General features: G+C 60.9%; 221 protein-coding genes and 2 pseudogenes (2 of these 223 running past the window's edge). 103 read left to right on the forward strand and 120 right to left on the reverse strand.

Translation table 11 applies throughout. The annotated features are described in order from the left end of the window. The 6 genes from PMM47T1_RS06255 to PMM47T1_RS06280 form a co-directional block, all read right to left on the reverse strand. Positions 1-542, reverse strand: partial view of an efflux transporter outer membrane subunit gene (locus PMM47T1_RS06255; protein WP_008366870.1) — the beginning only. 886 nt of this gene lie to the left of the window's left edge; only the first 542 of its 1,428 coding nucleotides appear in the window; the start codon lies at positions 540-542; its stop codon lies off the left edge, out of view. Then, positions 539-1,432, reverse strand: coding sequence for an efflux RND transporter periplasmic adaptor subunit (locus PMM47T1_RS06260; protein ID WP_008366871.1), 894 nt, complete (start codon positions 1,430-1,432; stop codon positions 539-541). The genes PMM47T1_RS06255 and PMM47T1_RS06260 overlap by 4 nt, the downstream gene beginning before the upstream one ends. Beyond that, positions 1,429-1,638, reverse strand: a complete 210-nt coding sequence (locus PMM47T1_RS06265) for a DUF1656 domain-containing protein (protein WP_008366872.1) — start codon at positions 1,636-1,638, stop codon at positions 1,429-1,431. Before PMM47T1_RS06265 ends, PMM47T1_RS06260 begins: the two co-directional genes overlap by 4 nt. After that, on the reverse strand, positions 1,635-3,722 hold the full coding sequence (locus PMM47T1_RS06270; protein ID WP_008366873.1) for an FUSC family protein: 2,088 nt from the start codon (positions 3,720-3,722) through the stop codon (positions 1,635-1,637). Before PMM47T1_RS06270 ends, PMM47T1_RS06265 begins: the two co-directional genes overlap by 4 nt. Further along, entirely contained in the window at positions 3,719-4,171 is a 453-nt protein-coding gene (locus tag PMM47T1_RS06275; RefSeq protein ID WP_008366874.1) for a MarR family winged helix-turn-helix transcriptional regulator, read from the reverse strand. Before PMM47T1_RS06275 ends, PMM47T1_RS06270 begins: the two co-directional genes overlap by 4 nt. Before the next feature lie 328 nt (positions 4,172-4,499). Next, the gene (locus PMM47T1_RS06280; RefSeq protein ID WP_008366875.1) at positions 4,500-5,513 is read right to left on the reverse strand and encodes a Gfo/Idh/MocA family protein; all 1,014 of its coding nucleotides are present in this window, start codon (positions 5,511-5,513) and stop codon (positions 4,500-4,502) included. 260 nt (positions 5,514-5,773) lie between these two features. On the opposite strand from PMM47T1_RS06280, the gene PMM47T1_RS06285 reads away from it, so the two are divergent. After that, positions 5,774-6,109, forward strand: coding sequence for a hypothetical protein (locus tag PMM47T1_RS06285; RefSeq protein ID WP_008366877.1), 336 nt, complete (start codon positions 5,774-5,776; stop codon positions 6,107-6,109). A gap of 149 nt (positions 6,110-6,258) precedes the next feature. Here PMM47T1_RS06285 and PMM47T1_RS06290 read toward each other — a convergent pair whose 3' ends face one another. The 3 genes from PMM47T1_RS06290 to PMM47T1_RS06300 all read right to left on the reverse strand — a co-directional run bounded on the left by PMM47T1_RS06290 (position 6,259) and on the right by PMM47T1_RS06300 (position 8,067). Further along, the gene (locus tag PMM47T1_RS06290; protein WP_008366879.1) at positions 6,259-6,534 is read right to left on the reverse strand and encodes an HU family DNA-binding protein; all 276 of its coding nucleotides are present in this window, start codon (positions 6,532-6,534) and stop codon (positions 6,259-6,261) included. Between the two features lie 188 nt (positions 6,535-6,722). Further along, positions 6,723-7,871 carry an NAD(P)/FAD-dependent oxidoreductase gene (locus tag PMM47T1_RS06295; RefSeq protein ID WP_008366882.1) on the reverse strand — a complete coding sequence of 383 codons (1,149 nt, stop codon included), beginning with the start codon at positions 7,869-7,871 and terminating at the stop codon, positions 6,723-6,725. Between the two features lie 28 nt (positions 7,872-7,899). Beyond that, entirely contained in the window at positions 7,900-8,067 is a 168-nt protein-coding gene (locus PMM47T1_RS06300) for a rubredoxin (protein WP_008366884.1), read from the reverse strand. Between the two features lie 198 nt (positions 8,068-8,265). Between PMM47T1_RS06300 and PMM47T1_RS06305 the strand changes: the two genes are divergently transcribed. Continuing rightward, positions 8,266-8,784, forward strand: coding sequence for a chorismate--pyruvate lyase family protein (locus PMM47T1_RS06305; protein WP_050990390.1), 519 nt, complete (start codon positions 8,266-8,268; stop codon positions 8,782-8,784). Next, on the forward strand, positions 8,784-9,674 hold the full coding sequence (gene ubiA, locus PMM47T1_RS06310; protein WP_008366888.1) for a 4-hydroxybenzoate octaprenyltransferase: 891 nt from the start codon (positions 8,784-8,786) through the stop codon (positions 9,672-9,674). Before PMM47T1_RS06305 ends, ubiA begins: the two co-directional genes overlap by 1 nt. Positions 9,675-9,822: 148 nt before the next feature. Here ubiA and PMM47T1_RS06315 read toward each other — a convergent pair whose 3' ends face one another. Beyond that, positions 9,823-10,215: a COG4315 family predicted lipoprotein gene (locus PMM47T1_RS06315; RefSeq protein WP_043300802.1), complete on the reverse strand. Its 393-nt coding sequence runs from the start codon at positions 10,213-10,215 to the stop codon at positions 9,823-9,825. Positions 10,216-10,362: 147 nt separating this feature from the next. Here PMM47T1_RS06315 and phoB point away from each other — a divergent pair, with 147 nt between their 5' ends. The 3 genes from phoB to PMM47T1_RS06330 all read left to right on the forward strand — a co-directional run bounded on the left by phoB (position 10,363) and on the right by PMM47T1_RS06330 (position 13,857). Next, positions 10,363-11,052 carry a phosphate regulon transcriptional regulator PhoB gene (gene phoB / locus PMM47T1_RS06320; RefSeq protein ID WP_008366891.1) on the forward strand — a complete coding sequence of 230 codons (690 nt, stop codon included), beginning with the start codon at positions 10,363-10,365 and terminating at the stop codon, positions 11,050-11,052. A gap of 78 nt (positions 11,053-11,130) precedes the next feature. Continuing rightward, the gene (gene phoR / locus PMM47T1_RS06325; RefSeq protein ID WP_238536603.1) at positions 11,131-12,417 is read left to right on the forward strand and encodes a phosphate regulon sensor histidine kinase PhoR; all 1,287 of its coding nucleotides are present in this window, start codon (positions 11,131-11,133) and stop codon (positions 12,415-12,417) included. A 99-nt stretch (positions 12,418-12,516) separates the two neighbouring features. After that, positions 12,517-13,857 (forward strand): hemolysin family protein, encoded by a 1,341-nt coding sequence (locus PMM47T1_RS06330; RefSeq protein ID WP_008366895.1) that lies wholly within the window; start codon positions 12,517-12,519, stop codon positions 13,855-13,857. Between the two features lie 39 nt (positions 13,858-13,896). Here the strand turns inward: PMM47T1_RS06330 and PMM47T1_RS06335 are convergent, their stop codons facing one another. From PMM47T1_RS06335 to PMM47T1_RS06370, 8 genes are all read right to left on the reverse strand, one after another. Next, entirely contained in the window at positions 13,897-14,793 is an 897-nt protein-coding gene (locus PMM47T1_RS06335; protein WP_008366897.1) for a peptidoglycan DD-metalloendopeptidase family protein, read from the reverse strand. Between the two features lie 247 nt (positions 14,794-15,040). After that, complete coding sequence (locus PMM47T1_RS06340) at positions 15,041-15,955, reverse strand: response regulator (RefSeq protein WP_008366898.1); 915 nt, start codon at positions 15,953-15,955, stop codon at positions 15,041-15,043. 162 nt (positions 15,956-16,117) lie between these two features. Continuing rightward, complete coding sequence (phoU, locus tag PMM47T1_RS06345; RefSeq protein WP_008366900.1) at positions 16,118-16,876, reverse strand: phosphate signaling complex protein PhoU; 759 nt, start codon at positions 16,874-16,876, stop codon at positions 16,118-16,120. A 115-nt stretch (positions 16,877-16,991) separates the two neighbouring features. Next, positions 16,992-17,828 carry a phosphate ABC transporter ATP-binding protein PstB gene (gene pstB, locus PMM47T1_RS06350; RefSeq protein ID WP_043300803.1) on the reverse strand — a complete coding sequence of 279 codons (837 nt, stop codon included), beginning with the start codon at positions 17,826-17,828 and terminating at the stop codon, positions 16,992-16,994. 87 nt (positions 17,829-17,915) lie between these two features. Next, positions 17,916-19,586, reverse strand: a complete 1,671-nt coding sequence (pstA, locus tag PMM47T1_RS06355) for a phosphate ABC transporter permease PstA (RefSeq protein ID WP_008366904.1) — start codon at positions 19,584-19,586, stop codon at positions 17,916-17,918. A 16-nt stretch (positions 19,587-19,602) separates the two neighbouring features. Next, entirely contained in the window at positions 19,603-21,888 is a 2,286-nt protein-coding gene (locus PMM47T1_RS06360) for an ABC transporter permease subunit (RefSeq protein ID WP_008366906.1), read from the reverse strand. Between the two features lie 140 nt (positions 21,889-22,028). Beyond that, the gene (locus tag PMM47T1_RS06365) at positions 22,029-23,015 is read right to left on the reverse strand and encodes a phosphate ABC transporter substrate-binding protein PstS (RefSeq protein ID WP_008366908.1); all 987 of its coding nucleotides are present in this window, start codon (positions 23,013-23,015) and stop codon (positions 22,029-22,031) included. 210 nt (positions 23,016-23,225) lie between these two features. Then, positions 23,226-24,515 (reverse strand): MFS transporter, encoded by a 1,290-nt coding sequence (locus PMM47T1_RS06370; RefSeq protein ID WP_008366909.1) that lies wholly within the window; start codon positions 24,513-24,515, stop codon positions 23,226-23,228. Positions 24,516-24,883: 368 nt separating this feature from the next. Between PMM47T1_RS06370 and PMM47T1_RS06375 the strand changes: the two genes are divergently transcribed. Together PMM47T1_RS06375 and PMM47T1_RS06380 are read left to right on the forward strand one after the other, a co-directional pair. Further along, positions 24,884-25,285, forward strand: a complete 402-nt coding sequence (locus PMM47T1_RS06375; protein WP_008366910.1) for an acyl-CoA thioesterase — start codon at positions 24,884-24,886, stop codon at positions 25,283-25,285. A gap of 69 nt (positions 25,286-25,354) precedes the next feature. Beyond that, complete coding sequence (locus tag PMM47T1_RS06380; protein WP_008366912.1) at positions 25,355-26,254, forward strand: D-hexose-6-phosphate mutarotase; 900 nt, start codon at positions 25,355-25,357, stop codon at positions 26,252-26,254. A gap of 59 nt (positions 26,255-26,313) precedes the next feature. On the opposite strand, the gene PMM47T1_RS06385 is transcribed toward PMM47T1_RS06380, so the two are convergent. The 6 genes from PMM47T1_RS06385 to PMM47T1_RS06405 all read right to left on the reverse strand — a co-directional run bounded on the left by PMM47T1_RS06385 (position 26,314) and on the right by PMM47T1_RS06405 (position 30,394). Continuing rightward, on the reverse strand, positions 26,314-26,853 hold the full coding sequence (locus PMM47T1_RS06385; RefSeq protein ID WP_008366913.1) for a DUF3299 domain-containing protein: 540 nt from the start codon (positions 26,851-26,853) through the stop codon (positions 26,314-26,316). A 76-nt stretch (positions 26,854-26,929) separates the two neighbouring features. Continuing rightward, positions 26,930-27,175: a GlsB/YeaQ/YmgE family stress response membrane protein gene (locus PMM47T1_RS06390; protein WP_008366915.1), complete on the reverse strand. Its 246-nt coding sequence runs from the start codon at positions 27,173-27,175 to the stop codon at positions 26,930-26,932. 90 nt (positions 27,176-27,265) lie between these two features. Beyond that, entirely contained in the window at positions 27,266-28,348 is a 1,083-nt protein-coding gene (locus PMM47T1_RS06395; protein ID WP_008366916.1) for a 5-(carboxyamino)imidazole ribonucleotide synthase, read from the reverse strand. Positions 28,349-28,357: 9 nt separating this feature from the next. Continuing rightward, on the reverse strand, positions 28,358-28,849 hold the full coding sequence (purE, locus tag PMM47T1_RS06400) for a 5-(carboxyamino)imidazole ribonucleotide mutase (protein ID WP_008366918.1): 492 nt from the start codon (positions 28,847-28,849) through the stop codon (positions 28,358-28,360). A 385-nt stretch (positions 28,850-29,234) separates the two neighbouring features. Further along, positions 29,235-29,405 (reverse strand): hypothetical protein, encoded by a 171-nt coding sequence (locus tag PMM47T1_RS30070; RefSeq protein WP_008366920.1) that lies wholly within the window; start codon positions 29,403-29,405, stop codon positions 29,235-29,237. Between the two features lie 74 nt (positions 29,406-29,479). After that, positions 29,480-30,394, reverse strand: coding sequence for a LysR substrate-binding domain-containing protein (locus PMM47T1_RS06405; protein ID WP_008366922.1), 915 nt, complete (start codon positions 30,392-30,394; stop codon positions 29,480-29,482). A 168-nt stretch (positions 30,395-30,562) separates the two neighbouring features. On the opposite strand from PMM47T1_RS06405, the gene PMM47T1_RS06410 reads away from it, so the two are divergent. The 19 genes from PMM47T1_RS06410 to PMM47T1_RS06500 all read left to right on the forward strand — a co-directional run bounded on the left by PMM47T1_RS06410 (position 30,563) and on the right by PMM47T1_RS06500 (position 48,679). Next, a complete protein-coding gene (locus tag PMM47T1_RS06410; protein ID WP_008366923.1) occupies positions 30,563-31,987 on the forward strand; it encodes an aspartate ammonia-lyase in 1,425 nt (474 codons plus the stop codon). Positions 31,988-32,502: 515 nt separating this feature from the next. Further along, entirely contained in the window at positions 32,503-33,354 is an 852-nt protein-coding gene (locus PMM47T1_RS06415; RefSeq protein WP_008366925.1) for an ABC transporter ATP-binding protein, read from the forward strand. 38 nt (positions 33,355-33,392) lie between these two features. Then, on the forward strand, positions 33,393-34,379 hold the full coding sequence (locus PMM47T1_RS06420) for an ABC transporter substrate-binding protein (RefSeq protein ID WP_008366926.1): 987 nt from the start codon (positions 33,393-33,395) through the stop codon (positions 34,377-34,379). Positions 34,380-34,407: 28 nt separating this feature from the next. Beyond that, positions 34,408-35,184, forward strand: a complete 777-nt coding sequence (locus PMM47T1_RS06425) for an ABC transporter permease (RefSeq protein ID WP_043300804.1) — start codon at positions 34,408-34,410, stop codon at positions 35,182-35,184. Next, complete coding sequence (locus PMM47T1_RS06430) at positions 35,184-35,948, forward strand: SDR family oxidoreductase (RefSeq protein ID WP_008366931.1); 765 nt, start codon at positions 35,184-35,186, stop codon at positions 35,946-35,948. Before PMM47T1_RS06425 ends, PMM47T1_RS06430 begins: the two co-directional genes overlap by 1 nt. A gap of 13 nt (positions 35,949-35,961) precedes the next feature. Further along, a complete protein-coding gene (locus PMM47T1_RS06435; protein WP_008366933.1) occupies positions 35,962-36,501 on the forward strand; it encodes a cupin domain-containing protein in 540 nt (179 codons plus the stop codon). Between the two features lie 4 nt (positions 36,502-36,505). Beyond that, positions 36,506-37,381 carry an alpha/beta fold hydrolase gene (locus PMM47T1_RS06440; RefSeq protein WP_008366935.1) on the forward strand — a complete coding sequence of 292 codons (876 nt, stop codon included), beginning with the start codon at positions 36,506-36,508 and terminating at the stop codon, positions 37,379-37,381. Beyond that, the gene (locus tag PMM47T1_RS06445) at positions 37,378-38,202 is read left to right on the forward strand and encodes an IclR family transcriptional regulator (protein ID WP_008366937.1); all 825 of its coding nucleotides are present in this window, start codon (positions 37,378-37,380) and stop codon (positions 38,200-38,202) included. The genes PMM47T1_RS06440 and PMM47T1_RS06445 overlap by 4 nt, the downstream gene beginning before the upstream one ends. Position 38,203: 1 nt before the next feature. Beyond that, a complete protein-coding gene (locus PMM47T1_RS06450) occupies positions 38,204-39,001 on the forward strand; it encodes an SDR family oxidoreductase (RefSeq protein WP_008366938.1) in 798 nt (265 codons plus the stop codon). Continuing rightward, positions 38,994-40,676 (forward strand): thiamine pyrophosphate-binding protein, encoded by a 1,683-nt coding sequence (locus tag PMM47T1_RS06455; RefSeq protein WP_008366940.1) that lies wholly within the window; start codon positions 38,994-38,996, stop codon positions 40,674-40,676. The genes PMM47T1_RS06450 and PMM47T1_RS06455 overlap by 8 nt, the downstream gene beginning before the upstream one ends. Before the next feature lie 10 nt (positions 40,677-40,686). Then, entirely contained in the window at positions 40,687-41,490 is an 804-nt protein-coding gene (locus tag PMM47T1_RS06460; RefSeq protein WP_008366941.1) for an aspartate dehydrogenase, read from the forward strand. 9 nt (positions 41,491-41,499) lie between these two features. Further along, entirely contained in the window at positions 41,500-42,981 is a 1,482-nt protein-coding gene (locus PMM47T1_RS06465) for an aldehyde dehydrogenase (protein WP_008366944.1), read from the forward strand. 11 nt (positions 42,982-42,992) lie between these two features. After that, on the forward strand, positions 42,993-43,970 hold the full coding sequence (locus tag PMM47T1_RS06470) for a VOC family protein (protein WP_008366945.1): 978 nt from the start codon (positions 42,993-42,995) through the stop codon (positions 43,968-43,970). Continuing rightward, positions 43,967-44,284: a hypothetical protein gene (locus PMM47T1_RS06475; RefSeq protein ID WP_008366947.1), complete on the forward strand. Its 318-nt coding sequence runs from the start codon at positions 43,967-43,969 to the stop codon at positions 44,282-44,284. Before PMM47T1_RS06470 ends, PMM47T1_RS06475 begins: the two co-directional genes overlap by 4 nt. Position 44,285: 1 nt before the next feature. Next, entirely contained in the window at positions 44,286-44,513 is a 228-nt protein-coding gene (locus PMM47T1_RS06480; protein ID WP_008366949.1) for a recombinase-like helix-turn-helix domain-containing protein, read from the forward strand. Between the two features lie 20 nt (positions 44,514-44,533). After that, positions 44,534-45,568, forward strand: a complete 1,035-nt coding sequence (locus tag PMM47T1_RS06485) for an aromatic ring-hydroxylating oxygenase subunit alpha (RefSeq protein WP_043300805.1) — start codon at positions 44,534-44,536, stop codon at positions 45,566-45,568. Then, the gene (locus PMM47T1_RS06490) at positions 45,565-46,002 is read left to right on the forward strand and encodes a Rid family hydrolase (protein ID WP_008366952.1); all 438 of its coding nucleotides are present in this window, start codon (positions 45,565-45,567) and stop codon (positions 46,000-46,002) included. Before PMM47T1_RS06485 ends, PMM47T1_RS06490 begins: the two co-directional genes overlap by 4 nt. Before the next feature lie 3 nt (positions 46,003-46,005). Next, positions 46,006-46,965, forward strand: coding sequence for a PDR/VanB family oxidoreductase (locus tag PMM47T1_RS06495; protein WP_008366954.1), 960 nt, complete (start codon positions 46,006-46,008; stop codon positions 46,963-46,965). A 484-nt stretch (positions 46,966-47,449) separates the two neighbouring features. Beyond that, the gene (locus PMM47T1_RS06500) at positions 47,450-48,679 is read left to right on the forward strand and encodes a hypothetical protein (RefSeq protein ID WP_008366955.1); all 1,230 of its coding nucleotides are present in this window, start codon (positions 47,450-47,452) and stop codon (positions 48,677-48,679) included. Between the two features lie 200 nt (positions 48,680-48,879). Here the strand turns inward: PMM47T1_RS06500 and PMM47T1_RS06505 are convergent, their stop codons facing one another. Beyond that, complete coding sequence (locus tag PMM47T1_RS06505; protein WP_008366957.1) at positions 48,880-49,692, reverse strand: helix-turn-helix domain-containing protein; 813 nt, start codon at positions 49,690-49,692, stop codon at positions 48,880-48,882. Positions 49,693-49,878: 186 nt separating this feature from the next. On the opposite strand from PMM47T1_RS06505, the gene PMM47T1_RS06510 reads away from it, so the two are divergent. The 6 genes from PMM47T1_RS06510 to PMM47T1_RS06535 all read left to right on the forward strand — a co-directional run bounded on the left by PMM47T1_RS06510 (position 49,879) and on the right by PMM47T1_RS06535 (position 56,399). Beyond that, entirely contained in the window at positions 49,879-51,321 is a 1,443-nt protein-coding gene (locus PMM47T1_RS06510; protein WP_008366958.1) for an alanine/glycine:cation symporter family protein, read from the forward strand. Continuing rightward, a complete protein-coding gene (locus PMM47T1_RS06515; protein WP_008366960.1) occupies positions 51,322-52,077 on the forward strand; it encodes an aspartate/glutamate racemase family protein in 756 nt (251 codons plus the stop codon). Beyond that, entirely contained in the window at positions 52,074-53,078 is a 1,005-nt protein-coding gene (locus PMM47T1_RS06520) for an asparaginase (RefSeq protein WP_008366962.1), read from the forward strand. Before PMM47T1_RS06515 ends, PMM47T1_RS06520 begins: the two co-directional genes overlap by 4 nt. 50 nt (positions 53,079-53,128) lie before the next feature. Next, on the forward strand, positions 53,129-54,121 hold the full coding sequence (locus PMM47T1_RS06525; protein WP_008366964.1) for an AraC family transcriptional regulator: 993 nt from the start codon (positions 53,129-53,131) through the stop codon (positions 54,119-54,121). Between the two features lie 144 nt (positions 54,122-54,265). Next, entirely contained in the window at positions 54,266-55,315 is a 1,050-nt protein-coding gene (locus tag PMM47T1_RS06530) for a histone deacetylase family protein (protein WP_008366967.1), read from the forward strand. Next, positions 55,308-56,399 (forward strand): polyamine ABC transporter substrate-binding protein, encoded by a 1,092-nt coding sequence (locus PMM47T1_RS06535; RefSeq protein WP_008366969.1) that lies wholly within the window; start codon positions 55,308-55,310, stop codon positions 56,397-56,399. Before PMM47T1_RS06530 ends, PMM47T1_RS06535 begins: the two co-directional genes overlap by 8 nt. Positions 56,400-56,473: 74 nt before the next feature. Here PMM47T1_RS06535 and pdxR read toward each other — a convergent pair whose 3' ends face one another. Further along, positions 56,474-58,009 carry a MocR-like pyridoxine biosynthesis transcription factor PdxR gene (pdxR, locus tag PMM47T1_RS06540; protein WP_008366970.1) on the reverse strand — a complete coding sequence of 512 codons (1,536 nt, stop codon included), beginning with the start codon at positions 58,007-58,009 and terminating at the stop codon, positions 56,474-56,476. 95 nt (positions 58,010-58,104) lie between these two features. Here pdxR and PMM47T1_RS06545 point away from each other — a divergent pair, with 95 nt between their 5' ends. The 3 genes from PMM47T1_RS06545 to PMM47T1_RS06555 are packed head-to-tail and all read left to right on the forward strand — an operon-like array spanning position 58,105 to position 59,865. Further along, on the forward strand, positions 58,105-58,731 hold the full coding sequence (locus tag PMM47T1_RS06545) for an FMN-binding negative transcriptional regulator (protein WP_008366972.1): 627 nt from the start codon (positions 58,105-58,107) through the stop codon (positions 58,729-58,731). Positions 58,732-58,740: 9 nt separating this feature from the next. Then, positions 58,741-59,187: a GNAT family N-acetyltransferase gene (locus PMM47T1_RS06550; protein ID WP_008366974.1), complete on the forward strand. Its 447-nt coding sequence runs from the start codon at positions 58,741-58,743 to the stop codon at positions 59,185-59,187. A 9-nt stretch (positions 59,188-59,196) separates the two neighbouring features. After that, entirely contained in the window at positions 59,197-59,865 is a 669-nt protein-coding gene (locus tag PMM47T1_RS06555) for a GNAT family N-acetyltransferase (protein WP_008366976.1), read from the forward strand. Here the strand turns inward: PMM47T1_RS06555 and PMM47T1_RS06560 are convergent. After that, entirely contained in the window at positions 59,862-60,758 is an 897-nt protein-coding gene (locus PMM47T1_RS06560) for a homocysteine S-methyltransferase family protein (RefSeq protein WP_008366978.1), read from the reverse strand. The genes PMM47T1_RS06555 and PMM47T1_RS06560 overlap by 4 nt on opposite strands. 111 nt (positions 60,759-60,869) lie before the next feature. Between PMM47T1_RS06560 and PMM47T1_RS06565 the strand changes: the two genes are divergently transcribed. From PMM47T1_RS06565 to PMM47T1_RS06575, 3 genes are all read left to right on the forward strand, one after another. Then, entirely contained in the window at positions 60,870-61,691 is an 822-nt protein-coding gene (locus PMM47T1_RS06565; RefSeq protein WP_043300806.1) for an ABC transporter substrate-binding protein, read from the forward strand. After that, the gene (locus PMM47T1_RS06570; protein ID WP_008366982.1) at positions 61,688-62,521 is read left to right on the forward strand and encodes an amino acid ABC transporter permease; all 834 of its coding nucleotides are present in this window, start codon (positions 61,688-61,690) and stop codon (positions 62,519-62,521) included. Before PMM47T1_RS06565 ends, PMM47T1_RS06570 begins: the two co-directional genes overlap by 4 nt. A gap of 97 nt (positions 62,522-62,618) precedes the next feature. Further along, positions 62,619-65,573, forward strand: coding sequence for an autotransporter outer membrane beta-barrel domain-containing protein (locus PMM47T1_RS06575; protein ID WP_008366984.1), 2,955 nt, complete (start codon positions 62,619-62,621; stop codon positions 65,571-65,573). A gap of 164 nt (positions 65,574-65,737) precedes the next feature. On the opposite strand, the gene oadA is transcribed toward PMM47T1_RS06575, so the two are convergent. Together oadA and PMM47T1_RS06585 are read right to left on the reverse strand one after the other, a co-directional pair. Beyond that, complete coding sequence (gene oadA, locus PMM47T1_RS06580; protein ID WP_008366987.1) at positions 65,738-67,546, reverse strand: sodium-extruding oxaloacetate decarboxylase subunit alpha; 1,809 nt, start codon at positions 67,544-67,546, stop codon at positions 65,738-65,740. Positions 67,547-67,650: 104 nt separating this feature from the next. Next, complete coding sequence (locus PMM47T1_RS06585) at positions 67,651-69,066, reverse strand: acetyl-CoA carboxylase biotin carboxylase subunit (protein ID WP_008366989.1); 1,416 nt, start codon at positions 69,064-69,066, stop codon at positions 67,651-67,653. Between the two features lie 186 nt (positions 69,067-69,252). Between PMM47T1_RS06585 and PMM47T1_RS06590 the strand changes: the two genes are divergently transcribed. Continuing rightward, on the forward strand, positions 69,253-70,215 hold the full coding sequence (locus PMM47T1_RS06590; RefSeq protein ID WP_008366991.1) for a LysR family transcriptional regulator: 963 nt from the start codon (positions 69,253-69,255) through the stop codon (positions 70,213-70,215). Here the strand turns inward: PMM47T1_RS06590 and PMM47T1_RS28900 are convergent. The 3 genes from PMM47T1_RS28900 to PMM47T1_RS06600 form a co-directional block, all read right to left on the reverse strand. Then, positions 70,157-70,375 (reverse strand): PA3496 family putative envelope integrity protein, encoded by a 219-nt coding sequence (locus PMM47T1_RS28900; protein WP_008366994.1) that lies wholly within the window; start codon positions 70,373-70,375, stop codon positions 70,157-70,159. The genes PMM47T1_RS06590 and PMM47T1_RS28900 overlap by 59 nt on opposite strands. A gap of 189 nt (positions 70,376-70,564) precedes the next feature. Further along, positions 70,565-71,431, reverse strand: a complete 867-nt coding sequence (hexR, locus tag PMM47T1_RS06595) for a transcriptional regulator HexR (RefSeq protein ID WP_008366995.1) — start codon at positions 71,429-71,431, stop codon at positions 70,565-70,567. An 88-nt stretch (positions 71,432-71,519) separates the two neighbouring features. Continuing rightward, positions 71,520-74,417 (reverse strand): GGDEF and EAL domain-containing protein, encoded by a 2,898-nt coding sequence (locus PMM47T1_RS06600; protein ID WP_050990387.1) that lies wholly within the window; start codon positions 74,415-74,417, stop codon positions 71,520-71,522. 162 nt (positions 74,418-74,579) lie between these two features. Here PMM47T1_RS06600 and uvrD point away from each other — a divergent pair, with 162 nt between their 5' ends. The 3 genes from uvrD (at position 74,580) to PMM47T1_RS06615 (ending at position 78,389) form a co-directional block, all read left to right on the forward strand. Continuing rightward, positions 74,580-76,763 (forward strand): DNA helicase II, encoded by a 2,184-nt coding sequence (gene uvrD, locus PMM47T1_RS06605; protein ID WP_008367000.1) that lies wholly within the window; start codon positions 74,580-74,582, stop codon positions 76,761-76,763. Positions 76,764-77,013: 250 nt separating this feature from the next. Continuing rightward, entirely contained in the window at positions 77,014-77,862 is an 849-nt protein-coding gene (locus PMM47T1_RS06610) for a Tim44 domain-containing protein (RefSeq protein ID WP_008367002.1), read from the forward strand. Positions 77,863-77,981: 119 nt separating this feature from the next. Further along, a complete protein-coding gene (locus PMM47T1_RS06615; protein WP_008367003.1) occupies positions 77,982-78,389 on the forward strand; it encodes an SMI1/KNR4 family protein in 408 nt (135 codons plus the stop codon). Positions 78,390-78,485: 96 nt separating this feature from the next. Here PMM47T1_RS06615 and PMM47T1_RS06620 read toward each other — a convergent pair whose 3' ends face one another. Beyond that, on the reverse strand, positions 78,486-80,243 hold the full coding sequence (locus PMM47T1_RS06620) for a cation:proton antiporter (protein ID WP_008367005.1): 1,758 nt from the start codon (positions 80,241-80,243) through the stop codon (positions 78,486-78,488). A gap of 238 nt (positions 80,244-80,481) precedes the next feature. Between PMM47T1_RS06620 and PMM47T1_RS06625 the strand changes: the two genes are divergently transcribed. Next, positions 80,482-80,970, forward strand: coding sequence for an acyl-CoA thioesterase (locus tag PMM47T1_RS06625; RefSeq protein WP_008367006.1), 489 nt, complete (start codon positions 80,482-80,484; stop codon positions 80,968-80,970). Between the two features lie 42 nt (positions 80,971-81,012). Here PMM47T1_RS06625 and pdxY read toward each other — a convergent pair whose 3' ends face one another. Next, complete coding sequence (gene pdxY, locus PMM47T1_RS06630; RefSeq protein WP_008367008.1) at positions 81,013-81,885, reverse strand: pyridoxal kinase PdxY; 873 nt, start codon at positions 81,883-81,885, stop codon at positions 81,013-81,015. A gap of 116 nt (positions 81,886-82,001) precedes the next feature. On the opposite strand from pdxY, the gene PMM47T1_RS06635 reads away from it, so the two are divergent. Further along, complete coding sequence (locus tag PMM47T1_RS06635; protein WP_008367010.1) at positions 82,002-82,391, forward strand: DUF3301 domain-containing protein; 390 nt, start codon at positions 82,002-82,004, stop codon at positions 82,389-82,391. A 25-nt stretch (positions 82,392-82,416) separates the two neighbouring features. Here PMM47T1_RS06635 and PMM47T1_RS06640 read toward each other — a convergent pair whose 3' ends face one another. Further along, positions 82,417-83,379, reverse strand: a complete 963-nt coding sequence (locus PMM47T1_RS06640; RefSeq protein ID WP_043300807.1) for a CobW family GTP-binding protein — start codon at positions 83,377-83,379, stop codon at positions 82,417-82,419. Between the two features lie 26 nt (positions 83,380-83,405). On the opposite strand from PMM47T1_RS06640, the gene PMM47T1_RS06645 reads away from it, so the two are divergent. Next, a complete protein-coding gene (locus tag PMM47T1_RS06645) occupies positions 83,406-83,759 on the forward strand; it encodes a hypothetical protein (RefSeq protein ID WP_008367013.1) in 354 nt (117 codons plus the stop codon). On the opposite strand, the gene zigA is transcribed toward PMM47T1_RS06645, so the two are convergent. The 3 genes from zigA to PMM47T1_RS06660 all read right to left on the reverse strand — a co-directional run bounded on the left by zigA (position 83,760) and on the right by PMM47T1_RS06660 (position 87,129). Next, on the reverse strand, positions 83,760-84,968 hold the full coding sequence (zigA, locus tag PMM47T1_RS06650) for a zinc metallochaperone GTPase ZigA (protein WP_008367014.1): 1,209 nt from the start codon (positions 84,966-84,968) through the stop codon (positions 83,760-83,762). A gap of 102 nt (positions 84,969-85,070) precedes the next feature. After that, a complete protein-coding gene (locus PMM47T1_RS06655; protein WP_043300808.1) occupies positions 85,071-86,318 on the reverse strand; it encodes an N-acetylmuramoyl-L-alanine amidase in 1,248 nt (415 codons plus the stop codon). A 283-nt stretch (positions 86,319-86,601) separates the two neighbouring features. After that, positions 86,602-87,129 (reverse strand): DUF3617 domain-containing protein, encoded by a 528-nt coding sequence (locus PMM47T1_RS06660; RefSeq protein ID WP_008367016.1) that lies wholly within the window; start codon positions 87,127-87,129, stop codon positions 86,602-86,604. A gap of 147 nt (positions 87,130-87,276) precedes the next feature. Here PMM47T1_RS06660 and cls point away from each other — a divergent pair, with 147 nt between their 5' ends. Then, positions 87,277-88,716, forward strand: a complete 1,440-nt coding sequence (gene cls, locus PMM47T1_RS06665; RefSeq protein ID WP_008367017.1) for a cardiolipin synthase — start codon at positions 87,277-87,279, stop codon at positions 88,714-88,716. An 18-nt stretch (positions 88,717-88,734) separates the two neighbouring features. Here cls and cfaB read toward each other — a convergent pair whose 3' ends face one another. Next, on the reverse strand, positions 88,735-89,919 hold the full coding sequence (gene cfaB / locus PMM47T1_RS06670; RefSeq protein WP_008367018.1) for a C17 cyclopropane fatty acid synthase CfaB: 1,185 nt from the start codon (positions 89,917-89,919) through the stop codon (positions 88,735-88,737). A 274-nt stretch (positions 89,920-90,193) separates the two neighbouring features. Between cfaB and PMM47T1_RS06675 the strand changes: the two genes are divergently transcribed. Together PMM47T1_RS06675 and PMM47T1_RS06680 are read left to right on the forward strand one after the other, a co-directional pair. Continuing rightward, positions 90,194-90,622, forward strand: coding sequence for a DUF2231 domain-containing protein (locus PMM47T1_RS06675; RefSeq protein WP_008367019.1), 429 nt, complete (start codon positions 90,194-90,196; stop codon positions 90,620-90,622). Beyond that, a complete protein-coding gene (locus tag PMM47T1_RS06680; protein ID WP_008367020.1) occupies positions 90,619-91,911 on the forward strand; it encodes a PQQ-dependent sugar dehydrogenase in 1,293 nt (430 codons plus the stop codon). The genes PMM47T1_RS06675 and PMM47T1_RS06680 overlap by 4 nt, the downstream gene beginning before the upstream one ends. Positions 91,912-91,978: 67 nt before the next feature. Here the strand turns inward: PMM47T1_RS06680 and PMM47T1_RS06685 are convergent, their stop codons facing one another. From PMM47T1_RS06685 to PMM47T1_RS28905, 4 genes are all read right to left on the reverse strand, one after another. Then, positions 91,979-92,905, reverse strand: coding sequence for a LysR family transcriptional regulator (locus PMM47T1_RS06685; RefSeq protein ID WP_008367021.1), 927 nt, complete (start codon positions 92,903-92,905; stop codon positions 91,979-91,981). Between the two features lie 50 nt (positions 92,906-92,955). Next, positions 92,956-93,603, reverse strand: coding sequence for a peroxiredoxin-like family protein (locus PMM47T1_RS06690; protein ID WP_008367022.1), 648 nt, complete (start codon positions 93,601-93,603; stop codon positions 92,956-92,958). An 82-nt stretch (positions 93,604-93,685) separates the two neighbouring features. After that, the gene (locus tag PMM47T1_RS06695) at positions 93,686-94,801 is read right to left on the reverse strand and encodes an alkene reductase (RefSeq protein ID WP_008367024.1); all 1,116 of its coding nucleotides are present in this window, start codon (positions 94,799-94,801) and stop codon (positions 93,686-93,688) included. 456 nt (positions 94,802-95,257) lie between these two features. Then, a protein-coding gene (locus PMM47T1_RS28905; RefSeq protein ID WP_085989336.1) for an IS3 family transposase occupies positions 95,258-96,420 on the reverse strand; the annotation gives its coding sequence in 2 pieces (ribosomal slippage) (positions 95,258-96,168 and positions 96,168-96,420; 1,164 coding nt in all). 191 nt (positions 96,421-96,611) lie between these two features. On the opposite strand from PMM47T1_RS28905, the gene PMM47T1_RS06710 reads away from it, so the two are divergent. Together PMM47T1_RS06710 and PMM47T1_RS28910 are read left to right on the forward strand one after the other, a co-directional pair. Then, positions 96,612-97,526 (forward strand): alpha/beta hydrolase, encoded by a 915-nt coding sequence (locus PMM47T1_RS06710; protein WP_008367029.1) that lies wholly within the window; start codon positions 96,612-96,614, stop codon positions 97,524-97,526. A 107-nt stretch (positions 97,527-97,633) separates the two neighbouring features. Then, positions 97,634-98,771, forward strand: a pseudogene (locus PMM47T1_RS28910) (MFS transporter); the annotation flags it as partial. Positions 98,772-99,255: 484 nt separating this feature from the next. On the opposite strand, the gene PMM47T1_RS06720 reads toward PMM47T1_RS28910, so the two are convergent. The 3 genes from PMM47T1_RS06720 to PMM47T1_RS06730 form a co-directional block, all read right to left on the reverse strand. Further along, entirely contained in the window at positions 99,256-99,648 is a 393-nt protein-coding gene (locus PMM47T1_RS06720) for a nuclear transport factor 2 family protein (RefSeq protein WP_008367032.1), read from the reverse strand. Positions 99,649-99,758: 110 nt separating this feature from the next. Beyond that, positions 99,759-100,823: an NAD(P)-dependent alcohol dehydrogenase gene (locus tag PMM47T1_RS06725; protein ID WP_043300809.1), complete on the reverse strand. Its 1,065-nt coding sequence runs from the start codon at positions 100,821-100,823 to the stop codon at positions 99,759-99,761. An 18-nt stretch (positions 100,824-100,841) separates the two neighbouring features. Next, positions 100,842-101,399, reverse strand: coding sequence for a flavodoxin family protein (locus PMM47T1_RS06730; protein ID WP_008367035.1), 558 nt, complete (start codon positions 101,397-101,399; stop codon positions 100,842-100,844). Positions 101,400-101,539: 140 nt separating this feature from the next. Here PMM47T1_RS06730 and PMM47T1_RS06735 point away from each other — a divergent pair, with 140 nt between their 5' ends. Next, positions 101,540-102,496 carry a LysR family transcriptional regulator gene (locus tag PMM47T1_RS06735; RefSeq protein WP_008367037.1) on the forward strand — a complete coding sequence of 319 codons (957 nt, stop codon included), beginning with the start codon at positions 101,540-101,542 and terminating at the stop codon, positions 102,494-102,496. A 35-nt stretch (positions 102,497-102,531) separates the two neighbouring features. On the opposite strand, the gene PMM47T1_RS06740 is transcribed toward PMM47T1_RS06735, so the two are convergent. The 10 genes from PMM47T1_RS06740 to PMM47T1_RS06785 all read right to left on the reverse strand — a co-directional run bounded on the left by PMM47T1_RS06740 (position 102,532) and on the right by PMM47T1_RS06785 (position 113,020). Then, the gene (locus PMM47T1_RS06740) at positions 102,532-102,945 is read right to left on the reverse strand and encodes a cyclophilin-like fold protein (protein ID WP_008367039.1); all 414 of its coding nucleotides are present in this window, start codon (positions 102,943-102,945) and stop codon (positions 102,532-102,534) included. A gap of 88 nt (positions 102,946-103,033) precedes the next feature. Continuing rightward, a complete protein-coding gene (locus tag PMM47T1_RS06745; RefSeq protein WP_008367041.1) occupies positions 103,034-103,528 on the reverse strand; it encodes a hypothetical protein in 495 nt (164 codons plus the stop codon). A gap of 67 nt (positions 103,529-103,595) precedes the next feature. After that, positions 103,596-104,156: a hypothetical protein gene (locus tag PMM47T1_RS06750; protein WP_008367043.1), complete on the reverse strand. Its 561-nt coding sequence runs from the start codon at positions 104,154-104,156 to the stop codon at positions 103,596-103,598. Positions 104,157-104,555: 399 nt separating this feature from the next. Next, on the reverse strand, positions 104,556-105,605 hold the full coding sequence (locus tag PMM47T1_RS06755; protein ID WP_008367044.1) for an NAD(P)-dependent alcohol dehydrogenase: 1,050 nt from the start codon (positions 105,603-105,605) through the stop codon (positions 104,556-104,558). 32 nt (positions 105,606-105,637) lie between these two features. Then, positions 105,638-106,612: an XdhC family protein gene (locus PMM47T1_RS06760; protein ID WP_008367045.1), complete on the reverse strand. Its 975-nt coding sequence runs from the start codon at positions 106,610-106,612 to the stop codon at positions 105,638-105,640. A gap of 102 nt (positions 106,613-106,714) precedes the next feature. Next, positions 106,715-108,934 carry a xanthine dehydrogenase family protein molybdopterin-binding subunit gene (locus PMM47T1_RS06765; protein WP_043300810.1) on the reverse strand — a complete coding sequence of 740 codons (2,220 nt, stop codon included), beginning with the start codon at positions 108,932-108,934 and terminating at the stop codon, positions 106,715-106,717. Positions 108,935-108,944: 10 nt separating this feature from the next. Continuing rightward, positions 108,945-109,925, reverse strand: a complete 981-nt coding sequence (locus PMM47T1_RS06770) for an FAD binding domain-containing protein (protein ID WP_008367051.1) — start codon at positions 109,923-109,925, stop codon at positions 108,945-108,947. Further along, a complete protein-coding gene (locus PMM47T1_RS06775) occupies positions 109,925-110,608 on the reverse strand; it encodes a (2Fe-2S)-binding protein (RefSeq protein WP_008367052.1) in 684 nt (227 codons plus the stop codon). Before PMM47T1_RS06775 ends, PMM47T1_RS06770 begins: the two co-directional genes overlap by 1 nt. Before the next feature lie 130 nt (positions 110,609-110,738). Continuing rightward, positions 110,739-111,917 carry an MFS transporter gene (locus PMM47T1_RS06780; protein ID WP_008367054.1) on the reverse strand — a complete coding sequence of 393 codons (1,179 nt, stop codon included), beginning with the start codon at positions 111,915-111,917 and terminating at the stop codon, positions 110,739-110,741. Between the two features lie 197 nt (positions 111,918-112,114). Next, positions 112,115-113,020 (reverse strand): LysR family transcriptional regulator, encoded by a 906-nt coding sequence (locus PMM47T1_RS06785; protein WP_043300834.1) that lies wholly within the window; start codon positions 113,018-113,020, stop codon positions 112,115-112,117. 363 nt (positions 113,021-113,383) lie between these two features. On the opposite strand from PMM47T1_RS06785, the gene PMM47T1_RS06790 reads away from it, so the two are divergent. The 4 genes from PMM47T1_RS06790 to PMM47T1_RS28920 all read left to right on the forward strand — a co-directional run bounded on the left by PMM47T1_RS06790 (position 113,384) and on the right by PMM47T1_RS28920 (position 116,275). Continuing rightward, positions 113,384-114,643 (forward strand): MFS transporter, encoded by a 1,260-nt coding sequence (locus PMM47T1_RS06790; protein ID WP_008367059.1) that lies wholly within the window; start codon positions 113,384-113,386, stop codon positions 114,641-114,643. A gap of 5 nt (positions 114,644-114,648) precedes the next feature. Beyond that, positions 114,649-115,170, forward strand: a complete 522-nt coding sequence (locus PMM47T1_RS06795) for a cyclophilin-like fold protein (RefSeq protein ID WP_008367061.1) — start codon at positions 114,649-114,651, stop codon at positions 115,168-115,170. Between the two features lie 144 nt (positions 115,171-115,314). Then, positions 115,315-115,611 carry an antibiotic biosynthesis monooxygenase family protein gene (locus PMM47T1_RS28915; RefSeq protein ID WP_081492621.1) on the forward strand — a complete coding sequence of 99 codons (297 nt, stop codon included), beginning with the start codon at positions 115,315-115,317 and terminating at the stop codon, positions 115,609-115,611. A 265-nt stretch (positions 115,612-115,876) separates the two neighbouring features. Next, a complete protein-coding gene (locus tag PMM47T1_RS28920; protein WP_238536602.1) occupies positions 115,877-116,275 on the forward strand; it encodes a hypothetical protein in 399 nt (132 codons plus the stop codon). A 1-nt stretch (position 116,276) separates the two neighbouring features. Here PMM47T1_RS28920 and PMM47T1_RS30075 read toward each other — a convergent pair. Continuing rightward, positions 116,277-116,528: pseudogene (locus PMM47T1_RS30075) on the reverse strand (integrase); the annotation flags it as partial. A 54-nt stretch (positions 116,529-116,582) separates the two neighbouring features. On the opposite strand from PMM47T1_RS30075, the gene PMM47T1_RS28600 reads away from it, so the two are divergent. Continuing rightward, positions 116,583-117,017 (forward strand): hypothetical protein, encoded by a 435-nt coding sequence (locus PMM47T1_RS28600; protein WP_008367064.1) that lies wholly within the window; start codon positions 116,583-116,585, stop codon positions 117,015-117,017. A gap of 7 nt (positions 117,018-117,024) precedes the next feature. Here PMM47T1_RS28600 and PMM47T1_RS29700 read toward each other — a convergent pair whose 3' ends face one another. The 3 genes from PMM47T1_RS29700 to PMM47T1_RS06810 all read right to left on the reverse strand — a co-directional run bounded on the left by PMM47T1_RS29700 (position 117,025) and on the right by PMM47T1_RS06810 (position 120,670). After that, the gene (locus PMM47T1_RS29700; protein ID WP_157212961.1) at positions 117,025-117,582 is read right to left on the reverse strand and encodes a hypothetical protein; all 558 of its coding nucleotides are present in this window, start codon (positions 117,580-117,582) and stop codon (positions 117,025-117,027) included. A gap of 473 nt (positions 117,583-118,055) precedes the next feature. Then, positions 118,056-119,891, reverse strand: a complete 1,836-nt coding sequence (gene glmS, locus PMM47T1_RS06805) for a glutamine--fructose-6-phosphate transaminase (isomerizing) (protein WP_008367067.1) — start codon at positions 119,889-119,891, stop codon at positions 118,056-118,058. Positions 119,892-119,902: 11 nt separating this feature from the next. Beyond that, entirely contained in the window at positions 119,903-120,670 is a 768-nt protein-coding gene (locus PMM47T1_RS06810) for a DeoR/GlpR family DNA-binding transcription regulator (protein WP_008367070.1), read from the reverse strand. Between the two features lie 376 nt (positions 120,671-121,046). On the opposite strand from PMM47T1_RS06810, the gene PMM47T1_RS06815 reads away from it, so the two are divergent. Next, positions 121,047-121,295, forward strand: a complete 249-nt coding sequence (locus PMM47T1_RS06815; protein WP_008367072.1) for a PAAR domain-containing protein — start codon at positions 121,047-121,049, stop codon at positions 121,293-121,295. Positions 121,296-121,529: 234 nt separating this feature from the next. Here the strand turns inward: PMM47T1_RS06815 and glmU are convergent, their stop codons facing one another. The 18 genes from glmU to PMM47T1_RS06905 form a co-directional block, all read right to left on the reverse strand. Continuing rightward, positions 121,530-122,897 carry a bifunctional UDP-N-acetylglucosamine diphosphorylase/glucosamine-1-phosphate N-acetyltransferase GlmU gene (glmU, locus tag PMM47T1_RS06820; RefSeq protein ID WP_008367073.1) on the reverse strand — a complete coding sequence of 456 codons (1,368 nt, stop codon included), beginning with the start codon at positions 122,895-122,897 and terminating at the stop codon, positions 121,530-121,532. Positions 122,898-123,009: 112 nt separating this feature from the next. Further along, positions 123,010-123,435, reverse strand: coding sequence for a F0F1 ATP synthase subunit epsilon (locus tag PMM47T1_RS06825; RefSeq protein ID WP_008367075.1), 426 nt, complete (start codon positions 123,433-123,435; stop codon positions 123,010-123,012). Between the two features lie 44 nt (positions 123,436-123,479). Beyond that, positions 123,480-124,856 (reverse strand): F0F1 ATP synthase subunit beta, encoded by a 1,377-nt coding sequence (gene atpD, locus PMM47T1_RS06830; RefSeq protein ID WP_008367077.1) that lies wholly within the window; start codon positions 124,854-124,856, stop codon positions 123,480-123,482. 27 nt (positions 124,857-124,883) lie between these two features. Beyond that, a complete protein-coding gene (atpG, locus tag PMM47T1_RS06835; protein WP_008367078.1) occupies positions 124,884-125,744 on the reverse strand; it encodes a F0F1 ATP synthase subunit gamma in 861 nt (286 codons plus the stop codon). A 50-nt stretch (positions 125,745-125,794) separates the two neighbouring features. Further along, entirely contained in the window at positions 125,795-127,339 is a 1,545-nt protein-coding gene (gene atpA / locus PMM47T1_RS06840; RefSeq protein ID WP_008367080.1) for a F0F1 ATP synthase subunit alpha, read from the reverse strand. Between the two features lie 21 nt (positions 127,340-127,360). Beyond that, complete coding sequence (locus PMM47T1_RS06845; protein WP_008367082.1) at positions 127,361-127,897, reverse strand: F0F1 ATP synthase subunit delta; 537 nt, start codon at positions 127,895-127,897, stop codon at positions 127,361-127,363. Positions 127,898-127,909: 12 nt separating this feature from the next. After that, a complete protein-coding gene (locus PMM47T1_RS06850) occupies positions 127,910-128,380 on the reverse strand; it encodes a F0F1 ATP synthase subunit B (RefSeq protein WP_008367083.1) in 471 nt (156 codons plus the stop codon). Between the two features lie 57 nt (positions 128,381-128,437). Beyond that, a complete protein-coding gene (gene atpE, locus PMM47T1_RS28930) occupies positions 128,438-128,695 on the reverse strand; it encodes a F0F1 ATP synthase subunit C (protein WP_002555987.1) in 258 nt (85 codons plus the stop codon). 146 nt (positions 128,696-128,841) lie between these two features. After that, complete coding sequence (gene atpB, locus PMM47T1_RS06860) at positions 128,842-129,711, reverse strand: F0F1 ATP synthase subunit A (protein ID WP_008367084.1); 870 nt, start codon at positions 129,709-129,711, stop codon at positions 128,842-128,844. Positions 129,712-129,727: 16 nt separating this feature from the next. Further along, positions 129,728-130,135: a F0F1 ATP synthase subunit I gene (locus PMM47T1_RS06865; protein WP_008367085.1), complete on the reverse strand. Its 408-nt coding sequence runs from the start codon at positions 130,133-130,135 to the stop codon at positions 129,728-129,730. A gap of 147 nt (positions 130,136-130,282) precedes the next feature. Continuing rightward, the gene (locus tag PMM47T1_RS06870) at positions 130,283-131,155 is read right to left on the reverse strand and encodes a ParB/RepB/Spo0J family partition protein (protein WP_008367086.1); all 873 of its coding nucleotides are present in this window, start codon (positions 131,153-131,155) and stop codon (positions 130,283-130,285) included. Positions 131,156-131,164: 9 nt separating this feature from the next. Further along, positions 131,165-131,953, reverse strand: coding sequence for a ParA family protein (locus tag PMM47T1_RS06875; protein ID WP_008367087.1), 789 nt, complete (start codon positions 131,951-131,953; stop codon positions 131,165-131,167). An 18-nt stretch (positions 131,954-131,971) separates the two neighbouring features. Beyond that, positions 131,972-132,610 (reverse strand): 16S rRNA (guanine(527)-N(7))-methyltransferase RsmG, encoded by a 639-nt coding sequence (rsmG, locus tag PMM47T1_RS06880; RefSeq protein ID WP_177323369.1) that lies wholly within the window; start codon positions 132,608-132,610, stop codon positions 131,972-131,974. Between the two features lie 5 nt (positions 132,611-132,615). Further along, positions 132,616-134,508: a tRNA uridine-5-carboxymethylaminomethyl(34) synthesis enzyme MnmG gene (mnmG, locus tag PMM47T1_RS06885; RefSeq protein WP_008367089.1), complete on the reverse strand. Its 1,893-nt coding sequence runs from the start codon at positions 134,506-134,508 to the stop codon at positions 132,616-132,618. A gap of 536 nt (positions 134,509-135,044) precedes the next feature. Next, entirely contained in the window at positions 135,045-135,725 is a 681-nt protein-coding gene (gene msrA, locus PMM47T1_RS06890; RefSeq protein ID WP_008367090.1) for a peptide-methionine (S)-S-oxide reductase MsrA, read from the reverse strand. A 62-nt stretch (positions 135,726-135,787) separates the two neighbouring features. Beyond that, positions 135,788-136,048 carry a pentapeptide MXKDX repeat protein gene (locus PMM47T1_RS06895; RefSeq protein WP_008367091.1) on the reverse strand — a complete coding sequence of 87 codons (261 nt, stop codon included), beginning with the start codon at positions 136,046-136,048 and terminating at the stop codon, positions 135,788-135,790. 65 nt (positions 136,049-136,113) lie between these two features. Beyond that, positions 136,114-136,875: a molybdopterin-dependent oxidoreductase gene (locus PMM47T1_RS06900; RefSeq protein ID WP_008367093.1), complete on the reverse strand. Its 762-nt coding sequence runs from the start codon at positions 136,873-136,875 to the stop codon at positions 136,114-136,116. Beyond that, the gene (locus tag PMM47T1_RS06905) at positions 136,875-137,495 is read right to left on the reverse strand and encodes a cytochrome b/b6 domain-containing protein (RefSeq protein WP_008367095.1); all 621 of its coding nucleotides are present in this window, start codon (positions 137,493-137,495) and stop codon (positions 136,875-136,877) included. The genes PMM47T1_RS06900 and PMM47T1_RS06905 overlap by 1 nt, the downstream gene beginning before the upstream one ends. Positions 137,496-137,640: 145 nt before the next feature. On the opposite strand from PMM47T1_RS06905, the gene PMM47T1_RS06910 reads away from it, so the two are divergent. Continuing rightward, positions 137,641-138,369: a response regulator transcription factor gene (locus PMM47T1_RS06910; RefSeq protein WP_008367097.1), complete on the forward strand. Its 729-nt coding sequence runs from the start codon at positions 137,641-137,643 to the stop codon at positions 138,367-138,369. Next, a complete protein-coding gene (locus PMM47T1_RS06915) occupies positions 138,366-139,826 on the forward strand; it encodes a sensor histidine kinase (RefSeq protein WP_008367098.1) in 1,461 nt (486 codons plus the stop codon). The genes PMM47T1_RS06910 and PMM47T1_RS06915 overlap by 4 nt, the downstream gene beginning before the upstream one ends. Positions 139,827-139,829: 3 nt before the next feature. Here the strand turns inward: PMM47T1_RS06915 and mnmE are convergent, their stop codons facing one another. From mnmE to rpmH, 5 genes are all read right to left on the reverse strand, one after another. Then, positions 139,830-141,200 carry a tRNA uridine-5-carboxymethylaminomethyl(34) synthesis GTPase MnmE gene (mnmE, locus tag PMM47T1_RS06920; protein ID WP_008367100.1) on the reverse strand — a complete coding sequence of 457 codons (1,371 nt, stop codon included), beginning with the start codon at positions 141,198-141,200 and terminating at the stop codon, positions 139,830-139,832. Between the two features lie 80 nt (positions 141,201-141,280). Next, the gene (gene yidC, locus PMM47T1_RS06925) at positions 141,281-142,966 is read right to left on the reverse strand and encodes a membrane protein insertase YidC (protein WP_008367102.1); all 1,686 of its coding nucleotides are present in this window, start codon (positions 142,964-142,966) and stop codon (positions 141,281-141,283) included. Positions 142,967-142,968: 2 nt separating this feature from the next. Beyond that, a complete protein-coding gene (yidD, locus tag PMM47T1_RS28935) occupies positions 142,969-143,214 on the reverse strand; it encodes a membrane protein insertion efficiency factor YidD (RefSeq protein WP_008367103.1) in 246 nt (81 codons plus the stop codon). Then, positions 143,207-143,608, reverse strand: coding sequence for a ribonuclease P protein component (gene rnpA, locus PMM47T1_RS28940; RefSeq protein WP_008367104.1), 402 nt, complete (start codon positions 143,606-143,608; stop codon positions 143,207-143,209). Before rnpA ends, yidD begins: the two co-directional genes overlap by 8 nt. 16 nt (positions 143,609-143,624) lie before the next feature. Continuing rightward, positions 143,625-143,759: a 50S ribosomal protein L34 gene (rpmH, locus tag PMM47T1_RS28945; RefSeq protein ID WP_003213577.1), complete on the reverse strand. Its 135-nt coding sequence runs from the start codon at positions 143,757-143,759 to the stop codon at positions 143,625-143,627. Positions 143,760-144,322: 563 nt separating this feature from the next. Here rpmH and dnaA point away from each other — a divergent pair. Genes dnaA through gyrB form a run of 4 tightly spaced genes read left to right on the forward strand, consistent with a single transcriptional unit; the run spans position 144,323 to position 150,526 of the window. Continuing rightward, positions 144,323-145,837, forward strand: coding sequence for a chromosomal replication initiator protein DnaA (dnaA, locus tag PMM47T1_RS06935; protein ID WP_008367110.1), 1,515 nt, complete (start codon positions 144,323-144,325; stop codon positions 145,835-145,837). 40 nt (positions 145,838-145,877) lie between these two features. Continuing rightward, the gene (dnaN, locus tag PMM47T1_RS06940) at positions 145,878-146,981 is read left to right on the forward strand and encodes a DNA polymerase III subunit beta (RefSeq protein ID WP_008367113.1); all 1,104 of its coding nucleotides are present in this window, start codon (positions 145,878-145,880) and stop codon (positions 146,979-146,981) included. A gap of 19 nt (positions 146,982-147,000) precedes the next feature. After that, positions 147,001-148,104 carry a DNA replication/repair protein RecF gene (gene recF, locus PMM47T1_RS06945; protein ID WP_008367114.1) on the forward strand — a complete coding sequence of 368 codons (1,104 nt, stop codon included), beginning with the start codon at positions 147,001-147,003 and terminating at the stop codon, positions 148,102-148,104. Between the two features lie 4 nt (positions 148,105-148,108). After that, the gene (gene gyrB, locus PMM47T1_RS06950; protein WP_008367116.1) at positions 148,109-150,526 is read left to right on the forward strand and encodes a DNA topoisomerase (ATP-hydrolyzing) subunit B; all 2,418 of its coding nucleotides are present in this window, start codon (positions 148,109-148,111) and stop codon (positions 150,524-150,526) included. Between the two features lie 226 nt (positions 150,527-150,752). Here gyrB and PMM47T1_RS06955 read toward each other — a convergent pair whose 3' ends face one another. Continuing rightward, positions 150,753-151,673, reverse strand: coding sequence for a LysR substrate-binding domain-containing protein (locus PMM47T1_RS06955; RefSeq protein WP_043300812.1), 921 nt, complete (start codon positions 151,671-151,673; stop codon positions 150,753-150,755). A gap of 142 nt (positions 151,674-151,815) precedes the next feature. Between PMM47T1_RS06955 and PMM47T1_RS06960 the strand changes: the two genes are divergently transcribed. Together PMM47T1_RS06960 and PMM47T1_RS06965 are read left to right on the forward strand one after the other, a co-directional pair. Then, positions 151,816-152,151, forward strand: a complete 336-nt coding sequence (locus tag PMM47T1_RS06960; RefSeq protein WP_008367119.1) for a hypothetical protein — start codon at positions 151,816-151,818, stop codon at positions 152,149-152,151. 43 nt (positions 152,152-152,194) lie between these two features. Further along, positions 152,195-152,794: a LysE family translocator gene (locus tag PMM47T1_RS06965; protein WP_043300840.1), complete on the forward strand. Its 600-nt coding sequence runs from the start codon at positions 152,195-152,197 to the stop codon at positions 152,792-152,794. Between the two features lie 4 nt (positions 152,795-152,798). On the opposite strand, the gene PMM47T1_RS06970 is transcribed toward PMM47T1_RS06965, so the two are convergent. Then, positions 152,799-153,689 (reverse strand): LysR family transcriptional regulator, encoded by an 891-nt coding sequence (locus tag PMM47T1_RS06970; protein ID WP_008367121.1) that lies wholly within the window; start codon positions 153,687-153,689, stop codon positions 152,799-152,801. A gap of 113 nt (positions 153,690-153,802) precedes the next feature. Here PMM47T1_RS06970 and PMM47T1_RS06975 point away from each other — a divergent pair, with 113 nt between their 5' ends. Further along, positions 153,803-155,452, forward strand: coding sequence for a GMC family oxidoreductase (locus PMM47T1_RS06975; protein ID WP_008367123.1), 1,650 nt, complete (start codon positions 153,803-153,805; stop codon positions 155,450-155,452). A gap of 96 nt (positions 155,453-155,548) precedes the next feature. Then, complete coding sequence (locus tag PMM47T1_RS06980) at positions 155,549-157,171, forward strand: MFS transporter (RefSeq protein WP_008367124.1); 1,623 nt, start codon at positions 155,549-155,551, stop codon at positions 157,169-157,171. A gap of 188 nt (positions 157,172-157,359) precedes the next feature. On the opposite strand, the gene PMM47T1_RS06985 is transcribed toward PMM47T1_RS06980, so the two are convergent. The 4 genes from PMM47T1_RS06985 to glyQ all read right to left on the reverse strand — a co-directional run bounded on the left by PMM47T1_RS06985 (position 157,360) and on the right by glyQ (position 161,781). Then, the gene (locus PMM47T1_RS06985) at positions 157,360-158,133 is read right to left on the reverse strand and encodes a lysophospholipid acyltransferase family protein (RefSeq protein WP_008367126.1); all 774 of its coding nucleotides are present in this window, start codon (positions 158,131-158,133) and stop codon (positions 157,360-157,362) included. Between the two features lie 112 nt (positions 158,134-158,245). Further along, a complete protein-coding gene (gene gmhB, locus PMM47T1_RS06990; protein ID WP_008367127.1) occupies positions 158,246-158,779 on the reverse strand; it encodes a D-glycero-beta-D-manno-heptose 1,7-bisphosphate 7-phosphatase in 534 nt (177 codons plus the stop codon). A 3-nt stretch (positions 158,780-158,782) separates the two neighbouring features. After that, positions 158,783-160,837 (reverse strand): glycine--tRNA ligase subunit beta, encoded by a 2,055-nt coding sequence (gene glyS / locus PMM47T1_RS06995; RefSeq protein ID WP_008367128.1) that lies wholly within the window; start codon positions 160,835-160,837, stop codon positions 158,783-158,785. Beyond that, a complete protein-coding gene (glyQ, locus tag PMM47T1_RS07000; protein WP_008367129.1) occupies positions 160,834-161,781 on the reverse strand; it encodes a glycine--tRNA ligase subunit alpha in 948 nt (315 codons plus the stop codon). The genes glyS and glyQ overlap by 4 nt, the downstream gene beginning before the upstream one ends. An 82-nt stretch (positions 161,782-161,863) precedes the next feature. Between glyQ and PMM47T1_RS07005 the strand changes: the two genes are divergently transcribed. Then, a complete protein-coding gene (locus PMM47T1_RS07005; protein ID WP_008367130.1) occupies positions 161,864-162,415 on the forward strand; it encodes a DNA-3-methyladenine glycosylase I in 552 nt (183 codons plus the stop codon). 38 nt (positions 162,416-162,453) lie between these two features. Further along, positions 162,454-163,341: a lysophospholipid acyltransferase gene (locus PMM47T1_RS07010; protein ID WP_008367131.1), complete on the forward strand. Its 888-nt coding sequence runs from the start codon at positions 162,454-162,456 to the stop codon at positions 163,339-163,341. Positions 163,342-163,497: 156 nt separating this feature from the next. Here PMM47T1_RS07010 and PMM47T1_RS07015 read toward each other — a convergent pair whose 3' ends face one another. Genes PMM47T1_RS07015 through def form a run of 5 tightly spaced genes read right to left on the reverse strand, consistent with a single transcriptional unit; the run spans position 163,498 to position 168,022 of the window. Beyond that, entirely contained in the window at positions 163,498-163,791 is a 294-nt protein-coding gene (locus tag PMM47T1_RS07015) for a tetratricopeptide repeat protein (protein WP_177323371.1), read from the reverse strand. A gap of 33 nt (positions 163,792-163,824) precedes the next feature. Further along, the gene (trkA, locus tag PMM47T1_RS07020; protein ID WP_008367133.1) at positions 163,825-165,198 is read right to left on the reverse strand and encodes a Trk system potassium transporter TrkA; all 1,374 of its coding nucleotides are present in this window, start codon (positions 165,196-165,198) and stop codon (positions 163,825-163,827) included. Between the two features lie 12 nt (positions 165,199-165,210). After that, positions 165,211-166,524: a 16S rRNA (cytosine(967)-C(5))-methyltransferase RsmB gene (rsmB, locus tag PMM47T1_RS07025; RefSeq protein ID WP_008367135.1), complete on the reverse strand. Its 1,314-nt coding sequence runs from the start codon at positions 166,522-166,524 to the stop codon at positions 165,211-165,213. Beyond that, positions 166,521-167,459, reverse strand: coding sequence for a methionyl-tRNA formyltransferase (gene fmt / locus PMM47T1_RS07030; RefSeq protein ID WP_043300813.1), 939 nt, complete (start codon positions 167,457-167,459; stop codon positions 166,521-166,523). The genes rsmB and fmt overlap by 4 nt, the downstream gene beginning before the upstream one ends. A gap of 56 nt (positions 167,460-167,515) precedes the next feature. Further along, positions 167,516-168,022: a peptide deformylase gene (gene def / locus PMM47T1_RS07035; protein ID WP_008367140.1), complete on the reverse strand. Its 507-nt coding sequence runs from the start codon at positions 168,020-168,022 to the stop codon at positions 167,516-167,518. Positions 168,023-168,171: 149 nt separating this feature from the next. Here def and PMM47T1_RS07040 point away from each other — a divergent pair, with 149 nt between their 5' ends. The 3 genes from PMM47T1_RS07040 (at position 168,172) to PMM47T1_RS07050 (ending at position 170,973) form a co-directional block, all read left to right on the forward strand. Further along, positions 168,172-169,197, forward strand: a complete 1,026-nt coding sequence (locus tag PMM47T1_RS07040; protein WP_008367142.1) for a LysM peptidoglycan-binding domain-containing protein — start codon at positions 168,172-168,174, stop codon at positions 169,195-169,197. 90 nt (positions 169,198-169,287) lie between these two features. Then, on the forward strand, positions 169,288-170,382 hold the full coding sequence (dprA, locus tag PMM47T1_RS07045) for a DNA-processing protein DprA (protein WP_008367143.1): 1,095 nt from the start codon (positions 169,288-169,290) through the stop codon (positions 170,380-170,382). 36 nt (positions 170,383-170,418) lie between these two features. After that, on the forward strand, positions 170,419-170,973 hold the full coding sequence (locus PMM47T1_RS07050) for an L-threonylcarbamoyladenylate synthase (RefSeq protein WP_008367144.1): 555 nt from the start codon (positions 170,419-170,421) through the stop codon (positions 170,971-170,973). A 13-nt stretch (positions 170,974-170,986) separates the two neighbouring features. Here PMM47T1_RS07050 and PMM47T1_RS07055 read toward each other — a convergent pair whose 3' ends face one another. Further along, positions 170,987-171,961 (reverse strand): NADPH:quinone reductase, encoded by a 975-nt coding sequence (locus PMM47T1_RS07055; RefSeq protein ID WP_008367146.1) that lies wholly within the window; start codon positions 171,959-171,961, stop codon positions 170,987-170,989. Between the two features lie 166 nt (positions 171,962-172,127). On the opposite strand from PMM47T1_RS07055, the gene hemF reads away from it, so the two are divergent. Together hemF and aroE are read left to right on the forward strand one after the other, a co-directional pair. Beyond that, positions 172,128-173,042: an oxygen-dependent coproporphyrinogen oxidase gene (gene hemF, locus PMM47T1_RS07060; RefSeq protein WP_008367148.1), complete on the forward strand. Its 915-nt coding sequence runs from the start codon at positions 172,128-172,130 to the stop codon at positions 173,040-173,042. A 54-nt stretch (positions 173,043-173,096) separates the two neighbouring features. Next, positions 173,097-173,921 (forward strand): shikimate dehydrogenase, encoded by an 825-nt coding sequence (gene aroE, locus PMM47T1_RS07065; RefSeq protein ID WP_008367150.1) that lies wholly within the window; start codon positions 173,097-173,099, stop codon positions 173,919-173,921. Here aroE and PMM47T1_RS07070 read toward each other — a convergent pair whose 3' ends face one another. The 3 genes from PMM47T1_RS07070 to betC all read right to left on the reverse strand — a co-directional run bounded on the left by PMM47T1_RS07070 (position 173,922) and on the right by betC (position 178,089). Further along, the gene (locus tag PMM47T1_RS07070; protein ID WP_008367153.1) at positions 173,922-175,490 is read right to left on the reverse strand and encodes a SulP family inorganic anion transporter; all 1,569 of its coding nucleotides are present in this window, start codon (positions 175,488-175,490) and stop codon (positions 173,922-173,924) included. Positions 175,491-175,629: 139 nt separating this feature from the next. Beyond that, on the reverse strand, positions 175,630-176,550 hold the full coding sequence (gene choX, locus PMM47T1_RS07075; protein WP_043300814.1) for a choline ABC transporter substrate-binding protein: 921 nt from the start codon (positions 176,548-176,550) through the stop codon (positions 175,630-175,632). An 18-nt stretch (positions 176,551-176,568) separates the two neighbouring features. Beyond that, complete coding sequence (gene betC / locus PMM47T1_RS07080) at positions 176,569-178,089, reverse strand: choline-sulfatase (protein ID WP_008367155.1); 1,521 nt, start codon at positions 178,087-178,089, stop codon at positions 176,569-176,571. Between the two features lie 115 nt (positions 178,090-178,204). Between betC and PMM47T1_RS07085 the strand changes: the two genes are divergently transcribed. Both PMM47T1_RS07085 and PMM47T1_RS07090 read left to right on the forward strand, forming a co-directional pair. Then, positions 178,205-179,113 carry a choline sulfate utilization transcriptional regulator gene (locus PMM47T1_RS07085; protein WP_008367156.1) on the forward strand — a complete coding sequence of 303 codons (909 nt, stop codon included), beginning with the start codon at positions 178,205-178,207 and terminating at the stop codon, positions 179,111-179,113. A gap of 228 nt (positions 179,114-179,341) precedes the next feature. Next, on the forward strand, positions 179,342-179,674 hold the full coding sequence (locus tag PMM47T1_RS07090; protein WP_008367157.1) for a DOPA 4,5-dioxygenase family protein: 333 nt from the start codon (positions 179,342-179,344) through the stop codon (positions 179,672-179,674). 99 nt (positions 179,675-179,773) lie between these two features. Here the strand turns inward: PMM47T1_RS07090 and PMM47T1_RS07095 are convergent, their stop codons facing one another. From PMM47T1_RS07095 to trpB, 4 genes are all read right to left on the reverse strand, one after another. Continuing rightward, the gene (locus PMM47T1_RS07095) at positions 179,774-180,223 is read right to left on the reverse strand and encodes an anti-virulence regulator CigR family protein (protein WP_008367159.1); all 450 of its coding nucleotides are present in this window, start codon (positions 180,221-180,223) and stop codon (positions 179,774-179,776) included. A gap of 34 nt (positions 180,224-180,257) precedes the next feature. Beyond that, positions 180,258-180,689: a hypothetical protein gene (locus tag PMM47T1_RS07100; protein WP_008367161.1), complete on the reverse strand. Its 432-nt coding sequence runs from the start codon at positions 180,687-180,689 to the stop codon at positions 180,258-180,260. 126 nt (positions 180,690-180,815) lie between these two features. Then, a complete protein-coding gene (gene trpA, locus PMM47T1_RS07105; protein WP_008367163.1) occupies positions 180,816-181,628 on the reverse strand; it encodes a tryptophan synthase subunit alpha in 813 nt (270 codons plus the stop codon). After that, on the reverse strand, positions 181,625-182,848 hold the full coding sequence (trpB, locus tag PMM47T1_RS07110) for a tryptophan synthase subunit beta (RefSeq protein ID WP_008367164.1): 1,224 nt from the start codon (positions 182,846-182,848) through the stop codon (positions 181,625-181,627). The genes trpA and trpB overlap by 4 nt, the downstream gene beginning before the upstream one ends. Positions 182,849-182,961: 113 nt before the next feature. Here trpB and PMM47T1_RS07115 point away from each other — a divergent pair, with 113 nt between their 5' ends. Further along, entirely contained in the window at positions 182,962-183,858 is an 897-nt protein-coding gene (locus tag PMM47T1_RS07115) for a LysR family transcriptional regulator (RefSeq protein ID WP_008367167.1), read from the forward strand. On the opposite strand, the gene PMM47T1_RS07120 is transcribed toward PMM47T1_RS07115, so the two are convergent. Beyond that, positions 183,855-184,178: a DUF883 family protein gene (locus tag PMM47T1_RS07120; RefSeq protein ID WP_008367169.1), complete on the reverse strand. Its 324-nt coding sequence runs from the start codon at positions 184,176-184,178 to the stop codon at positions 183,855-183,857. The genes PMM47T1_RS07115 and PMM47T1_RS07120 overlap by 4 nt on opposite strands. A 149-nt stretch (positions 184,179-184,327) precedes the next feature. On the opposite strand from PMM47T1_RS07120, the gene PMM47T1_RS07125 reads away from it, so the two are divergent. Continuing rightward, complete coding sequence (locus tag PMM47T1_RS07125; protein ID WP_008367170.1) at positions 184,328-184,543, forward strand: dodecin; 216 nt, start codon at positions 184,328-184,330, stop codon at positions 184,541-184,543. A gap of 121 nt (positions 184,544-184,664) precedes the next feature. Next, complete coding sequence (locus PMM47T1_RS07130) at positions 184,665-184,886, forward strand: DUF1161 domain-containing protein (protein ID WP_008367172.1); 222 nt, start codon at positions 184,665-184,667, stop codon at positions 184,884-184,886. A 78-nt stretch (positions 184,887-184,964) separates the two neighbouring features. Here the strand turns inward: PMM47T1_RS07130 and PMM47T1_RS07135 are convergent, their stop codons facing one another. Continuing rightward, complete coding sequence (locus PMM47T1_RS07135) at positions 184,965-185,966, reverse strand: LLM class flavin-dependent oxidoreductase (RefSeq protein WP_008367174.1); 1,002 nt, start codon at positions 185,964-185,966, stop codon at positions 184,965-184,967. A gap of 198 nt (positions 185,967-186,164) precedes the next feature. On the opposite strand from PMM47T1_RS07135, the gene PMM47T1_RS07140 reads away from it, so the two are divergent. Together PMM47T1_RS07140 and PMM47T1_RS07145 are read left to right on the forward strand one after the other, a co-directional pair. Next, the gene (locus PMM47T1_RS07140) at positions 186,165-186,593 is read left to right on the forward strand and encodes an OsmC family protein (protein ID WP_008367175.1); all 429 of its coding nucleotides are present in this window, start codon (positions 186,165-186,167) and stop codon (positions 186,591-186,593) included. Positions 186,594-186,680: 87 nt separating this feature from the next. Next, complete coding sequence (locus PMM47T1_RS07145) at positions 186,681-186,917, forward strand: DUF1161 domain-containing protein (RefSeq protein ID WP_008367177.1); 237 nt, start codon at positions 186,681-186,683, stop codon at positions 186,915-186,917. Here the strand turns inward: PMM47T1_RS07145 and PMM47T1_RS07150 are convergent. Further along, positions 186,914-187,327: a PA0061/PA0062 family lipoprotein gene (locus PMM47T1_RS07150; RefSeq protein ID WP_008367179.1), complete on the reverse strand. Its 414-nt coding sequence runs from the start codon at positions 187,325-187,327 to the stop codon at positions 186,914-186,916. The genes PMM47T1_RS07145 and PMM47T1_RS07150 overlap by 4 nt on opposite strands. Positions 187,328-187,376: 49 nt before the next feature. Beyond that, complete coding sequence (locus tag PMM47T1_RS07155) at positions 187,377-187,790, reverse strand: PA0061/PA0062 family lipoprotein (protein WP_008367181.1); 414 nt, start codon at positions 187,788-187,790, stop codon at positions 187,377-187,379. 113 nt (positions 187,791-187,903) lie between these two features. On the opposite strand from PMM47T1_RS07155, the gene PMM47T1_RS07160 reads away from it, so the two are divergent. After that, the gene (locus PMM47T1_RS07160; RefSeq protein ID WP_008367182.1) at positions 187,904-188,956 is read left to right on the forward strand and encodes an aminopeptidase; all 1,053 of its coding nucleotides are present in this window, start codon (positions 187,904-187,906) and stop codon (positions 188,954-188,956) included. Between the two features lie 107 nt (positions 188,957-189,063). Here PMM47T1_RS07160 and PMM47T1_RS07165 read toward each other — a convergent pair whose 3' ends face one another. Then, a complete protein-coding gene (locus PMM47T1_RS07165; RefSeq protein ID WP_008367184.1) occupies positions 189,064-189,717 on the reverse strand; it encodes an HAD family hydrolase in 654 nt (217 codons plus the stop codon). A gap of 13 nt (positions 189,718-189,730) precedes the next feature. Further along, positions 189,731-190,294: a gamma carbonic anhydrase family protein gene (locus PMM47T1_RS07170; protein WP_008367186.1), complete on the reverse strand. Its 564-nt coding sequence runs from the start codon at positions 190,292-190,294 to the stop codon at positions 189,731-189,733. An 89-nt stretch (positions 190,295-190,383) separates the two neighbouring features. Here PMM47T1_RS07170 and prlC point away from each other — a divergent pair, with 89 nt between their 5' ends. Beyond that, positions 190,384-192,435: an oligopeptidase A gene (gene prlC, locus PMM47T1_RS07175; protein ID WP_008367187.1), complete on the forward strand. Its 2,052-nt coding sequence runs from the start codon at positions 190,384-190,386 to the stop codon at positions 192,433-192,435. Then, positions 192,432-192,713: a YheV family putative zinc ribbon protein gene (locus PMM47T1_RS07180; RefSeq protein ID WP_008367189.1), complete on the forward strand. Its 282-nt coding sequence runs from the start codon at positions 192,432-192,434 to the stop codon at positions 192,711-192,713. Before prlC ends, PMM47T1_RS07180 begins: the two co-directional genes overlap by 4 nt. A gap of 22 nt (positions 192,714-192,735) precedes the next feature. Here the strand turns inward: PMM47T1_RS07180 and PMM47T1_RS07185 are convergent, their stop codons facing one another. Continuing rightward, complete coding sequence (locus PMM47T1_RS07185; protein WP_008367190.1) at positions 192,736-193,377, reverse strand: phosphatase domain-containing protein; 642 nt, start codon at positions 193,375-193,377, stop codon at positions 192,736-192,738. Between the two features lie 322 nt (positions 193,378-193,699). Between PMM47T1_RS07185 and PMM47T1_RS07190 the strand changes: the two genes are divergently transcribed. From PMM47T1_RS07190 to PMM47T1_RS07215, 6 genes are all read left to right on the forward strand, one after another. Further along, a complete protein-coding gene (locus PMM47T1_RS07190) occupies positions 193,700-194,440 on the forward strand; it encodes a gluconate 2-dehydrogenase subunit 3 family protein (protein ID WP_008367191.1) in 741 nt (246 codons plus the stop codon). Between the two features lie 2 nt (positions 194,441-194,442). After that, positions 194,443-196,227 (forward strand): GMC family oxidoreductase, encoded by a 1,785-nt coding sequence (locus PMM47T1_RS07195; protein ID WP_008367193.1) that lies wholly within the window; start codon positions 194,443-194,445, stop codon positions 196,225-196,227. Between the two features lie 12 nt (positions 196,228-196,239). Further along, positions 196,240-197,541, forward strand: a complete 1,302-nt coding sequence (locus tag PMM47T1_RS07200; protein ID WP_043300815.1) for a c-type cytochrome — start codon at positions 196,240-196,242, stop codon at positions 197,539-197,541. Positions 197,542-197,712: 171 nt separating this feature from the next. Beyond that, the gene (locus PMM47T1_RS07205) at positions 197,713-198,771 is read left to right on the forward strand and encodes a PA0069 family radical SAM protein (RefSeq protein WP_008367195.1); all 1,059 of its coding nucleotides are present in this window, start codon (positions 197,713-197,715) and stop codon (positions 198,769-198,771) included. A gap of 430 nt (positions 198,772-199,201) precedes the next feature. Continuing rightward, positions 199,202-199,921, forward strand: coding sequence for a carbonic anhydrase (locus PMM47T1_RS07210; RefSeq protein WP_008367196.1), 720 nt, complete (start codon positions 199,202-199,204; stop codon positions 199,919-199,921). A gap of 194 nt (positions 199,922-200,115) precedes the next feature. Further along, entirely contained in the window at positions 200,116-201,645 is a 1,530-nt protein-coding gene (locus tag PMM47T1_RS07215; RefSeq protein ID WP_008367197.1) for a SulP family inorganic anion transporter, read from the forward strand. 135 nt (positions 201,646-201,780) lie between these two features. Here the strand turns inward: PMM47T1_RS07215 and PMM47T1_RS07220 are convergent, their stop codons facing one another. Continuing rightward, positions 201,781-202,419 (reverse strand): hypothetical protein, encoded by a 639-nt coding sequence (locus tag PMM47T1_RS07220; RefSeq protein WP_043300816.1) that lies wholly within the window; start codon positions 202,417-202,419, stop codon positions 201,781-201,783. Between the two features lie 371 nt (positions 202,420-202,790). Here PMM47T1_RS07220 and coxB point away from each other — a divergent pair, with 371 nt between their 5' ends. Genes coxB through PMM47T1_RS07240 form a run of 4 tightly spaced genes read left to right on the forward strand, consistent with a single transcriptional unit; the run spans position 202,791 to position 206,996 of the window. After that, positions 202,791-203,918: a cytochrome c oxidase subunit II gene (gene coxB / locus PMM47T1_RS07225; RefSeq protein WP_008367198.1), complete on the forward strand. Its 1,128-nt coding sequence runs from the start codon at positions 202,791-202,793 to the stop codon at positions 203,916-203,918. Positions 203,919-203,952: 34 nt separating this feature from the next. Beyond that, on the forward strand, positions 203,953-205,545 hold the full coding sequence (gene ctaD, locus PMM47T1_RS07230; protein ID WP_008367199.1) for a cytochrome c oxidase subunit I: 1,593 nt from the start codon (positions 203,953-203,955) through the stop codon (positions 205,543-205,545). Then, positions 205,542-206,075 carry a cytochrome c oxidase assembly protein gene (locus PMM47T1_RS07235; protein ID WP_008367200.1) on the forward strand — a complete coding sequence of 178 codons (534 nt, stop codon included), beginning with the start codon at positions 205,542-205,544 and terminating at the stop codon, positions 206,073-206,075. The genes ctaD and PMM47T1_RS07235 overlap by 4 nt, the downstream gene beginning before the upstream one ends. 33 nt (positions 206,076-206,108) lie before the next feature. Next, positions 206,109-206,996 carry a cytochrome c oxidase subunit 3 gene (locus PMM47T1_RS07240; RefSeq protein WP_008367201.1) on the forward strand — a complete coding sequence of 296 codons (888 nt, stop codon included), beginning with the start codon at positions 206,109-206,111 and terminating at the stop codon, positions 206,994-206,996. Positions 206,997-207,002: 6 nt separating this feature from the next. On the opposite strand, the gene PMM47T1_RS07245 is transcribed toward PMM47T1_RS07240, so the two are convergent. Further along, the gene (locus PMM47T1_RS07245) at positions 207,003-207,206 is read right to left on the reverse strand and encodes a twin transmembrane helix small protein (protein ID WP_008367202.1); all 204 of its coding nucleotides are present in this window, start codon (positions 207,204-207,206) and stop codon (positions 207,003-207,005) included. Positions 207,207-207,230: 24 nt separating this feature from the next. Here PMM47T1_RS07245 and PMM47T1_RS07250 point away from each other — a divergent pair, with 24 nt between their 5' ends. The 5 genes from PMM47T1_RS07250 to PMM47T1_RS07270 are packed head-to-tail and all read left to right on the forward strand — an operon-like array spanning position 207,231 to position 211,149. Beyond that, entirely contained in the window at positions 207,231-207,986 is a 756-nt protein-coding gene (locus tag PMM47T1_RS07250; RefSeq protein ID WP_043300817.1) for an SURF1 family protein, read from the forward strand. Beyond that, on the forward strand, positions 207,952-208,545 hold the full coding sequence (locus tag PMM47T1_RS07255; protein WP_008367206.1) for a hypothetical protein: 594 nt from the start codon (positions 207,952-207,954) through the stop codon (positions 208,543-208,545). The genes PMM47T1_RS07250 and PMM47T1_RS07255 overlap by 35 nt, the downstream gene beginning before the upstream one ends. Positions 208,546-208,556: 11 nt before the next feature. Next, positions 208,557-209,606 (forward strand): COX15/CtaA family protein, encoded by a 1,050-nt coding sequence (locus PMM47T1_RS07260; RefSeq protein WP_008367208.1) that lies wholly within the window; start codon positions 208,557-208,559, stop codon positions 209,604-209,606. A 17-nt stretch (positions 209,607-209,623) separates the two neighbouring features. After that, on the forward strand, positions 209,624-210,520 hold the full coding sequence (cyoE, locus tag PMM47T1_RS07265; protein ID WP_008367210.1) for a heme o synthase: 897 nt from the start codon (positions 209,624-209,626) through the stop codon (positions 210,518-210,520). Then, positions 210,517-211,149: an SCO family protein gene (locus PMM47T1_RS07270; RefSeq protein ID WP_008367211.1), complete on the forward strand. Its 633-nt coding sequence runs from the start codon at positions 210,517-210,519 to the stop codon at positions 211,147-211,149. Before cyoE ends, PMM47T1_RS07270 begins: the two co-directional genes overlap by 4 nt. Positions 211,150-211,253: 104 nt before the next feature. Here the strand turns inward: PMM47T1_RS07270 and PMM47T1_RS07275 are convergent, their stop codons facing one another. From PMM47T1_RS07275 to PMM47T1_RS07285, 3 genes are all read right to left on the reverse strand, one after another. Further along, positions 211,254-212,027, reverse strand: a complete 774-nt coding sequence (locus PMM47T1_RS07275; protein WP_008367215.1) for a MetQ/NlpA family ABC transporter substrate-binding protein — start codon at positions 212,025-212,027, stop codon at positions 211,254-211,256. Between the two features lie 76 nt (positions 212,028-212,103). Beyond that, a complete protein-coding gene (locus PMM47T1_RS07280) occupies positions 212,104-212,775 on the reverse strand; it encodes a methionine ABC transporter permease (RefSeq protein ID WP_008367217.1) in 672 nt (223 codons plus the stop codon). After that, positions 212,775-213,782 (reverse strand): methionine ABC transporter ATP-binding protein, encoded by a 1,008-nt coding sequence (locus PMM47T1_RS07285; protein WP_008367219.1) that lies wholly within the window; start codon positions 213,780-213,782, stop codon positions 212,775-212,777. The genes PMM47T1_RS07280 and PMM47T1_RS07285 overlap by 1 nt, the downstream gene beginning before the upstream one ends. Before the next feature lie 266 nt (positions 213,783-214,048). On the opposite strand from PMM47T1_RS07285, the gene katE reads away from it, so the two are divergent. Beyond that, positions 214,049-216,187, forward strand: coding sequence for a catalase HPII (katE, locus tag PMM47T1_RS07290; RefSeq protein WP_008367221.1), 2,139 nt, complete (start codon positions 214,049-214,051; stop codon positions 216,185-216,187). Between the two features lie 148 nt (positions 216,188-216,335). On the opposite strand, the gene PMM47T1_RS07295 is transcribed toward katE, so the two are convergent. The 4 genes from PMM47T1_RS07295 to zur all read right to left on the reverse strand — a co-directional run bounded on the left by PMM47T1_RS07295 (position 216,336) and on the right by zur (position 219,190). Then, on the reverse strand, positions 216,336-217,049 hold the full coding sequence (locus PMM47T1_RS07295; protein ID WP_008367223.1) for a PA5502 family lipoprotein: 714 nt from the start codon (positions 217,047-217,049) through the stop codon (positions 216,336-216,338). Between the two features lie 86 nt (positions 217,050-217,135). Then, on the reverse strand, positions 217,136-217,918 hold the full coding sequence (gene znuB / locus PMM47T1_RS07300; protein ID WP_008367226.1) for a zinc ABC transporter permease subunit ZnuB: 783 nt from the start codon (positions 217,916-217,918) through the stop codon (positions 217,136-217,138). Continuing rightward, positions 217,911-218,708: a zinc ABC transporter ATP-binding protein ZnuC gene (gene znuC / locus PMM47T1_RS07305; RefSeq protein WP_008367228.1), complete on the reverse strand. Its 798-nt coding sequence runs from the start codon at positions 218,706-218,708 to the stop codon at positions 217,911-217,913. The genes znuB and znuC overlap by 8 nt, the downstream gene beginning before the upstream one ends. Next, positions 218,708-219,190, reverse strand: a complete 483-nt coding sequence (zur, locus tag PMM47T1_RS07310) for a zinc uptake transcriptional repressor Zur (protein ID WP_008367230.1) — start codon at positions 219,188-219,190, stop codon at positions 218,708-218,710. The genes znuC and zur overlap by 1 nt, the downstream gene beginning before the upstream one ends. Positions 219,191-219,256: 66 nt before the next feature. On the opposite strand from zur, the gene PMM47T1_RS07315 reads away from it, so the two are divergent. Further along, a complete protein-coding gene (locus PMM47T1_RS07315; protein ID WP_008367232.1) occupies positions 219,257-220,180 on the forward strand; it encodes a zinc ABC transporter substrate-binding protein in 924 nt (307 codons plus the stop codon). Positions 220,181-220,237: 57 nt separating this feature from the next. Here PMM47T1_RS07315 and PMM47T1_RS07320 read toward each other — a convergent pair whose 3' ends face one another. Both PMM47T1_RS07320 and PMM47T1_RS07325 read right to left on the reverse strand, forming a co-directional pair. Next, positions 220,238-221,188, reverse strand: coding sequence for a homoserine kinase (locus PMM47T1_RS07320; protein ID WP_008367233.1), 951 nt, complete (start codon positions 221,186-221,188; stop codon positions 220,238-220,240). A gap of 59 nt (positions 221,189-221,247) precedes the next feature. Beyond that, positions 221,248-221,538, reverse strand: a complete 291-nt coding sequence (locus PMM47T1_RS07325; protein WP_008367235.1) for a DUF2782 domain-containing protein — start codon at positions 221,536-221,538, stop codon at positions 221,248-221,250. Positions 221,539-221,612: 74 nt separating this feature from the next. On the opposite strand from PMM47T1_RS07325, the gene polA reads away from it, so the two are divergent. Beyond that, positions 221,613-223,188 carry the 5' portion of a DNA polymerase I gene (gene polA, locus PMM47T1_RS07330; protein WP_008367236.1) on the forward strand. 1,190 nt of this gene lie beyond the right edge of the window, so the window shows 1,576 of its 2,766 coding nt (coding positions 1-1,576); the start codon lies at positions 221,613-221,615; its stop codon lies off the right edge, out of view.

Raw genomic sequence — 223,188 nt, forward strand, 5'->3', positions numbered from 1 at the left:
ACCACTTCGGCCACCAGGGTGATACGCGCCGTGTCGGCAGCGGCCTGCGCCGCATCGGCGTTGGCCTGGGAAGCCTCGACGCCGCGTTGCAGCGTGCCCCACAGGTCAAACTGGTAGGACGTGCTCAGCGACAGGTTACCGACGTTGGCCACCGGGATCTTCTCGGCCTGCAAGTACGATTCCGCCGACTCCTGCAAGCGCTGGGCACCTGCCTCGGCCTTGGTGGTGAAGCCACCGGCATCCTGGGCTTCTTCAATCTGCACACGGGCGCGGTTGAGGTTGGCCGCAGCCACCCGCAAGTCGGTACTGGACACCAGCGCCTGGTTCACCAACTGGTCCAGGCGCGGGTCGTTGTAAAGCTTCCACCAATCCCCCGGCACCGGCGCCGATACCACGTTGCTGTCACCGGTGGCCAGGCTGCCCTGGAAATCGGCGCGATTGATCGCACTGTCCTTGGGCTGGTGGTAATTGGGTCCGACCATCTGGCAAGCCGACAGCAGCAGCCCAAGGGCCACCGCCGAAAGACGCACACCGTGATTCATCGGCTGGTCTCCACAGGCTGGCCGGCGTCATCGATAATCGACACGGTGGCGGTGCGCCCGGCAATCATGCGGAAGTGCTCCGGCACGTCGTCGAAGGCGATACGCACCGGAATCCGTTGGGCCAGACGCACCCAGCTGAACGCCGGGTTGATGTTGGGCAGCAGGTTGGAGCCGCTGCTGCGGTCACGGTCCTCGATGCCGGCGACGATGCTCTGCACGTGGCCGGTCAGGCGGGCGTTGTCACCCATCACGCGGATGTCGACCTTTTGCCCGACGTTGATCAGCGGCAGCTTGGTTTCTTCGAAGTAGCCATCAACGTGGAACGAGCTGCTGTCGACCACCGACAACACCGGATGGCCCGCCGCCACGAACTCATGGGCACGCGGCGCACGGTCGTTGAGGTAGCCGTCTACCGGGCTTTTGATCACCGAGCGGTCAAGGTTCAACTGCGCAGTGTCCACGGCCACCTGGCCCTCGGCCAGCGCAGCCTGGGCACGCGCCAGCTTGGAGTCGCTCTCTTCCAGTTGCTCCTTGGCCACCAGGTTGCCCAGGCCACGGTTACGCTTGGCCTCGCGCTGGGCCTGGGCCATGGTTTCCTGGCGGTCGGCCAGTGCGGCCTTGGCCTGACGCAGGGCCAGGCTGAAGCGGTCCTGGTCAATGGTGAACAGCACCTGGCCACGCTTGACCACTTCGTTGTCACGCACGGCCACGTCCTGGATCAGCCCGGACACGTCCGGCGAAATCTGGATCACGTCGGCGCGAATGTGGCCGTCGCGGGTCCAGGGGGCGAACATGTAGTACATCACCATGCGATAGACCACGACGGTGGCCAGTGCCACCACCAGCAAGGTCAGAACAAGGCGGCCAAAGGTCAACAGAGGTTTTTTCATGTCATCAGGTTTCGGCAGAGTGCGTCCACCGCGCCTAGCATCAGCGCGTACAGACCAACGTTGAACAAGGCCCGGTGCCAGACCAGGCGATAAAAGTGCAGGCGATTGAGCACGCCATGCACCATCAGAAACAGCACATAGGTGATAGCCATCATCACCAGCAACGTGGGCAGGAAAATCCCGCTTACATCAATTTCACCGATCATAGAGGGGCTCCATCCAGGCCGTGCGTCGGCAGCTCGGGGGCATCGCTTGGCTCGATCACCACTTCCACGCCAGGCAGTAGCGCCAGGCGCAAGCCGCTGAGCGAGTGCAGCATCTGTACCCGCGTATCAGCCCCATCGCCCATGTTCTGCTGGCTCAGTGCCCGGCGGGCACGGTCCATGGTCATGAGGATAGTCATGGGGGCAGGCAAGCGTTCGCGGGCCTTCAGGCAGGCGCGGAAATAACCGCCCACTTCATCCACCACCTGGCGTACCTGAGCCCGCGGGCCAACAGGAATGCGCGGCATGTAGGCCAGCAGGTCGAGCATGTTCAGCGCCACGCGAAGGTCGCGCAACGCGCCACCGGTGTCCTGGCCGGTCTGGGCCAGGCGCGGCAAATGCTGCATCAAGCGGTCGAGCATCTGCACGCCCATGGCCCGATGTTCGGCCAGTGTCGCCTTTTCGCTAAGGCTGACAATGTCGCGCCAGCTGAAGCGGGTCATGCGTTTGGCCGCCAGCTCGGTACCGAAGGGCCGAACCATCAACGTCCAGAGGAAGGCGAACAGCAAACCTGCCGGCCCGGCCAGGTTGGAATTGATAAAGGCCAGGAAGTTCGCATCGTAGGCGGTGTCGAGGCTGATGAACGTGGCGCCGTTGACCAGCGTCAGCATCATGCCCAGGTTGAAACGCGGTTGCAGGGTGAGCGTGGCAGCCGTGATGAAAGGTACCGCGAACGCCAGCGCCAGCATCGGGAAGTCATGCAGGTTGGGCAGGATAAGGAACAGGTAGAGACTGGACATCACCACCGCGATCAGCGTCCAGAAGAAGAACCGGTAGATTTGCGGCGCTGGGTCGTCCATGGCGGCGAAAAAGCTGCACGCCACGGCTGCCAGGATCACCCCGCCACCGCCGTCAGCCCAACCGGTGAAAATCCAGATCATCGAGGCAACGGCGATGGCCATGATGGTGGTAAATGCCGAGTACATCATCATGCCACGGTCAAAGAACGGCGACAGGCGTCCAAGTCGCCAGTGGCGATAGACCGCGCGCCACTGCGACTGGTCTTCGGTCTCGATGGCCGTTTGCAGGGTGCGCATGTCCTGCCACAGGTCAATCCATTCGCCCAGCCGATACAGCGCGTTGGACAGCAGCAACTGGCGGCGGTCATCCAGCGCCTCGGGGTTGGGTTGCATCGCGGCCAGGCGCGCGTGCAACTCGGTCCACAGCTCCAACGGGGCGCCGTGGCTGGTTTCCTTGAGCCACTGACGCACGTCTTCCAGCACCGGCGCTAGCACGGCGATCAGCTCGGTGCGACGCTCGACGGCAATCAGCGCATCGTCCAGGGCGTCGATGGTGGGCAGCAAGTGGATCATGCGCCCGCGCAGTTCCTTGATATTGCGAACCGTTTGCGGCAGCGCACCTTCATGGGGGATCTGGCCAATCATCAATTCCAGGGAGTTGAACGTGGCGACCATGGAGGCGCGCAGGGTGCCCACTTCGGTAGCGGTAATTTCCCGCGACAGGAAACGGTCGCTATAGGTGGTGGCCTCGCCGAACCACTTGCGCGTGGCGTCGCCCAGCACCGGCGCCAGGCGCCGCGGCCAGAAGATGGAGCCAATGACAGCAGCGCTGATCAGGCCCAGGCAGATCTCCTGGAAACGCGCCGAAGCGATGTCGAACACCAGCGTCGGGTTGTCCACCACCGGCAGTGCGATCAGCGGCATGGTGTAGCCGGCCAGCATCAGGGCATAGCTGTTGGCCGTGCGCAGGTGCAGGGACAGGAACAGCAGGGTGCCGGTCCAGGCCGCGACAATCAGCGCCAGCAGGAACGGCGTCTGCACGAACATCGGCACGAACAGCACCGCCGCCGCCGCGCCGACAAAAGTGCCGATTCCCCGGTACAGGGCCTTGGACGTGGTAGGGCCCACAAACGGGCTGGAAACAATGTAGACGGTGGCCATGGCCCAGTAGGGCCGGGGCATTTCCAGTTTCATGGCGACGTACAGCGCCACCATCGAAGCAATGAAGGTACGAACGCCGTAGAACCAGTCCCGCAGCGGCGGGACATCACTGAAGAAGGCTTTCAAGACGAGTGCACCACCGTGCCCTGCCCGGCCTCTTCAAACGCCCTGACCACCCGCAGGGCGGCCTCAAGGTCGGCCGGCGCGATGTTGTGCAGCACTTCGCGGCGCAGGCGTACCAACTCCCCTTCGATGGCCTCGGCCAGCTCGCGCCCGGCGGGCGTGAGGCTCAGGGCCTTGGCGCGACGATCGGTGGGGTCTTCGGTACGCATCACGAAGCCTGACGAGCACAGCTGGTCGAGCAACCTCACCAACGAGGGGCTTTCCAGGCCGGCAGCATGAGCCACCGCGACCTGTCGCACACCGTCACCCAGGCGCACGATGATCAGCAACGGTACCGCACAGGCTTCGGAAATCCCGTAGTTGGCCAGCGTTGTCTGGCAGATGCGGCGCCAGTGACGGGCAGCCATGACCATCCCACTGCTGATGTTGAGGTGCAGCTTGTCGAGGTTCATTGGACAGGAACACACCGATATTCATAGTTCGCTAACTATCTATATTCGGACAAGGTGTCCCCCTCCGTCAATAGTGGCGGCTAGACATTTCGCAAAGCAGCGCGAATGGCTGGCAGCCCATTTGTTATAGACGCAACAGTACGGGGATGTACGGGGAAAAGAGATCCCGGCGCCGGAAAAAATCCCAGCCTAGCTTTTCGTGCGAGGTTGATATCGTTGGAGCTGCCGAAAGGCTGCGAACAGGTCCGCAGGACGTTCGGCGTTGTCATGTCGATCGCGGGCACACTGTGCGTGCCTTCGCAGCCTGCGGCAGCTCCGGGCCAGGTGGTCAGTCGGCGTAGAACGCCGGGCGGGTCGGCAGGTCGATGCGTTCGATCTTGCCGCTGGTCTGCGCCAGGGTGCAGGCGTCGGCGGCCACTGCGGCGGCATAACCGTTCCAGGCCGACGGGCCGCTAAGCTGGCCGCTGTTCACACCCTTGATGAAGGCCTGCAATTCCACGTCATAGGCGTCAATGAAGCGGTCTTTCCAGTCCATCAGGATGCCGGTGGACAGCTTCGCGCCGCTGCGTAACTGCACGCTGGAGGGTTCCGGCAGGCGGGCGATGCCCTGCTCGCCTACCACTTCACACTGGATGTCGTAGCCGTACTTGCAGTTGACGAACACTTCCACGTCGATGCGCACGCCCTTGGCGGTCTCCAGCAGCACAATCTGCGGGTCGCGCAACTGCGCATGGGTATGCTGGGTACTGCGCGGGAACACGACCTGGGCCGACACGTAGTCATCGTCGATCAGCCAGCGCAGCACATCCAGTTCGTGGATCAACGTGTCGGTAATGGCCATGCTGGTGCCATAGGCCTGGGGCACTTCGGGGTTGCGGTGAGCGCAATGAAGCATCAGTGGCACACCAATTTCACCGCTGTCGATCACCGCCTTGAGGGCGCGATAACCCTGGTCAAACGGGCGCATGAAGCCCACCTGGACCAGGCGCTTGCCATGGGCCATTTCCGCCTCGACGATCTTGCGGCAGCCCTCGGCGGTCACCGCCAACGGTTTTTCGCAAAATACCGGCTTGCCAGCGGCGATGGCTGCCAGCACGAACTCTTCATGGCTGGGCCCCCAGGAGGTCACCACCACGGCCTGCACGTTGGCTGCATTGATCAATTCATGACCACTGCCGTACACCTCGGCGTCTATTCCCAGTTGCGTAACCACGGCACGCGCCTGTTCGGCGTTGATGTCGTTGACCGCCACCACCCGCGCGCCCGCCAGGGCGAAGCTGAGACGGCGGATATGATCCCGGCCAATGGCACCGGTCCCGATGACACCGATATTCAAGGTCATGTTGGCTCCTGATTTGTTGTTGTGGGCCGCTTGATCCAGGCTTTCGGCTGAAAGCCGTTCGAGTGATCTCAGGCTAGAACGCCGCACAGGGGAAATCAATTATTTTTCTATAAATAATTTATTTGGAATTTTTGTTTTATTTCTTGCCCGCAAGCCTTCGTAAACTCATCGTTGCCAGGCTGGCAATGTCGACTTGCTTTCGGCAAGCTAGCCTAAGCTGCTTGTTGAACGTTACCGGTCATCTCAAGGAGGGGCCCCCCATGTACTACGTGCAACGCAATGCACACGGCCAACTGATTCGCGTGGAAGAGTCGGCTTACCCCGAAGCGGACGACGCCCTGGCACCCGACCACCCGGATATCAAGGCCTGGTACGCGCGCAGCACCATAGAAGGCCGCTTGCAGCAGTTGCGCCAGAGCGACATGGACATGATCCGCGTGCTCGATGACCTGATTCAGGTACTGACCAGCAAGGGGGTGATCCGCATCACCGACCTGCCGGAAGCGGCGCTGGCCAAGCTCAAGTCCCGGGATGCGGTTCGCGGCGAACTGGGCGGCCTTGACCACCTGCTGGACCAGGACGACAGACTGATCTGAGGTAGCAAACACCCAAGGTTGCGCAGGCCTTGTGCCTCGCTGGAGATCTTCAGTGCATGCAAGGCCAGCGCAGCCTGGCGGCAGCGGTGCGGTGTGATGGCAGGAAACAAAAAAGGGCCGCTTGGGGCCCTTTTTTTGCGCGCTTTTGCTTATGGGTTGACGCTGTCCTTGAGGAACTTGCCTGGCTTGAACGCAACGGTGTTGCTGGCCTTGATCTTCACCGGCTCACCGGTTTGCGGGTTCTTGCCGGTGCGGGCACCGCGATGGCGTTGCAGGAAGGTGCCAAAGCCCACCAGCGTGACGCTGTCTTTCTTGTGCAGTGCGTTGGTGATTTCTTCCAGCACCGCATTGAGCACGCGGTTGGCTTGTTCCTTGGTCAGATCTGCTTTTTCGGCGATAGCGGCGGCGAGTTCTGGTTTGCGCATAGTGAAGCCCCTTTGTCGGATTTTTTGTTGTTATGCCCGTGCTGTTCTTCCAGAACAGCGCCCAAGGCGCCGCAGGCTCTACGCTGCGGCAGACCGAGTGAGAATGGCACGGCGCAACAGGCTGCGCCAGTGTCCACCCCACGTTTGTGGGGGCAAAAAACGGGTTATTCCGACAGAAAGACGGTTATTTACGCCAGCAGTGCAGGAAGCTGCTTGTTGAGTGCCAATTTTTCGCTCACAGCCGCGCCGGTCAGGGCATAACCCAACAGATTGCCGGCCGAATCCCGGCACAGCGCCTTGACGTCGGCGCCCTGCCCTTCCACCTGCCATTGGCCTTCAAGGCCCCGTGGCACAGGGGAAACCACCAGCGGGCAGACAGGTGTCTTGACGGTGATGGGCATCGGGCCGTAGCTGACCTGGGTGGGGTTGCCTGCCAGGGTCTGCGCCAGCGCTCGGGCGCAGCTCATCAGCGGCATCACGTACAGCAGGTTCAGCCCGTCCACTTCGGCGCAATCGCCCAGGGCGTAGATATTTGCATGCGAGGTCTTGAGGTGGCGGTCCACTACCACGCCACGGCTGGTTTCAAGCCCTGCCGCGGCTGCCAGGTCCACGCGCGGGCGCAGGCCAATCGCCGACACCACCAGGTCGCAGGCCAGCACCGCGCCGTCGGACAGGTGCGCTTCCAGGCCATCGGCCACCCGTTGCAGGCGGTTCAGCACCGGGCCCAGATAGAAGCGCGCCCCCAGCCCTTCCAGGCCTGCCTGCACGGCGGCAGCGGCAGCCGGGTGCAACAGCGTCGGCATCACCTGTTCGCAAGGCGCCACCAACTGTACTTCATAGCCACCGGCGATCAGGTCATTGGCGAACTCGCAGCCAATCAGGCCGGCGCCCAGCAGCAGAATGCGTTTTTTGCCTTGGGCGGCAGCGCGAAAGCGCGCGTAGTCTTCAAGGTCGTTGATCGGGAACACCGCGTCGCCGGCATCGCCCTGCACCGGCACGCTGACAGTCTGCGCGCCCCAGGCCAGGATCAGGTCGCGATACGGCACGGCTTCTTCGCCCACCCACAGTTGGTTGTGGCCCGGGTCGATACCCGTTACGCGGGTATGGGTACGGATCTCGGCCTTGAGTTGGTCGGCCATGGCGCCCGGTTCGGCCATGCTCAGGCCGTCGGCGTCCTTGTTCTTGCCGAAACCGGTGGACAGCATCGGCTTGGAATAGGAACGACCGTCATCGGCGGTGATCAACAACAACGGCGTTTCGCCGTCCAGCTTGCGAAACTCCCGCGCCAGGTTGTAGCCGGCCAGGCCTGTTCCCACGATCACCACAGGTGCAGTCATTGTTCTATTCCTTGAGTTGAAATGAGTATCAGGCGATTTCGATCATTTCGAAATCCATTTTGCCCACGCCGCAGTCCGGGCACAGCCAGTCTTCGGGCACGTCCTGCCACAGCGTTCCTGGTTCGATACCGTCATCAGGCCAGCCGTCGGCTTCGTTGTAGATCAGACCGCATACCACGCACTGCCACTTTTTCATTTACCGATGTCCTCGATGTTCAGGCTGATGGCTCGGTCGATCGATGGGTACTGCACTGTCGACCGGCTCAGCGCGTTTTGTACTGGGGCTTGTGCACAGATGCAAGCGCGAATGCATGCTAAGCTCGGCGGCTAACCCGCTTGCAGACAGCTGCTTACCGTGACGCACCCTTTGCCCCCCGACACAGCGCCCACCTGGTTGGCGCAGGCGCCAGCGCAGGCTGATGCCATGATATGCGCCTGGTTGTTCGACCAGGGCTCGCTCACCCGTCGCCTCACCCACCTTTCCCGCGACCACTTCAGTGTCACACCCTTGCACGAGCAATGGCAGGTACTGCGCGCCGATGAATGCAAGGCCCTGGGGCTGGCCGATGGCAGCAGCGGCTGGGTTCGCGAGGTGTACTTGCGCGGGCATGGCACACCGTGGGTGTTTGCCCGCAGCGTGGCCGGGCGCCAGGCGCTGGAAGCCGATGGCCTGGCGCTGGAGGCCTTGGGCAGCCGCTCGCTGGGCGAACTGCTGTTCACCACGCCAGCCTTCGAACGCCAGCCCATCGAGGTGTGCCAGTACCCTGCGCAGTGGCTGCCCGCCGAACAGGCCGGCGACGGCCTGTGGGCACGGCGTTCGCGCTTTGATCGCGCAGGTTTGCGCGTGCTGGTGGCCGAAGTCTTTCTGCCGACCCTGTGGCCGGCCGCTCAACTTGATGCGGAGAACCCTTGATGTACCAAAGCCTGCTCAAATCCCTGAACCGCGTGCATCCGCGTGCCTGGGACTTCGTCCAGCTGACGCGCATGGACAAGCCCATCGGTATCTACCTGCTGCTATGGCCCACACTGTGGGCTCTGTGGATTGCCGGCGAAGGCAGGCCGTCGCTGGCCAATATCCTGATTTTCGTGCTGGGCGTGGTGCTGATGCGCGGCGCAGGCTGTGTGATCAACGACTTTGCCGACCGCAAGGTCGACGGCCATGTGAAGCGTACCGAACAACGGCCACTGGTCAGCGGGCGCATCAGCTCGCGCGAAGCGCTGGTGTTTTTCGCCGTGCTGATCGCGGCCAGTTTTGCCCTGGTACTGTGCACCAACGCCACCACCATCTGGCTGTCGTTCGGCGGCCTGCTGCTGGCGGCTACCTACCCATTCATGAAGCGCTACACCTATTACCCGCAGGTGGTGCTGGGTGCGGCGTTTTCCTGGGGCATGCCCATGGCCTTCACGGCCCAAACCGGGCACCTGCCCGCCGCCGCCTGGCTGCTGTACATCGCCAACCTGCTGTGGACCGTGGCGTATGACACCTACTACGCCATGACCGACCGTGACGACGACCTGCGCATTGGCGTGAAGTCCACAGCCATTCTGTTTGGCGAAGCCGACCGCCTGATCATCGTGGTGCTGCAGGGGCTGGCACTGGTGTGCCTGTTGCTGGCCGGGGCGCAGTTCAAGCTGGGGGGCTGGTACCACCTGGGGCTGCTGGTCGCCGCCGCATGCTTTGCCTGGGAGTGGCACAGCACTCGCGACCGCGAGCGCATGAAATGCTTCAAGGCATTCCTGCACAACCACTGGGCCGGGCTGGCAATTTTTGTCGGCATCGTCGCCGACTACGCCTTTCGCTGATCCTGCTTCCAACTTGTGTGGGAGCGGGCTCTGCCCGCGAAGGCAACGCTGCGGATAATCCGACTCAGCGCAGTGTGCTTGTCGCGGGCAGAGCCCACTCCCACAGAAGGCAGTACCCTGCAGGGAGGGAAGCGGCTGCTATTGGCGGTCAATCAGCATCAGCATCCGTTGGCACTACGTGCCAGACATCCATCTTGCCGTCGCCCATCTTGTCGCCGGCTTTCTTGTCCATTTTGAAGGTGTACACCGGCTTGCCGCCGAACGCCCACTGCATCTTGCCGTCGTCACGCTTCACCACGGTCCAGTCGCCGTCATCCTTGGCGCCACTTTCAGCCATCAGGGGCGGCCAGTTTTCGGCGCACTTGTCGTTGCAGTTGGACTTGCCGTCACCGTCCTTGTCGTAGGTGTAGAGCGTCATGCCGTGGTGGTCCACCAGCATGCCATCCTTCGCCATGGCAGGTTCGGCTGCCTGGGACAGGGCCGGTATCGCCAGCGCCAATGCCCCAGCCAGGGCCATCCAGTTCAGCGTATGTCGTGTCATTGGATTTACCTCTCATTATTCTGGTAAAGGAATTTGAGCTTAGCCCAGCGTCGGGAAGTTGGTAGGCTAGCGGCAACCTGTCACACGACTGCAATAATTCCGTTATCTAATGCGCCCCAAGACACTTGAATGACAAGAGGTTTGAGCATGGTTGGCAGAAACATTCTGATCGTTGACGACGAAGCGCCCATTCGCGAAATGATCGCCGTCGCGTTGGAAATGGCTGGCTATGACTGCCTCGAGGCAGAAAACTCCCAGCAGGCCCACGCCATCATCGTCGACCGCAAGCCCGACCTCATCCTGCTCGACTGGATGCTGCCCGGCACCTCGGGTATCGAACTGGCCCGCCGCCTCAAGCGCGATGAGCTGACCGGTGACATCCCGATCATCATGCTCACCGCCAAGGGCGAGGAAGACAACAAGATCCAGGGCCTGGAAGTGGGCGCCGACGACTACATCACCAAGCCGTTCTCGCCCCGCGAGCTGGTGGCGCGCCTCAAGGCCGTGCTGCGCCGTGCAGGCCCCAGCGATGGCGAGGCGCCGATCGAAGTCGGCGGCCTGCTGCTGGACCCCATCAGCCACCGCGTGACCATCGATGGGCGCCCGGCAGAAATGGGCCCTACCGAATATCGCCTGTTGCAGTTCTTCATGACCCATCAGGAACGCGCCTACACCCGTGGCCAGTTGCTGGACCAGGTGTGGGGCGGCAACGTCTATGTCGAGGAGCGTACTGTCGATGTGCACATTCGCCGCCTGCGCAAGGCCCTCGGCATCGCCTACGAGAATCTGGTACAAACCGTGCGCGGCACCGGCTACCGCTTTTCCACAAAAAGCTGAAGCCCCTGCGCCGGGCCATCACTCGAAAGGACGCGACGTTAATTGAACCAGAACTGGCACAGCATCCTGATCCGGCACATGCTGGTATTGATCACGCTTTGCTTACTGGCAGGGCTGATCAGCGGTTACTACGGCTGGTGCCTGGCCGCAGGGCTGGCGGTGTACCTGGGCTGGACCCTCAAGCAACTGCTGCGCCTGCACCGCTGGCTCAACCAGCATCAGCCGGATGAAGCACCGCCCGATGGCTACGGCCTGTGGGGCGACGTGTTCGACAGCATCTACCACCTGCAACGCCGCGACCAGCGCGTGCGCGGGCGCCTGCAAGCGGTGATCGACCGAGTGCAGGAGTCCACGGCGGCCCTGCGCGACGCAGTCATCATGCTCGACAGCGATGGCAACCTTGAATGGTGGAACCGCGCCGCCGAGACCCTGCTGGGCCTCAAGACCCCCCAGGACAGCGGTCAGCCCGTGACCAACCTGGTACGCCACCCGCGCTTCAAGGAGTACTTTGAAGCCGAGAACTACGCCGAGCCGCTGGAAATCCCTTCGCCCGTCAACGACCGCATGCGCGTGCAGATGCTGATCACCCGCTACGGCAACAACGAGCACCTGATGCTGGTACGCGACGTGACCCGCATCCACCAGCTGGAGCAGATGCGCAAGGACTTCATCGCCAACGTCTCCCACGAACTGCGCACGCCGCTGACGGTGATCGCCGGTTACCTGGAAACCCTGCTCGACAACGTCGAGGACGTGAACCCGCGCTGGGCTCGCGCCCTGCAGCAAATGCAGCAACAGGGCGGGCGCATGCAAACCCTGCTCAATGACCTGCTGTTGTTGGCCAAACTGGAAGCCACCGACTACCCCTCGGATAACCAGCCCGTGGCCGTTTATGCCTTGCTGCAATCGATCAAGAGCGATGCCCAGGCGCTGTCAGGCCAGCGCAACCAGCGCATCACCCTGGAAGCCGACGACAGCATTCGCCTCAAGGGCAGCGAGTCGGAACTGCGCAGTGCGTTTTCCAACCTGATATTCAACGCCGTGAAGTACACCCCCGCCGAAGGCAATATCCATATCCGCTGGTGGGGCGACGGCAAGATGGCCTACATGAGCGTGCAGGATTCGGGCATCGGCATCGACGCCAAGCACTTGCCGCGCCTGACCGAGCGCTTCTACCGCGTGGACTCCAGCCGCGCCTTGGCCACCGGCGGTACCGGGCTGGGCCTGGCCATCGTCAAGCATGTGCTGCTGCGCCACCGTGGCCACCTGGAGATCAGCAGCACCCCAGGCCAGGGCAGCACCTTCACCTGCATTTTCGCGCCCCAGCAGTGGGTGATGCAGACACCGGGGCGCAAAGCGCTCTAGGCAAGCGTCGGTTCAACCGCTACATTGATAGTCTTGTGCCTGCATTTCAGGCGCCGTTACTCCCCCTTTTTCTGAAGACGGAACCCGTAAAACTCCATCATGGACCCTTCCCCTGGCTTTACCCTCGCTTCACTCTTCGCCGACTTCGGCATGATTCTTTTCGCTGTACTGCTGGTGTTGCTCAACGGCTTTTTCGTAGCCGCCGAGTTCGCCATGGTCAAACTGCGCTCAACCCGCGTGGAATCCATCGCCGAGAAACACGGCTGGCGCGGTCAGATCCTGCGCACCGTGCACAGTCAACTCGACGCCTATCTGTCCGCCTGCCAGCTGGGTATCACCCTCGCCTCCCTGGGCCTGGGCTGGGTCGGTGAGCCGGCATTCGCGCACCTGCTCGAACCGTTGCTGGAAGCGCTGGGCGTGCAATCGCCGGAAGTCGCCAAGGGGGTGTCGTTTTTCAGCGCCTTCTTCGTCATTTCCTACCTGCACATTGTGGTGGGCGAACTGGCACCAAAATCCTGGGCCATTCGCAAGCCCGAGTTGCTGTCCATGTGGACGGCGGTGCCGCTGTACCTGTTTTACTGGGCCATGTACCCGGCCATCTACCTGCTCAACGCCAGTGCCAACGCCATCTTGCGCATTGCCGGCCAGGGCGAGCCAGGCCCGCACCACGAGCACAGCTACAGCCGCGACGAACTGAAACTCATCCTGCACTCCAGTCGTGGCCAGGATCCCAGCGACCAAGGCATGCGCGTGCTAGCCTCGGCGGTGGAAATGGGCGAACTGGAGGTAGTGGATTGGGCCAACTCCCGTGAAGACCTGGTAAGCCTGGACTTCAATGCGCCGCTCAAGGAAATCCTGGCGATGTTCCGTCGCCACAAATTCAGCCGTTATCCGGTGTACGACGCCCGACGCAACGAGTTTGTCGGCCTGTTGCACATCAAGGACCTGCTGCTGGAGCTGGCCGACCTGGACCATATCCCCGAGTCGTTCAACCTGGCCGAACTCACCCGCCCGCTGGAGCGTGTTTCCCGACACATGCCACTGTCGCGCCTGCTGGAGCAGTTCCGCAAGGGCGGCGCGCACTTCGCCCTGGTGGAGGAAGCCGATGGCAAGATCATCGGTTACCTGACCATGGAGGACGTGCTGGAGGTGCTGGTGGGCGATATTCAGGACGAACACCGCAAGGCCGAACGCGGGATCATGGCCTACCAGCCGGGCAAGCTGCTGGTACGCGGTGACACGCCGCTGTTCAAGGTCGAGCGCCTGCTCAGCGTTGACCTGGACCACATCGAAGCCGAAACCCTGGCTGGCCTGGTGTACGAGACCCTCAAGCGCGTGCCGGAAGAGGAAGAAGTGCTGGAAGTCGAAGGGCTGCGCATCATCATCAAGAAGATGAAGGGCCCGAAGATCATCCTTGCCAAAGTGCTGCGCCTCGAATAACCGCTTTGTAGCCTCGCGGCAGCGGCTACAAGTGTTGCGTTATTTATTGCCCAACGCAAAGTTGGGCAAGCTGCCCACCGGTTGGTTGAACTGGAAGGGAATCGACTCCAGCCCCAGGCCCACGTTGCGCTGCACCACGAAGTGCAAATGCGGCCCGGTACTGTTGCCGGTATTGCCCGAACGCGCCAGCGGCGTACCCACCGCCACGTGCTGACCCTCCAGCACGCTGACCGAACCCTGCATCAGGTGCAGATAAACGCCCATCGTGCCGTCATCGTGCAGTATGCGCACGAAGTTGCCGGAAGGGTTGCTGCCGCCACTGCCCTGGTCGTTCTCAACCTTGACCACCGTGCCGCCACGCGCGGCGATGATCGGCGTGCCCACCGGCATCGCAATGTCCATGGCCCAGCGGCTTTTAGGCCCGAAATGGCTGAACGTGCCGTTAGGCCCCTGGGTCAGGCGAAACGGACCGCCCACCCACGGCAGCGGATAGCGGTAGCCCATGGCGACCATTGACGGGTTACCCAGCGAATAGCGGAATTTTTGCGTGAAACGCAGGGCCTGCCCAGGCTTTTGCGCCACCAGGGTCGTCAGCGCAACGGTCGAGCGCGCAGGCAGTACGCGCCGTACCACCGCCGGCGTGCCGGCCCGTACGTTACCCAGGCTGGACAAGCGCAGCTCCACTTCAACGGGTGCGTACAACTCGTTGCGGGCCGAGAATGTGGTTACGCCCGCCTGCTTGTTCACGTCCAGATGCACCTGCTGGTCCAGCCGCTCGGTCATGCGATCGGCGAATACCAGCACCTTGGCGCCGTGGGTGGGCCGGTCGGTGTAGGAGGTCACGCCATAAGCGTCGGTGTACTTGTAGATGGTCGTGGCACCAGCCTGAGTACAGCCCAAGGCCAGGGCGCAGAAAAGAAGGGAGCGTAGCTGCATGATGGCGATCTGGAATAATTGGTCTGGACCAAAGATTAGCAGCTCCGTCGCCTACGTTCGCCAAACAGATAAACGGAATATTTCAGACAACCCCCTTCTTTTGTGGTAGCCGGTTCTACCCGCGAAAAGAGCACCGCGCACTTGCCTGATACCGGGCGGTGCTTGCTTCGCGGGCAGAGCCCGTTCCCACATGAAAACTGGGCTTCCCCAAAAGCAGCTGTCTTGCGTGCCCCCCAAAGGACGCGTATCAGGCGCCGGGGACGAAGTGCTTCTGCGCCGTGCCGCGGGCGATCAGGCGCGAGATGTAATCGAGCTTCTGGGCGTCCTGGTCGACAAAGCGAAAGGTCAGTTGCAGCCAGTCGCTGTCCGGCTTGGGCTCGTGGGCGACGATCGCGTGCAGGTAGCCGTTCAACCGCGCCACTTCGGCGTTGTCGCCCTGCTCCAGGTCCAGCACGGCGTTTTCCAGTACCTGGGGCAGCACTTCCCCGCGGCGCACCACCAGCAGTGCTTCCTTGAGGCTCAGGGCCTTGATCACGCACTGCTGGGTGCCGCTGGACAGGCGCAGCTGGCCCTGGCCACGGTTACTGGTGGATGCGGCCGCAGGTGTGGCTGCAGGGCGCGGTGCGTTGTTGAGCAGGCCGCCGCGAGAGGCCGGTGCAGGGGCCGCCGCAGCCGCTGCGGGACGTACCACTTCAGCCTTGCCGCCGGTCAGGGCGCTGAGCGAATCATTGGCAAAGGGCGAAGAGGCCTTGCTGGGTGTCGCCGTCAGGGCGTCCAGCTTGCCGATCTTGGCCAGTGCCTTCTTGACCTTGGTCAGCAACTGGTCGTTGGTGAAGGGTTTGCCAATGAAGTCCGAGACGCCGGCCTGGATGGCCTGTACCACGTTTTCCTTGTCGCCGCGGCTGGTCACCATGATGAACGGCATGGCCTTGAGATTATCTTGCTCGCGGCACCAGGTCAGTAGCTCCAGGCCCGACATTTCCGGCATCTCCCAGTCGCACAGCACCAGGTCGAAGCTGTCTTTCATCAACAGGGCCTGGGCCTTGCGGCCGTTTACCGCGTCTTCGATGACCATGCCCGAAAAGGCGTTGCGCAAGCACTTCTTCACCAGGTCACGAATGAACGGGGCGTCATCCACAACCAGCACACTGACCTTACTCATTGACCACTCCTAAGATTACCCGGCAAGCATAGCGCTGACTGATGGCCATTTGCCAAAACTTATTAGTCACGCCGGGACTCTTTGTTCACGGGGTGCCATTCATTTCACGCACCGCAAACGAAAATGCCCGGCGCAAGGCCGGGCATTTCTGGTCGGGCAGTCTTACTTATCGTCCGAAACGCCCGGAACATTAGCGCGATCGCCACGGCCCTGGACTTCCTCGCGCATGCGCGCAAGGCCCAGGTGGCGAACGTCGGTGCCGCGCACCAGGTAGATCACAAGCTCCGAGATGTTGCGCGCGTGGTCGCCAATGCGCTCCAGCGAACGCAGCACCCAGATCACGTTGAGTACGCGCGAGATCGAGCGCGGGTCTTCCATCATGTAGGTGACCAGCTCACGCAAGGCGGTCTTGTATTCGCGGTCGATGGTCTTGTCGTACTGGGCCACCGACAGTGCCAGGTCGGCGTCGAAGCGGGCGAACGCGTCCAGCGCGTCGCGGACCATCTTGCGTACCTGGTCGCCGATGTGGCGCACTTCGACGTAGCCGCGCGGCGACTCGCCTTCTTCGCACAGCTGAATGGCGCGGCGGGCGATCTTGGTCGACTCGTCACCAATGCGCTCCAGGTCAATCACCGACTTGGAGATGCTGATGATCAGGCGCAGGTCAGAAGCAGCCGGTTGGCGGCGGGCCAGGATACGCACGCACTCTTCGTCGATGTTGCGTTCCATCTGGTTGATCTGCTCATCAACGTCGCGAACCTGCTGGGCCAGGCCCGAATCGGCCTCGATCAGCGCGGTGACGGCGTCGTTGACCTGCTTCTCTACCAGGCCACCCATGGCCAGCAGGTGGCTGCGGACTTCTTCCAGCTCGGCGTTGAACTGCTGGGAGATGTGGTGCGTAAGGCTATCTTTATCAATCATCGGGTCGCTCCGCGACAGCTTTAAGCTTCAAGCTGCAAGCTACAAGTGGTTATGTGTGATCCAGAACTTTGCGTGCCTCTGCTTGCCGCTTGACGCTACAAGCTTGCAGCTGCTCTTAGCCATAGCGACCGGTGATGTAATCCTCGGTCTGCCGTTTCGCAGGGTTGGTGAACAGAGTGTCGGTATCCCCGAACTCCACCAGCTTGCCCATGTGCATGAACGCTGTGTAATCGGACACCCGGGCAGCCTGCTGCATGTTGTGGGTCACGATCACAATGGTGTATTTGGATTTCAGTTCGTAGATCAGTTCTTCAACTTTAAGCGTGGATATCGGATCGAGCGCCGAACAGGGTTCGTCCAGCAACAAGACCTGTGGTTCCACGGCGATGGTGCGAGCAATGACCAGGCGCTGCTGCTGGCCACCAGACAGGCCAAGGGCCGACTCGTGCAAGCGGTCCTTGACCTCTTCCCACAGCGCAGCGGCCTTCAGCGCCCACTCCACCGACTCATCCAGCACGCGCTTCTTGTTGATGCCTTGGATGCGCAGGCCGTACACCACGTTCTCGTAAATGGTCTTGGGGAACGGGTTGGGCTTCTGGAACACCATGCCCACGCGCCGGCGCAGCTCGGCCACGTCTTCGCCCTTGCGGTAGATGTTATGGCCCTCGAGGTTGATCTCGCCTTCCACCCGGCACCCGTCCACCAAATCATTCATGCGGTTGAAGGTGCGCAGCAAGGTCGATTTACCGCAGCCCGACGGGCCGATGAACGCAGTCACGCGCTGCTTGGGAATGTCCAAGGCAACGTCGAACAGCGCCTGCTTGGCGCCATAGAACAGGTTGAGGCCGGGAACCTGGATGGCCAGCGTCTCGTTGGCCATGCTCAGGCCCTGGCGCTTGCGGCCGATGGCCGAGAGGCTGACGCCGCCAGGCTTGTTGGGATCTTGCTGCATGATTGCTCCCTACGCGTTCAGCGCGTTGGTTGAGCCGCCCGCCTCGCATCGAGGGGGCGGCCGGCGAATGACCAGGCGGACGGCCTATCAGTTGTCCAGTGCCTGGTACTTCTCGCGCAAATGGTTACGAAGGGCGACCGCCGACAGGTTCAACGCGGCAATCACCATCACCAGCAACAGCGCCGTGGCATACACCAGCGGGCGCGCGGCCTCGACGTTCGGGCTCTGGAAGCCAACGTCATAAATATGGAAGCCCAGGTGCATGATCTTCTGGTCCAGGTGCAGGTACGGGTAGTTACCGTCCACCGGCAACGACGGCGCCATCTTCACCACACCCACCAGCATCAGCGGCGCCACCTCGCCGGCCGCACGGGCCACGGCCAGGATCATGCCGGTCATCATCGCCGGGCTCGCCATGGGCAGCACAATCTTCCACAGCGTCTCGGCCTTGGTAGCGCCCAGCGCCAACGAGCCCTCACGCAAGCTGAGCGGGATGCGCGCCAGGCCCTCTTCGGTGGCCACGATCACCACCGGCACGGCCAGCAGCGCCAGGGTCAGCGATGCCCACAACAGGCCGGGGGTACCGAACGTGGGTGCCGGCAACGCCTCAGGAAAGAACATCCGGTCCACAGATCCGCCCAGCACATAGACGAAGAAGCCCAGGCCGAACACGCCGTAGACAATCGCCGGCACGCCGGCCAGGTTGTTCACGGCAATGCGAATCAAGCGGGTCAAGGGGCCCTGGCGTGCGTATTCGCGCAGGTACACCGCCGCCAGCACGCCGAAGGGAGTGACGATCATGGCCATGATCAGGGTCATCATCACGGTGCCGAAAATGGCCGGGAACACACCGCCCTCGGTGTTAGCTTCGCGAGGGTCCTGGGACAGGAACTCGCCGACCTTGCCGAAATAGAACCCCAGCTTCTTGAACACGCCCATGGCGTTGGGCTGGTAGGCGTGCAACACCTTGCCCATGCTGATTTCCATGACCTTGCCGTTGATGTCGCGCACGGTCAGGCTGTCGCGGTTGATGGCCTGATGCAGGTCACCAAGGCGCGACTCGATGTCCTGGTACTGGCCATTGAGTGCCGCACGCTCGGCGTCCATGTCCGCCTGCGCCGTAGCGTCCAGGCGGTGCTCCAGCTCCAGCTTGCGGCCATGCAGGCGAATGCGTTCGAGCTGGGCGTTGATTGAGCCGATTTCACCCTTCTCCAGGCGCTTGAGCTGGCCGTCCAGCTGTTTCACCCGGTCAATGCGCGGATACAGCTGGTCGAACACCGCATCACCTTCAGCCACGACCTGGCCATTTTCCTTGACGTTGACCAGGTAGCCGTAGAAGTTGCCCCACTCGCGGCGCTCGACGGTCACCAGCTCCCTGGGCATGGCCTGCTCCTTGAGCCAGTTGCCTACCACCCAGATGAAGTCCATGCCACCGATGTCGCGGTTACCAATCTTGATCAGTTCGCGGGTCATGAATTCGGGGCCTTGCGCCGGCACCGGCAGCCCGGCGCCAGCCAATTGCGCACGCGGCACCTCTTCTTTCTGTACCACTTCGCCGATGAGCACCTGAGCTGGCTGGCCAGGCACTTCGTAGCTGGCGTGCACCAGGTTTGCCGGCCAGAAATGGCCAAGGCCGCGCACGGCCAACAACGCCAGCAGGCCGACAGTCATGATCACGGCAACGGACACCGCACCACCACTGAGCCAGACGCCGGGCGAGCCGCTTTTGAACCAGCCTTTGAGGGAATCCTTTTTCACCGATCGCTACCTTCTGTCAAAGCGACGAGTATTTTTTGCGAAGACGCTGGCGGATCAGTTCGGCCAGGGTATTCATCACGAACGTGAACAGCAGCAACACCAGCGCGGCCAGGAACAGCACGCGGTAGTGGCTGCCGCCCACCTCCGACTCGGGCATTTCCACCGCCACGTTGGCGGCCAGGGTGCGCATCCCTTCAAACAGATTCATGTTCATGACCGGCGTGTTGCCGGTAGCCATCAGTACAATCATGGTTTCGCCGACCGCGCGGCCCATGCCGATCATCAGCGCCGAGAAGATCCCCGGGCTCGCGGTGAGCAGCACCACGCGGGTCAGGGTTTGCCACGGTGTGGCGCCCAGCGCCAGTGAGCCCAGGGTCAGGCTGCGCGGCACGCTGAACACCGCGTCTTCGGCAATCGAATAGATGTTGGGGATAACCGCGAAGCCCATCGCCAGGCCCACCACCAGGGCGTTGCGCTGGTCATAGGTGATTTTCAGGTCGTTGCTGATCCACTGGCGCATGTCACCGGCGAAGAACCAGTTTTCCAGGTGTGGGCTCATGAACAGCGAGAACCACGCCACCAGCAGGATCACGGGTACCAGGATGGCGCTCTCCCAACCGTCCGGTACCCGCAGGCGAATGGACTCGGGCAGACGGCTCCAGCCGAAACCCGCCAACAAAATACCCACCGGCGTCAGCAGCAACAGGCTGAAGACCCCCGGCAAATGGGCTTCCAGGTACGGCGCCAGGAACAGCCCGGCGAGGAAGCCGAGAATCACCGTGGGCATGGCCTCCATCAGTTCGATCACCGGCTTGACCTTGCGGCGCAGGGCCGGGGCCATGAAGTAGGCAGTGTAGATGGCTGCCGCGACTGCCAGAGGGGCGGCCAGGAACATGGCGTAGAACGCCGCCTTTAGGGTACCGAAGGTCAGCGGCGCCAGGCTCAGCTTGGGTTCGAAGTCGGAGGTGGCCGCCGTGGACTGCCACACGTACTTGGGTTCGTCGTAGTTTTCATACCAGACCTTGTCCCACAGCGCGCTCCACGACACCTCGGGGTGCGGGTTGACCAGCACCATCTTCAACAGTTTGCCGCCCTCTTCCACCAGTATGCGGTTGGCGCGCGGCGACAAGGCCACCACGCCGGGGCCCTGGGCCACTTGTTCAACCAGCAAGGTACGGTGGGCGGTGCTGTGAAACACACCCAACTGCCCCATCGCGTTCACCGCGATGAAGCCCTTGCGGCGCTGCTCGGCGGTAATGTCCACGATAGACGTACTGCCCATCTGGAAGTCGCGGATATGCGTGAGGCGCGGGTCGCCGTCGACGTCGCGGGCCATGAACCACTGGCCCAGGCCGCCCTTGGAGGTGCCGATGATCAGGGAGACCCCGCCCACCAATTGCGTGCTGGCGGTGACTTCGGCGTTGGCGTCCTCAAGCAGTTTGTAGCGACCGTTGAGGCTCTTGTCGCGCAGGTCGAAGACGTCGGCCTGGGCCCGGCCATTGATCACGTAGAGCCACTGCTGGCGGGGGTCGACGAAGATAGCCTTGACCTGTTCGGTCATCTGCGGAAGTTCGATGACGGCCTGGGTGGTCGTGGTCTCGCCGGTGAGCATGTTTTCCTCTTTGGCCAGGGAAATCACATGCAGTTGCGGACCAGTGGAGCCGGCCACCACCAGGTTGTCATCAGTGGCGCTGAGATTGATGTGCTCCAGCGGCCGCCCCTGGTCATCCAGGGTCAGCGGCGTCTGCCCATAGGGGAATTCGACAGTGGGCGTGATGGTCTTCTGGCCGTCCGGGTAGGTCACCTTGTAGGTGTGGCGGAAGATCATCGCCTGACCATTGGACAACCCGAGAATCACCAGCGAACTGCCCGGCTGGTCTTCGCCAATGGACGCGACACGGGTACCCGGGGGCAGCGGCAGGTCGACGCGCTTGAGCTCGGTGCCGTCTTTGGTGCTGAAGAACAGCGCCTGACCACGGTCGGAAACCCGCATGCCCACCATGTTCTGCTCTTCGAGGGTAAGCATCAACGGCTTGCCAGCGCCCTGTTCCCAGGCAGGGGTCAGCGTGGTCCTGGTGGTCAGTTGGGCGCCCTGGAACAGGGGCAGCACCACATAAGCCAGGTAGAAAAAAATCAGCGTAATGGCGGCCAGCACGGCCAACCCGCCCACCCACACACCCCAACGGGTGAGGTGATCCTTGAGCGCCCGCATCTTGCGCTTGCGCACCAGGGCCGGCGTGTTGAAATCAATACGCGCCGGGGGCTTGCGGGGGGTCATTGCAGAGTTGGCCAGATCATTCATGCGCACACCCTAGCGGCCTCGTATTACAGAAACATGACAGTGAATTGACGCAGCAAGGTCTGCCGCCCAACCATTCTGGGCAGCATACCGGGTCAATCGCGAAGCAAGGCCTCTAGGCAGGGCCTCGCAGGGCATTCTACTTACTTTGAGCCTTCGCTCAGCCCCAAATCCGCCAAGGCTTTGGCCGCGACTTTGGCTGGGAGCGGGATGTAACCATCTTTTACCACGATCTGCTGACCGGATTGTGACAGCACCAGCTTCACAAACTCGGCTTCCATGGGTGCCAACGGCTTGTTAGGCGCCTTGTTGACGTACAGGAACAGGAAGCGCGACAGCGGGTACTTGCCGTTAAGGGCGTTTTCTTCCGTGTCTTCGACGAAATTGGTGGTGCCCTTCCTGGCCAGGGGCACGGTTTTCACGCTGGCGGTCTTGTAGCCGATGCCCGAATAACCGATGCCATTGAGCGAACTGCTGATGGACTGTACCACCGAGGCGGAACCTGGCTGCTCATTGACGTTGGGCTTGAAGTCACCCTTGCACAGCGCCTCTTCCTTGAAATAGCCATAGGTGCCAGACACCGAGTTGCGGCCGAACAGTTGTACCGACTTGCCGGCCAACTCGCCCGTCACGCCCAGGTCGCCCCAGGTCTTGACCTCAGCCTTGGCGCCACACAGGCGGTTGGCCGAAAAAATCGCGTCCACCTGTTCCATGGTCAGGTGCTCGATGGGGTTGTCCTTGTGCACGAACACTGCCAGGGCATCCACCGCCACCGGAATCGCCGTGGGTTTGTAGCCGTGCTTCTGCTCGAAGGCCTGCAGTTCAACGTCCTTCATCCTGCGGCTCATGGGGCCGAAGTTGGCGGTGCCTTCAGTCAGCGCGGGCGGCGCAGTGGACGAACCGGCGGCCTGGATCTGGATGTTGACGTTGGGGTATTCCTTTTTATAGGACTCTGCCCACAGGGTCATGAGGTTGGCCAAGGTATCGGAGCCCACGCTGGACAGGTTGCCCGACACGCCAGTGGTCCTCACATAAACGGGGATCGCGGGGTCAACGGCGGCGACCGCATGAACGGAGGCGGCACTCGCGGTGGCGAAGCAAATAGCCGCCATCAAACGCTTGAAAGTCATGCGCGTGTCCTGGAATTGGGGGTTTTCGAATGGGTCGGGCGCCAGTATTGATAGCCCATGTGAATATTCTATGTATGGATTGTGACAGGAGGATGAATGGCCATTACGGGATGTTTCGATGTCTAGCACCCTATGAAAAAAGACGCCTAAGCGTCTTTTTCAAACATTTTTCGCAGGCCTGTAGTCGCAGCCGCCAGGCTACTGGTGTGATCAGCGCTTTTTAGCGAGGAGATAGAGGCCCACGAGCAAGCCAATCATGCAAATCCCTGCAACATAGTAGGCCGGCCCCATCGGGTCGGATTTCAGCAGCAGGGTCACAATCATCGGCGTCAGGCCTCCGAATATGGCGTAGGCCAGGTTGTAGGAGAACGACAGCCCGGTAAAGCGCACGGCTGCCGGGAACGCCTTGACCATCACGTAAGGCACCGCGCCGATGGTGCCGACAAACAGGCCCGTCAACGCATACAGCGCGAACAGCCAGTCCGGATGAGCGTGCAGGCTGTGGTAGAACACCCACGAGCTAATCAGCAGGGCCAAGCTGCCAATCACGAATACACGGCCGGCACCGTAGCGGTCAGCCAAGGCACCAGCGCACACGCAACCCAGGCTCAGGAACACGATGGCCAGGCTGTTGGCCTGCAGCGCCACTGCGGGGCTGAAGCCGTAGACGGTCTGCAGCACGGTGGGGGTCATCAGGATAACCACCACGATGCCGGCCGACAGCAGCCAGGTGAGCAGCATCGACACGACGATGGCGCCACGGTGGTCTCGCAATACTGCACGCAGGGGGATTTCCTCCGCCAGCGCCTTGCGTTGCTGCAATTCGGCGAACACTGGGGTTTCGTGCAGCCAGCGGCGCAGGTACACCGACATCAGGCCAAATACACCGCCGAGCAGGAACGGAATGCGCCAGGCGTAGTCCGACACTTCAGCCGCGCTGTAGGTGCTGTTGACCAGCGTCGCCACCAACGAGCCCAGCAGGATGCCTGCGGTCAGGCCCGAGGTCAGCGTGCCGCACGCGTAGCCCACATGGCGTGCCGGCACGTGCTCGGACACGAATACCCAGGCACCTGGCACTTCACCACCAATGGCGGCCCCCTGGATAACGCGCATCAGCAGCAACAGAATCGGTGCCCACAGGCCGATCTGCGCATAGGTCGGCAGCAAACCCATGATCAGAGTCGGCACGGCCATCATGAAGATGCTCAAGGTGAACATTTTCTTGCGGCCCAGCAGGTCGCCGAAGTGCGCCATGACAATGCCGCCCAGGGGGCGGGCCAGGTAGCCGGCGGCGAAAATGCCGAAGGTCTGCATCAGCCGCAGCCATTCAGGCATGTCGGCGGGGAAGAACAATTTGCCGACCACGGTGGCAAAGAACACGAAAATGATGAAATCGTAGAATTCCAGCGCACCACCCAGGGCGGAAAGCGACAAGGTCTTGTAGTCGTTGCGGGTCAAGGGACGCGCCGGTTGCGCGTGACTGGAGGGCACGGAGGTCATGATGTGGCTTCTCTTATAGGCATAGCGGCAACCCTCACCAGGGCTGCTTGCGGCTTGGCAGGTGGGGCACGATAGCAAATTGCTCGAAAAAGCACATGGATAGCGCTTTCCGGCCGATTAAATGGGTACCGGACGGTCGTCGCTCTACTGACCGCCCTATATACTGCGCGTCTGTAGGAATTTTCTGGTTGGATGCAGGGTGTTTGTGCGAAAACGTCGCTATATGCGTTAGCCGATTTCGCAGAGTTACCCTTGGCGCGCCTCTGTTGGCGAAAGCAGCGTAATATGAAGCTGAATCGTTTTATATGAGGCGTCATTATCGTTACGCCAACCCTATTTGAGAGTTTTGGGTCAGAGGCACCCCGAGCATGATTGAACTCGAACAAGAAGATCCTATTCCGCAAGGCGATCTCGCCCTGCAAATAACCGCGTTACCTCGAGAGACCAACGGTTTCGGCGACATATTCGGTGGCTGGCTGGTCGCGCAGATGGACTTGGCCGGCACCGCCATGGCCAGCAAGGTAGCCGGTGGGCGCGTAGCCACGGTTGCCATTGATCGCATGGCGTTCCTGGTGCCGGTTGCAGTGGGCGCGCAATTGTCTTTTTATACCCAGACCCTGGAAATCGGCCGCAGCTCGATCCAGATGATGGTCGAGGTATGGAGCGACGATCCGCTGTCCAGCGAATGGCGCAAAGTCACCGAGGCTGTATTCGTATTTGTCGCCATTGATGGCAGCGGTCGCACTCGTTCGGTACCGCCACGTCGCTGAATATCGGCAAACTTGGCGGCTGTTTCAGGGTCAACTGAATATCTATTGGATTGGAAGCGAGAACTGCGCATGTCTACCCCCCAGGTCGAGTCGGTCAAACTGGATGAACTCAACTGCTGGCGTATCAGCCACAGCGGCGCCGAGCTGCTGGTTGCCCAACAGGGCGCGCAGATTCTCAGCTACCAGCGCGACGGCGAGCAGCCGCTGATCTGGCTTAATGAGCAGGCGGTATTCAAGCGCGGCACGCCGGTGCGAACCGGGGTCCCGGTGTGCTGGCCGTGGTTTGGCATCTTCGCCCGCAACCCGCAGTCCGTGCAGGGCATGTACAAGTCCGAGCCGGCCCCCACCCATGGCCTGGTTCGGGCGCTGGACTGGCAGTTGCACGGCATCGACAGCGCGACCGACGACAACCTGCGCATCGACTTCACCCTGCCCGAGGCCGAAGGCAAGCTGCCTGGCTGGCCGCACAAGGTGGCGTTGAAGCTGAGCATCGTGCTGGGCGACCACTTGGGCGTGAGCCTCACCAGCACCAACCTGGGCGACGAACCGGTCACCCTGAGCCAGGCACTGCACAGCTACTTCGCGGTCAGCGACGTGCGCGATGTGCACGTGGAAGGCGTGGCGGGCCTGAAGTACATCGAGACCCTGGAAGACTGGCAGGTGCGCGATCAAGCCAACGAACTGCGCTTTGCCGGCGAGACCGACCGTATCTACCAGCAGGTACCTGCACAGTTGACCATCGTCGACCCGGCCTGGAAACGCCGTGTGCGCGTGACCAGCAGCGGCTCCAATGCCGCCGTCATCTGGAACCCCTGGATCGACCGCGCCGCGCAACTGAGCGACATGGCCGACGACGGCTGGCAGCGCATGCTGTGCATCGAAACGGCCAACGTGATGGACGACGTGGTGATTTTGCTGCCGGGTGCCGAGCATACGCTGGGCTTCACACTGGTCAGCGAAGCGCTTTAAGCTCACAAAACTGTAGCCGCAGCCTGGTGGCAGCGGCTACGGGTTCGACGTGATGAGCGTTAGAGGTCAGCCTCTACCACCACCCGCACCTTCGACGCATCCATCGCGTACGCCGCATCGGCCATGTCATTGCTGACCTTCTCGACCTTTAACGTGCCAATCGCCCACAGCGGCGTGTAGATGTCGTCCAGTTTCAACCCCTTGGGGTAGCGGATCAGGATCATCTGGTTGGGCGGCGGTGGCGGCACGTGAATGCAGGCGCCCGGGTAAGGCACCAGGAAGAACGCGGTCGCGCGGCCCTTGGCATCGGTTTCCAACGGCACCGGGTAGCCGCCAATGCGAATGTTCTTGCCGTCCATTTCCGCCACGGTCTTGGTCGAATACATCACCGCCGGCAGGCCCTTGCTCTGCTTCAGGCCACCCTTGTGGGTGAAGTTGCCATCGCCCTCGGGCGTGTTGTGGGTGATTTCCGGCATGGCCTCCAGGGCCTTCTGGTCCGACTTGGGCATCAATGACAGCCAGTCGGTTTCCGGAAGCTTTTCGGCGGCATGCACGAGGCCACTGAGGGCCAGCAAGGTGGCAAATAGAAAACGGCGCATGAAGGGCCTCGACACGAAATGAGTCGAGCATTCTAGCCCTCTCTGCGCGCCAGCAGAGAGGGCCGTTGGGCGAATGTCAGTCTTTTTTGATCATGCCGTACAACACCAGCAGAATGATCGCGCCTACCAGCGCACCGAAGAAACCGGCGCCTTGCCCAGCCTGGTAGATGCCCAGCGCCTGGCCACCGTAGGTAGCCGCCAGCGAGCCGGCAATACCCAGCAGGATGGTCATGATCCAGCCCATGCTGTCGTCGCCAGGCTTGAGGAAGCGTGCGAGCAGGCCCACGATCAGGCCGATGAAAATGGTGCCGATAATGCCCATGTGAAACCCTCTGATTGACTGCATTAGCCAAAGCCTAGTCGTGCTTTGGCATCCTGCCATCAGAGGGCTCCCGGGGCCCGAGGTTCCCTGTCAGTCGCCAATCAGGGCTTCGACGGCCTTGATCTGCTGTTGCAGGGTAGCCATGTCGGCGCTGCGCAGGGTGGCATGGCCTACCTTGCGACCGACCTTGAACGCCTTGCCATAGTGATGCAGGTGGCAGTCGGCAATCGAGATGACCTTGTCCACTGCCGGTACTTCACCAATGAAGTTGAGCATGGCGCTTTCGCCCACCTTGGCGGTCGAGCCCAACGGCAGGCCGGCTACGGCGCGCAAGTGATTCTCGAACTGGCTGCACTCGGCGCCTTCGATGGTCCAGTGCCCGGAGTTGTGCACGCGCGGGGCGATTTCGTTGGCTTTCAGGCCGCCGTCGACTTCGAAGAACTCGAACGCCAGCACGCCCACATAGTCCAGGTGCTTGAGCACGCGCGAGGCGTAGTCTTCAGCCAGGCCCTGCAACGGGTGGTGAGTGCTGGCCACGGACAGGCGCAGGATGCCGGTTTCGTGGGTGTTGTGCACCAGCGGGTAGAAGCGGGTTTCGCCATCGCGAGCACGCACGGCAATCAGCGACACTTCGCCGGTGAACGGTACAAAGCCTTCCAGCAGGCACGGCACGCTGCCCAGCTCGGCGAAGGTACCTTCGACGTCAGCCTGGCTGCGCAATACCTTCTGGCCCTTGCCGTCGTAACCCAAGGTGCGGGTTTTCAGCACGGCGGGCAGGCCGATGCTGGCAACGGCCGCGTCCAGGTCGGCTTGCGACTGGATGTCGGCAAAGGTAGGCGTTGGCACGCCCAGGTCCTTGAACATGCTCTTTTCGAACCAGCGGTCGCGAGCGATGCGCAAGGCATCTGCACTCGGGTACACCGGCACGAACTGCGAAAGGAACGCCACGGTTTCAGCCGGAACGCTTTCGAACTCGAAGGTCACCAGGTCGACTTCGTCGGCCAGCTGGCGCAGGTGGTCCTGGTCGCCGTAGTCGGCACGCAGGTGCTCGCCCAGCGGCGCGGCGCAGGCGTCGGGCGCCGGGTCCAGAAAAGCGAAGTTCATACCCAGCGGAGTACCCGCCAGGGCCAACATGCGGCCCAGCTGGCCGCCACCGATAACACCGATCTTCATGAAAGAGCCTCAGGCCTGACGCGGGTCTGGATTGTCCAGCACGCTGTCTGTCTGTTCAGTGCGGAATTGCTTGAGCACGGTGTGGAACTGCGGGTGCTTGGCGCCCAGGATGCTGGCCGACAGCAGTGCTGCGTTGATGGCGCCGGCCTTGCCGATGGCCAGGGTAGCCACTGGCACGCCCGCTGGCATCTGCACGATCGACAGCAGCGAATCGACGCCCGAAAGCATGGAGGACTGGACCGGCACGCCCAGCACAGGCAAGTGGGTCTTGGCCGCGCACATGCCCGGCAGGTGGGCAGCGCCACCGGCACCGGCGATGATCACTTCGATTCCGCGGCTTTCCGCTTCCTCGGCATACTGGAACAGCAGGTCGGGCGTACGGTGGGCCGAAACCACGGTGACTTCGTACGGGATACCGAGCTTGTCCAGCATATCGGCGGTGTGGCTAAGGGTGGACCAATCGGACTTGGAGCCCATGATCACGCCAACCAGTGCACTCATCGTCGAGCCTCTTCTCTTGGGCGCCCGCAGGCGCGTCAAAAAACAACAAGCCACGCAGGAAACCCGGCGTGGCTTGTTATACGAATTATGGCCGGTAAAACCGACCGAAGGCCGCGCAGTATACCGCAAAGATCGTGGATAAATAGACCTTCTATCAGCGCTAAAAACAGCAGTTTTGCTGACTTTCAAGTCAACGCCCGACACTCTGCGGTCACCATGTTTTATGTGGGAGCGGGTTCTACCCGCGAACAGAGCACCGCGAGCTTTCTGACCTACTGCGGTGTGCTTTTCGTGGGCAGAGCCCACTCCCACAAGAAGGCCGGCGCCTACCACGCACGGCGTAGGAGCCGACTATAGTCGCGAGGCAGACGACGCGGTTTTACGTTCAGGTGTTGCGTTTGAGCTGGCGGCGCAACCGGTAGTTGTCCGTGATCAAGAAAATGATCAAAACAAGGTTGAGGAAAGCAAAACCTTCCTGGCCCATCTGGCTCCAGAACACCCAAGCCAGAAAAGATACAACCAGGGCCGTGACCAACAACAAAAGCGAGTCTTTCATGCATTCATCCTTAAAGCCTGCCTGATGCAGGTAATCCCAAAAGCCCACACAACTCCGTAGCCTGGCGTCAGCGGCTACGTGGCTGGGGTGCCCGCCGCACCACCTTCCAGCTTGCGCCACAACAGGCGCACGTTGGCCTTGCGCACCAGCGCACATCTATACAGGCGAATCTCCAGCGGCACGTGCCATTGCGGCCCGCCGCACACCACCAGTTCGCCGCGCTTGAGTTCGGCCTTGGCGCTCAGGTGTGGCACCCAAGCGATGCCCAGGCCTTCCAGGGCCATGCTTTTCAAGCTATCGGCCATGGCCGTCTCGTACACCGTGGTGTAGCGCAGGTTGCGCTGGCGCAGCAGCAGGTTCACCGAGCGCCCCAGGAAGGCGCCGGCGCTGTAGCCCAATAAAGGAAAGCTGATGTCGTGCTCAAGGTCATACAGCGGGTTGCCGTCGGGGCCTGCCGCGCACACCGGGATCATCTCGGTGTGGCCCAGGTGCAGCGACGGGAAAATCTCCGAGTCCATCTGCAAGGCAGCGTCCGGGTCATAGAAGGCCAGCATCAAGTCGCAACCGCCTTCACGCAACGCATGCACGGCGTCCCCAACGTTGGTGGCCACCAGGCGGGTGGCGATGTTCAACCCTTCGTTGCGCAACTGGGCTATCCAGTGCGGAAAGAAGCCCAGCGCCAGCGAGTGGGCCGCGGCTACCTGCATCACTTCGCCTTGCCCGCCTTCCAAGTGATGCAAATGACGCAACACTTCGCCCAACTGCTCCACCACGGTTCGGGCGGTCACCAGGAACAATTGCCCCGCTGCCGTAAGCTCGATGGGCGTGCGTGAGCGGTTGACCAGTTGCAACCCCAAGGCGGCTTCAAGGCTGCGGATTCTGCGACTGAACGCCGGCTGCGTGACAAAGCGGCGTTCGGCGGCCTGGGAAAAGCTGCGTGTGGCGGCCAGGGCACTGAAGTCCTCCAGCCATTTACTCTCAAGATTCATCAGCGACCTCCAGGGCGCCATACGTTTCGGACGACTGATGCGTCACACGACCCATTATGCCGTTTATGCATAGGGCAGTGTGCAACAGCATTGGCCGACGATTGGCCACAAGCCTAGCATTGGCAGCGTTCCGGCACATGCCGGGTCCACATTGAGATTATCTCTATCATGTCCTCCGCTGCATCACCGCGCATCGAAAAAGACCTGCTTGGCGTTCTCGAAGTCCCCGCTGAAGCGTACTACGGTATCCAGACCCTGCGGGCGGTAACCAACTTCCGTCTCTCCGGCGTCCCGATCTCGCACTACCCCAAGCTGGTCGTGGGCCTGGCCATGGTCAAACAGGCCGCAGCCGACGCCAACCGCGAGCTGGGCCACCTCAGCGATGCCAAGCACGCCGCCATCAGCGAAGCCTGTGCTCGGCTGATCCGCGGCGACTTCCACGAGCAGTTCGTGGTGGACATGATTCAAGGCGGCGCTGGCACTTCAACCAACATGAATGCCAACGAAGTCATCGCCAACATCGCGCTGGAGGCCATGGGCCACAGCAAGGGCGAGTACAAATACCTGCACCCCAACAACGACGTGAACATGGCGCAGTCGACCAACGACGCCTACCCCACCGCGATCCGCCTGGGTCTGCTGTTGGGCCACGACGCCCTGTTGGCCAGCCTCGACAGCCTGATCCAGGCGTTCGCAGCCAAGGGCCAGGAATTCTCCCACGTACTGAAGATGGGCCGTACCCAGCTTCAGGACGCGGTACCGATGACCCTGGGCCAGGAATTCCGTGCTTTCGCCACCACGCTGACCGAAGACCTCAACCGTCTGCGCAGCCTGGCGCCGGAGTTGCTCACCGAAGTGAACCTGGGCGGTACCGCCATCGGCACCGGCATCAACGCCGACCCGCGCTATCAGGCCCTGGCCGTGGCACGCCTGGCCACCATCAGCGGCCAGCCACTGGTACCGGCTGCCGACCTGATCGAAGCCACCTCCGACATGGGCGCCTTCGTGCTGTTCTCCGGCATGCTCAAGCGCACGGCGGTCAAGCTGTCGAAGATCTGTAACGACCTGCGTCTGCTGTCCAGCGGCCCGCGCACCGGCATCAACGAGATCAACCTGCCGGCTCGCCAGCCAGGCAGCTCGATCATGCCAGGCAAGGTCAACCCAGTGATCCCGGAGGCCGTGAACATGTGCGCCTTCGAAATCATGGGCAACGACCTGGCGCTGACCATCGCAGCCGAAGGCGGCCAACTGCAACTGAACGTGATGGAGCCGCTGATCGCCTACAAGATCTTCGACTCGATCCGCCTGCTGCAGCGCGCCATGGACATGCTGCGCGAGCATTGCATCGTCGGCATCACCGCCAACGAACAGCGCTGCCGCGAACTGGTCGAACACTCGATCGGCCTGGTTACCGCACTGAACCCGTACATCGGCTACGAAAACGCCACCCGTATCGCCCGCGTTGCCCTGGAAACAGGCCGTGGCGTACTGGAACTGGTACGCGAGGAAGGCCTGCTGGATGAGGCAAGCCTGGAAGATATCTTGCGCCCAGAGAACATGATTGCTCCACGCCTGGTGCCTCTGAAGGCCTGACCTTCGGCACCATGCTGTAACACCGCTCACCAGGTCGAGGGACTAGACACCTCTCACCTTTTGAGGGCCCCGGGTTTAACCCCGCGGGCCCTTTTTTTTGTCTGGGATTTTTTGACGCCTGTTCAGAAATGCCTGCTTTTGCGCGAGCTGGCTTGCCCAACAAGCTGTTAAAGGGCCAAAAGCTCGCTGGCAAGCCCGCTCTCAAAAAAGCGGTTGCTTGCAGCGTCAATGTTATCGTTCCACCGGTAAAACAGACTGGCAACTTGCCGGTATTCCCACCGTTACTTCAAAAAGCACCCTTTTCTCGCAGTTACACAACGTGCGCTCAATGAGTGTGCATATCCGTGCCATATAAGAAACTTTGTTTCACCTGTAAAACGCACAAGTTTTAATCAACATTACCTAACCAATTAATATTAAAGGATTTTTCTAATCAGTTAGAAATAGCGGCCAACTGGCATTGTTCATGCACTAAACGTCGTATCACCTATAAAACAGACCAGAGACCTTCCCCAATGGCTGTGAAAGAGCTGTACGCAATCGCCCCGCAATGGAATCAAACCGCTGCCAAGGAAGACCTGGAGCCGACCGAGATCGAGTTCCGCCAGGTCGGCAAGTGCTTCCCGGCCAAGGGGAAGTCTGAAGCGCCGTTCGCCATTCGCCATGTCAATTTCAAGATCCGTCGTGGCGAAGTGGTTTCCATCATCGGCCCGTCCGGTTGTGGCAAGAGCACCATCCTCAACATGGGTTCAGGCCTATATCGCCCTACTGAAGGCGAAGTCTTCGTGGGCGGCGAGGCTGTTACCGGACCCGTGCGAAAAGTGGCGTTCATGCTGCAGAAGGACCTGCTGATGCCCTGGCGCAGCATCCGCCGCAACGTGGAGCTGGGCCTGGAGATCCAGGGCATGGCCAAGGACAAGCGCAAGGTCATCGCCGAAGATCTGCTCAACCGCTGCCACCTGCAAGGCTTTGCCGACCACTACCCCTTCCAGTTGTCGGGCGGCATGCGCCAGCGCGCAGCGTTGGCCCGCACCCTGGCCATCGACCCGCAGGTGCTATTCCTCGACGAGCCATTCTCGGCCCTCGATGCCCAGACCAAGATGATCCTGCAGCAGGACCTGGCGCAGATGCTGTACCAGGAAAAGAAAACTGCGCTGTTCATCACCCACGACCTGGTGGAGGCCATCGCCATGTCCGACCGCCTGCTGGTGATGAGCGCCCGCCCCGGCACCATCGTCGAGGAAATCGTGGTTGACCTGCCGTACCGCAACAACCCGCTGGAGCGCCGCAAGCTGCCGGAAATCGGCCCGCTGGCCGGGCGCCTGATGGAACTGCTGAAAGTCGGCGAAGACACCGAACTGCATTGATCACCGCCTCACGGCCATCAACCGATTCTGGAGCACGCATGTTCAAGTCCCTGTTCAACACTACCCTTCTTGCCGCTGGCCTGGGCCTGGCGGCACTGGCTCAGGCGCAGACCGACGTTACCTACCTGCTGCCGGCGCCACCGAACTCGCCTGCGTTCGCGCCCTGGGTCATTGCCAAGGAAAAGGGCTACTACAGCAGCAAGGACCTGAACGTCGAGTTCATCGCCGCCAAAGGCGGTGTCGACGTGGCCAAGCAGATCGGCGCCGGTAACGCCATGGTCGGCGGCGCTATCGGTGACACCCCGATAGTGGTGCGCGCCAACGGCATTCCGGTACGTGCCGTGGCCGTACTGGGTGCGGGCGGCGTGACCATGATCGCCACCAACGCCGACGCCAACATCAACTCCATCCAGGATCTCAAGGGCAAGACCCTGACCGTGATGTCCTACTCGGACACCACCTATTACGCCCTGCTGGCTTCGCTGCGCAAGGCCGGCCTGGGCAAGGACGACGTCAACGTGCAAGCCGCCGGCCCCGCCGGTGTGTGGCAGCTGTTCTCGGCCAAGAAGGCCGAGGCCATGGCCGGCGTGCCGGACTGGGTGGTAGATGCCCAAAGCGCGGGCTTGAACGTGAAGCTGATTCCCCAGGATCAGGTGTTCGAGAGCATGGCCCAGGCCATCCTTGCCTCCGACGACGCCATCAAGAACCACCCTGACGTGGTGCGCGGCATTGTCCAGGCCACCCTGCAAGGCATGCGCGACATCATTCAGGACCCGCACGCCGCAGCCATCACCTTCGCCAAGGCGGTGCCCGCCTACGCCGGCAAGGAAGCCGAGCTTGAGAAGGTCTTCACACTCTACGTGGACAACGTCTACGCCCACCAGACCGTGCTGGGCCAGATCGACCCGGCGCGCCTGGACAAGGTCCGTCAGTTCTACGTGAGCGAAGGCATTGTCGCCAAGGAGCCCAAGCTCGAAGACCTCTACACCAACCAATTCATCGACACCACGACGGCCGCCAAGTAAGCCGCAGGACAGAGAAAGGTATTAACCGATGAGACGTCTGAACCCCTCCATGCTCGGCAGCGCCGCGCTGCTGATCCTGTTTCTGCTGGCCTGGCAATTCGGCCCCGGCATGCTCGGCATGCCCGAATTTGTCATGCCCAAGCTCAGCCGCGTAGCCCAGGAAACCGTGGCCATGTGGGGCACCAGCGGGCTGCTGAAACACACGCTGATCACCGCGTTCGAGATCATCGTAGGCTTCGGCCTCGGCGCAATGCTGGGCGTGATGATCGGCGTGTCCCTGGGCCTGTCGCCTTCGGCCGAAGCCATGCTGTCGCCGTACATCCTGGCCCTGCAAATTGCCCCGAAAGTTGCCTTCGCCCCACTGTTCGTCATGTGGCTGGGCTACACGATTTATCCCAAGATCCTGATCGCCATCCTGATCGTGTTCTTCCCAGTGATGATCAACGTGCTGTCGGCGATCCGCACCGTGGACCCGGACATGATTAACCTGGTGCGCACCATGAACGCCAGCCGCTGGCAGATCTTCCGCTTGGTGGAGTTCCCCTCGGCCATGGCCGCGCTGTTCTCCGGCTTGCGCATCGCTTCCACCCTGGCAGTCATCGGCGTCACCGTCGGTGAGCTGGTAGGCGGCAATCAGGGCCTGGGTTTCCTGCTGGTAGACGCCGAGGGCCAGGGCAACACCAGTGGCGTGTTCGTGGCCATCGTCATGCTGACCCTGATCGGTGTGCTGGCCTACGGCGCGGTGGTCTGGGCCGAAAAACGCGTCCTGCACTACATGCCCAAAGCCATGCTGAGTACCCAATAATGAAGCCCTCCATTCGACTGCTCGAAGGCCGCCGCGTGCTGGTCACCGGTGGCGCCCGCGGCCTGGGGTTTGCCTTCGCCGAATCCATCGCCCGCGCCGGTGCCCGCGTGGTGATTGCCGACATCCTGGCTGACCGCGTGCAACAGGCTGCTGCCGAACTGCTGGCCATGGATCTGGACGTCACCGGCCTCACCGTGGACCTCGCCGACCCGGCCTCCATCGATGCCTGTGTCACCGCTGCCTGCCAGCAACTGGGCGGCCTGGACGGCCTGGTCAACAACGCCTCGGTGACCAACTCCGGCGGCAAGACCTGCGAAGAGCTGGACATCGACACCTGGGACACGGTGATGAAGGTCAACGTGCGCGGCACCTGGCTGATGACCAAGGCTTGCCTGCCCGCCCTGCGCCAGAGCAGCAACGGCGCGGTGATCAACCTGGCGTCCGACACCCCGCTGTGGGGCGCCACCAACCTGCTGGCCTACGTGGCCAGCAAGGGCGCCGTCATCGCCATGACCCGCAGCCTGGCCCGCGAGCTGGGCAAGGACAACATCACCGTCAACGCCATCGCCCCCGGGCTGGTGCTGGTGGAGGCCACCGCCTACGTGCCTGACGCGCGCCACCGCCTGTACACCGAGCAACGCGCCCTGCAACGCGCACAACTGCCCGAGGACGTCAGCGGCGCTGTGATCTTCGCCCTATCCGACCTTGCCCGCTTCATTACTGGACAAACCCTGCCGGTCAACGGCGGGTTCATCATGCCCTGAGAAGGAGACAGCCGTGACTGATCTATCCGCACAGCAAGAAACCCCGAAAAGCTGGGAGCAACCAGAAGGCAGCAGCCTGGAAGCCTGGATGCAGACCCGCATAGCCCGTTACGAGACGCGCAAGTACGACTGGAATGCACTGAAGTTCCAGGCCGACTACGACCCCAAGTACCGCCGTGCGCAAATGCGCTACATCGGCACCGGCGGCACCGGCGTGTCCACCGACATGAACACCATCCCTTCAGAGAACTTCACCTTCTCCACCATGGTGATCCCGGCCGGCCACGAAGGCCCGTCGCACCTGCACACCGACGTGGAGGAAGTGTTCTTCGTGTTGCGCGGCAAGCTCAAGGTGGTGATCGAAAAGGACGGTGAGCGTTACGAAACCATCCTCACCGACCGCGACGTGATCTCGGTGCCGCCAGGCGTGTACCGCGAGGAAATCAACATCGGCGATGAAGACGCGCTGATGTGCGTGATGCTCGGCGCCAAGAAGCCAATCACCCCAACCTATCCGCCAGAGCATCCTCTGGCCTCGATCAAGCGCGGTTGAAGCCATGTTGCACGCCACTGAAAACCTCGACCCCAGCGCTGAATTGCAAAGCCTGCTGGCCAGCGGCTTCCCCCAGCGACTGCTGAGCGTGGCCGGCGGCCAGCAAGCCGTGCGCGAAACCGGCAGTGGCCCCGCCGTGGTGCTGTTGCACGGCATAGGTTCGGGCGCCGGTTCCTGGCTGGAAGTGGCGATGCAACTGGGCCAGGGCGCCCGGGTAATTGCCTGGGACGCGCCTGGTTACGGCGAGTCAACGCCGCTGGCGCCCACCGCGCCACGCGCCGAGGACTATGCCGAGCGTTTGATGCAGACGTTGGACTCGCTGAACATCCAACGCTGCGTATTGGTAGGCCATTCGCTGGGGGCCATCACCGCCGCTGCGTTTGCCGGCCTGCACCCGGAACGCGTCAGCCGCCTGGTGCTGATCAGCCCGGCCCGCGGCTACGGCGACCCTGCCCGCGAAATTCAGCGCCAGCAGATTCGCAGCAAACGCATCACCAGCCTGGAAACCCTGGGCATCGCGCAAATGGCTGCCCAGCGCAGCAGCGCCATGCTCTCGCTACGCCCAAGCGCCAAGGCCCTGGCCTGGGTGCGCTGGAACATGTCACGCCTGAATCAACAGGGTTATCGCCAAGCCATCGAACTGCTGTGCGGCGATGACCTGCTGCGCCACGCCCCGCTGCCGGTGCCCTGCGAAGTGCACTGCGGCGAAGCCGACGCCATCACTGCCCCCGAAAGCTGCCTGACCCTGGCCAAGGCCCTGGGCGCCAGCTTCAACCTGATCGCCGACGCTGGCCACGCCAGCCCCATAGAACAACCCTCCGTGGTGGCAGGCCGCCTGGCCTTCGCCCTAAAGGAATCCCAGACAGGTAGTGCTCAATGAATGACTCAGATCTGACCAAAGACGGGCAGGACAAATACATCGTCCCGGGACTTGAGCGCGGCCTGTTGCTGCTGTGCGAATTCAGCCGGGCAAACCGCACCCTCACTGCGCCGGAATTGGCGCGCCGCCTTGAACTGCCGCGCTCTACCATCTTCCGCCTGCTGACCACCCTGGAAACCATGGGCTTCGTGACCCGTAGCGGTAACGAGTACCGTCTGGGCATGTCGGTGCTGCGCCTGGGCTTCGAATACCTGGCGTCGCTGGAGCTGACCGAACTGGGCCAGCCACTCTTGGCGCGGCTGTGCGACAAGCTCAACTACCCAAGCAACCTGGTGGTGCGCGATGGCCGCTCCATCGTCTACGTAGCCAAGGTGTCGCCACCCTCGGTGTTCTCCAGCGCCGTCAACGTCGGCACCCGCCTGCCCGCTCACGCGACGGTGCTGGGCCGCATCCTGCTGGAAGATCTGTCCTTGGCCGAGCTGCGCGAGCTGTATCCCGAGGAGCATCTGGAACAGCATTCGCTGTGTACGCCCAAGACCGTGCTGGAACTGTTCGACCTGGTGCAGGCCGACCGCCAACGCGGCTACGTCAGCGGCGAGGGCTTCTTCGAATCGGCGATTTCCACCGTGGCCGCGCCGGTTCGCGATCACAGCGGCCACATCGTCGCCGCCCTGGGCGTGACCATACCCACCACACAGATCGGCCACGTCAACTTCGAAGAAACCCTGGCTCAGGTCCGTCGCAACGCCGACGAACTCTCGCGTCTGCTCAACTACACCCCCACCCACGGCAGCCGCGTCACTGCGCTGATGAGGGACTGACATGAGCCTTTATCAAATTCAGGGTTGCACGGCGATCGTCACCGGCGGTTCCTCCGGCATCGGTTTGGCCTGCGTGGAACTGCTGCTGGAAGCCGGCGCCAATGTGGCCTTCTGTGGCCGTAACGAAGACCGCCTGCGCAGCGCCGAAGCCGATCTGCGCGCCCGCTTTCCTGACGCCCGATTGCTTGCACAGGTATGCGACGTACTCGATGCCACCAGCGTGCAGGCGTTCGCCACGGCCAGCGAAGCGGCCTTCGGCCCGGCGCAGATGCTGATCAACAACGCCGGCCAAGGCCGCGTGTCGACCTTCGCCGACACCACCGATACGGCCTGGACCGAGGAGCTAAACCTGAAGTTCTTCTCGGTGATTAACCCGGTGCGTGCCTTCATGCCCCAGCTTGAAAGCACCTCGGCCGCATCCATCGTCTGCGTGAACTCGCTACTGGCCAGCCAGCCCGAAGCGCACATGGTTGCCACTTCCGCCGCCCGCGCCGGGTTGAAGAATCTGGTGCGTTCCATGGCCACCGAGTTCGCCGAAAAAGACATCCGCGTCAACGGAATCCTCATCGGCCTGGTGGAATCGGGCCAATGGCGCCGCCGCTTCGAAGCGCGCGAAGAGCGCCACCTCGACTGGGCCCAATGGACCGCGCAACTGGCCCAACGCAAACACATTCCCCTGGGTCGCCTGGGCCTGCCCGTAGAGGCAGCCCGCGCCATCCTGTTCCTGGCTTCGCCCTTGTCGGCTTACACCACAGGCAGCCATATCGATGTTTCTGGAGGCCTGTCCCGCCATGCGTAACGACAACCAAGTCACCGTAGGTGCTGCTATTACCGCGTTCCTTGAACAGTGCGACGTAAAGGCCGCGTTCGGGGTTATTTCCATCCACAACATGCCGATCCTCGATGCCTTCGCCGTGCGCGGCAATATTCGCTTTGTCATGGCCCGCGGCGAAGCTGGCGCCACCAATATGGCCGATGCCTACGCGCGCACCACTGGCGGGTTGGGTGTGTGCCTGACCTCCACCGGCACCGCTGCCGGCAACGCAGCGGGCGCCATGGTGGAAGCACAGACCGCCGGCACGCCTTTGCTGCACATCACTGGGCAGATCGAAACCCAGTACTTGGACCAGGAGTTCGCCTACATTCACGAAGCCCGTGACCAGCTAACCATGCTCAAGGCGGTGTCGAAAGCCGCCTTCCGCGTGCGTAGCGTGGAGACCGCGCTCAGCACCATGAAGCTGGCGGTGCAGACCGCCCTCACTGCGCCTACCGGCCCGGTCAGCGTCGAGATCCCGATCGACATTCAGTCGACTTTCATCACCATGCCCACCGACCTTGCGCCACTGCCAATCCCCATTGCGGTGCCTGCACCCGAAGCGCTGGACGCTCTGGCTGAACGTATGGCCGGCGCCAAACGCCCCATGCTGTGGCTGGGTGGCGGCGCGCGTCACGCCGGCAAGCAAGTGAAGCGGTTGCTGGATATGGGTGTCGGTGTCCTCACCTCTACCCAGGGCCGCGGCGTAGTCAACGAAGACGATGAACGCTGCCTGGGCGCCTTCTCGCAGAACCGCGCCGTGGAACAGTTCATGCAATCGTGCGACGTGCTGTTGGTAGCCGGTTCGCGCCTGCGCTCCAACGAGACCTTCAAGTACGCCCTGAAACTGCCGCAAACCACCCTGCGCATCGACGCCAACCCCGCCATCGAAGGCCGCAGCTACAGCAGCGACCAGTTTGTGTGCGGCGACACGGCGCTGGCGTTGGACGGTTTGGCCGACCGACTGGAAGGTCGCCTGAATATAGACCCAATGTTCCACGTGGAACTATTGCAGGTGCGCAGCAAGTCACGCATCCAGCTGAATGCCGATCTGGGCCCCTACACCGCCTTGGTGGAACAGCTGCAAGCCGTCACTGGCCGCAACTTTTCCTGGGTCCGCGATGTAACCCTGTCCAACAGCATGTGGGGCAACCGCCTGATCAACCTGTTCCACCCACGTGCGGGTGTGCATGCGCTGGGCGGTGGTATCGGCCAGGCGTTGGCCATGGGCATCGGCGCCGCCGTTGCCGCCGCCGAAACGGCGCCTGAGCGCAGAGTGTTCGCCCTGGCCGGCGACGGCGGCTTCATTCTCAACCTGGGTGAGCTGGCGACCCTGGTGCAGGAAAAAGCCAACGTGGTGATCCTGCTGATGAACGACCAGCGCTATGGCGTGATCCGCAATATTCAGGACGCCGTATACGGCGCTCGCCACGCCTACGTGGAACTGCACACGCCGGACTATTCGCAGCTGGCCGAATCCATGGGCCTGCGCCACGCGCTGGTCAGTGACCTGAAAAACTTCGGCGGCGTGATCGAAGGCGCACTGGCCGAGCCCGGCCCGTTCCTGCTGGAAGTGGACATGCTGGCCGTGGGCGCTTTTGCCACTCAATTCGCCGGCCCACCCAACAGCGAAACCAAGGCTCAGAAGGCCACTGCTTGAGGACCTCCCCATGCTGCATATCACCATGATCGGCTGCGGCGCCATTGGCGTCGGCGTGCTGGAGCTGCTGGAGAAGGACCCTACCCTGTGCGTTGACCACGTCATTGCCTCGGCCGGTTCCGAAGACCTGGTGCGTCAGCGCCTGGCCAGTTTCAACAAGCCGCCGCAGGTGCTCACCGCCTTGCCCGCCGATGCTCGCCCGGACTTGCTGGTGGAGTGCGCAGGCCACCGGGCCATCGAAGAACATGTGCTTCCGGCACTGGAGCGCGGCATCGCCTGCCTGATCGTTTCCGTGGGCGCCCTGTCGGAAGTGGGCCTGGTAGAGCGGCTGGAAGCAGCCGCCGAACGCGGCCAGACACGCATCGAGTTGCTGCCCGGCGCCATCGGTGGCATCGATGCGTTGTCGGCCGCCAAGGTCGGCGGCCTGGATGCGGTGAATTATGTCGGACGCAAACCCGCCCGCGCCTGGAAGAACACGCCGGGCGAGTTGGTCTGCGATCTGGACACCCTCACTGAAGCCACGGTGATCTTCCAGGGCAGCGCCCGCGAAGCCGCCCAGCTTTATCCGAAGAACGCCAACGTCGCCGCCACCCTGTCGTTGGCTGGCCTGGGCCTGGACCGCACCCACGTCACGCTGATTGCCGACCCGCACAGCGACGAGAACGTGCACCAGTTCGAAGCCCGTGGCGCCTTTGGCGGTTTCGAGTTGAGCCTGCGCGGCAAGCCGCTGCTGGCCAACCCAAAGACCTCGGCCCTCACCGTGTACAGCGTGGTCCGCGCCCTCGGCAACCACGCCCACGCGATTTCCATCTAGGGGATGAACATGACCTTGGAACAGACGTTACCCATCTGCATCGCCGGCCAATGGCGCCTGGGCCGCGGCGAGCGCTATGCCTCCCGCTACCCCGCCACCGGCGAACCGGTAGCCTGGCTCAACGCCGCCAGCCTGGAAGACGTGGAGGATGCCGTGCGCGGGGCCCACGAGGCATTCCTTCATAGCGGCTGGGCCCAGCGCAAACCTCACGAACGCGCCACTGTGCTGTATCGTATTGCCGAGCTGATTCGTGAGCGCGGCGAAGAACTGGCCCAGTTGCAACGTCAGGACAACGGCAAACCCATTAGCGAAACCCGCGCGCTGGTGGCCAGCGCCGCAGGCACTTTCCAGTTCTTCGCTGCCGCCTGTGAAACCCTGGAAGAAACTATCACCCCGTCGCGCGGCGACTTCGTCACCATGAGCGTCTACGAGCCCATGGGCGTCGTGGCCGCCATCACGCCGTGGAACTCGCCCATCGCCAGTGAAGCGCAGAAAGTCGCGCCGGCGTTGGCGGCAGGTAACGCGGTGGTGATCAAACCGGCGGAAATCACCCCGCTGCTGGCCCTGCAACTGGCACAGATCTGCGAAGACGCCGGCCTGCCCAGGGGGCTGGTCAGCGTGTTGCCCGGCAAGGGTTCTGTGCTGGGCGACGCCCTCACCCAGCACCCGTTGATCAAGCGCGTATCGTTCACCGGCGGTACCAAGACCGGCAAGCACATCGCCCACATCGCCGCCGACAAGATGATGCCGGTGTCGCTGGAGCTGGGCGGCAAGTCGCCCACCATCGTGCTCGACGACGCCGACCTGGACCACGCCGTGGCCGGAGTGCTGTACGGCATTTTCAGCTCTTCGGGCGAAGCCTGCATCGCCGGCTCGCGGCTGTTCGTGGCGCGCTCGCTGTACGAGCCATTCATGGAGCGGCTGGTGGCCGGCGCGGCCAAACTTCGCCTGGGCGACCCAGCAGACGAAACCACGCAAATGGGCCCGCTGATCAGCGCCAGCCACCGCGAATCGGTGGAACGCTACGTGGCCCTGGGCCTGGCCGAAGGCGGCAGCCTGCGCCTGGGCGGCCAGCGCCCAGTGGGTGGCCTCTATGACAACGGCTACTTTTTCCCGCCCACCATCCTCGAAGGCCTGAGCAACAGCCACCAAACCTGCCAGGAAGAAATTTTCGGCCCGGTGCTGGTGGCCATGCCTTTCGACGACGAACCCGAGCTGGTCGAGCAAGCCAACAACAGCCTGTACGCCCTGGCGGCCGGCATCTGGACCCGCGACTACAAGCGCGCGTGGGCCCTGGGCCGCAAGATTCAGGCGGGCACGGTGTGGATCAACACCTACAAGCAGTTCTCCATTTCCACCCCGTTCGGTGGCTGGCGCGACAGTGGCCTGGGCCGTGAAAAAGGCCGGCTGGGCATCCTGCAATACATGGAACAGAAGAGCCTCTACTGGGGCATGAATGAACAGCCATTGGCCTGGGCCAACGGCCACTGAGAGGTAGCGTGATGAGCGTTTTAGGTATTGATGAAGTCACCTACGGCGTCGAGGACCTGGCCACCTGCGCGCGTTTCTTCAGCGACTGGGGCTTGGCCAAGGTCAGCGAACAGGCTGACGAGGTGATCTTCGAGACCCTCAATGGCTGCCGCGTGGTGCTGGCCGCCATCGACAAGCCTGGCCTGCCGCCCGCCATCGAAGCCGGTTCCACAGTGCGCGAAGTGGTGTGGGGCGTGGAAAACGAAGCCGACCTGGCCATGTACAGCGAGCGCATCGCCAATGACCCGAACTTTGTCGAAGGCAACGGGCGTATCGGCTGCACCGACCCCAACGGCCTGGCGATCCGCCTGCAGGTCACGCGCAAGCGTGGGCTGGACATCGAGTGCAGCGGCCACAACACCTGGCAAACCAAGGGCCGCATCAACAAGCCGGCGCCGATCTACGACCGCGCCACGCCTATTGAAGTCGGCCATGTGGTGTTCTTCGTCACCGACGTGAACGCCTGCGAAGCCTTCTACCATGAACGTTTTGGCTTCCAGGCCTCCGACCGCTACCCCAACCGCGGTGCCTTTCTGCGCACCGCCGAGGAAGGTGGCCACCACGACCTGTTCATGCTGCAACTGCCCGCCCCGCGCGCCGGCCTCAACCACGTAGCCTTCACCGTGCGCGACGTGCACGAAGTGTTCGGTGGCGGCATGCACATCTCGCGCAGCGGCTGGGCCACCGAAATCGGCCCGGGGCGGCACCCGGTGTCGTCGGCGTTCTTCTGGTATTTCAAGAACCCCGCTGGCGCGCTGATCGAGTACTACGCCGACGAAGACCAACTGACCGGCGAGTGGGAGCCGCGTGAATTCGAGCCGGGCCCGACCGTGTTCGCCGAATGGGCGATTGCCGGGGGCATCGACGGCAATACGCGCCGCCAGCAACACGTGGAAGCGCCACAGGGCAAATTCCTCACCGACAAGCCCAAGGAAGGTGGCCAGCGATGAGCGAGACGCTGCTGCTGACCGTGCTGCTCAAGCACGACCAATCCAAGAACCTGGAGGACATCCAGGGCCACATGAAAAAAATGGACTGGTGGGAAAGCTTCCCGCCCCAAGGCGTGGAAGTGGTGAGCTGGACCGTGGCCATGGGCCTGGGCCAGATCGTCACCCTGCGCCTGCCGCCCAGCCTGCTGGGCAAGGTCAATGTCGAACTGGAGCGCGCCGCCTGGGGCGTGTTCCGCACCGAATGCTACGCCACTTATGACTTTGTGCCCGTGCGCGAAATGATCCGCGAACGGGTGCGCAACGGAGGCCAATGACATGAGCACCACCGAACCGTACGTACAGCCTCATCAGGCGCGCAAGCGCCCCAACACCCAGTTCGAAGACCTGTTGGGCGACTCCATCGAGCGCGCCTTTGGCAGCGGCATCGCCGAACTGCCCGCATTGCTGGCGCACTTGAACCATGCCGGCCCGCCCTGCCCGCTGACCACCGGCGAGTGGACCGAAGACGCGTACAAGACCCTGATGGCCCGGCTGGGCGCGTAAGACGCCCGAGGTAGAAGAACATGAATATGCACGTGACCGCTGACCCTGTTGAGAACCTATTGGCCAACGGCCTTAAAGACCTGTGGTTCCCCGTAATACCGTCCGAACTGCTGGGCGAAAAACCAATGTCGGTGCGTCGCCTGGGCTACAAGATCGCCCTGTGGCGCGACAACGATGGCAAGGTGCACGCCTTGGAAGACCATTGCCCGCACCGCGGCGCGCCATTGTCCCAAGGGCCGGTGCTGGGCGACCGCTTGCAGTGCCCTTACCACGGCGTGGAAGTGCGCTGCGACGGCACTGTCACCAAGGTGCCCGGCAGCCCTGGCTGCAAACTGGAAGGCGCCCGTCCTACCCGCATGTTCCATACCCGCGAGGCCGCTGGGGCAATTTTCCTGTTCAACGCCACCGACCCGCACCTGCATACCCCACCGGAGTTGGTACTGCCCGAGCAACTGACCTCGCCGCAGTGGAGCAGCTTCATCTGCTACACCGAGTGGAAAGGTGACTACCGCTACGTGCTCGACAACGTCATGGACCCAATGCACGGCACCTACCTGCACAAGATGTCCCACTCCATGAGCGAAGGCGAAGCCACCGCCAAGTTCGTCACCCGCGACACCGACCAGGGTTTCTTCTTCGAGAAGGAAGGCCAGCGCGGCGTCAACTTCGACTGGACCGAATTTCTCGACAACGGCTGCCACTGGCTGCGCCTGGAAATCCCCTACCCGAAAACCGGTGGGCCTGGCGGCAACTTCACTATCATCGGCAGTTACACTCCCAGCAGCCCCTCGCTGGCCGCTGTATTTCACTGGCGCGCCCGCCCACTGACCGGCTGGCAGCGTGACACCTGGCGCTTCCTCTACAAGAACCGCCTGGAGGCGCGTCACTGGGCCGTACTGGAACAGGACCGGGTGTTGCTGGAGTTCATGGAGCCGGACGCCAACCAGCGGGAAAACCTATACCAGCATGACTTGGGTGTGGTGCGTTTGCGTCGCTACCTGAAGAGCCAGGCCAAGGCCCAGCTTGAACTCATCGAAGCGAAGCAACTGCCATGAGCGCGGCCGTTCAGCGTGTGCGGGCGTCGAACTTGACCGAACTGGCCAGCGCCAGCTGGTCCAACGCCCTGCTGATCGGCAACGAGGTGGTGATGTCCGGCATGACCGGGCATCCCGCCACCCGCATCGCGGCCCAGGCCGGCGAACCGCTGGGCGCCTACGCGCAGACCTTGCTGGTGCTGAACAAGGTACTGGCGCTGGTGGAAGCTGCGGGTGGCCACATCGGCAACATCTACCGGCTGACCCTGTACGTCACGGCCATTGCCGACAAGGATGAAGTGGGCCGCGCACGCCGGGATTTTTTCAAGGACTTTGCCCATTTCCCTACCTCCACCCTGGTCGAGGCCAGCGCCCTGGTGTTCCCCGAACTGGTGGTGGAAATCGAAGCCGGTGCCCGACTCGATGTTGATCTACGCACGGCGCAGGAGAGCTGAACCATGTCCAATACCAACACCATCACCGCGCTGGTGCACACCCTGCGCTACGAAGCCGACGGCATCATCAGCGTGGAACTGCGCCCTTGGGGCGACACGGTTTTCGTGCCATTCGACGCCGGTTCGCACATTGACCTGCACCTGCCCAACGGCCTGGTGCGCAGCTACTCCCTGCTCAACTCGCCCGCTGACCAGGGTCGCTACGTGGTCGGTATCCTGCGCGACCGCAAAAGCCGTGGCGGCTCGGAATATGTTCACGCGCAACTACGCGTAGGCATGCAATTGCAGATCTCCCAGCCGCGCAACAATTTCACCCTGGACGTAAACGCCCGGCACAGCGTGCTAGTGGCAGGCGGCATCGGCATCACGCCGATTTACTGCATGTTTCGCCAGTTGCTGGCCTTGGGCAAATCGGCGCAACTGATCTACTGCGCCCGTTCGCGTGGCGAGGCGGCCTTGATTGAAGAACTGATGGGGCTGGGTGCCAAGGTGGTCTACCACTTCAACGACGAGAAAGGCATGCCGCCCGACTTGGCCCATTACCTGGCGGGCCAGCCTGCGGACACGCACTTCTACTGCTGCGGGCCTACGCCCATGCTCGATGCGTTCGAACGCACGTGTGAAAGCCTGGGTTATCCACATGCCCACATCGAGCGCTTCGCCGCCGCCGAACTGCCGCCCAGTGACGAGGCGCAAAGCAGTTACAGCGTTGAGTTGAGCAAGTCGGGGAAAACAGTGAATGTCGAACCCGGGTTGAACTTGCTGGATGTGCTGTTGGAAGCAGGTTGCGATATTGAATACAGTTGTCGCGAAGGGGTATGTGGCTCTTGTGAAACCAAAGTGGTAGAAGGTGAGATTGATCACCGCGACGGTGTATTGACCAAAGCGGAACGTGCCGCCAATAAATCAATGATGGTGTGCGTATCAGGTTGTAAAAGTCGAAGATTGGTTTTGGATATATAACTTTCCGGAGCCGGCCTTCAGCGCCGGCTCTTTCTTATCCCATCGACTATTGATGATGGGAGCGCACTCTGCCCGCGAAAAGAGCGCCTCGATAAGCCTGATACCCTGCGGTGCTATCTTCGCGGGTAGAACCCGCTCCCACGTTCAAAACCCAGCGGTTACGTGCGCCATCTTGAGGAACGCGTGCACTAAAGAAGCACCCTCCTGTTACCCGGTATGTCGTATGTTTCAAGGGCGGTACGCTGACAGGCGTTTTATATATAAATCATTGAAAATAATGAGTTTTATTTTAAAGGTACGATTTACAGACAATGGCATAGTTCCTGCTAAATCAATAGCGGGTTCATACATAATACAATGATCCACCCATAAAACACTGAACCCCCACATTCAAGGTGCACCACCACCGCTCGCCATGTGAGCGACGGCAAAGTGTTGCCGGTCGATTGGCAAACCGTACAACTTCGCAGGGTTGGGGATATACATGAAAAAGTCCGTGATTGGCCTGGGTTTGATCTTCACCAGCATTACCGTGATGGCGGCCGAACCCGGCCCCGCAGCTCCCGATGTACCCAGTGACGTTAAAAAACCGTTCCCGCATATTTCATGGCGCAGTGATGATGGCGACAGCAGCCTGGATATCGGCGGCGCACTGCGTACCAACTACCGCGACGAACATTGGAAAACCACCGAGAACAACGGCCGGTTCCTGTTCGATACGTTCCGCCTGGACGTGAAAGCCACTTATAAACAGGCTTACGGTGACGTCGGCTATTGGTTCCAGGACGATGGCAAGCATTCGGTCGACCACGGATTTGTCGGTTACCACATCAACAACGCATCGAATCTGCAGGTAGGGGCGCCGTTCAAACCCTTCGGCCTGGAACCTTACCCACAGTTCGGCTGGAGCTATCACATCCCCTTCTTCATGGGCTATGGCGTCAGCGCCGGCACCGGCCTGAAGTACAGCTACAAGGACAAGGACTGGGACCTGCAACTGGGCTACTTCCCCCGCATGCTGCCCTCTGATATCCGCTATTCGCCGGAAATCGGCCGGTACGCGGACTTGAACGACAACGCGGTGGCCGTCACCCAGTCGCGCCAGGACAACGAGAAGCGCAACCAGGTCAACGCCCGCGTGGCGCGCACCTTCCGCGGCAGCGACTGGAGCAGCGAAATCGGCGCCTCGCTGGCGGCTTCGCAACTGTACAACGCCACCACCGATGACAACGGCAGCTATTGGGCGGGCGGTGTGCATGCCATCTTCAACAAAGGCCCGTGGACCGTCACCGGCCAGGGCATCCGCTACGAGTACGACCCCAGGAACCCCACCGGCGTGAGCAATGACTCGGTTCTGATGGGCGGCAACGGCCTGACCCCGGCCTACCTCATCGCCGCCAAGGCTACTCTCGCCTCCTTGAACGTCGGCTACGACATCTACACCCCAAGCTTGGGACAACTGAAGAAGATCAAGCTCTACAACGACTACAGCCGCATGATGAAAGACAAGAGTGGCTGGGACGACTCACAGATGTTCACCGTGGGCGCCCAGTTCATCGCCATGCCGATCATGGCCTGGGTCGACTTCACCTGGGCAAAGAACGCCAACCCCTTCGGCGGCGCGGAGAACGGCACCGGCTGGACCAGCACCTCGTCGAGCGGCAGCAACCAGTGGTATTACCGTACCAACGTAAACATTGGTTACTACTTCTGACAAACCCGAAACGCCAACGCGGTTTGTCCGTCACTGCATGGCTATTGTGGGTGCAGCATGCTTCTGTGGGAGCGGGTTCTACCCGCGAAAGGAGCGCCGCAGAGTGTCTGAAACAACGCGGTGCCATTTTTCGCGGGCAGAGCCCGCCCCCACAAAATATTTAGCGGCTGCCACAGATAAAGGGCGCGCGTACAACTTCATCACCCAATCTGAAATAACCCATCCACCACCTGCGTCTGTGCCAGGCGCTCGCGCAGGTCGGTATCGATCTCGGGGTCGTCCGGCAGGTACAGGCGCACGCGCTGGTACGCCTCGACGCGGTTGATCTCCTTGCCCAAAAACTCCCACACCACCCGCGTGCAGGCCGGGGCGCGGTGGTCGGCGGAGGAGACGCCGATCTTCAGGCCATTGAGGCGCTTGATACGGGCCTTGTAGCTGGGGATCAGCACCGTCTGGCAGATTTCATTCGACGTCAGCGACTCGTAATCGACGAAAAACAGCCGGTTTTGCAGGCTATAGGCCACCCCCAAGTAACGATACCGCTCATATTCTTCACCCTTGATGCCGGGCGTTTGCAGACGTTCGCTGCGCTCATAGGTATAGTGCCCGCCCTCTTCGTGCAGGTGTACCAGTGAGCAGAGGATGTGCCCTGGAACCGACATCGAATGGTAGTACTCGTAGTAGTACCCCACGTGGGCCGCCAGATCAGGCGATGAACGCTGGCGCAAATGCTCCAGGGCGCGTTGTGGCCCAATAGCCTCCAGTGGCTCGACGGTATGGCGGTTGCGTACGCCGATCAGCCGCGTGAACTGCTCGATCGGCAGGCCGATCTCGTACTCCTCCACCCCGAAAAAGTCGCAGATGCGCTTGAGGTTGTAAGGCGTCGGAAGGCTTTGGCCACTGAGGTATTTATTGAACTGCGCACGGTTGATGTCCAGCCGCCGGCACACCTCGGCAATGGACGGATAGTGCCGACACAGCAATTGCAGGTTCGCGGGGAGGTATTCACGCATGTGCAGTTCGTCGATATGGCGCCAAGGAGCGCGAAGGTAGCATCAAGTAGCATCATTTTCCATCAACCCGCGAAATTGCTCCGGGCGGGTCAATCGCCAACCATTTGCGCCCTGAGAACTGGGTGCGACGTGTTGAACCCGGACCAGTCAAATTCGCCATCAAAAAAAAACAGCGAGGATTACTCCATGCTTGAAGTCATCAACGACTTCCTCTCGGGCAAAGTACTGATCGTGCTTATTGTCGGCCTCGGCAGCTACTTTACGATCCGCTCGCGATTCGTCCAGTTTCGCCACTTCTTCCACATGTTCGCGGTGTTCCGTGACAGCTTGAAGAGCAGCTCTGATCAGCTCAGTTCGTTCCAGGCCCTGATGCTCAGCCTGGCTGGTCGGGTAGGCGCAGGTAACATCGCCGGCGTGGGTATCGCCGTGACCCTGGGCGGCCCTGGTGCCGTGTTCTGGATGTGGGTAACCGCGCTGGTGGGCATGTCCAGCAGCTTCTTCGAATGTACCCTGGGCCAGTTGTACAAGCGCTGCGACTCCGAGGGTCAGTTCCGCGGCGGCCCTTCGTATTACATCCAGCATGGCCTGGGCAAGCGCAAGATCGGCATGGTCATGGCCGTCCTGCTGCTGGTGACCTTCGGTTTCGCCTTCAACGGCCTGCAATCCCACGCCGTGACCCACTCGCTGAACAACGCTTTCGGCCTGGACGTGCACAAAACCGGTATCGCCCTGGCCGTATTGCTGGGCCTGGTGTTCGTGGGCGGCATCAAGCGCATCGCCAAGGTTGCCGACCTGCTGGTACCGGTCAAGACCCTGGTGTACATCGGCGTGACCCTGTACGTGATCGGCCTGCAGTTCGAACACGTACCCGCCATGCTGGAAACCATCGTCAAGAGCGCCTTCGGGTTTGACCAGGCTTTCGGCGGCCTGGTGGGCAGCGCCATTGTCATGGGCGTGAAGCGCGGCGTTTTCGCCAACGAAGCCGGTCTGGGCAGCGCCCCGAACGTGGCAGCCGTGGCACAGGTCGAGCACCCGGTTGCGCAAGGCGTGGTTCAGGCGTTCAGCGTGTTCCTGGACACCTTCGTGATCTGCACCTGCACCGCCCTGCTGATCCTGCTGTCGGGCTTCTACACCCCGGGCTTCGAAGGTGACGGCATTGCCCTGACCCAGAACTCGCTGGCCGCCGTGGTAGGTGACTGGGGCCGCATGTTCATTAGCGTCGCACTGGCACTGTTTGTGTTCACCTCGATCCTCTACAACTACTACCTGGGTGAAAACAGCCTGCGCTTCCTGGTGGGTGAAAACCGCAAGGCGCTGATCGGCTACCGCGCACTGGTACTGGCGCTGATCGTGTGGGGCGCGGTGGAAGACCTGAGCACCGTGTTCGCCTTCGCCGACATCACCATGACCATGCTGGCGTTCGTCAACCTGATCGCCCTGGCCATGCTGTTCAACATCGGCCTGCGCCTGCTGGCCGACTACGACGCCCAGCGTAAAGCCGGCATCAAGACACCGGTGTTCGACGCCAGCCAGTTCCCGGACCTGGACATCGACGCCAAGTCCTGGCCTGCCGTGACCACTTCGGTCGAAACCGAAAAAGCAGTAAACCTGGCCCAGGCACAACGCTGAATGGCCGGGGCATTTCTGCCCACCCACCTGGCCCCGGGCGATTACATCGCCCGGCCCAGGCTCGGAATCATCACCGGCTCGGGGCCAGAAGCCGGTATGGACATGTGGGCCAAGCTGCTGGATGAAAACCGCCGTCGCCTGGGCCAGGCGTTTCGCGGCGACCTCGATGCCCCCGCGGTGTCGATCATTTCCGACCCTGAACTGGGGTTGTCGATGGAACTGCAAAAAACCGAGCTGCACGTGTGGAATGCACTGCGCCAGGACGTACTCGCCCTGGACGGCAAGGTCGCGGCCTTCGCCATTGCCTGCAACACCTTGAACCTATTTGCCGAGCGCATTCGCGAGTTGAATCTGCGTAGTGTGTTCGTTTCGTTCTGTGACGTACTGGAAGCCTTCCTGCTTCGCACCAGCCAACAGCGCGTGTGCCTGCTGGGCGCCAGGCCCGTGGCCGAACTGGCCGAATGGTCGCCCTACCGCTCGCTGCGCCAGCACGTGGCGTTCGAGCCGGCACCGGCCCAGGCCTTGCATCAACTGATTTACGACATCAAGGCACTGGGGCCCAAACACCCGGATCTCAGGCCGCGTTTCAGCCGCATGCTGGAGGGCATCGAATCTGACACGGTGCTGCTGGCGTGCACCGAACTGCCGTTGATTGCCGATATCGATACTGACAAACAACTGGTCGATGTCACCCAGCTGGTGGTCGAAGCCCTGCTCGACCATACCGGCGTCATTCGTGAGGAGACCGGGACATGAACCCAGCCCAAGCAGTACCCGCGCGCCAGGTCATGGTGCTCTACACCGGCGGCACCATCGGCATGCAAGCCACGGCCAACGGCCTGGCGCCCGCTTCCGGCTTTGAACAGCGCCTGCGTGAGCAACTGGCCGGCCACCCGGACCTGGCCATCCCTGCCTGGCGCTTTCGCGAGCTGCTGCCGCTGATCGACAGCGCCAACATGACCCCGGACTACTGGCAGCGCCTGCGCGACGCCGTGGTCCAGGCCGTGGAAGTGGACGGTTGCGACGCCGTGCTGGTCCTGCATGGCACCGATACCCTTGCCTACAGCGCGGCGGCCATGAGCTTCCAGTTGCTGGGCCTGGCCGCCCCGGTGGTGTTCACCGGCTCCATGCTGCCTGCCGGTGTGCCGGACAGCGACGCCTGGGAAAACATCAACGGCGCCTTGGTGATGCTGGCCCAAGGGTTGCCCTACGGCGTGCAAATGTACTTCCACGGCGAAGTGCTGGCCCCCACCCGCTGCGCCAAGATCCGCAGCTATGGCCGCCACCCCTTCGCCGCGCTCAAGCGCAGCGGCGGCGTGCCGCGCGCCGAGGCACTGCCAGCGGCACTGGGCTACAACCAACCCAAAGGCCTGGCCAAGGTAGCGGTACTGCCGCTGTTCCCCGGTTTCGGCGCCGAGCCGTTGCAGGCGGTGCTGGCCAGCGGCGTTCAGGCGCTGGTGCTGGAGTGCTACGGCAGCGGTACCGGCCCGTGCGACAACGAAGGCTTCATTGCCGCGCTGATGGCCGCACAGGCCAGCGGCGTGGTGATCGTCGCCATCACCCAATGCCATGAAGGCGGCGTCGAGTTCGACGTCTACGAAGCGGGCAGCGGCCTGCGCGCCGCTGGCGTGCTGGCCGGCGGCGGCATGACCCGCGAAGCCGCGTTCGGCAAGCTGCACGCGCTGCTGGGCGCCGGCCTGCCGGTGGCCGAGGTGCGTCGCCTGATGGAGCTCGACCTGTGCGGTGAGCTGGCCTAAAAGGCACGCTACTTGCTCGATATCCGCCACACCTTGGCTGGATATCGAGCATGCTCCACTCCCACCTCACTACCCTCAATGCCGTCTCGCTGGTGCTCAACACCTTCAAGTCCGAAGGGTTGTCCAGTGAAGCACTGCTGGCCGGCAGCGGCATCAGCCCCGCAGACCTTAGCCGTTCCGACCCGCGCATCACCACCAGCCAGGAAATGCAGGTGTGTGCCAACGCCGTCGCCCTGCGCCAGGAAATAGGCCTGGAACTGGGGCGGCGCATGCACGTCTCCGCCTATGGCATGCTTGGCTATGCACTACTTTCCAGTGCCACTTTCGGTGACGCCCTACAGTTGGCGCTGCAATATCCGGCACTGCTGGGAACACTTTTTCACTTGCAGCTGAAGGACGATGGCGAGCGCGTCTGGTTCAGCGCCAGTCACTACACCGATAGCCCAACGTTAGCGGTGTTCAACGCCGAGTTGTGCATGACCTCGCTGAAAGTCATCTGCGACGACCTGCTGGGCCACCCCCTGCCCTTGCTGGCCGCGCGCTTTGGCCATGGGGCGCCCGGTTACCGCGAGAACTACGCCGTGACCTTCGATTGCCCGGTGCAGTTCGATGCCTGGGATCATGCCTTTGCCTTCGACAGGCAATGGCTGACGCAACCACTGCCACTGGCCGACCCGGTCACCCACCGCGCCATGGCCGAGCGCTGCCGCGTGCAGAACCTTGAGTTCACCGGGCGCCAGGCGTGGCTGGCGCGCATCCGCCACTTGCTGGAATCGCAGTTGGCCTCCGCCCCCGGCCTGGAAGGGCTGGCGCGGCAGATGAACTGCTCGGCGCGCACCCTGCGCCGCCACCTCAGCGATGTGGGCAGCAGTTACCAGGACCTGCTGGATCAACTGCGCTTCGAACGCGCCAAGCACATGCTGGCCGAAGACCATCTGCCCATTTACCGCATTGCCGAGGCCCTGGGTTTCAGTGAAACGGCCAGTTTTCGCCATGCATTTGTGCGCTGGAGCGGCGTGGCCCCGAGTCACTTCCGCGCCTGATTGGTGCGGCATGCGCCAAACGGAGGCGAAATACGGTCAACGGTTTTGGCCATATCGATCCCCTTTTGGCCGTTTCTGCCGTTCCCGATTTCCCGTTGGCACATCAAGAATGGAGCCCTGATTAAGCCACCGGAGAATAAGAAAATGCTTACGATCTATTCAGATGACCATCATCTGCACCACGGCCGCTGCGAGCTGATCGACGGGCAATTGATGCCTTGCTTCGAAATGCCCTCGCGCGCCGACCACGTGCTGCAACGGGTCAAGGACCGTGAGCTGGGCCCGGTACAGGCACCCAGGGACTTGGGCCGCGCGCCCATCGAACGCGTCCACGACAAGGGCTACCTGGACTTCTTCCAGGGCGCCTGGCAGCGCTGGACCGAGATGGGCCGCGAAGACGACATCATGCCCTTCACCTGGCCTGCGCGTACCCTGCGCGCCATCAAGCCAACCACCCTGCTGGGCGAGCTGGGCTACTACTCCTTCGACGGTGGCGCGCCCATTACCGCCGGCACCTGGCAGGCCGCCTACAGCGCCGCCCAGGTGGCGTTGACCGCCCAGGCCGCGATGCAGGCCGGGGCCTATAGTGCATTTGCCCTGTGCCGCCCACCGGGCCATCACGCCGCCAGCGACGTCATGGGCGGCTATTGCTACCTGAACAACGCGGCCATCGCGGCGCAGGCATTTCTCGATCAGGGCCACCAACGCGTGGCCATCCTCGACGTGGACTACCACCACGGCAACGGTACCCAGGCAATTTTCTATGAGCGCAGCGATGTGTTCTTCGCCTCGATCCACGGCCATCCGGAATTCGAATTCCCGTTCTTCCTCGGCTATGACGACGAGGTGGGCGAAGGCGCCGGCGAGGGCTTCAACGTTAACTATCCGCTGCCGGCAGGCAGCGCCTGGGATGTCTGGGCGAAGGCGCTGGATGCATCCTGCGGGCGTATCGACGACTACGCGCCAGACGTGATCATCGTGTCCCTGGGCGTGGACACGTTCAAGGACGACCCTATCTCGCAGTTCAAACTGGACAGCCCCGACTACCTGAATATGGGCAAGCGCATTGCCGCGCTGGGCAAGCCCACCCTGTTCGTGATGGAAGGCGGCTACGCCGTGGAGGAGATCGGCATCAACGCCGTGAACGTGCTGGAAGGCTTCGAAAGCGCCCTCAAGGAACGCCAACATGCATAAGCTCAAGCACGCCCTGTGCGCCCTGGCCCTGGCCTGCGGCGCGGCCCACGCCGACGAGCCGCGCACCCTCAAGGTGTACAACTGGTTCGACTACATCACCCCGCAAACCTTGGTGGACTTCCAGAAAGAGGACAACGTCAAGCTGGTGTACGACATTTTCGACACCAACGAAGCGCTGGAAGCCAAGCTGCTGACCGGCAACTCCGGCTACGACGTGGTGGTGCCGTCCAACGTGTTCCTGGCCAAACAGATCGAAGCCGGGGTTTTCCAACCGCTGGATCGCAGCAAGCTGAGCAACTTCAACCATCTTGATCCCAAGCTGATGAAGATGCTGGAGCAGAACGACCCGGGCAACAAATACGCCGTGCCGTACATGTATGGCACCATCCTGATCGGCTTCAACCCTGCCAAGGTCAAGCAGGCGCTGGGCGACAATGCGCCTGTGGACAGTTGGGATCTGATCTTCAACGAAGACAACATCAAGAAGCTCAAGCAGTGCGGCGTGGCCATGCTCGATTCGCCGTCGGAAATCCTGCCCCTGGCACTGCAGCATCTAGGCCTGGACCCCAACTCCAGCAAACCGGAGGACTACAAGAAAGCCGAGGCGCTGATGCTCAAGATCCGCCCCTACATCACCTACTTCCACTCCTCCAAGTACATGGCTGACATTGCCAACGGCGATATCTGCGTGGCCGTGGGCTACTCGGGCAGCTTCTCCCAGGCCGCCAACCGCGCCCGCGACGCCAAGAACGGCGTGGTGGTGGACATGCGCCTGCCCAAGGAAGGCGCGCCGATCTGGTTCGACATGCTCGCCATTCCCAAGGGCGCGGCCAATATCGAGGACGCCCACACGTTCATCAACTACTTGCTGCAACCCCAGGTGATCGCTCCCATCAGTGACTTTGTCGGCTACCCGAACCCCAACAAGGACGCCACCGCGAAAGTCTCGGAAGCCATTCGCAACAACCCCAACCTTTACCCCACGGACGAGATGATGGCCAAGCTCTACACGCTCAAGCCACTGGACCACGACGCCGAGCGCGCCCGCACCCGCGCCTGGACCAAGATCAAATCCGGCACGTAACCTGGTCTTCGTGTACCGATCGAGTTCTGTGGAAGCGGGCTCTGCCCGCTCCCACACGTCACACGGCGCAATGTTCAGCGCCAGGCATTGCGCAGGCACGCTAGTGCTGCCACGGTGGCGGCTTCATCCACCGCCGCAAACCCCAGCACCAGCCCCGCCCGGTTATCCACAGGCTCGTCGGAGTCGCCCAGCCAGTAGTGGCTCAAGGCGTTCACTTCCACCCCCACTTCTTCTGCCTTCGTCACCAGTTCCTGTTCACGCGCCAGGGTCTGCACCGGGATGGTCAGGTGCAAGCCGGCCGAAACCGTGGGCAGTTTGCCCATGCCGGCAATACCGTCAGGCCAGTTGTCCAGCAGCGCATTGCGGCGCGCCAGTGCCGCGCGGCGCATGCGGCGGATGTGGCGTTGGAAATGACCGTCGGCGATGAACCGTGCCATGACCCGCTGCACGCCTATTTCCGAATGGCGCAGGGCAACGCCGCGCTTGCGCGAAAAGGCTTCGACCATGGCCGGCGGCACCACCAGGTAGCCCAGCCGCAAGGCGGGGAACGCCACCTTGCCGAAGGTACCCACGTACAGCACGCGCCCGCTGCGATCCAGCGCGGCCAGGGGCGCCAACGGCGCACCGCTGTAGCGGTACTCGCCGTCATAGTCATCCTCGACAATCCAGCCCTCATTGCGCTCGGCCCATTCCAGCAACGCCAGGCGCCGCGCCAAGCTCAGCGTCACCCCGGTGGGGTATTGATGCGCGGGGGTCACGTACACCATCCGGCACCCCTGCACCTGCTCCAGCGCCCCGCACACCAAGCCCTCCTCATCCACCGGTATACCGCGCAGGGCTGCCCCGGCATTGGCAAAGGCATGCCCGGCCGCGCGGTACCCGGGATTCTCGACCGCCACGGTGTCGCCAGCGTTCACCAGCAGCTGTGCACAAAGCCCTATGGCCTCCTGTGCGCCGGTGGTGATCAGAATTTGTTCAGCGCTGCAGTTGAGCCCTCGCGAGCTGCGCAAATAAGCGGCAATCAGGGCCCGCAGGTCCGGGTCGCCAGCCGGGTCGCCGTAGCCGAGCAAGGCTGGCTCCGGATCACGCCAGAAATCCGCGTAAAGCTTGGCCCACGTGGCAAACGGAAACAGATCGAACGCCGGTACACCCACGCGAAATGCCCGTGGCGGCCCGCTGCGCAACGGCGAAAGATGATGCTCAGCGAGCAGTTTGAGCGCCTCACTGTGGATAACTTTACTGGATGAAATGCCAGTATTTTTGATCAATTTTGTGGATAAGGCTGTGGATAAACCCCGGTATAACCCTGTGGACAGTTTTGTGGATAGTTTTTCTGGGGTGGGTTCAAGCCGAGCCACATAAGTGCCGTCCCCCACCCTGCCTTGCAGGAAGCCCTCGGCATACAACTGGTCGTAGGCGCGCACCACGGTGTTGCGCGAAACACTTAAGGCCCGGGCCAGATCGCGGCTCGCCGGCATCCGCGTGCCGCTGGCCAGGCGGCCATCCAGAACGCGCGCGCGCAGCGCCTGATACAACTCGCGGCTGAGGCCGCGGCCGGCGTCGAGCTGGATGCCGGCAGGGTCGAAGGGCAACGCAGGGGAAGTGATCATGGGGGTAATGGACCTATGAAAATGACAGGAAATGGCTCTTACAAAGGTCCAATTCGCCGCCTAGGATAAGCACAGACGCCGAGGAAGATCGAGCCATGTATTTACCCGCCGCTTTCCATGACCAAGACATCGAACGCCTGCACCAACAGATTGAGGACAGCCGCCTGGCCATCGTGGTAACCCACGGCGAGCAAGGCCTGCAAGCCAGCCACGTGCCGTTGCTGCTGGACCGCACCGCAGGCGAATTCGGCACCCTGCGCGGCCACTTGGCGCGGGCCAACCCGCAATGGCAGGACCTGGCCAACGGCAGCCAGGCACTGGTTATTTTCAGCGGCGCCGACGCCTATGTCAGCCCCGGGTTCTACCCCAGCAAGGCGGAGCACGGCAAAGCTGTGCCCACCTGGAATTTCCTGGCGGTGCACGCCAGTGGCACCGCCGAAGTGTTCAGTGACGCCGAGCGCCTGCAGGCCTTGGTCAGCCAGCTCACCGACCGCCACGAAGCCGGCCAGGCAAAACCGTGGGCGGTGAGCGATGCGCCAGCCAACTACCTGCAAAGCATGTTGAAAGCCATTGTCGGTTTCCAATTGCCAATCAGCCGCCTGGAAGGCAAGCGCAAGCTCAGCCAGAACCGCAGCGCCGCCGACATCGACGGTGTGCAGCAAGGGCTGGCCGCCAGCACCGACCCCCTGGACAACGCCGTTGCCCAGCTTATGAACCCATAAGGAGCCACCATGTCATCCGTTGAAATACGCCCCGTCAGCGCCACCGATCATGCCCAATGGCTGCCGTTGTGGCAGGCCTACCTGCGCTTCTACAACACTGAACTGGCAGGCGACGTCAGCGATTCCACCTGGCAACGCATGCTCGACACCGCCGAGCCCACCAACGCAGCACTGGCCTGGCAAGACGGGCGCGCCATTGGCATGGTGAACTTCATCTACCATCGCTCGAACTGGTCCATCGAAAACTCCTGCTACCTGCAGGACCTATACGTCAGCGAAGCCGCGCGCGGGCTGGGCGTGGGTCGCAAGCTGATCGAACACGTCTACGCCACCGCTGCCGCCAACGGTTGCGGCAAGGTGCACTGGCTGACCCACGAAACCAACGCCACGGCCATTCAATTGTACGAGCGCATTGCCGAACGCCCCGGCTTCATCCAATTTCGCAAGGCTTTGTAGGAGTTGACCATGACCAACCCTGTTACCGACTGGCAACCGGCCGTCGAACCGAGCGGTTCAACCTTGCAAGGGCGTTTCATTCGCCTGGAAAAACTGGATGTTGCCCATCATGGCCATGAGCTGTGGGCAGCGCTGCAAGGCCCGGACCCGAAGCTGTGGGACTACCTGCCCTACGGCCCCTTCACCGAGCGCGGGTTGTTCGATGCCTGGCTCAAGGGCCAGGCGGCGAGCACCGACCCGCTGTTCTACACAGTGATCGACCTGAACAGCGGCAGGGCCGAAGGCATTCTGAGCCTGATGTCCATTGTGCCGGAGCATGGCCGCATCGAAATTGGCCACGTGGCCTTCGGCGCGCCCATGCAGCGCACGCCAAAAAGCACCGAGGCGGTGTACCTGTTGGCCAAGCTGGCTTTTGCGCTGGGCAACCGTCGCCTGGAGTGGAAGTGCAACAACGCCAACGCCCGCTCCAAACAGGCGGCCGAACGGCTGGGGTTCACCTATGAAGGGGTGTTCTGGCAACACATGATCGTCAAGGGCTGCAGCCGTGATACCGCTTGGTACTCGATCACTGACGGTCAGTGGCCGGCCGTGCACGCCGCATTCGAGGCCTGGCTGGCCGATGCCAACCAGACCGCGAACGGCCAGCTCAAGAGCCTGAGCCAGTTGCGCGCCGGTTAAAGCCCAGCCGCCAGCACGGCAATGTGCTCCGGGCCAATGCCGCAGCAGCCGCCAATGTGGGTCGCGCCCCGTGCGCGCCAATTGGCCGCCCACTGCAGGTAACCCGGCGGGTCCAGGTCTTCGCGCAGTTCGTCGAGGCCATCGTTGGCCTTGGCGTCCTTGGGCTGCGGCGGGAAGGCGTTGGCGTAGGCACCGATGGCCACGCTGGCGCCCAATGCGGCAAAGGTATCGCGCGCAGCATCGATCGCCGCGCCGATCACTTCGGGCTGGCTGCAGTTGAACAGCAAAACCTGCACACCCAACGCCACGGCCGCCTTGGCCGCCTCGGTAACCGGCTCGCCTGAGCGCAGGCGCGCAACCTCCTCGGTATCTTCGTCCTGCAAGGTGAACGACAACCAGAACGGCTTGCCGTCGGCTGGCAAGCCTGCGCGAATGGCGCGCGCTTCGGCGATGCAGCTCTGGGTTTCCGCCAACCACAGGTCCACGTGTGGCGCCAGGCCGCGCACCAGCGGCTGCAGCAACTCGTCCACGCGCTGCGGTTGAAAAAGGTCCGGGCGATATGAGCCAAACAGTGGCGGCAACGAACCCGCTACCAACGCCTTGCCGTTGGCGCCATCCGCAGCTTCGCGCGCCAGCCGGCCAGCAATATCGGCCAGCGCCTGGCCCTCGCGGGCAAAACGCTCTTCACCAATGTGGAACGGCACCACGGCGTAGCTGTTGCTAGTGATCACCTGCGAACCACTGTCGATATAAGCCGTGTGCACATCGCGAACGGCCTCGGGCGCGTCCCCCAGCGCCAGCGCAGACCATTCCGGCTGGCGAAATGGGGCGCCCCGGCGTTGCAACTCGCGGCCCATGCCGCCATCCAGAATAACCACTGCCGCTTCGCTCATATGCAATTCGCTTATATCGATATGAAAAAAACTCACTATGAGTGAGCTGGTTATAACTATTTAATACGTCACTTCGTCGTACTTACAACCATTTTCTTTTTGGGGATTTTCGTGAAATTACGCGCTCTGCTGGGTATCGGCCTATTGGCCCTGGCCGCCTCCACACAAGCCCTGGCGGGTACCACGCTGGAACGCGTGCAGAGCCACAAGGAACTGGTTGGCGTATTGATGGAGAGCTACCCGCCCTTCTCCTTCCTGAATGACCAGAACCAGCTCGACGGCTTCGACGTGGACGTGGCCAAGGCCGTGGCGCAGAAGCTGGGCGTTACCCTGCGCCTGGAAACGCCCTCGTGGGACGTAATTGCCGCCGGGCACTGGAGCGGCCGTTATGACATTTGCATCTGCTCTATGACCCCGAGCAAGGCACGCGCCGAAGTGTTCGATTTCCCCGTCGAGTACTACGCCTCGCCTGCAGTGATCGTGGTCAACGCCAATGACGATCGCATCCATTCGGCCAAGGACCTGTCGGGCATGAAGGTGGGCTTGACCAGCGCCTCCAGCTACGAAAGCTACCTGAACAAGAACCTGGTGATCGAGGGCGCGGAAGACAAGCCGCTGGTCTACCCATTCGAAAACGTGCAGATCGCACCGTATGACACCGATAACGTTGCCTTCCAGGACCTGGGCCTGGGTGCCGGCAAGCGCCTCGACGCCATCCTCACCAATCTGGTGACCGCCCAGCCTCGCCTGAACCAGGACAAGCGTTTCAAGCTGGCCGGCGTGCCACTGTATGAAGAGCCCAACTCGGTGGCTATCGAGAAAGGTGACCCCGAGTGGGACGCCAAGGTGCGCCAAGTGTTCGCCGAGCTGAAACAGGACGGCACGCTGGGCAAGCTGTCGCAGAAATGGATCGGCGCCGACATCAGCAAATGACTTCCTACGAGCCCCAACGCCCTCCGCAGCAGGTTCGCGAGGGCCTGTTGCAGCGAATCTTCGGTTTCCGTACCCGTCTGTACCTGACCTGGGCAGTGATGCTTGCCTTGTTCAGCGGGTTTTTCCTCAGTTTTGATCTGAAACTCTCGGTCATTCTCGACAAGCTACCCAACCTGATCGGCATGCACCTGGCGCCCAACGGCTTTCTCCAGGGCGCGGCCCTGACGCTGTTCCTGTGCCTGTGCTCCATCGTTGTCTCGGTGCTGCTGGGGTTCATCACCGCCTTGGCGCGGCTGTCCAAGAGCGCGGTGGCGTTCGGTGTGGCCAGTTTCTACGCGTCATTTTTTCGCGGCACGCCGCTGCTTATCCAGATTTTGCTGATCTACCTGGGGCTGCCGCAACTGGGCATCGTCCCGGGCGCCATCAGCGCCGGGATCATCGCGCTGTCGCTGAACTACGGTGCGTACCTGAGTGAAATTTTCCGTGCCGGTATCATCGGCGTGGCTGCCGGCCAGCGCGAAGCGGCACTGGCGCTGGGGCTGCGGCCCACGCAGATCTTCTGGCGAGTCACCCTGCCCCAGGCCATGCGTACCATCATCCCGCCCACCACCAACCAGTTCATCTCGATGCTGAAAGACTCATCGCTGATCTCGGTAATGGGCGTGTGGGAAGTGATGTTCCTGGCGCAGTCGTATGGGCGATCCAGCTACCGCTACATCGAGATGTTGACCACGGCAGCAATTCTGTACTGGATCATGTCAATCGGCCTCGAGCTGCTGCAGGCTCGGATGGAAGCTCATTACGGCAAGGGATACCGCGAGCGGCGCTGAACCTGGCATAAAGGGTTTCAGCTTTGTACTGATAAATATTTTTGTAAACACAATTAGCTATATAGGACGGCCGCTCACTCTTACAAAAGGCCGTCCCATGCCTCTGCCGCCTTCGCGCATCGCCGTCACGTTGTCATTGCTTAGCCTGGGCATTTCCCAGGCCCACGCCACGACCATTACCACACCCACCACCGCGTCTCAGACGCTGACCGGCCAAGCCACCCTGACCGTCACCAGCACCGGCAGCATCACCAACAGCGGCAAGGCGGTCAGCCTCAAGGACCCTACGTCGGGCACCGGCGTGGTTGTGGATAACTCTGGCAGCATCATTTCCAGCGGTGGCCGGGCGATAGACAGCAGCGGCAGCGAAACATCCGCGCGCGTCTACAGCATCACCAACCGTGCCGGCGGGCTGATCCAGGGGCTGGATGATGCCCTGCGCATCAACAGCAATATCCCGACCGGCAGCGTGCTGATCGACAACAGCGGCACCATCCGCTCAAGCACCGGCCAGGGCATCGACCTGGATGCCCTGCGCAGCGCAGGTACCACCACTACCGTGATCAACCGCCTGGGCGGCCTGATTCACGGCGATGCCAGCGACGGCATCAAGACCGGCGGCAACGCGACCATCATCAACTACGGCGAGATATCCACAGGCGACTCGCTGACCGATGACCAGAAATACGACGGCGTAGACATCGATTCGGCTACCGGCGTGGCTGTGTATAACTACGGCACCATCAGCGGCGGCCGCCACGGCATAACCACCGACCTTGGCGCCACCCTTTACAACTACGGCGAGGTCACCGGGCGTAATGGTTCGGGCTTTGGCTCCGACGGCGATGGCACTGTGTATAACTATGGCGTCATCACGGGTGCCTACTCGGGCCTCAAGGCCAACGGCGATGGAGACGGCGTCGATATCGACGGGCTCGGCCACGTGGAAAACTACAACATTATCCAGGGCACCGGCGCCGGGGGTGTGGATAAAAATGGTTTCGCCAACGGCAGTGAAGGTCTCGCACTGGGCGGCGGCTATGTCTACAACGCCAGCGGCGCGTTGATCAGCGGCGCCAATAACGGCATTCTGGTGGACGACGGCAGCGGCGGCGCCGGTGTGGGCGCGCTGACCCTCATCAACCACGGCACCATCCAGGGCTTCGACGGCTTCGGCATTCAACTGGTGGGGGAATTCGACGACAAGGTCACCAACGCTGGCCTGATCAGCGGCAGCAACGGCTTGGCATTGAACCTGGGGGGCGGCAACGACACCCTGACATTGCTAAGCGGCAGCCACTTCAACGGCCTGGTGGATGGCGGTACTGGCTATGACCGGGTCGTGATGGACGACGCCACCGGTGGCAGCTTCGGCGCCAGCCAGAATTTCGAATGGCTGCAGGTCAATCAGGGCACCTGGACGCTCACCGGCGCTGGTGATTTCAGCGACGGCGGCGAGATATCCACAGGCGCCATGCTGATCAACCAGGGCAGCGTGGCGGGCACACTGACTGTGGACAATGGCGGTGTCTACGCCGGCGGTGGCAGTGCCGGCAACCTGCTGGTGAAAGGCACCCTGCTCACCAATACGCAACTGGGTACCGCCACGGTCACCGGCAACCTGACCTTCGGCAGCGGCTCGGTGCTGGCCTATGGCGTAAACGCCGACGGCAGCAGCGCCCCCGTGCGGGTCGGCGGTACCGCAACCTTGACCGGCGCTACCCTGGAGGTCAGCCCCAGCAGCGGTAATTACCCCTGGAAAAGCCATTACACCGTACTGCAGGCCGGCAGCATCGAGGGCGCCTTCGCCAAGGTCACCAGCGACTACGCCTTCCTGACGCCCACCCTGAGCTATACGGCCACCCAAGTCGGCCTGGACTACAACCGCAACGACATTGCCTTCGCCGACTACGCAACCAGTGCCAACGGCGCCAGCGCCGCACACAGCCTGGGCGGCCTGAACCAGAACAGCACGCTCTACAACGCCCTGCTCAACACCTCCACCGGCACTGCCAGCGGCGCCATCGAGCAATTGGCCGCCAGCAATAACGCCAGCCTGGCCGCTGCCACCCTGAGTGGCGCAGCCCAGGTGGGCGCCACCATGCTCGCGGCCATGCAGCAAATGGGCAGCAACGGCGGATTGCTGGTAGGCCTGAACGACCAGGACACGCCAACACTGGCGTCCAATGGGGTGCCGGACAGTGCGCGCAACCTCAATGACCCCAATGCCAAAGCGCGTGTGTGGCTGCAGGGGCTTGGCAGCTACGGCAAGCTGGATGGCAAGGATGGCGCCAGTGCGCTGACCCAGCGCACCAAGGGCAGCGTCATAGGTGCCGATTGGGCCGCCAGCCCACTGTGGCGCCTGGGCGTGTTGGGCGGCTATTCGAACACTGACCTGGACACCACCGGCGTGGACGGCTCGGTAGACAGCTGGCACCTGGGCGCCTACGCCTTGCGCCAGGACGGTCCGTTGGCAGTTCGCCTGGGCGCGGCCTACAGCTACCACGATGGACGCAACCGGCGCACGGTGGCATTCGATGGCTTCACCGACAGCCCAAAGGGCGATTACCACGCCAACAGCCAGCAAGCCTTCGCCGAACTGGGCTACAGCCTGGGCACCGGCCGCTGGAATGCCGAGCCTTTCGCCAACCTGGGCTACCAACGCTACCACCGCGACAGCTACCAGGAAAAAGGCGGCGCGGCGGCACTGGATGTCGACACCCAGTCCCAGGACAACTTCACCAGCACCTTGGGTGTGCGCGCGGCGCATTTGAGCACGCTGGATAACGGCATGAGTATCACCCCACGCGCCAGCCTGGGGTGGCGGCATACCTACGGCGATGTGGACAGCGACACCCGTCAGGCCTTCCTGTCCGGCGGCAACGCCTTCAGCGTGCAAGGCACGGCACTGGATCGCGACAGCCTGCTGGCTGAAGCCGGAGTGGATGTGGGGATAACCGCACGGCAAACGCTGGGCTTGGGGTATAGCGGGGAATATGGCAGCAACAGCCGCAATCATGCCGTCACTGGACGATGGCAGCTGCGTTTCTGACCATCATCGTATCAGTGCACAGTGCGCAAGTAACGGTACTCGGTGGGAGACTCTGAGGGTGTGCGGCAAGCTTTCGACCTTGTGGGAGCGGGGGCCGTTGCTGTTGCAAGTGAAGTGTTGCTATAAAAAAAGGAGGCCGAAGCCTCCCAGAGGTTAAACGTTGATCAGCCAACGATCTCGATCAGAATCTCGCCCGGGTTGACCCGGTCACCCTTGGCGATGTGGATGGCGGTGATTTTGCCGGCGATAGGCGCCTGCACTTCGGTTTCCATCTTCATGGCTTCAGTGATCAGCAGTGCCTGGCCAGCCTTGACCACGTCGCCTTCCTTCACCAGCACATCCACGATGTTGCCCGGCATGGTGGTGCTGACGTGGCCCGGCTCGCTGGCCTGCTTGCGCTTGCCAATGCCGCTGCCGACGAATTCGTTGAGCGGTTCGAACACCACTTCTTCCGGCATGCCGTCGATGGACAGGTAGAAGTGACGCTTGCCTTCGGCCTTCACGCCCACGCCGGTGATGTCGACGCGGTAGGTTTCACCGTGAACGTCGATGACGAACTCGGTCGGTACGCCCTCGCCGCCCGCCGAGGGTGCCTTGCCAGGCTCGGGGATAGGCAGCAGCACTTCTGGCGTGAGCTTGCCGGCGGCGCGCTCTTCGAGGAATTTACGGCCAATGTCCGGGAACATTGCGTACGTCAGCACGTCTTCCTCGGAAGTGGCCAGGGTGCCGATTTCACCGCGCAGGCGCACCATCTCCGGCTTGAGCAGGTCGGCCGGGCGCACGTCGATCACCTCTTCGCTGCCGATGGCCTGGCGGCGCAGTTTCTCGTTGACCTGGCCCGGGGCCTGGCCGTAGCCGCCCTGCAGGTACAACTTGACTTCGTTGGTGATGGTCTTGTAGCGCTCGCCGGCCAGCACGTTGAAAAACGCCTGGGTACCCACAATCTGCGAGGTCGGGGTCACCAGCGGCGGGAAGCCCAGGTCTTCACGTACCCGGGGAATTTCGGCCAGCACTTCGCTCATGCGGTTAAGGGCGCCCTGCTCCTTGAGCTGGTTGGCCAGGTTGGAAATCATCCCGCCCGGCACTTGATTGACCTGCACACGGGTGTCGACGGCGGTGAATTCACTTTCGAACTGGTGGTACTTCTTGCGCACGGCGTAGAAGTACAGACCGATCTCTTGCAGCAGTTCCAGGCTCAGGCCGGTGTCGAACTCGCTGCCCTTGAGCGCCGCAACCATGGACTCGGTGCCCGGGTGGCTGGTGCCCCAGGCGAAGCTGGAGATGGCGGTGTCGATATGATCGGCACCGTTTTCCACGGCCTTGAGCTGGCACATGGCGGCCAGGCCGGCGGTGTCGTGGGAGTGGATGAACACCGGCAGCGACTGCTCGGCCTTCAGCGCCTTCACCAGCTCACCCGTGGCATACGGTGTCAGCAGGCCCGCCATGTCCTTGATGGCCACCGAATCGCAGCCCATGGCTTCCATTTTCTTGGCCTGCTGCACAAAGGCGTCGATGGTGTGCACCGGGCTGGTGGTGTAGGCAATGGTGCCCTGGGCGTGCTTGCCGGCCGCCTTCACCGCCTCGATGGCAACGCGCAGGTTACGCACGTCGTTCATGGCGTCGAAAATGCGGAACACGTCGATGCCGTTGACCGCGGCCTTGGCTACGAAGGCACGCACCACGTCATCGCTGTAATGGCGGTAGCCCAGCAGGTTCTGGCCACGCAGCAGCATTTGCAGGCGGGTGTTGGGCAGTGCGGCGCGCAGTTGGCGCAGGCGCTCCCACGGGTCTTCCTTGAGGAAGCGCACGCAGGCGTCGAAGGTGGCGCCGCCCCATACTTCCAGCGACCAGTAGCCGACCTTGTCGAGCTTGTCGCAGATGGGCAGCATGTCTTCGGTGCGCATGCGGGTAGCCAGCAGGGACTGATGGGCGTCGCGCAGGATTGTGTCTGTTACGAAGATCTTCTTGGACATTGGTATCTCCTCATGAGCTGCAAGCTTCAAGCTATAAGCTGCTAGCAAAAGCGCTGCGAACACGCCCTACTTGCAGCTTTCCACTTGCAGCTTGCAGCTGCTGTTCAAAGCCCTGCGTGGGCGGCGATGGCGGCGGCGATGGCCAGGGCCAGCTCTTCGGGTTTGCGCTTGATCGAGTAGTTGGTCAGTTCAGGGTGCGCTTCGACGAAGCTAGTATTGAACTGGCCGCTACGGAATTCGGGGTTGCGAAGGATTTCCTGGTAATACGCAGCGGTGGTCTTCACCCCTTGCACACGCATGTCGTCCAGGGCCCGCAGGCCGCGGTCCATGGCTTCTTCCCAGGTCAACGCCCACACCACCAGCTTCAGGCACATGGAGTCGTAGTACGGTGGAATGGTGTAGCCGGTGTAGATCGCCGTGTCGGTACGCACGCCGGGGCCGCCGGGGGCGTAGTAACGGGTGATCTTGCCGAAGCTGGGCAGAAAGTTGTTCTTCGGGTCTTCGGCGTTGATGCGGAACTGCAACGCGAAGCCACGGTGGTGGATGTCTTCCTGCTTCACCGACAGGGGCAGGCCCGAAGCAATGCGGATCTGCTCGCGAACAATGTCAATACCGGTGATTTCCTCGGTGATGGTGTGTTCCACCTGCACCCGGGTGTTCATTTCCATGAAGTAGACCTCGCCCTCGGCGAGCAGGAACTCCACGGTACCGGCGTTCTCATAGCCCACCGCCTTCGCCGCACGCACGGACAGGTCGCCGATGTAGGCGCGCTGTTCAGGGGTCAACTGGGGGCTGGGGGCGATTTCGATGAGCTTCTGGTTGCGGCGCTGGATCGAGCAGTCGCGCTCGAACAGGTGCACCACGTTGCCGAAGCTGTCACCGAGGATCTGCGCCTCGATGTGCTTGGGGTTGACGATACATTTTTCCAGGAACACTTCGGCCGAGCCGAAAGCCTTGGTGGCTTCGGAAATCACCCGCGGGAAGTTCTGTTCAAGCTCTTCACGGCTGTTGCAGCGGCGGATACCACGGCCGCCACCGCCGGATGTGGCCTTGAGCATCACCGGGTAGCCAATGCGGTCACCCTCCAGCAGGGCTTCCTGGATGTCGGCGACGTTGCCTTCAGTACCGGGGGTGACCGGCACGCCGGCCTTGATCATGCTGCGGCGAGCCTCGGTCTTGTCACCCATGCGGCGGATGACTTCGGCCGACGGGCCGATGAATTTGATCCCGCGCTCGGCGCAGATGTCGGCCAGCTCTGCGTTTTCCGACAGGAAGCCGTAGCCGGGGTGCAAGGCGTCGCAGCCGGTTTCCACCGCCAGGTTCACCAGCTTGCGCGGGTTCAGGTACCCGGCCAGCGGCTCGGCGCCAATGCTGTGGGCCTCATCTGCACGCTTCACGTGCAAGGCATGCCGATCGGCGTCGGAATAGATCGCCACGGAGCGAATGCCCATTTCGGCGCAGGCACGCACGATGCGTACGGCAATTTCACCACGGTTGGCGATCAGGATCTTTTTTATCACTTGGATGTTCCTCGACCGTTGACAATCAGACTGGCAAAACCAGTCGGCGCATGACCCGGCCCGCTCGGCCAGTTGCACGTTCACAGTAGCGCCCTGCAACAATTAACAAAAATCAATATTTGTTAGGTCAGCCATAAAGGAAGCCTTATAGTCAGGCAATCCGGTGTTGGGCAGCGAGGAATAAATATGCGTAAGTCATTGATGCGTATGACATTACGTCAACTTCAGATTTTCAATGAAGTCTGCGATTTGCGCTCTTACAGCCGTGCGGCAGAGGAAATGTCGCTGACGCAACCGGCCGTCAGCCTGCAAATTCGTCAGCTGGAAGAGCTGGTTGGCCAGCCGCTGTTCGAATATGTGGGCAAAAAACTGTATTTGACCGAGGCAGCTGAAGCCCTTCAGCGCGCTAGCCGCGACATTTTCGGACGCCTGGAAAGCTTCGACATGCAGTTGTCGGACATGCAGGGCTCACTGCAAGGCCAGCTCAAGCTGGCAGTGGAATCCAGCGCGAAATACTTTGTGCCGCATCTGTTTGCGGCATTTAAGCGCCAGCACCCAGAGGTAAACCTTAGCCTGACTGTGTGCAACCGCGCCCAGGCCATTCGTCGGCTGTCGGATAACCGCGACGACCTGATCATCATGTCCATGGTGCCCCAGGACATGGGCCTTGAGTTCATGCCGTTCCTCAACAACCCCATCGTCGCCGTGGCGCCGCCGGATCATCCGCTGTGCAAGGTGGACCGCCTGCGCTTGCAGGACCTGGAACCGCATACGTTGTTGATGCGCGAGCAGGGCTCGGGTACGCGCAAGGCGTGCGAGGAGTACTTCAAGGAAAAGCGCGTGCACTTCACCCAGACGCTGGAAGTGGCCAACGCCGACGCACAGCGCGAAAGCGTCATCGCCGGGCTTGGCCTGGCCCTGTTGACCCGCCATGCACTAAACATGGAGTTGGCGACGGGGGTGCTCAAGGAACTACCGGTCGAAGAACTACCGCTTTATCGCAGTTGGTGCATCGTGCAGGCCAAGGCCAAGCGGCTATCGCCCGTGGCATTGGCCTTTCAGGCCTTCATCCGCATGGAACGCGCGCAGATCAGCGCCCTGGCTGAACGTTTTTCTGGGCGCCTGCCGACGCTGCCTGCCAGTAGTTGAAAGCGTCAAGATCGGGAAAATCAGAAATCTCCTGCAGCAAGCGGCGCTGCTCGGAGTAGCTTTCGATTGCGCGGCGAAACTCCATGCGGCGCTGGTCTTCCTGCTGGCGCTTGGTCTTGCTGTTGCCTTGCTCCTGCGAGCCATCGAAGTAACGAGCCATTGCGTCTCTCCCAGTTCGAGTGCGGGGAGTTCAGAGTGGGCGCTGGCGGTTACGATTTGTGGGCGGGGGGATGACGGTTCGGTGAAAGCTGTAGCCGCTGCCGCCAGGCTGCGCTGGCCCCGGCGTGCACTGAAGATCTTCAGCGAGCATCCGGGCCAGCGCAGCCTGGAGACAGCGGCAGGAGCGGAGTCAGTCGTCGAGGGCTTTTACGGACTTGGGCGACAACCGCAGGCTGCGCAAGCTGCGCTTCACGCTCTTCAGGTGATTGACCAGGCTCGGGCCGCGGGCCATGGCCACGCCCATGGCCAGCACGTCGATCACCACCAGGTGGGCGATGCGCGAGGTCAGCGGGGTGTAGATTTCGGTGTCTTCGTGCACGTCGATGGCCAGGTTGACCGTGGACAGCTCGGCCAGCGGGGTTTGGCTTGGGCACAGGGTGATCAGCGTGGCGCCGCTTTCGCGCACCAGGTTGGCGGTGATCAGCAGGTCCTTGGAACGCCCCGACTGCGAGATGCAGATGGCCACGTCACCCGGCTTCAGGGTAACAGCCGACATCGCCTGCATGTGCGGGTCGGAATACGCTGCTGCGGTCAGCAGCAAACGGAAGAATTTGTGCTGGGCATCCGCCGCTACCGCGCCCGAAGCGCCGAAGCCGTAAAACTCCACCCGCTGGGCCTGGGCCATGGCCGTCACCGCGCGCTGCAACGCCTGGGCGTCGAGGTGCTCACGCACTTCCATCAGGGTATGCAGGGTGGTGTCGAAGATCTTCAGGCTGTAGTCGGCCACCGAATCATCTTCGTGGATGGCGAACTGGCCGAAGCTGGCACCGGCCGCCAGGCTCTGCGCCAGCTTGAGCTTGAGGTCCTGGAAGCCCGAGCAGCCAATGGCTCGACAGAAACGCACGATGGTCGGCTCGCTGATGCCCACGTTATGGGCCAGGTCGGCCATGGAGCTGTGCATCACGGCCGCAGGGTCAAGCAGCACATGGTCGGCGACCTTGAGCTCCGACTTGCGTAACAGGTGGCGAGACTGGGCGATGTGTTGCAACAGGTTCAATGGGCAGGACTCGTTCAGGATCGAAAGACCGATGTAGCTTTCTTGTAGTTATACTACATGACCTGCGACACGCCCAGCTAAACGATAGTCAAGTTCGCGAATGAACCTGATCAAGCTGGTCGCGATAATCACGATCATCTGCCAACAGGCCGCCAAAAGCCTGGGCTTCTACCGGTTTACTGATCAGATAACCCTGAATTTCGTCACATCCATGCACGTTCAAAAACGAAAGCTGCGCTTGCGTTTCAACACCCTCCGCCACCACTTTCAATTGCAGGCTGTGCGCCATGGCAATGATGGCGCGGGTGATGGCGGCATCTTCACTACCTTCAGCCAGCCCGCGAATGAAAGCCTGGTCGATCTTCACGTAATCCACCGGGAAGCGCTTCAGGTAGCTCAGGGAAGAGTAGCCGGTTCCGAAGTCGTCGATGGCAAGTTTTATCCCTAGGGCCTGCAACTGATGGAACGTGGCAATAATGTGCTCGACACTGTCCAGCAACTGGCTCTCGGTAAGCTCCAGTTCAAGAAACTGCGGTTCCAGCCCTGTGTCGTTCAGTACCTGACGCACCAGGCTGACCAGTTTGCCCTGGCGCAGTTGATGCACCGACAGGTTGACCGACACACGAATGGCCCGCAGCCCCTGGCGCTGCCATTCACGCGCCTGCCAGCACGCCTGGCGCAACACCCACTCGCCTATCGGCACGATCAGGCCGGTTTCCTCGGCCAGCCCGATGAACTCGCCGGGCGGCACCATGCCCATGGTCGGATGGCGCCAGCGCACCAGCGCCTCGGCGCCGTTCAGGCGGCCGCTGTCCAGGCACAGCTTGGGCTGGTAGTACACCTCCAGTTGCTGTTCGTCGATGGCCTTGCGCAACTGTTGCTCAAGTTGCAGGCGTTCCATGGTGCTGGCCTGGAGGCTGTCGGTGTAGAACTGGAAGTTATTGCCGCCCAGGTGCTTGGCATGCTGCATGGCCATGATCGCCTGGCCGACCAGCGCGGACACTTCACGCGCATTGTCGGGCAGCAGGCTGATACCGATCGAGGCGCTGACCACCAGTTCCTGGTTTTCGATCATTTGCGGCACCCGCAGCTTGGCCAGCAGGCGGCTGGTCACCCGCGCCAGGCTGGACAGGTTGGCATAGGCATCGAACAGCACGGCGAACTCGTCGCCTGACAGCCGGGCGATAGTGTCGGCCTCGGGCAAGGCATTGGTGATGCGCCGGGCCATCTGCTTGAGCAGTTGGTCGGCGGCCTCATGGCCAAGGGTCTCGTTGAGCAGCTTGAAGCGGTCCAGGTTGATGTGCAGCAAGGCGAGGCTGCGGCCGCCCTGCCGTACCCGCAGGTTGGCCTCTTGGAGGCGCTCGCGGAACAGCGCGCGGTTGGCCAGGCCGGTCAGTTCGTCGTAATGGGTAAGGAAGCGCATGCGCTCTTCCGATTCGCGCCGCGCCGACAGATCGGCGCAGAACGCGATGATATGGCTGATGTTTTCCCGATGATCGCGCACCACGCTCAGTTGCAGCCATTGTGGATAGAGCTCGCCATTCTTGCGCGCTTCCACCAGCTCGCCCTGCCACTGCCCCGCGTGTTGCAACGCCTCGTCTATCTGCCGATGGTGACGGCGCGCATCGCGGCTGCACGGCAGCTCGATAACGCTGCGGCCCAGCACTTCCTCCCGCGAATAACCGGTGACGGTGACAAACGCCTCGTTCACCGACAGAACCGCGTAGTCGCTGTCGAGAATGATGATGCCTTCGCTGGCGGCCTCAAACACCATGGCCGACAGGCGCTGATGGTCTTCATGGGCCTTGCTGGCGCTGATATCGCGCCGCGTGCCGAGCATGCGCAGGACCTTGCCGCTTTCGGCCCGCTCCACGGCGCGACCGCGGTCTTCGATCCAGCGCCAGCGCCCGTCGCTATGACGAATGCGGTACTCGATGCGGTAGTCCTCGGTACGCCCCTTCATGTGCTCGACCAGGGTGCGCTTGAGGTGCGGCAGGTCCTCGGGGTGCAAACGCGGCTTGAGGTGGCGCAGCATGGCGGTCACGTATTCAGGGGCAAGGCCGAACAGCTCCTGAACGTGCGTGTGGTGCACCTCGTCCGACTGCAGGTCCCAGTCCCACAACCCCAGCTCACTGGCGTCCAGCGCCAGCGCCAGGCGGGCCTCGCTCTTGCTCAAGGCCTGGTTGGCCACGTCCAGCTCATGGCTGCGCTGGGCCACTCGGGTCTCCAGCCCCGCCTGCGCTTCGCGCAACTCGCTTTCCACGCGACGGCGCTGCTCCACTTCGCGGGCCAGCTCCTGGTTGAGCCGCGCGCTGCCGCCCTGGGCCTGCTGCAAGTGCTCAATGAGCTCCTGATTCTGAAACCGCCGCAGCAACCCGCGCTCGATCAGGCGGTTGACCTGCCAGGCCACCACCGACAGCGCCCCCAGCAGAATCAGCCCCAGCCAGCCCCAGCCGTGCTGCGCCCCACTGCCAATCAGAAACAGGCAGCCAATCGGCGGCAACAGGCACGGCAGGGCGAAACTGAGGAAAGCCGGCAAGCTGACGGCGTAGGCGACGCTCGCCGACAAGGTGGCCGCGCCCAGCAGGCCAAACACCCAGGCTTGCTGGACAAAACTGTCAGTGGGCACCAGCAGGGTCGCCGCACCCGCCAGCGTGAGGCCGCTGATGGCCGAGCCGAACAGAAACATGCGCAACCAGCTGGGATGAGCCTGGCGATCCGGTATGGCCGAATCGAAGGCTGCCACCTGAATGACCCGCATGGCCACCAGCGCAGTCAGCCATACCAGCCACACACTCACCAGCACGTAATGCTGCGGCTCCCACAACAGCCAGGCGCAGACCAGCCCGTTGAGCAGCATCAACAATGTTGGCAGCAAAGAGCCCTGATACAGCAGACGCGTGCGCTCGACCGCCAGTTGCGCGGCATATTTGCGACGGATGTCCCGTTGCCCCTCCATGGAAGCAGGACCTGTAGAAAGTGTCATAGGCAGTATTCTTATTAATGTGTTGAGCCTGAACGTGCACGGAGCATACACAAGCCCGATGCAGGGCCAAAGCCCTGCCGACCACGGATCGTCGGCGATCTTTTATCAACCGCTCGCACGCCGGGTTTGCTCCAATCTCGTCCAACACCCTAAAATGGACGGATGCGCGATGACCTCTCCCTTCTGCTGAATTCCCTCAACGATGCCCAACGGCAGGCCGTAGCGGCCCCGGTTGGCCGTCAGTTGGTCCTGGCCGGTGCTGGCTCCGGTAAAACCCGAGTGCTGGTGCACCGTATCGCCTGGTTGATCCAGGTCGAACAGGCCTCACCCCACTCGATCCTGTCGGTGACCTTCACCAACAAGGCTGCTGCCGAGATGCGCCAGCGCATCGAGCAGTTGATGGGTATAAACCCGGCCGGCATGTGGGTGGGTACCTTCCACGGCCTGGCGCACCGCCTGCTGCGGGCCCATTGGCAGGAAGCGAACCTCAACCAGAATTTCCAGATCCTCGATAGCGATGACCAGCAGCGGCTGGTCAAGCGCGTGATCCGCGAGCTGGGCCTGGACGAACAGCGCTGGCCGGTACGCCAGGCACAATGGTTCATCAACGGCCAGAAGGACGAAGGCCTGCGCCCGCAACATATCCAGGCCAGCGGCGACCTGTTCCTGGGCACCATGAAGTCCATCTACGAAGCCTATGAGGCTGCCTGCGCCCGCGCCGGCGTGATCGACTTCTCCGAATTGCTGCTGCGCGCCCTGGACCTGTGGCGCGACAACCCCGGCCTGCTGCAACACTACCAGCGCCGTTTCCGCCACCTGTTGGTGGACGAGTTCCAGGACACCAACGCCGTGCAGTACGCCTGGCTTCGCCTGCTGGCCAAGGGCGGTGACAGCCTGATGGTGGTGGGCGACGACGACCAGTCGATTTATGGCTGGCGTGGCGCGAAAATCGAGAACATTCACCAGTACTCTGCCGACTTCCCCGATGTGGAAACCATCCGCCTGGAGCAGAACTACCGCTCCACCGCCGGTATCCTCAAGGCTGCCAACGCCCTGATCGCCAACAATACCGGGCGCCTGGGCAAGGAGCTGTGGACCGACGGTGGCGACGGCGAGCCACTGAGCCTGTACGCCGCCTTCAACGAACACGACGAAGCGCGTTACGTGGTGGAAACCATCGAAGCGGCGATCAAGACCGGCATGTCGCGCAGCGATATCGCCATTCTGTACCGCTCCAACGCCCAGTCGCGGGTACTGGAAGAAGCCTTGCTGCGCGAGCGTATTCCTTACCGCATCTATGGCGGTCAACGCTTCTTCGAGCGCGCCGAAATCAAGAACGCCATGGCCTACCTGCGCGTGCTGGAAGGCCGTGGCAACGACTCCGCGCTGGAACGCATCATCAACGTGCCGCCCCGTGGCATCGGCGAGAAAACCGTCGAGGCCATCCGTGACCATGCCCGCCACTCCGAGATTTCCATGTGGGAATCCATGCGCCAGTTGGTGGCCAACAAAGGCCTGACCGGTCGCGCCGGCAATGCCCTGGGCGCATTCATGGAGCTGATCGAGAACCTGGCGGCCAAGGTCATGGAGATGCCCCTGCACCTGATGACCCAGACGGTCATCGAGCAGTCGGGGCTGATCACTTATCACCAGGAAGAAAAAGGTGAAAAGGGTCAGGCACGGGTGGAAAACCTTGAGGAACTGGTCAGCGCCGCGCGCAACTTCGAAACATCCGAGGAAGACGAAGACCTGACGCCGTTGGCCGCGTTCCTGGGTCACGCCTCCCTTGAGGCCGGCGATACCCAGGCCGACGAGCATGAGGACAGCGTGCAACTGATGACTTTGCACAGCGCCAAGGGCCTGGAGTTCCCTCACGTGTTCCTGGTGGGCATGGAAGAGGGCCTGTTCCCGCACAAGATGAGCCTGGAAGAGCCCGGCCGCCTGGAAGAGGAGCGCCGCCTGGCCTACGTGGGCATCACCCGGGCCATGCAGCAACTGGTGATGACCTACGCCGAGACCCGCCGCCTGTATGGCAGCGAGACCTACAACAAGGTCTCGCGTTTCGTACGCGAGATTCCCGGTGGCCTGATTCAGGAAGTGCGCCTGTCCAACAGTGTCAGCCGCCCGTTCAGCTCGGGCCAGAAACAGAACTCCAGCAGCCTGTTTGGCGGTGCCAACATTCCCCAGACCGAGTTCAGCCTGGGCCAGCGCGTGCAGCATGCCGTGTTCGGCGAGGGCGTGATCCTCAACTTCGAAGGCTCGGGCGCCCAAGCCCGGGTGCAAGTCAACTTCAGCGAAGGCAGCAAGTGGCTGATGATGGGCTACGCCAAGCTCGAAGCCCTCTGACGCCCTGTGGCAGCGGCGCAAGCCGCGTCACGGACGCACAGCAAACCTGTAGGCTGCCACCAGGCCGGAGCTGCCGCCAAGCTGCGAAGGCCCGCACAGCGGGCCTGCAACGCCTGCAGCGGGCGGGTCAGACGTACCCCATCACGCGTGTTCATTTCGCTCGGTAAAAGCTCGAAACATTATGTCACTGGCCATGACCTGACCATCTGTGCAACATGGCAGCAGTGCAATCCACACACGGGAATTCCCTATGCAACGTTTTCTTAGCATCGCCCTTGCGCTGTGCATCGGCCTGACGATGAGCATCGACGCTCATGCCAAGCGCTTCGGCGGTGGCAAGTCGTTCGGCAACGCGCCAACGCATCAGTCGGTCACCCCATCGCCTTCCGGCGCCGCTGGCGCAGGTGCTGCCGCCGCAGCCGGTCGTGCAGCCCCGGCCGCAGGCGGCGCCTCGCGCTGGCTTGGCCCGCTGGCCGGTATCGCCGCAGGCGGCCTGCTGGCGTCCATGTTCATGGGCGGAGGCTTCCAGGGCATGCAGATCTTCGACATCCTGATCATGGCGGTCATCGCCTTCGTGATCTTCCGCTTCATCGCCGCCCGTCGACGCAAGCAACAGGAGCACATGGCCCCGGCCGGCGCGCCGTTCCAGCGTGAAGCCTTCGAGCAGCCTGCGCAGCCGATCTTTGGCAGCTCCGGCGGCCAGCCTGTGCGCCCGGTGATCCACGCCCCGGCCTGGTTCAACGAGCAGAGCTTCCTGGCCGCTGCCCGCAGCCACTTCGAAGCGCTGCAGCAGCACTGGGACGCCAACGAGATGGACAAGATCGCCGAGTTCGTCACCCCGCAAATGCTGCAGTTCCTGCGTCAGGAACGCGCCAGCCTGGGCGACGGCTTCCAGTCCACCTTCATCGACAACCTGCAGGTGCAACTCGATGGCGTGGACGACCGAGCCGACAAGACCATCGCCACGCTGACCTTCAGCGGTGTGTCCAAGAACTCGCGCTTCGACCAGGGCGAAGCCTTCAGCGAAAGCTGGAACATGGAACGCCCGCAGGGTGACAACCAGCCTTGGCTGATTGCCGGGATTCGCCAGAACGGCTAATCCAAAGGTATTGCACACCCGAACCCCGGCACTCGCCGGGGTTTTTCATTTTTAACATTGCGAAAATATCCAGCTAATGTATAAACCGCACCGCGCAATTCGCTGAGAGGAAACACACCGTGGAAGAAGTGATCGAACAACTCCGGGAAGCCAATGAACCGGTACCCGTTCCACTCGAGTTGCCCGATGAGGACCAACTGGTTGAGGTCGAAGAACAACTGTTCATCAACATCCCGTTCGTCTTCAAGGAGTTCCTGCTGACCGTTAGCGACGTTGTCTACGGCAGCCTGGAGCCGGTAACCGTTACCGACCCGCAATCGCACACCTACCTGCCGGAAGTCGCGGCCACGGCCTGGGACCAGGGCGTACCCCGCGAGCTGATCCCCATCTGCCAGGACGGTGACGACTACTACTGCGTCGAAGAAGATGGCACCGTGGTGTTGTGGTCGGCGGAAGAAGAGTTGGTGACCGAAGAAAGCTGGGAATCGGTATGGCACTGGGCGCGGGACGTTTGGCTGGAAAGCTGATACCCACCTTTAGCCGCTGCCGCAAGGCTGCGCTGGCCCTGACATTCACTGAAAATTTTCAGCGAATGGCAGGCCTGGCGCAGGCCACGATTTCTTTCAGTGGCTTTCCTGGTTGTTGCCCAGGGTTTCCAGCAGGGCGACCTGCATGCGCGTATGCACCCGTATGAACCAGCGCCACAGCACCGCAGCTACGCCCGCTGCTACCAACCCCACCAACACCAGCAACTCGCTGGTGGGCAGGATGCTGGCCGACAGCGCCGCCAGCAGCAGAAAAATGACCAGCAGTGACACCAGCGGGATCACCTCGGCGATCACCCGTCGAACCCGTGCGGTATGACGCCCGGCCATATCCGGCTTCACCCCCATCTCCGCCAATAGCATCGACAGCGCCTTGAGCTTGCGGTACGCAGCAATCAGGAATGCCAGCGACAGCAGCAGCGCCGCGCCCCAGATCAATGCATTGTGCCAGCGCGGCTCATGGACCCACTGTGCAAGGTACGGCGCAATACGGCCGGCGAAATAGCCCGCGCTGAAGAAAATCGCCATGACCAGCGCCAGGTTGATCCCCACCTGCAACAGGATGCGTCGAATCATGGACGCCAGCAACGCACCCTGCCCTTGCGGCTGGATGCTGCGCAGCCACTCCCCGTACAGGCCAAAAACCCGCCCCACGCGCACCGGCATCAAGCCCGCGAGCCGCGCAGACAGAGGGTCGGCCGCGCGAATCAGGTAGGGCGTGGATAACGTGGTCAGCGCCGACACAGCCACCGCTACCGGATAAAGGAAGTCACTGGTGACCTGCAGGGTCATGCCCAACGCGGCGATGATGAATGAAAACTCGCCAATCTGCGACAGCCCCATCCCCACCCTCAGGGACGTACACCCGTCATTGCCTGCGATGAACGCCCCCAGGCCGCAGGACACCATCTTGCCTACCACCACCGCCACCGTAATGACCGCGATGGGCCAGGCGTACTCGACCAGTATCGAAGGGTCGATCATCAGGCCGATGGCAACGAAGAAGATGGCACTGAACATGTCGCGAATGGGTTCGATCAACCGCTCTATCTTCAGCAATTGCCGAGACTCGGCCATGATCGCGCCAATCAGGAAGGCACCCAGCACCATGCTGTACTCAAGCTTCACCACCAGCAGGCAGAACCCGAAACACAACCCCAGCACCGTGACCAACAGCATCTCGTTGCTCTCGAAACGGGCCACGTAAGCCAGCAGCCGGGGCACCAGCAGAATACCGACCACCAGGGCAACGATCATGAACAACGACAGCTTCCCCACTGTGGAAAACACTTCGCCAGAACTGACCGTACCGCTGACCGCAATGCCCGACAGCAACGCGATAATGCCAATGCCCAGGATGTCCTCGACAATCAATACGCCGAATATCAATTGCGCGAAGCGCTGATTCTTCATCTTCAGGTCGTTCAGCGCCTTGACGATGATAGTGGTGGAGGAAATGGCCAGGATGGCGCCCAGGAACAGTGAATCCATGGTGCTCCACCCGAACCAGCGGCCAATTTCGTAACCGATCCAGATCATCAGCACGATTTCAAGAAACGCGGCGATGAAGGCCGTGGCGCCAACCTTGAACAACTTGCGCAGGCTGAACTCCAGCCCCAGGCAGAACATCAGGAAAATCACCCCCAGTTCGGCGAGTGTCTTGATGGTGTCTTCGTCATGAATAAGGCCAAACGGCGGGGTGTGTGGGCCAATCAGGAAGCCGGCAACGATGTACCCCAGCACCACGGGCTGGCGCAATCGATGGAATATCACCGTGACCACTCCGGCTATCAGCATGATCACGGCCAGATCCTGAATGAAACTGATGGCATGCATGGGGTCCGGCTCCTGTTCACGGTGTAACATCTCAATTCTGAGGTTAACACCGTGAAACCAGCGGAAATGCCGACGTAACAAGTGGAAACAGATCTATCGCGCCGACGGCACGCAAGCCGCACCGGCTGTGACGTTCAGCCAGCGACCAACGTCCCGAAAGAGTGGGATTTTGTCCAAGCGGGTAAGCGCCAGGATAGGTGACGCCCCTTTACTACAGCAACATTACCGTGAGCGCACTATGGAACCCGGAAACGCCCAGTTGTCGATGACTGTTCTGATGACCCCGGACATGGCCAACTTTTCTGGCAATGTGCACGGCGGCACATTGCTCAAATACCTCGACGAAGTCGCCTACGCCTGCGCCAGCCGCTACGCCGGTCGCTATGTGGTGACGCTGTCGGTAGACCAGGTGATCTTTCGCGAGCCGATTCACGTCGGCGAGCTAGTGACCTTCCTGGCATCGGTGAACTACACCGGCAATACCTCCATGGAGGTAGGCATCAAGGTGGTCACGGAAAACATCCGTGAGCGCTCGGTGCGCCACACCAACAGCTGCTTCTTCACTATGGTGGCGGTCGACGACCAGCGCAAGCCAGCCCAGGTACCGCGCCTGGAACCGCAGAACAGCGAAGAGAAACGCCGTTTTGTCCAGGCCCAGCAGCGCCGCCAGATCCGCCAAGAGCTGGAAAAGCGTTACCAGGACATCAAGGACGACGACGGTATCTGACGGCTAGCCGCTGCCGACAGGCTGCGGCTACCGGGTTTGCTGTCAGACCGCCAGGCGCTGCGCTTCAAAGCGCAGCCGTGGGTGCACGATGCGGTCTTGGGCCCGCACCAGCTCCAGCTCGTAGCTGGCGCAGGCCTGGGTTTCCAGCAGCACTTCATGCACTGCGGCAGCAGCAAATTCGAAGGCCGCGACCTGGTTGTCGCCCAACAGCAGGCGTGCCAGGAACAAGCCCGACGTCAGGTCACCCACGCCCACTGGCTGGCGCGGAAAGGCCAGCAGCGGACGGCGCAGGTGCCAGTTGCCTTCGGCTGTAACCAGCAGCATTTCAAAGTCTTCGGCAGCCTTGCCGGGGTACGCCAGGTGCTTGACCAGCACAGCCTTGGGCCCAAGCGCCAGCAGCGACCGGGCCATGCCAACGCAATCTTCCAGCGACTGCGCCAGGCGCCCACAGAAGGTGTTGAGCTCCAGCTGGTTGGGGCACAGCAGGTCCGCTATGGCCACCGCTTCGTTGAGCAGGAAGTCACTGACTTCGGCCGGCACGATGCAACCCTTCTCCGGGTGGCCCATCACCGGATCACACAGGTAAAGCGCGTGCGGGTTGGCCGCCTTTACCTTACGCACCACCTCAAGAATGGCACGCCCCTGGGCCGCACTGCCCAGGTAGCCGCTGAGCACCGCATCGCAGTTACCCAGCTCACCAATCGTCGCAATCCCGTCAACCAGCGCGGGAATTTGCGTTGGCGCCAACACTTCTCCCGCCCACTGGCCATACTGAGTGTGGTTGGAGAACTGCACCGTGTTCAACGGCCATACGTTGACCCCCACGCGTTGCATGGGGAACACCGCGGCGCCGTTGCCCGCATGGCCAAAAACCACGTGAGACTGGATGGCAAGCAGGTGTGGAGTACGTTTCATGCAAATATCCCGCAGCGGTGACTGATTTTCGAGGGCGCAGTATGGCGCTAAATGGCGTCTGTACGACAGACCGAAGTCGCAGTTAAGCTGGGCACACTTAGTTGGAGCATTCCTCGATGTTTACCCTCGGAAATCTGTTTGTGCTGATGGTGCTGGGCGCGGGCGCTGCCTGGCTGTGGCATAACCATGGCCTGCGTGAGCGCGCGCTGGCACGGGTCAAGCAGCACTGCGCCAAGCTGGACCTGGAACTGCTGGATGAGAACGTGGCGTTCAAGCGCTTCGGGTTCGTGCGTGACGCCAATGGCCGCCGCCGCTTCGCGCGGGTGTATACCTTCGAATTCACGGTCACCGGCGAGCAGCGCCACCCCGGCACCATTACCCAATTCGGCGGCCATGCGGTACAAATCGAGCTGGCGCCCTACCCGTTCGAGATCAAGACTCACCCCACTGCCGAGGTGATCGAAATGGACCAGTGGCGCCAAGAGCACAAACGCTGGCGGCCTTGAGGTAGGCGCCGCCGACAGGCGGCGTTTACCCGATCAGGCATTCGCGCAGTGAATCGCCCAAGGCCGCTTCATCCTGTGGCCCTTCGAAAATCAATTCCAGTCGCGAATCCCGCCGCCACTCACTGCGCTGCAAAGCCGGTATAACGTTATCCACAGCGTTGAACGAATGCCAGTTATCCCCAGTTCGCACCACACCCTTAGCCCTACGCCACACCATTGTGGATAACCATTCCAGAACCTTGCGCTCATCGAAGATTCGTTGCGGATGCCAGCGCCAGCCCATGCTCCAGGCCTGCGCTTGGTTATGCACAGCCATTATTGGCCGAAACGGATCTATCCACAGGGTAGCAGGCGATTCGGCAGGCGCTGCAATATTGCCCACAGGGCCGTCGGGGCCCATTTCGGTGGGGCGTCCCAAATATGAAACACTCAAGAATCCGTTATTTGTAAAAACTTGTTCAATATCAGGTAGTTGTGATTTTATCCACAACCGTTTTTCCACAGGCACTTCATCTGATTTATTGATCACCAGCAAGCCTACATCGGGTAAAGCGTCGCGCTGAGGGTCGGGCAAAAGTTGTCCACAGGCCAACGCCTGCGCATCAAGCACCATGATCAGTGGCTGTACCGCCAGCACCCCACGCCACGGCGCGTCGCGCAACTGCTTGAGCAACTGCGCCGGGTGGCCCAGGCCAGACGGCTCGATGAACACCCGATCAGGCCTGGCCTTGCGCAGCAGGCGCCCCAGTCCCACCTGAAACGGTGCACCGTTGACACAACACAGGCAGCCTCCCGCCACCTCGCCCAGTGCGATACCATCGTCGCCGGTGCTCAACAACGCGGCGTCCAGGCCTATCTGGCCAAACTCGTTGATCAGCACCGCCCAGCGTTCACCTGCGGGCCGCTGCGCCATCAGCTGGCCGATCAGGCTGGTCTTGCCGGCGCCCAAGGGGCCGGCGATGACGTGGGTGGGGATATTCTTGAACATCATGATTTCTTGAGTGGAGGTAGTGGATGCGTCTTTGGGGTGTGCTGGTACTGACCCTTGCCAGCAGCCAGGCCTGGGCCCAGGCGTGTGTTGTCCACAGCCATGCCGAACGGCTGGATGTGAAAGTCTGCCAGCAGAACCGCAACATACCGGAAAAAATGTTCCATGACGGCTTCTGCGAGCCGAACCTGCCTGGGCAGAAGGTCGACGTTCAATTCGTTAACCAATGCCCCGCCGGCGCCTTCGGCGTGTGCAGCAATGCCCATGTGGACAATATGCCCTATCGCCAGGACATCCACTATTACGGCGTGGCTACCGACGCCGCCTACCTGCAGCCTTTCTGCGAACAGAAGAGCCAGGGCACCTGGCTCAAGCCCTGATCAGGCGGCATCCTCTTCGTGCCATGGGCCGAAGGGGTCGGGCAATTGCTGCCAGCCAGCATTGCCCAAGGCCATTTCAAGGTCGGTAAGCAGGCACTGATCCAGTTCTGCGGCCAGCCTGTCGAAGTCCACCCCCTGGCCGATGAACACCAACTCCTGGCGGCAGTCGCCGCTGTCTGCCTGCCAGTGGGCCATGATCGACGCCGTGCTCTCGGCATCGTTGGGCCATTGCTCCTCAGGCACAAAACGCCACCAGCGCCCGGCGAAGCCATGACGCATCAAGCCACCGGCCTGGGACCAGCTGCCAGCCTCATGCGGCTTGCTGGCCAGCCAGAAGAAGCCCTTGGAACGCAGCAGCTTGCCATTGCCCCAGGGGCTGTTGAGCCAATCAAAAAAGCGCTGGGGGTGGAACGGCCGACGGGCGCGATAGGCGCCTGAGGTGATGCCGTACTCCTCGCTCTCGGGCAGGTGCTCGCCACGCATTTCGCGCAACCAGCCCGGCGCCTGGGCGGCGCGCTCGAAGTCGAACAGGCCGGTGTCGAGGATCCGGCCCAGAGGTACCTGGCCCATCACCATGGGCAGGATTTGCGCCTGGGCGTTGAGACGCTTGAGGATGTGCGTCAGTTCTTCACGGTCGCTGGCGCTGATGAGGTCAATTTTGCTGATGAGGATGACGTCGGCGAACTCCACTTGCTCGATCAACAGGTCGGTAATGGCCCGCTCATCGTCTTCACCCAGGGTTTCACCGCGGCTTGCCAGGCTTTCAGCCGCTTCGTAGTCCCGCAGGAAGTTCACCCCGTCTACCACGGTGACCATGGTGTCCAACCGCGCCAAGTCTGCCAGGCTGCGGCCCTGCTCATCGCGAAAGGTAAACGTCTCGGCCACCGGCAGCGGCTCGGAGATCCCCGTGGACTCGATCAGCAGATAATCGAAGCGCCCCTCGTCTGCAAGCCGCGCCACTTCTTCGAGCAGGTCCTCGCGCAGGGTGCAGCAGATGCAGCCGTTGCTCATCTCCACCAGTTTCTCTTCGGCGCGGTTGAGGCTCACATCGCGTTGCACCTGGGTGCCATCAATGTTGATCTCGCTCATGTCATTGACGATCACCGCCACCCGCAGGTTATCGCGGTTGCGCAGCACGTGATTGAGCAGGGTGCTTTTACCCGCGCCCAGGAAGCCGGACAGCACGGTGACGGGAAGACGATGGGGCATGGTTCGATTCCTCATGGACACCTGGTCTTGTGGGATGAACCGCCAGGCTATCCTGCAATGTTATATTATAACATTGCAGGATAGCCAATACCGATTGTCTCTTTAGGCGGTGCGCTGCGCTTTCTGCTCCTGAGCCCAGGCCACGAAGGAACCGGTGGGCGGGTTTTTCTCGAAGTAGGCGTTGATGCCGGCGAACAGACGATCCGCCACGGCCTGTTGGTGCCGTGCGGTTACCAGACGCTGGGCGTCGCTGGCATTGGAGATGAAGCCAGTCTCCACCAGGATGGATGGCACGTCTGGTGATTTCAGCACGGCGAAACCGGCTTGCTCTACACGCTTCTGGTGCAGCGTGGTGATGTCGGCCAGGCTGCCCAGCACGGTGTGGCCCAATTGCAGGCTGGCAGCAATGGTGGCGTTCATCGACATGTCGATGATCACGTTGGCCAGCATTGGGTCCTTGTCCTTGAGGTTGAGCAGGCTGGCGGCGCCGATCAAGTCGGCACCGTTTTCGCGGTCGGCCATCATTCGCGCTGTGGCCGAGGTGGCGCCGTTTTCCGACAGGGCGAACACCGACGCGCCGGACGCGGTCAGGCGTGGCGCCGCGTCGGCGTGCACGGAGATGAACATGTCGGCGTTGCGCTGGCGAGCGAAGTCCACGCGTTTGCGCAGCGGCACATAGAAATCATCATTGCGTACCAGGTGCACGGTGTAGCCTTTCTCCCGCTTGAGACGACGCGCCAGCAACTGGGCAATGGAAAGCACCACGTCCTTCTCGCGCTCGCCCTTGCCGCTGATAGCGCCAGGGTCCTTGCCACCGTGACCAGGGTCCACCACCACGACGATATCGCGCTTGGGATGGAAGCTGTTGGACACAGGTTTTTCAGGCTCCATAGGCTCCGGATCGGGCTGGGGCGCGGCAGCCCGGGCGATCGCCGCAGGGGCGGCGACCTTGCCAGGCTGAATCAAGTCCAGCACCAAGCGATGGCCCTGACCCTGCGCAGGGCCGAGCAGGAACGCCGAAGACTGCATGGGGGCATTGAGGTCGAACACGATGCGCGTGTCACCCTGGCCAAAAGGCCCGGAACGGATAGCGCGCACGCTGGTGCCCGCCAGGTTCAAGTGAGCGAGGTCGCCGCTCAATTGGGCACCCACCACATCCACTATCAACCGGTCCGGTGCCTGCAAGGTAAACGTCTTGAATTGCACTGGGCCGCTCAGGTCGAACACCACGCGCAACTTGTCGGTGCTGCGCCACAGTCGAGCATCGCGCACCAGTGCCGCGGAGGCGCCAAATGGCAATGCCAGCGTCGTGCTGGCCAGAATCAGGGTGAGCAATTGGCGTCTATGCATGGCGGGTCCGGCAAGGCTTCATCAAAGGAAGTTATAATTGTCGCATCGTTATAATATAACACGCGGATTATCGCCCTGGATGAAATAGCGCAGGCAGAGAGTCCGCGTAGTGGCGACTCTAAACCGGGCCTGTTGCCGGGATCGTGAAATTTTCTACATCTTCCATTGCGCAATAATCGGCCGAATGTTCCACGTGGAACTTCGGCCTGACATCGGTCCATCACGCTGAACATCTTCAGCGTATGGATGGCCAGCGCAGCCTGGTGGCATCGGCTATAAGGGGTCAGCTGCGCGGGCGCACGGTGCCGCAGTCGTTGCCCAACCACACGGCGCGGGTTTCCATGCTGCCCTTCTGCTGGGTGCCCGTCGCATTGAAAGTACCGCTGACCTTGGTCAGGAACTCTCGCTGGCTGAGGAAGGTGGCTTGGCCAGTGCCCTGTGCTTTCGGGCAGCTGAACCGAAAACTCCACACATTGCCCTGCTTGCCGGTGATCTGCTGGGTGCAACCGGACTGAGGGTCTTGCAAGGGAATGTTGTCACTCTGCACCTGGGCCTGGGTCAGGCAGCTACGAATGCCCTTGCCGCCCACGGTGATGCCCTGCTTGGCCATAGCCTGCTCGACCATGGCTTTCTGTTCCGGCGCCAGCATCTGCATTTGCCCGAGCATGACGTTCAAGTCGGGCAAGGCATTGCCGTCTACCTGCATGTTACTGGTGGTCAGCTCCCACAAGCCCGGTTGAAGCATTTGCGCCTGCACAAGGGGCGCCGACAGACACAAGGCCAATGCCACAGCCGGCAAACGAATCTTCATGGATAACTCCTGGGGGTGGTCCAGTCTGGGCTGGATGATGTCACTTGGACGCCGATTTACCGATTGCGTTGCACGCTGAATTATTTCGAGACAAGCCGCCTTTATCGTGGTCTGTTAGACACTACGCTTTCGGGAGCAACGCTGCGCATGGATTATCACAGCCCCTGGTTTTTTGGCTACCTGTTTGGACTGGTTCATCTGCTGGGCGTCATTGCCGCCATCCACGCAGTGTTCACCGTTCGCACCGCCCAAGGTTCGATCGCCTGGGCACTGTCCCTGGTATTCGTCCCCTACCTTACCTTGATCCCCTACCTGGTATTTGGCCGAAGCACCTTCGATGCCTACATCGAGGCTCGTCGCCAGGCCAACCGCGAGATGCACAAAGCGATTGCCGACCTGGACTGGCGGCCCTGGGTGGAGGAAGCACTCACGGCTCGCAACTCCAGCTCGTACGCGTCATTGCGCGCCATGCCCAAGTTGGGCCGCATGCCATGCCTGGCGAATAATCAGGTGAGCCTGCTGATCAACGGCAAGGCCACCTTCCATGCCATCTTCGCCGCGATCCGCGAAGCGCGCGAGGTGGTATTGGTGCAGTTCTTCATCATCCACGACGACCAGATCGGCCGGGCGCTGCAAGCGCTGTTGCTGGAAAAAGCAGCCGAAGGGGTGAAGATTTATGTGCTCTACGATAGCGTCGGCAGCCATGCGTTGCCTCACGAGTACGGCGAAACCCTGCGCAAGGGCGGCGTGAAAATTCGTGCATTCGCCACGCGCAGCGGCTGGCTGAACCGCTTTCAGGTCAACTTCCGCAACCACCGTAAAATTGTGGTGGTGGACGGCCTGGTGGGGTTTGTTGGTGGCCATAACGTGGGCGACGAGTACCTGGGCGGCAACCCCAAACTGTCCCCCTGGCGCGATACCCATGTGCGCATCGGCGGCCCGGTGGTGGCCTGCCTGCAGGAATCGTTTGCCGAAGACTGGTTCTGGGCCTCGCGCAAACTGCCGCCACTGATTCTGCCGGACACCTACGAGGAAAACGGCGTACTGTGCCAAGTGCTGGCCAGCGGGCCGGCTGACCCCCAGGAAACCTGTTCGTTGTTCTTTGTGGAGGCCATCCACGCCGCCACCGAACGGGTATGGATCACCAGCCCTTATTACATCCCCGATGAAGCCGTGTTTGCCGCACTGCGCCTGGCCGTGTTGCGCGGTGTAGACGTGCGTATCCTGCTGCCCTCGCGCCCCGATCATAAAGTGGTGTACGCCGCCTCCAGCCTGTTCGCCTTCGAGGCCGTGCGCGCCGGGGTACGGGTATTCCGTTACGGACCAGGGTTCCTGCATCAGAAAGTAGTGCTGGTGGACAACGAGATCAGCGCCATCGGCAGTGCCAACCTGGACAACCGCTCGTTCCGCCTGAACTTCGAAATCATGCTGTTGACCGTCGACAGTGTGTTCGCCAGCCAGGTGCAGGAAATGCTGGAAGCCGATTTTGCGCTGTCGCGCGAAATCACCGTCGAGGACAGCCGGCACACTCACCGCCTGCAGAAGTTGGGGATGCGCATCGCCAGGCTGATATCACCCATCCTGTAGATACGCACCCCTACGGGGTCAGCGATACAGATCCTCGCGGGTCCATGGTAGGCCATGGCTGCCGTCGGAGTAGGCTTTTACCGACAGGATTTGGTGAATATTGATCCAGCCATGGGCAAAGGCATAGGAGCAGCCCGCCAGGTACAAGCGCCAGATCCTCAGAGCCTGTTCCGGCACCATGGCCGCAGCTTTCTCCAGGTTGCCCTCCAGGCGCTTGCTCCAGAAGTCCAGGGTCTTGGCGTAATGCAGGCGCAGGCTCTCGACGTCCACCACCTCAAAACCGGCCTCGCTGATGCAGGCCGACATCATCGCCATGTGCGGCAACTCGCCGTGCGGGAAAACATAACGCTCGATGAAATCGCCTGCCCCACGGCCTACCGGGCGGCCATCGGTATGCTTGGCGGTAATGCCGTGGTTCATTACCAAGCCACCCTCGCGCACCGCGCCGAACAGGCGCTCGCAGTAGACCTGGAGGTTGGCATGGCCCACGTGTTCGAACATGCCCACACTCACCACCTTGTCGAAGCGGCCGTCCTGGGGCAAATCACGGTAGTCCAGCAGCTGTAGCTCTACCAGGTGCTCAAGCCCCTCGGCCTTGACCCGTTCGCGTGCCAGAGTGAGCTGCTCCTTGCTCAAGGTAATGCCGAACACTCGCGCGCCGTATTCACGCGCCGCATAGCGCGCCAGCCCGCCCCAGCCACACCCCACGTCGAGCAGATAATCGCCGGCTTGCAAGCGCAGCTTGCGGCACAGGTGCTCGAACTTGGCATGCTGTGCTTGCTCCAGGGTTTCAGTGCCGGTCTGAAAATAGGCGCAGGAATAAGCCATGTCCTCATCCAGCCACAGCTGGTAGAACTCGTTGGACAGGTCGTAATGGTAGGAAATGGCAGCAGCGTCGGTGTCCTTGTCATGGACAGTGCGGATAGGCTGATTGCCGTCATCCTCGTCCAGCAAGGCCTGGCTTAGCTCGTCGCAGACTCGAATGACCTCACCGATGGAACCTTCCATCTCCAGCTTGCCCTCGACGAAGGCACTGCCCAACAGATCCAGGCTTGGGTGAGCGAACTGTGTCACCAGTTGCGGATCCTTCACCACAATCGTGACACTGGGCGCAGGGCCCAGGTTGAACTCATGACCATCCCAGAGTCTCAGGCGCAGCGGTAGCTGAAGATTCTGTAAGGCCGGTGGTAATTGCGCGAGCATGTGTTAACCCCCCTAGTTCAGACTTCTCTGAGATTAGGGTAGTCCAGAATTTGGCGCTGTCATGGGGGGCGCTACTATGGTCTTAGACCATGACGCGGATTTTTGTAGGTTTTCTTACGTTACACATTGTTTCGATCCAAACCTTTCGCCCCGCTCAACAATAACGGCCCCACCGCGGCAAAATCACTTTGAACTTCTGACCGGATGCCACGATCGTTTTTAAGCGCAGTCAGCACGGCTCATTTCCAGAGCCGCTGAACGATAAGGAGCCATCATGACCGCTAGCGCCCGCCTCCCGTACCCGAACACCCCAGGCCCGCTCCACGCGACCCTGCTGGCCGGAACCGTGCCGCTGTTCCTGGGTGCACTGTTGAGCGACATCGTCTATTTCCTGACGTACCAGAGCCAATGGAGCAATTTCGCCGCCTGGTTGCTGGCCGGCGCGGAACTCTTTTGCGGCCTGGCACTGCTGTTTGCACTGGTCAATTTGATTCGCGCAAACCCGAAGGCTGGCCGCCCTACCCTGTATTTTTTGCTTTTGCTGGTGATCTGGGTACTGGGGCTGATCAACTCATTTGAACATGCCAAGGATGCGTGGGCCGTGATGCCCGACGGCCTGGTATTCTCCGCCATTACCGCGCCGCTGGCCTGTATTGCGACATGGATCGGCCTGACCAATCTGCGGGCCGGAGGTGTGCAATGAAACCTTCAACGGCATTGGCAGCCCTGAGCATGGCGCTGCTGCTGAGCGCATGTAACGGCAAGGGCGAAGATACTCAGGCGCACGGTTCCGACCCAAAATTGCCAGCCCCCGAGCGGGGTCTGCTGCCCACCATGAAAATTGCCGAGCCGGCCGCCTGGGGTGACCAGAAACCCACGGTACCGGACGGCTACACCATCACCGCCATCGCCACCGACCTCAAGGTTCCACGCCAGACCCTGTTACTGCCCAATGGCGACATACTGGTGGCTGAGGGCCGCGGGGGCAGCGAGGCAGCGCTCAAGCCCAAGGACGTGATCGCCAGCCTAGTCAAGGCAAGCGGCACCACGCCGGTAAAAGGTGGCAACCGCCTGACACTGCTGCGTGACGCGGACGGCGATGGAACCTATGAGCTGAAAACCGTCTTCGCCGACAACCTCAACGCCCCCTACGGTCTGGCCTATGCCAATGGCCATGTCTACGTGGCCAACCAGGACAGCCTGGTGCGCTTCGACTACACCAACGGCCAGACCAAGGCCAGCGGCCCCCCCACCAAAATCACCGACCTGCCCGGCAAGATCAACCACCACTGGACCAAGTCCCTGGCCGTAAGCCAGGACGGCCGCTACCTGTACGTAGGCATAGGTTCGAACAGCAACATCACCGAACGCGGCATGGAAGTGGAAATCGACCGCGCCAGGATCTGGCAAGTGGACGCGCAAACCGGTGCCCACCGCGACTACGCCACAGGAACGCGCAACCCTACTGCGCTGAAGATCCAGCCAGGTACCGGCAAGCTATGGGCAGTGGCCAACGAGCGGGATGAACTGGGTCCTGACCTTGTACCCGACTACCTGACCTCCATCACCGACGGGGCCTTTTACGGCTGGCCCTACAGCTACTGGGGCCAGAACGTCGACACCCGTGCCCAGCCGCAGGATCCGGCCAAAGTAGCCGCCGCGATCAAACCCGATTACAGCCTGGGCTCCCACGTGGCAGCACTGGGCGTCGACTTTTCCCAGCCATCCATGGGCGAAAAATTCGCACAGGGCGTGTTTGTGGGTGAGCACGGCAGCTGGAACCGCGAGAATCCGGTGGGCTATAAAGTGGTGTTCGTGCCATTCAGTAATGGCAAGCCGTCAGGCGAGCCGGTGGACTTCGCCACGGGCTTTCGGGGTGCGGATGGGAAAACCAGAGGACGGCCAGTGGGGGTGACAGTCGATCCAAAGGGGGCGTTGATTATTGCCGATGATTTGTCGAATACCGTTTGGCGGGTGACGCGCAGTCATTAGCACTGGATGGAGGGCGCCCTTGAGGCGCCCCTCCTCCCCCATTGCCTACTCAATGGCTGAGTACTTCCTACGGCCTATCAGTCGAGCCAAGCAGTTCAGGCGCAAACTCTGGCGCCAAACACTCCTGAACAAATGTCGCAAAATGGCGCGCCTTGCTGCTGGCCATACGGCCTGTAGGATAAAGCGCAGAAAGCGCGACATTGGGCAGGTACCAATCATCCATCACCGACACCACGGTGCCCGAGCGAAGCTCCGGAGAAAACGCCCACTGCGATGCTACCGCGATGCCCAAGCTGGAAAACACTGCGGCTCGTAGCCCCTCGGTGGCAGACAGGGTCACACGCCCCTCCAATTTGACCGACTGCTCCACGGTCGCTTTCTTGAACGTCCAATGCTCACCGCCGCCCAGATCCCGCGAATAAATTACCGCCCGGTGAGACAGAAGGTCAGATGGCGCCGTCGGCGTTCCGTAGCGGGCCAGGTACTCAGGCGTTGCCACGACGCGACGCCTGGCTTCCCCGATGCGCTTGGCGGTCATGCTTGAGTCAGGCAGAGCCCCCATTCGCAGAGCCAGGTCGATACCTTCGGCAACGAGGTCAATGTTGCGGTCATCCAGAATGAGCTCAAGGTCGAGTTCGGGGTGCTTTTCCAGGAATTCGGCCAACCGGGGGATGATATGCAGCCGCGCGAAGCAAACCGCAGCCGATACGCGCAGCTTCCCGGTGAGGCCCGCTGCGGTGCCCCGCGCGGCGAGCACAGCTTCATTGGCCTCCTCCACCGCGCGCTTGGCCCGGAGGTAGAAGCTCTGGCCGGCTTGGGTGGCCGTCAGTGATCGGGTGGAGCGAAGCAGCAGTTTGACACCCAGCCACTCCTCCAACTGAGCAACCGATTTGGACACCGCTGGCTGGCCAACGTCGAAGTGTCGGGCCGCCGCCGAGAACGATCCTGTATCGACCACCCGAATGTATATTTCCATCGCAGCAAGGCGGTCCATCAGGATCCTCCAGAAAGACGGGCGCAGCGTCCATGATAACCCCGGTTGCGCTATTCGAGGCCCCAGTTTCCTCTTGATCTTGCGGCCTGCTCGCGTGCTGTTGACCGAGCTCGTATCTTTGCCAGCGCGCCCAGTAGCGCTTCGTTATCGAGTGGATGTCGATAGTCCGTATCAATATGAGCGAGCAGAACCACGCCGTCCTGATCAATGAGGTAGGTAGCCTGGATGGGCACCAGAAAACTGTCAGGCTTGCGACATTTGGGTGGGATATAGCCAAGCTCAATGTACCGCGACCTGAGTTCTTCGGGCAGCTCAAAGGCAAGACCAAACGCACACGCCACCTTCATGTCCACGTCTATCAGTTCCGGGATCGGCAATGGCGGTTGATCCGCCGAAGAGCGGCTTGGCGGTGCCACCGCGAACGCCGTCGCACCTGCCCCCAGGATTTTTTCGTAGGTAGAGGCAAGTTGCACCAGGCTGGACTCGCCAAAGGTGCACCACGCACCGCGTACAAAATTCAAAACTACGGGGCCTGCCTGTAAGGCCGTTTCAAGCGTGATGACGTTGCCAAGGGTGTCGAGCAGTTTAAACGTGGGTGCGCTCGCGCCCGCACGCAAGGCCTTGGGTACTGCATGCGCGGCTGCCTCTGTTGCAATGCGCGCTGCGCGATCGTTATTTGCTGAAGCTTCCGGGCTCATGTCCACATCTCCTGGGTCGTAGCAAGCTGCAGAAGGATTCAAGCGCATGCGGTGCCTCGCCAGTGCGAGGCGCCCCACTCGATCAAACGGCCTCGGCCATTGCGGGGCGCTCGGCGTAGGTTGGGAAGTCAGAATAGTTGGTTTCATCCCCACCCCAGAACGCCGCACGAACATAGGGCGTTAGCGGCAGGTCGTTCGCCAGGCGGTACGGCAGGTCCGGATTGGAGGAGAAGTGGCGGCCGAATGCGACCAGATTCGCATCGCCTCTTTCAACGATTGCAATGGCGCCTTCACGGTCGAACCCACCAGCGGCGATGATCGGGCCGGAAAAGTGCGGGCGCAGGTAAGACGCCACCACCACGCCCTGCCCTTCGTGCAAGGTATCGTCACCCTTCACCCGCGGCTCTATCACGTGGATGTACGCGATCTTGTAGCTATCCAATACCTTGGCCACATAGCTGAAGGTGGCCTGTGTATCACTGTCCGTAACGCTGCCCCATTCGCCTGATGGCGAAAGGCGAACGCCCACACGGTCCGCGCCAAATACCGAGATCAACGCCTCCAGTGCTTCGCGCAGGAAGCGCACGCGTTTTTCCACAGGGCCGCCGTATTCATCAGTCCGCTGATTAGTGCCGTCCTGGATGAACTGGTCGACCAGATAGCCGTTGGCGCCATGCAGCTCAACGCCGTCAAAGCCCGCCCTTTTGGCCCGCACGGCGGCCTGGCGGAAATCTTCGATCAGGCCAGGAATCTCCTCGACCCCGATTGCACGGTGAGGGGATGCCGGCACAAAACCATCTTTTGTCAGCGCCACGCCTTCGAACGGCACCACCGAAGGTGCGATGGGCTGAGCGCCGTCGGCAACATCCTCATGGCTCTGACGACCACCGTGGATCAGCTGCAGAAAGGCATGCCCGCCTTTAGCGTGAACAGCATCGGCGATGGCTTTCCAGCCCGCGTCCTGACCATCGTGATAGATGCTCGCAGCCCCCAGGTAAGACCGCGCCTGAGCCGAAACGCTGGCGGCCTCGATCACCAGCAAACCGCCCTCGGATGCACGCTGACCATAAAAGTCCGCCATCATCGGGCTGGGAATGTCGCCGGGCTGCAGCGTGCGAAGGCGAGTCATGGGGGCAAGCACGACACCGTGGTTAAGCTCATACGCGCCGACTTTCACGGATTTGAATAACTTGGTCATATTGGGCCTCGAGAACAGTGGGTTGCCGGGAAGGTCCGGCTTGCCTGTTGCGTTGAGGGGAATGTAGAGGTTGGCCGCCCCCCCAGATAGCCATCCAACGGGATAGGGGCTATTCCAGAAATGGATGAATCGAGCGTTGAGTGGCAGCAGGTGCGGTGCTTGAAATGGCCAGGAAAGCCTTGGACGTAGGCGGTGTGGGCATGCCAAGGGAGGGTGCATCAGAGGCGTGGGGATTGAGCGCAGGGCACGCCCCGGTTCCGACGTTGGGGAGCCAGGGCTTGCGACGAGAGTTATTTCTTTATGGCGGCATACAGCCCCGGATCGTATAGATTAAAAACCGTGTCGCCAGTTCGCGGTTTTTGGGCTCAGCAGCCGGCTAAGCTGCGGTTTAAAAACTGTGTCGAGGCTCAAAATCGCGCCCTTGGAACAAGCGGCAAAGATTAAAAACTGTAGTGGTCAACTGATCCCGGACACTGAATTGAGTTTTTCCTCAGCGACCGCAGGCGCTAGCCCTTCGTTGAACTGATGCGGTCGCCGCCAGTTGTATCGCTCCATCAGGAACCGGCCAATATCCTGTTGCGCTAGCGAAGCACTCATGTAACCCACCGTCGGTATCCATTCAGTTTTCAGGCTGCGAAATAGCCGCTCCATTGGCGCGTTATCGTGGCAGTTGCCGCGCCGACTCATGCTCTGCGTGAAGCGGTATCGCCATCGTCTCTGGCGGAAACTCCGGCTGCCGTATTGACTGCCTTGATCGCTGTGAAACAGCACATTTTGAGGCCGGCCACGCTGCTCATAGGCCATGTCCAGCGCTTTGATCACCAGGTCGGCGTCGGGCTTGGATGAGAACGCCCAGCCCACAACCCGGCGCGCATAAAGATCGATTACCGCCGCTAGATAGTGCCACCGACCTTCGGCCCAAACGTACGTGATGTCACCGCACCAAACCTTGTCGGGGGACGCCACGCTGAACCCTCGATCAAGCACGTTCGGGATATCAGGCCGCTCCACGGTCGCCTTTTTATAGGCATGGGAGCCCGGCTGTTTGCTGATCAAGTTCATCTCGCGCATCAACTTGCGTACCTTGAATCGCCCGATCTGCATGCCGTCCTCTTTCATCATCAGCATGATGCTCCTGCTGCCCGCAGCGCTTCGGCTTTGCGTAAACAGCTCGTTCACGCGGCTGCGCAAAACCACCCGTTCGGCATCTGGATACCGGCGTTTCCGGCAGTACGCGTAGTAGCACGATCGGGTTACTTCAAATACCGAGCACAACAGATCAATCGGCTCTTGAGCCCGAAGTTGATCGATTAACGCGAACGCTCGTGTTCCTCGGCCATCAAGAGCGCGGTGGCCTTTTTTAAGATGGATTTTTCCCGTTCCAGCCGATTGATACGAGCTTCGAGTTCCTGGATTTTTTGCTGCTCAGGCGTCAGGGCTTTGCTGGTCGGAGTAACACCGCCACGTTCTTGCTGGAGCTGGTTCACCCAACGACGCAAGGCCGACTCAACAAGCCCAAGTGAACGGGCTGCTTCGGTATGGCTGTAGCCTTGGTCGAGCACCAGGCACGCCGCCTCGCGCTTGAACTCAGGGGTAAAGGTACGACGTTGCTTGGTCATCAGACACCTCTCTGTGGCGAGCATTCTCGCCTAAATGGGTGTCCGGTTTCATTAGACCACTACACCCACCGGCTCCTGCGACAGGTTTAATTCTACTGCGACAGCTTTAATTCTCTAAAATCCACCCCTGATCGTAGATATTAAAGTCAGTCTCAGCTCGGCACGAATCTTGGGGCCTGTAGCTTGGGGGATTGGCAGCAGATCTGTATCAGCCGAAAAACGTCAGCGGGAAGCTACCTGCGATTGCCATCAGTGGCCCGTTTGGCGCGGTTAAGGAGCAGTCCTCTGGCCTCTATGCCCAGACCATGGCTGAAAATGGCTTCGTTACGGTGGCTTTCGATCCCTCTTACACCGGAGAAAGCAGCGGCGAGCCCCGTAACCTGGCATCCCCGGACATCAATACTGAAGATTTCAGCGCCGCAGTCGACTTTCTTGGCCTACAGGCCAATGTTGACCGAAACCGCATTGGTGCCATCGGCATCTGCGGTTTCAGCGGCATGGTCCTGACCGCTGCGACCAGTGATTCGCGTATCAAGGCGGTTGCCACTGTTTCCATGTATGACATGTCCCGCAGCATGAGTCGCAGTTACAAAGACAGTTACACGCTGGAACAACGCCACAAGGTTATCGAGTATCTGAGCCAGCAACGCTGGGTTGACGCAAATAGCGGCAAACCCTCGCTCGGCTATCACGAGGTTCCTTTCGACGAACACGGCAATATCGTGAAAGGGCGGCGTGTCCTGCCCGATACCTTGCCTGCGGATCCGAACCCGGTTTTGGCAGTTTTCTTCGATTACTACCGGACTGCGCGTGGATTCCATCCCAGAGGCATCAATTCCACGACAGCCTGGACGGCGACCACGCCGGTGTCGTTCTTCAGCTTCCCGATGTACGCCAACATCGAGATGATTTCACCGCGCCCCGTTTTGTTGGTGGCCGGTGAAAACGCTCACTCACGCTACTACTCCGAAGATGTCTACAACGCAGCTTCCGAGCCCAAGACCTTATTGCTTGTGCCGAATGCCGACCACGTCGATCTGTACGATCAGATGGACAAAATTCCGTTCGACAAGCTGACCGCATTCTTCGACCAGCACCTGGCCTGAGGGCTTGCCATCTGATGGAGTGAGGCAAATTCCCCAGCAACTTCCCCGGTCACCCCGTCCGCTGGATGGACGCGACCATTTTTCATGGGTAGTTCTACGAGTCTTACATGGCACGTCCAAGCAGTAGTTCCATCCAGGCCACAGATCTCTCAGGCAACGCAGATACCCGACACGCCCATTGGAGCGGCGTATTCGGGGTGACCCTATGCGTTTTTGCGCTCATCGCGTCCGAGTTCATGCCGGTAAGCCTGCTGATGCCGATTGCAGCCGAACTGGGCGTCACTGAAGGTATGGCGGGCCAAGGCATCGCCATATCGGGTGCGTTTGCCGTCCTGACCAGCCTGACGATTGCCTGGATCGCCGGCAGGCTGGATCGCAAAACCCTGTTACTTGGACTCACTGTGCTGATGGTCATTTCGGGGGCGATTGTAGCGCAGGCACCGGACTACTTTGCCTATATGGTTGGCCGTGCACTTATCGGCATCGTCATTGGTGGTTTTTGGTCGATGTCCGCAGCAACACCGATGCGCCTGGTACCCTCAGCGGAGGTACCCAAGGCGCTGGAGATCTTCAACAGCGGCAATGCGCTGGCCACCGTGATCGCGGCGCCTCTCGGCAGCTACCTGGGTTCGATGGTCGGTTGGCGTGGCGCGTTTCCGGCTCTCGTGCCCGTAGCGATTACAGCATTGGTATGGCAATGGCTCAGCTTGCCATCCATGAAGGCAGCAAGCGGATCAGAAGTCAGTAATGTTCTAAAGCTGTTTAAGAGCCGAACCGTTGTTTTGGGAATGGCAGCCGGCGGTGCCTTCTTCATGGGCCAGTTCACTCTTTTCACCTACTTTCGCCCGTTTCTTGAAACGGTGACATAGGTTGACGTCCGCGTACTCCCCTTCATCCTGCTCGTGATCGGGGTGGCGGGTTTCATCGGCACGGTGTTGATCGGCATGTTCCTCAAACGCGGCCTCTACGGAACATTGATCGTCGTTTTCCTTCTGATGGCCGTGATCGCCTTGATGCTGATCCCTTGGGGTCGCTGGGTGATCCCTGTCGCCGTGCTGCTCAGGTTCTGGGGGACTTCTGGCCACAGCTGCACCCGTGGGCTGGTGGAGCTGGGTAGCCCAGGCCATGCCAGAGAACGCAGAGGCTGGCGGCGGACTCATGGTGGCAGTAGTTCACTTGTGCATCGCCCTGGGTTCAATGCTCGGGGGACTGCTATTCGATAGCACTGGCTACCAAAGCACTTTTTCGCCAGCGCATTTCAATCGTCACCATGCCAGCAACCAAGCGGTATTCACCGATGAACTGGTAAACCGTTACGTGCGGTCATACTCCAAGCCCAAGACCTTCCACCACGCATTTGAATATTATCGTGCGCTTCCCCAATCGATAAACAGAACGAGAAGCTGGTGGCTACTAAGTTAACAGTGCCTGTACTTGCGGTTGGCGGTGGGGGTAACGGCGGGTTCGGTGATCAGCAGCCTGAGAACATCCGCCGCTACGCTACTGACGTTGAATCGCACGTGTTGCCAGATTTTGGCCATTGGGTTCCAGAAGAGTGCCTCCAGCGTTGAACCCTTTGATCATCTCCTTCTTGGATCGACCATAGGGCGGAATGCGCAATGTCTATCAATGTACGTGGCATAGTTCATATAGGCATCACGGTTCCAGGCATCGAGGCAGCAACCGATCGACGCTGGACGGGCAAGGCCCGTCCAGGTCGACATTCCGCTCAGTTGCCTATTGCGTGCTGGACAACGTAGCTGTCGGCGGTCTGTTTCAGGGCGGCGAGCTGTCCGTCACGTACGGTCCACAGGTGCATAAATCGGACGTCCACCTTCTTCCCGTCCTTAGTGACGCCGTGGTACACGCCGACCACGAACACGTGATTCTCATCGTCCGCGTAGTACTCCTGCGCTTCGCTCCCCCAAGAAGCGAACAGCGGCATGAATTGACCGAAGAAGTCCTTCACCGTGCTTTCGTAGCCGTAATAGAGGCCGCCCTTTGGAAAGCCGGGAGTAATATCCCAAACGATATCTGCTGCCATCACCTTGGCAGTGACTTCCGGTGAGGCGCCGGACTCGTAAAGCCGACGAGCAAGCGCGATGTTTTCAGCCTTGGACATGGTGTTCTCCGTTAGTCATTGAAAGTTCTCGAACGGGTTTCGCTCAATGCTCCGGCACTCATTGGAGTGCCGGGAAAGTTAAGCAAGCACCTACGTGCGCCTACAGCATTTCAAACGCTTTCGCTGTCCTCCTGAAGGGACGTCAGATCGATTACGAAGCGGTATTTGACGTCGCTTTTGAGCAGACGGTCGTAGGCCTCGTTGATCTGTTGAATGCTAATCACCTCGACATCCGAGACGATGCCGTGCTCGCCACAGAAATCCAGCATCTGCTGGGTCGCCGCGACACCGCCGATGAAGGAGCCGGCAATAGCCTTGCGCCCGAACACCAGTGCACCCGCCGCGACCGGCGCGTTCAGCGGTCCCATGTAACCGACCAGCACCAGCGTACCGTTGAGGGCCAACGTCGGCAGGTACGGATTGACATCGTGTTCGTACGGGACAGTATCGACGATCAGGTCAAAGCTACCTGCCACTGAAACCATCTGATTCTCGTCGGTAGACAGCACCACATGGTCGGCACCCAAGCGGCGCGCATCCTCCTCCTTGCCTGGCGAACGGGTGAAGAGCGTAACCTGCGCACCGAGCGCCTTGGCTAGCTTCAAGGCCATGTGACCCAGCCCGCCAAGACCAACCACGGCGACGCGTTTGCCCGGCCCCGCCTTCCATTGCTTCAGCGGCTCCCAGGTGGTGATGCCGGCACACAGCAACGGCGCCGCACCCGCCGGATTGAGTGCATCAGGGATGCGCAAGATGAATTTTTCCGACACCACCATGTGCGTTGAGTAACCGCCGAGGGTCGTCTGCTGATCGTACCGATCGGTACCGTTGTAGGTGAAGGTCGCACCTTCTACGCAGTGCTGTTCGAAGCCCTGTTGGCAGGGATTGCAGTGTTGGCAGGAGTCGACCATGCAGCCAACGCCGACCGTGTCGCCGACTTTGAACCGTGTAACACCAGCACCGACCTGAGTGACCTTGCCGATAATTTCGTGGCCGGGCACGACCGGGTAGCGCGTGTATCCGCCGTGGTTGCGTGCGATATGCAGGTCGGTATGGCAGACGCCGCAGAAAAGGACGTCCAGAACAATGTCATCGGAGCGGGGTTCGCGCCGCTCGAACTGCATTGGTGCAAGGGAGTCTGTTGCCGATTGGGCAGCGTATCCTAAGGTTTTCATGGGGCAGCTCTCCTGTTATCAGGCACGCCCAGCAACAAATTGCTGGGTCAACTCCGCGACGCGTTTGCCCAGGTGCCGCGCTGTATCCAAATCAGCCTTATTGGGTGACAGCTCTGGCGATTCGTCCTTCGAATATGCCATTGCGCCGAGCCAGCCGCCGACGCGGTTGAGCTCGTCATCCGCTTTGCCAGGAAACAGATCGAGACCCACCCAGACCATGCCATGTTGCGCAGCGAACAGGGTCAAGGTGACCAGCGAGTTAAGTTTATCGCCGTGCATGGAGCCGGAGTTGGTGAAGCCAGCGGCGATCTTGTTGCGCCACGCTTGCGGGAGCCAAGCGGTCCTGGTGGAGTCCTCCATGAATTGCTTGAACCGCGCGCTGATGGTGCCGTTGTAGGTAGGCGAGCCGAAGATGATAGCGTCGCTGGCAGCGAGTGCCTCCCAGTCGACCGGGGCGTCAGCCACGGCCACCAGTCGAACCTCTGCGCCCGCAACGCTGCGCACGCCCTCGGCGGTAGCCTCTGCCTGCTTCTTGGTATGGCCGTAGCCGCTGTCATAAACGATGGAAATGGACATGAAGTTTTTCCGGATAGCGAGTGAGAGTTTCATCATGCGTTCCATTTTGTTCAACCAGAAGTATTGAATAGGTTGATGAGCCATCAACTTAATGTTGATAATAGCCCTGCACATTCGGCAAAACTTCTAGAGAGAGCGGCATGGATCCATCACATCGAGTACGCGCCATCCTGTCCTTCGTTCAAGCATCGAACACGGGCAGCTTTGCGGCGGCGGGACGCTTGATGGGCGTGACCTCGGCGGCGATAAGCAAGAGCGTCGCGACGCTCGAGAAGTCGCTGGGCGTGCGCTTGCTCAATCGTACGACACGCACGCTCAAGCTCACTGACGAAGGCGCAACATTTCTACGCCAAGCGCGGATCGCACTGGACGCCCTGGATGCGGCAGTCGACACGATTGCGTCTGGACGTGAAGCACCGTACGGGCGTGTTCGTATATCGACGAGCGTGGCGATAGGTCAAGGTCAGCTCATGCCCATCATTCCTGAGCTGCTTTCGCGCCAACCGCGCTTGTCAATTGCACTGGACTTCGATGACCGGGTGGTAGACCTGGTCCGTGACGGCTATGACTTGGCCGTGCGTGGGGGACACATCCGCGACTCTGCGCTTATTTCGCGCCCCGTGTGCCGCCTCAATACCGTCATCGTAGCGTCCCCGGACTACCTCCAGAGGCAGGGCGTTCCACAGACTACCGCGGACCTGGGCCAACACCGGTTGATAGCACGACGCTTCCTGGGCGGGAACGTCGATGCCTGGAGCTTCGTTGCCGATGACGGCAGTGTGACTGTCTTGGACCCCACCGATTCGGCCATCCTGACACTGTCGTCACCGGAAGCGTTGGTAGAGGCCGCGCTCAAGGGCGTCGGCGTCGCGCAGGTCGCGGTTCACCTCGCCTGGGAACACCTGCGCGCGGGAAACCTGAAGGTCGTCATGCACCACCAGCACCATCCAGGCACCTATGAGATGGTGATCCAGTATCCGCATCGTGCCTTGATTGCCCCGCGTGTGCGCGTCGTGGTGGACTATCTGCTTGAAGCATTTGCTGCAGACCCTGCTTTACACGTCCCTTTAGAGTCACTGACCGCATACTCGGCATGACGCCTTACACGCCGCTGGGTGAGGCACTGCAACCCTTATTTGGTTCGCTCTACCAGCACCTTGATCGGGCCAGGCCTGTCGAATATCGACACATCACCCTCGACCTTTCCAAGTAGCACGATGCCCGGCGAGGGGACGCGGCCGCTACGGTAGTAGATGACAAAGTGGTCTGGCCCCCAAAGCCCCAGGGTGCCCACGGAGAAGTCTTGCTGGCGAGCAGCCTGCGGCAGGTCCGCCGGAAGATCACCAGTCTTCTCTTGTCGCAGGTGGTCGCGCATCTCAATCGTAACTGGCAGCTGCTTTAAAAGCGCCCGCGTGGCCGCGTTGTCGCCCAGCGTAGCCGTCACATTGCCCCATTCCGAGCTGATCGATATCTGTTCCTGAGCCAAGGCGGTGCCTGCTGTAAATGTCAGAGCCAGTGTACTGGCAGTTAAAAAAGCACGGAGCATAACGGGTTTCCTTTAGCTGGCATGAATGACTATCTGAACGCCGTGCACTCAGCCTCGCAAAGAGGGGATTCCCCCTCCACTTCGAAGATCAGGTGTAGGCAAGGAGCCGGCCGGCGAAGATCACGCCAGTCCATGAGATCAGTGACACGCTTGCCCCAATACGAGCGGCGATAGGTGTCATGGCGGCATCCATCCACTCACCGACGCGGCGGTAAATACCGCAGTGGAACACCAGGACGTTGAGGCAAGCGAGGAACAACAGGCCGAACTTCCAAGGCGCCGCTCCGGTACCTGCGACAACGGTCGCCTGCGCGCTAAGCAGTACGATGCCCGTAATAACTGCGATGGCAAAACCGATATGGGAAATGGGCAGCAGGCTACGCGCGGCGGTGGTTACGGACACCACGCGGTGCCCTACTCCTAGTAATCGAAGGTCGAAAGTGAAAGCCGGACCGACAAGGAGAGCAATCCCAAGGATGTGACTGGCCTCAAGCACAGGATAGAGAAGCTCGGCACTGCGCACCGTGTCTCCGATCGCAGAGTCCTGCAACAGCTTCAGCAAAAAGTTGAGCAACTCAAACATAGTTCGTCCAATTCCGTTGGGGCGATGGCACAGGGGGCTAAACGCATCCGCATCTGTCGCGCCCCCCTTACTTCGGAAGAGGTGCTCGAACTGGCAGCGTGTTACCGAGCACCTGGTTCACAGGTACTGCGTCCCGGCCGTACCAGAACACGACCGGTCGAAACAGGTTGCTGTCTGTGCGGTTGATATAACCAACCGCTTGGAAACGCTCCCCGATCTTCAAAGGACGATCCAGGCCCCACTTGCCCGACCAAGCCGGAGGCGCGATGATTATCTGCAGCCCTTTGCGGGGACCTTTATACGAGAGAGCCGCATTCACCCGGCTACTGTCCTCGGGATCCTGCAACTCCGTTGGGATCTTTAGGGTAGGCGTGCGGTCGGGCAGGTTACTGTCCAGGGTCACATCGAAGAGCGAGTGCGGATTACCCCACACACCCTCCGAGGAGACGGTCCCCGCAACATACATGAGGTGGTCGGTGTCGAAGCCAGGCCACCCATGGTGCGCGAACGCAGGAAAGGCGGGCAGAAGCGAAGCAGCCGCCAACGCGACAGCACCGAGGGTTACGCGCCGCCGGCGGGGCAATACGGGCTCACGTGCATCAATGCGTTTTCGGTCGGTGTTTGCCATTCTTCATCTCTCCGTTTTCATCGGTTTCCACGTAGTAATACGCGGGATATTAAGGGCTTGGAAATCCGCATGACTAGCTAATGCCCCTTGTGAAAAACATTAGTTTTACTAATCAACAAGGCATTTCAAAATTTCCATCATGATTAAAAGAAATCTCTAAAATCTGCTGTATTTCGTGAAAGTGGCATGGGGGGCAGTTTCACGAGCGCCGCCTCGCTGCAGGCGTGACCAGTCAGTCCTGAGCCAGGCTATCAACGGCCCTGGAGCATGGTCAGAGGGAGCATCTCGGTCAGTCCATCCAAGTTTGATAATCCGCAAGCCGAACTGCATCGGGTCACGGCATTTGAGAAGTGCCCCTCCGTCTCGCGTAAGAGGTCTATCGCCCAGTCACGCGTTTGCTCAGTCTGCCAATGTGGCGTTGTCGATTACGAAGCGATATTTGACGTCGCCCTTGAGCATTCGCTCATAGGACTCATTGATCTCATCGGCTCTTACCAACTCGATGTCGGCGACGATGCCGTGTTCGGCACAGAAGTCGAGCATCTCTTGGGTCTCCGGGATTCCACCGATCATAGAGCCCGCGATCGCGCGACGCTTCATGATGAGATTGAACACATTGGGCGAGGGATGAGATGTAGCCGGAGCGCCAACGAGGCTCATGGTTCCGTCGCGCTTTAGAAGCACGAGCAACGCGTCCAAATCATGAGGCGCTGCGACTGTATTCAGAATGAAATCAAAAGATTTCACATGCGCAGCCATCTCTTGCGCGTTACCCGAAACAACAACCTCATCCGCGCCTAAAGCTTTAGCGGCTTCACGTTTCGACTCGGAAGTAGTAAATGCGACGACGTGTGCGCCCATGGCGTGCGCGATCTTGATGCCCATGTGACCAAGCCCGCCAATACCAACGACCCCTACTTTTTTACCGGGTCCTACGTTCCAGTGCCGAAGCGGGGAGTAAGTGGTGATGCCCGCGCAAAGCAGTGGTGCTACTGCCGCAAGCTGTGATTCAGGATGGCTGATTCGAAGAACGTAGCGCTCATGCACAACGATCTTTTGCGAGTATCCACCCATCGTCCAACCTGGAGCGTCCGGCGTAGGAAAGTTATAGGTCCCGATCATACCGTCGCAGTAATTCTCCAGACCCTCCCCGCAGTCCTCGCAAGTCTTGCAGCTATCGACGATGCAACCCACACCCACCAAGTCACCAACCGCATAGCCGCTGACGTGCTGGCCAATGGCAGAGACGCGACCCACAATTTCGTGCCCTGGAACACAGGGGAACTGAGTCCCTTCCCATTCAGCACGCACCTGGTGCAGGTCAGAATGGCAAATGCCGCAGAACGCGATGTCGATCTGGATATCGTGAGCGCCAGGTGCTCGCCGTGAAATTTCTAATGGTTCGAGAGATTTGTCGCCTGCATAGGCGCCATACGCGCTGACTTGCATTACCAACTCCTTCATCAAATTTAAGGCCGCACTTACAACATGCTTCTCTGCAGCCCATTGCCCACTCTCAGGATGTCGGCCATCACCGACATCGCTATTTCGGCTGGGGTTTTACTCCCGAGCCTTAGTCCTATCGGCGCATGGATACGTCCGATATCGCCTTCCGTGAGGCCGCCGATCCGCCGAAGTCTCTCCATTCGCTTAGTGCTCGTTCTTGCTGACCCCATCGCCCCGATATAAAAAGCATTTGTGCGCACCGACTCCATTAGCGTTAGATCATCGAGCCGTGGATCATGTGTCAAAGCCACTACTGCGGTGGACGCATGACATCCCCCTTGAGCGATGAATAAGGCCGGAAGGACCTCTTGCACTTTTGCTTGAGGAATAAGACGAGACGTCGCCGAAAGCTGCTCTGGACGGGGATCGCAGACGATTACTTCGAAACCAAGCGCTATCGCAAATTGCGCACAGAACTCAGCTACAGGAGAGACTCCCGCAACGATCAGCCGCTTGGCCGGACCGATCTGAATGTCCACTTTTGCAGGGGACTGCACCACACGCGGACCATTGATCTCGCACCGTTCAACTCTGCAACCGTGTTCACCTAAGGGAACGGTGCGGTTCAACATGCCGTGTCCCAAAAGCGCCTTTTCCAACATCTCGAAATGCATTACGGCCAGCTCTTCTGCCGCGAAATGTTCGACTAATACGTCGAGTACCCCACCACACGGCAATGCAAGCGTAGGTGGCAGCCCTCCATCGCCATAGCGCACCACCCGGTTGCACATAGCGAATTGCCCAGCGGCTAGGCGCTCAAGGAAATCCTCCTCAACACATCCGCCTGACAGAGATCCGCAACACTCACCTGTCGTCAAGGCCACAAGCATCGAGCCAGGCCCCCTTGGCGCTGAACCAAAGGTAGCAAGTACGGTGCATAGCCATACGGACTGCCCCTCTTTCAGCCAAGCGAGCGCCTGCTGAATGACTTGTAGATCCAGGTGTTTCATACGGCGCGCCCAACCTTCTGCGAGTCATTCATTGGGTCACAGGAGCACATCCAATAAATGCGTATGTCAGGGATAGAGTTGCTCACTACCAAGCACTCTCTCTCACGTAGGGATACCATCCATCAACTTGTCGAGCGTTATCGGAAGATTGCGTACCCGCTTACCCGTGGCGTGGTAGACGGCATTGGCTACGGCCGCGGCCAAACCAGTGATGCCGATTTCGCCAATACCCCGAGCGCCGAACTCATTGAGGTGAAGGTCCGGATAGTCCAGCAGGATGACGTCGATCTCAGGTTGGTCGGCGTGCACCGGCACTACGTATTCAGCGAAGTTGTTGTTCACGGGCAAGCCGTTTCGGGCATCGAACTCAGCGGCCTCAAACAGCGACATGCCTATGCCCATGACAATTGCGCCCTCGACCTGATTACGCGCGGCCAGTGGATTGACCACCTTGCCGACGTCGATTGCGCTGACAACGCGTGCAACCCGCAAGCGAGAGATACCCGGATCCCAACGCACTTCCACAAAGTGTGCGCCGAAAGAGCGAAAAGAATATTTTGAAACGTCCGCCCCTGGGCTGTGATGTTCTCCTTCAGCCTTGGATAGGCGCTGGCCCTTCAACACCTCAGCGTATGAAACACGCTTGCCGTTCAAGGCCAAATGGCCGCCCTCGGCGATGAGACTTTCTGGAGCTGCTTCGGGAAATGGACCGCGTTGGTTGACTGCGTACACTCGCAACGTACGCAGGGCCTCGCGACTAGCTTCAGCAACTGCGGGCATGACGCTGGCAGTCGCCCATGAGCCCCCTGAAAGCGGTCCGGCCGGGAACGCCGAACTGCCCAGTTCGACTTCGATGCGATCAATAGGAAGACCGGTGATATCCGCCACAGTCTGCGCAACTATGGTGTAGGTACCGGTGCCGATATCCTGCACGGCGCACTGAGCCAGCGCTGTTCCGTCCGCACGTAAGATGACGCGGGCGTCGGCAGGTAGTCGAAAGGCTTCCCAATTACAGGCACCCACACCGTAACCAATTATCTCGTCACCATCGCGCATTGAGCCTACCTCGGCGCTGCGCTTATCCCATCCGAACCGCTCAGCACCGCGTGCCAAAGCTTCGGGAAGGTGGTTGCTCGACCAAGGCAGGTTGCTGCTCTCGTCCCTAGTCGCTAAGTTTCGGAGCCTGAACGCAAGCGGGTCAAAACCCACGGCCAAGGCCATCTCATCTATTGCGGACTCCAATGCGAACAGACCAGGCGCAGCACCGGGTGCCCGCATCGAGGTGGGGGTGCCACGGTTGACCTGAATGGACTTCTCGGTAGTGGTTACATTGGCACAGGAGTACAGGCTCTTGGTAACACCGCCACAGTTCTCAAAATAGTCGTCAGTCATCGACGTCGTGTTGATCGTTTCATGCCGAATGGAGACCAGCCTGCCATCGGCATTAGTAGCCAATCGCATGTGCTGCTGGGTCTCCGGGCGATGACCAACCGTCGTGAACATTTGAGGGCGCGGAACAACCAATTGCACCGGCCGGCCGAGTTGACGGGAGGCCGCACATGCTGCAATTGAATGAGGCCAAGGGAAGAGCTTGCTGCCAAAGCCCGAGCCAATGAAAGGCGCGCTCACTTCCACCTTGTCGATAGAAAGGTCGAACACGTTAGCCAGCACATTGCGATGATTTACCACACCCTGCGTTGATTCGAACACATGCAAGCGGCCGTTTTGCCAGTAAGCGGTAGTCGCATGCATCTCCATCGGATTGTGCGTTTCGTTTGGCGTTGTGTAGGTCACGTCGATTTGATGAGCGCCCCCCGCAAAGGCACGCTCAGCGTCACCTCGGGAGTGCCCGCGCCCACCGACTTTGGGCTCTCGAGCTTGAAGCGCTGCATCCATCGCCGACACAGCGACGCTCGCCTCGTAGTCGACATGGACTCGGTAAGCCGCAGCCCTGGCTTGTTCAAAGCTTTGCGCGACCACCAGCGCAACGAACTGCCCTGGATAGCTCACTACGTCATCTTCGAACGGCATCCGTCGCTCGTCCTGAACGCAGATCTTTGCCGTGTCGGTGGTGAAAGGAACCTTCGGAATTCGATGTAAATCCGTGACATTGCCGTGGTGCAGCACAGCGAGGACACCAGGCATACGCTTAGCTTCTTGGTCGTGAATGGCAACAACTCGCCCACTCGCGATCGTGCTGTAAACCCCGTAAGCGTAAGCCAAGCCTTCCATTGGATGGTCAGCTGCGTAACGAGCTATACCCGTAACCTTCTTGCGACCGTCGATGCGGCGCTGTGCAATGCCTATTGTCTTATCGCTCACGGTGATCTCCCTAAGCCAAGAGGTTTCGAAGGTTGCGGACGACTGCTTGCTGACCCAGGGGGATCTTGAACGCATTTTGCGAGTAAGCGTGGGCGTCTTCAAAAGCGATGGCTGCGGCCCGCTTGAACAACTCTTCGGAAGCTCTGTTACCAACCAAGGCCTCTTCCACGGCCTTTACCCTCCAGGGTTTGGTGGCGACACCTCCCATAGCTATGCGAACGTCGCGAATACGTTGTCCTTCGAGCGCAACGATCACGGCACTTGATGCCAGCGCAAACTGGTAAGACGTGCGATCTCGCAGCTTGAGATATCCTGAACGCCCACCTTCTATCGGGGCATCCAATGTGATGTGAGTGATGAGCTCATTTTGCTCCAGCGCGTGCTCCTGCCAGGGAGTCTTACCCGGCAGCAGATGGAAGTCCGCGAAGTCGATCTCCCGAGTACCATCCCTACCTTGCACCGTGATCCGAGCACCGATAGCAGCCATAGCTACGCACATATCCGAAGGATGCGTGGCGATACAGGAATCGCTGGTTCCTAGTACCGCATGAACGCTCCGATTATGGCCGCCGATGGCACCGCACCCGCTGCCCGGAGTGCGCTTATTGCAAGGGGAAATACCATCCCTGAAGTAATTGCACCGCACGCGTTGCATCAGGTTTCCAGCAGTAGTTGCCTTGTTGCGCAGTTGCGTAGAGGCCCCAGCGAGAAGTGCCTGAGAGAGAACCAGATAGTGCTGACGAATATCGGCATGCTGCGCAAGCTGGGTATTGGTCACCAACGCGCCGATGCGAAGTCTGCCATCGCTGAGGCGCTCGATCTGCTTTAGAGGTAGACGGTTGATGTCCACAACATCCGTGGGTTTCATGACGTCCAGCTTGACCAGGTCAAGGAGCGTGGTACCGCCGGCGAGGTACGACCTGCCCGGGTTAACCGTACGCCCAATGGCCTGTAAGGCGTTATCTGGACGGCTATAGTCGAATGTACGCATCAGCTGACCCTCCCCATTTTCAAACGAGCAGACTGGATCGCGGACACGATGTTTTTATACGCGCCACATCGACAGATATTCCCGCTCATGGCTTCTCTGACACTGGCATCGTCGGTACCAACATTCGGATCATTTATGATCGCAATCGCGCTCATCATCTGGCCGGACGTGCAGTAGCCGCACTGGTAGGCGTCGTGATCCCAAAATGCTTCCTGGATCGGGTGCAGCTCGTCGCCATGCGATAAACCTTCGACAGTCAGGATCTCATCACCATCATGCTGGACGGCTACCGAAAGACAGGAATTGATGGCCACGCCATTAACCAATAGCGTGCAAGCACCGCATTGCCCCTGATCACAACCCTTCTTGGTTCCAGTCAGCTTCAAACGGTCTCTCAGTACATCTAGCAGGATCGCGTTGACCGGTACGTTGAGAACATGCTTTTTACCGTTAACCAACAGCTGGATTCGCCGCTCACCGATTGCAGGAGCTTCGTCATCTTGGATCGCTTTTGCCAAATCACCGGCCTGGGCAACGGCGTTTGGAATCCAGGTGGAAACTGTCGCTGCGGCAACGCTGGATGCGCCGAATTTCAGGAAACTTCTTCGTGAAGGCGTCACCACGTCTGCCACTGAAGATCGCTTGGCGTGTTCGTCGTCCCGATGCTTGTCATCGCTGCTCATGGCTTCGTCCTAATCAGGTTGGTCAGCGGCCAATTTCGAAAGGCCTACCTAGTCAATGGCTTTCAAAGCTTTCTCTCCGAGGCTTACAACGTCACTAAGCCCAGGCGTCCTGCCACCTCAACAAGAGCACTCAGCCACGAATGCGGCTGCCGTTGCCCACGATGAGTGCGCCTAGCATCAATAGGACTGCTGCGCCTATGAACGTGGCGGCTATAGAGCCGTGGTCCAGCAGGAACCCACCCAATGCACCACCCGACATGATCGAGAGCTGAATGGCCGCCACCAGGAGCCCGCCACCACTCTCTGGGTCATCGCCTATTCCTTTGCTGAGCCAGGTTGACCAGGCCACAGGGATCGCTGCGTTCAGTCCACCCCAGCAAATCATGGCAACTGCCACCCCAGGCTTGAGATGCCCGAGAACAAGCAACCCAAGCGTTACAGCAGCCAAGAGAAAAGGCAGATAGCGTAGGAGTGCATAGAGCCGGTCATTGACTAGAGCCGTGGAGGCATAAGTGCCAGCGAACCCAGCGACTCCCAACCCAAGCAAAAATAGAGACAACTGCGGGGTCGTCGCTTGGGTATAGGTCTCTAAAAATGGGCGCATGTAGGTGAAGGCGCAAAAGGCACCGGCGAAGGTCAGCATCACGCCGATCATTGCAAAAGCCACATTTCGACGTTTGAGCAAGCCAAACAAAGTGCGTACTGAGGTAGTAGCCTTGGGTGGCATGGGAGGGAGGCTGATCCACTGCCAGGCTAGATTAAGAATCACGAGCGGCACCAGCCCCCAGAACACCCCTCTCCAGCCAATGACGCCGCCCAAGTAGCTGCCAATGGGAGCTGCGAACGCAGTCGCAATAGCATTACCTGTATAAATGATACCCAACGCCTTGGGTACCACGTTGGACGGCACTAAACGCATAACGGTCGCGGTCGCCAGCGCCCAGAACCCGCCGATGGAGATGCCGAGGATCGCGCGGGCAATCATCAATAGGGCAAAGCTCGGGGCCTCGGCGATCAGTATCAAGGAGGCCAGCATCAGCGCTGTTAGTCCGATCAAGACGTAGCGGCGATCTATCCGCCCGACTATGGCCGAAATGAAAAGACTCGTGATGACGGCGAATAATCCCGACACAGAGATCGCCTGCCCGGCCATGCCTTGCGTAGCACCAAGGTCCGAAGCAATCGGTGTTAGCAAACTGACAGGCATGAATTCAGACGCGATCAGCATCGCTACACACATAGCGAGGGAGCCAACGGCGCTCCACACATTTCGATCAGGTGCGGCAATTCCAAGTTCAGCGGTCTGCATCTACGTCCTCCACATTGTTCCGGCTCAAGACGCCTCATAGCTCAATGAACACAAGTCATCAGCGTTGGTCTTGGTGGATTTAGTGAGATCAAGGTACATGCGCAATAACGGGGCGTATATTGGGGTACATGTGATGCGGTGATGAGTGAAGCTCAGCAATAAGGTGATGCGACGAGTAACAAGCGCCAGCATGGCGTCTATCCCAATGGCGCGATTTCTCGAATCATGTCGATAAGAAGACGAAGTCCCAGCGGTTGCTGGCGATAGCTGGAATAGTAGATGTGGAACCCGGGGCTTACGCTCGCCCAATCCTCAAGAACCAGCTGTAGCGACCCGTCTTTCAGGTACGGCGCGAGTACCGGCTCAGCGGCATATATCAACCCTGCGCTCTCGCAAGCCAAGGCTAACGCAATTCGGGTTTCATCGAGGATGACACCACCAAAAACGGACACAGCCAGCCGCTCGCCGTCTTTTTCGAATTCCCAGTCATAGACTTTGCCGGTCCCGATCTTGAATTTCATACATTGATGACGCTTGAGGTCCTCGGGATGCTCGGGCGTACCCCATTTACGCAAATACTCGGCTGTGCCGGCGACAACCCACCTGATGTCCGGAGAAAGACGATGCGCAATCATCCCCTCTGGTACAGTCGCGCCAAATCTCATCCCTGCGTCAAACCCACCTTCCACAACGTCCACCATTGTGTTCGAAATCGAAATATCGATTTCGATATCCGGGTAGCGCTCACCAAACACTGGCAGAACAGGCGCCAACAAGAGAAGCGCGGCATCGCTGAAAATGTTCAGTCGTATTCGGCCTGCTGGCTCGTCCCTGTAGCGGTTGATGACGTCCATGGCCTGGTCAATTCGGTCAATAGGGTCATTGATCAGCTCTAGCAGTTCTTGCCCAGCTGCGGTAAGCGTCACGTTACGTGTCGTCCGGTTAAGCAGCCGCACACCAAGTCTGGCCTCCAACGCCTTGATGGCGTGACTCAACGCGGATGCGCTGATACCTACCTCCAGACCTGCACGACTGAAGCTCAGATGCCGGCCAACGGCTAGGAAATACATAAAGTCGGCAAGGTTAGCGCGAGTGAGCTGCATCAATTTACCTACGTAGAAATCATCCCGAAAATTTCCCGGCATTGGACCTGGTTTAGCCTTGAGCGTCGCCTTTGGTCAGTATACGCATGAGCATCATCCTCTTTAAGTGAGCGTAGCTCATCATAGAAATGCGATTTGCGCATGAATGGAAATCTACTAGGAAAGTGACTACCTATGGCTCTGGCCGCTATTACTGAGCCTTCCTCAGCGCAGCATGTTGCTGAAGCCGGGTAACTATTCAACTGTCCATTAAGTACCCTTCTACTGCAAAGCCCAAGGCTTCTAAATAGACACGTTTCGGAATCAAGCCTTACACGCAGATTGAGAGTTGATTGCGCCGCCTTGATCAACCTTGAAGGATCTATGTCGACTCAAATAAAACCTCACGCTGCCTCCACACACCAATCCACGGAATCGCTGCCCATAGCCCCGTTGTTAGCGCTGGCGATGACGGGATTCCTTTGCATCGTGACAGAGACGCTCCCGGCAGGTTTGCTCCCCGGCATCGTGCAGGACCTGAAAGTGTCGCCATCGCAAGCTGGCCAAATGGTGACGGCTTACGCTGCCGGCTCGCTAATTGCCGCAATTCCGTTATCCATTGCAACCCAGAGGTGGAGACGCCGCTCAGTGCTATTGGCCACAATCATAGGGTTCCTGTTATTCAACTCGATTACCGCTATTTCCCCTTCGTTCATCGTCACCTTGATAGCACGGTTTTTGGCAGGTGCAGCAGCTGGATTAGGCTGGAGCCTAATCGGCGGCTATGCGAGGAGACTGGTCAAGCCTGAGCTTCAGGGCCGTGCGCTTGCAATTGCCATGGCAGGAACGCCTCTAGCGCTATCTTTAGGAGTTCCCTTGGGTACTTGGTTGGGCAACAACCTTGGCTGGCGCGCGACTTTCGGTACCCTCTCCGGCCTTTCAGTAGCGCTAATCGTTTGGTCGTTACTCAAAGTACCCAACTATCCCGGGCATTCCAGTGGCAAGCGGATGGGGGTATTGGACGCACTCAGCAAGCCGGGGGTGAAGCCAATCATGGGCGTCATCCTCGCATGGATGCTGGCTCATAATATCCTCTACACCTACATCGCTCCCTTTGTCTCGGCCTCTGACTTGTCGGGCCGAGTTGACAAAATTCTATTCGGCTTCGGCGCATCAGCACTGATAGGTATCTGGGCGATCAGCCGAGTGGTCGACAACCATTTGCGCGTTGCGGTGCTTGTCTGCCTGATCGGCTTCCTGGCTGTCTCGATCATGCTCGGCCTCGCTCGGAGCACGCCTTCGATTATTTACGCCGCAGTGGTGCTATGGGGACTTACTTTCGGCGGTGCTGCGACCCTGCTCCAAACTGCATTAGCAAAGGCAGCCGGACCGGCCGCGGACGTGGCCCAATCCATCAGCGTCGTGGTGTGGAACACCGCTATTGCCGGAGGCGGTGTGCTTGGCGGAATCATATTGCATTCGCTGGGCGTAGCTGCTTTTCCATGGGTGCTCCTGGTTCTCATTTCAATGGCGTTATGCGCGGCCTATTTCTCTTCCACACACGCCTTTCCAAAAGCACACAACAACACGGTCGCCAGCCAACAAAATACGCCGGTTGACCGGTGCCCCGACCAAGCAGGATGAATATCATGTCCAGACAAAACGATGCCTCGCGCGGTGCCGCTAAAAGCGCGGAGGATTGGGCGCTTGCGTCAGGCCTAACGGCTAGCTTGATAGCCAGCAATGAAGCGCATAGCGAACAAAATAGGAATGCCGCCGGCGCTAGTGAACTATCGACAGCGACCAAGGGGGCTCTGTACGTCGCGATGAGGGCGCCGCAGGGAACGATAGAATTTAAACTCGACGACAACAAATCATCGCGGGATTTCGCTTCAATGCTGCCGTTGGAGGCGACATTGGAAGACTACGCCTCGACCGAGAAGATCTCGTACCTACCGCGAAAACTGATTATCCAAGATGCGCCAGACGGTTATACGCCTCGTGAAGGCGACATGGCCTACTACGCGCCTTGGGGAAATTTTGCGATTTTCCATAAAGACTTCACTTACTCGATAGGCTTAGTGAAGCTCGGCACACTCCTTTCAGGAATGGACATATTGCGTAAAAAAGGGCCTGTGCAGGTGAAGATGGAATTGGTACGCAAAAATTAAGGGGCTTCAGCACCCCGATACTAAGTACTGTCTCTATCGCGCACTTGTGATTATTGAGCATTCCTCACATGGGCATGAGGGTCTAGCCACATAGAGATGATGCGGGTAAAGATTTAAAATAATGGCTCTTGCCCGCAGGATCTCATGATGACCATCGACTCGGTGAATACTCTTGAAATACGCAGCTTTGACGTACTAGATGCTGGATTCCAAGGCGTGTTACAGGCACACGTCGAGCGCTTAAAGGGTGCACCCGGGTGCCTTGGCTATGCGCTAAACGCAGCAGCTACAGGCGCAACAACCTGGATCATCTGTGGATATTGGGAGAGCGAATCTCAAATGAACGCTCATCTCTGTAGCCAGGAAGTGACGCAGCTCGTGAATCTGCTGATCGAGGCCGGTACCAGTCTCTGCTTTACTTGCTTCAAACCAAATTCTTGAACCCTGTGTGAACGGAACGCTTTACCACTGCGGTGGTAGGTAAACGGGATGACTCTAGTGAGGATCATGCTCCCATGCTCGTAGCGGCGGGCGACGACATTGGTTGAAGAAAAGACTATGAATTTATCATTATCTATTCTAAGCGCTATTACAAGAACGTCCCTAACGCTACAAGGCTATGCTGCATTCTCCGACGAGATTCTACGGCAAGCAAATAACTAGGATCGTAAGATCTTAAACCTGAAAAATATTAATTGGACAAATTATGAACGCCATAAAGATTGTCTGCACCTCAGTCTTTCTTCTGAGCCTGGCAGCCTGCACAACTAATCCTGTACCTCTGGCTGCTGGGCAATCCAAGGTAACCCTAAAAGCACAGCCAGGGGATGAAATGATCGCCAGACGTCTAGATGAAGTGCCTTCTGAGAATTTTGGGCACTTTGTCATAAGTGCTGGGGAACACACAATGGAAATAGGAATCGTCAAAAAGGGCTATCAAGAAAGCCATCGTACTTGCCTTGCGAAGCTCAGTTACAAGTATTTTCAAGCCAATAAAAGCTATGACCTAGTTGAGAGAAGTAGCCGTGGTGGGGGTGTGACGTTGACGCTTATTGAGAACAACGTTGGCACGATTAAAGAAACCGACAACGTTGCTTGTCTGTAATAGTTTTTTGCTGCATCACCATGGCTCGTGGTGAGACGTGCTCGCCGTGGGTGACGTCGCGCACCTGTAGCTTTGTTAAATCGCAAGCACGAAGCTGACTGTCGATGGCCAGATCGAAGACAGCTAGATCCCGAGTTCCTTTTGCATTTTAATGCGTTACGCGGATGGCCCGAATATCCCACAGTCGTAACGGAAGTTTCTGCTCGACCAATTTTCCTTTGCTCCAAAGCTCACGGCTGCCTGCAGCGATGATTTTCGTGGCGGTCCCCCACGTATGGATGTTCACAGCTCTCGAGTCACTGGGTCCATGGAAGGGCACCTCATTAAACAGTCTTACATTCAAGCCCGCACTTCTAATCGCACATGGATTGAGATCGAAGATGTCCATCAAGCGTATATCTCAAGCGCTTACTATGCAAACCGGATAGACGTTGAAGAGCTAGAGCGCATTGCAATTCAAAAAAAATCGAAGCGAGAAGATCTTGTATGTCCCTTCGGCACGCCCATGCGGTCCAATGTAGTGCAATTCATGCGGAAGGAGCGGGATAACCGAGTCGCTCGTGCGGCATTCGAGGGTGCGCTGACGGCTCCCGAGCGAGAAGCGTACAAAAGTCTTAAGGTGGGTACAGATTTGAAGGATCGAGCCGCAAAGCGCTCTAAGCGCCCGTCTTTAGCAAAGCCAACAAATGATGATTTGATGAATGCGTTCAGCGATTTTTTTGATGACAAAGATAAGATTTAGTAAGCGCTTAATATTTAACATGCATAAGGTCATTTACATTTCGCACCGGACCGCCTACCGCAAGCACACTATCAAGCAAGCTTGCAAAGCTGCCATACACAATTGCAATGACATAAATGATGTACTCGCTATACTTGAGATCGGGTCGGTAATTGTTGCCTGTTTCGGCTATTCTCTTGGACATATCAAGCCGGTGCTTGAGTGCATTTTTTTTGGTCTCTGAAATTAGCCCACAGTCTGACTGTCTGTTAATTTCAGCAGCAATATGTTCTGTAACAAATTCCAGATCAACTGTGAGCTTCGACTCGCCAATCTCAGTGAATATCTCGGAAAGTACTAGCTGCCATCCATCATAATTTATCTTGGATTCACACTGGTGAATATAGCGTCCGCCACATCCTTTCCATAGCAGATCATGACCATATGCATAGCCGTGAATATTGATGTCCTTAGCACATATAGGGCATTTTCTTAGTAGAAGTGTGTTGTGCTTCGAACATACTTTTACGTATCTATGATCACGCCTCCAATAGGGGAAGCCAAGCTGGACGATATCGTCTTTCACACATTGAACACAGATTCCTGGAAGTTGATGCTCCGTTATGAACCGCACTCCACGTGACTGATAATCCGATCGGGCGTAGCTTTTTTGATTTGAGCCCGGGAAAACCGCCACTTGGGAATAGCTTGTGTGATCGTGGAGCAGACGATTGAAACCGTACGTGTCGCCCCTTCCCAGTACCTCTGCGATGAGTTGAATACTGGATCCCCGCATATCGTACGTGGAGATTTTTCTGAACCTGATTGATTCCGGTGATTCAGGGTCCAGAAAGAAATGCCTTTCTAAAAATGAGCGTAGGCATTCGTGCGGTTGGATGGTTAAGAGCATAGGGGAGCACCTAGGACTTCTTCAAGGCCCGGAGAGCCGAGATGACGCAGACCGCTTGGAGGCCCTAACGGCTCCAAGCGAGACCGTTTTTAATATTTAGAGACAGACTTTAATCTTCACGATCACCCCGGCTACGCTAAGACGGCTACTTACTCCACAGTAACGGACTTCGCCAAGTTACGCGGCTGATCCACATCAGTCCCCTTCAACACCGCCACGTAGTACGACAGCAACTGCAGCGGAATGGTGTAGAGGATCGGCGCCAGCGCATCCAGGATGTGCGGCATGGCAATCACGTGGGTGCCCGGGGCGTCGCGGAATTCGGCCTGGGCGTCGGCGAACACGATCAGCTCGCCACCGCGGGCGCGGACTTCCTGCAGGTTGGACTTGAGCTTTTCCAGCAGCTCGTTGTTTGGTGCCACGGTGACGATCGGCATGTCCTTGTCCACCAGCGCCAACGGGCCGTGCTTGAGCTCGCCAGCCGGGTAGGCTTCGGCGTGGATGTAGGAAATCTCCTTGAGCTTCAATGCTCCTTCCATCGCTACCGGGAACTGCGCGCCACGGCCCAGGAACAGGGTGTGGTGCTTCTCGGCGAACAACTCGGCCACTTGTTCCACGGTGCTGTCCATGGCCAGGGCTTCGCCCAGGCGAGTCGGCAGGCGGCGCAGCTCTTCCACCAGCTCGGCTTCGACACCGGCTTCCAAGGTGCCACGCACCTGGCCCAGGGACAGGGTCAGCAGCATCAGGGCAACCAACTGAGTGGTGAAGGCCTTGGTCGACGCCACGCCGATTTCCGGACCGGCCTGGGTCAGCAGGGTCAGGTCGGACTCACGCACCAGCGAGCTGATACCCACGTTGCAAATCGCCAGGCTGCCGAGGAAGCCCAGCTCCTTGGCGTTGCGCAGCGCTGCCAGGGTGTCGGCGGTTTCGCCCGACTGGGAGATGGAGACAAACAGGGTGTCCGGCTGGACCACCACGCGGCGGTAGCGGAACTCGCTGGCCACTTCCACCTGGCAAGGGATGCCGGCCAGGCCTTCGAGCCAGTACCGGGCAACCATGCCGGCGTGGTAGCTGGTACCGCAGGCTACGATCTGTACGTTACGCACTTTGGCGAACAACTCGGCCGCTTGTGGCCCGAACGCCTGAACCAATACCTGGGCCTGGCCCAGACGGCCCTCCAGGGTGCGCTGTACTACCTTGGGCTGCTCATGGATTTCCTTGAGCATGAAGTGGCGGAACTCGCCCTTGTCGGCGGCTTCGGCGCCTTCGTGGTATTGCACGGTCTCGCGCTGGACCTGCTGGCCTTCGCTGTTCCAGATGCGCACGCTCTCGCGAGTGATCTCGGCGATGTCACCTTCTTCCAGGTACATGAAGCGGTCGGTGACCTGACGCAGGGCCAGTTGGTCGGAGGCCAGGAAGTTCTCGCCCAGGCCCAGGCCGATCACCAGCGGGCTGCCGCTGCGGGCTGCCACCAGGCGGTCTGGCTGTTTCGCGCTGATCGCCGACAAGCCGTAGGCGCCATGCAGTTCCTTGACCGTGGCCTTGAGGGCGTCGGCCAGGTCCGGGATGGTCTTGAGGTGGTGGTGCAACAGGTGGGCGATGACTTCGGTATCGGTGTCGGAGGTGAACACATAGCCCAGGCCTTTCAGGCGGTCGCGCAGCACTTCGTGGTTTTCGATGATGCCGTTGTGCACCACCGCCACTTCTTCACCCGAGAAATGCGGGTGCGCGTTGGCTTCGGTCGGCGCGCCGTGGGTAGCCCAGCGAACGTGGGCAATACCCAGTTGGCCGGCCAGCGGGTCGGCAGTCAGGGCTTTTTCCAGCTCGCTGACCTTGCCCACGCGGCGGCGGCGCTGCAGCGAACCGGTGTTGGTGAACAGGGCCACGCCGGCACTGTCGTAGCCACGGTACTCAAGGCGCTTCAGGCCTTCGAGCAGGATGGCGGTGATATTACGCTCGGCGATGGCGCCAACGATTCCACACATGGGTTGTTCTCCTAGCTTGCGGCGGCGCAGATGAGGTTGATACCGCGGGCCTGAATCTGTTCGCGTGCCTCTGATGGCAGGCGATCATCGGTAATAAGGGTGTGGACACTGCTCCAGGGCAGTTCCAGGTTGGGGATCTTGCGGCCTACCTTGTCGGACTCCACCATCACGATCACTTCACGGGCGACGTCCGCCATTACCCGGCTCAAGCCAAGCAGTTCATTGAAGGTGGTGGTGCCACGCTCCAGGTCGATGCCGTCGGCGCCGATGAACAGCTGGTCGAAATCGTAGGAACGCAGCACCTGCTCGGCGACCTGGCCCTGGAAGGATTCCGAGTGCGGGTCCCAAGTGCCGCCGGTCATCAACAGCACCGGCTCGTGCTCCAGTTCGCTGAGGGCATTGGCCACGTGCAACGAGTTGGTCATCACCACCAGGCCGGGCTGGTGGCCAAGCTCGGGGATCATGGCGGCGGTGGTGCTGCCGCTGTCGATGATGATGCGCGCATGCTCGCGAATCTTGTCCACAGCCGCGCGGGCGATAGCCTGCTTGTGGATAGAAACACTTTGGGCACTCTCGCTCATCATTTCCTGCGGCACCGGCACTGCCCCACCGTAGCGGCGCAACAGCAACCCATTGGTTTCCAGGGCGGCAAGGTCCTTGCGAATGGTGACTTCGGAAGTTTCGAAGCGACGGGCCAAGGCGTCGACGCTCACCTCGCCCTGTTCATTGAGCAAGGCAAGAATGTTGTGGCGGCGCTGGGGCGTGTTGCGTTTCGACATGGCGACTTTTAAGTTTCGATTCGAAAGATAACGGAAGCAATCAAAACCTATCGGCGGGTTTTCGTCAAGTGAACAGTGGTTCAGGCTGACAGCGGGTGGTTCATCTTGAGTTATCCACAAAGCAGAGAGCCGCTGCCGTTGGCGGCATGACCCAACTCGACCCAAAAATCTCCTCCCCGTGCAGCGAACTTGGGAAACGTCCTACTTACGGTTGGTGAGGACGGGTCTACCGTAGACACCCTGCCTATTACCGCCGTCCCGCCATGGTGGAAGAGAATGATCCAATACCATTCTTGTACACCAGCGGGGCCTTTTACAGGGGAGCAGTTGGCTGGTTCCTGGACCGTGGCCAACGTCAAAGGAAAAGAGGAACACAATGAGTGATGGATATTTCATTGGCCGCGGTGACAAGACCAGTTGTGGTGGTGAGGTGCTGGACGGTGACGACCGGATTAACATGTTTGGCCTGCTGCATGCCCGTGAAGGTGACCGGGCGTCTTGCGGTGCGAACGGCGGCACCTACCGGATTGTGGGGGGCGTTTCCTTCATGGGTAGTCATGGCAAGCTTGTGGCGGGCACGCTGGACAGTTTCCAGTCGATCTTCAAAATTTTCCTCCTTCCCTGAAACGCCTATTGAAGATAAAACTGACGATATACATAGTCACCTGCACCTGGATGGTGATTACCTTCATAGTCATCGAATTGCGTTAACCTCCAACCTTTGGGCCAAGCTTATCCACATTCCCCGGATATCCACTCACCATCCAAGATCGGCGTGAGAAACAGGCACCGTTTAAAGCTCAAGCGGCACCTGCCCCCACGCCTCACCAAGCGAACGCCCAGCCCGGCTGTGGATAACTCAGCCTTTCTTGATTTTCACCGGCCGCTTCCAGCCATCAATATTGCGTTGGCGCGCACGCCCTACCGCGAGTTGAGCTTCCGCTACATCCTGGGTAATGGTCGAACCCGCCGCAGTGGTGGCACCAGCCTTGATATCCACAGGCGCCACCAAAGAGTTGTTGGTGCCGATGAACGCATCCTCGCCAATGACGGTGCGCCACTTGTTGGCACCGTCGTAGTTGCAGGTGATCACGCCCGCACCAATGTTGCTGCGTGCACCAATGTCGGCATCGCCCAGGTAGGCCAGGTGGCCAGCCTTGGCGCCCTCGCCCATATGGGCGTTCTTCAATTCTACAAAGTTACCCACATGGGCGCCCTGGTCCATCACGGTACCCGGGCGCAGGCGCGCGAACGGGCCGGCGTCGCTGCCCTCGCCCATCACGGCGCCTTCCAAGTGGGTATTGGCCTTGAGCACCACGCCTTTGCGCAGCGTACTGTCCTTGATGTAGCAGTTCGGCCCGATGACCACGTCGTCCTCGATGACCACCTTGCCCTCGAGAATGACGTTGACGTCGATCAGCACGTCGCGACCCACGGTCACTTCGCCGCGCACGTCGAAACGCGCCGGGTCGCGCAGGGTCACGCCCTGAGCCATGAGTCGGCGGGCTTCGCGCAGTTGGTAGTGACGCTCCAGTTCGGACAGTTGGCGACGATCGTTGGCGCCCTGCACTTCCATGGCGTCCAGCGGTTGCTCGGTGGCCACTACCAGGCCATCGCCCACTGCCATGGCAATTACGTCGGTGAGGTAGTACTCGCCCTGGGCGTTGTTGTTGGACAGGCGTCCCAGCCACTCGGCCAGGCGCTTGCTCGGTACTGCCAGGATACCGGTGTTGCCTTCCTTGATGGCGCGCTGGGCATCGCTGGCGTCCTTGTGCTCGACGATAGCGCTGACCTTGCCGGCCGCATCACGCACGATGCGGCCGTAACCTGCAGGATCGGCCAGGTTCACGGTCAACAACCCCAGTTGTTCCGGGGTTACCAGTGCCAGCAGGCGATGCAGGGTTTCCACTTCGATCAGCGGCACGTCACCGTAGAGGATCAGCACCGTCTCGGCGGTGATGGCCGGCACGGCCTGGGCCACGGCGTGGCCAGTGCCCAGTTGCTGGTCCTGCAGGACAAAGTTCAGGTCCGCCGCGGCCAGCCGTTCACGCACCAGTTCTGCACCGTGGCCAACGACCACGTGAATGCCCTGGGGGGCGAGTTGCCGTGCGCTGTGGATAACATGACCGAGCATGGAGTTGCCCGCCACCGGGTGCAGCACCTTGGGGATGGCAGAGCGCATGCGGGTGCCCTGGCCTGCGGCAAGAATGACGATATCGAGAGACATTGAGTGGCTACCAATCCGGGCTGGTCGGCGAGTGCGACCGAAAGATGAAAAGCGGAAAAAGAAAAAGGGTAGCCGAGGCTACCCTTTTTCTCAATCGCTCAGAAGTTGCAGCTTATTTGCCGAACTTCTTGCGGATCTGCTGCACGGTACGCAGCTGCGCAGTGGCCTCGGCCAGGCGTGCAGCTGCAGCGCCGTAGTCGAAGTCCGCGCCTTGCTCGTTCAGGGCCTTCTCGGCAGCCTTGACGGCTTGCTGAGCGGAGGCTTCATCCAGGTCGGCAGCGCGCTGCACGGTGTCGGCCAAAACCTTCACCATGTTGGGCTGAACCTCGAGGAAACCACCGGAGATGTAGAACACCTCCTCGTCTCCACCCTGCTTGATCAAGCGGATAGGACCTGGCTTCAGATTAGTGAGCAACGGTGCGTGGCCCAGGGCAACGCCCAGGTCACCCAGTTCACCGTGTGCAATCACCATCTCGACCAGGCCGGAGAAGATTTCCCCTTCCGCGCTGACGATATCGCAATGGACTGTCATAGCCATCTGCTTGCCTCAACCTGATTAGCGCCCGTTGCCGGGCGCCAGGATTACAGTTTCTTGGCTTTCTCGATCGCTTCTTCGATGCCGCCGACCATGTAGAACGCTTGTTCTGGCAGGTGGTCGTAGTCACCGTTGAGGATGCCTTTGAAGCCAGCAATGGTGTCTTTCAGGGAAACGTATTTACCCGAGGCACCAGTGAAGACTTCAGCCACGAAGAACGGCTGCGACAGGAAGCGCTGAATCTTACGAGCGCGGGTAACGAGTTGCTTGTCGGATTCCGACAGCTCGTCCATACCCAGGATCGCGATGATGTCTTTCAGCTCTTTGTAACGCTGCAGCACGTACTGAACGCCACGAGCGGTGTCGTAGTGTTCCTGGCCGATGACCAGTGGGTCCAGCTGGCGCGAAGTCGAGTCCAGTGGATCGACCGCTGGGTAGATACCCAGGGAGGCGATGTCACGGGACAGTACGACGGTGGCGTCCAAGTGGGCGAACGTGGTGGCTGGCGACGGGTCAGTCAAGTCATCCGCAGGTACGTATACGGCTTGTACCGAGGTGATCGAACCGGCCTTGGTCGAAGTGATGCGCTCTTGCAGAGTACCCATCTCTTCAGCCAGGGTCGGCTGGTAACCTACGGCCGATGGCATACGACCCAGCAGTGCCGAAACTTCGGTACCGGCCAGGGTGTAACGGTAGATGTTGTCGACGAACAGCAGAACGTCGTTACCTTCGTCACGGAACTTCTCGGCCATGGTCAGGCCGGTCAGTGCAACGCGCAGACGGTTACCCGGCGGCTCGTTCATCTGGCCGTATACCAGGGCAACCTTGTCCAGTACGTTGGAGTCCTTCATCTCGTGATAGAAGTCGTTACCTTCACGAGTACGTTCACCCACACCGGCGAACACGGAGTAACCGCTGTGTTCCATCGCGATGTTACGGATCAGTTCCATCATGTTTACGGTCTTGCCTACGCCGGCACCACCGAACAGACCAACTTTACCGCCTTTGGCGAACGGGCAGACCAGGTCGATAACCTTGATGCCAGTTTCCAGCAGATCGTTACCACCCGCTTGCTCGGCGAACGAAGGAGCGGGTTGGTGGATACCACGACGCTCTTCTTCACCAATCGGGCCAGCTTCGTCGATCGGGTTGCCCAGGACGTCCATGATACGGCCCAGGGTAGCTTTACCAACGGGGACCGAGATAGGACCCTTGGTGTCGATCACTTCCAGGCCACGTTTCAGGCCTTCGGTGGAACCCATTGCGATGGTACGAACCACACCGTCGCCCAGCTGCTGCTGAACTTCCAGAGTGGTTGGCGCGCCTTGAACATTCAGCGCGCTATAGATGCTCGGTACGCTGTCACGTGGAAATTCCACGTCGATGACGGCGCCGATGATTTGAACGATACGTCCGCTACTCATAGCAGGATCCTCTGAATATTTGAACCGTTAAACCGCGGCAGCGCCGCCGACGATTTCCGAGATCTCTTGGGTGATCGCAGCCTGACGCGCCTTGTTGTAGACCAGCTGCAATTCGCTGATCAGGTCGCCGGCGTTGTCGGTGGCGTTCTTCATCGCGATCATCCGCGCAGCTTGTTCAGCCGCGTTGTTCTCAACCACCGCCTGGTAGACCTGCGACTCCACGTAGCGAACCATCAAGCCGTCCAGCAGCTCCTTGGCGTCGGGTTCGTAGAGGTAGTCCCAGTGGTGCTTGAACTCTTGATCCGGGGTTGCGACCAACGGAATCAACTGCTCGACCGTTGGCTTTTGCGTCATGGTATTCACGAACTTGTTGGACACCACGGACAGGCGATCAATACGGCCATCCAGGTAGGCATCCAGCATCACCTTGACGCTGCCGATCAGATCATTGATCGATGGCTCTTCGCCCAGGTGGCTGATCGCTGCTACGACATTGCCACCGTAGATGCGGAAAAAGACCGCGCCCTTGGTACCAACTACGCACAGATCGATCTCGACGCCGTGTTCGCGGTTTACCGCCATGTCCTTGACCAGGGCCTTGAACAGGTTGGTATTCAAGCCGCCGCACAGACCACGGTCACTGCTCACCACGATGTAACCGACACGCTTTACAGCGCGCTCGATCATGAACGGGTGGCGGTATTCCGGGTTGGCGTTGGCCAGATGCCCAATTACCTGGCGGATATGCTCCGCGTAGGGACGGCTGGCTGCCATGCGCATTTGAGCCTTGCGCATTTTGCTGACCGCCACTTTTTCCATGGCGCTGGTAATTTTTTGCGTGCTTTTGATGCTCGCAATCTTACTGCGAATCTCTTTTGCGCCTGCCATGTAACACCTATCAGGTTAGCAAGCGGGAGCCTCGCGGCTCCCGCTGCGGCTTACCAGGTTTGGGTGGCCTTGAACTTCTCGATACCGGCTTTGATGCCAGCGTCGATTTCGTCATTGAAGTCACCCTTCACGTTGATCTTCGCCATCAAATCGGCGTGATCGCGGTTGAAGTAAGCAATCAGGGCCTGCTCGAAGCTACCAACCTTGGCGATTTCCACGTCAGTCAGGAAACCACGCTCAGCGGCGTACAGCGACAGCGCCATGTCCGCGATGGACATTGGAGCGTATTGCTTCTGCTTCATCAGCTCGGTAACGCGCTGACCGTGCTCCAGTTGCTTGCGGGTGGCTTCGTCCAGGTCAGAAGCGAACTGGGCGAATGCCGCCAGTTCACGGTACTGAGCCAGAGCGGTACGGATGCCACCGGACAGCTTCTTGATGATCTTGGTCTGAGCGGCACCGCCCACACGGGATACCGAGACACCGGCGTTCACTGCAGGGCGGATGCCCGAGTTGAACATGGCCGATTCCAGGAAGATCTGACCGTCGGTGATGGAAATCACGTTGGTCGGAACGAACGCGGAAACGTCGCCAGCCTGGGTTTCGATGATCGGCAGTGCGGTCAGGGAACCGGTCTTGCCAGTCACTGCACCGTTGGTGAACTTCTCTACGTACTCTTCGGAAACGCGCGATGCACGCTCCAGCAGACGGCTGTGGAGATAGAACACGTCACCTGGGTAGGCTTCGCGGCCTGGTGGACGGCGCAGCAGCAGGGAAATCTGGCGGTAAGCCACTGCTTGCTTGGACAGATCGTCATAAACGATCAGCGCGTCTTCACCGCGGTCGCGGAAGAATTCACCCATGGTGCAGCCGGAGTACGGAGCCAGGTATTGCAGGGCAGCCGATTCGGAGGCACTGGCAGCTACGACGATGGTGTTAGCCATGGCGCCGTTTTCTTCCAGCTTGCGTACGATGTTGGCAATGGTCGATTGCTTCTGACCAATGGCAACGTACACACAGAAGATGCCGCTGTTTTTCTGGTTGATGATCGCGTCGATCGCCATGGCGGTCTTGCCGATCTGACGGTCGCCGATGATCAGCTCACGCTGGCCACGGCCGACAGGGATCATGGCGTCAACCGACTTGTAGCCAGTCTGTACAGGCTGGTCTACCGATTTACGCCAGATCACGCCTGGTGCGACTTTCTCGACCGCGTCAGTCTCGGTGTGGCCCAGAGGACCTTTACCGTCAACAGGGTTACCCAGTGCGTCGACGACGCGACCCAGCAGTTCCTTACCAACCGGAACCTGCAGGACGCGGCCAGTGCACTTGGCGCTCATGCCTTCGGCCAGGGACTGGTAAGCACCGAGAATAACGGCACCTACGGAGTCCTGCTCCAGGTTGAGGGCCATGCCGAAGACGCCGCCCGGAAACTCGATCATCTCGCCGTACATGACGTCGGCCAGACCGTGAATCCGCACGATGCCGTCAGATACGCTGACGACAGTGCCTTCGTTACGGGCTTGAGAGGTCACATCGAGCTTGTCGATGCGGCCCTTGATAATTTCACTTATTTCGGAAGGATTGAGTTGCTGCATTGCTCTGCTGCCCCTTCAAACTCAAGATTTCAATGCTTCGGCCAGCTGCGCGAGTTTGCCACGCACTGAACCATCGATTACCAGGTCGCCAGCGCGAATGACGACGCCCCCAATCAGGGATGCGTCAAGCGCGGCGTGCAGTCGCACTTCGCGGCCAAGCCGTGCACTGAGAACCTTGGCGAGTTTGTCTTGCTGTTCGTCGTTCAATGCAAAAGCACTGGTTACTTCCACGTCTACGGATTTCTCGAGCTCGGCCTTGTACAGGTCGAACTGAGCGGCGATCTCCGGCAACAGCAGGAGACGGTCGTTTTCCGCGACAACATGAATGAAATTCTGTGCCTGGCTATCAAACTTTTCACCGCACACTTCAATGAAAGTGGCGGCCTTTTGTGCGCTCGTCAGTCGCGGGGCCTTGAGCAGGCGCTGCATGGTGTCGTCTTCCGACACCGCAGCAGCCAGGCCGAGCATGGCTGACCAATTGGCCAGTTGCTGGTGGGCCTGGGCATGCTCGAAGGCTGCCTTAGCGTAAGGTCGGGCCAACGTGGTCAGTTCTGCCATGATCGCCCTCGCTTAGATTTCTGCAGCCAGTTTGTTAACCAGCTCCGCGTGCGCGTTTTGATCGATTGTGGCGCCCAGGATCTTCTCGGCACCGCCTACGGCCAGAGCACCCACTTGGGCACGCAGCGCGTCTTTGACACCGTTCAGTTCCTGCTCGATCTCGGCTTGAGCCTGAGCCTTCACGCGATCAGCTTCGACACGGGCCTGTTCACGGGCCTCGTCGACGATCTGAGCGCCGCGTTTCTTGGCTTGCTCAATGATTTCGGCTGCTTGAGCTTTAGCATCACGCAGTTGCTGACCCGCTTTATCTTGGGCCAACTCCAGGTCGCGAGCTGCTCGTTGTGCAGCGTCCAAACCATCCGCGATCTTCTTCTGACGTTCTTGCAAAGCCGCGATGACCGGAGGCCACACGAACTTCATGCAAAACAGTACAAAAATGAAGAACGCAACGGACTGGCCAATCAGGGTTGCATTAATGTTCACGCCAACACCTCGCTCGTTCTTGTTCCATCACACCAATCAACTCGAAGGTTCGAGAGATTAGCCAGCGAGTTGACCAACGAAGGGGTTCGCGAAGGTGAAGAACAGAGCGATACCAACACCGATCATGGTGACGGCGTCGAGCAGACCGGCAACGATGAACATTTTAACTTGCAGCATTGGAACCATTTCTGGCTGGCGAGCAGCGCCTTCCAGGAATTTGCCGCCCAGCAGGCCGAAGCCGATAGCAGTACCCAGTGCGCCCAGGCCGATCAGCAGAGCAACAGCGATAGCGGTTAGACCAACTACAGTTTCCATCTTTCCTCCCGACTTTTACGTCGTATTGGTTAGGTTTTTTAGATTAAAGCGGTAAAACAAATCGTTTTTGCAGCAGCCCCGGCAGACTCCCCCCAAGGGCACCCTCCCACCGGGGTGGAAGGGTCATCAGACACGCAAGGCGAGTCTTAATGGTTCTCTTCGTGCGCCATCGACAGGTAGACGATGGTCAGCATCATGAAGATAAAGGCCTGCAGGGTGATGATCAGGATGTGGAACACAGCCCACGCCCACTGCAGTACAACGCCCAGACCGCTCAGCCACAGCAGACCGCTGCCGAACATCACGGCGATCAGGATGAACACCAGCTCGCCGGCGTACATGTTGCCGAACAGTCGCAGGGCCAGAGAAATTGGCTTGGCGATCAGGGTCACGAATTCCAGCAGGAAGTTGACCGGGATCAGGATGATCTGAACCAGCATGTTCTTGCTGCTGAACGGGTGCAGGGTCAGTTCGCCCAGGAAGCCGCCGATACCCTTGATCTTGATGCTGTAGAAAATGATCAGTGCGAACACCGACAGCGCCATGCCCAGGGTAGCGTTCGGGTCAGTGGTGGACACTGCACGGAACGGAATCTCGTGATCGCCAGTGATGGCGGCGGCCAGATGAGGGATCCAGTCGACCGGGATCAGGTCGATGGCGTTCATCAGGAACACCCAGGCGAAGATGGTCAGGGCCAGGGGAGCGATCACGGCGCTGCGGCCGTGGAAGCTGTCCTTGACGCTGCCGTCGACGAACTCTACCAGCACTTCTACGAAGTTCTGCAGGGCGCCAGGTTGGCCGGAAGTCGCCTTTTTAGCCGCCATGCGGAAAATCAGGACGAAAATCAGACCCAGGGCAACGGACCAGCCGAGGGTATCGACGTGGAAAGCCCAAAAGCCCATTTCCTTGGCTTGTGCTGCGGAGTGGGCAAAGCCCCAGCCGCCATCTGGTAGTTGACCGAAGGTCAAGTTCTGCAAGTGGTGCTGGATATAGCCCGAAGCGGTTTCTGCTGCCATGGTTGCCTCAAACGCCCTAAGGTCTCGAAAGTCTTGTTTTCATCAGCAGGGGTGCGAACCAGCTGACCAGCTGGGTCAGCACGAAGACACCGAATACTGCCAACGGCGCCAATGGTTTCACTCCTGCAAACGTCAATGCGAACAGCACTGCCGTCAAAATCAATTTGCCTGCCTCGCCGGCGTAGAACGACCGGACGATGGCTTGCGCGGCTCGGGCTCCGGTAAACCGGAAAGCCTTGTGAGCAAAATACAAATTCGGCAACCAGGCAATCAGCCCTCCAAGGAGGCCCGAATACCCGCTGACTGCCCCGCGCCACTGCCACAACGCCAAGGCTGCCAACAGAAACACGACACATTGAGCCAGCAATACCGGAAATACCGCCAAGCGATGGAAGGGCAGGCGGTTTGGCGTGCGGGTTTCCATCACAATTGCTCCTCGTGAGTCGGCGCGCCAAAATCAATGACTTGGCATAATTTGTGCCGACAAAATGCGCGCAGAGTATAGGGGCGGTTCAGCCCCTATTCAACTGCCGGGTAGTGATTTCCGACTGCGCGCTACAGAAGGATTGTTTCAGCGAATGTGGGCGAGCACACCTTGGAGCTCATCCAGGGAGTTGTAACGGATCACCAACTGACCCTTGCCCTTTTGCCCGTGGCGTATCTGCACATCAGAGCCTAGACGCTCTGCCAGGCGCTGCTCAAGGCGGGTGATGTCCGGATCGGGCTTGGCCGCTTCCACCGGTTCAGGCTTGCCGCTGAGCCACTGGCGAACCAGCGCCTCAGTTTGGCGCACGGTCAAACCACGTGCGACAACATGTCGCGCCCCTTCGACCTGTTGTTCATCGGGCAAACCGAGCAAAGCACGGGCGTGGCCCATCTCCAGGTCGCCGTGGGACAGCATGGTCTTGATCACTTCCGGCAACGAGATCAGGCGCAGCAGGTTGGCCACGGTCACCCGCGACTTGCCCACGGCGTCAGCCACCTGTTGCTGGGTAAGTTGGAATTCCTGCTGAAGGCGCTGAAGCGCGATGGCTTCCTCCACCGGGTTCAGGTCTTCGCGCTGGATGTTCTCGATCAGGGCCATGGCAATGGCCGCCTCGTCGGGTACATCGCGGACCATGGCCGGGATGGTGTCCATGCCGGCCTGCTGGCTGGCGCGCCAGCGGCGCTCACCGGCAATGATCTCGAAGCGGTTGTTGCCGATGGGGCGGACCACTATCGGCTGCATCACGCCTTGGTTCTTGATCGAATGGGCGAGCTCTTCCAGCGCCTGTGGGTCCATGTCCCGGCGTGGCTGGTATTTGCCGCGCTGGATCACGTCCAGGGGCAGGTGCTGCAATTCTCTCTGGTCGACCTGTACGGCCTGTTCTTCCAGCGCGCTGACGGTGGGCCCGCTTAGCAGGGCATCCAGTCCACGTCCGAGACCTCGTTTCTTCACGGCCATGTGGATTCCTTAAGCTTTTTCAGCGCGAGTTTGGCGACGCTGGCGGCGAACCATCTCGCCCGCCAGGGCCAGGTAGGCCAGAGCGCCACGCGATTGTTTGTCGTAGGCGAGCGCCGGCATGCCGAAGCTTGGGGCCTCGGCCAGGCGGATGTTGCGTGGAATCACGGTGTCGTACAGCTGGTCGCCGAAGTGTTCCTTGAGCTGCGCGGAAACATCGTTGATCAGGCTCAGGCGTGGGTCATACATGGTGCGCAGCAAGCCTTCGATCTTCAGTTCCGGATTCAGCAGCTCGGCAATGCGCTTGATGTTATCCACAAGGTCGCTCAAACCTTCCAGGGCGAAGTACTCGCACTGCATGGGGATGATCACCCCATCGGACGCCACCAGGGCATTGAGGGTCAGCATGGACAGCGACGGCGGGCAGTCGATCAGGATGTAGTCGTAGCTTTCGCGGATAGGCGCCAGCGCGGTACGCAGGCGGCTTTCCTTCATCTGCATTTCCAGCAACACCACTTCGGCCGCGGTCAGGTCGCGGTTGGCCGGCAGCAGTTGGTAACCGCCGTGCTCGGAAAAGTGCATGGCCTGGGACAGGTCGCACTCGCCGATCAGCAAGTCGTAGACCGAGTTTTCCAGGCCGTGCTTGTCCACACCGCTCCCCATGGTGGCGTTGCCCTGTGGATCGAGATCGATCAGCAGCACGCGGCGCTTGGTCGCGACCAGCGATGCTGCGAGGTTGATGCAGGTGGTGGTCTTGCCCACACCACCTTTCTGGTTCGCTATCGCGAATACCTTAGCCATTATTGCGTGTGTTCCCAATCATGCCGTGCGGCGCAGTATCAGCAGATGACGTTGGCCTTGGCAACCCGGTACGGCCAAGGCCTGTGCGCTTTCGAGGTGAAAATCTGCCGGCAATGCTACCAGCTCGTCGGCAGGATGCAGCCCTTTCATTGCCAGCCAGCGTGTATTCGTGTCGCCCAGGTGGCGGGTCCAGTTGGTGAAGTCTTCCAGACTGCTGAAAGCGCGGGAAATAATCCCGTTGAACGGCAGCGCTGGCTGGAACCCTTCCACCCTGCTGTGGATAACTTGTAGGTTGTCCAGCTTCAGCTCCAGTTTCACCTGGGTGATGAAGCGGGTCTTCTTGCCGTTGCTGTCCAGGCAGGTGATCTGTTTTTCCGGAAACAGGATAGCCAGTGGAATGCCTGGCATGCCACCGCCGCTACCCACGTCCAGCCAGCGCTCGCCGCCACCGATGTGGGCGATCACACTCAGGCTGTCGAGCAAGTGGCGCGAGACCATCTCGTCGGGGTCGCGCACGGCGGTCAGGTTGTAGGCCTTGTTCCACTTTATCAACAGGGCCAGGTAGGCCAGCAACTGATCGTGCTGCACTTGGCTCAATTCGACGCCCAGTTCCCGAGCCCCTTGGGCCAATTCCTGCGAGTGGTGTGGGGTGACCATAGAACTCAAGCGCTTTGCTCCAACTCGCGGCCTGCGCCGCGTTTTTTCAAATGAATCATCAACAGCGAGATAGCCGCCGGGGTGACACCGGGAATGCGTGAAGCCTGGCCCAGGGTTTGCGGACGCGTTATCCCCAGCTTGCCCTGAATCTCCTTGGACAGCCCGGAAATCGCAGCGTAGTCGATATCCACAGGCAGCCTGGTGTTTTCACTGGCGCGCAGACGGGCGATCTCGTCCTGTTGACGGTCGATGTAGCCGGCGTACTTGGCCTTGATTTCGACCTGTTCGGCGACCGTAGGGTCGACGGCGCCTTCGCCAGTGACCTCGATCAAGCCGTTGTAGTCGATTTCCGGCCGAGTCAGCAGGCTCATCAGGTTGTACTCATGGCCCAGTGGCGTGCCGAATTTCTCGGCCACGGCATCACCACGCTCGGTGCCTGGCCGAACCCAGGTGCTTTTCAACCGCTGCTCTTCCAGCTCGATGGCCTCGCGCTTGGTGCAGAACGCTGCCCAACGGGCATCATCCACCAGGCCCAGCTCGCGACCTTTTTCGGTGAGGCGCAGGTCGGCGTTGTCTTCGCGCAGGATCAGCCGGTATTCGGCGCGCGACGTGAACATGCGGTACGGCTCCTGGGTACCCAGGGTAATCAGGTCGTCCACCAGCACACCGATGTAGGCCTCGTCGCGGCGAGGGCACCAGGCATCGCGACCCTGGGCGCGCAATGCGGCGTTGGTGCCGGCCAGCAGGCCTTGCGCACCGGCTTCTTCGTAACCGGTGGTGCCGTTGATTTGCCCAGCGAAAAACAGGCCGGCGATGACCTTGGTCTCCAGGCTGTACTTCAGGTCACGCGGGTCGAAGTAATCGTATTCGATGGCGTAGCCGGGGCGAACGATGTGGGCATTTTCCATGCCGCGGATCGAACGCACGATCTGCAACTGCACGTCGAACGGCAGTGAGGTCGAGATGCCGTTGGGGTACAGCTCATGGGTGGTCAGGCCTTCCGGCTCGATGAACACCTGGTGGCTGTCCTTGTCGGCAAAGCGATGGATCTTGTCTTCGATGGACGGGCAGTAACGCGGGCCGACACCTTCGATCACACCCGAGTACATGGGCGAGCGGTCAAGGTTCGCGGCAATGATCTCGTGGGTGCGGGCGTTGGTGTGGGTAATCCAGCAGCTGACCTGGCGTGGGTGCAGTTCCTTGGAGCCCATGAACGACATCACCGGGATAGGCGTGTCACCCGGTTGCTCGGTCATGACCGAGAAATCCACCGAACGGCCATCGATACGCGGTGGCGTACCGGTTTTCAACCGGCCCACACGCAGCGCGAACTCACGCAGGCGGCGCGCCAGCGCGGTGGAAGGCGGATCCCCTGCCCGACCGCCCGAGTAGTTTTCCAGGCCAATGTGGATAAGCCCTGCCAGGAAGGTACCGGCGGTCAACACCACGGAGTCGGCGAAGAAACGCAAACCCATCTGGGTGACCACACCGCGTACCTGGTCCTGTTCGACGATGAGGTCGTCGCACGACTGTTGGAATATCCACAGGTTGGGCTGGTTCTCGAGAATCTCGCGCACGGCAGCCTTGTACAGGATGCGGTCGGCCTGTGCCCGGGTGGCACGCACGGCCGGGCCCTTGCGGTTGTTCAACACACGGAACTGGATACCACCTTTGTCGGTGGCCAGCGCCATGGCGCCGCCGAGCGCATCGATCTCTTTGACCAGATGGCTTTTGCCAATGCCACCGATCGCAGGGTTGCAGCTCATCTGCCCGAGGGTTTCCACGTTATGTGTCAACAGCAGGGTTTTTGCGCCCATGCGCGCTGACGCAAGCGCAGCCTCGGTTCCGGCATGGCCGCCGCCGATGACGATCACTTCAAAACGGGAAGGGAAATCCACCACGCACCTCGTGCCTGTTCATTGATGGGTAATTGGGATAGCTCACCAGTATAGGGACTTACCCCCCCCTAAAGGAACCTTTTGCACAAAATTTAACCAGCTGTGGATGAGCGGCGTGCCAGGCGCCGCAGAAATAAAAATAGAGAAAGAAATTTATTAAAGCTTTGTTTTTATGTTTATTTCTATACAGCCACATTTCTGTGGATAAGGTTCTACAGCCCTTTATCTACGTGCTGTACAGAGAAGCTGTACCCTGTGGCCATGTGGCGATGAGCCCCGTGGATAAGCGACTTAAACCTGTGGATGAAAGTGGTGGTTATACACAGACGGAGTTGTCTCCAGGTTTGAGGCGTGCTTATCACCAGAGCTGAAGGTGGGTTACCCACAGGGCTTATTTCGGGATTGTTGATAGATTTACAGGCGTACAAGCTGTCGTTGGCAGCGAAGGCCCGCACAGCGGGCCTGTGATAGACATCACACCGGTGAAGGCCCTAAGGGCCTTTTCACAGCCTGGCGGCAGCAACGGGGAGATGGGTTTAGCGGCTGACCAACACTGGGTCTTCGCGATAACGATTGCCGAACAATTTCGCCAGGTTGGCGATTTTCGGTTGGTCGTTGATCATGATGTAGAGGCTGTGGGGGTTCTGTACCAGGTAGTCCTGGTGATAAGCCTCGGCAGCGAAAAAGCCGTTGAGGTTTTCCACAGTGGTGGCCAATGGTTTGCCAAATGCATGGGACGCGTCGAGTTGGGCGATGTAGGCCTGGGCCACCTGGCGCTGCTCGGCGTTGGCGACGAATACCGTCGAACGGTACTGCGTACCACTGTCAGGGCCTTGGCGGTTCAGCTCGGTAGGGTCATGGGCCACTGAGAAATAGATCTGCAACAGCTGCCCATAGCTGATCTGCGTGGGGTCATAGGTGACCTGCACCGATTCGGCATGGCCGGTGTCACCCGAACCTACCTCCTCGTAGTGCGCCGTGCGCGCCAGGCCGCCGGCATAGCCCGACACCGCCTGGGTAACACCTTTCACATGTTCGAATACGCCCTGCACGCCCCAGAAGCAGCCACCGGCGAATACCGCCGTCTCGCTGTGGATTGTTTTGCTGCTTTCATCGAGCTTGGGCGGGTCAACGGCTATCGCGTTCTCCGCAGCTTGAGCACAGGCGGCTGTGGACAAGATGGCGGCGGCGAGTACGCTACGAAAAATGGCTTTCATTGCAGTCTCCAAAGATCGGGGCGCCTGCAGGGATGTGGACAACCTGCTGGCGCCCCGTCAGATCACTGATCCTTGCTCATCGAGTCCTTGCTCATCCCGTCCTTGGACATGCTGTCTTTCTTAGCCGCATCCTTTTTCATGCTGTCCTTGGACATAGTGTCCTTTTTCATCATGGTGTCTTTTTTCATGGTGTCCTTGGACATCGAGCCGTTGGACATGCTGCCGTTGCTCATCGAATCATTGCTCATGGTGTCGGCGGCATACGCTGCGGCGGTACCGAAGGCCAGGCACATGGTCAGTACGACGGTGGATACTTTCTTCATGGTAGTGCTCCTTCAAACGTGGGGCGAAAGTGCACGACGTGTGCCGTGCTGTGGATAAGTTTGCGTCAGCTGCCGCCAAACCAGTTGTAGCCCTGGTCTTCCCAGTAGCCACCGGGGTAGGTGTTGGTGACGAAAATGGCCTGGATATGCTTGGGGTTCTTGTAGCCAAGCTTCGTGGGCATGCGCAGCTTCATGGGGAAGCCGTACTGGCGCGGCAAGGTCTGGCCGTCATAGGTCAAGGCCAGCAGTGTCTGCGGATGCAGGGCAGTGGCCATGTCGATGCTGGTGTAGTAATCATCGGCGCATTTGAAGCCGACAAAGCGCGCGCTGGTGTCGGCGCCCACGCGTTGCAAAAAGTCGCTGAACCGCACCCCGCCCCACCGACCGATCGCACTCCAGCCTTCCACGCAAATGTGACGGGTGATCTGGTCAGTCTGCGCCATGGCGTGAAGCTCCTCCAGGCGCCAGCTGCGCTTGTCGGCCACCATGCCAGTGACCTCCAGCCGGTACGTGGCCTGCTCGACGCTAGGGGCCTCGTCCTCGCCGTAGAAGGCATTGAACGGAAACGGCCGGGTGATCATTGACTCGTCATACACCGGCGCCAGCGCCTTGGGGTCGAACAGCCAGCCCTGCACCCGATCGTTGAAACGCGAGATGCTCGCCAGGGCAGCGTCCACGTGCTGGTCATCGCTGATATTGCAACCGCTGAGCATGGCCACACCGCCCAGGGTCAGGCTGCGCATCAGAAAGTCGCGACGGCTGGCGCCCTGGATACGCGGAGCCAACAGCTTGCGCGCTTCGTCGAGGATGGATTTATCCACAGGCATCAGGCTTTCCTCCCCTTGCCGGTAATCATCAACAGCAAGGTGCGCGGCACCAGGGCCACCATCACCAGATGCACCACCACGAACATCATCAACAGCGTCATGGCAATGAAGTGAACGCGACGTGCGGCTTCGTAACCGCCCAGCAACTCACGCAGCAGCCCGAACTGGACAGATTTCCACAGCACCAGCCCGGAAATGACCAACAGGGCAATGTCCACAATGGCAAACAGATACGCGAACCGTTGCACCTGGTTGTAATGAGTCAGGTCATCGTGGGCGAGTTTGCCGCGCAAGGCTGTGGATAAATCCCTCAGCACGCCACGGGGCGACACCGGAAAAAAGCGCTGGAACAGACGTCCGCTGGCTATATTGAGCATCAGGTAGAGGACGCCGTTGGCGAACAGCAGCCACATTCCAGCGAAATGCCATTGCAGTGCGCCCCCCAGCCAACCGCCCAGCGTGAGTACTGCGGGGAAGGAAAAGTCGAAAAACGGTGACGCATTGAAGATGCGCCAGCCGCTGGACACCATGATCAGCACGGCCAGGGCGTTGAGCCAGTGTGTCAGGCGTAGCCAACCTGGGTGGCTGGCGCTGCGGGTCATGGTTGCTGTGCTGGCCATCTCGGGCTCCCGGTATCAGCGTTCATGGCGCCATTGTTCGGCCCGGCCGATCTCGAAGTCCTCACGCAGAGTTAAATTAAATGTGATAACTGCCACGCCGCTTTTTCGCGACAATGGCTATCAAGACGCCTGGGGATAACTGCATATGGAACGGCCAAAACGCGTGCTCATCGTTGAAGATGACGCTCACATCGCGGACCTGCTACGCCTGCATCTTCGTGACGAAGGTTACGTGGTGGAGCATGCCGGGGACGGCCATCTGGGCGTGCGCATGCTGGAAGAAGGCCAATGGGACGCGCTGGTGCTGGACTTGATGCTACCCGGCATTGACGGGCTGGAGATCTGTAAACGAGCCCGGGCCATGGCCCGCTATACGCCGATCATCATTACCAGTGCACGCTCCAGCGAGGTGCACCGCATCCTGGGGCTTGAACTGGGGGCCGATGACTATCTGGCCAAGCCGTTCTCCATGCTGGAGCTGGTGGCGCGGGTGCGGGCGCTGTTGCGCCGTACCGACGCCATGGCGCGCAATGCGCGGCTGGAATCCGGCCTGTTGATAACTCACGGGCTGAGTATTGACCCCGTAGCCCGTGAATCCAGCCTGGATGGCAAGGCACTGGGGCTCACCCCCCGGGAATTCGACTTGCTGTATTTCTTTGCCCGGCATCCAGACCAGGTGTTCTCGCGCATGGACCTGCTCAATGAGGTATGGGGTTATCAACATGACGGTTACGAACATACCGTCAACACCCACATCAACCGCCTGCGCACCAAGATCGAAGAAGACCCCACCATACCCAAACGCATCCTGACGGTATGGGGGCGCGGCTACAAATTCGTCGCCAGCCCCGTTGTCGCGGAGACCAGCTCTTGAAAACCCTGACCCTCAGCCAGCGCCTGTCGCTGGTGTTCGCCGCCCTGCTGCTGGCCAGCAGCGGGGTGTCCATCTGGCTGCAGATCAGTGCCAGCAACCGCCATGAACTGGAGGTCGTGCAGCGGCTGTCCAGTGGCCTGGCGGCGCACATCGCCGGCACCGCGCAGTTGATGGACGCCAGTGGCTGGCGCGCCGACGCCGTGCACGACCTCTTCGACAAGCTGATGGCCGTGAACCCTTCGGTGGAATTGTACCTGCTGTCCAACGATGGCCGTGTTGTGGGTAACGGCGCCCCCGACAACAACCTCCGGCGTACCACCATCGACCTTGCCCCTGTGCATAAGTTTTTGGCTGGCGCCCCGCTGCCGGTGCTTGGCCAGGACCCGCGCAACCTGGATGTGGATAAAGTATTCAGTGCCGCACCCGTGCAGGTTGACGGGCGGGATGCCGGTTATGTCTACGTGGTACTCCAAGGCAAGGCACACGATGCCTTGGTAGCCTCGCTGTACGGTGACTCCGCCCTGCGCGTTGCCCTGTGGATAATGTGCTGCATGGTCGTCCTTACCCTGATCATGGGGCTAATTGCCTTCCGCTCCATCACCCGCCCCTTGCGCGCCCTGACCCGCACCGTTCGCGAATTCGACGGCAACGGCCAACGCGCCGCAGCCTTGCCCAGCAATCCGGTGGAACAAGGTGACGAAATTGCTGTGCTCAGCAGCGCGTTTGCACAAATGGGCCAGCGTATCTCGGAGCAATGGCAGGAACTGACTCGTCAGGACCAGCAGCGACGCGATCTGGTGGCGAACATTTCTCATGATCTGCGCACTCCGCTAACTTCCCTGCATGGCTACCTGGAGACGTTGCGCATCAAGGACGAAAGTTTGACGCGCGAGGAACGTCGCCACTATCTGGACGTGGCGCTGGGGCAAAGTCGCAAGGTGGGTCGCCTGGCGCAGGAGTTGTTTGAGCTGGCGCGCCTGGAATCGGGCCTGGTTCATCCACAGGCCGAGATTTTTGCGTTGCCCGACCTGGTGCAGGACGTATTCCAGAAGTTCGAACTGGCCGCTGAGGCACGCCAGCAGAAATTGGAAGTGGACATGCCCCATGCCCTGCCCAGCGTTAACGCCGACCTGGCGATGATTGAGCGCGTACTCACCAACCTGCTCGACAATGCCATCCGCCACAACCCTCCCGGTACCCGCATTGTCGTGCGTTTGCAGGGCCGGGAGGGTGATGTGCAGGTACAAGTGATCGACACGGGCAAGGGCATCGCGCCGGAGCTGCACGCAGGATTGTTCACCCGCGCATCGGCCTTGCGCCGTTCCTCACCGGAAAGCGGCGGCTTGGGACTGATCATCGTGCAGCGCATGTTGCAACTGAACGGCAGCGATATCCACATGGCCGCCGGGAAGCCGACCGGCACGGTGCTCAGTTTCAAGTTATCCACAGCAGCGTAGCGGTTACTTCCCGATACAAAAACTCGAGAAAATCCGTCCCAGCAAGTCATCGGAGCTGAAAGCGCCGGTGATTTCGCCCAGGCAATGCTGTGCCTGACGCAAATCTTCGGCCAGCAACTCACCGGCACCGGCCAGGGTCAGCTGGTCGCGGCCGTGTTCCAGAGCCGTGCTGGCATGCCGCAAGGCATCCAGGTGCCGCCGCCGAGCGCTGAAACTGCTTTCTGCGGTCTGCTCATAGCCCATGCAGGCCTTCAGGTGCTCACGCAGCAGGTCCAGGCCCTGCCCCTCGTCCTTGGCGCTGAGGCTGATGGTGACGTGGCCATCGGCGCTGGTAATCATATCCACTGTCTCACCGGTAAGGTCGGCCTTATTGCGAATCAAGGTGACCTTGGACATCTGCGGGCGAACTTCGAGGAATTCCGGCCACAAGGCAAACGGATCGCTGGCTTCCGGGGCCGTGGCATCGACCACCAACAACACCCGGTCCGCCTCGCCGATCGCTTTCAGCGCGCGCTGCACGCCAATTTTTTCCACCTGATCATCGGTGTCACGCAAGCCGGCAGTGTCGACCACGTGCAACGGCATGCCATCAATGTGGATATGTTCGCGCAAGATATCCCGCGTGGTGCCAGCAATGTCCGTGACGATGGCCGCCTCGCGGCCCGCCAGCAGGTTCAGCAGGCTGGACTTGCCAGCATTGGGCCGCCCGGCAATCACCACGGTCATGCCGTCACGCAACAGAGCGCCCTGCCCGGCTTCACGCATCACCGTGGACAAGTTTTCGCGAACATCGTCGAGCATGCTCAGCACGTGGCCATCGGCGAGGAAGTCGATTTCCTCCTCAGGAAAGTCAATGGCCGCTTCGACGTAGATACGCAGCGCGATCAATTTTTCCGTGAGGTTATCCACACGGCGGGAAAAAGCCCCCTGCAACGAGCGCACGGCATTGCGCGCAGCCTGTGCAGAACTGGCCTCGATCAGGTCGGCGATGGCTTCGGCCTGGGCCAGGTCGAGCTTGTCGTTAAGGAACGCTCGCTCGCTGAATTCCCCCGGTCGTGCCAGGCGGCAGCCCAATTCCAGGCAGCGCTGCAGCAGCATGTCGAGCACCACAGGCCCGCCGTGGCCTTGCAACTCCAGCACATCTTCACCGGTAAACGAGTTAGGGCCGGGAAAATACAGCGCCAGGCCTTCGTCGATGACGTCGCCGTCAGCAGTGCGCATCGGCCCGTAGTGGGCGTGGCGCGGGGTCAGCTGGCGCCCGGCAATGGCCTGGGCCGCCGCGCCTGCCAAGGGCCCGGAGATACGCACGATACCCACGCCGCCGCGGCCTTGGGCGGTGGCAATGGCGGCAATGGTTTCGCGGGGAACGTTCATGGTGCGGGCCTCAAATAATCGACAGATAGCAAAACGCCCCACGAATGGGGCGTTTATCCACAGGTTAGATGATCAACCTGTCAGGCAGCAGCTTTCTTGCTTTTCGCCTCGATACCGCGAGTGATGTACCACTGTTGCAGAATCGACAGGGTGTTGTTGGTCACCCAGTACATCACCAGACCTGCAGGGAACCACAGGAAGAAGAAGGTGAAGACGATCGGCATCAGCTTCATCACCTTGGCCTGCATCGGATCCGGCGGCGTAGGGTTCAGGCGCTGCTGGATGAACATGGTCGCGCCCATGATGATCGGCAGGATGAAGAACGGGTCCTTGATCGACAGGTCGGTGATCCACAGCAGCCAAGGGGCCTGGCGCATTTCCACGCTTTCAAGCAGTACCCAGTACAGCGACAGGAAGACCGGCATCTGCACGACAATCGGCAGACAGCCACCCAGCGGGTTGATCTTCTCTTTCTTGTACAGCTCCATCATGGCCTGGGATAGTTTCTGACGGTCATCGCCAAACTGTTCCTTCAGCTGCGCCAGGCGCGGAGCCACGGCACGCATGCGGGCCATGGAGCGGTAGCTGGCAGCGGACAGAGGGAAGAACAGCATTTTGATCATCAGGGTCAGGACGATGATCGAGAAGCCCCAGTTGCCCAGCAGCATGTGGATATGTTTGAGCAGCCAGAAAATAGGCTGGGCAATGAACCACAGGATGCCGTAGTCCACGGTCAGTTCCAGGCCAGGTGCCAGTTGCTTCAGCTTGTCCTGAATCTTCGGACCGGCATACAGCACGGCGCTGGTTTCGACCTTGGCGCCAGGCGCTGCAGTCAGCGTAGGGCCAGTGAAGCCGATGATGTAGTTGCCGGCACTGTCCTTGCGGGTCGACATGGCGTTGTTGACCGAATGATCCGGAATCCACGCCGTGACAAAGTAGTGCTGCAGCCAGGCTACCCAGCCACCCTGAACGGTTTCCTTCAGGTTGCCCTTGTCGATATCTTTCATCGATATCTTTTTGTAGGGCTCGGCCGGAGTACCCAGGGCGGCGCCCAGGTAGGTGGCGGTACCGGTGGCGGTGCTCGAGGATGGGTCGACACTGTTGTCACGCTTCAATTGCGCGAACAGGTTGCCCGACCAAGGCGTAGTGCCCTGGTTGTCCACCAGGTAAGTGACCTTCAGGTCGTACTCGCCGCGGTCCAGGGTGAAACGCTTGATGTAGTTCACGCCGTTGGACGAGAACTTCAGGTCTACCACCAGTTGGTTCTGGCCGTCAGCCAGTTGGTAGCTTTTCTGTTCCGAGCTGTACAGCGGACGGCCGGTAGGACGCGAGTCCGGGCCATCGGTACCAATCAGGCCGCTTTGGGCCAGGTAGGTGCGCTCGCCGCCGTTGTCGAACAGCTGGAATGGCACGTCAGGATGGTCCTGGCGGCGCGGGTATTCCGGCAAAGTCAGCTGGGCAACGTCGCCCCCGTTCGGATCGATAGCCAGATCCAGCACATCGGTCTTGATGTGAATCAGGTTCTTGCTGCCGGCATCCGGGGCCAGGGTTGGCGCAGGAGCATTGGCAGAAGGTGCGCTGGGTACGTCGGCACTTGCTTGAGTATTGTTACCCAACGGGGCTTCGGGCAAATCCGAGGCGCCAGTGGTGGTAGCAACATTCTGAGTCGGCAAGGCAGCCTGGCCATAGTCCTTGTTCCATGTCAGGACCATGGAGTAGGACACGACTGCCAGTGCGGCGATCAGGATCGTGCGTTTAATATCCATGATTACTCGGCTATCGAAGAATTACGGGGAGATGGGGCAGGCGGAACCGGGTCAAGACCACCGGCATGCCATGGGTGGCAACGACCCAGGCGACGGAGAGTCAGCCAGCCGCCGCGGAGAAGTCCATGAATTTCAATGGCTTCCAACGCGTAGCAGGAGCAGCTGGGGTAAAAACGACAGTGATTGCCCATCAGAGGGCTGATGGCATAGCGGTAAAACTGGATCGGAACGATGGCCAGTTTACGCATTTTGACTGTCTACCCCTTCAGATTCGGTCTTTACCACTGGAGTGGGGCGACTACGAGCAAGTCGCTTCCAGAGCTTGCCAAAATGCTGATGCAGTTCCGGGTTTTCTACGTCACCCAAACCTTTCCGCGCGACGATGACGATATCCCAGCCGACCAGGAGGTCCTGGTGCAGACGGAACGAGTCGCGCATCAAGCGTTTGAGTCGGTTGCGCTGAACGGAGAGCTTTACGCTCTTTTTGCCGATCACAAGCCCCAGACGAGGGTGATCCAGCTCGTTTTCGCGCGCAAGGAGCAGCAGGTTTTTCCCTGGAACCTTGCCGGTTGGGGAGTCAAAGACCGCTTTGAAGTGTCGGGCTGTCAGAAGACGCTTTTCCCGACTGTAGTCCTGACTCACCCCCAGTGCCGAGTGATCAAACTGCCAGACGCGCACGGCCTTTGGCACGGCGACGCGACAGAACGGCACGGCCGTTTTTGGTGGCCATGCGAGCACGGAAACCGTGAGTGCGGGCGCGTTTGATGGTGCTGGGTTGGAAAGTACGTTTCATGGCGTGTTACCTGGTTCGTCCACAACGGGCCGGAATGGTCCCCGTTTTAAGAGACCGGCGATTCTAGTGAAAGCAAGGCCTCAGGTCAATTTCCAACCAGCTTTTCCTTTACGTAGGCATGACCGTCGGTCTGACGAGGCAAACCTGCTGGAAATATAGAAATAGAGAAGGACCTTATTTAAAGCTTTTCTGTAGTACTTATAGATCTTAGGGCGGCACTCTTCTGTGGATAACCACCTCAAGCCCTTTGTTTCCGTAGTGTACAGAGATCGTTAACCCTGTCGAGAAACGGTGCTGCGGCTGTGCTCTGCCCTCGGAAAAGCTGTGCATGAAAAGGGTAGTTATGCACAGGGCAGTTATGCACAGCTTTCAACCCCCAGTTGTGCAGAATGCTCAGAGGTGGTTATCCACAGAGTTTATTCACAGCCCTTTTTTGTTTTCTAAGGGCATAAGGTGCTGATTTGCCTTTATCTGCACACCACCTACATGTGGATAAGTGTGCTCGGCGTCGGTACAATGGGCATCGTTTTTTGCCTCTCCGGCTTTCAACTCAGGGGATATCCGTGTCAGTGGAACTTTGGCAGCAGTGCGTGGAGCTTCTGCGCGATGAACTGCCTGCCCAGCAATTCAACACCTGGATCCGTCCGCTACAGGTCGAAGCCGAAGGCGACGAGTTGCGTGTGTATGCGCCCAACCGATTTGTGCTGGACTGGGTCAATGAAAAGTACCTGGGGCGCCTGCTTGAACTCCTGGGCGAGCACGGCAGCGGCATCGCGCCTGCTCTGTCCTTATTAATAGGCAGCCGTCGCAGTTCGGCGCCCCGTGCTGCGCCGAACGCGCCGCTCGCCGCCGCAGTGGCTGCTTCGCAAGCCGCCCAGCAGCCTGCGCCGCCAGCAACACCTGTAGCCCAGGAGCCGGCATCGGCGCCCGCAGCGGTGGCCGAGGTCAGTGAAGAGCCTTCACGTGACAGCTTCGACTCCATGGCTGGCGCTGCTTCCCAGCAGGCGCCCGTGCGTGCCGAACAGCGCAACGTGCAAGTAGAGGGTGCGCTCAAGCACACCAGCTACCTGAACCGTACCTTCACGTTCGAAAACTTTGTCGAAGGTAAATCCAACCAGCTGGCCCGCGCGGCAGCCTGGCAGGTCGCCGACAACCCCAAGCATGGCTACAACCCCCTGTTCCTTTATGGGGGTGTAGGCTTGGGTAAGACGCACTTGATGCATGCTGTGGGTAACCACCTGCTCAAGAAAAACCCGAACGCCAAGGTGGTGTACCTGCACTCCGAGCGTTTCGTTGCCGACATGGTCAAGGCTTTGCAGTTGAACGCCATCAACGAGTTCAAGCGCTTCTACCGTTCGGTGGACGCCTTGCTGATCGATGACATTCAATTCTTCGCTCGCAAGGAACGTTCCCAGGAAGAGTTCTTCCACACCTTCAACGCCCTCTTGGAGGGTGGTCAGCAGGTGATTCTCACCAGCGACCGTTACCCGAAGGAAATCGAAGGCCTGGAAGAGCGTCTGAAGTCGCGCTTTGGCTGGGGCCTGACGGTAGCGGTCGAGCCGCCGGAACTGGAAACCCGCGTCGCCATTCTGATGAAGAAGGCCGACCAGGCGAAGGTCGACCTGCCGCACGATGCAGCGTTCTTCATCGCCCAGCGTATTCGCTCCAACGTGCGTGAGCTGGAAGGTGCGCTCAAGCGTGTGATCGCTCACTCGCACTTCATGGGGCGCGATATCACTATCGAGCTGATTCGCGAATCGCTGAAGGACCTGCTGGCGCTGCAGGATAAACTGGTGAGTGTGGATAACATCCAGCGCACGGTGGCCGAGTACTACAAGATCAAGATTTCCGATCTGCTGTCCAAGCGTCGCTCGCGCTCGGTGGCTCGCCCACGTCAGGTAGCCATGGCCTTGTCCAAGGAACTGACCAACCACAGCCTGCCGGAAATCGGCGATGTGTTTGGCGGCCGCGACCACACCACGGTGTTGCACGCTTGCCGCAAGATCAACGAACTCAAGGAATCCGACGCGGATATCCGCGAGGACTACAAGAACCTGCTGCGCACGCTGACTACTTGATGAACGTCAGCGCAGCTTATTAAAGGCAAGGGACTAGACCATGCACTTCACCATTCAACGCGAAGCCCTGTTGAAACCCCTGCAACTGGTCGCCGGCGTCGTCGAGCGCCGCCAGACCTTGCCGGTATTGTCCAACGTGCTGCTGGTTGTCGAAGGCCAGCAACTGTCGCTTACCGGTACCGACCTTGAAGTCGAACTGGTTGGCCGCGTACAGCTGGAAGAGCCTGCCGAGCCGGGCGAAATCACCGTGCCTGCGCGCAAGCTGATGGATATCTGCAAAAGCTTGCCAAACGACGCGCTTATCGACATCAAGGTCGACGAGCAGAAGCTGGTAGTCAAGGCCGGTCGCAGCCGTTTCACCCTGTCTACCCTGCCGGCCAACGACTTCCCTACTGTTGAAGAAGGCCCGGGTTCGCTGACCTGCAACCTTGAGCAAAGCCGCCTGCGTCGCCTGATCGAGCGCACCAGCTTCGCCATGGCCCAGCAGGACGTACGTTACTACCTCAACGGCATGCTGCTGGAGGTGTCCAACGGCCTGATGCGCGCCGTGGCCACCGACGGTCACCGTCTGGCCATGTGCTCCATGAAAGCTGACATCACCCATGACGGTCGGCACCAGGTCATCGTTCCACGCAAGGGTATCCTTGAGCTGGCGCGCCTGCTGACCGAGCCGGACGGTACTGTGAGCATCGTTCTGGGCCAGCACCACATTCGTGCTACCACCGGCGAGTTCACCTTCACCTCCAAACTGGTTGACGGCAAATTCCCTGACTACGAGCGCGTTCTGCCTAAAGGTGGCGACAAGCTGGTACTGGGTGACCGTCAAGCATTGCGCGAAGCGTTCAGCCGCACCGCCATTCTGTCCAACGAAAAATACCGCGGCATCCGTCTGCAACTGGCCGCCGGCCAATTGAAGATTCAGGCCAACAACCCTGAACAGGAAGAAGCGGAAGAAGAAGTGGGTGTGGACTACAACGGTGGTTCGCTGGAAATCGGCTTCAACGTCAGCTACCTGCTGGACGTGCTGGGCGTGATGACTACCGAACAAGTTCGGCTGATTCTGTCCGACTCCAACAGCAGTGCCCTGGTGCAAGAATCCGACAACGACGACTCCGCTTATGTCGTCATGCCGATGCGCCTGTAACTTGCCCAGCAGACTCTAGATGTCCCTTAGTCGTGTCTCTGTCACCGCGGTGCGCAACCTGCACCCGGTGACCTTCTCCCCCTCCCCCCGCATCAACATCCTTTACGGCGCCAACGGCAGCGGCAAGACCAGTGTGCTTGAAGCTATTCACTTGTTGGGCTTGGCGCGCTCGTTCCGCAGCACTCGGCTGTTGCCGGTGATTCAGTACGAACAAGGTGCCTGTACGGTCTTCGGGCAAGTCGAGCTGAACGAAGGCGGCCACGCCGCATTGGGTGTTTCACGGGAGCGGCTGGGCGAATTCACTATCCGAATCGACGGGCAGAACGCGCGCAGCGCCGCCCAACTGGCAGAGATCCTGCCGTTGCAGTTGATCAATCCGGACAGTTTTCGCTTGCTGGAAGGGGCTCCAAAAATCCGCCGGCAGTTCCTTGATTGGGGAGTGTTCCACGTGGAACCTCGCTTCATGGCCACCTGGCAAAGACTGCAGAAGGCCCTGAAGCAGCGAAACTCGTGGCTGCGGCATGGTACACTTGACGCTGCTTCGCAAGCGGCATGGGACCGGGAGTTATGCCTGGCCAGTGCTGAAATTGATGAATACCGTCGCGCCTATATCAAGGCATTGAAACCGGTGTTTGAGCAGACCCTCAGTGAGCTGGTCGAGCTGGACGGGTTGACCCTCAGTTATTATCGCGGGTGGGACAAGGAACGGGACCTCTCCGAGGTGCTCGGCACTTCCCTGCTACGTGACCAACAGATGGGCCACACCCAGGCCGGACCTCAACGCGCTGACCTTCGGTTACGACTAGGCGCCCACAACGCCGCGGATATTCTTTCCCGCGGTCAGCAAAAGCTGGTGGTGTGTGCCTTGCGTATTGCCCAGGGTCACCTGGTCAGCCAGGCTCGGCGCGGTCAATGTATTTATCTCGTGGACGACTTGCCGTCAGAACTCGACGAGCAACACCGCCGCGCACTCTGCCGCTTGCTGGAAGAATTACGCTGCCAGGTATTCATTACCTGTGTAGACCACGAATTATTGAGGGAAGGCTGGCAGACGGAAACGCCAGTCGCTTTGTTCCACGTGGAACAGGGCCGTATCACCCAGACCCACGACCATCGGGAGTGAAGGCATGAGCGAAAATCAAACGTACGATTCCTCCAGCATTAAAGTGCTGAAAGGGCTGGATGCCGTACGCAAACGTCCCGGTATGTACATTGGCGACACCGATGATGGTAGCGGTCTGCACCACATGGTGTTCGAGGTCGTCGACAACTCGATCGACGAAGCCTTGGCCGGCCACTGCGACGACATCACCGTCATTATTCATCCTGACGAATCCATCACCGTCCGTGACAACGGTCGCGGCATTCCGGTAGATGTGCACAAAGAAGAAGGCGTATCCGCAGCCGAGGTCATCATGACCGTGCTGCACGCTGGCGGTAAGTTCGACGATAACTCGTACAAGGTTTCTGGCGGGTTGCACGGTGTAGGTGTTTCGGTAGTGAACGCGCTGTCCGAAGAGCTGATTCTGACCGTGCGTCGCAGCGGCAAAATCTGGGAACAGACTTACATTCACGGTGTACCTCAGGCTCCGATGAAAATCGTTGGCGAGAGCGAAACCACCGGTACCCAGATTCACTTCAAACCTTCGGACCAGACCTTCAAGAACATCCACTTCAGCTGGGACATCCTGGCCAAGCGAATTCGCGAACTGTCGTTCCTGAACTCCGGCGTGGGCATTTACCTGAAGGACGAGCGTTCGGGCAAGGACGAGACTTTCAAGTACGAAGGCGGGCTGCGTGCGTTCGTTGAATACCTGAACACCAACAAGACTGCGGTCAACGAAGTGTTCCACTTCAACGTACAGCGCGATGACGGTGTGGGCGTGGAAATTGCCCTGCAGTGGAACGACAGCTTCAACGAAAACCTGTTGTGCTTCACCAACAACATCCCGCAGCGCGATGGCGGTACCCACTTGGTGGGCTTCCGTTCGGCACTGACCCGCAACCTGAACAACTACATTGAACAGGAAGGTCTGGCCAAGAAGCACAAGGTTGCCACCACCGGTGACGACGCCCGTGAAGGCCTGACCGCGATCATTTCGGTCAAAGTGCCTGACCCCAAGTTCAGCTCGCAGACCAAGGACAAGCTGGTTTCGTCCGAAGTGAAGACCGCGGTCGAGCAGGAAATGGGCAAGTACTTCTCTGACTTCCTGTTGGAAAATCCTAACGAAGCCAAGGCTGTTGTCGGCAAGATGATCGACGCCGCCCGTGCCCGTGAAGCCGCGCGCAAGGCTCGTGAGATGACCCGCCGCAAAGGTGCGCTGGACATCGCCGGCCTGCCAGGCAAATTGGCGGACTGCCAGGAGAAGGACCCTGCCCTCTCCGAACTGTACCTGGTGGAGGGTGACTCCGCCGGTGGTTCGGCCAAGCAAGGTCGTAACCGTCGCACCCAGGCTATCCTGCCGCTCAAGGGCAAGATCCTCAACGTCGAGAAAGCACGCTTCGACAAGATGATCTCGTCCCAGGAAGTGGGCACGCTGATCACTGCGCTGGGCTGCGGTATTGGTCGCGATGAGTACAACATCGACAAGCTGCGCTACCACAACATCATCATCATGACCGATGCTGACGTCGACGGTTCGCACATCCGTACGTTGCTGCTGACCTTCTTCTTCCGCCAGTTGCCTGAATTGATCGAGCGCGGCTACATCTACATTGCCCAGCCACCGCTGTACAAGGTGAAAAAAGGCAAGCAGGAGCAGTACATCAAGGACGACGAGGCCATGGAAGAATACATGACCCAGTCGGCCCTGGAAGATGCCAGCCTGCACCTGAACGATTCGGCACCAGGCATTTCCGGCGAAGCGCTTGAGCGTCTGGTCAACGATTTCCGCATGGTAATGAAGACCCTCAAGCGTCTGTCGCGCCTGTACCCACAGGAGCTGACTGAGCACTTCGTGTACCTGCCAGCCGTATCGTTGGAGCAGCTGTCGGACCATGCGGCCATGCAGGATTGGCTGGCGCGCTTCGACGCACGTCTGCGCAATACCGAGAAGTCCGGCCTGGTCTACAAGGCCAGCCTGCGCGAAGACCGTGAACGCAATGTCTGGCTGCCGGAAGTGGAAATCACCTCCCATGGCCTGGCCAGCTACATCACCTTCAACCGCGACTTCTTCGGCAGCAACGATTACCGCACGGTCACCGCACTGGGCGCGCAGTTGGCTACCCTGCTGGACGAAGGCGCCTACGTGCAACGTGGCGAGCGCAAGAAGCCGGTGGTGGAGTTCAAGGAAGCGCTCGAGTGGCTGATGACCGAAAGCACCAAGCGCCACACCATCCAGCGCTACAAAGGGCTGGGTGAGATGAACCCGGACCAGCTGTGGGAAACCACCATGGACCCGACCGTGCGCCGCATGCTGAAAGTTACCATTGAAGATGCGATCGCTGCTGACCAGATCTTCAACACCCTGATGGGTGACGCTGTAGAGCCGCGTCGTGAGTTCATTGAGAACAACGCGTTGGCTGTGTCGAACCTGGATTTCTGATCCTGGTGTAATAAAAAAACCCGGCCATCGTGCCGGGTTTTTTATGGGATGTGACTGGCCCTCAACACTGTGGTGCCCCACGCATCAGCGCCAATCTCGTAGCAAGCTGCCGGAGGCGGCGTCAGTGACGCGGCCCGACGGCCGCTGCGGGTTGCCAAACACCATAAATGTCCCACAGTGGGTTCCCTGCAAGGCAGGTTCTTGGAGCAATTTACACAGGTGCCGTTCACTCCAGCATCTGGATATTCCGGGTAGCCATCACCGGCACATTATTCAGCAGGAAGTCTCGCACCCGCTCCAGCAGGTAATGCTGCGGGTTGCGTTGCGACCAGACCAGGTAATAACTGTCTCCCGTCTTCACCGCCGTGCGGATCGGCAACACCAGCGAGCCATCTTTGAGCTGCGGCCCGATCAGGGCCAGGTCGCCGATGGAAACCCCATGGCCACCCGCTGCCGCCGTCATGCCCAACTCCAGGGTGTCGAAGCGCTTGCCTTCGTTCCAGTCCACGGCATCGCCCTCCCCTTGCCGCTCCAACCAACGACGCCAGTCGCGGCAATCGCGTGAGGGATGAATCAGTTCGGCCAGGGCCAGGTGCTCGATGCTCCACGGCTTCTTGCCCTGAACTGAAGGCGCACACACCGGCACCAGCCACTCATCAAACAGCTTGATGAAGTGCCAGTCCTTGGGGAAGTCGCCATTGCTCAGCAGCACGGCACAGTCGAAGGGCTCGTTGCGAAAGTCCACGGTGTCTACGTCCATCCAGGCGCTGGTCAACTGAACTCTGTCACCACCAGTGGTAGCCTGAAATTTTTCGAGCACACCCATCAGCCATCGCATGGTAATGGTCGGAGGCGTCTTTATCCGCAATGTCCCTCGGGGGCGGCGCGCGGTTGCGCAAGCAGACTCGATGGCAGTGAAGCTGACCTCCAGTTCCTGCGCCAATCGGCGACCGGTATCTGTCAAAGAAAGCCTTGGTCCTTTGCGCTCAAACAGCGCGCAGCCTAAGTGGGCCTCCAGGCTTTTAACGTGCCGGCTGACAGCGCTTTGGGTTATGCACAGTGTGTGTGCGGCTACGGTGAATGATCCATAGCGCGCTGCGACTTCAAATGCTCGCAAGGCATACAAGGGGGGAAGCCGTGAGGTCATTACCACTGTCCTTAACCATGATTCCTACTCATGCAACCCCTGCACCTTATCCGTTTTTCATTTCTCGGGTGGGGATCAATACTCATGGCCTTCCAACGGTTGGAGCAGCAGCCGGAACCTCTGTCCATAAGGAAGCAGAACTATGCATATAGAACCAAGACTTTCCCCTTCTGCCGCCATGCAGGTCAAATCCATTGTCGCGCTGCTCGAAAATCTAGGCGGCCCGCAGCCCTTAGAGGAACTCATCAACCCTGCGCTTCAGGCTTTTCTCCTGCGCCAGCTACAAGATGTCTTAATTCCTGCCGCAGAGGTACAAGTTGGGGGGGCCGACTATGGTGATAAGCCGAGAAATATACGGCTCAATGCTGATGAAAGGTTATTGGTGGAAAATCTGAGATGGACTCGGCATAAGGGGCGGGACAAGGTTTATCGGATGGCAAAAGCGATGCGTTCACAGAAGCCATGGCGCCAGGCATGACGCTGCTCTCCACATCAACAACTAAACAACATCACGGATGATCATGAGCGCTAGATACCTTTCCTTCGCTACAGCGGTTCTGTTTTTGATCGCGTCACCTGGCCCTATCGTGGCGATGGTCATCGCGGATGCTCGGCGAGGCTGGCCGGGTAGAGTCATAGCGGGTGGAGTGGTATCTGCGCAAATCCTGCTGGTGTGCGCATTGATTGCGATCGACACCACGGCCCATCTGAACGCCTCTGTGCTCAACTGGGGCCAGATTCTGGGGGGGTGCTACCTCGCCTGGTTGGGCCGCAGTGGCTTAAACGAGAGCACCGGCGAATCGCTGCAAACCGGCGGCAGAGGCTACGGGTTCTGGAAGACCATGGGGGTCGGCCTGTCGAACCCCAAGGACATCCTTTTCTTCCTGGCCTTCCTGCCTGGGTTCATTTCACCGAACGAACCTTTCACGGTGCAAGCGGCCGCATTGATTCTGATCTGGGCGGCAATCGATATCTCGATCCTGATCGCCTACAGCCTGCTGTCCCGTCGCCTGGACCGCTATCGTCGGCTGCGCCGCCTGCTTGACTGCGCACCGGGTATTGTTCTGCTGGCGCTCGGGCTATTGTCGTTCTCGCTGGGCGTATACCGCGTATTCCAGTGACGCCTCAGGTACGGTCGAGCAGTTGCCCCTGCTCGGCCGCGCACAGTTGCAGCAGATAGTCCCACACCACCCGCAGCCGCACGGATTTGTGCAGCTCGCGCCGGGTACTCATCCAGTAGCTGCGCTGGATGGTTTCCCCCGGCACCACCCTCACCAGTTGTGGGTCAGTCGCCGCCATGTACATGGGCAGCACCGCGATGCCCAGCCCTGCCCGCGCCGCTTGCTGTTGGGCGATCACACTGGTGCTGCGGAACACCACGTTGGGGGCACGGCAGAAGCTGTTGAGAAACAGTAGTTCCTGGCTGAACAGCAAGTCATCCACATAGCCGATCCAGTTGTGAGCCGCCAGGTCGTCCCGGCTGTTCAACACGGGCGCGCGTTTCAGGTAGGCGGGGCTGGCATATAGGGCCAGGCGGTAATCGGTGAGCTTGCGAGTTATCAACAGGTCGGCCGAGGGCCGGTCCAGATGGATGCTTATCTCGGCTTCGCGGTTGAGAATGCTGACAAACCGCGGTACCGCCACCAGTTCCACCTCCAGCCCTGGGTAACGTTCGAACAGGCCGCCCAGCCGTGGGGTCAGGAACATGATGCCAATGCCCTCGGTCACCCCCAGGCGGAGCTTGCCCAGCGGCATCATCGGTTGGGTCATTTCTTCCTGTGCCAGCAGCGCGACGTTCTCCATGGCTTCGGCGTGCTTGAGCAGCGCCTGGCCGGCAGGTGTCAGTTCGTAGCCCTGGGCGTGCTGCACGAATAGCGCATTTCCCAGGCTGTGTTCGATTGACTCGATGTGCCGGGCCACGGTGCTGTGGGTGGTGTTCAGGCGTTTGGCGGCCGTCAGCAACCGCCCGCTGCGGTGCAGCTCGAGAAAAAAGCGCAGGTCGTTCCAGTCGAACATGGCGGGTCCTTGTTCAAAAACGCACAGCGGGTGGGTGAAAACGCGTGTTTTCATCTCGAAGCTAATCAATACCATGAGGGAAGACAACAATAAAAACAGGCGCGAGGATTCCCATGTCATCAGCCCAAAGCACCTATGACTACGTCATTGTCGGTGCCGGCCCAGCAGGTTGCCTGCTGGCCAATCGTCTTTCTGCCGACCCCACCGTCTCGGTCCTGCTGCTGGAGGCGGGTGGACGAGACAATTACCCCTGGATTCACATCCCTGTCGGCTACCTGTTCTGCATCGGTAACCCGCGCACCGACTGGTGCTTCAAGACCGAGGCGCAGCCCGGGCTGAAGGGCCGTGCCTTGAGTTATCCACGGGGCAAGGTGCTGGGCGGTTGCTCCTCCATCAACGGCATGATCTACATGCGCGGCCAGGCTGCCGACTACGATGGCTGGGCCGCACAGGGCAATGCCGGATGGGGTTGGAAGGACGTGCTGCCGCTGTTTCGCCAGAGCGAAAACCACTACGCCGGTGACTCCCCAACCCATGGCGGCAAGGGTGAATGGCGGGTAGAGTTGCAGCGCTACCGCTGGCCCATCCTCGACGCCTTCCGTAGCGCCGCCGCGCAGTGCGGAGTGGAAACTGTGGACGATTTCAACGCTGGGGATAATCAGGGCTGTGGATATTTTCAGGTCAACCAGCGCGGCGGTATCCGCTGGAACTCGGCCAAGGCGTTTCTGCGACCCGTGCTCAAGCGGCCTAACCTGACGATTCTGACCGGCGTGCGGGTCGACCGGCTGAATGTGGATAACGGCCGCGCGACCGCCGTCAACGCAAGCCTAGAAGGCCAGGTGGAGTTATACACAGCCCGTCGCGAGATTCTGTTGAGCGCTGGTGCCATCGGATCGCCCGGCATCCTGCAACGTTCCGGCATCGGCCCTCGCCCATTGCTTGAACGCCTGGGGATAACCGTGCAGCACGAACTGCCCGGAGTGGGCGGCAATCTGCAGGATCACTTGCAGCTGCGGCTGATCTACCAGGTCAACAACACCCGCACTCTCAACCAGGTCGCGAACAGCCTGTGGGGGAAGCTGGGCATGGGCCTGCGCTATCTGTACGACCGCAGCGGCCCCCTGGCCATGGCGCCAAGCCAACTGGGCGCCTTTATCAAGTCAGACCCCGAGCAGCCCAGCGCCAACCTTGAATACCACGTGCAGCCCTTGTCGCTGGACCGCTTTGGCGAGCCCTTGCATGCCTTCCCTGCATTCACGGCTTCTGTGTGTAACTTGCGCCCAAAAAGCCGTGGCCGTGTGGATATCCGCTCTGCCAACCCAGACGCCCCGCCGATCATCGACCCCAACTACCTCAGCGACCCTGAAGACCTGCGCGTCGCCGCCCAGGCCATTCGCCTCACCCGGCGCATCGTCGACGCCCCTGCCCTGCGGATCTTCAAGCCGTCCGAATACCTGCCAGGCTCGGCCATGGAAACCCAAGCCCAGCTATACGAAGCAGCAAGCGCCATAGGGACGACTATATTTCACCCCGTAGGTACGTGCCGCATGGGCAACGGCCCGCAGGACGTGGTGGACGCCACCTTGCGTGTACACGGCATCGACGGCCTGCGGGTAGTGGATGCTTCAATCATGCCGGACATTGTCTCGGGCAATACCTGCACGCCTACTCTGATGATTGCCGAAAAGGCAGCACAGATGATTCTGCAAGCTACCCCACGTGTGGAGGAAATAACTCGGCAATACGCCCAGCCGGTGTTCTGATCGGCCGGGAAAGGCGACGGCAGCAGCAGTCGGCGGCCGTCGGCAGTGGACAACAACAATAATCACTGTGCCCCCAAGGGCTGAAAGGACAACGACATGGCGGATTACATACAGGACCAGGGCGCCGCGCTTGCGCCCAGCGCAGCGCGGGAAGACAAGAAGATCATCTTCGCTTCATCCCTCGGAACGGTATTTGAGTGGTACGACTTTTTTCTGTATGGCGCCCTGGCGGCGGTAATCAGCAAACAGTTCTTTGCCGGGGTCAACGAGACCACGGCGTTCATTTTCGCCCTGATGGCATTTGCTGCCGGCTTTCTGGTGCGGCCTTTCGGTGCCCTGGTATTTGGCCGGTTGGGCGATATGATCGGGCGTAAATATACCTTCCTGATGACGATCGTGCTGATGGGCCTGTCGACCTTCGCCGTGGGCCTTTTGCCCACTTACAGCAGCATCGGCATTGCCGCACCTATCATCCTGGTGTGCCTGCGCATGCTGCAAGGGCTGGCGCTGGGCGGCGAGTACGGTGGTGCTGCCACATACGTGGCAGAGCATGCCCCGGCGGGCAAGCGCGGCATGCATACCGGCTGGATTCAATCCACGGCCACCCTGGGGCTGCTGCTCTCCCTGCTGGTGGTGTTGGCGTGCCGCTACCTCACGGGGGACGCATTCGAGAGCTGGGGCTGGCGCCTGCCGTTCCTGCTGTCGATTATCCTGCTGGGGGTGTCGACCTGGATTCGCATGAGCCTGCATGAGTCGCCGACCTTCACCCGCATGAAAGCCGAAGGCAAGACCAGCAAATCGCCCATCAAGGAGTCGTTCGGCTCCTGGCAGAACCTGAAGATCGTGCTGGTTGCGCTGTTCAGCATCAACGCCGGCCAGGCGGTGACTTTTTACTGCGCGCAGTTCTACGTGCTGTTCTTCATGACCCAGATGCTGAAGATGGACCCCACCCAGGCCAACAGCTTGCTGATCATCAGCGTGATCATAGGGGCACCGTTCTTCGTCATCTGCGGGTGGCTATCGGACCGCATTGGTCGCAAGCCTATCCTGATGACCGGCCTACTGCTGGCTACCCTGCTCTACTTCCCGCTGTTCAAAGGCCTGAGCCATTACGCCAACCCGCAGATCGACCAGGCCAGCCGCCAGGCGCCGATCACAGTGATGGCCGACCCGTCCGGCTGCACCTTCCAGTTTGACCCGGTGGGCAAGGCGCGTTTCGACAGCCCGTGCGACAAGGTCAAGACGTTTCTGGTCAAGCAGGGCCTGCCTTACTCGTCTGCGCCGGCTGATGCGGCCAACCCGGTGGTAGTCAACATCGGTGACAAGCGCATTGACGGCTACGACGAAGCCGCCATGCGCGCCGCAGTGACGGCGGCCGGCTACCCGGCCAAGGCTGACCCCAGCCTGGTGAACCAGCCGATGGTGGTGCTGTTGATCGTCGCCATGATCCTGATTGCCACCATGACCTACGGGCCGCTGGCGGCGGTGATGGTGGAACTGTTCCCCACGCGTATCCGCTACACCTCGCTGTCGCTGCCGTATCACATTGGCAATGGCTGGTTTGGCGGCTTCCTGCCAACGGTGTCGTTTGCGTTGGTGGTGTACACCGGGGATATCTTCTACGGGCTGTGGTACCCAGTGGTGGTGACGGGAGTGAGCCTGATTGTGGGGCTGTTCTGCCTCAAGGAAACTCGTGGCGTGGACTTGGACAAGGTCTAGGGGCTGCCTGTTATCTGCTTATGTGGGAGTTGTAAAAAAACCGGCGATCAAGGCCGGTTTTTTTATGCTTCGAAAAACTTATGCACGTTTAGCATTGCGCCATAGCGTGCCGAAATAAGCTTTAAAATTAATAAGTTATGAGCGTTTTTTGGAAATGATCCAAATACTGTACACAAGTTATCCACAGATCAGCCGACCGCCGGCGTCTCGTCGACCTCAGGGTTTTCGGGCAGCGAACCTAGCGCGCGTTGAGTCTGTTCGTTCCAGGCGGCAACGCGGTCGTTTAGCTCGGCTATCGCCCGTGGGCCGGTGCCGTTGGCGTACATCGGCTCGCCGATCACCACCTCAATGGTACCGGCACGCTTGCCCCAGCCTTCCTTGGGCCAGTACTTGCCGGCGTTGTGGGCAATTGGCAGCACCGGCAATTCGGCGTTCACCGCCAGGGCTGACCCGCTGCGCGAAAACTTGCCGATCTTGCCGAATGGCACACGGGTACCCTCGGGGAAAATCAGTACCCAGACATTGTCCTTGAGCAGTTCATCTCCCTTGCTGGCCACCACTTTCAAGGCGGCCTTGGGGTTGTCGCGGTCGATGGCGATAGGGCGCAGCATGGCCATTGCCCAGCCGAAGAACGGCACATACAGCAGTTCGCGCTTGAGCACTTGGCTCAACGGCTGGAAGTAGGCAGAGAGGAAAAAGGTTTCCCAGGTGCTCTGGTGGTTGGAAACGATCACGCAACGCCGTTCAGGCACATTCTCGGCACCGGTGATTTTCACCTGGATATTGAGAATGGTGCGGGTCAGAAACAACGCACAGCGACACCAGTACACGTTGATGAAACGATAACGGGCTGGGAACGAAAGAAAGGGAGCAACGAAGAAGCTCAGGGTGCACCACAGCAGCGAGCTGGTGCCCAGCAGCAAGTAGAAGACGAAAATTCTGATCGCCTGCAGTGTCGACATAGCGGCTTGTACCGTTGCGGGCGAACCCGCCTGTTAAAAGTGCACTTGCGAACCGGCCCACCGATACCGGCTGCCAGGGCAGCGCGGTATTGATCAGGGATTCAGCGGCGCCCTAGGTGTGGATAAGTGCTCTGGCTACAGCAGCCAGATCATCGAAAATCAGCGTCCCTTCGGGCAATGCCTTGCCCAGGGTCTTGTGGCCTTTACCGGTTTTTACCAGTACAGGCTGAGAGTCGACGGCCAGCGCAGCTTCCAGGTCACCCCAACTATCGCCCACAAACCATAACCCGGCCAGATCGGCCTGGTAATGAGCGGCGATGGTCTTAAGCATGCCCGGCCGAGGTTTGCGGCAATCGCAGCCCTCATCCGGGCCATGGGGACAATAGACGATCAGCCCGACTTCGCCACCCTGCTCGGCCACCAGCGTGCGCAAGCGCTCGTGCATGGCGTCCAGTGTGGCCAGGTCGTAGTAACCGCGGGCAATGCCCGACTGGTTGGTTGCCACGGCAACCGTCCAGCCGGCCATGCTCAACTGCGCGATGGCAGCAATGGACCCTGGGATTGGAATCCATTCCTGCACCGACTTGATGTAGGCGTCGGAGTCTTCATTGATGACTCCGTCGCGGTCCAGTATCACCAGCTTCAAGGCTTACCCCAGCAGCGAAATGTCGGCGACGCCCAGGAACAGGCCACGCAAGCGCGACAGCAAGGCGTAGCGGTTGGCACGTACCTTGGGGTCTTCGGCGTTGACCATCACGGCCTCGAAGAACGCATCCACCGGCTCGCGCAAGGCCGCCAGGCGGGCCAGGGACTCACTGTACTGACGGGCAGCGGCCATTGGCTGAACAGCCTGGTCAGCCTGCTGGATCGCCGAGTACAACGAGAACTCGTTGGCGTTATCGAAGTACTTGGGTTCCACAGTAGTGGCGATGTTGCCTTCGGCCTTGCTCAGCAGGTTCGACACGCGCTTGTTCACGGCCGCCAGTGCGGCAGCTTCCGGCAGCTTGCGGAAACCCTGCACGGCTTGCACGCGCTGGTCGAAGTCCAGTGCCGAACCCGGGTTCAGGGCGCGAACCGACAGGTAGGTGGCGACGTCGGTGCCTTCGTCTTCATAACGCGCACGCAGGCGGTCGAAGATGAATTCCAGCACCTGGTCGCCCAGGCCGGCAGACTTCACGTTGGCGCCGAACGCCGACACGGCAAAGGCCACGGCCTTGGTCAGGTCCAGGTCCAGTTGCTTGTCGATCAGGATGCGCAGCACGCCCAATGCGGCACGGCGCAGGGCATAGGGGTCTTTGCTGCCGGTAGGCAACATGCCGATGCCGAAGATACCCACCAGGGTGTCCAGCTTGTCGGCAATGGCCACGGCCGCACCGGTCAGGGTGCTTGGCAACTCGGCGCCAGCGCCTCGCGGCATGTACTGCTCGTTCAGGGCCAGGGCAACGTCCTCTGGCTCACCGTCGTTCAGGGCGTAGTAGTAGCCGGCGACGCCTTGCATCTCCGGGAACTCGCCGACCATCTCGGTGGCCAGGTCGCATTTCGACAACAGGCCGGCGCGGGCAGCGCGCTGGGCGTCGCCGCCGATCAGCGGGGCAATGAAGGCTGCGAGCTTGGAAACGCGCACCGCCTTGTCGTAGACGCTGCCCAGCTGAGCCTGGAACACCACGTTCTTCAGGCGTTCATTGAAGCTTTCCAGTGGCTGCTTCTTGTCCTGCTTGAAGAAGAACTCGGCGTCGGTGAGGCGCGGGCGCACGACTTTCTCGTTGCCCTGCACGATCTGGCTTGGGTCCTTGCTCTCGACGTTGGCCACGGTGATGAAGCGCGGCAGCAGCTTGCCATCCACGTCCAGCAGGCAGAAGTACTTCTGGTTGTCCTGCATGGTGGTGATCAGCGCTTCTTGCGGCACTTCCAGGAAGCGTTCCTCGAACGAGCACACCAGCGGCACCGGCCATTCGACCAGGGCGGTGACTTCGTCCAGCAGCGCCGGCGGCACGATGGCGGTGCCTTCCTGCTGCATGGCAAGTTCGGCGGTGCGCTTGCTGATGAGTTCACGACGCTCGCCGGCATCGGCCAGCACGTAGGCCTTGCGCAGGTCTTCGGCGTAGTTGGCCGGCTCGGTGATGCGCACGTTTTCCGGGTGGTGGAAGCGGTGGCCACGCGAATCGCGACCGGCTTTCTGGGCCAGGATGGTGCAATCCACCACTTGGTCACCCAGCAACATCACCAGCCATTGGGTTGGGCGCACGAACTCGACTTTGCGCGCACCCCAGCGCATGCGCTTGGGAATCGGCAGGTCATTGAGCGAATCTTCGACAATGGTCGGCAGCAGCGAGGCGGTCGGCTTGCCGACGATACGCTGGCTGAAACGCAGCTTGGGGCCGCTCTGGTCGATTTCCGACAGGTCTACGCCGCACTTCTTGGCGAAGCCCAGGGCAGCCTGGGTAGGGTTGCCTTCGGCGTCGAAGGCAGCCTGGCGTGGCGGGCCGTCGAGGTTGATGCTGCGATCAGGCTGCTGGGTGTCCAAGCCGCTGATCAGCACCGCCAGACGGCGTGGCGCCGCATAGACCTTCTTGGCGGTGAAGTTCAGGCCGGCAGCCTGCAGGCCTTTTTCGATACCGCCCAGGAACGCTTCGCCCAGGGTATTCAGGGCCTTGGGTGGCAGCTCTTCGGTGCCCAGTTCAACCAGGAAATCTTGAGCACTCATTGTGCAGCCTCCAGCTTAGCCAACACTTCATCACGCAGGTCAGGGGACGCCATGGGGAAGCCCAGCTTGGCGCGGGCTTGCAGGTAGCTTTGCGCAACGGCACGGGCCAGGGTGCGCACGCGCAGGATGTACTGCTGGCGAGCGGTAACCGAGATCGCGCGACGGGCATCGAGCAGGTTGAAGGTGTGCGACGCCTTCAGGACCATTTCGTAGGTCGGCAGCGGCAGTTCCAGCTCGATCAGGCGGTTGGCTTCACTTTCATAGAAGTCGAACAGTTCGAACAGCTTCTCGACGTTGGCGTGCTCGAAGTTGTAGGTGGACTGCTCCACTTCGTTCTGGTGGAACACGTCGCCATAGGTGACCTTGCCGAACGGGCCGTCGGTCCATACCAGGTCGTAGACCGAGTCCACACCTTGCAGGTACATGGCCAGGCGTTCCAGGCCGTAGGTGATTTCACCGGTGACCGGGTAGCACTCGATGCCGCCTACCTGCTGGAAGTAGGTGAACTGAGTGACTTCCATGCCGTTGAGCCAGATTTCCCAGCCCAGGCCCCAGGCGCCCAGGGTCGGCGATTCCCAGTTGTCTTCGACGAAGCGGATATCGTGAACCAGCGGGTCCAGGCCGATGTGCTTCAGCGAGCCCAGGTACAGTTCCTGGAAGTTTTCCGGGTTAGGCTTGAGCACCACCTGGAACTGGTAATAGTGCTGCAGGCGGTTGGGGTTCTCACCGTAGCGGCCATCGCCAGGACGGCGGCTTGGCTGCACGTAGGCAGCGTTCCAGGTTTCCGGGCCTACGGCGCGCAGGAACGTGGCGGTATGAAAAGTGCCGGCGCCTACTTCCATATCGTAGGGCTGAAGCACCACACAACCTTGCTCGGCCCAGTATTGCTGGAGTGCGAGGATCAAGTCTTGGAAGGTACGCACGGCTGGCGTAGGCTGGCTCACGAAATTCACCTGTTTCTAGGGCTGCGAATATAAAGAGCGGGAGTATACCCCGATTCAGCCCGACCTCTACCCTTGGAGCCTTATGCCACGCTGCTTTTGGTGTTCAGAAGAGCCGATCTACCAGGCTTATCACGACGAAGAATGGGGGGTTGAGCTGCGTGACCCCGCTCGTCTTTTCGAATTGCTGTTGCTGGAAGGCTGCCAGGCGGGGCTGTCGTGGATCACGGTGTTGAAGAAGCGCGAACACTACCGCAAGGTGATGTTCAACTTCGACCCACAGCGGCTGGCGTGCATGAGCGATGACGAGGTGGAAGAGCGCATGCTCGACCCCGGCATCATCCGCAACCGCCTGAAGATAAAGGCCGCCCGGCAGAACGCCGTGGCGTGGCTCAAACTCGAAGATCCGGCAACGTTTCTGTGGTCCTTCGTCGGCGGCAAGCCGAAGATCAATCACTTTCCCGACCGCGGCCACATTCCCACGCAGACGCCGGAAGCCGAGGCCATGAGCAAGGGGTTGAAGAAAGCCGGGTTCACCTTTGTCGGGCCGACCATTTGTTACGCGTTCATGCAGGCGTCGGGCATGGTCATGGATCACACCCAGGACTGTGATCGCTACGCCGCTCTGTGCCGCTGACGGTTACAATGGCGCCTTGCTGAAGATAGGAGTGGTCTGTGGATAAGTTCAAAGGCGCCCTGATGGTCGGGGCCCTGCGTTTGTTTGCCCTGCTGCCGTGGCGCGCGGTGCAGGCAGTGGGTGCGGCCATTGGCTGGCTGACCTGGAAGCTGCCTAACCGTTCGCGCGAGATAGTGCGCATCAACCTGGCCAAGTGTTTCCCCGAGCTGGACGCCGTTGCGCGCGAGCGCCTGGTGGGCCAGAGCATGATGGACATCGGCAGAAGCCTGACTGAGAGCGCCTGCGCGTGGATCTGGCCGGCCGAGAAGTCGCTGAAGCTGGTGCGCGAAGTGCAGGGCCTGGAAGTGCTGGAACAGGCGCTGGCGTCGGGCAAGGGTGTAGTTGGCATTACCAGCCACCTGGGTAACTGGGAAGTGCTGAACCACTTCTACTGCATGCAGTGCAAACCGATCATTTTCTACCGCCCACCCAAGCTCAAGGCGGTGGATGAGTTGCTGCAAAAGCAGCGCGTGCAACTGGGCAACCGGGTAGCGGCTTCCACCAAGGAAGGCATCCTCAGTGTCATCAAGGAAGTGCGCAAAGGCGGCCAGGTGGGTATCCCTGCCGACCCTGAGCCGGCTGAATCGGCGGGTGTGTTCGTGCCGTTCCTGGGCACCCAGGCGCTCACCAGCAAGTTTGTGCCGAACATGCTTGCGGGTGGCAAGGCGGTGGGCGTGTTCCTGCATGCGCTGCGGTTGCCGGATGGTTCGGGTTTCAAGGTGATCCTGGAAGCGGCGCCCGAGGCCATGTACAGCACTGACACCCAGACATCGGTGGCGGCCATGAGTGAAGTGATCAGCCGTTACGTGGGGGCTTACCCCAGCCAGTACATGTGGAGCATGAAGCGCTTCAAGAAGCGCCCGGCCGGCGAAGACCGCTGGTACTGAGCGGCGTTAATTTGCCTTCTGTGGGAGCAAATGCCTCCTGTAGGAGCGGGCTCTGCCCGCGAAAAGAACACCGCGGAGTCAGAGGCGCTGTGGTGTAGTTTTCGCGGGCAGAGCCCGCTCCCACAAGAAACAGCTGCCTTCCACAGGGGGTATGCGTCAGGGGGTCAGGCGCTCTAGCTTCTTCAGGAACACCGTCATTTCCTTCTCGGCCTGTTTGTCGCCATGGGCCTGGGCCGCTGTTAAGCCCTGCTGCCACGCCAGCCGGGCGCCAGCGATATCTCCCAGCCCCTGCAGCGCCTTGCCCAGCAGCTTCCACGCTGCCGAATACTTGGGGTCCTGTTCCACGCAACGGGCCAGATGCTCTGCCGCCTTGGCGTGCTCGCCCACGTCCAGATAACCCTTGCCCAGCCCAAAGCGCAGCAGTGAATTATCCACACCCTTGGCCAGCATTTTTTCCAGTGATTGCAGCACGGCGAAAATCCTTTAGAAGAAGCTCAAGCCCACGTGGAACAGCTTTTCCACGTCGCGAATGTATTTTTTATCCACAACGAACAGGATCACGTGGTCGCCCGCTTCGATTACGGTGGCACCGCGGGCGATGATCACTTGCTCGTCGCGAATGATGGCGCCAATGGTGGTGCCCGACGGCAGGTTGATGTCTTCCACCGCCTTGCCCACCACCTTGCTCGACTTCGCATCGCCATGGGCCACGGCCTCGATGGCCTCTGCCGCGCCGCGCCGCAGCGAGTGCACGCTGACAATGTCGCCACGGCGCACGTGCGTCAGCAGCGTGCCGATGGTGGCCAGCTGCGGGCTGATGGCAATGTCGATTTCGCCGCCCTGCACCAGGTCGACGTAGGCCGGGTTGTTGATGATGGTCATCACCTTGCGTGCGCCCAGGCGCTTGGCCAGCAGCGACGACATGATGTTGGCCTCGTCGTCATTGGTCAGCGCCAGGAAAATATCGGCCTGGGCGATGTTCTCTTCCACCATCAGGTCACGGTCCGAGGCACTGCCCTGCAGGATCACGGTGCTTGAGAGGCTGTCGGACAGGTGCCGGCAGCGCGCCGGGTTCATCTCGATGATCTTGACCTGATAGCGGCTTTCAATGGCTTCGGCCAGGCGTTCGCCAATCTGCCCGCCGCCGGCGATCACCACGCGCTTGTTGCGCTCGTCCTGGCCGCGCAGTTCGCCCATGACCGCGCGAATGTCCTCGCGGGCGGCAATGAAGAACACCTCGTCGTCTGCTTCCACCACGGTGTCGCCACGGGGCAGGATGGCCCGGTCGCGACGGAAGATGGCGGCCACGCGGGTTTCCACATTGGGCATGTGCTCGCGGATCTGGCGCAGTTGCTGGCCCACCAATGGGCCGCCATAGAAGGCCTTCACGGCAATCAGTTGCGCCTTGCCATCGGCAAAGTCGATAACCTGCAAGGCGCCGGGAATCTCGATCAGGCGCTTGATGTAATGGGTAACCACCTGCTCGGGGCTGATCAGCACGTCAACTGGAATGGCGTCGTTGGCGAACAGGCTGTCGCGGGTCAGGTAGGCCGCCGAGCGCACGCGGGCGATCTTTGTAGGCATGTGATACAGGGTATGGGCCACCTGGCAGGCGACCATGTTGGTTTCATCGCTGTTGGTCACGGCCACCAGCATGTCGGCATCCTCAGCGCCCGCCTTGAGCAGCACCGTGGGAAACGAGGCATGGCCTTGTACCGTGCGGATATCCAGGCGGTCGCCCAGACTGCGCAGGCGGTCACCGTCGGTATCCACCACAGTGATGTCGTTGGCTTCGCCCGCCAGGTGCTCGGCAAGGGTGCCGCCCACCTGGCCGGCACCAAGGATGATGATCTTCATCCGTTACTCCTGTCAGCTCGGGCGATGGGCCGCGATCTTGATCAGCTTGGCATAGTAGAAGCCATCGTGGCCGCCTTCCTGGGCCAGCAACTGCCGGCCGTGGGGCTGCCTGATACCGGCGCTGGTGGCCAGATCCAGCTCGCGAGCGGCAGGGGTGCGGGCCAGGAAGGCTTCGATGACTTCGGTGTTCTCGGTGGGCAGCGTCGAGCAGGTGGCATACAGCAGCACGCCGCCCACTTCCAGGGTTGGCCACAGCGCATCCAGCAGTTCGCCTTGCAGCACGGCCAGGGCCTGGATGTCATCGGGCTGGCGGGTGAGCTTGATGTCGGGGTGGCGGCGAATCACGCCGGTGGCCGAGCACGGCGCGTCGAGCAGGATGCGATTGAACGTCTGCCCGTCCCACCATTGCGCTGTTTCCCGGGCATCGCAGGCAATCAGTTGGGCCTCAAGCTTGAGGCGGTCGAGGTTCTCGCGCACACGCACCAGGCGCTTGGCTTCCAGGTCGATGGCCACCACGGCCTGGAGCGCCGGTTCGGCTTCCAGCAGGTGGCAGGTCTTGCCGCCCGGGGCGCAGCAGGCGTCCAGCACGCGTTGGCCGGGGGCCAGGTCCAGCAGGTCGGCGGCCAGTTGCGCGGCCTCGTCCTGCACACTGATCCAGCCATCGGCAAAGCCTGGCAGGTCGCGCACGTCACAGGCCTGCTCCAAGACGATACCGTCCTGGCTGTACACGCAGGCGCTGGCGCCCACCGAAGCCTGCTTGAGCAATTGAAGGTAGGCATCGCGGCTGTGATGACGGCGGTTGACCCGCAGAATCATAGGCGGGTGGGCGTTGTTGGCCGCGCAGACGGCTTCCCATTGTTCTGGCCAGAAGGCTTTCAAGGCCTTTTGCAACCAGCGCGGGTGAGCGGTGCGCACCACCGGGTCGCGCTCCATGTCGGCCAGCAGGTCGTTGCCTTCGCGCTGGGCGCGGCGCAGCACGGCGTTGAGCAAGGCCTTGGCCCAGGGCTTCTTGAGCTTGTCGGCACAGCCCACGGTTTCACCGATGGCGGCGTGGGCCGGGACGCGGGTGTAGAACAGCTGGTACAGCCCCACCAGCATCAAGGCTTCGACGTCGGCATCGGCGACCTTGAACGGCTTTTGCAGCAGCTTTTCAGCCAGGGCCGATAGCCGCGGCTGCCAGCGCGCAGTGCCGAAGGCCAAGTCCTGGGTGAAGCCACGGTCGCGCGCCTCCACCTTGTCCAGTTGCAGCGGCAGCGAACTGTTGAGCGAGGCCTTGCCGCTGAGTACGGCAGCCAGGGCGCGGGCGGCGGCGAGACGCGGGTTCATTGGCCCAGCACCGTACCGACGGCGAACTTCTCGCGGCGGCTGTTGAACAGGTCACTGAAATTCAGCGGCTTGCCACCCGGGAATTGCAGGCGGGTCATGCACAAGGCCTGTTGACCACAGGCGACTACCAGGCCGTCCTTGCTGGCGGCCAGGATGGTACCTGGCGTGCCCTGCCCTTCGCTGACGTGCGCGGCCAGCACTTTCACGGCTTCGCCGTTGAGGGTGCTGTGGCAGATCGGCCACGGGAAGAAGGCGCGCACCAGGCGCTCCAGCACGTCGGCCGGCTGGCTCCAGTCCAGGCGCGCCTCGTCCTTGTTGAGCTTGTGGGCGTAGGTGGCCAGCTCGTCGTTCTGCACTTCGCCAACCAGGGTGCCAGCGGCCAGGCCTCCAACGGCCTGGATCACGGCCGGCGGGCCCATCTGTGCCAGGCGGTCGTGCAGGCTGCCACCGGTGTCCTGTGCAGTAATGGCGGTGCTGACCTTGAGCAGCATCGGCCCGGTATCCAGGCCGGCTTCCATGCGCATCACCGTAACGCCACTTTCGGCATCGCCAGCCTGCACGGCGCGCTGGATCGGTGCCGCACCACGCCAGCGTGGCAGCAGCGACGCGTGGCTGTTGATGCAGCCCAGGCGCGGGATGTCCAACACAACCTGGGGCAGGATCAGACCGTAGGCCACCACCACCATCAGGTCAGGCTTGAGCGCGGCCAGTTCGGCCTGGGCATCTTCGTTGCGCAGGGTAGGCGGTTGCAGCACGGTAATGCCGTGCTCCAGCGCCAGTTGCTTGACCGGGCTGGGCATCAGTTTCTGGCCACGTCCGGCAGGGCGATCCGGCTGGGTGTACACGGCGACCACTTCGTAAGGGCTGGCCAACAGGGCCTTGAGGTGTTCGGCGGCAAATTCGGGCGTGCCCGCGAAAACGATGCGCATGCTCATGGATTACTCGCTGGAAAAGAAAAAGGCTTGCCGCAGCAAGCCTTTGGAATGGGGAATCAAGCTTGCTGGCGGTGGGCTTTTTCCAGCTTCTTCTTGATCCTGTCACGCTTGAGGTTGGACAGGTAATCAACGAAGAGCTTGCCGTTGAGGTGATCGCACTCGTGCTGTATGCACACGGCCAGCAGGCCTTCGGCGATCAGCTCGTATGGCTTGCCGTCGCGGTCCTGAGCCTTGATCTTGACGCGTTGCGGCCGGTCTACGTTCTCGTAGAAGCCGGGCACCGACAGGCAACCTTCCTGGTACTGGCCCATTTCCTCGGTCAGCGATTCGAACTCGGGGTTGATGAATACCATGGGCGCGCTGCGGTCTTCGCTCAGGTCCATGACCACGATGCGCTTGTGCACGTTGACCTGGGTGGCGGCCAGGCCGATGCCAGGTGCTTCGTACATGGTTTCAAACATGTCATCGACCAGCTGGCGAACTTCGTCATCCACCACGGCCACTGGCTTGGCAATGGTGCGCAGACGCGAGTCTGGAAATTCGAGGATGTTTAAAATAGCCATATGCGTAATTGCTGCACTGTGAGGTAAAGTCAAAGGTAGCAGCCGCGCAAGGTATTGGGGGCGGTCTGCCTGTCAAACGTTCTCCCAGGGAGAAGGGCCGGAAAGCGGCTGCGTTTCACGTGAACGTACATAATAAAGGGATTCACGGCATGAGGAAATCACTACTCGCCCTGCTGCTCATGGCGTGCGCCGGTCTGGCCAGCGCCGATGTGCAGCTAAAGGACGGTTATCCACAGCGCTACACTGTGGTTCAGGGCGACACACTTTGGGACATTTCCGCCAAATTCCTGCGCGAACCGTGGCAATGGCCGCAGATTTGGCACGCCAACCCGCAAATCGCCAACCCGGACCTGATCTACCCCGGCGATTCGCTGGTGCTCAGCTACGTCAATGGCCAGCCCCAGCTTATGCTGGAGCGCGGGGCATCGCGTGGCACCATCAAGCTGTCGCCACGCATACGCAGCACACCGGTAGCCGAGGCCATCCCGATCATTCCGCTGCAATCGATCAACGCTTTCCTGCTCAGTAACCGCATCCTGGACAGCACCGACGCGTTCAATAGCGCGCCTTACATCGTTGCAGGCCAGGGTGAGCGCGTGGTCAGTGGCATGGGCGATCGCATCTACGCGCGCGGCACCTTCGACCCGGCCCACGCCTCTTACGGCATTTTCCGCCAAGGCAAGGTCTACACCGACCCGGTTACCCACGAGCAGTTGGGGGTAAACGCCGACAACATGGGCGGTGGCGAAATCGTCGCCACTGAGGGCGACATCGCCACCCTGAACCTGCAACGCTCCAGCGAAGAGGTTCGCTTGGGCGACCGCCTTTTCGTGAGTGAAGAGCGGCCGGTCAATTCCACCTTTCTACCCAGCGCACCGGCCAAATCCATCAGCGGCACCATCATTGATGTGCCACGGGGTGTTACACAGATTGGCAAGTACGACGTGGTCACTCTGGACCGTGGCAACCGCGACGGGCTCAAGGAAGGCAACGTCCTGGCCATCTACAAGACCGGTGAAACCGTGCGCGACCGGGTGACCGGAGAGCAGGTGAAAATCCCCGATGAACGGGCCGGGCTGCTGATGGTGTTCCGCACTTATCAAAAGCTCAGCTATGGTTTAGTGCTCAACGCCAATCGCTCCCTGGCAGTGTTGGACAAGGTAAAAAACCCCTAGTCCACCGGGAAAGTTGTTAAACAGTTACCAACAGAGTTATCCACAGCTTTTACCCACTGCCGTGCCGGGGCCTGAATCAAGGACGATCAGATGCCGCTCTTCAATCACGCAGCTTTTTCGCTGGACGAAGTGGAGGCGCGCCTGCGCCTTCATCGCCTGCCCGATACCGGTCCCAAAGCCTTTCATCAGTTGATCGAAACCTGCGGTTCGGCAGCCGAGGCCCTGCGTGCGCCACGCTCGGTCTGGCGCCAGGCAGGCCTCTCGGCAGCGGCCTGCGACGCGCGCGACAGTGACCCGGTGAAACTCGGTGCCCAGGCTGCAATGCGCTGGCTAGAGCATCCTGGCCAGCATTTGCTGATGTGGGACGACCCTGGCTACCCCGCCTTGTTGGCCGAAACCAGCGCTGCGCCACCCCTGCTGTTCATCGCGGGCGACCCCACTATCCTGGAGAAACCCCAACTGGCAATTGTTGGCAGTCGTCGCGCCTCGCGTCCGGGGCTGGACACCGCCGCAGCCTTTTCCCGCAGCCTGGCCAAGGCCGGTTTCGTCATCACCAGCGGCCTTGCCGCCGGTATCGACGGGGCAGCCCATCAGGCCGCGCTGGATGTTGGCGGGCAGACAATTGGGGTGTTGGGCACAGGCATCGAAAAACTTTATCCACAGCGACACAAGGCGCTCGCCGCACAGATGGCAGCCTCGGGCAGTGCGGTGGTTTCCGAGTTCCCGCTGGACTCTCCGCCTGTCGCCAGCAACTTCCCGCGCCGCAACCGCATCATCAGCGCAATGTCGCTGGGCGTGCTGGTGGTGGAAGCCAGCGTGGCCAGCGGTTCGCTGATTACCGCACGCCTGGCTGCCGAGCAGGGCCGCGAGGTATATGCCATTCCCGGCTCCATTCACCACCCGGGTGCCAAGGGCTGTCATCAGTTGATCCGAGATGGCGCGCAGCTGGTGGAAACCGTGGAGCACATTCTTGAACCGTTGCGCGGTTGGCAACGAACTGCCGCGTACTGCCCGCAGCCGGGCCATCCGTTGCTGGCGCTGTTGCACGCCGCGCCGCAAAGCAGTGAAGCCCTGGTGCGGTCCAGCGCCTGGCCGCTGCCGCGCGTGCTGGAGGCGCTGACCGAGTTGGAGCTGGAGGGGCGCGTGGTGAACGAGGCCGGGCGTTGGTTTGCACGAATTAGCTAAGTACACTGCTCGCAGCATTCAAGCGGAGTAACAGCAATGGTGAGCAGTTGGCGTGTGCAACAAGCCGCGCGTGATGTGAAAGCAGGCGCGGTGATTGCCTACCCAACCGAGGCGGTTTGGGGCCTGGGGTGCAACCCTTGGGATGCCGAGGCCGTATATCGGCTGCTGGCGATCAAGGCGCGTCCTGTGGAAAAAGGCCTGATTCTGGTGGCCGACAATATTCGCCAGTTCGACTTTCTGTTCGACGATTTCCCGGAAGTCTGGATGGATCGCATGGCCAGCACCTGGCCGGGCCCTAATACCTGGCTGGTACCGCACCAGGGCCTGCTGCCCGAGTGGATCACTGGCAAGCACGCCAGCGTGGCCGTGCGGGTCAGTGATCACCCGCTGGTGCGCGAGTTGTGCTCGCTGGTAGGGCCACTGGTGTCCACGTCTGCCAACCCGGCGGGGCGGCCCCCGGCCATGAATCGCCTGCGCATCGAGCAGTACTTCCGTGGCGAGGTGGACGTGGTACTCAATGGCCCCTTGGGCGGCCGCAAGAGCCCGAGCGTGATCCGCGACCTGGTCACCGGCGACATCATCCGGCCCTGACCTGTAGCCGCTGTTACGGCAACAGGATAGTCGACCCCATGGTGCGCCGCGCCGACAGCTCGGTTTGTGCCTTCGCCGCTTCAGCCAACGGGTAGCGCTGGCTGATCTCCACCTCCAGCTTGCCGCTGGTGATCATCGAGAACAGCTCGTCAGCCATGGCCTGAAGCGTGCCGGCCGTGGCATAGGTACCCAGGGTTGGGCGGGTGACGTACAGCGAGCCTTTGGAGGCCAGTACCCCCAGGTTGACGCCGCTGACGGCGCCGGACGCGTTGCCGAAGCTCACCACCAGGCCACGGGGTTCCACGCAGTCGAGCGAGGTTTCCCACGTGTCCTTGCCCACGCCGTCGTACACCACTTGGCATTTCTTGCCGCCGGTCAGCTCAAACACGCGCTTGACTACGTCTTCATGGCTGTAATCAATGGTTTCCCACGCCCCGAGTTCCTTTGCCCGAGCCGCTTTTTCCGGCGAGCTGACGGTACCGATCAGTTTTGCGCCAATGGCCTTGGCCCATTGGCAGGCCAGCGAGCCCACACCGCCAGCCGCGGCATGAAACAGGATGGTCTCGTCGCGCTTGAGCTCATAGGTCTGGCGAAACAGGTACTGCACCGTCAAGCCCTTGAGCATCACCGCTGCCGCCTGCTCGAAGCTGATGGCATCGGGCAGCTTGACCAGCACGGTAGCCGGCAAGGTGTGCACTTCGCTGTAGGCACCCAGCGGACCACCGGCATAGGCCACGCGGTCGCCCACCTTCACCGAGGTCACCTCGCGGCCCACCGCTTCCACCACGCCCGCACCTTCGGTGCCCTGGCCCGATGGGAGAGACGGTGCCGGGTAGAGACCGCTGCGGTAGTAGGTATCGATGTAGTTCAGGCCGATGGCCTTGTTGCGCACCCGTACTTCCTGGGGGCCCGGCTCTGCTGGCTGGAAGTCGACGAATTCGAGGACTTCCGGACCACCGTTAACGCTGAACTGGATACGTTTGGCCATCTGCAATCTCCTTAACCAGGCATGGAAAGTCCCTATCGGACGCTTTTGTCCGAGCGCCGTCAACCGCTCAAAGCGGGCCACCGATGCTATGCTACGCGCCGAATTTGCTTTCGGGCGGCGGCCATCCCCAGCGCTGCCCGGCCTTTGCCCGTTCCCAGGTGATGTCATGACTACCCGCACCGAAGCCGTAAAAGCCTACCTGCTCGACCTGCAAGAGCGCATCTGCAGCGCCCTTGAAACTGAAGACGGCAGCGCCCGTTTTGTCGAGGACGCCTGGACCCGCGCCGCAGGCGGTGGCGGCCGTACCCGGGTGATCGAGAACGGCACGGTGATCGAGAAAGGCGGGGTCAATTTCTCCCACGTCTTCGGCAGCGGCCTGCCGCCTTCGGCCAGTGCCCACCGGCCCGAGCTGGCTGGCCGAGGCTTCGAGGCCCTGGGCGTGTCGCTGGTGATTCACCCGCACAACCCGCACGTGCCGACGTCCCACGCCAACGTACGGTTCTTCATCGCCGAGAAGGAAGGTGAGGAAGCGGTGTGGTGGTTTGGCGGCGGTTTTGACCTGACGCCCTACTACGCCAACGAAGACGACTGCATTCACTGGCACCGTGTGGCCGAACGCGCCTGCGCGCCGTTCGGTGAAGACGTGTACCCGCGCTACAAGGCCTGGTGCGACCGCTACTTCCACATCAAGCACCGCAACGAGCCGCGTGGCGTCGGCGGCCTGTTCTTCGATGACCTGAACGAGTGGGACTTCGACACCAGCTTTGCCTTCATGCGCGCCATTGGCGATGCCTTTATCGAGGCGTACCTGCCAATCGTCCAGCGCCGCAAGGCCATGGCCTATACCCAGCAACAGCGCGATTTCCAGGAATTCCGCCGTGGCCGTTACGTCGAGTTCAACCTGGTGTATGACCGTGGCACCCTGTTCGGCCTGCAATCAGGCGGTCGCACCGAGTCGATCCTGATGTCGCTGCCCCCCCAGGTGCGCTGGGGCTACGATTGGAAGGCCGTGCCGGGCAGCGAAGAAGCACGCCTGACCGAGTATTTCCTGACCGACCGCGACTGGCTTGGCCAGGCCTGATGGTCCGCTGTGGATAACCCTTTTACTGCCAGCCCTTGATTAGGAACCGCCCGTATGGACCGTTACGTCGTCTTCGGTAATCCGATTGGCCACAGCAAGTCGCCCGCCATTCATCGTCTGTTTGCCGCCCAGACTGGCCAGAGCATGGAATATGGCGCGCGGCTGGCGCCGCTGGACGATTTTGCCGGCAACGCTCGCGAGTTCTTTCAGGAAGGCCTGGGCGCCAATGTGACGCTGCCGTTCAAGGAAGACGCGTTTCGCCTGTGCAGCGTATTGACCCCACGTGCCGAGCGCGCCGGCGCGGTCAACATGCTGACCCGCCTGCCCGATGGCACCTTGCGCGGTGACAACACCGACGGCATCGGCTTGGTGCGCGACCTGACCAACAACGCCGGCGTTACCCTGAAGGGCAAGCGCATCCTGCTGCTGGGCGCCGGTGGCGCCGTGCGCGGGGTGGTCGAGTCGCTGCTGGAACAGCAACCGGTATCGCTGGTGATCGCCAATCGCACCGTGGACAAGGCCGAATTGCTGGCGCAGATATTCGCCAGCCTGGGCCCAGTGGCCGCCAGTGGTTTCGACTGGCTGGAAGAGCCTGTGGATATCATCATCAACGCCACCTCTGCGAGCCTGGCGGGCGATTTGCCACCCATCAAGAGCAGCCTAATCCAGCCGGGCGTCACGGTGTGCTACGACATGATGTACGGCAAGGAGCCCACGCCGTTCTGCCGTTGGGCTGCCGACCACGGCGCGGCGCAGGCGCTGGACGGCTTCGGCATGCTGGTGGAACAAGCCGCCGAGGCCTTCACCTACTGGCGCGGTGTTACGCCGGACTCCAAGGCCGTGCTGCACTCCCTGCGCCAGGAAATGGCTGCCGGTTAACTAATGCTCGAACTGGATCGGGCAGTGCGCTGCCCCTTCCAACTTGTGCAACTCCTCGATCACCTGGGCCCGGGCGTGGCGCAGCGTGAGGCTACGAGCCTGGGCACGCAGCCGCCGGGCTTCCTGGTGCAGCATTTCCACACCTGAATAGTCGATGAAGTTGATCTGCTGGGCGTCGATCACCACGCGCAGGCCCTGGGCGCGTTGCAGTCGCACTTGCAGGTAATGGCTGGCGCCGAAGAAAATCGAGCCGCCTACCCGGAATATTTCCTCATCGCCGTCGCGCCATTGCTGCACCCGCGGTTGCGAGGTGCGCTTGAGGTAAAAGAACAGCGACGCCAACACCCCGGCATAGATAGCCGTCTGCAATTCCAGCAGCAAGGTGGCCAGGCAGGTGAGCGCCATCACCACGAACTCGGGACGGCTGACCCTGTAAAGCGCGCGAATGCCACGATGGTCGATCAGGCCCCAACTGATCAGCAGGATGCTGCCGGCCATGGCCGGGATCGGGATTTGCGCGATCAACTGTGCGCCCGTCACGGCAAACAGCGCCACCCATAACGCCGAGAACACACCAGCCAGCGGCGAGCAGGCGCCAGCGTCGTAGCTCAAGCCCGAACGGGTGAAAGACCCTGCCGACAGTGAACCGGAAAAGAACGCCCCCACAATATTGGACAGGCCCTGGGCACGCACTTCCTGGTTGGCATCAAGCAATTGCTGCGAACGTGTAGCGATCGAGCGTGCAATGGATAGGCTGGTGACCAATCCCAGCATGCCCACTGCCACCGCGCTCGGCAGCAGGCGCAATACCAGGGCCGGGTCGCTGGGCAGCGGGCTGAAGGGCGGCAACTGGCCGACAAAAGCACTGACCCGCTGCACGTGGCCAAACATGGCCGGCCACAGCCACGCCAACAGGCTGCCGCTGACCAGGGCGATGAGCAAGGTGGGCCAGCGCGGCACCAGTGCCTTGAGCAACAGCCCCAATACCAGGGTGAACAACCCCAGCAGCAGCGAGGGCCGGTCCAGTTCGGTCAGGTGCTGGAACAGGTTGGTCAGGCTAGCCAATGCGGTGGCCTGGCTGCTCAGGGTGATGCCCAGCAGGCTGGGCAATTGGCCGATGGCAATGACGATGGCGGCGCCAAGTGTGAAGCCCAGCACCACCGAATGGGAGACGAAGTTAACCAGCGCGCCGAAGCGCAGCATGCCCAGCAGCCACTGGAAAATTCCGGCCAGGAAGGTCAGTAGCAGGATAAGCGTGACGTAGTCCGCGCTGGCGGGCAACGCCAGCGGGCTGACACTGGCATACAGCACAATGGAAATGGCCGCCGTGGGCCCGCAGATCAGGTGCCACGAAGAGCCCCACAGGCAGGCGATCAGCACTGGAATGATGGCCGCGTACAGGCCGTATTCGGGCGGCAGGCCGGCGATCAGTGCGTAGGCAATGGATTGCGGCAGCGCCAGAATGGCGCCGCTCAGGCCCACCACCACGTCACGGCTGACGCTGGCGCGGGTCTGGCGTGGGAGCCAGGCAAGGAAGGGCATTAGTTTTGCCAGTTGGGTACCGCGCATGGGGTCTCTACGTCTTATTCAAATCTGCTTTTGTGGGAGCGGGTTCTACCCGCGAAGGTTTCACCGCGTGGCTTCAGGTGTATCGCGGCGCCCTTTTCGCGGGCAGAGCCCGCTCCCACACATGGGATTGATTCCAGTGTCAGAGTTTGGCTTTTACGGCAGGCAAGGCATCCTGGCCATCCACGGTCTTCACCCCGTCCAGCCACTTGTCCAGCACTGCCGGGTTGGCCTTGATCCAGGCCTTGGCCGCGTCCGGGTAGCTGGCCTTGGTCTTGACCACTTCAGCCATGATGCTGTTCTCCATGTCCTGGGTAAAGGTCAGGTTGCTCAGCAGCTTGCCAACGTTGGGGCAGGCCTGCGCATAACCTTTGCGCGTCAGGGTATAGACGCTGCCGCTGGAGCCAAAATAAGCCTCGCCGCCAGTGAGGTAGTGCATTTTGATCTCCACGTTCATGGGGTGCGGGGTCCAGCCCAGGAACACCACGAAGCGTTTTTTATCCACAGCCCGGCGCACTTCCGAAAGCATCGCCTGTTCGCTGGACTCCACCAGCTTCCACTTGCCCAGGTCGAACTCATTCTTCTTGATGATCTCCTGAATCGACAGGTTGGCCGGTGCGCCCGAACCGATGCCGTAGATCTTGCCGGCAAACTTGTCGGCGTATGTGTTCAGGTCGCTGAAGCTGTGCACACCGGCATCCCATACGTAGTCCGGTACGGCCAGGGTGAATTCGGTGCCGTCCAGGTTCTTGGCGTATTGCGTCACATCGCCGGTGGCCACGAACTTGTCATAGAAGCCCTGCTGCGCAGGCATCCAGTTACCGAGGAAGACATCCACCTTGCCGTCTTTCATACCGCCATAAGCAATGGGCACGGCCAGGCTATCGACCTTCGCCGTATACCCCATGCCACTGAGCAATAGGCCGGTGATGGCGTTGGTGGACGCGATATCACTCCAGCCCGGGTCGGCCATCTGCACCGTGGCGCAGGCTTGCTCGTCGGCCAGCACCGGCAAGCTGGCAACGGCCAGCAACGCGGACATCGCCATTGTGGATAACTTCATCGGACTTCCCCTTGTGATTTATTGATCTTGGCAGGGTTGTGGATAACGGGCCTTGCGCTCCAGATCGTCCAGGTCGATATGGTTGCGCATGTATTGCTGACTGGCGTCTACCAGCGGCTGGTGATCCCAGCTCTTCAGCTTGCCCAGGCTCAAGGCCTGGGCCACCAGGCGGCGACGACGCTGGCTGGCCAGCACCTGTTGGCGTATCGCCGGCACGTCCCATTTGGCCCGCGCCTCGGCCAGCAGTGTGGTGAACAGCGCCTGGTGTTCGGGTGACGGGCTCAGATCCTCACGTTCCTGCGGGTCGTGGCGTACGTCGTAGAGTAGGCAAGGGTCATCCTCGCTGTAGATAAATTTGAAGTCGCCACGGCGAATCATCATCAGCGGCCCCACGGTGCCTTCGGCCATGTACTCGCCGAACACCTCGTCGTGACCGCCCTGCCCTTGCAGATGGCCAAGCAACGAGCGGCCGTCCAGTGGCAACAGCGGGTCCACCTCGCCGCCCGCCATTTCCACCAAGGTCGGCAGCAAGTCCACAGTGGATACCGCAGCGCTTACCCGCCCGGCCTGGAACTGCCCCGGTGCACACACCAACAGTGGCACTCGTGCCGACATCTCGAACCAGTGCATCTTGTACCAGAGGCCGCGTTCGCCAAGCATGTCACCGTGGTCACCGGAGAAGACGATGATGGTGTCCTCGGCCAGGCCGGTTTCCTCCAGGGTTTCCAGCAGCTTGCCGACATTGCTGTCGATGTAGCTGCACGCACCGAAGTACGCGCGGCGGGCATCGCGGATCTTACCCACAGGCAGCGGCTTGTCCCACAGGTCGTAAACCTTGAGTAGGCGTTGTGAGTGCGGGTCCAACTCGTTCTGGGCCGGCACATTGGTTGGCAGCGGGATATCTTCGTCGCGGTACAGGTCCCAGAAGCGCTTGGGGATGGTGTACGGGTCGTGCGGGTGCGTCATGGAGACAGTCAGGCAAAACGGCTGATCGCCACTTTCGCGCACATGGTCGAACAGATACTGCTGGGCCTTGAACACCACCTCTTCATCGAAATCCAGCTGATTGGTGCGCACGCACGGGCCGGCCTGCAGCACCGATGACATGTTGTGGTACCAGCTTGGGCGCACGGCCGGCTCGTCCCAGTTAACCGCCCAGCCATAGTCCGCCGGGTAGATATCGCTGGTCAGGCGCTCTTCGTAACCGTGCAGTTGGTCCGGGCCACAGAAATGCATCTTCCCCGACAGTGCCGTGCGGTAGCCCAGGCGGCGAAGGTAGTGCGCATAGGTGGGCACATCGGCAGGGAAATCGGCAGCGTTGTCGTAGGCGCCGATCTTGCTCGGCAACTGGCCGCTGACCAAGGTAAAGCGTGACGGCGCGCACAGCGGGCTGTTGCAGTAGGCGGCATCGAACACCACCCCCGTTTCTGCCAACCGGCTCAGGTTAGGCAATTTGATCTCTGATTGTGCGGCGTAGAAAGGCAACAGAGGCGCGGCCATCTGATCGGCCATGATGAAAAGAATGTTCTTGCGCTTCATGGGTGGGCGGCATTCCATAGTGTTGAATTATGCGAAAGTGCTCGTTACCCAGAATGCGACCGCACTGAAATGCGGTAAAGCCCATGTCAGGCAATGCCTAGGATAAGCACAGCTAATGTTTGAAAGCCTCGCCGACCTCTCACTCGACCTGCTGCGCGCCTTCGAATGCGCCGCCCGTCACCGCAGCTTCACCGTGGCCGCCGCCGAACTGGGCACCACCCAGCCTGCGGTCAGCCAGCAGATCAAGCGCCTGGAAGAGCAACTGGCCACGCGCCTGTTCGACCGCATTTACCGCGGCATTGAGCTGACCGACGCCGGGCGCACCCTGTTCGAAGCCGTGCAGGCGGGGTTCGACGCCATCGACCAGGGCGTGGCCGCCATCACCACCCAGCCGCAACACGAAGTGCTGCAGGTGGCCACCGACTTCGCCTTCGCCGCGTACTGGCTGATGCCGCGCCTGCACCGCTTCCACCAGGCCTACCCGCATGTAGATGTGAGCCTGGTGACCAGCGAACGTAGCCACGCCATGCTGCGCGCCGATATCGACGTGGCGGTGCTGTTTGGCGATGGTCGTTTCAAGCAGGGTGACAGCCATTGGCTGTTCGCCGAGGAAGTCTTCCCGGTATGCAGCCCACGACTGCTGGAAGGCCGCGCCCTGCCCTTGTCGCCCCAGGCATTGCTGGACCTGCCGTTGCTGCACCTGCGCGGGGAAAGCACCAGTCACTGGTTCAACTGGGCCGGGCTGTTCCGCCAGTTGCATATCCCCTGCGCGCCGGCCCCCGGCCAGTTGCGGTTCGACAACTACACCCTGCTGATCCAGGCCGCCATTGCCGGCCAGGGCGTGGCCATCGGTTGGCGGCACCTGGTGGATGCGTTGATCGAGCAGGGGTTGCTGTGCCGGCCGATCGCCGAGACGGCCAGTTCGGCATTGGGGTATTACGTGGTGGTGCCGCAGCGTAAACGACGGGGGGAGATGATTGGGCGGTTTGTGGAATGGTTGATGGCTGAGCAGGTGCCCGTGTAGAACGGGAATCGTCCTACGCCGTTATCGGAAGTGGGACTACTTACGCGTACGAAAACGTTTCATATGCTCGGGACTTGGAATTAATCCTACGGCACCGGTCGACTCAAGGTCGGCTGTGGTGTGGCCAAGTTCAGGGACCGAGACATGAAAATGTGGCCCAAGCCGCTGCTGAATGTTCATCGCCACCGCGTGATAACCTGCAACATCAAGGCAATCAGGAGCCATCCCGTGCAACCAATCCAGGGCTACCACGCCCACATCTACTTCGACGCCTCAACCGTCGACCAGGCGCGAGCGCTCTGCGAAGACGCCGCGCGGGTGCTGCCCGTGGTAATGGGCCGGGTGCATGAGAAGCTGGTGGGGCCGCACACCGAGTGGAGTTGCCAATTGGCGTGCGGTGCTGAAGAGGTGGTGCAGGTGTTGCCGTGGCTGGCGATGAACCGGCGGGGGCTGGTGGTGTTCATGCATCCGCTGAGCGGGGATGAGCTGGCAGATCACCGGGATCACGCGATCTGGATGGGGGCCGTGCGGCCGTTGAAGCTATCGGTGTTCGGCGCCTGAACAATGGGGGAGCGGGCACAGCCCGCTCCCCCAAGTGCAATTGCAGCTGATGCTACAGCAATGCTGTAGCAGCGGCCGCCAGGCCGCGTCAGCGGTCTATCAGTTCAACACACCATCGAGAATCTCGTACACCACGCCGGTGCCGACCGAGATCAGCACCACGTCAGTGCCCAGGCGGCGCCATTCGTAGCCAGGGTAGCGTGGCAGCTGCGACAGGGCGCGGCTGTCCAGGCGCTTGCCGTAGCCGTGGGGCAGTGGGCGGCCTTTGACCACGTGCACGTTTGGTGGCAGCGGGCTACCGTGGCCGAAGGTGTCGCGGTGCTGCTGGATGGTCTGGCGCACAGGGCCGAAGTCCTGTGGCGGACGGTTGCCACCGCCAGCGTGCTGCTGTTGCGGCGCGCCATGTTGATCGCCGCGCTGGTCGCCTTGCTGCTGGTGCTGCTCGCCGCCCTGATGCTGGTCATCCGGGCCAGGCGCTGCTTGCAGCAATGGGGTAACGCCAACCAGGAGAACACCCAGGCCTGCGATCATCGATTTTGGCAGTTTCATACGCGTTCCTCGCGGTGGTGTGTCAAAAGGGAAATCAGTAAGCCAGCACGCCTTGCAGTACTTGGTAAACCACGCCGGTACCGTCCTGGATCAGCACGATATCCGGGCCGTAGGCGATCCATTGGTAGCCGGGGTAGTAAGGCAGTTGTTCCAATTCACGCGGGCCCAGCGGGCGGCCGAAGCCTGGCGCCAACGGGCGGCCCTGCACCACGAATACACCTGGCGGCAGGCGCTCGGCACGGCCGAAGTAACCGCGATGCTCGAAGGCGTGCTGGCGAATTGGGCCGAAATCACGCGGTGGTGGGCCACCGTGGTCATGACGGTGGTCGTCATGGTGGTCATCGCGATGATCATAGTGACCGTGGTCATCCGGGCCACCTGGGCCCCATTGGTCTGCATGAGCCAAGGAAGTCATGCCCACCAGCATGAGGCCCAGGCCGGCAATCAATGGTTTGGAGAGTTTCATCGAGCGAATCCTCACTGCTCAAACAACAAAAAAGGGAACCGGATCTTATCGATCAGGTTCCCTCTGGTCTTGTGAAATTAGTCAACAAAATCAGCGACTAATTCCTTTGTAACAAGATATTTACCTTCAGCTTACACGAGCCTTACGTACGCCCTGGGCCAAGGCCGAACACAGCTCCAGCACATCACCCACTGCTTGGTCTGGCGAGGTGGCCTGGGCAATCTTGTCCACCAGAGCCGAACCCACCACAACGCCGTCGGCCAGGCGAGCGATCGCGGCGGCCTGCTCGGGTGTGCGGATACCGAAACCGACGCTGATCGGCAGGCTGGTATGGCGGCGCAGGCGCTCGATGGCGCGGCTGACGGCCTCGGTGGTAGCAGAGCCGGCACCGGTCACACCGGCCACCGACACGTAGTAGACGAAGCCGGAGCTGCGCGCCAGCACGCGCGGCAGGCGGGCGTCGTCGGTGGTGGGCGTGGTCAGGCGGATGAAGTCGATGCCGGCGGCCTGGGCTGGGGTGGCCAGTTCGGCATCGTGCTCGGGCGGCAGGTCAACGATGATCAGGCCGTCCACACCTGCTTCATGGGCCTGGGCCACGAAGGCTTCGACGCCAAAGCGGTGGATGGGGTTGTAGTAACCCATCAACACGATAGGCGTGGTGGTGTTCTCCACACGGAACTCGCGCACCATCTGCAGGGTTTTCGCCAGTGTCTGGCCAGCGTCCAGGGCTCGCAGGGTGGCCAGCTGGATGGCTACGCCGTCGGCCATGGGGTCGGTGAAGGGCATGCCCAGTTCAATTACATCGGCGCCGGCGGCCGGCAGGCCTTTGAGGATGGCCAGCGAGGCATCGTAGCCGGGGTCGCCAGCGGTGACGAAGGTCACCAGGGCGGCGCGGCCTTCGGCTTTCAGGTCGGCGAAACGTTGTTCGAGACGGCTCATGCCAGTTTCTCCTGCTCGGTGGCGGCCATGTGGCTCATCACGGTTTGCATGTCTTTGTCGCCACGGCCGGAGAGGCAGACGACCATCAGGTGATCTTTTGGCAGGGTAGGCGCGCGCTTAATGGCTTCCGCCAGGGCGTGGGCGGTCTCCAGTGCCGGGATGATGCCTTCCAGGCGGCAGGTGGTGTGGAACGCGGCCAGGGCTTCTTCGTCGGTGATGCTGACGTAGTTCACGCGCTTGATCTCATGCAACCAGGCGTGTTCCGGGCCGATGCCGGGGTAGTCCAGGCCGGCGGAAATCGAGTGGGCGTCGGTGATCTGGCCGTCGGCATCCTGCAGCAGGTAGGTGCGGTTGCCGTGCAGCACGCCAGGTACGCCGCCATTGAGGCTGGCTGCGTGCTTGTCGGTGTCCACGCCATGGCCCCCGGCTTCAACGCCGATGATCTCGACGCTGGTGTCGTCCAGGAACGGGTGGAACAGGCCCATGGCGTTGGAACCACCGCCCACGCAGGCAACCAGGCTGTCGGGTAGGCGCCCTTCCTTGGCGTGCAGCTGCTCGCGGGTTTCCTTGCCGATGATGGACTGGAAGTCGCGGACCATGGCCGGGTACGGGTGCGGGCCGGCGACGGTGCCGATGAGGTAGAAGGTGTCGTCGACATTGGTGACCCAATCGCGCAGCGCTTCGTTCATGGCGTCTTTCAGGGTGCCGGTGCCGGCGGTGACCGGGACGATTTCGGCGCCCAGCAGGCGCATGCGGAATACGTTGGCCTGCTGGCGCTCGATGTCGGTGGCGCCCATGTAGATCACGCAGGGCAGGCCGAAGCGCGCCGCCACGGTGGCCGTGGCCACGCCGTGCATGCCGGCGCCGGTTTCGGCGATCAGGCGCTTCTTGCCCATGCGCTTGGCCAGCAGCACCTGGCCGATGCAGTTGTTCACTTTATGCGCGCCGGTGTGGTTCAGCTCTTCGCGCTTGAAGTAGATTTTGGCGCCACCGCAATGTTCGGTCAGGCGCTCGGCGAAGTACAGCGGGTTCGGGCGGCCGATGTAGTCGCGCTGGAAATAGGCCAGCTGTTCGAGGAATTCAGGGTCGGCCTTGGCGGCTTCGTATTCGCGGGCCAGGTCGAGCACCAGCGGCATCAGGGTTTCAGCCACGTAGCGGCCGCCGAAGGCGCCAAACAGGCCGTTGGCGTCGGGGCCGGTGCGCAGGGTAGTCTGGGTCATGGGTCGCTCCAGGTGAAAATGAATGGGCCAGCTATGAATCTACTGTAACCACGGCACGCCTTGAATAAAACCGATAAGATTGCTGCAACCTGTCAGGAAAACTCACATATAACATGAACCGCGACCTGCCCCCCCTGAACGCATTGCGTGCCTTTGAAGCCACTGCCCGGCTGAACAGCGTAAGCCGTGCAGCTGAACAATTGCACGTGACCCATGGTGCCATCAGCCGTCAGCTGAAGGTGTTGGAAGAGCACTTGGGGGTCAGCCTGTTTGTCAAGGAAGGCCGTGGCCTGAAACTCACAGATGCCGGCCAGCGTCTGCGCGACGCCAGTGGCGATGCGTTCGAGCGCCTGCGCAGTGTATGCGCCGAGATTAGCCAGGGCGCCAATGACGCGCCGTTCGTATTGGGCTGCTCGGGAAGCCTGCTGGCGCGCTGGTTCATCCCCCGGCTGGGCAAGCTCAATGCCGACCTGCCTGACTTGCGTCTGCACCTGTCGGCGGCAGAAGGCGACCTGGACCCCAGCCGCCCCGGGCTGGATGCCTGGCTGGTGTTCGCCGAACCGCCTTGGCCTGCGGACATGCAGGTGTTCGAACTGGCCGAGGAGCGCATCGGGCCCGTGCTGAGCCCGCGTTTCGCGCGTTTTGACGCCCTGGCGGCGGCGCCTGCGCAGGTGTTGGAGGGGGAAGCGCTGCTGCACACCACGTCACGGCCCCAGGCATGGCCCAACTGGGCGCAACACCACGGCATCGCGCCCGGCCAGTTGCACTACGGCCAGGGGTTCGAGCATTTGTATTATTTGCTGGAGGCGGCCGTGGCGAGCCTTGGCGTGGCCATCGCCCCGGAACCGCTGGTGATCGATGATCTGCGGGCGGGGCGACTGGCGGCGCCGTGGGGCTTTAGTGAAACCTCGGCCCGGCTGGCGCTATGGGTGCCCAGGCGCGCCGCCGATGGGCGCGCCCGACAGCTGGCGCACTGGCTCACGATGGAACTGGCGCGCCAGGTGGATTAGTTGCCGCGCTTGCACATCAAGTAGCCAGCCAACAGGCCCAGGGCGCCAATGGCGACACCGGCGGTGGTCCAGGGGTGCTCTTGCGCATATTCGCGGGTGGCGACGCCGGTTTCGCGGGTTTTCACTTTCACGTCTTCATACACGTCGCTGAGCAAATGGCGCGAGTGCTTCAGGGCGTTCTCAGCATTGGCGCGCAGGCTTTTCAGGGTTTTGCGCGACTCGTCGGACGCGTCGTCCTTCAAGCTCTCCAGCGATTTGAGCAGACTTTCGATTTCCGCTTCCATGCTTTGCAACGATGCTTTGCGAAGTGAAGTAGCCATAGGTGTCTCTCCTGCGTGGTGAGTTGCGTGTGTAAGTTTCCGACTGCGCCGCTTCCGGAAAGTGCAGTGCGTGTGAACTTTTACCAGCTAAAACAGCACAGAACTAAAAGGCCACCTACGCTCAAGACCACTATCGAAGGAGACTCACCATGACTGACCATCGCACCTACAAGCTGATCGAGCTGGTCGGCTCTTCGGCCAACAGCATCGAGGAAGCCATCAACAATGCCCTGGCCGAGGCAGGCAAGACCATCAAGCAGCTGGAATGGTTCGAGGTGCTGGAAACCCGCGGTCATATCGAGAACAATAAGGCCGCGCATTTTCAGGTCACGTTGAAGGTGGGTTTCCGCATCGCCAATAGCTGACAGCATTTCCGGAAGCGTCTTACTGGCCGAAAGGCCAGTATTCCGCTACAAACAGTGCTGGGGGGCACCGGTAACCTTGCCGGATGCTTTTTTGCTTTGATCTGACCAGGGAATGTGACCGATGAAGAGAATTTTGTTGGCAGCAGGTTTGTTATGCATGGCCGGTTCGGCACTGGCAGCTGGAAAGTCGTGTGACGAACTGAAATCGGAAGTTGCCGCGAAGATCGACGCCAAGGGTGCGCACGGCTATTCGCTGGAGGTTGTCGACAAGGGCGCCTCGGCGGGCGCCAAGGTGGTTGGCACCTGCGAGGCGGGCACCAAGGAAATTGTGTACAAAAAATAAGCTGCCTGTGAGAGCTGGCTTGCCAGCGAGTTTTTGAGGGTTCCCATAAGCTCGCTGGCAAGCCAGCTCCCACGCTTTTCAGCCTTTGGCCAGCTGCGCCAGCAGTTCGTAGGAACGCAGCCGGTCGGTGTGTTCGTACAGGTCGCAGGTAAAGATCAACTCATCCGCCTGGGTCTGCTCCAGTAATACATCCAGCTTGGCGCGGATTTTCTGCGGGCCGCCCACCATGGCCAGGCCCAGGAAATCGGCCACGGCAGCCTTTTCATGGGGCAGCCAACGGCCTTCCATGCTGTCTACCGGTGGCTGTTGCACCAGGCTCTGGCCACGCATCAGGTTGAGAATACGCTGGTACACCGAGGTGGCCAGGTAATCGGCCTGTTCGTCGGTGTCGGCGGCCACCAAGGGCACGCCCAGCATCACATAGGGCTTGTCCAGCACGGCCGACGGCTTGAAGTGGTTGCGGTAGACGCGAATCGCTTCGTGCATGTAACGCGGTGCGAAGTGTGAGGCGAAGGCGTAGGGCAAGCCGTACATGCCCGCCAGCTGCGCACTGAATAGGCTGGAGCCCAACAACCAGACCGGTACCTGAGTGCCGGTTCCGGGCACGGCGATCACTTTTTGCTCAGGCGTGCGCGGTCCCAGGTAGCTCATCAGCTCCAATACGTCATCGGGGAAGTCGTCGGCGCTGCCCGAGCGTTCGCGCCGCAGGGCGCGGGCGGTCATCTGGTCAGAACCCGGGGCGCGGCCAAGGCCCAGGTCGATACGGCCCGGGTACAGGCTTTCCAGGGTGCCGAACTGCTCGGCAATCACCAGTGGCGCATGGTTGGGCAGCATCACACCGCCGGAGCCCACGCGAATGGTCGAAGTGCCACCCGCCAGGTAGCCCAGCAGCACGGCCGTGGCGGAGCTGGCGATGCCGTCCATGTTGTGGTGCTCGGCGACCCAGAAGCGGTTATAGCCGAACTTTTCCAGGTGTTGCGCCAGGTCCAGCGAATTGCGCAGCGAGTGCGCCGGGCCTTTGTCAGCGCGCACAGGCACCAGGTCCAGGGCGGAAATCTTGATATCGGAGAGTCGTTTCATGGGGACACTTCCTCGGCAGTCGACTGGAAGGCTGGTGCACGTTGTCCATGGCGCCACCACCCTACCCTTTATGCAACAGTATGGGCATATTGAGAAACTTCAATACCAGATTGTCAATCCATCTGAACTTGCCGGCGTGCGAATCACTCCTAACCTCAGTGACTGCGCGAACCTTCGCGTGCAACCCGAGGAGGCATCATGAAGAAGACAGCATCGGCCGTTTGGCAAGGCGGCCTGAAGGATGGCAAGGGCCAGATTTCCACTGAAAGCGGTGCGCTGAAAAGCAACCCCTATGGCTTCAACACCCGGTTCGAAGGCCAGCCAGGAACCAACCCGGAAGAGCTGATTGGTGCGGCTCATGCGGGTTGCTTCTCCATGGCGTTATCGATGATTCTCGGTGGTGCCAACCTCACCGCCGACCGCATCGATACCATCGCCGAGGTCACCCTGGACAAGGTGGGCGAAGGCTTCGAGATCACCGCCGTGCACTTGATCCTCAAGGCCAAGGTGCCAGGCGCCAGCGAGGAACAGTTCAAGGAACTGGCCAACAAGGCCAAGGAAGGCTGCCCGGTGTCCAAGGTGCTCAAGGGCGCCAAGATCAGCCTGGACGCCACGCTGGTGAACTGAGCCTGCGCTTGAACAGGTGATGGCATTTGTGGTCAAACTGTAGGAGCCGACTGCGTTCGGCTCCTACAGCCATTCAGGGATGCCATCATGATCAAGCGACTGATATTGACCCTCGCCTGCTGTGCTGCGGCCACCGGCGCCATGGCGGCCACCAAGCCCTGCGAAGAACTGAAGGCCGAGATCGAAGCAAAGATCCAGGCCCAGGGCGTCACTTCCTACACCCTCGAAATCGTCAGCAACGAAGAAGTCCACGACAAGAACATGGTCGTTGGTTCGTGCGAAGGCGGCAGCAAGAAAATCATTTACCAAAAGAACGATCGCTAGAACAGGCAGTTCACGGCGCTGTCTTCAGCCACCACCTTCTTGTTCTGATCGTACAGCCGCACGCTGGGGTTCACGCCCAGCGTGCGTGCTTCCAGCCGATAGCGCTGGCCGGCCTGGAAGCCGTCATAGCGCACCGTGAGGTAACAGGTGCGCTCATCCGGGTCGATCAGGAACATGCTGCCCGCGTAAATCTCGAAGTCATAGCGCACCATCAATTCATGGCGGCCCGGGGTCACCTGGAAGTAGCGGCCATCGTTGAGGCGCACGCCGTCCAGGCGTTCGGCCATGATGACTTTGCCGCCCAGCATGGTCATGTCGACCCAGGATTGTTGAGGGTTGACCGGGGGCAGAGGGGTTATGCTGCAACCGGCCAGGGTAGTGAGTACGGCAACGGCAAGGGCGCGGCGCATGATGGGCTCCATTGGGGGTAATGCCTTAAGCATACCTCCCTTGCAGCACCTAGGAGGCCTGGCAGCCGGCTGGTTGCGCCTTACCTACTACGTAACGCTGCTCATCATAGAGTTTGGCCCATGGCTGGAACCCCAGGCTGCCTGCCTCCAGGCGGTAGTGCTGGCCGGCGCTGAAATCCTTGAAGGACAGTTTCATCTTGCAATCACGCCACAGTGGCTCGGCCACCGGGCCGATATTGCTTGGGGCCACCGGGAATTGAAAAGTTACCCACAATTCATGAGCGCCCGGCTGCACTTCGAAGTAACGTGGGTCGGCCCAATCGTGATTGTCGACCTTGACGGCCTTCAGCGAGTTGTCCGAACCCGCCTTGAGGTCCACCCAGGCCTGGTGCGGGTCCGGATCAGGCAGGGTGGAACAACCGGCCACGGTCGCCAGACCGCAGACAAGGAACAAGGCACGCATGGCAACACTCCCGATGGCAATGGTGGTCGGCTCGTCCCACTGAAGGATCCACGCGACTGATGATTGATCTTCTTTTTCCAAGGCGCTCAAGCCATGGGTCACTCGACCGCAAAATGCGGGTCTTGGTTCCCCTGCTGGGGGCTTTGCTGCTGAACGGTTGTTCGACCTACTACGGCCAGTTGGTGAATGGCCAAGTGCAATTGCTGCGCGCCCGCGAGCCGGTGGCCCAGGTGATTGCCGACCCTGCGCGCGATGTGAAGCTGCGCGCACAGCTGCGCCAGTCCCAGGCGGCACGGGACTTTGCCAGCAGCCACCTGTATCTGCCGGACAACCGCAGCTACCGCCTTTACGCCGACGTGAAGCGCAATTCCGTGGTGTGGAATGTGTTTGCCACCCAGGAGTTTTCTCTGGACCCGCAAACGCACTGCTTTCCGATTGCCGGCTGCGTGGCGTATCGCGGTTACTACAGCCTGAGTGCTGCGCGCGGTGAGGCGGCATTGCAGAAACAGGCCGGCATGGATGTGTACATCGGCGGGGTGGATGCTTATTCGACCCTGGGCTGGTTCGATGACCCCATCATCAACACCATGATGGACCGCGGCGACGAGCGCCTGGCAACGCTGATTTTCCATGAGCTGGCGCATCAACGCTTCTACGTGAAGGACGACAGCGAGTTCAACGAGTCATACGCCACTTTCGTGGAGCAGGAAGGCACCCGCCAATGGCGGGCGTATCAGGGGCTGCCGCCTGCCAACGTGGACCTTTCGAAGCAGATGGACCAGTTCACCCAACTGGTGCTGGATACGCGTGAACGCCTGGAAAAGCTGTATAGCCAGCCGCTGGCACCGGCTGCCATGCGCGCCGCCAAACAGCAGGAATTCGAGCAGATGCGTGCCCACTATCGCCAACTTCGCGATACCCAGTGGAACGGCGACAAGCGCTACGACGCCTGGGTAAATGCCCCGATGAACAACGCCAAGCTACTGCCGTTCGGGCTCTACGACCAGTGGGTGCCCTCCTTCGCCGCGCTGTTCAAACAGGTGCACGGCAATTGGCCGACCTTCTTCAGCGAAGTGGAGCGCATGGGCAAGCTGCCCGCAGACCAGCGCAAGGCCGCGCTGGTGAAACTGTCCCAAACCCCGGAGCTGCCGCCAGGCGGCGAATAGGTCCGCAGGACCTTCGGCGGAGTCCGGCCGATCCTGGGCCCGCTGTGCGGGCCTTCGCAGCCTGCGGCAGCTACGGCCTGACGGCAGCTACGGGGCAAACGTAGTCATTAAACGGGCGGGGTAAACGCCTGGTGCAACTGGGCCAGCGTATCGAAATGATAGGTCGGTGCCTCGGCCTCCAGCTCCTCACGGCTGCCAAACCCGTAGCCCACCGCTACCACATCCAGGCCGTTGGCCTTGGCGCCGATCAGGTCGTGCTTGCGGTCGCCGATCATCAGCGTCTGCGCCGGGTCCAGGCCTTCTTCCTTGAGCAGGTGGGCAATCAGCTCGACCTTATTGGTGCGCGTGCCGTCCAGCTCGCTGCCGTAGATCACCTTGAAGTGCTTGGCGAAGTCGAAATGCCGGGCAATCTCGCGGGCGAATTCCCATGGCTTCGACGTGGCCACATACAGGTGGCGGCCTTGAGCTTCCAGGGTTTCCAGCAGCTCGATCACACCTTCGAACACTTCGTTTTCGTATAGGCCGGTAACCTTGAAGCGCTCGCGGTAGAAATTCACCGCCTGCCAGGCTTTCTCTTCTTCGAACCCATAGAACTGCATGAACGCCTGCAGCAGCGGCGGGCCGATGAAGTGCTCCAGCTTTCGCAAGTCGGGTTCGATGATGCCCAGTTTTTCCAGGGCGTACTGGATAGAGCGGGTGATGCCTTCGCGCGGGTCAGTCAGGGTGCCGTCGAGGTCGAAGAGAATATTTTGATAATGCATGGGCATTCCTGGGTCAGTCAGTGGACAGTTCATTGGGGCTGGCGAAGCCGGCGTCCAGGTGCTGGTCCTTGAGTTTCACGTAATTGGCGGCGGTGTAGGTGAAGAAGCTGCGTTCCTTGTCGGTCAGTGGCCGGGCCTGCTTGACCGGGCTGCCTACGTAGAGAAAGCCGCTCTCCAGGCGCTTGCCCGGCGGTACCAGGCTGGCGGCACCGATGATCACTTCGTCCTCTACCACGGCGCCGTCCATCACCGTGCTGCCCATGCCGATCAGGATCCGGCTGCCCACCGTGCAGCCGTGCAGCATCACTTTGTGGCCGATGGTCACGTCGTCGCCAATGATCAAGGGGAAGCCGGCGGGGTTGAACGGGCCAGCATGGGTGATGTGCAGCACGCTGGCGTCCTGCACGCTGGTACGCGCGCCAATGCGGATACGGTGCATGTCACCGCGAATCACGGTCAGGGGCCACACCGAGCTGTCTTCGCCGATCTCGACATCGCCGATGACCACCGCCGAACGGTCGACAAAGGCCCGCTCGCCGACGACGGGCGTGTGCTGCTGGAAAGTACGAATGGCCACAATAGTCTCCTTCTCTGGCGTTGATAGCTGCGGTCAGCGCCGATTGTAATTAAGATGGGGTGGTGTTTCTTCAGCCAAGGTGTGTAACCGTGAGCGCGACCAACCCGCTACTGCAGTCTTATGACCTGCCACCGTTCTCGGCGATCCGTGCCGAGCACGTACAGCCGGCGATTGAACAAATCCTCGCCGACAACCGTGCGGCGATCGCTAAGATTCTCGAAACCCAGGTAAAAAACCCTACCTGGGCCGGCCTGGTATTGGCCATGGACGAACTCAATGACCGCCTCGGCGCGGCCTGGAGCCCCGTCAGCCACCTTAACGCAGTCTGCAACAGCCCGGAACTGCGCCAGGCGTATGAGTCCTGCCTGCCAGCCCTGAGCGCCTACTCCACCGAAATGGGCCAGAACCGCGAACTGTTCCAGGCCTTTGAAGCCCTGGCCAGCAGCCCGGAAGCGGCCACCTTCGACGTGGCGCAGAAGACCATTCTCGAACATTCGTTGCGTGATTTCCGCCTATCGGGCATCGACCTGCCGCCCGAGCAGCAGAAGCGTTATGCCCAGGTGCAGAGCAAGTTGTCCGAGCTGGGCAGCACGTTCTCCAACCAATTGCTGGACGCCACCCAGGCCTGGACCAAGCACGTCACCGACGAAGCGGCCCTGGCCGGCCTGACCGATTCTGCCAAGGCGCAAATGGCTGCCGCAGCCAAGGCCAAGGGGCTGGAAGGCTGGTTGATCAGCCTGGAGTTCCCCAGCTACTACGCGGTGATGACCTACGCCCAGGACCGTGCCCTGCGCGAAGAAATCTACGCGGCCTACTGCACCCGCGCCTCGGACCAGGGCCCCAACGCCGGCCAGAACGACAACGGGCCGGTGATGGAGCAGATCCTCGACCTGCGTCAGGAACTGGCAAAACTGCTGGGCTACGCAAGCTTCGCCGAGCTGAGCCTGGCCACCAAGATGGCCGAGTCCAGCGACCAGGTGCTGGGTTTCCTGCGCGACCTGGCCAAGCGCAGCAAGCCATTCGCTGCCCAGGACCTGGCCCAGCTCAAGGCCTATGCGGCCGAACAGGGGTGCCCTGATCTGCAGAGCTGGGACAGCGGCTTCTATGGCGAAAAACTGCGTGAGCAGCGCTATAGCGTGTCCCAGGAAGCCCTGCGCGCTTACTTCCCCATCGACAAGGTGCTGACCGGCCTGTTCGCCATCGTCCAGCGCCTGTACGGCATCGAAATCGCCGAGCAGACCGGCTTCGACACCTGGCACCCGGACGTGCGCCTGTTCGAGATTAAGGAAAACGGTCAGCACGTCGGCCGCTTCTTCTTCGACCTGTACGCCCGCGCCAACAAGCGTGGCGGAGCCTGGATGGACGGTGCCCGTGACCATCGCCGCACCGTCGATGGCGTTGTGCAAAGCCCGGTAGCGAACCTGGTGTGCAACTTCACCCCGGCCGATGTCGGCAAGCCAGCGCTGCTCACCCATGATGAAGTGACCACGCTGTTCCATGAATTCGGTCACGGCCTGCATCACCTGCTGACTCGCGTCGAGCATGCCGGTGTCTCGGGTATCAATGGCGTGGCGTGGGACGCCGTCGAGTTGCCTAGCCAGTTCATGGAAAACTGGTGCTGGGAGCCTGAAGGCCTGGCCTTTATCTCCGGTCATTACGAAACCGGCGAAGCCCTGCCCCAAGACTTGCTGGAGAAAATGCTGGCGGCCAAGAACTTCCAGTCCGGCCTGATGATGGTGCGCCAGCTGGAGTTCTCGCTGTTCGACTTCGAACTGCATGCCACCCACGGCGATGGCCGTAGCGTGCTGCAGGTGCTGGAAGGCGTGCGTGACGAGGTATCGGTCATGCGTCCGCCGGCCTTTAACCGCTTTCCCAACAGCTTCGCGCACATCTTTGCCGGCGGTTACGCGGCGGGTTACTACAGCTACAAGTGGGCGGAAGTACTGTCGGCCGATGCCTTTTCGCGTTTCGAGGAAGAAGGCGTACTCAACGAAACCACCGGGCGTGCCTTCCGCGAAGCCATTCTGGCCCGTGGCGGTTCGCAGGAGCCGATGGTGCTGTTCGTCGACTTCCGCGGCCGCGAGCCGTCGATTGATGCACTCTTGCGCCATAGCGGCCTGAGTGAGGACGCGGCAGCATGAGTGAAAGTATCGTGGTCAAGACCAAGAAGCGCTTTATCGCCGGGGCTGTATGCCCGGCGTGCAGCGAGCCGGACAAGCTGAAGATGTGGAGCGAGGACGACGTCCCGCACCGTGAGTGCGTGGCCTGCGGCTACAGCGACACACTCAATGCCCAGGGTCAGTCGATTCCCAACGAGTTGGGGACGCGGGTGAACCAGGTGGCGCCGAAAGTCGCCAACCCCAAGGTGCAGACGGTGCAGTTCTTTCCCAACCCCAAGCTGAAGAAGCCCGACGCCTGATACGTCAGTGGGTGCGCTGGCCTCAGATCAACTGCTTGAACAACCCCTTGATCGCACACGCGGCCACGGGGTTGGTGCTGCAGGCGCCGCTGGCCAGGGCGCTGCGCACGTCCTCGACATTGACGTTGTTGAGATAGTCAATGCCGTACTTCATGCGCTTGGTATCGCCGAACCCGCCCTGGGTCATTTCCGCCAAGGCCTCCTGCTTGCTCCAACCCTGCACCACCACGCGATACATCGCCGACACCAGCCCGGTGCGGTCGAGGCCGTGTTTGCAGTGGATCAACACCGGGCCCTTGGCCTCCCCTTCCTGAATAGCCCGCAACGCCGCGATGATCTGCGCGTCATCGGCATGCACGGTACGCATCGGCAATTGTACGCGGTTGATCTGCGGCTCTTTCATCCAGCCTGCGTCCGACTCTGGCAGGAAGCTCACCACGGTCTTGATCTGCAGTTTGCCCAGCAGCGGCATGGCCTGCTGGTCCGGCAAGGCGCTGCGGTAAAGGGTGGGGCTCATCTGGTAGAGGTTGTACTGCGGGTCGATCGATTGCGCCCATTGGCCCGGGCGTTGCGCGGCCACGATCGGCGCCTGATCGGCAAAGCTGTTGCCGGCGAGGCCAAGGCACAATGGCAGGCAAAGTAACAGGCGACGAAAGAGAGGCATGGCATTTCCGCGACGATAAAGGGGCTATACGTCCGAATAATGGGCGTTGTCCCGTCAAAGCACTGTGAGGTGATTGTAAAAAGTTCGTGTGAAACTCCTGTAAAACTTGACTGAAACCGGTTACATTTTCGCATCTTGAGCCGCCTCGACAGAGGCGCAAGCAATACCCTGGCGTGCCGCCCAGACTCGATAAAACTAAAAAACGTCGCGATGTTCTTTACTAAGAGCTTCGTGATGCCCGCCTGTGCAGCTCGATGAGCCATTCAAAAAGATAAAGCAGCCCCAAGGCCGCTAAAAATCCGTGATCGGATGAGGATCCCCCATGTCTGAGCAAGACCACGACAACCCGCGCCGGGACTTCCTGCGTAAAACCCTGACCCTGATACCCGTAGTCACCGTGGCCAGCACTGGCCTGGGCATGGGTGTGGGTGAGCTGATGGCCGCCCCGCAGAAGCAGGCCGAGGCGCCGCAAGCCCCGGCCGCGCAGGCGTATGAGCCCAGCTACTTCACCGCCGAAGAGTGGGCGTTCGTTAACGCCGCCGTGGCGCGGCTGATTCCGGCTGACGACATGGGACCAGGCGCACTGGAAGCGGGTGCGCCCGAGTTCATCGACCGGCAGATGAACACCGCCTACGCCAGCGGTGCGTTGTGGTTCATGCAGGGCCCGTTCGTGGCCGATGCGCCACCAGAAATGGGCTATCAGCTCAAGCTGGTGCCCAAGGAAATCTACCGCCTGGGTATTGCTGCCACCGACGCCTGGTGCAAAAAACAGGCGGGCAAGGTGTTTGCCGAACTGGACCATGCGGCCCAGGAAAGCGTGCTGACCAAGCTTGAGTCCGGTGAAATCCAGTTTGATGACGTGCCGTCCAAGGCATTCTTCTCCCTGCTGATCCAGAACACCAAGGAAGGCTTCTTCAGCGACCCGGTGCACGGTGGCAATAAAGGCCTGGTGGGCTGGACCATGGTGGGCTTCCCCGGCGCGCGCGCCGACTTCATGGACTGGGTGGAACGCAACGAGCCATACCCTTTCCCGGCAGTATCCATTCGCGGCGAGAGGGCTTGAGCATGGCGACAGTATTGAAAAAGGTCGACGCCGTGATCGTTGGCTTCGGTTGGGCCGGCGCCATCATGGCCAAGGAGCTCACCGAGGCCGGGTTGAACGTGGTGGCGCTGGAACGTGGCCCCATGCAGGACACCTACCCCGACGGCAATTACCCCCAGGTGATTGACGAGCTGACCTACAGCGTTCGCAAAAAGCTGTTCCAGGACATCTCCAAGGAAACCGTCACCATTCGCCATAGCGTCAAGGACGTGGCTTTGCCTAACCGTCAGCTGGGCGCGTTCCTGCCTGGCAAGGGTGTGGGCGGTGCAGGCCTGCACTGGTCCGGCTGCCACTTCCGGGTCGACCCGATGGAACTGCGCATGCGCAGCCATTACGAAGAGCGTTACGGCAAGAAGTTCATCCCCGAAGACATGACCATCCAAGACTTCGGCGTGACCTACGAAGAGCTGGAGCCGTTCTTCGACTTCTCCGAAAAAGTCTTCGGTACCTCCGGCAGCGCGTGGTCGGTCAAGGGCCAGATCGTTGGCCAGAGCAACGGCGCCAACCCTTATGCGCCCGACCGCTCCAGCGCCTTCCCGCTGGCTGCGCAGAAAAACGGCGTGTCCGCCATGCTGTTTCACAAGGCGGCCACTGAGTCGGGCTACAAGCCTTACAACATTCCGTCTGCCAACACGTCCGGGCCGTACACCAACCCCTACGGCGCGCAGATGGGCCCGTGCAACTTCTGCGGCTTCTGTAGCGGCTACGTTTGCTACATGTATTCCAAGGCCTCGCCGAATGTGAACATCCTCCCGGCGTTGCGCCAGGAGCCCAAGTTCGAACTGCGCACCAACGCGCATGTGTTGAAGGTGAACCTTGCCGACGACAAGAAGACCGCCACCGGCGTGACCTACGTCGACGCCCAGGGCCGCGAGGTAGAGCAACCGGCAGACCTGGTAATCCTGGCGGCTTTCCAGTTCAACAACGTGCGTTTGATGCTGCTGTCGGGCATCGGCAAGCCTTATGACCCGGTCAGCGGCGAAGGCGTGGTGGGCAAGAACTTCGCCTACCAGAACATGGCGACCGTGAAAGCGTTCTTCGACAAGGACACCCACACCAACAACTTCATCGGTGCCGGCGGCAACGGCGTAGCCATCGACGACTTCAACGCCGACAACTTCGATCACGGCCCGCACGGCTTCGTGGGCGGCTCGCCGTTCTGGGTCAACCAGGCGGGCAGCCGTCCTATCGCAGGCACGTCCAACCCGCCCGGCACCCCGGCCTGGGGCAGCGCCTGGAAGAAGACCACGGCCGAGTACTACACCCACCAGGTGTCGATGGACGCCCACGGCGCGCATCAGTCCTACCGTGGTAACTACCTCGACCTGGACCCTACCTACAAGGATGCCTATGGCCTGCCGTTGCTGCGCATGACCTTCAATTGGCAGGAAAACGATATCAAGATGAACATGTTCATGGCGGACAAGCTGAGCAAAATCGCCAAGGCCATGAACCCCAAGTCCATCGCAATCCTGGGCAAGAAGGTGGGTGAGAAATTCAACACCGCCGCCTACCAGACCACCCACCTCAACGGTGGCGCGATCATGGGTGCCGATCCGAAGACCAGCGCGCTGAACCGCTACCTGCAATGCTGGGACGTACACAACGTGTTCGTGCCGGGTGCCTCCGCGTTCCCACAGGGCCTGGGCTACAACCCTACCGGCCTTGTCGCCGCGCTGACCTACTGGTCGGCCAAGGCTATCCGCGAGCAATACCTGAAGAACCCCGGCCCGCTGGTGCAGGCTTAAGGAGCGATGACCATGAAAAAACTGTTTATCGCATCCCTGGCCCTGGCCAGCCTGCCCGCGTGGGCAGCCGAACCGTCGTTCGACCCAGCCCTGGTGCAAAAGGGTGAATACCTGGCCCGCGCCGGCGACTGCGTGGCTTGCCACACTGCCAAAGGCGGCAAGCCCTTCGCTGGCGGCCTGCCGATGGAAACACCGATCGGCACGATCTATTCGACCAACATCACCCCGGACAAGACCGGCATTGGCGAATACTCCTACGAGGACTTCGACCAGGCCGTGCGCCACGGTATCGGCAAGAGCGGTAGTACCTTGTACCCGGCCATGCCCTACCCGTCCTACGCCCGCGTCAGCGATGAGGACCTGCAGGCCCTCTATGCCTACTTCATGAAGGGCGTGCAGCCTGTGCCCCAGGAGAACAAGGACGTCGATATTCCCTGGCCTCTGAGCATGCGCTGGCCTCTGGCGTTCTGGCGTGGCATGTTTGCGCCGAAGGTCGAACCGTTCAAGGCGGCGGGCAATGACGACATCATCAACCGCGGTGCCTATCTGGTGGAAGGCCTTGGCCACTGCGGCGCCTGCCACACCCCACGCGCCATCACCATGCAGGAAAAGGCCCTGAACCCGGCAGATGGCAAGGAATTCCTCGCAGGCTCCGCGCCGCTGGAGGGTTGGATAGCCAAGAGCCTGCGCGGCGACCACAAGGATGGCCTGGGCAGTTGGAGCGAAGCGGACCTGGTAGCCTTCCTCAAGACCGGACGCAGCGACCGTACCGCGGTGTTCGGCGGCATGAGCGACGTGGTCGAGCACAGCATGCAGTACATGAGCGACGCCGACCTGACCGCCATTGCCCGTTACCTGAAGTCCTTGCCGGCGGTTAACCCCGACGATAAGCCGCAGGTCTACGACAAGGCCGTGGCCGAGGCGCTGTGGAAAGGTGACGACAGCAAGCCGGGTGCCTCGGTGTACATCGACAACTGCGCCGCCTGCCACCGCACTGACGGCAAGGGCTACACCCGCGTGTTCCCGGCCCTGGCCGGCAATCCGGTGCTGCAGACCGAAGACCCCACTTCGCTGATCCATATCGTGCTCAAGGGTGGCACGCTGGTAGCTACCAAGACCGCGCCGTCGAACTTCACCATGCCGTCCTACGCCTGGCGCCTGTCGGACCAGGAAGTGGCTGACGTGGTGAACTTCATCCGCACCAGTTGGGGCAACAAGGGGTCGCAGGTATCGGCGAAAGATGTGAAAGCGTTGCGTACCGATGACCTGAAAACCACCTCGGGTGATGACCTGGGCCAGGTGACCTCAAAATAACCTTGTGGGACCAGGCGAAGCTCGAGAAGCGGACACTGCGCATTCACTGACATGCGAGGTGCCCGTTTCCGGAGCTTCGCACGGTCCCACAGGGGCTGTGCTGATCTGTGGTACTAGGCAAAGTTTTGAAGCTACTATACTGTACGTAAATACAGTAAAAGGGCCTTGTCCATGTCCACGCCCATGCCCCCACGCGGCCGCGGCACTGCCGCCAACCCGCACAACCGCTTCGCCGCCAACCGCTCGGTGGCCGAAGACGACGGCTGGTACCAGGAAGTCCCGGTCACGCAGGGCACCGAAGTGCGCATCGAGACGGCCAAGAGCATCATCACTCGCAACACCTCCCCCGACCTGCCCTTCGACCGCACCATCAACCCCTACCGCGGTTGCGAGCATGGCTGCATCTACTGCTACGCCCGGCCCAGCCACGCCTACTGGGACATGTCCCCCGGCCTGGATTTCGAAACCAAGCTGATCGCCAAGACCAACGCCGCCGCCCTGCTGGAACAGCAACTGTCCAAGCGTGGCTATAAGGTGGCGCCGATCAACCTGGGCTCCAACACCGACCCCTACCAGCCCATCGAGCGTGAACACAAGCTGACCCGCGCCGTGCTGGAAGTGCTGTTGCGCTACCGACACCCGGTCACCATCGTCACCAAGGGCTCGCTGATATTGCGCGACCTGGACCTGCTGACCGATCTGGCGCAGCTCAACCTGGTGTCCGTGATGATCAGCCTCACCACCCTGGACGACGAACTCAAACGCACCCTGGAACCGCGCGCCGCGGCCCCCAAGGCGCGGCTGCGTGCCATCCGCGTAATGCGCGAGGCCGGCATCCCCGTGGGCGTGTTGTGTTCACCGATGATCCCCATGATCAACGACATGGAACTGGAAAGCCTGCTGCGCGAAGCCAAGGCGGCGGGGGCGCTGACGGCCAACTACATGCTGCTGCGCTTGCCGCTGGAAGTCGCCCCGTTGTTCGAGGAGTGGCTGCAGCAGCATTACCCGCAACGGGCCGATCATGTGCTGAGCCTGATCCGCCAGAGCCGTGGCGGTGAGCTGTACGACAGCCGCTTCGGCGCGCGCTTTCGCGGCGAGGGCGTGTTTGCCGATTTGCTGGAGCAGCGGTTCAGGGCCGGGGTCAAGCGCTATGGCTTGACCCGGCGTGAAGGCTATTCGCTGGACTGCACGGCATTCTGCCCGCCGGGGGGACAGATGTCGTTGTTGTAACCGGTATCCCCATTCCCCATAGCGCCACAACCCCGCTGCCGCAGGCTACGTATCAAGGTGGCCTGTTCAGCGAATGTCGATGTCCGGGGTACCCATCTGGTTCATGGCATGAATAAAGGCTTCTGCCAGCCCAATGCAGATCTGGCGGTCGGCAGCGCTACTGACAGATCTGACAGGTGGGCGCATTTGGCGGAGCCGTAACCTGTCCGACACATGGTGTTTTGCCACCATTTCGTAGCTTCCTGAAACACTTCAAACCCCCGATCCAGAGCCTTCCATTCAGCTTGAATTAAGATTTCATCTCTACCTTGAATCCCACGTGACCCAATAGTCACTAAGCTGCATAAAACGCCCTGCATAGTTCTCCCGTGTAGGGCGTTTTACCCCGTAAAATGGGAAAAATCCTTTAACCGTCTCTCGAGGATGAATCATGACCGACAAGGACTCTTCCCAGAAGGAGCCGGCTGCCGCGGCTGAAAGTGCGGAAGCAGCGCTGAAGACCATCATTGATGGCTTCCTGCATTTCCACCGCGAAGTGTTTCCGCAGCAGGAAGAACTGTTCAAGAAGCTGGCCACGGCGCAGACGCCGCGGGCCATGTTCATTACCTGTGCCGATTCGCGAATCGTGCCGGAGTTGATCACCCACAGCTCGCCGGGCGATCTTTTCGTGACCCGTAACGTGGGCAACGTCGTGCCGCCGTATGGGCAAATGAACGGGGGTGTTTCCACGGCCATCGAGTACGCCGTGCTGGCCCTGGGCGTGCACCACATCATTGTGTGTGGGCATTCGGACTGCGGCGCCATGCGCGCGGTGCTCAACCCCGACACGTTGGAAAAGATGCCCACGGTAAAAGCCTGGCTGCGGCATGCCGAAGTCGCCAAGACCGTGGTGCACGACAACTGCAACTGCGCCACCGAAGCTGAGAGCATGCAGGTGCTGACGGAAGAAAACGTCATCGCTCAACTGCAGCATCTGCGTACCCACCCCTCGGTGGCGTCGCGCATGGCCAGCGGGCAGCTGTTCATCCATGGCTGGATCTACAGCATCGAGACCAGCGAAATCAGAGCTTACGATGCTGAGCGTGATTGCTTCCTTCCTCTGGACGGAACCCTGCCGACACCGAGCGCAACGCCCAAAGGGCGGTTCTAGCGCCTCGACTTTACGATAAGCGAGGCCCTTGCGGCGGCGTACCCAGGTACGTCGCTCGCCCCGCTGCCGTTATCGAAACCGTTTGTTTGCCAGCCGAGCCGCAAAGCCCGGTTGCGGGCGGCTGTACGCCTGAAACAGCGGTTGCGACTTCGCCAGCAGGCTCGGGCCTGAGGCACCTTTTCAGGAGAAACGTCATGAACATGGCACACGTAAAGGCGGTATTGCCGCGAGAGTTATTGGCGTCGGTGGTGGTGTTTCTGGTGGCGTTGCCGTTGTGCATGGGCATTGCCATCGCCTCCGGCATGCCACCGGCGAAAGGTTTGATCACCGGCATCATTGGCGGTGTGGTGGTGGGTTTCCTGGCGGGCTCGCCGCTTCAGGTCAGCGGCCCGGCGGCCGGCCTGGCGGTGCTGGTGTTCGAACTGGTGCGCCAGCACGGTATGGCCATGCTGGGGCCGATCCTGCTGCTTGCCGGTTTCCTGCAGTTGCTGGCCGGGCGTTTCAAGCTGGGCTGCTGGTTCCGCGTAACGGCGCCGGCAGTGGTGTACGGCATGCTGGCCGGTATCGGCGTGCTGATTGTGTTGTCCCAGGTGCACGTGATGCTGGACCGATCGCCGCAACCTTCGGGCATGGACAACCTGCTGGGCTTCCCCGGTGCCGTTGCCCAGGCCACGCCGGTAATGGGTGGCGGCCTGGGCTGGCAAGCCGGGCTGCTGGGGCTGGGCACCATCGCCATCATGTACGCCTGGGAAAAACTGCGGCCGCAGCGCCTGCGTTTCGTGCCGGGTGCGCTGCTGGGTGTGGCCGTGGCGACGTTGATCAGCTTGTGGATGGGCCTGGCGGTCAAGCGCGTGGAAGTGCCGGCCAACCTGGCCGAGGCTATCGACTGGCTGCGGCCGGCGGATTTGCTGAGCCTGGCGGATCCCACGCTTTTGATCGCCGCCTTTGCCGTCGCTTTCATCGCCAGCGCTGAAACATTGCTTTCAGCGGCCGCGGTTGACCGCATGCACAACGGCGTGCGTTCGGATTTTGATCGTGAATTGTCCGCTCAGGGTGTCGGCAACATGCTGTGCGGCGTGCTGGGCGCCTTGCCGATGACGGGGGTGATCGTGCGCAGTTCGGCCAATGTCCAGGCCGGCGCACAAACGCGGCTGTCCGCCGTGTTCCATGGCGTGTGGCTGCTGGCCTTTGTGGTGGTGTTGTCGAGCGTGCTGCAAAGCATCCCGGTGGCCAGCCTGGCGGGCGTGCTGGTGTATACCGGTTTCAAACTGGTGGACCTCAAGGCACTGCGCAGCCTGGGCCGGTACGGGCGGATGCCGATGTTCATCTATGGCGCGACGGCGCTGGCCATCATCTTCACCGACCTGTTGACCGGCGTGTTGCTGGGCTTTGCGTTGACGTTGCTGATGCTGGCCCTGAAGGCGGCGCGGTTGAAAATCAACCTGGTGCAGCGCGGTGGCAACGAAGTGGAGTTGCGCCTGACAGGCGCAGCTACTTTCCTGAAGGTACCGGCCCTGACCCAGGTGCTGGATACCATTCCTGCGGGCAGCATCGTCCATGTACCGTTGGGCAACCTGCGCTACATCGACCACTCGTGCCTGGAATTGCTGGAGGACTGGGGGCGGGCGAACCGCGCCAGTGGTTCGCGGCTGATCATCGAAAGCCGCGGGTTGAAGCGGCGTATCGAAGGCCAGATGCGCACCTCGGCAGGCGTGAACGCCTGACTCCAGTGGGCTACGTACATTTTGTTTGTGTGGGAGTGGGCTCTGCCCACGAAAAGAGCGCTGCGATCGGTCGATACTTCACGGTGTTCTCTTCGCGGGCAGAGCCCGCTCCCACAAAAGCCCGGTCGTAGCGGCTCAGTTGAGATCCAGCTCCAGCCCGAACTGGCGCGACAGGCACGGCCACTGGCTCCAGGCATCGCCGGTTTCCTTGGCGCTCAGCTTGTCGCGGTACTGTTCCACCGACTCCAGCGCAAAGCTTTCATCATTGAGCATGTTATCCACCGAATGGTGCACCACTTCGTCCAGCTGGTTGGCGAAGGCTTCGCCAATCAGCTGGTGGGCGATGAGGTTGGCCACAGTGGTATCCAGCGGAATCAGCGGCTGCTGAAAGTGTTTGATGTACAGGTCGTTCACCTCTTCCACCAAGCGGTGGGCCAGGTAGGCTTCATCCAGCAGGCAGTCCAGCCCTTCATGCCCGCTCAGTTCCTTTGGCGGCTGGATGAAGTAGTGTTCGGCGATTTTCAGCACAGGTTTGATCTGCGACTCGATGCCGGCCTTGACCGCGACATCGTTTGCGGCGTCGAGCATGTCTGGAACCTGGTCGATGTAGGCTTTCACGAACCGGGTCAGCACGCCCTGGCGATCCGCTTCGGGAAGCTGGATGGCGGGGTGCAAATGGGGCAACTGTTTTTCCAGTTGCTGGGTCAGATGGCCGGTGTCGGCCTCGTGTTGATGGGCACGTTGGATCTGCTCGCGCAATGCGGCGGTGTTCATGAAGACTCCAGGGAGGAACGATTTCAAACGGAAGACCTAGGTTAGCTGGCTTCTGACGTTGTCTAAGACGCATTTGTCATAATTATTTAACCTTTATATGGAACGGCTATAACGCTGCGTTGTCTCGGGGCGCCAAGCCACGGTTTGCGTGGTAGCTCAAGCACGCGGGTTGCGCTGAAAATTTTCATTTCCGGCCATTCATTGCGCGCCTAGGGGCGCTGTCTATACTCGCCTTAGTAACGCGTTGCCTGATGCCCGACTGCAAGCGCAGCAAGGCCCCGGCCGTTAAAGTTCGCTGTCTTGACCGCCGCTCCCTTAGCCGTGGGCTTGCAAAGCCTGGGGTAGAACAAGAACGATAAGGGGAACCCGCGATGATGCGACATCCACAAGTCTGGATGGGCCTTGCGCTGTGGTCGACATTTACACCTGCCTACGCTGCCTGGACCACCAACATGGCACCGGGGGTGACGTCCATCAGCAATCAGGTCTTCGACCTGCACATGACCATCTTCTGGATCTGCGTGGTCATCGGCATCGTGGTGTTCGGCGCGATGTTCTGGTCGATGATCATCCACCGTCGTTCTACCGGCCAGGTAGCTGCTCATTTCCATGAAAGCACCAAGGTAGAAATCCTTTGGACCGTGGTGCCGCTGGTCATCCTGATTGTCATGGCCATCCCCGCTACCCGCACCCTGATCCGCATGTACGACACCAGCGAACCGGACCTGGACATCCAGATCACCGGCTACCAATGGAAGTGGCACTACAAGTACCTGGGCCAGGACGTGGAATTCTTCAGCAACCTGGCCACGCCCCAGGAGCAGATTCACAACCAGGCGCCCAAGGACGAACACTACTTGCTGGAAGTGGACAACCCGCTGGTGCTGCCAGTGGGCGTGAAGATCCGCTTTCTGGTGACCGCCGCCGACGTGATCCATTCCTGGTGGGTGCCGGCCTTCGCAGTGAAGCGCGATGCCATCCCAGGTTTCGTCAATGAAGCCTGGACGCGCATCGACAAGCCGGGCATCTACCGCGGCCAGTGCAGTGAACTGTGCGGCAAGGACCATGGTTTCATGCCCATCGTGGTGGAGGCCAAGACCCAGGCCGACTTCGACACCTGGCTGGGCGCGCGCAAGGCCGAGGCGGCCAAGCTCAAGGAACTGACCAGTAAGGACTGGACCCTGCAGGAGCTGGTGGAGCGTGGCGACAAGGTCTACCACACCACCTGCGTGGCCTGTCACCAGGCCGAAGGCCAGGGCCTGCCGCCGATGTTCCCGTCGCTCAAGGGTTCGCCCATAGCCACCGGGCCCAAGGAGGCGCACCTGAACCGGGTGTTCTTCGGCAAACCGGGCACGGCCATGGCCGCCTTCGGCAAGCAGCTGTCGGAAGTCGATATCGCCGCCGTGGTCACTTACGAACGTAACGCCTGGGGCAACAACAAGGGTGACATGGTCACGCCCAAGGATGTGCTCGCGTTGAAACAGGCCCAAGCCAAATAAACCGCGCAAGCGTGCTTGCCGAGGAAGACACGACATGAGTGCAGTGATCGACGATCATGGCCACACCGGGGATGACCACGCTCACGGCCCGGCCAAAGGCCTGATGCGCTGGGTGCTGACCACCAACCATAAAGACATTGGCACCCTGTACTTGTGGTTCAGCTTCTGCATGTTCCTGCTGGGCGGCTCGTTTGCCATGGTGATTCGTGCCGAACTGTTCCAACCCGGGCTGCAAATCGTGGAACCGGCATTATTCAACCAGATGACCACCATGCATGGCCTGGTCATGGTGTTCGGCGCCGTGATGCCGGCCTTCGTCGGCCTGGCCAATTGGATGATCCCGCTGATGATCGGCGCGCCGGACATGGCCCTGCCGCGCATGAACAACTTCAGTTTCTGGCTGCTGCCGGCTGCGTTCCTGCTGCTGGTGTCGACCCTGTTCAGCCCGGGCGGCGGGCCCAACTTTGGCTGGACCTTCTACGCCCCGCTGTCCACCACCTACGCCCCTGCCAGCGTGACGTTCTTCATCTTTGCCATCCACCTGATGGGCATCAGCTCGATCATGGGGGCGATCAACATCATCGCCACCATCCTCAACCTGCGGGCACCGGGCATGACCCTGATGAAAATGCCGCTGTTCGTCTGGACCTGGCTGATCACTGCGTTCCTGCTGATCGCGGTGATGCCGGTGCTGGCCGGCTGCGTGACCATGATGCTGATGGATATCCACTTCGGCACCAGCTTCTTCAGCGCTGCCGGTGGTGGCGACCCCGTGCTGTTCCAACATGTGTTCTGGTTCTTTGGCCACCCCGAGGTCTACATCATGATTTTGCCGGCGTTCGGCGCCATCAGCTCGATAATCCCGGCGTTTTCGCGCAAGCCGTTGTTCGGCTACACCTCGATGGTTTACGCCACCGCGAGCATCGCCTTTCTGTCCTTCCTGGTGTGGGCGCACCACATGTTTGTGGTCGGCATCCCCCTGGTGGGCGAGCTGTTCTTCATGTACGCCACCATGCTCATTGCCGTGCCCACCGGGGTGAAGGTGTTCAACTGGATCAGCACCATGTGGCAGGGTTCGCTGACCTTCGAGACGCCCATGCTGTTTGCCGTGGCCTTCGTGATTCTGTTCACCATCGGTGGCTTTTCCGGCCTGATGCTGGCCATCGCGCCCGCTGACTTCCAGTACCAGGACACCTATTTCGTGGTGGCGCACTTCCATTACGTGCTGGTGCCAGGGGCTATATTCGGGATTTTTGCCTCGGCGTATTTCTGGCTGCCGAAATGGACCGGCCACATGTACGACGAAACCCTCGGCAAACTGCACTTCTGGCTGTCGTTCATCGGGATGAACATGGCCTTCTTCCCCATGCATTTCGTTGGCCTGGCCGGCATGCCACGGCGGGTGCCGGACTACAACCTGCAGTTCGCCAACTTCAACATGGTGTCCTCGATTGGCGCCTTCACCTTTGGCGCCACGCAGATCTTCTTCCTGTTCATTGTCATCAAGACCATCCGCGGCGGCCCCCCTGCCCCGGCCAAACCCTGGGATGGCGCCGAGGGCCTGGAGTGGACCATTCCCTCGCCAGCGCCCTACCACACCTTCAGCACGCCGCCGGAGGTGAAATGAACACCCGCCGGCTGGTTAGCCGCTTGTTGTTGGTGGTGGTGGCAATGTTTGCCTTCGGCTTTGCGCTGGTGCCGCTGTACGACGTGATGTGCAAGACCTTCGGCATCAACGGCAAGACCGCCGGGCAGTACGAGGGCAGCCAGGTGGTGGACCCCAGCCGCGAGGTGCGCGTGCAGTTCATGCCCACCAACAATGCCGACATGGTCTGGGAGTTCTACTCCAAGGCGCCGGAAGTCACGGTGCACCCGGGCGCCGTCACGCAGATGATCTTTGTGGCGCGCAACCCCACCGACCATGCCATGAGTGCCCAGGCGGTGCCCAGCATCGCGCCGTCGGAAGCGGCGGCGTACTTCCACAAGACCGAATGCTTTTGTTTCACCCAGCAGGTACTGGACCCGGGTGAGCGCATCGAAATGCCGGTGCGTTTCATCGTCGATCGCGACCTGCCCAAGGACATCAAGCACCTGACGCTGGCCTACACGCTGTTCGATATCACCGCCCGGCACCCGCCGATCAAGACCGGCAGTTGATTGCATCAACCGGCAACAACGGAGAGCACCCACATGGCAACCCACCAACACTATTACGTTCCGGCGCAAAGCAAGTGGCCGATCATTGCCACGCTGGGCCTGCTGACCACGGTGTTCGGCCTGGGTACCTGGTTCAATGACCTGAAGGCGGCCCACGCCCATTCCCACGGGCCGCTGATTTTTTTTGTGGGTGCGCTGATCATTGCCTACATGATGTTTGGCTGGTTTGGCACGGTCATCAAGGAAAGCCGCGCGGGGCTGTACAGCCCGCAACTGGATCGCTCGTTCCGCTGGGGCATGTCGTGGTTCATTTTTTCCGAGGTGATGTTCTTTGTCGCCTTCTTCGGCGCACTGTTCTACGTGCGTAACATAGCCGGGCCGGCGCTTGGCGGCGAAGGCCCCAAGGGCATCGCGCACATGCTGTGGCCCAATTTCCAGTTCGCCTGGCCGCTGTTGCACACCCCCGACCCGGCACTGTTTCCACCGCCCAAGGGCGTGATCGACCCCTGGCACTTGCCGCTGATCAACACCATATTGCTGGTCAGCTCCAGCGTCACCGTGACCATTGCCCACCATGCGCTCAAGCGCGGCCATCGCGGGCCGCTGAAGCTGTGGTTGGCCGCCACCATCCTGCTGGGGGTGAGCTTTCTGTTCCTGCAGGCCCACGAGTATGTGGAGGCGTATGAAGAGCTGGGGCTGACCCTGGGCTCCGGCATCTATGGCGCCACCTTTTTCATGCTCACGGGTTTCCATGGTGCCCACGTGACCATGGGCACGCTGATTCTCACGGTGATGCTGATCCGCATCATGCGCGGGCACTTCGATGCCGATCACCAGTTCGGTTTCGAGGCCGCCAGCTGGTATTGGCACTTTGTCGACGTGGTGTGGGTGGGGCTGTTTATCTTCGTGTACGTGCTGTAGGCGCCATTACCAGGGGGCATGGGACGTCAGCTGGCCGCTGTAGAAACCCCACGCCACCAGGCCGATGGTCAGGGCGGCCAGGGTGACGCGCAACGTCAAGGCCTTGAGCAGGCGATCAGAACGCCCCTCGTCCTTGACCAGGAAGAACAGGCCGCTGAACAGGCTGGCGACCGTCGCCAGCAACATCAGCACAATCGCGGCTTTGAGCATGGCGAGACTCCAGAGGGGCAAGCGATGTATTCAAGTATAGCGAGGCGCTTTCGCCCAGGCTGGTTGCCAACCCTGGTGGTCATGGCGCTGCTGCCGCTGCTGGCCAGCCTGGGTGTCTGGCAACTGAACCGTGCCGAGGAGAAGCGCCAGCTGCTGGCCCTGGATGCCGAACACCGGTTGGCCGAACCCATCGCCAGCGCGCAGTTGCAAGGCCTGCAAGCACCCGCGTTTCGCCGGGTGTTGCTGCGTGGTCAATTCGACGCCGAGCACAGCCTGATGCTGGATAACCGCCAGCGCAATGGCCGCGTGGGCATCGAACTGTTGCAGCCGTTCCACGACCAGGCCAGCGACCTGTGGTTGCTGGTGAACCGGGGCTGGCTGCCCTGGCAGGACCGGCGCACGCCGCCGCACTTCGATACCCCTGCGCAGGTGGTGAACCTGGAGGCCTGGGTTTACGTACCCCCGGGCGCCACCTATCAACTGAGCGCCGACCCCATCAACCAGCCCTGGCCCCGGTTGGTTACCGCCTTTGATCCCAGTGCCATGTGGGGCGAGCTTGGGCGCGACGGTTATGGCCATGAACTGCGCCTGACGTCGGGGCCTGGCGCCTACCAGCTGGGCTGGCCGGTGGTGGCCCTGGGCCCGGAACAACATATCGGCTATGCCGTGCAGTGGTTCGCCATGACCCTGACCCTGGCGGGGCTGTACCTCTACTTTGGCTTCCATAACAAGAAGGAGAAGCGCCATGGGAGTGGCCATGAATCCACCCGGCCCGTCTGAGGCAAAGCCGGTGCCCACGCGCCGCAAGGGGCGGCTACAGCTTTTGCTGATCCTGCTGGTGACCGTTGGCCCCATGGTGCTGGCCACCTTCATGTACAAACTCAACTTCTGGGTGCCTGAAGGCCGCAGTTACCACGGCGAGTTGATCGCCAACGGCCAGAGCCGCGCCGACCTGGGCGTGCAGGCTGACGAAAAACGCTGGCAGATGCTGGTGACCACGCCCGGTGAATGCGCTGCCGATTGCCAGCAACTGGTGTACCTGGCGCGGCAGATCCAGATAGGCCTAGGCCGCGACGCCTCGCGCGCCAGCCATGCCTTGGCCGGGCCCGGGCCGCAAAGCGCCGAATACGAAGCCCGCCTGAGCCGCGAATACCCTCGATTGCAACGCTACCCGCTGGCTCTCGACAAGTACGCAACGATGGTGGAGGGCAAGCCCGGCCCGCACCTGTGGATTGTCGACCCTCACGGCAACCTGGTGCTGCGCTACGGCACCGGGGGCGATGGCAAGGATTTGCTCAACGACCTGCGCCAACTGCTCAAACTGTCCAACATAGGGTAGGAGCCACCATTATGGCCAAACCTGGATATCGCCTCGCCGTGCTGGCCACCCTGCTTGCCTTGCTGGTGGTATTGCTGGGTGCCTACACCCGGCTCACCCATGCGGGCCTGGGTTGCCCCGACTGGCCCGGCTGCTACGGCTTCATTACGGTACCCAGCTCCGATGCGCAGCTGGCCCATGCCCAGGCACATTTCCCCGAACACCCCGTGCAGCCGGAAAAAGGCTGGAGCGAGATGATTCACCGCTATTGTGCGGGTAGCCTGGCCTTGTTGGTGGGCTTGTTGGCCATGCAGGCCTGGCGTCGTCACGGCCGCGATGGCCAGCCTTACCGCCTGCCGCTGATCCTGCTGGGCGTGGTGGTGGCCCAGGCAGCATTCGGCATGTGGACGGTGACGCTGAAACTGTGGCCACAGGTGGTCACCTCGCACCTGCTGGGAGGTTTCGCCACCCTGAGCCTGCTGTTCCTGCTGAGCCTGCGTCTGTCCGCCGCGTTCGCCCCGCTACCCGGCGTCACCCCGCGCCTGCGCCGCTGGGCATTGCTGAGTCTGGGCCTGGTGGTTGGCCAGATCGCCCTGGGCGGCTGGGTCAGTTCCAACTACGCGGCCATGGCCTGCACCGACTTCCCGTTGTGCCAGGGTCAGTGGCTGCCCGATGCCGATTTCGCCAATGGCTTTCACCTTACCCAGCACATTGGCCCTGATTACCTGGGCGGCCACTTGGACAGCGAGGCGCGTACCGCCATCCATCTTACCCACCGGGCTGGCGCCTGCCTCTTGAGCCTGGCGCTGCTGGGGCTTGCCTGGCACCTGCGTGGTGAAGGCCAGGGGCGGATGGGTGCGGCGGTGCTGGCGGCGCTGGCGCTGCAAGTGACCCTGGGTATCAGCAACGTGGTGTTGCATTTGCCCTTGGCCGTGGCAGTGGCCCATAACGCAGGTGGGGCCATACTGTTGATGACACTGATTGCAGTGAACTACCGATTGCGCGCACTGCCCGTTCCACGGGCGGTTGTGCAGCGCCGCCATTGGCGCCCCCACCTGCCGGTGCTCTGGTCAGGTAAGTGACAACGAGGAGAAAGCCGATGAGTACGGCAACGGGCGACCACGTCCAGGCCGGTTGGCGCGACTACCTGGAGCTGACCAAGCCACGGGTGGTGGTACTGATGCTGATGACATCGCTGGTGGGCATGTTCCTGGCCACCCGCAGTGGCGTGCCCTGGACCGTACTGATACTTGGCAACCTGGGCATTGCCTTCTGCGCAGGTGGCGCGGCCGTGATCAACCACGTGGTAGACCGGCGCATCGATGCCCTCATGGCCCGCACCCACAAGCGCCCTATTGCCGAAGGACGCCTGGGGCCGGGCGCGGCCCTGGGCTTCGCCGCCGCGCTGGCGCTGACAGGCATGGCCTTGCTGCTGGTGTTCACCAACCCCTTGTGTGCGTGGCTGACGCTGGCTTCGCTGCTGGGGTACGCGGTGGTCTACACCGGCTTTCTCAAGCGTGCCACGCCGCAGAATATCGTCATCGGCGGCCTGGCGGGGGCCGCGCCGCCCATGCTGGGTTGGGTGGCGGTAACCGGGCATCTGAGCGCCGAGCCGTTGCTGCTGGTGCTGATCATCTTCGCCTGGACCCCGCCGCATTTCTGGGCGCTGGCCATCCACCGGCGCGAGGAATACGCACGTGCCGAAATCCCCATGCTGCCGGTGACCCACGGTGTGTACTACACCAAGGTGCATATCCTGCTCTACACCGGCCTGATGCTGGCGGCCACCCTGTTGCCCTACGTGATTCGCATGAGTGGCCTGCTCTACCTGTTCTGCGCCCTGGGCCTGGGCGCACGCTTCCTGCAATGGGCCGTGGTGCTGTACCGTGGCAGCAATCCGCACGCGGCCATGAGCCTGTTCAAGTACTCGATCTGGTACCTGTTGCTGCTGTTCATCGCCCTGCTCGTCGATCATTACCTGTTGCTGAGCCTATGACCCGAGTCCAGAAGACCGTCTTCATCCTTGCCGCCATTGTTGCGATCATCATCGGCCTGACCGTGCACCGCGTGCTGCAGGACAACCGCGAGGGCGCCAACACGTCGTTCATCGACGCCGGCATCATCCTGTTGCCCGAGCACCGCACCGTGCCGTCGGTGACCATGACCGACCAGGACGGCAAGCCAGTGGCGCTGGACGATTTGAAAGGCAAATGGAGCCTGCTGTTCTTCGGCTACACCTTCTGCCCGGACATCTGCCCCACTACCTTGGCGCAACTGCGCCAGGTCAAGAGCGAGCTGCCGGCGGCGGCCGCGGCGCGTCTGCAGGTCATTTTGGTCAGCGTTGACCCGAGCCGCGATACACCGCAGCAGCTCAAGCAGTACCTGGGTTATTTCGACAAGGATTTTCGTGGGTTTACGGGGGATGGCAGCGGTTTGCAGAAACTGGCCAACGGCTTGAGCATTCCATACATTGCGGCGGACACCAGCAAGCCCAACTACACCGTGGAGCACAGTGGCAACCTGGCGTTGCTGGGGCCGGATGGTACCCAGAGGGGCTTTATTCGTTCGCCCCTGAACGGGCCGAAGCTGGTGGCGCAGTTGCCGGCGCTGGTGCAGCGCAACTAATGTGATACCGCGACACGACGAGCTGCTGCCGAAGGCTGCAAAGGCCCGCGCAGCGGGCCCAGGGTCAGAATCACACCGCCCAAGGCCCCGTCACAGGCGCCGCTTTAGAACGCCGGGATGATCGCGCCTTTGTACTTGTCCTGAATGAACGCTTTCACCTCAGGACTGTGCAGCGCCGCTGCCAGCTTCTGCATGGCGGGCGAATCCTTGTTGTCCGGGCGGGCCACCAGGATGTTGACGTAAGGCGAGTCGTTGCCCTCGATGGCCAGGGCATCCTTGGACGGGTCCAGCTTGGCTTCCAATGCGTAGTTGGTGTTGATCAGCGCCAGGTCAACCTGGGTCAGCACGCGCGGCAGGGTCGCAGCTTCCAGCTCACGGATTTTCAGGTCCTTGCTGTTCTCGACGATGTCCTTGGGCGTGGACAGGATGTCGGTCGGGTTCTTCAGCTTGATCAGGCCCACTTTCTGCAGCAGCAACAATGCACGGCCGCCGTTGGTGGCATCGTTGGGGATGACCACGTTGGCGCCGCCCGGCAGGTCGGCCAGTTTCTTCCACTTGCTCGAATAGGCGCCCAGTGGCTCCAGGTGCACGCCGGTCACGGCGACCAGGTTAGTGCCCTTGCCCTTGTTGAACTCATCCAGGTACGGCTGGTGCTGGAAGAAGTTGGCGTCCAGGCGCTTCTCCGCTACCTGCACATTGGGCTGGATGTAGTCGGTGAACACCTTCACGTTCAGGTCCACGCCTTCCTTGGCCAGCTGCGGCTTTACGAATTCGAGGATTTCGGCGTGGGGCACGGCGGTGGCCGCAACGGTCAGGGTGTCGTTGGCGTGGGCCGACAGCGCGGCCACGGCGGCAAAGGCCGCCAGCAGTTTTTTCATTATCAGCTCCTTGTGGGGCTCGACGAGCCCCGGGCGCCGGGGCAAGGGCCGCGGCGGGTCATTCAATTACAGACGTTTACTTGCGCGAGAAGTGCACCACCAGCTTGTCGCCGATGGTCTGCAACACCTGCACCAGCACCACCAGGATAACCACGGTGACAATCATCACGTCAGTCTGGAAGCGCTGATAACCAAAGCGGATCGCCAGGTCACCGAGGCCGCCAGCACCGACTACACCGGCCATTGCAGTGTAGGAAACCAGGGTGATTGCCGTCACGGTAATCGCCGCGATGATGCCAGGCATTGCCTCGGGCAGCAGCGCATTCATGATGATCTGCCGAGGTGTGGCGCCCATCGACTGGGTAGCCTCGATGATGCCGCGGTCCACTTCACGCAGGGCGGTTTCCACCAGCCGCGCGAAGAACGGCGTGGTACCGATGACCAGCGGCGGAATCGCGCCCGCCACACCCAGCGAGGTGCCGGTGATCAGCACGGTGACCGGGATCAGTACAATCAGCAGAATGATGAATGGCAGCGAACGCAGCACGTTCACGCACAGCGCCAGCAAGGCGTAGAGGCCCTTGTTCTCGAACAGCTGGCGTGGGCCGCAGATGAACAGCAGCACGCCCAGCGGCAGGCCCAGCAGCACGGTAAAGATCAGCGAGGCGCCGAGCATCACCATGGTGTCATTGGTGGCTTCGAGAATCTCGGACCAGTCGACGTTGGCGAAGTAATTGAGAAAGTCCATCAGCGCAGCACCTCCATATGAACGTCTGCAGAGGTGAAGCGGGCGAAGGCAGCGTCCATGTCGCCACCGGTAATGGCCAGGGTCAGTTGCCCGTATGGCGTGTCTTTGATGCGGTCGATGCGGCCAGCCAGGATGCTGTAGTCCACGCCGGTTTCACGGGCGACGGTGCCCAGCAGCGGCGCATAGGTTGCTTCGCCCTGGAAGGTCAGGCGCACGATGCGACCCGGCACGTGGGCGAAATCGGCACGCTGGTCGTTCTCGTCGACTTCTTCGTCTTCCTGGACAAAGCGCTTGGTGGTGGGGTGCTTGGGGTGCAGGAACACTTCCGCCACGGGGCCCTGCTCGACGATCACGCCGGCATCCATCACCGCCACCTGGTCACACACCCGGCGGATCACGTCCATCTCGTGGGTGATAAGGACGATGGTCAGTTTCAGTTCGCGGTTGATCTCGGCCAGCAGTTGCAGCACCGACGCCGTGGTCTGCGGGTCGAGGGCACTGGTGGCCTCGTCACATAGCAGTACCTTGGGGTTGGTGGATAGGGCGCGGGCAATGCCCACGCGCTGCTTCTGGCCGCCAGACAGCTGCGCCGGGTACTTCTTCGCATGGTCGGACAGACCGACACGCTCCAGAAGCGCGGCGACACGCTTGTTGATTTCGCTGGCAGACAATTCGCCCGCCAGGCGCAGCGGCAGCGCGACGTTGTCGGCCACGGTCTTGGACGCCAGCAGGTTGAAGTGTTGGAAGATCATGCCGACCTGCTGGCGGAAGCGGCGCAGGTGGTTGGCATCGAACGCGGTGACGTCTTCGCCATCCACGATGATCTTGCCGCCGCTTGGCGCCTCAAGGCGGTTGATCAGGCGCAGGAGGGTACTTTTGCCAGCACCCGAGTGGCCAATCAGGCCGAAGACCTGGCCGTTCTCGACGGTCAGGTTGGTAGGGTGCAGCGCGGGGATTTCCCTACCGTTTACGCGGTAGGTTTTATGGACATTTTGGAACTCGATCACGTAGCGAACCTTGTGGGGCGCATGGAAAGGGGGGCGTGGGTTAGCCGGTCGCGCATTTTAGCCTGTCCGTATAGATAGACTTAGCATTTATTTTCTAAACATCCTTTCATTCGGCAATAAGGCGATCAAAGGCGTTCAAAATAAAAGGAACGGCCGTAAAACAGGCCAGTCACTACCTAGGCATCTCTATCATCCCTGCCCGTGACAGGGATTTTCGCCCATGCAGATCACCCGCAACGGGGCTGCCGATGAGGAGTCTAGGACAGATGAAAAAGAATTCGCCCACTTCGACCAAAAGCGAAGCCGCTGGTACCGACACACCGGACCGCGCCAATACCAATGCCAAGCTCGACAGCCTGGAAACCTTTCGCTCCGACGCTACTGGCCAGGCCCTGAGGACCAACCAGGGGGTCAAGGTCAGCGACAACCAGAACACGCTTAAAGCCGGCGCGCGCGGCCCTTCGCTGCTGGAAGATTTCATCATGCGCGAGAAAATCACGCATTTTGACCATGAGCGCATTCCCGAGCGCATTGTTCATGCCCGCGGTACCGGTGCGCACGGCTATTTCCAGACTTATGAGGCGCACTCCCAGCTGACCAAGGCAGGTTTCCTTCAGGATCCGTCGAAACAGACCCCTGTATTCGTGCGTTTTTCCACGGTACAGGGCCCCCGTGGCTCCGGCGACACCGTCCGCGATGTGCGCGGCTTTGCCGTCAAGTTCTATACCGATGAAGGCAATTTTGACTTGGTTGGCAACAACATGCCGGTGTTTTTCATCCAGGATGCCATCAAGTTTCCCGATTTCGTCCATGCAGTGAAGCCCGAGCCGCACAATGAAATACCCACGGGCGGCTCAGCCCACGATACTTTCTGGGACTTCGTATCGCTGGTGCCGGAATCGGCGCACATGGTGATCTGGACCATGTCCGACCGGGCCATCCCGAAAAGCCTGCGCACCATGGAAGGCTTCGGTATTCACACCTTCCGCCTGATCAATGCCGAGGGTAAGTCCAGCTTCGTGAAGTTCCACTGGAAGCCTAAGGCCGGCGTGTGCTCGCTGGTGTGGGACGAAGCGCAGAAACTGGCGGGCAAGGATACCGACTACCATCGGCGGGACCTGTGGGAAGCCATCGAGATGGGCGACTACCCCGAATGGGAGTTCGGCGTGCAGATCGTCCCGGAAGAAGATGAGCACAAGTTTGACTTCGACCTGCTGGACCCTACCAAGATCATCCCGGAAGAACTGGTGCCCGTGACGCCGTTGGGCAAGATGGTGCTCAACCGCAACCCCGACAACTACTTTGCCGAAACCGAGCAGGTCGCCTTCTGCCCAGGCCACATCGTGCCCGGCATCGACTTCTCCAACGACCCATTGCTACAGGGCCGACTGTTCTCCTACACCGATACCCAGATCAGCCGTCTGGGCGGGCCGAACTTCCATGAGATCCCCATCAATCGCCCGCTGGCGCCCAACCACAGTAGCCAGCGCGACGCTCAGCACCGCGTCACCATCGACAAGGGCCGGGCTTCCTACGAGCCCAATTCCATTGATGGCGGCTGGCCAAAGGAAACCCCGGCGGCGGCCCAGGATGGCGGCTTTGTGTCCTACCCCGAACGCATCGAGGCCCACAAGATTCGCCAGCGCAGTGAGTCGTTCGCCGATCACTTCTCCCAGGCACGGCTGTTCTTTCACAGCCTGAGTAAGCCTGAACAGGAGCATGTGATCGCGGCCTACAGCTTCGAACTGGGCAAGGTCGATCGTGAGCATATTCGTATTCGCGAGGTAAACGAGATTCTCGCCAACATTGACCTGGACCTGGCTGCCCGCGTGGCTGCCAACCTCGGCCTGCCGGCGCCCAAGGCCGGGACCGTGAAGGTGCCGGAGCCTTCGCTAAAGGCATCCCCGGCGCTAAGCCAATTGAACTTGCTGTCGGGCGACATCAAGGGGCGCAAGGTGGCCATCCTGGTGGCCAACGGTGTCGACGGCAGTCAGGTCGATGCTGTGAAGAAAGCGCTGGCCGCCGAAGGTGCACACGCCAAGGTGCTGGGCCCGACCTCGGCGCCGGTGAAGACGGCTGATGGCAAGGCACTGCCGGTGGATGCTTCGGCCGAGGGGCTGCCGTCAGTGGCGTTCGATGCAGTATGGGTGCCCGGTGGCAAGGCGTCGGTGCAGGCGCTGGGCGGTGACGGCGTGGCGTTGCACTTCCTGCTGGAAGCCTACAAGCACTTGAAAGCCATTGGCGTGAACACCGAGGCCAAGGCTTTGATCGACGGGCTGAAGCTTGAAGAGGACGCCGGGCTGGTGGCAGGTGACGACGCCAAGGCCCACAGAGCCTTCATCGAGGCCATCGCCAAGCACCGCGTATGGGACCGCGAGCCAAAAGCCAAGGCAGTCCCGGCCTGACAGCTCGTCCCTGGTAGAAGCATCCGCCGTCTGTGGGGGCGGGTCCTACCCGCGAAAAGTACACCGTGGAGTGCCAGATACTCCGCAGTGCTTGCTTCGCGGGTAGAACCCGCTCCCACGGTTGTTTATGGCCCCTGGCGAAGGGGAATTATGGCTTGCGGGGCGTCAGCACCACCTGTGCCGCCTGGTTGCGCACAACCTTGTGGCCCAGCTGCCATTGCAGATCAGGCGCCAGCTTGTCCACACGCTTCTTGATCAGCGCTTGCAACCACGGCCAATCCTGGGTGCGCGGCACCACCACCAGCACGTCACAGTGGTAATTCACCACGTCGGTAGCGATGTCATCCAGCTGGCGCTGCAAGGCTCGGCTTTCAGTAATGTTCAAGGCCACCGGCGTGCTCTGGGCCGTAGGGTCGATGACCTTCGCTACAGGCTTGGTTTCGGCTGCCTGCAAGGCGGCCTCGGCCTTGTCCAGCTCGGCCTTGCGCCCCTGGCGGATCGGGCCGTTGGCGCCACCGGTGAGGGCCGGGGCCTTGGGCATCAGCACGCGGGCACGGGCCAGCGCGGTGGCGGCGGCATTGACGTCACCCTTCTGCAGAACGATCTGGCTGCGTTGCAGGTAAGCTTCGGCCAACTGGCGCTGGTAAGGCTCCAGGCGCGGGTCATCCGGGCTCTGCTTTTGCAGTGTGCCCAACTGGTCCTCGGCGGTGGCCAACTCGCCGCTGTCGATATTCTGTTGCAACTGCAGAAACGCATCAGTCACCGGCGCGGGGGCGTCGGGCTGCAGCGTGTGGCTCTGGCAAGCGCCCAATATGAGCGAAAATGCGGCAAGGAGCAGATAACGGGAGGCGAACGGCTTCATTCCTGCGACTCTCTATTTGCGCAAAAAGCGAGCAAGTCTACACCCTGTCTGGTGACACGAAAATAACCTGTGACAGATCACCGCCGTTATCGACGGGGCAGCGCAAAGCTCAATAGGAACAGTGTAGCGGCGCAGACGACGATTGACGGCCCGGCCGGCGTGTCTTTGAACCACGACATTGCCAGCCCGGCACACACCGCGATCACCCCGAGAATACTGGCGCCCAAGGCCATTTGCTCCGGGGATCGGGCATGGCGCTGGGCCGCTGCCGCCGGGATGATCAGCAGCGAGGTGATCAGTAGCACGCCGACTATTTTCATCGCCACGGCAATGACGATGGCAATCAACAGCATCAATGTCATGCGCAGGGCGGCGACCGGCAGGCCTTCCACCCGTGCCAGTTCTTCGTGCACTGTCACGGCCAGCAGCGGGCGCCACAGGGCCAGCACCAGGGCCATGACCGCGGCACTGCCACCCAGAATCCAGGCCAGGTCAGTGGGGCTGATCGCCAGCAGGTCGCCGAACAGGTAGCTCATCAGGTCGATACGCACATCGTGCATGAAGCTCAGCACCACCAGGCCCAGCGACAGCGTGCTGGGCGCCAGGATGCCCAGCAGGGTGTCCGAAGCCAGTGGTTGGCGCTGTTGCAGGGTGACCAGCACAATCGCCAACAGCAGGCAGCCCACGGTCACGGCCAGCGCCGGACTGACGTCCAGGACGAAGCCCAGGGCCACGCCAAGCAGCGCGGCGTGGGACAGGGTATCGCCGAAATAGGCCATGCGCCGCCACACCACGAACGAGCCCAGGGGGCCGGCAACCACTGCCAGGGACAAGCCAGCCAGCAAGGCATAAAGCAGAAAATCAGCCATGCTTGCAGCCGTCTCCATGTACGTGGGGGGTAAGGATGCCCGAGTGCTTGCCATCGCCCGCCACGACCTGGCCATGCAGGTCGTGGGCATGGTCGTGGTGGTGGTGATACACCGCCAGGCTGGGGGCGTGGTCGCCGAACAGCTCGACAAAGGCCGGGTCGCCGCTGACCTGCTCAGGGTGCCCGGAACAGCAGACGTGGCGGTTCAGGCACACCACCTGGTCGGTGGTGCTCATCACCAGGTGAAGGTCGTGGGACACCATCAGCACGCCGCAGCCATGACGGTCCCGCAGGCGCGTGATCAGGCTGTACAGCTCGGCCTGGCCGGCCACGTCCACGCCTTGCACCGGCTCGTCCAGTACCAGCAGTTGCGGCTCGCGCAGCAGCGCGCGGGCTAGCAGCACGCGCTGCATTTCGCCGCCGGAAATGTTCTGCACCGGGCTGTCGATGACCTGCTCGGCGCCTACCTCGGCCAGTGCCGCCATGGCGCGCGGGCGGTCAACGCCAGGCACCAGGCGCAGGAAACGCAGCACCGACAGCGGCAGCGTCGGGTCTACGTGCAGTTTTTGCGGCATGTAGCCAATGCGTAGCTTGGGCTTGCGCCACACCAGGCCGCTGTCAGGCTTGAGCAGGCCAAGCACGGCGCGCACCAGCGTGGTCTTGCCAGCGCCATTGGGGCCGATCAGGGTGACGATTTCGCCACTGCGAACGCTCAGCTCGATGTTGTCCAGCACGGCCTGCCCGGCAAACGTGACGGCCACCTGTTCCAGGCGGATCAGGGCGTCGCTCATCAGGCGGCCTGGCAGGCCGAGCAAAGGCCAACCACTTCCACGGTCTGGCCCTCGACACGGAAGCCCACTTCGGCTGCGCTGGCAACGATGGCCTGGCTGATGGAAGGTTGTTCCAGCTCAAGCGCCACGTGGCATTCGCGGCAGATCAGGAACTGGCCCTGATGCGCGTGTTCCGGGTGGTTGCAGCCGATGAAGGCATTGAGCGAGGCGATGCGGTGCACCAGGCCGTTTTCCAACAGGAAATCCAGCGCCCGGTATACAGTGGGCGGCGCGGCGCGGCGGCCATCCTGTTCGCTGAGCACGGCCAGAATGTCGTAGGCACCCAGCGGCTTGTGGCTTTGCCACACCAACTCCAGTACCCGACGGCGCAAGGCAGTCAGGCGCAGGCCCATGCGCGCGCACAGGGCATCGGCTTCCGACAGGGCGCTGTGCACGCAGTGGGAATGATCGTGAGGGCGGTTGGCCAGCGGGGTATTGGGCATGAGCGGCGACGATATCAGTAAGAGACGTTATTATATTACCTTTTCTTGTCCAGTCGAGTGGTCATTGTGTCCCGCCAATTCAAGCTTTTTGTCGCTTTTTGCCTCGCCACTGCCGTAACGCTGCCTGCTCAGGCCGACGTTCGCGTGCTTACCAGCATCAAGCCGCTGCAACTGATTGCTGCTGCCGTGCAGGATGGCGTGGGCACTCCGCAAGTGCTGCTGCCGCCGGGTGCTTCGCCGCATCATTACGCACTGCGGCCTTCCGACGTACGGCGCGTGGGCGATGCCGACCTGCTGTACTGGATCGGCCCGGACATGGAAGGGTTCCTGCCCCGCGTGGTGGCCACTCGCAGCAAGCCGACCGTGACCATTCAGGATCTGGCCGGCCTGAAGCTGCGCCATTTCACGGCTGACAGCCAGTCCCACGAAGAGGCCGACCCGGACGAGCACGATCACGACCATCGCCCCGGTAGCCTGGACTCGCACCTGTGGCTGTCGACGTTCAATGCGCGGGTGATTGCCGCGCGCATGGCGGCGGACCTGAGCAAGGCCGACCCGGCCAATGCCGCGCGCTATGACGCCAACCTCAAGGCGTTCGACGGCCGCCTGGACAGCCTGGACGCGCGTTTGAAAACGCGCATGGCCGGGGTGGCGGGCAAGCCGTTCTTCGTGTTCCACGAAGGCTTCGATTATTTCGAGGATGAGTTCGGCGTGAAGCACACCGGCGTGTTCAGCGTGGCCGCTGAAGTGCAGCCGGGCGCCCAGCACGTGGCGGCAATGCGCGCGCGGTTGCAGGAAGTGGGCAAATCTTGCGTGTTCAGCGAGCCACCGGCGCGCCCGCGCCTGGCCGAGACCCTGACCGCCGGCCTGCCGGTGCGCCTGGCAGAGCTGGATGGCCTGGGTGGCTTCGCCGAAGCGTCGCCGAAAGGCTACGAACAGCTGATGGAAAAACTGGGTAACGATTTGGCAGGTTGCCTGGATCAACTCTGAATCTGCACTGTAGCCGCAGCCTGACGGCAGCGGCTACAGGTGAAAAGGCGAACGGCGTTACAACGCGAACGGCAGCGCCACGCTGACCTTCTGGCGCAACGCCAGGCGGTGTTCGAACTCCGCCGGGTCATGGATCAGCACGTCCATCCCGGCGAACGCCTGTGCAGCCACCAGCCGCGACAGCCAGAAACGCACGCACGCCACACGCAGCATCACCGGCCACAACTCGGCCTCTGTCGCCGTGAACGGCCGCAGCCCGGCATAGGCACCCAGCATCGCTCGCGCGCGCGGCGCGTCCAGCGCACCGGTGGCGTCCGAGCACCAGTCATTCAGGCTGATGGCCAAGTCATACAGCATCGGGCCCGAGCAGGCGTTGTAGAAGTCGATCACGCCCGTCAGGTGCGTGCCTTCGAACATGGCGTTGTCACGAAACAGGTCAGCGTGCAGGTTGGCGCGCGGCAAGGCCAGGATCTGCGCCTTATGGGCCTTGATCTCCTCCAGTGCGCTGCGCAGCAGGCCGGCGGCTTCGCTGCCCAGCTGGCCGATCTGGCGCTCGCCCTCTTCCAGCATCCAGTCCAGGCCACGGTCGGTCTTGCGCTCCAGCACGTGGTCGCGGGTGGCCAGGTGAATGTGGCTGATCAGCTCGCCCATCTGCACGCAATGCTGGCTGTTGGGTTCCTTGATGTGCTTGCCCGGCAGGCGCGGTTGCAGCAGCGCCGGCTTGCCTGCCAGCTCGCGCAGAGCCACGCCGTCGGTGGTGCGCAGCGCGTAGGGCACCGGCAGGTCGGCTTCGTGCAGCACATCCAGCAGCTCCACGAAATACGGCAGGTCCTGGACCGGGCCGCGTTCAACCAATGTCAGGACGTACTCGCCCTGTTCCAGGCTGATGAAGAAATTGCTGTTCTCGGTTCCGGCAGCAATGCCCTGGAAGTCGCGCAGACGGCCCAGGCCATAAGGTGCGAGAAAGGTTTCAAGCTCAGGCCGCGACAGGGGTGTAAACACTGACATGAAAAGTTTGCCCATACTGGCACCCCCGTAGGAGATGCCCGGTTGAAGTTAAGGTTGAGTCATTTCCATTCGAAGATCTTCCATGCCGGTATCAGCATGTCCGGCTGGTCGGACCGGATGTAGTTGGCATCGGTGCCATCGGCACGAACCAGGAAATACGGCTTGCCGTGTTTCGGGGTGACCTTGATTGCGTACAGGAAGCCATTTTGCCGGTATTCCTGGACAGTTTTGTCGCCTTCCTGGCGAATGGTGACATCCGGATCAGCCGTGACCGCTTCGTCGGCGGCCATGACGGCCATCGCAGAAGCAATCAACACACTGGCCAGCAACAAGCGTTTAGCGGTTCGCATGATAACCTTGTCCCTTTGTCGTCAATGTTCCGGACATTCTAGCGCCGGACCCGCCGAAAAGGTTGATTCTGCTCATGAGCAAAGCTCCCCTCGTCCTGGTGGACGGTTCTTCCTACCTGTATCGGGCGTTCCATGCCCTGCCACCGCTGACCACCTCCAAGGGAATGCCGACCGGCGCGGTGAAGGGCGTGCTGAACATGCTCAAGAGCCTGCGCAAGCAGTATCCAGATAGCCCCTTTGCCGTGGTATTCGACGCCAAAGGCGGCACGTTCCGCGACGAAATGTTCGCTGACTACAAGGCCAACCGCCCCAGCATGCCCGACGATCTGCGCGTGCAGGTAGAGCCATTGCACGCCAGCGTGCGCGCCCTGGGTTACCCCTTGCTGTGTGTGGAAAACGTGGAAGCCGACGACGTGATCGGCACCCTGGCGCGCAGCAGCGCGGCGGCGGACCGCCCGGTGATCATCTCCACCGGTGACAAGGACATGGCCCAGTTGGTGGATGGCCACGTGACCCTGGTCAACACCATGACCGGCAGTGTCATGGACATTGAAGGGGTCAAGGAGAAATTCGGCGTAGGCCCTGAGCACATCATCGACTACCTGGCCCTGATGGGCGACAAAGTCGACAATATCCCCGGCGTCCCCGGCGTAGGGGAAAAAACCGCAGTCGGCCTTCTGGTGGGTATCGGCGGTGGCCTCAAGGAGTTGTACGAGAACCTCGACAAGGTCCCTGCCCTGCCCATCCGCGGCGCCAAGAACTTGCCCGCCAAGCTTGAAGAACACAAGGACATGGCGTTCCTGTCCTACCAGCTGGCCACCATCAAGATCGACGTGGCCCTGGACGTGGAAGTGGAAGCCCTGGTGTGCGGCGAGCCGGACCGCGAGGCGCTGGTGGAGCTGTACACCGAGCTTGAGTTCAAGAGCTGGATCGATGAAGTACAGCGCGACGCCAAGCGTGCCGGTCAGGAAGTCGTGGCCGAGGTGGCGCCGGTGGCTGCCGTGGAAACCGTCTACGAAACCATCCTTGATCAGGCACGCTTCGACGTGTGGTTGGAAAAGCTGAACAACGCCGAACTGTTCGCCTTCGACACCGAAACCACCGGCCTGGATGCTCAGAAGGCCCAGCTGGTAGGCCTGTCGTTCGCCGTGCGGCCCCACGAAGCGGCCTACATTGCGCTGACTCATTCCTATATGGGCGCCCCCGAGCAGTTGGACCGCGACACCGTGCTGCGCGCGCTCAAGCCGCTGCTCGAAGACCCGACCAAGTTAAAGGTCGGCCAGAACGCCAAGTACGACATGAACATCCTGGCCAACTGCGCCATCGGCGGCGACCCTGCCCAGGGCATTGCCGTGCAGGGCGTGAAATTCGACACCATGCTCGAATCCTACGTGCTGGACTCCACCGCTACCCGCCACGACATGGACAGCCTGGCTGCCAAGTACCTGGGCCACACCACGATTACCTTCGAACAGATTGCCGGCAAGGGTGCCAAGCAGCTGACCTTCGACCAGATCCCCCTGGAGCAGGCCGGGCCGTACGCGGCTGAAGACGCCGACATCACCCTGCGCCTGCACCAGCTGTTCCAGGCCAAGTTGGCCGCCGCGCCCAGCCTGTTGACCGTGGTGGATGACATCGAGATGCCGCTGG

Origin of the sequence: Pseudomonas sp. M47T1 (genome assembly GCF_000263855.1) — a bacterium.
Taxonomy (GTDB): domain Bacteria; phylum Pseudomonadota; class Gammaproteobacteria; order Pseudomonadales; family Pseudomonadaceae; genus Aquipseudomonas.

What these genes read in the sequence shown, in the direction of transcription:
- PMM47T1_RS06260 (WP_008366871.1), bottom strand. Translation starts at nt 1,432, where the DNA reads ATGAAAAAACCTCTGTTGACCTTTGGCCGCCTTGTTCTGACCTTGCTG.
- PMM47T1_RS06265 (WP_008366872.1), bottom strand. Translation starts at nt 1,638, where the DNA reads ATGATCGGTGAAATTGATGTAAGCGGGATTTTCCTGCCCACGTTGCTG.
- PMM47T1_RS06275 (WP_008366874.1), bottom strand. Translation starts at nt 4,171, where the DNA reads ATGAACCTCGACAAGCTGCACCTCAACATCAGCAGTGGGATGGTCATG.
- PMM47T1_RS06280 (WP_008366875.1), bottom strand. Translation starts at nt 5,513, where the DNA reads ATGACCTTGAATATCGGTGTCATCGGGACCGGTGCCATTGGCCGGGAT.
- PMM47T1_RS06285 (WP_008366877.1), top strand. Translation starts at nt 5,774, where the DNA reads ATGTACTACGTGCAACGCAATGCACACGGCCAACTGATTCGCGTGGAA.
- PMM47T1_RS06290 (WP_008366879.1), bottom strand. Translation starts at nt 6,534, where the DNA reads ATGCGCAAACCAGAACTCGCCGCCGCTATCGCCGAAAAAGCAGATCTG.
- PMM47T1_RS06295 (WP_008366882.1), bottom strand. Translation starts at nt 7,871, where the DNA reads ATGACTGCACCTGTGGTGATCGTGGGAACAGGCCTGGCCGGCTACAAC.
- PMM47T1_RS06300 (WP_008366884.1), bottom strand. Translation starts at nt 8,067, where the DNA reads ATGAAAAAGTGGCAGTGCGTGGTATGCGGTCTGATCTACAACGAAGCC.
- ubiA (WP_008366888.1), top strand. Translation starts at nt 8,784, where the DNA reads ATGTACCAAAGCCTGCTCAAATCCCTGAACCGCGTGCATCCGCGTGCC.
- PMM47T1_RS06315 (WP_043300802.1), bottom strand. Translation starts at nt 10,215, where the DNA reads ATGACACGACATACGCTGAACTGGATGGCCCTGGCTGGGGCATTGGCG.
- phoB (WP_008366891.1), top strand. Translation starts at nt 10,363, where the DNA reads ATGGTTGGCAGAAACATTCTGATCGTTGACGACGAAGCGCCCATTCGC.
- phoR (WP_238536603.1), top strand. Translation starts at nt 11,131, where the DNA reads ATGCTGGTATTGATCACGCTTTGCTTACTGGCAGGGCTGATCAGCGGT.
- PMM47T1_RS06330 (WP_008366895.1), top strand. Translation starts at nt 12,517, where the DNA reads ATGGACCCTTCCCCTGGCTTTACCCTCGCTTCACTCTTCGCCGACTTC.
- PMM47T1_RS06335 (WP_008366897.1), bottom strand. Translation starts at nt 14,793, where the DNA reads ATGCAGCTACGCTCCCTTCTTTTCTGCGCCCTGGCCTTGGGCTGTACT.
- PMM47T1_RS06340 (WP_008366898.1), bottom strand. Translation starts at nt 15,955, where the DNA reads ATGAGTAAGGTCAGTGTGCTGGTTGTGGATGACGCCCCGTTCATTCGT.
- phoU (WP_008366900.1), bottom strand. Translation starts at nt 16,876, where the DNA reads ATGATTGATAAAGATAGCCTTACGCACCACATCTCCCAGCAGTTCAAC.
- pstB (WP_043300803.1), bottom strand. Translation starts at nt 17,828, where the DNA reads ATGCAGCAAGATCCCAACAAGCCTGGCGGCGTCAGCCTCTCGGCCATC.
- PMM47T1_RS06360 (WP_008366906.1), bottom strand. Translation starts at nt 21,888, where the DNA reads ATGAATGATCTGGCCAACTCTGCAATGACCCCCCGCAAGCCCCCGGCG.
- PMM47T1_RS06365 (WP_008366908.1), bottom strand. Translation starts at nt 23,015, where the DNA reads ATGACTTTCAAGCGTTTGATGGCGGCTATTTGCTTCGCCACCGCGAGT.
- PMM47T1_RS06370 (WP_008366909.1), bottom strand. Translation starts at nt 24,515, where the DNA reads ATGACCTCCGTGCCCTCCAGTCACGCGCAACCGGCGCGTCCCTTGACC.
- PMM47T1_RS06375 (WP_008366910.1), top strand. Translation starts at nt 24,884, where the DNA reads ATGATTGAACTCGAACAAGAAGATCCTATTCCGCAAGGCGATCTCGCC.
- PMM47T1_RS06380 (WP_008366912.1), top strand. Translation starts at nt 25,355, where the DNA reads ATGTCTACCCCCCAGGTCGAGTCGGTCAAACTGGATGAACTCAACTGC.
- PMM47T1_RS06385 (WP_008366913.1), bottom strand. Translation starts at nt 26,853, where the DNA reads ATGCGCCGTTTTCTATTTGCCACCTTGCTGGCCCTCAGTGGCCTCGTG.
- PMM47T1_RS06390 (WP_008366915.1), bottom strand. Translation starts at nt 27,175, where the DNA reads ATGGGCATTATCGGCACCATTTTCATCGGCCTGATCGTGGGCCTGCTC.
- PMM47T1_RS06395 (WP_008366916.1), bottom strand. Translation starts at nt 28,348, where the DNA reads ATGAAGATCGGTGTTATCGGTGGCGGCCAGCTGGGCCGCATGTTGGCC.
- purE (WP_008366918.1), bottom strand. Translation starts at nt 28,849, where the DNA reads ATGAGTGCACTGGTTGGCGTGATCATGGGCTCCAAGTCCGATTGGTCC.
- PMM47T1_RS30070 (WP_008366920.1), bottom strand. Translation starts at nt 29,405, where the DNA reads ATGAAAGACTCGCTTTTGTTGTTGGTCACGGCCCTGGTTGTATCTTTT.
- PMM47T1_RS06405 (WP_008366922.1), bottom strand. Translation starts at nt 30,394, where the DNA reads ATGAATCTTGAGAGTAAATGGCTGGAGGACTTCAGTGCCCTGGCCGCC.
- PMM47T1_RS06410 (WP_008366923.1), top strand. Translation starts at nt 30,563, where the DNA reads ATGTCCTCCGCTGCATCACCGCGCATCGAAAAAGACCTGCTTGGCGTT.
- PMM47T1_RS06415 (WP_008366925.1), top strand. Translation starts at nt 32,503, where the DNA reads ATGGCTGTGAAAGAGCTGTACGCAATCGCCCCGCAATGGAATCAAACC.
- PMM47T1_RS06420 (WP_008366926.1), top strand. Translation starts at nt 33,393, where the DNA reads ATGTTCAAGTCCCTGTTCAACACTACCCTTCTTGCCGCTGGCCTGGGC.
- PMM47T1_RS06425 (WP_043300804.1), top strand. Translation starts at nt 34,408, where the DNA reads ATGAGACGTCTGAACCCCTCCATGCTCGGCAGCGCCGCGCTGCTGATC.
- PMM47T1_RS06430 (WP_008366931.1), top strand. Translation starts at nt 35,184, where the DNA reads ATGAAGCCCTCCATTCGACTGCTCGAAGGCCGCCGCGTGCTGGTCACC.
- PMM47T1_RS06440 (WP_008366935.1), top strand. Translation starts at nt 36,506, where the DNA reads ATGTTGCACGCCACTGAAAACCTCGACCCCAGCGCTGAATTGCAAAGC.
- PMM47T1_RS06445 (WP_008366937.1), top strand. Translation starts at nt 37,378, where the DNA reads ATGAATGACTCAGATCTGACCAAAGACGGGCAGGACAAATACATCGTC.
- PMM47T1_RS06450 (WP_008366938.1), top strand. Translation starts at nt 38,204, where the DNA reads ATGAGCCTTTATCAAATTCAGGGTTGCACGGCGATCGTCACCGGCGGT.
- PMM47T1_RS06455 (WP_008366940.1), top strand. Translation starts at nt 38,994, where the DNA reads ATGCGTAACGACAACCAAGTCACCGTAGGTGCTGCTATTACCGCGTTC.
- PMM47T1_RS06460 (WP_008366941.1), top strand. Translation starts at nt 40,687, where the DNA reads ATGCTGCATATCACCATGATCGGCTGCGGCGCCATTGGCGTCGGCGTG.
- PMM47T1_RS06465 (WP_008366944.1), top strand. Translation starts at nt 41,500, where the DNA reads ATGACCTTGGAACAGACGTTACCCATCTGCATCGCCGGCCAATGGCGC.
- PMM47T1_RS06470 (WP_008366945.1), top strand. Translation starts at nt 42,993, where the DNA reads ATGAGCGTTTTAGGTATTGATGAAGTCACCTACGGCGTCGAGGACCTG.
- PMM47T1_RS06475 (WP_008366947.1), top strand. Translation starts at nt 43,967, where the DNA reads ATGAGCGAGACGCTGCTGCTGACCGTGCTGCTCAAGCACGACCAATCC.
- PMM47T1_RS06480 (WP_008366949.1), top strand. Translation starts at nt 44,286, where the DNA reads ATGAGCACCACCGAACCGTACGTACAGCCTCATCAGGCGCGCAAGCGC.
- PMM47T1_RS06485 (WP_043300805.1), top strand. Translation starts at nt 44,534, where the DNA reads ATGAATATGCACGTGACCGCTGACCCTGTTGAGAACCTATTGGCCAAC.
- PMM47T1_RS06490 (WP_008366952.1), top strand. Translation starts at nt 45,565, where the DNA reads ATGAGCGCGGCCGTTCAGCGTGTGCGGGCGTCGAACTTGACCGAACTG.
- PMM47T1_RS06495 (WP_008366954.1), top strand. Translation starts at nt 46,006, where the DNA reads ATGTCCAATACCAACACCATCACCGCGCTGGTGCACACCCTGCGCTAC.
- PMM47T1_RS06500 (WP_008366955.1), top strand. Translation starts at nt 47,450, where the DNA reads ATGAAAAAGTCCGTGATTGGCCTGGGTTTGATCTTCACCAGCATTACC.
- PMM47T1_RS06505 (WP_008366957.1), bottom strand. Translation starts at nt 49,692, where the DNA reads ATGCGTGAATACCTCCCCGCGAACCTGCAATTGCTGTGTCGGCACTAT.
- PMM47T1_RS06510 (WP_008366958.1), top strand. Translation starts at nt 49,879, where the DNA reads ATGCTTGAAGTCATCAACGACTTCCTCTCGGGCAAAGTACTGATCGTG.
- PMM47T1_RS06515 (WP_008366960.1), top strand. Translation starts at nt 51,322, where the DNA reads ATGGCCGGGGCATTTCTGCCCACCCACCTGGCCCCGGGCGATTACATC.
- PMM47T1_RS06520 (WP_008366962.1), top strand. Translation starts at nt 52,074, where the DNA reads ATGAACCCAGCCCAAGCAGTACCCGCGCGCCAGGTCATGGTGCTCTAC.
- PMM47T1_RS06525 (WP_008366964.1), top strand. Translation starts at nt 53,129, where the DNA reads ATGCTCCACTCCCACCTCACTACCCTCAATGCCGTCTCGCTGGTGCTC.
- PMM47T1_RS06530 (WP_008366967.1), top strand. Translation starts at nt 54,266, where the DNA reads ATGCTTACGATCTATTCAGATGACCATCATCTGCACCACGGCCGCTGC.
- PMM47T1_RS06535 (WP_008366969.1), top strand. Translation starts at nt 55,308, where the DNA reads ATGCATAAGCTCAAGCACGCCCTGTGCGCCCTGGCCCTGGCCTGCGGC.
- pdxR (WP_008366970.1), bottom strand. Translation starts at nt 58,009, where the DNA reads ATGATCACTTCCCCTGCGTTGCCCTTCGACCCTGCCGGCATCCAGCTC.
- PMM47T1_RS06545 (WP_008366972.1), top strand. Translation starts at nt 58,105, where the DNA reads ATGTATTTACCCGCCGCTTTCCATGACCAAGACATCGAACGCCTGCAC.
- PMM47T1_RS06550 (WP_008366974.1), top strand. Translation starts at nt 58,741, where the DNA reads ATGTCATCCGTTGAAATACGCCCCGTCAGCGCCACCGATCATGCCCAA.
- PMM47T1_RS06555 (WP_008366976.1), top strand. Translation starts at nt 59,197, where the DNA reads ATGACCAACCCTGTTACCGACTGGCAACCGGCCGTCGAACCGAGCGGT.
- PMM47T1_RS06560 (WP_008366978.1), bottom strand. Translation starts at nt 60,758, where the DNA reads ATGAGCGAAGCGGCAGTGGTTATTCTGGATGGCGGCATGGGCCGCGAG.
- PMM47T1_RS06570 (WP_008366982.1), top strand. Translation starts at nt 61,688, where the DNA reads ATGACTTCCTACGAGCCCCAACGCCCTCCGCAGCAGGTTCGCGAGGGC.
- PMM47T1_RS06575 (WP_008366984.1), top strand. Translation starts at nt 62,619, where the DNA reads ATGCCTCTGCCGCCTTCGCGCATCGCCGTCACGTTGTCATTGCTTAGC.
- oadA (WP_008366987.1), bottom strand. Translation starts at nt 67,546, where the DNA reads ATGTCCAAGAAGATCTTCGTAACAGACACAATCCTGCGCGACGCCCAT.
- PMM47T1_RS06590 (WP_008366991.1), top strand. Translation starts at nt 69,253, where the DNA reads ATGCGTAAGTCATTGATGCGTATGACATTACGTCAACTTCAGATTTTC.
- PMM47T1_RS28900 (WP_008366994.1), bottom strand. Translation starts at nt 70,375, where the DNA reads ATGGCTCGTTACTTCGATGGCTCGCAGGAGCAAGGCAACAGCAAGACC.
- PMM47T1_RS06600 (WP_050990387.1), bottom strand. Translation starts at nt 74,417, where the DNA reads ATGACACTTTCTACAGGTCCTGCTTCCATGGAGGGGCAACGGGACATC.
- uvrD (WP_008367000.1), top strand. Translation starts at nt 74,580, where the DNA reads ATGCGCGATGACCTCTCCCTTCTGCTGAATTCCCTCAACGATGCCCAA.
- PMM47T1_RS06610 (WP_008367002.1), top strand. Translation starts at nt 77,014, where the DNA reads ATGCAACGTTTTCTTAGCATCGCCCTTGCGCTGTGCATCGGCCTGACG.
- PMM47T1_RS06620 (WP_008367005.1), bottom strand. Translation starts at nt 80,243, where the DNA reads ATGCATGCCATCAGTTTCATTCAGGATCTGGCCGTGATCATGCTGATA.
- PMM47T1_RS06625 (WP_008367006.1), top strand. Translation starts at nt 80,482, where the DNA reads ATGGAACCCGGAAACGCCCAGTTGTCGATGACTGTTCTGATGACCCCG.
- pdxY (WP_008367008.1), bottom strand. Translation starts at nt 81,885, where the DNA reads ATGAAACGTACTCCACACCTGCTTGCCATCCAGTCTCACGTGGTTTTT.
- PMM47T1_RS06635 (WP_008367010.1), top strand. Translation starts at nt 82,002, where the DNA reads ATGTTTACCCTCGGAAATCTGTTTGTGCTGATGGTGCTGGGCGCGGGC.
- PMM47T1_RS06640 (WP_043300807.1), bottom strand. Translation starts at nt 83,379, where the DNA reads ATGTTCAAGAATATCCCCACCCACGTCATCGCCGGCCCCTTGGGCGCC.
- PMM47T1_RS06645 (WP_008367013.1), top strand. Translation starts at nt 83,406, where the DNA reads ATGCGTCTTTGGGGTGTGCTGGTACTGACCCTTGCCAGCAGCCAGGCC.
- zigA (WP_008367014.1), bottom strand. Translation starts at nt 84,968, where the DNA reads ATGCCCCATCGTCTTCCCGTCACCGTGCTGTCCGGCTTCCTGGGCGCG.
- PMM47T1_RS06655 (WP_043300808.1), bottom strand. Translation starts at nt 86,318, where the DNA reads ATGCATAGACGCCAATTGCTCACCCTGATTCTGGCCAGCACGACGCTG.
- PMM47T1_RS06660 (WP_008367016.1), bottom strand. Translation starts at nt 87,129, where the DNA reads ATGAAGATTCGTTTGCCGGCTGTGGCATTGGCCTTGTGTCTGTCGGCG.
- cls (WP_008367017.1), top strand. Translation starts at nt 87,277, where the DNA reads ATGGATTATCACAGCCCCTGGTTTTTTGGCTACCTGTTTGGACTGGTT.
- cfaB (WP_008367018.1), bottom strand. Translation starts at nt 89,919, where the DNA reads ATGCTCGCGCAATTACCACCGGCCTTACAGAATCTTCAGCTACCGCTG.
- PMM47T1_RS06675 (WP_008367019.1), top strand. Translation starts at nt 90,194, where the DNA reads ATGACCGCTAGCGCCCGCCTCCCGTACCCGAACACCCCAGGCCCGCTC.
- PMM47T1_RS06680 (WP_008367020.1), top strand. Translation starts at nt 90,619, where the DNA reads ATGAAACCTTCAACGGCATTGGCAGCCCTGAGCATGGCGCTGCTGCTG.
- PMM47T1_RS06685 (WP_008367021.1), bottom strand. Translation starts at nt 92,905, where the DNA reads ATGGACCGCCTTGCTGCGATGGAAATATACATTCGGGTGGTCGATACA.
- PMM47T1_RS06690 (WP_008367022.1), bottom strand. Translation starts at nt 93,603, where the DNA reads ATGAGCCCGGAAGCTTCAGCAAATAACGATCGCGCAGCGCGCATTGCA.
- PMM47T1_RS06695 (WP_008367024.1), bottom strand. Translation starts at nt 94,801, where the DNA reads ATGACCAAGTTATTCAAATCCGTGAAAGTCGGCGCGTATGAGCTTAAC.
- PMM47T1_RS06720 (WP_008367032.1), bottom strand. Translation starts at nt 99,648, where the DNA reads ATGTCCAAGGCTGAAAACATCGCGCTTGCTCGTCGGCTTTACGAGTCC.
- PMM47T1_RS06725 (WP_043300809.1), bottom strand. Translation starts at nt 100,823, where the DNA reads ATGAAAACCTTAGGATACGCTGCCCAATCGGCAACAGACTCCCTTGCA.
- PMM47T1_RS06730 (WP_008367035.1), bottom strand. Translation starts at nt 101,399, where the DNA reads ATGTCCATTTCCATCGTTTATGACAGCGGCTACGGCCATACCAAGAAG.
- PMM47T1_RS06735 (WP_008367037.1), top strand. Translation starts at nt 101,540, where the DNA reads ATGGATCCATCACATCGAGTACGCGCCATCCTGTCCTTCGTTCAAGCA.
- PMM47T1_RS06740 (WP_008367039.1), bottom strand. Translation starts at nt 102,945, where the DNA reads ATGCTCCGTGCTTTTTTAACTGCCAGTACACTGGCTCTGACATTTACA.
- PMM47T1_RS06745 (WP_008367041.1), bottom strand. Translation starts at nt 103,528, where the DNA reads ATGTTTGAGTTGCTCAACTTTTTGCTGAAGCTGTTGCAGGACTCTGCG.
- PMM47T1_RS06750 (WP_008367043.1), bottom strand. Translation starts at nt 104,156, where the DNA reads ATGGCAAACACCGACCGAAAACGCATTGATGCACGTGAGCCCGTATTG.
- PMM47T1_RS06755 (WP_008367044.1), bottom strand. Translation starts at nt 105,605, where the DNA reads ATGCAAGTCAGCGCGTATGGCGCCTATGCAGGCGACAAATCTCTCGAA.
- PMM47T1_RS06760 (WP_008367045.1), bottom strand. Translation starts at nt 106,612, where the DNA reads ATGAAACACCTGGATCTACAAGTCATTCAGCAGGCGCTCGCTTGGCTG.
- PMM47T1_RS06770 (WP_008367051.1), bottom strand. Translation starts at nt 109,925, where the DNA reads ATGCGTACATTCGACTATAGCCGTCCAGATAACGCCTTACAGGCCATT.
- PMM47T1_RS06775 (WP_008367052.1), bottom strand. Translation starts at nt 110,608, where the DNA reads ATGAGCAGCGATGACAAGCATCGGGACGACGAACACGCCAAGCGATCT.
- PMM47T1_RS06780 (WP_008367054.1), bottom strand. Translation starts at nt 111,917, where the DNA reads ATGCAGACCGCTGAACTTGGAATTGCCGCACCTGATCGAAATGTGTGG.
- PMM47T1_RS06785 (WP_043300834.1), bottom strand. Translation starts at nt 113,020, where the DNA reads ATGCAGCTCACTCGCGCTAACCTTGCCGACTTTATGTATTTCCTAGCC.
- PMM47T1_RS06790 (WP_008367059.1), top strand. Translation starts at nt 113,384, where the DNA reads ATGTCGACTCAAATAAAACCTCACGCTGCCTCCACACACCAATCCACG.
- PMM47T1_RS06795 (WP_008367061.1), top strand. Translation starts at nt 114,649, where the DNA reads ATGTCCAGACAAAACGATGCCTCGCGCGGTGCCGCTAAAAGCGCGGAG.
- PMM47T1_RS28915 (WP_081492621.1), top strand. Translation starts at nt 115,315, where the DNA reads ATGATGACCATCGACTCGGTGAATACTCTTGAAATACGCAGCTTTGAC.
- PMM47T1_RS28920 (WP_238536602.1), top strand. Translation starts at nt 115,877, where the DNA reads ATGAACGCCATAAAGATTGTCTGCACCTCAGTCTTTCTTCTGAGCCTG.
- PMM47T1_RS28600 (WP_008367064.1), top strand. Translation starts at nt 116,583, where the DNA reads ATGGAAGGGCACCTCATTAAACAGTCTTACATTCAAGCCCGCACTTCT.
- glmS (WP_008367067.1), bottom strand. Translation starts at nt 119,891, where the DNA reads ATGTGTGGAATCGTTGGCGCCATCGCCGAGCGTAATATCACCGCCATC.
- PMM47T1_RS06810 (WP_008367070.1), bottom strand. Translation starts at nt 120,670, where the DNA reads ATGTCGAAACGCAACACGCCCCAGCGCCGCCACAACATTCTTGCCTTG.
- PMM47T1_RS06815 (WP_008367072.1), top strand. Translation starts at nt 121,047, where the DNA reads ATGAGTGATGGATATTTCATTGGCCGCGGTGACAAGACCAGTTGTGGT.
- glmU (WP_008367073.1), bottom strand. Translation starts at nt 122,897, where the DNA reads ATGTCTCTCGATATCGTCATTCTTGCCGCAGGCCAGGGCACCCGCATG.
- PMM47T1_RS06825 (WP_008367075.1), bottom strand. Translation starts at nt 123,435, where the DNA reads ATGGCTATGACAGTCCATTGCGATATCGTCAGCGCGGAAGGGGAAATC.
- atpD (WP_008367077.1), bottom strand. Translation starts at nt 124,856, where the DNA reads ATGAGTAGCGGACGTATCGTTCAAATCATCGGCGCCGTCATCGACGTG.
- atpG (WP_008367078.1), bottom strand. Translation starts at nt 125,744, where the DNA reads ATGGCAGGCGCAAAAGAGATTCGCAGTAAGATTGCGAGCATCAAAAGC.
- atpA (WP_008367080.1), bottom strand. Translation starts at nt 127,339, where the DNA reads ATGCAGCAACTCAATCCTTCCGAAATAAGTGAAATTATCAAGGGCCGC.
- PMM47T1_RS06845 (WP_008367082.1), bottom strand. Translation starts at nt 127,897, where the DNA reads ATGGCAGAACTGACCACGTTGGCCCGACCTTACGCTAAGGCAGCCTTC.
- atpE (WP_002555987.1), bottom strand. Translation starts at nt 128,695, where the DNA reads ATGGAAACTGTAGTTGGTCTAACCGCTATCGCTGTTGCTCTGCTGATC.
- atpB (WP_008367084.1), bottom strand. Translation starts at nt 129,711, where the DNA reads ATGGCAGCAGAAACCGCTTCGGGCTATATCCAGCACCACTTGCAGAAC.
- PMM47T1_RS06865 (WP_008367085.1), bottom strand. Translation starts at nt 130,135, where the DNA reads ATGGAAACCCGCACGCCAAACCGCCTGCCCTTCCATCGCTTGGCGGTA.
- PMM47T1_RS06870 (WP_008367086.1), bottom strand. Translation starts at nt 131,155, where the DNA reads ATGGCCGTGAAGAAACGAGGTCTCGGACGTGGACTGGATGCCCTGCTA.
- PMM47T1_RS06875 (WP_008367087.1), bottom strand. Translation starts at nt 131,953, where the DNA reads ATGGCTAAGGTATTCGCGATAGCGAACCAGAAAGGTGGTGTGGGCAAG.
- rsmG (WP_177323369.1), bottom strand. Translation starts at nt 132,610, where the DNA reads ATGGTCACCCCACACCACTCGCAGGAATTGGCCCAAGGGGCTCGGGAA.
- msrA (WP_008367090.1), bottom strand. Translation starts at nt 135,725, where the DNA reads ATGAAAGCCATTTTTCGTAGCGTACTCGCCGCCGCCATCTTGTCCACA.
- PMM47T1_RS06895 (WP_008367091.1), bottom strand. Translation starts at nt 136,048, where the DNA reads ATGAAGAAAGTATCCACCGTCGTACTGACCATGTGCCTGGCCTTCGGT.
- PMM47T1_RS06900 (WP_008367093.1), bottom strand. Translation starts at nt 136,875, where the DNA reads ATGCCTGTGGATAAATCCATCCTCGACGAAGCGCGCAAGCTGTTGGCT.
- PMM47T1_RS06905 (WP_008367095.1), bottom strand. Translation starts at nt 137,495, where the DNA reads ATGGCCAGCACAGCAACCATGACCCGCAGCGCCAGCCACCCAGGTTGG.
- PMM47T1_RS06910 (WP_008367097.1), top strand. Translation starts at nt 137,641, where the DNA reads ATGGAACGGCCAAAACGCGTGCTCATCGTTGAAGATGACGCTCACATC.
- mnmE (WP_008367100.1), bottom strand. Translation starts at nt 141,200, where the DNA reads ATGAACGTTCCCCGCGAAACCATTGCCGCCATTGCCACCGCCCAAGGC.
- yidC (WP_008367102.1), bottom strand. Translation starts at nt 142,966, where the DNA reads ATGGATATTAAACGCACGATCCTGATCGCCGCACTGGCAGTCGTGTCC.
- yidD (WP_008367103.1), bottom strand. Translation starts at nt 143,214, where the DNA reads ATGCGTAAACTGGCCATCGTTCCGATCCAGTTTTACCGCTATGCCATC.
- rpmH (WP_003213577.1), bottom strand. Translation starts at nt 143,759, where the DNA reads ATGAAACGTACTTTCCAACCCAGCACCATCAAACGCGCCCGCACTCAC.
- dnaN (WP_008367113.1), top strand. Translation starts at nt 145,878, where the DNA reads ATGCACTTCACCATTCAACGCGAAGCCCTGTTGAAACCCCTGCAACTG.
- recF (WP_008367114.1), top strand. Translation starts at nt 147,001, where the DNA reads ATGTCCCTTAGTCGTGTCTCTGTCACCGCGGTGCGCAACCTGCACCCG.
- gyrB (WP_008367116.1), top strand. Translation starts at nt 148,109, where the DNA reads ATGAGCGAAAATCAAACGTACGATTCCTCCAGCATTAAAGTGCTGAAA.
- PMM47T1_RS06955 (WP_043300812.1), bottom strand. Translation starts at nt 151,673, where the DNA reads ATGACCTCACGGCTTCCCCCCTTGTATGCCTTGCGAGCATTTGAAGTC.
- PMM47T1_RS06960 (WP_008367119.1), top strand. Translation starts at nt 151,816, where the DNA reads ATGCATATAGAACCAAGACTTTCCCCTTCTGCCGCCATGCAGGTCAAA.
- PMM47T1_RS06965 (WP_043300840.1), top strand. Translation starts at nt 152,195, where the DNA reads ATGAGCGCTAGATACCTTTCCTTCGCTACAGCGGTTCTGTTTTTGATC.
- PMM47T1_RS06970 (WP_008367121.1), bottom strand. Translation starts at nt 153,689, where the DNA reads ATGTTCGACTGGAACGACCTGCGCTTTTTTCTCGAGCTGCACCGCAGC.
- PMM47T1_RS06975 (WP_008367123.1), top strand. Translation starts at nt 153,803, where the DNA reads ATGTCATCAGCCCAAAGCACCTATGACTACGTCATTGTCGGTGCCGGC.
- PMM47T1_RS06980 (WP_008367124.1), top strand. Translation starts at nt 155,549, where the DNA reads ATGGCGGATTACATACAGGACCAGGGCGCCGCGCTTGCGCCCAGCGCA.
- PMM47T1_RS06985 (WP_008367126.1), bottom strand. Translation starts at nt 158,133, where the DNA reads ATGTCGACACTGCAGGCGATCAGAATTTTCGTCTTCTACTTGCTGCTG.
- glyS (WP_008367128.1), bottom strand. Translation starts at nt 160,837, where the DNA reads ATGAGTGCTCAAGATTTCCTGGTTGAACTGGGCACCGAAGAGCTGCCA.
- PMM47T1_RS07005 (WP_008367130.1), top strand. Translation starts at nt 161,864, where the DNA reads ATGCCACGCTGCTTTTGGTGTTCAGAAGAGCCGATCTACCAGGCTTAT.
- PMM47T1_RS07015 (WP_177323371.1), bottom strand. Translation starts at nt 163,791, where the DNA reads ATGCTGGCCAAGGGTGTGGATAATTCACTGCTGCGCTTTGGGCTGGGC.
- trkA (WP_008367133.1), bottom strand. Translation starts at nt 165,198, where the DNA reads ATGAAGATCATCATCCTTGGTGCCGGCCAGGTGGGCGGCACCCTTGCC.
- rsmB (WP_008367135.1), bottom strand. Translation starts at nt 166,524, where the DNA reads ATGAACCCGCGTCTCGCCGCCGCCCGCGCCCTGGCTGCCGTACTCAGC.
- fmt (WP_043300813.1), bottom strand. Translation starts at nt 167,459, where the DNA reads ATGAGCATGCGCATCGTTTTCGCGGGCACGCCCGAATTTGCCGCCGAA.
- def (WP_008367140.1), bottom strand. Translation starts at nt 168,022, where the DNA reads ATGGCTATTTTAAACATCCTCGAATTTCCAGACTCGCGTCTGCGCACC.
- PMM47T1_RS07040 (WP_008367142.1), top strand. Translation starts at nt 168,172, where the DNA reads ATGAGGAAATCACTACTCGCCCTGCTGCTCATGGCGTGCGCCGGTCTG.
- dprA (WP_008367143.1), top strand. Translation starts at nt 169,288, where the DNA reads ATGCCGCTCTTCAATCACGCAGCTTTTTCGCTGGACGAAGTGGAGGCG.
- PMM47T1_RS07050 (WP_008367144.1), top strand. Translation starts at nt 170,419, where the DNA reads ATGGTGAGCAGTTGGCGTGTGCAACAAGCCGCGCGTGATGTGAAAGCA.
- PMM47T1_RS07055 (WP_008367146.1), bottom strand. Translation starts at nt 171,961, where the DNA reads ATGGCCAAACGTATCCAGTTCAGCGTTAACGGTGGTCCGGAAGTCCTC.
- hemF (WP_008367148.1), top strand. Translation starts at nt 172,128, where the DNA reads ATGACTACCCGCACCGAAGCCGTAAAAGCCTACCTGCTCGACCTGCAA.
- aroE (WP_008367150.1), top strand. Translation starts at nt 173,097, where the DNA reads ATGGACCGTTACGTCGTCTTCGGTAATCCGATTGGCCACAGCAAGTCG.
- PMM47T1_RS07070 (WP_008367153.1), bottom strand. Translation starts at nt 175,490, where the DNA reads ATGCGCGGTACCCAACTGGCAAAACTAATGCCCTTCCTTGCCTGGCTC.
- choX (WP_043300814.1), bottom strand. Translation starts at nt 176,550, where the DNA reads ATGAAGTTATCCACAATGGCGATGTCCGCGTTGCTGGCCGTTGCCAGC.
- betC (WP_008367155.1), bottom strand. Translation starts at nt 178,089, where the DNA reads ATGAAGCGCAAGAACATTCTTTTCATCATGGCCGATCAGATGGCCGCG.
- PMM47T1_RS07085 (WP_008367156.1), top strand. Translation starts at nt 178,205, where the DNA reads ATGTTTGAAAGCCTCGCCGACCTCTCACTCGACCTGCTGCGCGCCTTC.
- PMM47T1_RS07095 (WP_008367159.1), bottom strand. Translation starts at nt 180,223, where the DNA reads ATGAAACTGCCAAAATCGATGATCGCAGGCCTGGGTGTTCTCCTGGTT.
- PMM47T1_RS07100 (WP_008367161.1), bottom strand. Translation starts at nt 180,689, where the DNA reads ATGAAACTCTCCAAACCATTGATTGCCGGCCTGGGCCTCATGCTGGTG.
- trpA (WP_008367163.1), bottom strand. Translation starts at nt 181,628, where the DNA reads ATGAGCCGTCTCGAACAACGTTTCGCCGACCTGAAAGCCGAAGGCCGC.
- trpB (WP_008367164.1), bottom strand. Translation starts at nt 182,848, where the DNA reads ATGACCCAGACTACCCTGCGCACCGGCCCCGACGCCAACGGCCTGTTT.
- PMM47T1_RS07115 (WP_008367167.1), top strand. Translation starts at nt 182,962, where the DNA reads ATGAACCGCGACCTGCCCCCCCTGAACGCATTGCGTGCCTTTGAAGCC.
- PMM47T1_RS07120 (WP_008367169.1), bottom strand. Translation starts at nt 184,178, where the DNA reads ATGGCTACTTCACTTCGCAAAGCATCGTTGCAAAGCATGGAAGCGGAA.
- PMM47T1_RS07125 (WP_008367170.1), top strand. Translation starts at nt 184,328, where the DNA reads ATGACTGACCATCGCACCTACAAGCTGATCGAGCTGGTCGGCTCTTCG.
- PMM47T1_RS07130 (WP_008367172.1), top strand. Translation starts at nt 184,665, where the DNA reads ATGAAGAGAATTTTGTTGGCAGCAGGTTTGTTATGCATGGCCGGTTCG.
- PMM47T1_RS07135 (WP_008367174.1), bottom strand. Translation starts at nt 185,966, where the DNA reads ATGAAACGACTCTCCGATATCAAGATTTCCGCCCTGGACCTGGTGCCT.
- PMM47T1_RS07140 (WP_008367175.1), top strand. Translation starts at nt 186,165, where the DNA reads ATGAAGAAGACAGCATCGGCCGTTTGGCAAGGCGGCCTGAAGGATGGC.
- PMM47T1_RS07145 (WP_008367177.1), top strand. Translation starts at nt 186,681, where the DNA reads ATGATCAAGCGACTGATATTGACCCTCGCCTGCTGTGCTGCGGCCACC.
- PMM47T1_RS07150 (WP_008367179.1), bottom strand. Translation starts at nt 187,327, where the DNA reads ATGCGCCGCGCCCTTGCCGTTGCCGTACTCACTACCCTGGCCGGTTGC.
- PMM47T1_RS07155 (WP_008367181.1), bottom strand. Translation starts at nt 187,790, where the DNA reads ATGCGTGCCTTGTTCCTTGTCTGCGGTCTGGCGACCGTGGCCGGTTGT.
- PMM47T1_RS07160 (WP_008367182.1), top strand. Translation starts at nt 187,904, where the DNA reads ATGCGGGTCTTGGTTCCCCTGCTGGGGGCTTTGCTGCTGAACGGTTGT.
- PMM47T1_RS07165 (WP_008367184.1), bottom strand. Translation starts at nt 189,717, where the DNA reads ATGCATTATCAAAATATTCTCTTCGACCTCGACGGCACCCTGACTGAC.
- PMM47T1_RS07180 (WP_008367189.1), top strand. Translation starts at nt 192,432, where the DNA reads ATGAGTGAAAGTATCGTGGTCAAGACCAAGAAGCGCTTTATCGCCGGG.
- PMM47T1_RS07185 (WP_008367190.1), bottom strand. Translation starts at nt 193,377, where the DNA reads ATGCCTCTCTTTCGTCGCCTGTTACTTTGCCTGCCATTGTGCCTTGGC.
- PMM47T1_RS07190 (WP_008367191.1), top strand. Translation starts at nt 193,700, where the DNA reads ATGTCTGAGCAAGACCACGACAACCCGCGCCGGGACTTCCTGCGTAAA.
- PMM47T1_RS07195 (WP_008367193.1), top strand. Translation starts at nt 194,443, where the DNA reads ATGGCGACAGTATTGAAAAAGGTCGACGCCGTGATCGTTGGCTTCGGT.
- PMM47T1_RS07200 (WP_043300815.1), top strand. Translation starts at nt 196,240, where the DNA reads ATGAAAAAACTGTTTATCGCATCCCTGGCCCTGGCCAGCCTGCCCGCG.
- PMM47T1_RS07205 (WP_008367195.1), top strand. Translation starts at nt 197,713, where the DNA reads ATGTCCACGCCCATGCCCCCACGCGGCCGCGGCACTGCCGCCAACCCG.
- PMM47T1_RS07210 (WP_008367196.1), top strand. Translation starts at nt 199,202, where the DNA reads ATGACCGACAAGGACTCTTCCCAGAAGGAGCCGGCTGCCGCGGCTGAA.
- PMM47T1_RS07215 (WP_008367197.1), top strand. Translation starts at nt 200,116, where the DNA reads ATGAACATGGCACACGTAAAGGCGGTATTGCCGCGAGAGTTATTGGCG.
- PMM47T1_RS07220 (WP_043300816.1), bottom strand. Translation starts at nt 202,419, where the DNA reads ATGAACACCGCCGCATTGCGCGAGCAGATCCAACGTGCCCATCAACAC.
- coxB (WP_008367198.1), top strand. Translation starts at nt 202,791, where the DNA reads ATGATGCGACATCCACAAGTCTGGATGGGCCTTGCGCTGTGGTCGACA.
- ctaD (WP_008367199.1), top strand. Translation starts at nt 203,953, where the DNA reads ATGAGTGCAGTGATCGACGATCATGGCCACACCGGGGATGACCACGCT.
- PMM47T1_RS07235 (WP_008367200.1), top strand. Translation starts at nt 205,542, where the DNA reads ATGAACACCCGCCGGCTGGTTAGCCGCTTGTTGTTGGTGGTGGTGGCA.
- PMM47T1_RS07240 (WP_008367201.1), top strand. Translation starts at nt 206,109, where the DNA reads ATGGCAACCCACCAACACTATTACGTTCCGGCGCAAAGCAAGTGGCCG.
- PMM47T1_RS07245 (WP_008367202.1), bottom strand. Translation starts at nt 207,206, where the DNA reads ATGCTCAAAGCCGCGATTGTGCTGATGTTGCTGGCGACGGTCGCCAGC.
- PMM47T1_RS07250 (WP_043300817.1), top strand. Translation starts at nt 207,231, where the DNA reads ATGTATTCAAGTATAGCGAGGCGCTTTCGCCCAGGCTGGTTGCCAACC.
- PMM47T1_RS07255 (WP_008367206.1), top strand. Translation starts at nt 207,952, where the DNA reads ATGGGAGTGGCCATGAATCCACCCGGCCCGTCTGAGGCAAAGCCGGTG.
- PMM47T1_RS07260 (WP_008367208.1), top strand. Translation starts at nt 208,557, where the DNA reads ATGGCCAAACCTGGATATCGCCTCGCCGTGCTGGCCACCCTGCTTGCC.
- cyoE (WP_008367210.1), top strand. Translation starts at nt 209,624, where the DNA reads ATGAGTACGGCAACGGGCGACCACGTCCAGGCCGGTTGGCGCGACTAC.
- PMM47T1_RS07270 (WP_008367211.1), top strand. Translation starts at nt 210,517, where the DNA reads ATGACCCGAGTCCAGAAGACCGTCTTCATCCTTGCCGCCATTGTTGCG.
- PMM47T1_RS07275 (WP_008367215.1), bottom strand. Translation starts at nt 212,027, where the DNA reads ATGAAAAAACTGCTGGCGGCCTTTGCCGCCGTGGCCGCGCTGTCGGCC.
- PMM47T1_RS07280 (WP_008367217.1), bottom strand. Translation starts at nt 212,775, where the DNA reads ATGGACTTTCTCAATTACTTCGCCAACGTCGACTGGTCCGAGATTCTC.
- katE (WP_008367221.1), top strand. Translation starts at nt 214,049, where the DNA reads ATGAAAAAGAATTCGCCCACTTCGACCAAAAGCGAAGCCGCTGGTACC.
- PMM47T1_RS07295 (WP_008367223.1), bottom strand. Translation starts at nt 217,049, where the DNA reads ATGAAGCCGTTCGCCTCCCGTTATCTGCTCCTTGCCGCATTTTCGCTC.
- znuB (WP_008367226.1), bottom strand. Translation starts at nt 217,918, where the DNA reads ATGGCTGATTTTCTGCTTTATGCCTTGCTGGCTGGCTTGTCCCTGGCA.
- znuC (WP_008367228.1), bottom strand. Translation starts at nt 218,708, where the DNA reads ATGAGCGACGCCCTGATCCGCCTGGAACAGGTGGCCGTCACGTTTGCC.
- zur (WP_008367230.1), bottom strand. Translation starts at nt 219,190, where the DNA reads ATGCCCAATACCCCGCTGGCCAACCGCCCTCACGATCATTCCCACTGC.
- PMM47T1_RS07320 (WP_008367233.1), bottom strand. Translation starts at nt 221,188, where the DNA reads ATGTCAGTGTTTACACCCCTGTCGCGGCCTGAGCTTGAAACCTTTCTC.
- PMM47T1_RS07325 (WP_008367235.1), bottom strand. Translation starts at nt 221,538, where the DNA reads ATGCGAACCGCTAAACGCTTGTTGCTGGCCAGTGTGTTGATTGCTTCT.